The sequence below is a fragment of the Cellulomonas sp. NPDC089187 genome (assembly GCF_040685135.1).
GTDB lineage: Bacteria > Actinomycetota > Actinomycetes > Actinomycetales > Cellulomonadaceae > Cellulomonas.
In genome coordinates this window covers 228,521-454,250 of sequence record NZ_JBFBHI010000001.1, presented here as the reverse complement: position 1 = coordinate 454,250, position 225,730 = coordinate 228,521, and the positions used below count along the sequence as shown (strand labels likewise).

The window sequence follows — 225,730 nt, the reverse complement described above, 5'->3', positions numbered from 1 at the left end:
GCAGCTCCGGGGGCATGTGGCGAGCCTACGGGGGCGCGAGGGGCGGCCGCAGGTCAGCGCCCCGGGCTTCATCGCGGATGCTGCGTGCCGGGGCGTGAGCGTGGGCTTGCCCGGGCCCGAACCGGTGGGCTGTCGCCGGATCCGCCCGCGCCGCCTAGGCTGTCCGCCCGTGACCAGCCGCACCACGCCGACGACGGCGTCCCTGACCGACCGGAACCCCCAGGTGGCCCCGGAGCGGTTGCTGGCCGAGCGGGTCCCGCCGCCGCACTTCGCCGCCGAGTCCTTCGACACCTACCGCCCCGACCCGGCACATCCCTCCCAGGCCGCCGCATTGGCCCGGCTGCGTGAGGTGGCCCAGACAGTGACCGCCCGACGCGGAGGATTGTTCCGCCGCAAGACCGCGGTGCCGGCGGTGTACCTGGACGGCGGCTTCGGAGTGGGCAAGACCCACCTGCTGACCTCGCTGGCCTCGGCGGTCGGAGAGGACGCGGCCTACGGCACCTTCGTGGAGTGGACCAATCTGGTCGGCGCGCTGGGGTTCCGCCCCACTGTGGAGGCGCTGTCCGACCGGCGGCTGGTGTGCATCGACGAATTCGAGCTGGACGATCCCGGTGACACCGTGCTGATGTCCCGCCTGTTGCGCGAGCTCACCGACCGGGGCGTGGCCCTGGCCGCCACCTCCAACACGCTGCCTGAGTCATTGGGTGAGGGGCGGTTCGCCGCGGATGACTTCCTGCGGGAGATCCAGGACCTGTCCGGGCGGTTCGAGGTGCTGCGGATCGACGGGCCGGACTACCGCCAGCGCGCGGTGGTCACCGACACCGAGCCGCTGAGCGACGACCAGGTCCGCGCCGCCACCCAGGCAGTGCCCGGGGCCACCTGCGACGACTGGTCGACGCTGCTCACCCACCTGTCCCGGGTGCACCCCAGCCGCTACGGCGCGCTGGTCGAGGGCACCACCCTGGTCGGGTTGACCGCCGCCGGTCCGGTGCCGGACCAGGATGTGGCGCTGCGCCTGGTGGTGCTGGTCGACCGGCTGTACGACCGCGACGTGCCGGTGCTGCTCGGGTCGGCGGGCGCGGGATCGCTGTTCTCCGAGTCGATGCTGGCCGGCGGGTACCGGAAGAAGTACTACCGGGCGCTGTCCCGGTTGGGTGCGCTGGTCGACCGGGGGCGGGCGGAGTTCGTGCGGGCTTGAGGCACCTGCGAGTGGGGCGCAGGCCACTGGTCGGGACAGGGCGCTGTGTTCAGCGTAGGACGACGACGGTGTGCGGCGGGACGGCCACCGTGGCCTGCGTGGGGTCGGGTGACTCCCCGCTCGCCGAGGGCTGCGCACCCGGGGTGACCCGCGCGCCACCCGCCGCCCACGCGGCCAGCACCTGCGGGTGTCCGGTGCGGCCGAGCGGGATGGTCTGCGCGGAGTCGGCCAGGTTGATCACCACACGGGCATCACCGCGGTGCAGGACCAGCCAGCTGCGCCAGGCTCGGGCGCGGGCGGCTTCGGGGGAGTGGTCGACGTCGCCGGGGCCGATCTCCGGAAGCTCGGCCCCGGTGTCCCAGGTCAGCGCGGTGGCCGTCCGGTTGCCGTCGCCGAGGGCGGACACCTCACGGCGCAGCGTGGTCAACTGCCGGTACCAGTCCAGCAGGCGGCGGTGCCCGGGGAGTTCGGGCTCGGCCCAGTCCAGGCGGCTGCGCTCCAGGGACTCGATGGCCTGCGGGTCGGGGACGCGGAAGTCCTCGTCGGTGCTGCCGTACATCACCGCCCACCCGTGCGATCCGAACTCGGCGGCCCGCCCCTGCCGTACGGCCTCGGCCAGCTCGGGCTCAGGGTGGTCGGTCAGGAACAGCCAGGGTGTGCGCGCACCCCACTCCTCACCCATGAACAGCATCGGGGTGAAGGGGGACAGCAGGATCAGCGCGGCCTCGGCTGCGAGGGCGGCGTCGGCCAGGCGTTCACTCGGCCGATCGCCCAGGGCCCGGTTGCCGATCTGGTCGTGGTCGGAGCCGAAGACCACGAACCGGTGCCCGTCGACGCCCTCGGGCACGGGTCGGCCCCAGTCCTGTCCACGGAAGGTGGAGTGCCCGCCGTCGTGCACGAACACCCGGGTCATCGCCTGGGCCAGCGTCTGCGGGGACCCGAAGTCGACGTAGTAACCCTGGCGCTCCCCGGTGAGCAGCGCATGCACGGCGTGGTGCACGTCATCGGCCCACTGCGCGGTCATACCCCAGCCGCCACCGGAGGTCGGGGTGACCGACACCGGATCGTTGAGGTCGGTCTCGGCGATCAACGACAGCGGACGGCCGAGGTCCAGGGCGGCGACCGCATCGGACAGCTCGGTGAGGATGTGCCGGGGGGAGTCGTCGATCAGGGCGTGCACCGCGTCCAGGCGCAGCGCGTCCACGTGGAAGTCCCGGAACCAGCGCAGCGCCGAGTCCACGATCCAGCGCCGCACCTCCGGCTGACCCAGATCGATCGCGCTGCCCCAGGGGGTCTGGTGTGCGTCGGTGAAGTACGGGCCGAACTCGCCCAGGTAGTTCCCGGAGGGCCCCAGGTGGTTGTGCACCACGTCCAGGCAGACCGCCAGCCCGGCCCGGTGCGCGGCGTCGACAAAGCGTTGGAGGGCCACCGGTCCGCCGTAGGGCTGGTGCACGCCGTAGAGCGAGACACCGTCGTAGCCCCAGCCATGCCGACCGTTGAAGGGTGCCACCGGCAGTAGCTCGACCACCTCGACGCCGAGGTCCACCAAGTGCCCGAGCCGGGCGATGGCGGCGTCCAGGGTGCCGCCGGTGGTGAAGGTGCCCACGTGCAGCTCGTAGACCACCGCCCCGCGCACATCTCGCCCCGCCCAGGCACCGTCCGCCCACTCGAACCGTTCGGGGTCGAACACCCGGGACGGTCCGTGTACCCCCTCCGGTTGCCAGGGTGAACGCGGATCGGGGCGCAGCGGACCGCCGTCCAGCGCGAAGCCGTAGTCGGTGCCGTGCGGCTGCGGCGCGCCCTGCCACCAGCCGCCCTCAGTGCGGATCAATGGCAGACGGTCACCGCCGCCGTCATCGGTGCCGGGCAGCACCAGCTCCACGGTGCTCGCCGTCGGTGCCCACACCCGCATCGCTCAGCCCTCCCGCACCAGCAGTGCCACCGGCATCCGGTCCAGCACCTCGGCCAGTCGTCGTACCCCGCCGCTCACCGGGCGGTCGGTCAGCACGTCCTGCCAGTCGCCCTCGGGCAGCGCCACGGTGTGCTCGGCCCAGCCGCCCATCCGCTCCACGGACGCGGCCAGCCGGGTGGCCACCACCACGATCCGGGGCTGGTCGGCGACGGTCCGGGCATAGGTGATCGCGTGGCCGGAGGAGTGCGCCAACGGGGCGAAGCCGGCCTCCGGACCGGTGATCGCCTCCCGCAGCTCCCGGCGCACCCGCAGCGCCATCGCGGTGACCAGCAGCTTCTCATCGGCCAGGTCGCGCGGTCCGGCGCCCTCGTCCAACCGGGCCAGCCGGGCGGCGATGGCGGCGTGGTCCACCGGGCGACGGTTGTCCGGGTCGACCAGCGCCACGGCGGGGATCTCGGTGCCCTGGTACACATCGGCCACACCGGGCAGGGTGAGGTGGACCAGCGCGGTGCCGAGGATGGCGGCGCGCACCGGCCCCCGGGTGCGCTGCTCCCACCGGGTGAACAACTCGGCCACCGCCGGGTCGGTGACGGCCTGGCGGGCCGCGGCGAGCACAGCGGATTCGTAGGCCTCGTCCGAAGCGGTCCAGCTGGTGTGCTGTTTGGCCTCGCGGACCGCCTTGGTCAGGTACTCGGTCAGCCGGTCGGCGTTCAGCGGGCCGTCGGCGGTCCAGGTGCCCGCCAGGGTCTGCCAGAGCAGGTTCTCGGTCCGGCCGTCCAGTAGCGCCGGTCGCCAGCCGGCGGAGGCGGCGCGCAGGTCACCGACCAGTTCGGCCCACTCCACCGGCAGCTCGGACAGCACGCCGAGCCGGGCACGGACGTCCGCGGAGCGTTTGGTGTCGTGGGTGGACAGGGTGGTCATGCCTAGCGGAGAACTGACCTGCATCCGCCCGGCCCAGGTGAGCAGCTCGGTGGGGGACAACGCGAACCGGTCCGGCTCGCCGCCGACCTCGCACAGCGACACCAGGTGGGTCCAGCGGTAGAAGGCGGTGTCCTCCACACCCTTGGCCATCACTGCGCCGCAGGTCTGCTGGAAGCGCACGATCAGCTCGTCGCGGCGGGCATCCCGGGTGCGACCGGCGGAGCCCACCTCCCGGCCGAGCAGCAGGTCGACCAGGACGTCCATCGTGGCGGCCCGTTCGGGGGCGAGTCGAGTCCGGGCCAGCGCGGCGGCGGACTCCAGGACCTCGACATCCGCGGGGTGCGGGGTCTGCCCGGGCACCACATAGGCCCGGTAGCGGTCCATCGCGACCAGCAGCTCGATCAGGCAGTCCTGTAGCGAGCGCCAGGTGTGGTCGCGCAGTCGCAGGTCACCCGAGCAGATCGCCGCGGCCAGTTCGGTCAGCCGGTGCACCTCGGCGTAGAGCGCGCGGTCGACCACCTCACGTTTGGCCTGGTCGACCAGGTCGGGCAGGGCGTCGGTGGTGTCGCCGGTGAGCCGGTGCATCAGCGCGCCCAGCCGTCCACCGCCGCCGGGGTCGATGAACGCCTGCTGGATGCGCCATAGCTCGTCGTAGCCGGTGCTGCCAGCGGTGTCCCAGTCGGCGGGCAGCTCCTCGTCGCCCTGCAGGATCTTCTCCACCACCACCCAGGCTCCGTCGGTGGCCTCGCGCAGTCGGGCCAGATACCCCGCGGGATCGGCCAGTCCGTCCGGGTGATCGATCCGCAGCCCGTCGATGATCCCCTCGCGCACCAGCCGGAGCACCAGCGCGTGCGTGGCGTCGAAGACCGCCGGGTCCTCGACCCGGATCGCGGCCAGCGTGCCGACATCAAAGAACCGTCGGTAGTTCAGCTCCTCATCCGCCACCCGCCAGTAGGCCAGCCGGTAGTGCTGGCGTTCGACCAGCTCGGCCAGCGGCAGCGATTCGGTGCCCGGTCGGACCGGGAAGACGTGGTCGTAGTAGTGCAGCTGCCCGTCGACCAGGGTCAGTTCGCCCCGGGCCAGCACCGCGCCGATCCGGTCACCCAGCACCGGCATCAGCACCGCGCCGTCCCCGGCGGACCAGTCCACGTCGAACCAGTCCGCGTAGGGCGACTCCGGGCCCTCGGCCAGCACCGACCACAGCGCGCGGTTGTGCCAGGCCGGGGTGGGCACCGCCATGTGATTGGGCACGATGTCCAACACCAGCCCCAACCCGGCGGCATGGGCGACCTCCGCCAACCGGCGCAGCGCCTCCTCACCGCCGAGCTCGGGGGCGACCTCGTCGTGGTCGACCACGTCATAGCCGTGGGTGGAGCCGGGTGCGGCGCGCAGGATGGGGGACAGGTACAGGTGCGTGACACCAAGGGAGTCCAGGTACGGCACCAGGTTGGCGGCGTCGTCCAGCGACAGGTCCGGTCCGAGCTGGAGCCGGTAGGTGGACACCGGTACCGGACGCCCGGGGGCAGGTAACCGGCGGGACGGGGTGGTGGGGTCGCTCACGGCGTGCTCTCGGGGTCGTCGGTGGTGCTCATCGGTGGGCGGGTGAGCACCACCAAGGAGCGCGGGGCCAGTCGGAGCTCGGCCCGTGCCTGCATCGTCTCGTCCGCCGCGAACTGGCTGTCGGTGTCCAGCACGACGGTCCACTGCTCGCCGTACTCGGTGTCCGGGAGGGTGAAGGTCACCGGCTCGGGCGCACCGTTGAGCAGCACCAGGAAGGAGTCGTCAACGATGTCCTCCCCGCGTAGGTCCGGCTCCGCGATCGCGTCCCCGTTGAGGAACACCGCCACCGAGCGGGCGTACTCCTCCTGCCACTGCGCATCGGACATGTGTGTGCCCGACGGGTCCAGCCAGGCGATGTCGCGCAGATCGGACTCCCCACCGCGCTCCGGTGCCCCCGCAAAGAACCGGCGACGACGGAACACCGGGTGCTCCCGGCGCAGCGCCACCACCGTGCGGGTGTACTCCAACAGCTGCTCGCGGGTGGCATCCAGATCCCAGTCCACCCAGGACAGCTCGTTGTCCTGGCAGTAGACGTTGTTGTTGCCCTGCTGGGTGCGACCCAGCTCGTCACCGTGCGCCATCATCGGCACCCCCTGGGACAGCAGCAGCGTCGCCAGGAAGTTCCGGGACTGACGCAGCCGCAGCTCCACGATGTCGGCATCGTCGGTGGGGCCCTCGACGCCGCAGTTCCAGGACCGGTTGAAGGACTCGCCGTCGTTGTTGTCCTCGCCGTTGGCCTCGTTGTGCTTCTCGTTGTAGGACACCAGGTCGCGCAGGGTGAAGCCGTCGTGCGCGGTGATGAAGTTGACGCTGGCGATCGGGCGACGACCGGTGTGCTCGTACAGATCCGAGGAGCCGGACAGTCGACTGGCGAACTCCGCCAAGGTGGCCGGCTCACCACGCCAGAAGTCCCGCACCGTGTCCCGGTAGCGTCCGTTCCACTCCGACCACAGCGGTGGGAAGCCCCCCACCTGGTAGCCGCCGTCACCCAGATCCCAGGGCTCGGCGATCAGCTTCACCTGGGAGATCACCGGGTCCTGCTGCACGATGTCGAAGAACGCGCTCAGCCGGTCGACCTCGTGGAACTGCCGCGCCAGCGTCGCCGCCAGGTCGAAGCGGAAGCCGTCGACGTGCATATCCCGCACCCAGTAGCGCAGCGAGTCCATGATCAGCTGCAACACATGCGGGGAGCGCATCAGCAGCGAGTTCCCGGTGCCGGTGGTGTCGAAGTAGTGCTCCCGGTCGTCGTCGACCAGCCGGTAGTAGGAGGCGTTGTCGATCCCGCGGAAGCTCAGCGTCGGGCCCATGTGGTTGCCCTCGGCGGTGTGGTTGTACACCACGTCCAGGATGACCTCGATGTCGGCGGCGTGCAGCGCCTTGACCATGGTCTTGAACTCCTGCACCTGCTGACCGGTCGACCCGTAGGCCGCGTAGCCGTTGTGCGGGGCGAAGAAGCCGATGGTGTTGTAGCCCCAGTAGTTGGTCAGGCCCTTGTCGGCCAGGGTGCTGTCGTGCACGAACTGGTGCACCGGCATCAGCTCGACGGCGGTCACCCCCAGATCGGACAGGTGCTCGACCACCGCCGGGTGCCCGAGTGCGGAGTAGGTGCCGCGGATCTCCTCCGGGACGGCCGGGTGCAGCTGGGTCAGCCCGCGCACATGCGCCTCGTAGATCACCGACTCGTGGTACTCGTGCTGCGGCGGGCGGTCGTGCCCCCAGTCGAAGTACGGGTTCACCACCACTGAGGTCATGGTGTGCCCGGCCGAGTCATCGGTGTTGCGCTGATCGGGTGCACCAAAGGTGTAGCTGTACAGCGACTGGTCGCCATCGGTCTGCCCGTCGATGGCTTTGGCATAGGGGTCCAGCAGCAGCTTGCTCGGGTCGCAGCGGTGCCCGGACGCGGGGTCATAGGGACCGTGCACCCGGTAGCCATAGCGCTGCCCCGGTTGCACGGCGGGCAGGTACCCGTGCCAGACGAAGGCGTCCACCTCCGGCAGGTCGATCCGGCGCTCGCTGCCGTCGTCGTCGATCAGGCAGAGCTCCACCCGTTCGGCGACGGCGGAGAACAGCGCGAAGTTGGTGCCGCTGCCGTCGTAGGTGGCCCCCAGGGGGTAGGGGCGGCCCGGCCAGATCCTCATGACAGTGTCCTCACCAGCTCAGAGTGCCAGGGACGTCGCGGATCGGCACCGCGAACCATCCGGGTGATTCACCCGAGCAGACCCTCGCATATCGGGCAAAACGGACGCATGCTGACCGCCATGCAGGAGGACGACCGGGTCGTGATCACCAATGCCGACATCGCCGCGGCCAAGCGTGACTGGCAGCAGGCACGCACCCGCGGCGACCACGCCGAGGCGATCGACGAGGCGCACGACGTCTACCGGCGACTGGTCTCCGCCCAGGCCCAACAGATCGCGGACACCTTCCGAGCCACCGGCACACTGCCCGCCGATCAGGGCTAGAAAGCGGTCGTCAGCTCAATGTGAGCCCGGCTCAAACGGGTGAGAGCAGCGATGGTGGTCGGTGTGGAGACACCTGCCGTGAGATCGGTCAGTACCCGCACCGCAAAACCGGCCTGGGCGGCGTCCAACGCCGTCGCCGTCACGCAGTGGTCCGTGGCCAGCCCGACCACATCCACCGCCGAGACCCCCGCCGCGCGCAACGCGCCGGCCAGATCACCGGGCCGGTCCACCAGCTGTCCGGCGAACCCCGAGTAGTCCTGCCGGCCCTGACCCTTGTGGACCAGCACGGCGCTCGCGGGCAGGCGCAGATCGGGGTGGAAGGCCGCCCCGGTGGTGTCCCGCACGCAGTGCTCCGGCCAGGTGGCGACATAGTCCGGTGGGGCATCGACCGCGAAGTGCCCGTCATTGCTGTCCGGCAGCGGCTCGTGCCAGTCGGCGGTGGCGGCCACCAGTGCGTAGTCCGCGGCCCGACGGTCCAGATAGGAGCTGATCGCCCCGGCCACCGCCGCGCCGCCCTGCACGGCCAGCGCCCCGCCCTCGCAGAAGTCGTTCTGCACATCCACCACGATCAGTGCGCGTGTCATGCCGTCCTCCGTTGCCTCGACGTCATCCCCAGTCGTCCCGGGGACCATCATGCTGCCCGGGGCCGCACCGCCACCACGGCGGTGGCGTCCAGCTCGGGATCGCGCACCACGCGGGGCAGCAGGCCCGCCGCCGTGCACGCGGCCGCGGTGCGCTCGGCCTGCCGCTGCGACGTCTCGATCACCAGCGTGCCGCCCGGACGCAGCCAGCGCGGGGCCACCGCAGCAACCCGGCGGTGCAGGACCAGGCCGTCCGCGCCGCCGTCCAGGGCGAGTGCGGGCTCATGGTCACGCGCCTCGGCCGGCATCAGGGCGATCTCCTCAGTGGGCACGTAGGGCGCGTTCACGGTCAGCACGTCCACCCGACCGGCCAGCGTGCTCGGCAGCGCCTGGCCCAGATCGCCGAGCAGCACCCGTCCGTCCACCCCGGCCTCAGCGATGGATCGTCGCGCGCAGTCCACCGCCGCCGGGTCCAGATCGCAGGACCACAACCGGCTGCCGGGCAACGCACGGGCCACGGCCACACCGATCGCCCCCGACCCGCAGCACAGGTCCACCAGCACCGGGCCGGTCGACACCGCGCCACCAGCCGTCACCGCCGCACGCACCACCAGCTCGCTGCGCCGCCGCGGCACGAACACCCCCGGTGCCACTGGTACCCGATGTCCGGCGAACTGTGCCCAGCCCACCACCTGCTCCAGTGGCTCCCCATCCACCCGGCGTGCGGTCATCGCTGCCAACGTCCCGGCATCCGGCGCGGACTGCACCAACACGCGCGCCTCGTCCTCGGCGAACACGCATCCTGCGGCGCGCAGCCGCGCCACCAGCGTGCTCAGGTCGACCGATGTCACCCAGGCACCGTACGCGCCCGCTAGGATGGGTGCGCACACGGCCCCGATAGCCCAACTGGCAGAGGCGTTCGGCTCAAACCCGATCCAGTGTGGGTTCGAATCCCACTCGGGGCACAGTGATCGACATCAGCGCGCAGGACCTGGTCCGGTCCAGGATCATCAGGGAATGGCTGCCACCGACCCGCCGCTGATCCTCCCCGACGCCGCCGCCTGGCGCGCCTGGCTGGACGCCCACGAGTCCGACTCCGACGGTGTGTGGCTGGTCCTGGCCAAGAAGGGCACCACCGACCCCACTCGGTTGCTGGTCACCGAGGCGTTGGACGAGGCGCTGTGCTCCGGGTGGATCGACGGGCAGCGCAAGGGACGCGACGCGACCACGTTCCTGCAGCGCTACACCCCGCGTCGGCCCCGGAGTCTGTGGTCCGCGCGCAATGTGCAGTACATCGCCCGGCTGACCGAGCAGGGCCGGATGCGCCCGCGCGGACTGGCCGAGGTGGCTGCCGCGCAGGCGGACGGGCGCTGGGAGCGGGCCTACGCCGGGCAGGCCACCATTGAGGTGCCACCGGATCTGGTGGACGCCCTGGCCGCCGCGCCGGGTGCGGCCGAGGCCTTCACGGCGCTGAGCAAGTCCGCGCGGTACTCGGTGCTGCACCAGGTGATCACCGCCGCGACGCCCGAGACCCGGGCACGCCGGATCGCCCGCTGGGTGGCCTCCCTCACGCGGCGATGAGGGCAGGTGCTCGGGTTCACAACCGCCGAATCCGCCACGGTCGGGACCTGAGGACCTAGAATCTTCTGCGTGAGCACCCAGGACGCAACCCCGAACGAGGCCGCGGAGCAGGCGAACGCCGCCCCGCTCGACCTCGATATTCCCCTCAAGACCGAGCAGCAGCCCACCGAGCCGGAGGCCCGCCCCGCGCGCCGCGCCGTCGTCGCCGAGGACGAGGCCCTGATCCGGATGGACGTCGTCGAGACGCTCCGCGAGGCCGGATTCGACGTGGTCGGGGAGGCCGGTGACGGTGAGCAGGCCGTGGCGCTGGCCACCGAACTCACGCCGGACGTCGTCGTGATGGACGTCAAGATGCCGGTGCTGGACGGCATCTCCGCCGCCGAGCGGATCGCCAAGGCCCACCTGGCCCCGGTGGTGCTGTTGACCGCGTTCTCCCAGACCGAGCTGGTCGAGCGCGCCCGTGACGCCGGTGCGATGGCGTATGTGGTCAAGCCGTTCAGCCCCGCCGACCTGCTGCCCGCGGTGGAGATCGCCATCTCCCGCTACGCGCAGATCAGCGCACTGGAGTCCGAGGTCGCCGACCTGGCCGAGCGGTTCGAGACCCGCAAGCGGGTGGACCGGGCCAAGGGCCTGCTGATGACCAAGATGGGCCTGTCCGAGCCGGAGTCCTTCCGGTGGATCCAGAAGACCTCGATGGACCGTCGCCTGACCATGCGTGAGGTCGCCGACGCCGTGATCGATCAGGTCGGCGGAGCCTCCTGACCGCTGGCTGAACCCTGGTGCTCATCGCAGAGCCCGGCCCGTCGCGCTGACGGGTCGGGCTCTGTGCGTTGATCACGAATCCACAACAACTCTGGTTGAGACACCGCCGACACACGGGTGACACAGAGCGCCCCTAGCGTCGCCGCCACAGTCACTCCACCAGAGGGGTTCCACGCATGATCCGTACGACACATGCCCTCCAGGCGGCCGGGCTCGCCGGCGCCGTGGCGCTCGTGCTCACCGCGTGCAGCAGTTCCGACGACGCGGGTGCGGGCGGTTCCAGTTCCGGCAGCGGCTCCGGTGACGGCAGTCCGCTGATCGTCGGCACGCTGCTCCCACAGACCGGCACCCTGGCTTACCTCGGTCCGCCGGAGGTCGCCGGTGTGAACCTGGCCGTGCAGGAGATCAATGAGGCGGGCGGGGTGCTCGGCTCCGATGTCGAGGTGGTGCACGCCGACTCCTCGGATGCCGATCACGCCGAGGTCGCCACCCAGTCGGTCACCGACCTGCTCTCCCAGGACGTGCAGGTCATCATCGGGGCGGCCTCGTCCTCGGTGACGTTGAACGTGGTTGATGACATCACCGGTGCCGAGGTGGTGCAGATCTCCCCGGCGAACACCGCGACCTCGCTGTCGGGGTACTCGGACTACTACTTCCGCACCGCACCGCCGGACACCGTGCAGGGTGCCGCTCTCGGCAACCTGATCACCGGGGACGGCAAGGCGAATGTCGGCATCCTGGTGTTCAACGACGACTACGGGACCTCGCTGCGTGACGTGGTGAAGTCCACCGTCGAGGACGCCGGGGCCACCGTGGTCTACGGCAACCCGGGGGAGGAGTTCGACCCGGCCGCGTCGTCCTTCGCCACCGATGTCACCGCGCTGATGGCCACCAACCCGGATGCCATCGTCATCTTGGCCTTTGAGCAGACCAAGCAGATCATCCCCGAGCTGGTCGCCGCCGGAGCGGATCTGTCCACGGTGTACATGGTGGACGGCAACACCGCCGACTACTCCGCGGACTTCGACCCCGGCACGTTGGAGGGCGCCCAGGGCACCATCCCGGGGGCGTTCCCCAGCGATGAGTTCCAGGCTCGATTGCAGGAGGTCGACCCGAATCTGACCGACTACGCCTACGGCCCGGAGTCCTACGACGCGACGATCTTGGCGGCGCTGGCAGCGGTGAAGGGTGGCGGCACCGACGGTCCGACCATCCAGGCCAACCTGGCGGCGGTCTCCGGCGCGGACGGCGGCGAGGAGTGCAGCACCTACGCCGACTGCGTGGAGCTGCTGGACGCCGGTGACGACATCCGCTACGTCGGGCAGGCCGGTATCGGCCCGTTCAACGAGGACAACGACCCGTCCAGCGCGTTCATCGGCGTCTACCAGTACGGGGCCGACAACAAGAACGTGTGGGTGAAGGCGGTCGAGGGCGCCGTCGACTGACCTCGCCTGCTGCGCCGGGGCCTGGCAGAGGTCGGGGCCCCGGCGCAGCGTCGCGACGTGAGTTCGTGTCATGGTCGGCTCCTGGGCGGTGCATCAGCGGGTCAGGCGCTGACCGCTCGCCGGTCCAGGCGCACCGGCCTACCGTGAGCGGCATGTGCCGGAACATCACCACGCTGCGGGGCCTGGAGCCCGCCGCGACCGACGAGGAGATCGTGGCCGCGGCCCGTCAGTTCGTCCGGAAGGTCAGCGGTGTGCAGTCGGTGAGCGCCGCCACCGCCGAGCCCGTCGAACGCGCCGTCGAGCAGATCGCCGCCATCGTCGCCGCACTGTTGGACGAGTTGCCCGACCGGCGTCGCCCGCCCGCCACCGTCCCGCCGCTGCGCCGTCCGCAGGTGCGGGAACGGCTCGGGCTGGGGGAGTTCCCCGACCCGGAGCACGACCATGTGCACGAGCCCGGGAGCACCCCGGAGCTCGCGCACTAGGTCAGTCGTCCTGCTCGGCGCGCTCCGCCGCGGCGGCCTCCACCTCGGTGGCCAGTGTGCCCAGGTACAGCTCGATCACCTGGGGGTCGTGCATCAGCTCCCGGCCCGGACCGGAGTAGGCATTCGACCCCTGGTCGAGCACATAGGCGCGGTCACAGATTTGCAGGCAGCGGCGTGCGTTCTGCTCCACGATCACCACGGACACCCCGGCCCGATTGATCTTCCGGGTGCGCAGGAAGGTCTCGTCCTGCCGCACCGGGGACAGTCCGGCGCTCGGTTCGTCCAGCAACAACACCTGCGGGTCCATCATCAGGGCCCGGGCCATCGCCACCATCTGCCGTTCCCCGCCGGACAGTGACCCGGCGCGTTGCCGTCGTCGTTCCCCGAGCACCGGGAACAGGTCCACGATGAACTCGAACCGGTCAGCAAACCGCTGGGGTGCCTGGAACAGCCCCATCTCCAGGTTCTCCTGGATAGTCAGGGACGGAAAGACGTTGTTGGTCTGCGGCACGAACCCCACCCCGCGGCGGACCAGCGCGTCGGCCCGCTGGTTCGTGATGTCCTGCCCGGACAGCACCACGCTGCCGGAACGGATCGTCACCAGCCCGAACAGCGCCTTGAGCAGGGTCGACTTGCCCGCCCCGTTCGGCCCGATGATCCCGACCAGCTCGCCGGGGTGCACCACCAGGTTGCAGTCGTTGAGGATGTTCACCCCGGGCAGGTAACCGGCGACCAGATCGGTGGCGGCCAACAGCGGCTCACCCTCCGGCGCGCCACGGTGCAGCAGTGCGGTGGTCATCAGTCCTCCAGCAGGGCGTCGTCGCCGAGGTCGGTGTCATGGTGCGCGCCCAAGTAGGCGTCGATCACGGCCTGGTCCGCCATCACGTGCTCCGGTCGGCCCTCCGCGACGATCCGGCCCTCGGCCATCACCACCACCCAGTCCGAGATGTGCCGGACCATGTGCATGTCGTGCTCGACGAACAGCACCGTGGTGCCCTCGTCCCGCAACGCTTGGATGTGCCCGAGCAGGGACTGGGTCAGCGCCGGATTCACCCCGGCCATTGGTTCGTCCAGCATCACCATGGTCGGACGGCTCATCAGGGCGCGGGCCATCTCCAACAGCTTGCGTTGCCCGCCGGACAGCGACCCGGCGTAGTCGTCGCGTTTGGTGTCCAGCGTGAACCGGGCCAGCAGCTCCTCGGCCTGTGCAGTGATCTCCCGCTCCCGGGCCGTCCACAGCGGCGGGACCAGCGCGGTGAGCAGGTTCTCCCCGGGCTGCTGCCGGGCACCGAGGCGCATGTTCTCGATCACGGTCATCCGGCTGAGCGCCTTGGTCAGTTGGAAGGTCCGCACCATGCCGGAGCGCGCCACCCGGGCCGCCGACATCCCGGACAGCGGTCGCCCGTCGAATGACCAGGTGCCGGTGGACGGCCGGTCGAATCCGGTCAGCAGGTTGAACAGCGTGGTCTTACCCGCGCCATTCGGGCCGATGAGTGCCGTGATCGCGCCGCGCTGCACCTCCAGGTGCTCGACATCGACGGCGGTCATGCCGCCGAAGTGCCGGGTCACCGCGTCGGCCACCACGATGGCATCCGGTTTGGGTACTCCGGGGGTCTGCGCCACGAACCTCAGGTCGGCGGTCACCAGATCAGCGGACATCGATCGCCAACTCCTTCTTGTCGCCGAGGATCCCTTGCGGTCGGAAGATCACCAGCAGCATCAGCGTCACGCCGACGATCACCCAGCCGAACTGCTCGATCTGTTCGGTGCGCATCACCGACTCCGGGACACCGACTCGCATCACCGACTTGATCGCCATCAGCGACACCCAGAACACGATGGAGCCCAGCACCGGCCCGAACACGGTGGCCGCCCCGCCGAGCAGCAGGATCGTCCACACGAAGAAGGTCATTGGCCGACCCATCGAATCGGGCTGCACGGCGCGGGGCAGGACGTAGATGATCCCGCCCAGCGCCCCGATCACGCCGCCGAGTACCAGGGCCTGCATCTTGTAGGAGTAGACGCTCTTGCCCAGGGACCGAACCGCGTCCTCATCCTCCCGAATGCCCTTGAGCACCCGGCCCCAGGGTGAGCGCATCAGCCGCCACACCAGCAGGCACACCAGACCCACCAACGCCCATCCGACCAGGCGCACCCACCACGAGTTGGACGCATTCACCGCGTACTCGAAGGGGCCGAGCGCCAGATTCCCGTCCGGGAACGGCGACGCCTCCTGGAAGGTGTGCTTGTAACTGTTGCCGCGCAGTCCGGAGGAGGCCCCGGTCAGCTCGGTCAATGCCGTCGACCGCCCGACCAGTCGCACAATCTCCGCCGCCGCGATGGTGACGATGGCCAGGTAGTCGCCGCGCAGCTTCAACGTCGGAATGCCCAACAGCAGGCCGAAGAGCGCGGCCGCGACCAGCGCGATCAGCACCGCCGCCCACAGTGGCCAGCCCGCGATGGTCGAGATCGCGAACCCATAGGCACCGACCAGCATGAATCCGGCCTGGCCCATGTTCAGCAGTCCGGTCAGCCCGAAGTGCACATTCAGTCCGATCGCGGCCAGCGCGTAGGCCGCGGTGGTCGGGGCGAAGATCTCCCCGGCGGTGTTCACCAGGATGCGTGTCCAGTCCATCGCGAAGCCCCTAACCGATCCGCTCGGCGCGACCGAGAATGCCCTGCGGCCGCAGCAGCAGGACGAGGATGAGAATGAGCAGCGCGCCGGCGTAGCGCATATCGCTCGGGATGATCAGATTCGACATCTCGACCACCAGGCCGATCACGATGGACCCCGCGAGCGCACCGAAGGCCTGACCCAGTCCGCCCAGGGTGACCGCCGCGAACATCAGCAGCAGCAGCGCCCCGCCCATGTTCCAGTTGGTGGCGTTCAGATACAGCCCCATCAGCACGCCGCCCAGCGCCGCCAACGCCGCGCCGAGCACCCAGACCAACCGGATGATCCGCTCCACCGTGATCCCCGAGGCCGATGCCAACGCCGGGTTGTCCGAGACCGCCCGGGTGGCCCGACCGATCCGGGTGCCCAGCAGGAAGTACGCCACCGCGCCGAGCACCGCCACCGCCAGCAGCAGTGACACCAGCGAGGTCACCGTCATCCGCACCGGACCGAGCGTCAGCATCGTCGGGTTGGTGGTGACGATCCGCAGCTGCCCCCCGCCCAAGAAGAACTGGTAGGTGTACTGCAACGCCATCGACAGGCCGATGGTGACGATCATCTGCTGCGTGGTGCCGACCCGTCGCCGCCGCAGCTGGTGCCAGAGCCCGGTGTCCTGCACCCAGCCGGAGGCAGCCCCGATCAGCACCGCGATCACCCCCGAGACCACCAGCGGCAGGTGCAACAGCTGACATCCGACGTAGGCGGCGATCGCACCGAGGGTGACCTGCTCACCGTGTGCGAAGTTGCTCAGCCCGGTGGTGCCGTAGATCAGCGACAGCCCCACCGAGGCGAGCGCGAGCAGCAGCCCGAAGACGACCCCGTTCACCGACTGCTGCGCCACTCGCGACCACGTGAAGGACCCACTGGTGCTGGACCCCACCGGCGCACCGACCTCGGCGGTCGCCTGATCCTCGGGTGCGGCACTCGGCTCCGGGGCACTGGCTGTTGGCGGGCCCAGCGGGAACAGTGCCCCCGTCGAGGAGCTCAGCGCCACGGTGACCGTCCGGGGGTTGGCCTCCGGATCGCGCAGCTGCTCACCCGACGGGAGGGTGTCGACGTCCAGGGTCACCGTGTACTGACCGGCCTTGGTGACCGCGGCGGACCAACGACCCTGTGCGTCGGTGCTGGTCGACACCGTCCCACCCGGCCCGGTCACTTCCAGCGCCACCCCCGCGGCCGGTGCCCGATCGGCGGTGGAGATCGTCCCGTTCACACAGCCGGTGGCCGCATCCGGCACACAGACTCCGGTGGCGCTGGCCTGCGCCCGGGGACCGGACAGCAGCAGGACGACGACGGCGAGGACGAGCAACGACAGTGCTGAGACGATGCGGGGCACGGTGGCGGCTGTGCGCACCTGGTCCTCCGTCCGGTCGGGTCTGGGAACCCGGCAGACGCTAGGGACGGAGTGTGTCGACGGCGTTTCCGTCGTGTTGTGGACGATGAGTTTCTTGCCTGACTAGGCAGGAGCGGTCGATCCTTGCCATGATGCCGGGGCACTACGCAGAGGAACGCTTCGAGGAGGTCGCTGCAGCCGTGCGCTCATCAGCCGTTGTCCGCTCCATCCGTCCGGAGGATGCGGATCAGGTGGTCGACCTGTGTCTGGCCGCCCGCAAGGAGTCCATGCTGGGTTCCCAGCTGTGCACGGACGACCCCGAACGCCTGCGGCACCAGGTTGGTGCGATGACCGCCGAGCCCGGCGCATTGGCCCTGGTCGGTGAACTCGACGGTCGGGTGCACGGACTGATCCTGGCGCGGGTGGTCGGCCCGAGTCTGTTCACCGACGAGGTCTCGGTGGGCATCGAGGCGGTGTACGTCGGGGAGTCCGCCCGGCGGCGGGGGATCGGGCACGCGCTGCTTGCGGGGGTCGCCGAGCAGGCCGAGCAGGTCGGCGCGGTGGAGATCTTCGCGGTGCCACTGCCCGGTGCCCGCGGCGTGCTGCGCTTCCTGTCCCGGCTGGGCTTCGCACCGGCGGCCGCACACCGGGTGGTCAGCGTGGAGACCCTGCAACGCCGGCTGAGCACCGAGTCCGGTCCTCAGCGCTCACGGGGGATCGATGACCTGGTCGCCCGGCGTCGTGCCGCCCGGGCCACCCGCTCGGAGGGTCAGCTCTCCGGCTTGGCCTCGATCAGCATGCAGGTCAGCCGGGCGGTGCACACCCGTCGGCCCCGCGGGTCCTCGACCACCACCTCATAGGACGCCAACGTCCGGCCACGGTGCAGGGCGGTGGCGGTGCCGATGACCTCGCCGTCGACGGCCGACCGGTGATGGGTGACGTTCAACTCGATCCCCACCGCCTGACGACCGAACTCGGCGGCGTGCACATTCGCGGCATAGGACCCGAGCGTCTCCGCCAGTGCCGCACTCGCCCCGCCGTGCAGCAGACCGAAGGGCTGGGTGTTACCGGAGACCGGCATCCTGCCGACCGCGCTGTCGGCGTCCACTCGGTCCAAGGTCATCCCCATCCGGGTCATGAGCGTGCCGTCGGGGAAGATGCTGTCGGTCATGGCGGATAGGTTGTCACCCGTGACTGCTGCGACGCGACCGCGACTGCTCCTGGTGGACGGCCACTCGATGGCCTACCGCGCCTACTTCGCCCTCCCGGTGGAGAACTTCGCCACCGTGACCGGGCAGCCGACCAATGCGGTCTTCGGCTTCGCGTCCATGCTGGCCAACCTGCTGCGCGATGAGGAGCCCACCCATGTGGCGGTGGCCTTCGACCTGGGCCGCGTCACCTTCCGCACCGAGCGCTACCCCGAGTACAAGGCCACCCGCGACGCCTCGCCGGAGCCGTTCCGCGGCCAGGTCGACGTGATCCGGCAGCTGCTCGGCACGATGAACATCCCGGTGCTGACCAAGCCGGACTACGAGGCTGATGACATCCTGGCCACCCTGTCCCGGCAGGGCGCGCACGCCGGGATGGAGGTGCTGGTCTGCACCGGTGACCGCGACGCGTTGCAGGTGGTGAACGAGGACGTCACCGTGCTTTACCCGGTGCGCGGCGTCTCCGAGCTGGCCCGGATGACCCCGGAGGCGGTGGAGGCCAAGTACGGCGTGCCCCCGCACCGCTACCCGGATATCGCGGCGCTGGTCGGTGAGTCCTCGGACAACCTGCCCGGCGTGCCCGGCGTCGGCCCCAAGACCGCCGCCAAGTGGGTCACCGCCTATGACGGTCTGGACGGGGTGGTCGCACACGCCGGGGAGATCAAGGGCAAGGCGGGGGAGTCGCTGCGCGCGCACCTCGATCAGGTGGTGCTCAACCGGGAGCTGAACCGCTTGGTCGACGACCTGGAGCTGCCGCTGGACCCCGAGGACCTGGTCCGGCGTCCCTGGGACCGCCCCGCGGTGCTGGAGCTACTGGAGGAGTTGGAGTTCCGCGGGCAGCTCCGCGAGCGGCTGCTGGCGGTGGCCCCCGGCGACGACGGTGGACCCAGCGGGCCGGTGGACGAGCCGCTGAGCGTGGACGGTCCGGAGCTGGTCACCCCGGCTGACGGGGGCCTAGCCGAGTGGCTGAGCGCCCACGCAGGTCAGCGCACCGGCGTCGATGTCCAGGGCTCGGCCACGCCCTCCGGTGGGGACGCCTGGGGGATCGCCCTGTCCGCCGGGGGCCAGGCGGTGGCCTACGACCTGTTGCGGATCGACCCTGCCGACGAGTCCGCGCTGAGCACCTGGTTGGCCGACCCGGAGCAGCCCAAAGTGGTGCACGCCGCCAAGGAGGCCTGGCACGCACTGACCGGTCGGGGACTCACGCTGTCCGGTGTGGTCTTCGACACCGAGCTGGGTGCCTACCTCTGCCAGCCGGAGCGGCGCGGCTACGACCTGGCCGACCTGGCGATGAGCTACCTGCACCGCGAGCTGACCCCCACGGAGTCCACCGAGGCACAGGGTGCGCTCGACCTCGGCCTGGACGGCAACGAGGAGCACGAACGCGGTGCGATCCGGGCCGCCGCAGTGCTCGACCTCGCCGACGTGTTGGCCGACCAACTGGCCGACCGGGGTGCCGAGCACCTGCTGGCCGACGTGGAGCTCCCGTTGGAGAAGGTGCTCGCCGGGATGGAGCACGTCGGCATCGCCGTCGACACCGACTACCTGAGTGAGCTGGAGCAGCAGTACGACGCCGTGGTGCAGCGCGCCGCCGCCGAGGCCTACGACGCCATCGGCCGCGAGGTGAACCTGGGTTCGCCCAAGCAGCTGCAGGAGGTGCTCTTCGACCAGCTGAACATGCCCAAGACCAAGAAGACCAAGACCGGGTACACCACCGACGCCGCCGCCCTGGCCGACCTGTTCACCAAGACCCAGCACCCGTTCCTGGCCGCGCTGCTCGCGCACCGGGACGCGATCAAACTCCGCCAGACCGTCGAGGGTCTGCTGCGCTCGGTGGCACCGGACGGGCGGATCCACACCACCTTCCAGCAGACCATCGCCGCCACCGGCCGGTTGTCCTCCACCGATCCGAACCTGCAGAACATCCCGATCCGCACCGACGCCGGTCGGCAGATCCGCCGGGCGTTCGTGGTCGGCGAGGGCTACGAGACCCTGATGACCGCCGACTACTCCCAGATCGAGATGCGGATCATGGCGCATCTGTCCGGTGACGAGGGTCTGATCGAGGCCTTCCGCGGCGGGGAAGACTTGCACAACTACGTCGGCTCCCGGGTGTTCAACGTGCCCACCGACCAGGTCTCCAGCGCCCAGCGCTCCAAGATCAAGGCGATGAGCTACGGGCTGGCCTACGGGCTGTCGTCCTTCGGACTGTCCCAGCAACTCAACATCGCCGTCGGTGAGGCAGCCGCGCTGATGGAGGACTACTTCCACCGGTTCGGCGGTGTCCGCGACTACCTCGGCACCGTCGCACAGGAGGCCCGCGGGGTCGGCTACACCGCTACCATCCTCGGCCGCCGCCGGTACCTGCCCGACCTGACCAGCGACAACCGGATTCGGCGTGAGTCCGCCGAGCGGATGGCCCTGAACGCCCCGATCCAGGGCTCCGCCGCGGACATCATCAAGCTGGCCATGCTCGGGGTGCAGCGCGAGCTCACCGCCCAGGGATTGACCAGCCGGATGCTGCTCCAGGTCCATGACGAGCTCGTGCTCGAGGTCGCGGCCGGGGAGCAGGAGGCCGTCGAGGCGCTGCTCCGCGAGCAGATGGGGGCCGCCTACCAGCTGGACGTTCCGCTGGATGTGTCGGTCGGCGTCGGTACGTCCTGGCACGAGGCCGGCCACTGACCGCTCACCCAACACGCCGGTAGGGTTGGCAGTCGATTCCCCGGAAGCCGCGCCGGGCCGAGCAGGTGAGGTGTGGCGTGGTGCGGCTGGCGGATGCGGTGGTGCGGGGAACCCTGCACCGGGTGAGGCGCGGCCGGGAGGAGTTCCGGGTGGCGCGGATCCCGTTGACGGGGCGGCTCGTGGAACGCCAGTCGTGCGACTCTGACCTGGTCGGCGGCTTCGGAGCCGATGCGGCACGACGACTGGCCGTCGGCTGGGCGTTGGCGGCCCGGTCGCGGCAAACCCTGGTGTACTTCCCGATCGCGCCCGAGGTCACACGGGACGGACGCCTGCGCAATCCGTTGCCGGAGGGGCGATCGGACGCGCCGAACGTCGACCTGCTGCTGGTGCCCCGGGGTCGACTCCGACCGAGCCGCTGGCCAGAGATCCGCTCGCGCCTCGGGCCGGGCACGCCGACCACCATCGACCTGCCCGAGGACGCCTTCCAGGTCACCGAGGAGGCGTCCGAGCGTGCTGATCGGCTGTCGGCCACCCGCCACGCCCGGACGCTGATCGTCACCGGGACCGGAGCGGCCTTCGCGGACTCCCTCGGCCCGCTGACCACCCTCGCCGAGGACCTACCCGCTGCCGCGGCCCGACACCCGGAGCAATTCCACGTGTCCGAACTGGTCCTCGATCGTGCGGTGGGCCAGGGCCTGTTCCTCTATCTCGCCCCGCACGGCGGAGTGCTCGCCTCCTGACCGCCGGTCAGCCGGGCCGATGTGTGACCAGGATCGCCGTCCCGGGGAGGCGTTCACCGCGCACCCGGCTCCAGCCACCCCAGGTGCGGTCGTGCCCCTCGGGCCACTCCGGCTCGACCAGGCGGTCCACCACGAACCCCGCACCCACCAGCTCGCCGATGTGGTCGCCCAGCGTGCGGTGGTACTCGGCGTAGAGCACCCTGCCGGCCGCATCGAGCTCCACATACGGTCTCCGGTCGAAGTACGACCGATCCGCGGTCAGTCCGCGCTCGGAGGGGTCGTCCGGGAACGCCCACCGGATGGGGTGGGTCACCGAGCACACCCACCGCCCACCGGGCCGCAGCACCCGGAATGCCTCGGCATGCACCCGCTCCGCATCCGGCACGAAGGGGATCGCCCCGTAGGCGGTGAACACGGTGTCGAAGCTGCCGTCCGGGAAGGGCAGGGCGCGGGCATCGGCCTGCACGAGCGGAACCGGGCTCGACACGGCAGCCGAGGCTGGGGTGACACCGTCGCCACCACCACCACCGGCACCGACACGGCCAGCACCACCGCGCGCCACGCCGATCCGTGCCGCGTCGGCCCGTGCCGCGTCGATCCGCGCCGCCGCTGCCAGCATCGCCCCGGACACATCCGTCGCCACCACCTGCGCGCCTTGCCCGACCAACCACCGCGCGCACTGCGCCGCCCCCGAGCCGACCTCCAACACCCGTCGCCCGCGCACCGGCCCCAGCAACTGTGCCTCGGCCTCGCGCAGCCCTTCCGGGCACCAGCAGAAGTCGTCGTCGCCGAGGAACGTCCCGTGCTCGTCCAGGTACTCGTCGGCGTTCGCGTCCCACCACAGTCGACCGGCCCCGGTGGCGGCGGAGGCGGGCACATCGCGGTACCCGGCATCGGCCATCGGCCCGGGCTGTTCGGCATTCACTCGGATGACGGTAGAGGACGGCGCGCCGCACGACCTTCGACCCACCGCGGCCCTGCTCAGCCCGGATAGCCTGGTCGTGCTCGCGCGCTGCTGCGCGGGCTTCCCCCGAATCGATGAAGGAGACCTCAGCGTGCGAGTCGGACTGCTCACCGGTGGCGGCGATGTCCCGGGCCTGAACGCCGCGATCCGCGCCGTGGTCAAGCGCGGGGAGGGGGAGTACGGCCACTCCATCATCGGCTTCCGCAACGGCTGGCGCGGTGTGGTCGATGGCGACATCGTCCCGCTGACCCGCAGCCACATCCGCAATGTCCTTCCGGTCGGCGGCACCCTGCTGGGCACTGCCCGGTTCCACCCGCACTCGGCGGACGGCGGGATCGACGCGGTGATGTCCACCCTGGAGGCGGAGCGGATCGAGGCGCTGATCTGCATCGGTGGTGACGGCACTCTGCACGCGGCCTCCAAGGTCGCCGAGGCCGGGGTCAAGATCGTCGCGATCCCCAAGACCATCGACAATGACGTGTGGGGCACCGACCGCTCGATCGGCTTCGACACCGCGGTGGAGATCGCCACCGAGGCGCTGGACCGCGTGCACACCACCGCTGAGTCGCACAACCGGGTGATGATCGTCGAGGTGATGGGCCGTTCCGCCGGGTGGATCGCGGTCACCGCCGGGATCGCCGGTGGCGCGGAGCTGGTGCTGGCACCGGAGGAGCCCTTCGACATCGAGAAGATCGTCAAGTTCCTCAAGCACCGCCACCGCGCGCACGCCAACTTCTCCATCGTGGTCGTTGCCGAGGGCGCGGTCCCGGCTGAGGGCACCTCGATGTCCTACGAGGCCCCGGTCGGCAAGTTCGGGGAGATCGTGGCCGGTGCCATCGGCGAGCGGGTGAAGTACGAGATCGAGCAGCGCACCGGATTCGACACCCGGGTGACCGTGCTCGGTCACGTGCAGCGTGGTGGATCGCCGGTGCCGGCCGACCGGATCCTGGGCAGCCGGTTCGGAGTGGCGGCCATCGACGCGATCAGCCGGGGCGAGACCAACGTGATGACCGCCCTGCGCGGCGAGAACGTGGTGCTGGTCCCGCTGAGCGAGATCGCCGGCAAGGTCAAGCACGTGCCGCAGGACTTGCTGGATGTGGCGAAGGCGCTGGCCTGATCGCATCCGCTTTGACCCGTTGTCAAACTGGCCGGTAGGCTGGTCGGCGGTGTCGCGTGCCCGCGCGGGTGAAACTGCGTGGCGAGCCGCACCAGTGAGATCCCGGACCCCCGCCACCTGGCGGATCGGCCCGTTTCCTGTCCGCACAACGTATCTGTCCGCATCGGAGCCCACCCCTACATGAGCATCTCCACCCCCGCCAAGTCCGGCACCCCGCAGGTCGCGGTCAACGACATCGGCTCCGCCGAGGACTTCCTCGCCGCCGTCGACGCCACCATCAAGTACTTCAACGATGGCGACATCGTCGAGGGCACGATCGTGAAGGTCGACCGCGATGAGGTCCTGCTGGACATCGGCTACAAGACCGAGGGCGTCATCCCGTCCCGGGAGCTGTCGATCAAGCACGACGTCGACCCCGGTGAGGTCGTCCAGGTCGGCGACGAGGTCGAGGCCCTCGTTCTCCAGAAGGAGGACAAGGAGGGTCGTCTGATCCTGTCCAAGAAGCGCGCCCAGTACGAGCGCGCCTGGGGCACGATCGAGAAGATCAAGGAGGAGGACGGCGTCGTCACCGGCACCGTCATCGAGGTCGTCAAGGGCGGCCTCATCCTCGACATCGGCCTGCGCGGCTTCCTGCCCGCCTCGCTGGTGGAGATGCGCCGTGTCCGCGACCTCGCGCCCTACGTGGGCAAGGAGATCGAGGCGAAGATCATCGAGCTGGACAAGAACCGCAACAACGTGGTCCTGTCCCGCCGTGCCTGGCTCGAGCAGACCCAGTCCGAGGTCCGCTCCACCTTCCTGCAGACCCTGCAGAAGGGCCAGGTCCGCCCCGGTGTCGTGTCCTCCATCGTCAACTTCGGTGCCTTCGTGGACCTGGGTGGCGTCGACGGTCTGGTGCACGTCTCCGAGCTGTCCTGGAAGCACATCGACCACCCCTCCGAGGTCGTCGAGGTCGGCCAGGAGGTCACGGTCGAGGTCCTGGACGTCGACTTCGACCGCGAGCGGGTCTCGCTGTCGCTGAAGGCGACCCAGGAGGACCCGTGGCAGGCCTTCGCCCGGACCCACGCCATCGGCCAGGTCGTCCCGGGCAAGGTCACCAAGCTCGTTCCGTTCGGTGCGTTCGTGCGCGTCGAGGACGGCATCGAGGGTCTGGTGCACATCTCCGAGCTGGCTGTCCGCCACGTGGAGGTCCCGGAGCAGGTCGTGCAGGTCGGCGACGACGTCTTCGTCAAGGTCATCGACATCGACCTGGACCGCCGTCGGATCTCGCTGTCGCTGAAGCAGGCGAACGAGGGCTTCGACCCGACCTCCGAGGACTTCGACCCGGCCCTGTACGGGATGGCGGCGGAGTACGACGAGGAGGGGAACTACAAGTACCCCGAGGGCTTCGACCCGACCACCAACGAGTGGCTCGAGGGCTTCGACGCGCAGCGTGAGACCTGGGAGGCGCAGTACGCCGAGGCGCACGCTCGCTGGGAGGCGCACCGCAAGCAGGTGCTCGACGCGACCAAGGCTGACGCCGAGGCCGCCGCGGGTGAGGTCGCTGGTTCGTCCTCGTCGAGCTCCTCCAGCTCGGCGTCGTCCTCCAGCAGCTCCTCCTACTCCTCGGCTCCGGCCCAGGAGGCCACCGGTACCCTCGCCTCCGACGAGGCGCTGGCCGCTCTGCGGGAGAAGCTGACCGGTAACTGATCCGGTTCGCATCACGGTCCGAGGGGCCGGTCACCTGCGGGTGGCCGGCCCCTCGGCCTGTCTGCGGTGCATGAGAAGATCCTGAGCAGTCCCTGTATCAGCCAGAGAGGCCTCGACGTGCCCCCGCGCTCCACTCCGCGCCGCCCCGCCACCCTGACCGGATCGGTCACCCGTCGCTCCGCCTTGCTGCTCGGTCGGGGGATCGCCTCGCAGCCGGGTACCTATGTGCTGGCGATCGGGACCTCGGCCGCCTTCGGTGCGTTCACCGTGTTGGTGAGCCGGGTGCTGGGCTGGGCCACCGACACGGTGGTGGTGCCCGCGTTGGACGGTGATGCGGTCGCGCGCGGTCGGATCTGGTGGGCAGGTGGTGCGCTGGCTCTGGTCGCGCTGAGTCTGGCGCTGTCGGTGGCCGGTCGACGGGTGTTCGCCGGGATGGGTGTCTCGGACCAGCAAGCGATGTGGCGCCGCGGGGTCACTCGGCAGTACCTGGCACTGCCGATGTCCTGGCACCGCCGCCACCCCACCGGTCAGCTGCTGTCCAACGCCTCCTCCGATGTGGAGGCGGCGACCAACGTCTTCAACCCGCTGCCCTTCGCGCTGGGCGTGGTGGTGATGATCGGCGTGGCGGCGGTCGCGCTGTTCACCACCGACCCCTACCTGGCGGTGGCGGCGTTGATCGTGCTGCCGTTGGCCGTGATCGCCAATGTGATCTTCCAGCGGCGGATGTCCCCGGCGGTGACCCGGGCGCAGGAGCTGCGGGCCGAGGTCGCGGATATCGCGCACGAGTCCTTCGAGGCCGCCCTGCTGGTCAAGTCCCTGGGCACCGAGGACCGTGAGGAGCATCGGTTCGCCGAACGCGCCGACACACTGCGCGCAGCGAATGTGCGGGTGGGCGTGGTCCGGGCGTACTTCGACCCGGTGATCGACATGCTGCCCAGCCTCGGATCGGTGCTGGTGCTGGTAGTCGGTGTGTGGCGGGCGAGCATCGGCGCGGTCAACACCGGTGACATCGTCTCGGCCGCGTACCTGCTGACCCTGATGGCAGTGCCGGTGCGGGCTTTCGGCTGGGTGCTGGGGGATCTGCCCCGCGCCCTGGTCGGACAGGAGCGACTGGCACGCGTGGTCGACGCCGAGGGTGAGCTGCCCCCGGGCTCCGCACCCCTGACTCGGACCGAGCGTGGCGCGACGCTGCGGATGACCGGGGTCGGTGTGCGGGTGCCCGGACCGGTCGGACCCGTGTCGATCCTGCGGGATGTCGACGTGGCGGTGGAGCCCGGCACGGTGGTCGCAGTGGTCGGCTCCACGGGCGCGGGTAAGACGACCCTGGTGTCGTTGGTGCCCCGGCTATCCGACCCGACGACCGGGCGGATCGAGGTGGACGGCACCGATGTGCGGGAGCTGGACATCGACGACCTGACCGCACAGGTGGTGCTGGTCGGGCAGCAGACCTTCATCTTCGAGGACACGGTGCGTGGCAATGTCACGCTGGCCGATCCGGGTGAAGCCGGTGCGCCGAGCGATGACGAGGTGTGGGACGCGCTGCGCCTGGCCCGGGTGGACGACGTGATCCGTGAGCTGCCCGGTGGTCTGGACGCGCCGCTGGGGGAGCGTGGCTCCAACCTGTCCGGTGGGCAGCGGCAGCGGTTGGCCATCGCTCGGGCGCTGGTCCGTCGTCCCCGGTTGTTGATCCTCGACGACGCCACCAGTGCCGTCGACCCGCGGGTGGAACGGGACATCCTCACCGGTCTGCGCGACCACACCGGCGGCACTGGACCCACGGTGTTGCTGGTGGCATACCGGATGAGTTCGGTCGCCCTCGCCGATGAGGTGCTGCACCTGGAGTCCGGCCGGGTGGTGGATCAGGGCACGCACGGGGAACTCCTGGAACGTGACCCGGGCTACCGAGCGTTGGCCACCGCCTACGAGCAGGAATCGCAGCGCCGGGCGCAGGCCCGCGCCGATGCCATGGACGACGAGGCGATGACCGGAGGACAGCGATGAGCGCCCCGGAGCGCAGCCATACCCTGGGTGACACCGAGCAGCTCGGGGTCTTCGGCACCCTGCGCCGCGGTGTGCAGGTCTCACCCCAGCTGGTGCGCGGCATCGGCCTGACCCTGCTGCTCGCCGTGCTGGCCGCCGGGGGCAAGGTAGTGGTGCCGATCGCGGTGCAGCAGACCATCGACACCGGGATTCTTGCCGACGGTGGCCCGGATGTGCAGCGGGTGCTCCTGCTCGCCACTGGTGCCGTGGTCGCGCTGGTGCTCGGTGGACTGTGCTCGGCGGCGGTGAACATCCGACTGTTCAAAGCCTCCGAGGCGGGCCTGGCCGAACTGCGCGTGCGGGCCTTCCGCCATGTGCACGACCTGTCGGTGCTGACCCAGAACACCGAGCGGCGCGGCTCCCTGGTGTCCCGGGTGACCAGCGATGTCGACACCATCTCCCTGTTCGTGCAGTGGGGCGGGATCATGCTGGTGGTCTCCGTCCTGCAGGTCGGGGTGGCGACCGTGTTGATGGCGGTCTACTCCTGGCAGCTCGCGCTCCTGGTCTGGGCCTGCTTCCTGCCGTTGGCCATCGCCCTGCATCCGCTGCAAAAGCGGGTCAACCGGGCGTACACCCGCGTGCGGGAGCGGGTCGGTGCGATGCTGGGCGCGGTCTCCGAGGCAGTGGTCGGCGCGGAGACCATCCGGGCTTACGGCGTGCAGCGCCGGACCCAGCGCACGGTGGACGCCCGGATCGGGGACACCCGCAACGCCCAGGTCCGGGCGCAGAACACCGTCTCGCTGGTGTTCTCCTCTGGTGTCCTGGTCGCGAACCTGGTGCTCGCCGCCGTCGTGGTGGTCGGGACGTTCTTGGGGATCGGTGGCGGGCTGACCGTCGGCAAGCTGCTGGCCTTCCTGTTCCTGGTCCAGCTGTTCACCGGTCCGGTGCAGCAGGCCACCGAGGTGCTGAACGAGTTGCAGAACGCGGTCGCCGGGTGGCGCCGGGTGCTGAGCATCATCGACACCCCGGTGCAGGTGGCCGACCCCGGTCCGTCCGGGGTGTCCTCACCACGCGGACCGGCGCAGGTGCAGTTGGACGGCGTGCGCTTCGCCTACCCCGGTGGTCCGACGGTGCTGCACGAGGTCGACCTGGCACTCCCGGCCGGGCGCTCGGTGGCCGTGGTCGGGGCGACCGGCTCCGGCAAGACCACCATTGCCAAGCTCGTCACCCGGTTGATGGACCCGGTCGACGGCGCAGTGCGATTGGACGGGGTGGACCTGCGGCAGATCCGCACCGAGGACCTGCGTCGCCGCGTGGTGATGGTGCCGCAGGAGGGCTTCCTCTTCGATGCCACGCTGGCGGAGAACCTGGCCTACGGGCTGCGGGACGACGACACCCCGGATGACGCGACGCTGTTGGCCGCCCTGGGCGAGCTCGGCCTGGACGACTGGGTGCGTGACCTGCCCTCCGGGCTGCACACCCCGGTCGGTCAGCGCGGCGAGTCGATGTCCGCGGGGGAGCGGCAGCTGGTGGCCCTCGCCCGGGCGTACCTGGCCGACGCCGACCTGCTGGTGCTGGACGAGGCGACCTCCGCCGTCGATCCCGCCACCGAGGTGCGGATCGCCCGCGCGCTGGACTCGCTGACCTCCGGGCGCTCGACGATCACCATCGCGCACCGCCTGTCCACCGCCGAGGCCGCCGACCTGGTGGTGGTGGTCGACGCCGGGCGGGTGGTGGAGTTCGGACCGCATGACGACCTGGTCGCCGCCGACGGGGTGTACGCCTCGATGCACGCCGCCTGGGTCGCACAGACCCGCTGACCGGGCATGGAAAGATCAGCGCTATGACCGACACTCTCGACCCGACGATCGCCGCGCGCCTCACGCGTGACGAGAACGGACTGGTCGCCGCCGTCATCCAGCAGCACGACACCGGTGAGGTGCTGATGCTCGGCTGGATGGACGACGAGGCCCTGCGCCGCACCCTGACCGGCGGCCGCGTGGTGTTCTGGAGCCGGTCACGGCAGGAGTACTGGCGCAAGGGCGACACCTCCGGACACGCCCAGTACGTGAAGTCGGTGCAGCTCGACTGCGACGGCGATGCCCTGCTGGTGCGGGTCGACCAGGTCGGCGCGGCTTGCCACACCGGTGCCCGCACCTGCTTCGAGGCGGGCGGCGACCTGGGTGCCACGATCGGGGAGCGGGCATGAACCCGGTGCAGGTGCCCTGGGGGCAGACCTGGCCGACGGTCGAGGACTTCCGGGAGCTGGCCACCGCACGGCGGGTGATTCCGGTGGTCCGGCGTCTGCTCGCCGACGACACCACCCCGGTGGGCTTGTACCGCACCCTGGCGCAGGGACGGCGGGGCACCTTCATCCTGGAATCGGCGGAGCAGGACGGCACCTGGTCGCACTGGAGCTTTGTCGGGGTGCGCTCCCGGGCCACCCTCACCGTGCGTGACGGGCGGGCCACCTGGCTGGGCGATGTGCCCGCCGGGGTACCGACCGAGGGCGACGTCCTCGACGTGCTCGACCGCACCCTGGAGGAGCTGCGCACCCCGGAGATCCCCGGACTGCCGCCGTTGACCGGGGGACTGGTCGGCGCGTTGGGCTGGGACATCGTCCGACACTGGGAGCCGACGCTGCCCGCGCAAGCACCGGAGGAGCTGGACGTCCCGGAGCTCTCGCTGTGTCTGGCCAGCGACCTGGCGGTGACTGACCACCGGGACGGGTCGGTCTGGCTCGTGGCCAATGCGATCAACTTCGACGGCACCGATCAGCGCGTCGACCAGGCTTACGCCGACGCGGTGGCCCGGCTCGACGCCATGGAGCGCCAGCTGCTGACCAGTGCGGCCCCGGCGGTGGCCGTGCTGGACCCGCAGGCCGACACCCCGGAGCTGGAATTCCGGACCAGCCGACCGGACTTCGAGGACGCGGTGCGCGCCGGACAGGTCGCGATCCGGGACGGTGAGGTCTTCCAGGTCGTCATCTCTCAGCGCCTGGACCTGGACTGCCCGGCCGACCCGCTGGACGTCTACCGGGTGCTGCGCACGATCAACCCCAGCCCGTACATGTACTACCTGCAGTTGCAGGACGCGCAGGGCCGGGACTTCGCCGTGGTCGGTTCGAGCCCGGAGACGCTGGTCAAGGTCGCCGACCGCCAGGTCACCACCTTCCCGATCGCCGGGTCCCGTCCGCGCGGTGCCACCCCGGAGGAGGACCGGCGCCTGCACGACGAGCTGCTGGTCGACCCCAAGGAACGCGCCGAGCACCTGATGCTGGTCGATCTGTCCCGCAACGACCTGGTCAAGGTATGTGCCCCCGCCTCAGTGGAGGTGGCGGAGTTCATGCAGGTGCACCGTTACAGCCACATCATGCACATCTGCTCCACCGTCACCGGGCAGCTACGTGAGGGGGCCACGGCGTTGCAGACTCTCACCGCCACGTTCCCGGCCGGGACGCTCTCCGGCGCACCCAAGCCCCGGGCCATCGCGCTGATCGACCAGATCGAGCCCGCACGTCGCGGGATCTACGGTGGAACCGTCGGCTACTTCGACTTCGCCGGGAACATGGACATGGCCATCGCGATCCGGACCGCGTTGATCCGGGACGGTCGGGCCAGTGTGCAGGCCGGGGGCGGGATCGTCGCCGACTCGGTGCCGGCGCTGGAGTACGAGGAGTCGCGGAATAAGGCGGCTGCTGCGGTGCGGGCGGTGCAGATCGCCGCGCGGCTGCGGCCGGTGGCGCGATGAACCTGAGCCGGCGTGGTCCCTGGGTGCTGGTGCTCCTGGTGCTGGCCGGACTGTGCGGTGCGGTGACGCTGCCCACGTGGATCACCGCCACCGCCACCGGTCCGGTGGTCGGCACCGTCGGGGTGCGGGTCGCCGGGTCTGCCGCTGCCCCCGGGGTGATCGGCGCATCGCTGGTGTTGGCCGCCGCGGCGCTGGCCCTCGGCCTGGTCGGTCGGGTCGGGCGCTGGGTGGTCTCCGTCGTTATCGCCGCAGGCGGTGTCGTGGTGCTGGTGGGTGCGCTGACCGCCCGGGCGGGCGCGCAGGACCGGGCGGAGCAGGCGGCCGCCGACCTGACCGGCGTCGGCGTGCTGGACGGTGACATCTCGGTCGCACCCTGGCCGTGGGCCGCCGCCGGGCTGGGGGTGCTGGTGATCGTGGCCGCGGTGCTCCTGCTGCGTGTCTCGGCGCACTGGGCGGCACCCTCCGCCCGACACGAGCGCGCCGGTGCCCCGTCGACCGCTGCGGGGACCGAGCCTCCGGCCGATGACGAGCGGGCGACGTGGGACGCGCTCGGCCGGGGGGACGACCCGACCTGATCGGGCCGGTGCGCATCCGGTGTTCCCGCTGTGCCGCTTCGGCGGTGACCGCTAGCCTGGTCGGCAGCCGCATCCCCTGATCACGCACCCTCAAGGAGATCCATGTCGACCCCGAGCCAGCCGCAGGATCCTTACCAGCCCTCCGAGGGCAGCACCGGCGATTCCGGTACCCCGCAGTACGGCCAGACGCCGTCCTACGGTCAGCCCCCGGCGTACGGGCAGACCCCGCAGTACGGTGCGCCGCAGGACCCGGCTGGTGGCTACCCCAGCTACCCGTCTGCCCAGCCTTACGCGCAGACCCCGATGTACGGCTACCCCAAGAACACCCTGGGCGTCTGGTCGCTGGTGCTGGGCATCGTCGGACTGGTGCTGTGCGGCTTCGTGACGGGTACCCCCGCGGTGATCCTCGGAAACAACGCCAAGAAGGCGGTCGCCCGGGGTGAGGCGAATAACGGCGGAATGGCGACTGCTGGTCAGGTGCTCGGGTGGATCTCGATCGCGTGGGGCGTGATCGGCATCATCGTGCTCGCCACCGGCAACTACTCCTGGTCGATCAACTGAGCGTGACCACGCCCGGTCGCCAGCAACGGGCCGAGACTCCTGTGGGGGTCTCGGCCCGTCTGCGTGCGGCCCGCACCCCGCTCCTCGCAGCCGGTGTGGTCGCGGCGGCATCGGTGGCCCTGGTGCTGCGTGATCCGCACCAGACCGGGTCATGGGGTGCCTGTCCGCTGTTCCTAATCACCGGCACGTACTGCCCGGCCTGCGGTGCGCTGCGCGCCACCCACGACCTGCTGACCTTCGACCTGGCGGGCGCCTGGGCGATGAACCCGCTGTGGGTGCTGCTGGCCCCGGTGGTCGTGGTGCTGTGGGCGCGGTGGGCCTGGCTGCGCAGTCAGGGGCGCAGCGCGGCGCTGCACATCCGGGACCGCTGGTACATCGTCGCCCTGGTGCTGTTCCTGCTCTACGGCGTGGCACGCAATGTTCCCGCCTGGTCCGCGCTGGCCCCGCCGCTGTGACGGCGACGGCCTACGCGGACGCGTCGGTGAAAATCTCCTCGATTCGACGCTCGAACACGCGGGCCAGGGCGAAGGCCAGCGGCAGCGACGGGTCGAATCGGCCGCGTTCGATCGAGATGACGGTCTGACGGGAGACGCCGAGCTCCTCGGCTAGACGTTGCTGGGACCAGCCGCGCTCCCGGCGTAGGTCGGGGATGGTGTTTTGCATCGCTTAACCCTGCCGACGCTGGATCAGGTAGCGCACCGCGAAGGAGCCCATGCCGACCGCGAGGACCGCGCACAGGGTGGCGGTGGTGGCGAGCTTGACCTGAGTCATCGCGACGACGCCGAGCCCGATGCCGGAAGCGATGAGCAGGTCGGTGAACGCCCCACTGGCCGCCGACCGGTACCAGGCGGACTCGACCGTCTCGTCGGGCCGTGCGGCGGTGCCGCGCAGTGTGCTGCGGTCGACAAGCAGCACCCACACGAGTCCGAAGATCGGCCATACCGTGGCCGCTGCGATGATGCTGCCGCCGAGGAGGGGCCGTGGCCCCACCAGGTTCCACGCGGCACTGGCGGCACCGATCCCCGCGGCGAGGAGGACGGCCACCGGCAGTGCCGTCCAGAAGGCGGGCGCGCCCCCGTTGGCACCGCGGGTCCGTCCCCATCGGGTGCGCTGGGTCGGTGTGGAGCTGCTGTCGATGGACATGGTGCCATCCCTTCTGTAAAGCGTGCTTGACGTAAAGCAGACTGTACATATTCTGGCCGGGTGCCGCAACGCTCCCGCTGACCTGCACAAAGAGATCCGCCCGGCTGGCTAGAGTGACGTTGACCTGCCAGGCCACTGCGAGGAGCAGCATGTCCACCCCCACCGATCCACCGAGCCCTTACGGACCGGCAGGGACACCCCGCGCGGACGACCCCGCGGTGGATCACGCCCCGGCTGCTGAGCAGGACGAATTCGGCTCCCCGGAGGGTTCGCAGGGTGACCGCGTGGCACCGGGGCAGCCCGCCCCTCAGGCACCTGAGGCCGCCCCGGGCCCCTGGTCCGTCGCACCGACTGCTGGTGAGTCGTCCCCGGTCGACCCCTATGCCGCCGCTGCGGGCCCGCACGCAGTCGACCCCTATGCCACCGGCATCGGGCAGTACCCGGGTGGCCCCGCTGCCGATCCGTACGCCACCGACCCCTACGCCGCTCCGTACTCGAGCAGTGCCGACGGGTCGATCCCCGGCTCGTTGGCCACCCCGTACGACCCGTACTCCCCGGCCCCCGCACAGCCGGCTTTCCCCGGCGACCCCTACGCCCCCGGCTCATCGCCCTACGCGGGGTCGTATGCCTCACCGGTCGGTCCGCAGCCCTATGGAGCCGGATCTGGCTACCCGTATCCGGCCGGGCAGCCATCGATGCCTCCGACCTACGGCGCGCCTGCCCACGGCCAGCCGCCGGTGCCCGGGTATCTGCCGGTCTACGCCCCGGTGGTGACCTACCCGAAGAACTCCCTGGGCGTGTGGTCCTTGGTCCTCGGTCTGGTCGGCGTGGTGCTGTTCTGGGCGTTGTGCCCCGGCTTAGCTGCGGTCGGCGCTGTCATCACCGGGCACCTGTCCCGCTCGGCGGCTCGGCGTGGGGAGGCGAACAACGGCGGCATGGCGCTGGCGGGCGTAATCCTGGGCTATGTCGGCATCGGGCTGTGGGTGCTGCTGTTCCTCGCCAGCTTCCTGCCGAGCATGTACTGACGGTCACCGTCGGTTAGGGTTGACGACATTCCGTCAGAAAGGTCCAGGGAAGACATGGTCGGTCAGCCGGTGCGTACTGAGAGCCCCCGGGGTGGCGTCGCCGCCACGGTGCAGGGTCCGCGGATGGAGGCACTGCGTCTGCCGCCGGTGGCCCCGCCGACCAATCACGGGCGCACCGTCGCAGCGTGGACCGTGACCTGGGTGGTTGTGCTCGGGTTCCTGGTCGCCGGTCTGGCGATGATGTTCTCCCAGGTCTGGTTGTTCTGGGTCGGGATGGGTGCCGCAGTGGTGGGCGTGATCGCTGGTGTGCTGCTGCGTGCCGCCGGTTTCGGTCAGGGCGGGAAGCGCACCTCCGACCACCACTGACCTGCTCACCTGGTGGGCGGATGCACGGGCCACCCATCCGGCGGCCCTACGATGGCTAGGCCGCCGAAGTGGGGAGACGTCCGATGGCAACTGTTCTCGATGACATCGTGGCCGGGGTCCGTGAGGACTTGGCCGTGCGCCAGGCTGCGACCTCGCTGGACGAGTTGAAGGAGCGCGCCGCGCACCTGCCCGGGGCGGTGGACTGTGTCTCCCGATTGCGGTTGGAGGACGCGGTGACCGTGATCGCCGAGGTCAAACGGTCCAGCCCGAGCAAGGGCGCACTGGCCACCATCACCGACCCGGCAGCTCTGGCCGCCGAGTACGAGAAGGGCGGCGCCACCGCCATCTCCGTGCTCACCGAACAGCGCCGGTTCAAGGGCACGCTGGCCGACCTGGACTCGGTGCGTGCCACAGTCGACATCCCGGTGCTGCGCAAGGACTTCATCGTCACGCCCTATCAGGTGTGGGAGGCGCGGGCGCACGGTGCGGACCTGGTGCTGCTGATCGTCGCCGCGCTGGAGCAGACCGTCCTGACCTCGCTGATCGAGCGGGTGCATTCCCTGGGCATGACCGCCCTGGTCGAGGTGCACGACACCGAGGAGGTGCTGCGCGCGGTGGACGCCGGTGCCCGGGTGGTCGGCGTGAACGCCCGCAACCTCAAGACGCTCGAGGTGGACCGCAACACCTTCAACCAGGTCGCCCCCTCGATCCCCAGCGACATTGTCCGGATCGCTGAGTCCGGGGTGCGTGGCCCGCACGACGTCATGGACTACGCCCGGGCCGGTGCCGATGCGGTGCTGGTCGGCGAGGCGCTGGTCACCGATGACGCCCCCCGGCAGTCGGTGGCGGATCTGGTGGCCGCCGGTGCGCACCCGTCGTTGCGTGCCGTTCGTCAGTGAGACCTGAGAGGAACCCCGTGCCTGACGCAGCTCCCGGTCGTCCGCCTGTGACCCGTACCCCGGCCACTGGCCCGCTCGCCGAGCACCAGGGGCCCTACTTCGGTGAGTTCGGCGGCCGATTCGTGCCCGAGGCGTTGATCGCCGCACTGGACGAGCTGGAGGACGCCTTCGCGAAGGCCAAGGCGGACCCGGAGTTCGCCGCGGAGCTGAACCGCCTGCACCGCACCTACACCGGTCGGCCCAGCCCGCTGACCGAGGTGCCGCGGTTCGCTGAGCACGTCGGTGCCGGGGTGCGGGTCTTCCTCAAGCGCGAGGATCTCAACCACACCGGCTCGCACAAGATCAACAACGTGCTCGGGCAGGCCCTGCTGGTCAAGCGCATGGGCAAGACCCGGGTGATCGCGGAGACCGGTGCCGGACAGCACGGAGTGGCCACCGCCACCGCCGCGGCGCTGCTCGGACTGGACTGCACCGTGTACATGGGGGCGGTCGACGCCGAGCGCCAGGCGCTGAATGTCGCGCGGATGCGGCTGCTGGGTGCCGAGGTCATTCCGGTCGAGATCGGCACCCGCACCCTGAAGGACGCGATCAACGAGGCGCTGCGGGACTGGGTGGCCAACGTCGACAGCACGCACTACCTGCTGGGCACCGCCACCGGCCCGCACCCGTTCCCGAGCCTGGTGCGCGACCTGCACTCGATCATCGGTGAGGAGGCCCGCGCGCAGCTGGCCGCGGAGATCGGGCGGCTGCCGGATGCCGTGGTGGCCTGTGTGGGTGGCGGGTCGAATGCCATCGGCCTCTTCAACGCGTTCCTGGACGAGCCCTCGGTCCGACTGTTCGGATTCGAGGCCGGTGGCGCGGGCATCTCTTCCGGGCGGCACGCGGCACGGTTCTCCGGCGGGTTCCCGGGCGTACTGCAGGGCACCAAGTCGTATCTGTTGCAGGACGACGACGGCCAGACCCTGCCCAGCCACTCGGTCTCGGCCGGACTGGACTACCCGAGCGTCGGCCCGGAGCACGCCTGGCTGCATGACACCGGCCGCGCGCACTACCTGCCGATCACCGATGACCAGGCGATGGACGCGTTCCGAACTCTGTGCCACACCGAGGGCATCATCCCGGCCATCGAGTCCTCGCACGCCTTGGCCGGGGCGATCACGCTCGGTGCCGAGGCCGCGGGCTGGCGCGAGGACGGCGAGCCTCCGGTGATCCTGATCAACCTGTCCGGCCGTGGTGACAAGGACGTGGCCACCGCAGCCGCCTGGTTCGGTCTGGTGGAGGACAAGCCGGTGGTTGACGCCGATGAGGGAGAGCAGCTGTGAACGTGCGGGTCGCCGCCACGCTGGACCGGGTGAAGGACGAGGGCCGGGCGGCGCTGATCGGCTACCTGCCGCTGGGGTACCCGGATGTCGCCGGATCGGTGGCCGCCGCGACGACCCTGATCGACAACGGCGTCGACGTGATCGAGATCGGCCTGCCGTACTCCGACCCGGTGATGGACGGGCCGACCATCCAGCACGCCGTCGACCGGTCGCTGGCCCAGGGCACCCGGGTGCGCGACGTGTTCGCTGCGGTGGAGCAGATCGCGGCCACCGGTGCGCCCACGCTGGTGATGACCTACTGGAACCCGGTGCTGCGCTACGGCGTGGACGCCTTCGCCCGTGACCTGGCGCAGGCCGGGGGAGCCGGGCTGATCACCCCGGACCTGATCCCGGACGAGGGAGCCGACTGGATCGCCGCGTCCACCGCACACGACGTGGACCGGGTGTTCCTGGTCGCGCCGTCCTCGACCCCGGAGCGGTTGGCGATGACCGCGGCGGCCTGTGACGGGTTCGTCTACGCCGCGTCCACCATGGGCATCACGGGGGAGCGGACCAGTGTCGGGGCGCAGGCCGAGCGGTTGGTGCGCGACACGCGTGCGGCCGGTGGTGCCCGGGTCTGTGTCGGTCTCGGGGTGTCCCGACCGGAGCAGGCCGCGGATATCGCGCGGTATGCCGATGGGGTGATCGTCGGTTCGGCCTTCGTCCGAGCGCTGGACGACGGCTTGGCGGAGCTGGGCGCTGTGGCCGCGGGGCTGGCCGAGGGTGTGCGCTCGGCACGCTGATGCCGGACTGTGACCTGATCGGGGCCGATGCGGCTTCGGTACGGGTGCGGCCACCGCTTACAGTCCAGGGGTGATTGCCGCCGCTGTGCTGCCCGCCAGCATCCCCAGTCCTTCGGAGTCGGTCTGGTACCTCGGACCGCTGCCGCTGCGCGCCTACGCCCTGGCCATCCTGGCCGGGATCGTCGCCGCCGTCCTGCTGACCCAGCGTCGGTGGAAGGACCGTGGTGGTGACCCGGACGAGGTGCTGGAGATCGCCTTCTGGGCGGTGCCCTTCGGCATTGTGGGCGGCCGGTTGTATCACGTGATCACCAGCCCGGACGCGTACTTCGGTGCCGGCGGCGACCCGTGGAAGGCCTTCGCGATCTGGGAGGGCGGCCTCGGGATCTGGGGCGCGGTGGCCCTGGGTGCGGTCGGTGCCTACATCGGCTGCCGTCGACTGCGGGTCAGCTTCCCGGTGTTCGCCGACGCGCTGGCACCCGGGTTGTTGATCGCACAGGCCGTGGGTCGGCTCGGCAACTGGTTCAACCAGGAGCTGTTCGGCGGTCCGACCACGCTGCCCTGGGGTCTGGAGATCGACGCGGCGCATCTGCCCGCCGGGTACGAGGTGGGCACGCTGTTCCACCCGACGTTCCTGTACGAGCTGCTGTGGAACCTGGCCGGTGCCGCGCTGTTGATCTGGCTCGACCGCCGGTTCCGGCTCGGGCACGGGCGCGTGTTCTGGCTGTACGTCGTCGTCTACACCACCGGTCGGTTGTGGATCGAGCTGGTCCGGATCGACCCGGCGCACACCATCCTGGGCCTGCGCGTCAACGTGTGGACCTCGATCATCGTCGGGGTGGGCGCTTTGGTAGCGTTCCTGGCGGTCGGACGTCGCCACCCCGGACGCGAGACCAGCACCCAGCTGATCGGTGCGGATGACGATGAACCCGCCACCGCGGACGCGTCCGACTCCCTCGATGAGCCCGCCACACCGGACGAGCCCGTTGCCCGGACCGGCACCGAGCGAGACGACACCTCCGCCACCGGGGCAAATCAGTAGTTTCCGCATTTGAGACGATATGCGTCCGGCAGGTGAACGGCATGTATCGTCACCCCACCTCGGGCCGATGACGTCCCACCCCCCACATGTATCGACGTGGCCCGCCCCCGGGCCGTGAGGACGGTGCAGATGCCCGCGTCACCGATCAACGCCCCCAGCGCCACCGGTCTGTACGACCCGGCGGCGGAGCACGACGCGTGCGGATTCGCCTTCGTGGCCACGCTCCGGGGCACCCCCGGGCGGGACATCGTGGACGCCGGTCTGACCGCGCTACTGAACCTGGACCACCGCGGGGCGGTCGGCGCGGAGGAGAACAGCGGTGACGGCGCGGGAATCCTGACCCAGATCCCGGATGCCTTCCTGCGCGACGTGGTCGACGCGGATCTGCCGCCTGCCGGGCACTACGCGATCGGGCTCGCCTTCCTGCCGATGGACGAGGCCGAGCGGATCGCCACCGAGCGCGCCGTCGAGGCCGTCGCCGCCGAGGAGAAGCTCGACGTCCTGGCCTGGCGTGATGTGCAGGTCACCGCGGATCTGGTCGGACCCAGCGCCCGCGCCTCGATGCCGTTCTTCCGGCAGCTGGTGGTGGCCGACCCGTCCCGTGAGCTCTCCGGGCTGGAGCTGGACCGCCGGGCGTTCCGGCTGCGCAAGCGTGCGGAGCGGGAGCTGGGGCTGTACTTCGCCTCACTGTCCGCCCGGACCTTGGCCTACAAGGGCATGCTGACCACCGGACAGCTGGAGCCGTTCTTCGCCGACCTGTCCGACCCGCGCTACGCCAGCGAGATCGCGCTGGTGCACTCGCGCTTCTCCACCAACACCTTCCCGTCCTGGCCGCTGGCCCAGCCGCTGCGGCTGATCGCGCACAACGGGGAGATCAACACCGTCAAGGGCAACCGGAACTGGGTCGCCGCCCGCGAGGGCACCCTGCGCAGCGAGGAACTGGGTGACCTGAACCCGCTGCTGCCGGTGTGTACCCCCGGCGGGTCGGACTCCGCGTCCTTCGACGAGGTGCTGGAACTCCTGCACCTGTCCGGCCGCAGCCTGCCGCATGCGGTGATGATGATGATCCCCGAGGCGTGGGAGAACCACGCCCAGATGGACCCGGCTCGCCGCGCGTTCTATGAGTACCACGCCACCCTGATGGAGCCCTGGGACGGCCCGGCGGCGATCACCTTCACCGACGGGACCCTGATCGGCTCGGTGCAGGACCGCAACGGGTTGCGCCCCGGGCGGTTCTGGGTCACCGAGGACGGTCTGGTCGTGATGGCCTCCGAGGCCGGTGTGCTCGACCTCGACCCGGCCAGCATCGTCCGCAAGGGTCGCCTGGAGCCGGGCAAGATGTTCCTGGTCGACACCGGCAAGGGCCGGATCGTCGAGGACGACGAGGTGAAGGCCCAGCTCGCCGCGCAGAAGCCCTACGCCCAGTGGGTGGCCGAGAACTCGGTGTACCTGGACCAGTTGCCGGAGCGCGAGCACATCGCGCACTCCACCGCCTCGGTCCGTCGCCGTCAGCGCGCCTTCGGGTACACGGAGGAGGAGCTGAAGATCCTGCTGTCCCCCATGGGGGCCACCGGTGCGGAGCCGCTCGGTGCGATGGGATCGGACACTCCGGTGGCGGTGTTGTCGACGCGCCCACGGCTGCTCTTCGACTACTTCACGCAGATGTTCGCGCAGGTGACCAACCCGCCGCTGGACGCGATCCGTGAGGAGCTGGTCACCAGCATCGGCGGTGCGATCGGTCCGGAGCCGAATCTGCTCCAGGACGGTCCGCAGCACGCCCGCAAGCTGGTGCTGCCTTTCCCGGTGCTGGACAACGACGGTCTGGCCAAGATCGTCAAGATCGACCGCGACCCGGCGATGGCGGGCATCTTCAGCAGTGTGATCGTTCGTGGGCTCTACCCGGTCGCCGGTGGCGGCGAGGCGTTGGAGCACCGACTGGAGGAGATCTTCGCCGAGGTCGACCGCGCAGTCGAGCACGGTGTGAGCTTCATCGTGCTCTCCGATCGGGACGGGGACGCCGACCGCGCGCCGATCCCGTCGCTGCTGCTGCTGTCCGCCGTGCATCACCACCTGCTGCGTCGCCACACCCGCACCCAGGTATCGCTGGTGGTCGAGGCCGGTGATGTGCGCGAGGTGCATCATGTCGCATTGCTGATCGGCTACGGCGCGGCCGCGGTGAACCCGTACCTGGCGATGGAGACCGTCGAGGATCTGGCCCGGTCCGGGTTCCTGCCGGAGGTCGCCCCGGAGAAGGCCGTCGCGAACCTGATCAAGGCGCTGGGCAAGGGCGTGCTCAAGGTGATGTCCAAGATGGGCATCTCCACCATCGCCTCCTACCGGGGTGCACAGGTCTTCGAGGCCATCGGGCTGTCGCAGCCGCTGGTCGACCGGTACTTCACCGGCACCACGAGCCGTCTGGGCGGGATCGGGCTGGACGTGATCGCCGCCGAGGTCGCCGCCCGGCACGCCGACGCCTATCCGGCCTCCGGCAACCGGCAGCCGCACCGACGGTTGGCCACCGGCGGCGAATACCAGTGGCGTCGGGACGGCGAGGACCACCTCTTCGACCCGGAGACCGTATTCCGGTTGCAGCACTCCACCCGGACCCGGCAGATGGACGTCTTCCGGCAGTACACCCACCGGGTGAACGAGCAGTCCCAGCGCTTGATGACCCTGCGCGGCCTGCTGACGTTCCGCGACGGTGAGCGTGCGCCGATCCCGGTGGAGGAGGTCGAGCCGATCAGCGAGATCGTCAAGCGGTTCTCCACCGGTGCGATGTCCTACGGTTCGATCAGCCAGGAGGCGCACGAGACCCTGGCCATCGCGATGAACCAGCTCGGTGCCAAGTCGAACACCGGTGAGGGCGGTGAGGACCCGGAGCGTCTGCATGACCCGGTGCGCCGCTCCGCGATCAAGCAGATCGCCTCCGGTCGGTTCGGGGTGACCAGTGAGTACCTGACCTTCGCCGACGACATCCAGATCAAGCTCGCCCAGGGCGCCAAGCCCGGTGAGGGTGGGCAGCTGCCCGGTCCGAAGGTGTACCCCTGGGTCGCCAAGACCCGGCACTCCACTCCGGGCGTGGGCCTGATCTCCCCGCCGCCGCACCACGACATCTACTCCATCGAGGATCTGGCTCAGCTGATCCACGACGCGAAGAACGCCAACCCGTCCGCCCGGATCCACACCAAGCTGGTGTCGGAGTTCGGGGTCGGCACCATCGCCGCCGGGGTGGCCAAGGCGCACTCGGACGTGGTGCTGATCTCCGGGCACGACGGTGGCACTGGTGCCAGCCCGCTGACGTCGCTCAAGCACGCGGGAACGCCGTGGGAGATCGGCCTGGCCGAGACCCAGCAGACCCTGGTGCTGAACGACCTGCGTGACCGGGTGGTCGTCCAGGTCGACGGTCAGCTCAAGACCGGGCGGGACGTGGTGATCGGCGCGCTGCTCGGGGCGGAGGAGTTCGGCTTCGCCACCGCCCCGCTGGTGGTCTCCGGCTGCATCATGATGCGGGTCTGCCACCAGGACACCTGTCCGGTCGGTGTGGCCACCCAGAACCCGGAGCTGCGTGCCCGGTTCACCGGCAAGGCCGAGTTCGTGGTGACCTTCTTCGAGTTCATTGCGCAGGAGGTCCGGGAGATCCTGGCCGAGCTGGGTTTCCGCAGCATCGAGGAGGCCGTGGGCCACGTCGAGCTGCTGGATACCCGGGAGGCCGTAGACCACTGGAAGGCGCAGGGTCTGGACCTCGCGCCGGTGCTGGCCGTACCGGAGCCGCTGCCCGGGTCCGCGCTGCACCACGTGCAGGACCAGGACCACGGTCTGGACCGCGCACTGGACAACCAGTTCATCGCACTGGCCGGCCCTGCGCTGGAGGACGCCCGCCCGGTGTCCATCGAGCTGCCGGTGCGCAACGTCAACCGCACGGTCGGCACCATGCTCGGCCACGAGGTCACCAAGCGGTATGGCGGTGCGGGTCTGCCGGACGGCACCATCGACGTGCGACTGACCGGCTCGGCGGGGCAGTCCTTCGGGGCATTCCTGCCGAAGGGCATCACCCTGCGCCTGGAGGGCGACGCGAACGACTACGTCGGCAAGGGTCTGTCCGGTGGTCGGATCGTTGTGCGGCCGGACCGCTCCGCCGCGCTGGCCGGGTCGCACAATGTGATCGCCGGCAACGTGATCGGCTACGGCGCGACCTCCGGTGAGCTCTTCGCCTCCGGCCTGACCGGTGAGCGCTTCGGTGTCCGGAACTCCGGTGCCACCCTGGTCACCGAGGGCGTGGGTGACCACGGCTGCGAGTACATGACCGGTGGCACCGTGCTGGTGCTCGGCCGCACCGGGCGGAACTTCGCGGCGGGCATGTCCGGCGGGTCGGCCTACGTGCTCGACCTCAAGCCGGAGCGGGTCAATGTGCAGTCGATGGCCGCCGGCGAGCTGGCCCTGACCGCGCTCACCGACGAGGACGCCGCCCTGGTCGGCGACCTGGTCCGTCGCCACCTGGAGCTCACCGGCTCGCAGATCGCCGCGGAACTGCTCGGCGACGGCAACACCCTGACCGACGAGGCCCGCGCCCGGTTCACCCGGGTGCAGCCGGTCGAGTACGCCCGGATCCGGGCCGCTCTCGCCCAGGCGGAGGCCGATGGACTCGATCCCAGCGCCCCCGGCGTGTGGGAGGGCATCGTGGAGGTGGCACGTGGCTGACCCCCGTGGGTTCCTGAAGGTTCGGGAGCGGGAGCTGCCCCCGAACCGCCCGGTCGAATTGCGTCTGATGGACTGGCGTGAGGTGCACGAGCACCTGTCCGTGGCCGAGGACAAGCAGTCCGCCACCCTGATCCACCAGCAGGCCGGTCGCTGCATGGACTGTGGTGTGCCGTTCTGCCACAACGGCTGCCCGCTGGGGAACCTCATCCCGGAGTGGAATGACCTGGTCTGGCGCGGGCAGTGGGCGGAGGCCATCGAGCGGCTGCACGCCACCAACAACTTCCCGGAGTTCACCGGGCGGATCTGCCCGGCGCCCTGTGAGTCGGCCTGTGTGCTGGGGATCAACCAGCCCGCGGTGACGATCAAGAACGTCGAGGTCACGATCATCGATGAGGCCTTCGACCGTGGGCTGGTCACCCCGCAGGTGCCGCAGCGCCTGACCGGGCACACCGTCGCGGTGGTCGGCTCCGGTCCGGCGGGGCTGGCCGCCGCCCAGCAGCTGACCCGGGCCGGGCACACCGTGGCCGTGTACGAGCGGGATGACGAGATCGGCGGGCTGCTGCGCTACGGCGTGCCGGACTTCAAGCTGGAGAAGCGGCACATCGACCGTCGTCTGGAGCAGATGACCGCCGAGGGCACCCGGTTCCGGCCGGGGGTCGAGATCGGCCACGATGTCACCTGGGCGGATCTGCGTGCGCGGTACGACGCCGTCGTGGTCGCCACCGGGTCCACCGTGCCCCGCGAGTTGCCGTTGCCCGGCCGTGAGTTGGCTGGCATCCACCCGGCGATGGAGTACCTGCACCAGTCGAACGCCCTGGTCGCGGGCAAGGTCGTGGCCGACCCCATCGATGCCGCGGGGAAGCACGTGATCGTGATCGGTGGCGGTGACACCGGCTCGGACTGCCTGGGCACCGCGCTGCGTCAGGGGGCCGCCTCGGTCACCACCCTGGCGATCGGCAAGCAGCCGCCGACCGAACGCCCGGCGAACCAGCCCTGGCCCACCGACCCGGTGGTCTTCGAGGTGTCCTCCTCGCACGAGGAGGGCGGTGAGCGGGCGTACCTGGCCTCTACCGTGGCATTCGAGGGTGTCGACGGGCAGGTCACCGGCCTGCGCCTGGCCACCACCGAGTACCTGCCCGACGGTCGCCGGGTGCCCGCCCCCGGAACCGAGCGAGAGATCCCGGCCGATCTGGTGCTGATCGCCATGGGCTTCACGGGCCCGGAGACCGCCGAGCTGGTCGAGCAGACCGGTGTCGATCTCACCGCCCGGGGCACGGTGCGCCGCAGCGACGACTTCGCCACCAGCGAGCCCGGTGTCTTCGTCGCCGGTGACGCTGGACGCGGTCAGTCGCTGATCGTGTGGGCCATCGCCGAGGGTCGGGCCGCCGCCGCCGCCGTGGACCGGTTCCTCACCGGCACCACCGAGCTGCCCGCCCCGGTCTCCGCGAACACCCAGGCCCTGCGCGCCTGACCTTCCGTGCTTCCGAGCGCACCGAGCCGACAGAATCCGACGCTCGTGCGACGCCACTGGCGTCGGTTTCTGTCAGCTCGCCGTCGGACAGCTGTGTCCTAGGTCCCTGTCCGGCGGCGCTCCGATGGGCAAGCCGGAGTGCGATTCGGGCGGGATCGGTCCCCGTCGGCAGGCACGGGGGAGGGCAAACCCCCGCGGGAGCCGTAGGATGAGTCACGGCTTGGTGCGTCCCGGGTCGTGGACCTCAGGACAGCCGGCCTGAACGGCGAGGACACCTTCGTCCCCGAACCGCCCACCACGAAAGGCCTAGGCTGAAAACCCATGCGTAGAGCGAAGATCGTCTGCACCATCGGCCCCGCGACGGAGTCCGCCGAGCAGATCCAGGCTCTGGTCGACGCCGGTATGGACGTCGCCCGTATCAACCGGAGCCACGGCGACGCCGAGGCCCACGCCAAGGTGTACGAGAACGTCCGCGCCGCCGCCCAGGCCTCCGGCCGCTCCGTGGCCGTCCTGGTTGACCTCCAGGGCCCGAAGATCCGCCTCGGACGCTTCGTCGAGGGCAAGCACTACCTCGCCGAGGGTGACACCTTCACCATCACCACCGAGGACGTGCCGGGCACCAAGGAGCTCGTCTCCACCACCCACAAGGGGCTGCCCAATGACGCGCGCGTCGGCGACCCGCTGCTGATCGACGACGGCCGCGTGCTGGTCCGCGTCACCGCGGTCGAGGGCCCCCGGGTCATCACCCGCGTCGAGGTCGCCGGTCCGGTCTCCAACAACAAGGGCATCAACCTGCCCGGCGTCGCGGTCTCCGTGCCGGCGATGTCCGAGAAGGACGAGACCGACCTGCGCTGGGCGCTGCGGATCGGCGCGGACATCATCGCGCTGTCCTTCGTCCGGAACGCCGCCGACTACGACGACGTCCGCCGGATCATGGAGGAGGAGGGCCGGGTCGTCCCGGTCATCGCCAAGGTCGAGAAGCCCCAGGCTGTGGAGAACCTGCCGGAGATCGTCGACGCCTTCGACGGCATCATGGTCGCGCGCGGTGACCTCGGTGTGGAGCTGCCGCTGGAGCAGGTGCCGCTGGTGCAGAAGCGCGCGGTCGAGCTGGCCCGCCGCAACGCCAAGCCGGTCATCGTCGCCACCCAGGTGCTCGAGTCCATGACCAACAACCCGCGCCCGACCCGCGCCGAGACCTCCGACTGCGCCAACGCGGTGCTCGACGGTGCCGACGCGGTCATGCTCTCCGGTGAGACCTCGGTCGGCGAGTACCCGATCGAGACCGTGCGCACCATGGCGCGGATCATCGAGGCCACCGAGGAGCTGGGCCGCGAGCGGATCGCCCCGCTCGGCTCGACCCCGCACACCCGCGGTGGCGCGATCACCCGGGCCGCTGCCGAGGTCGGTGAGGCGCTGGGTGTGAAGTACCTGGTGACCTTCACCCAGTCCGGTGACTCCGCCCGCCGGATGTCGCGCCTGCGCAGCTCCATCCCGCTGCTGGCCTTCACTCCGGACGAGGCGGTCCGCAACCGTCTGTCGCTGACCTGGGGCACCCAGACCTACCAGGTGCCGTCGGTGGAGCACACCGACGACATGGTCAAGCAGGTCGAGCAGACCCTGCGTGCGCAGGGCCTGGCCGAGGCGGGCGACTACGTCGTCGTCGTGGCCGGTACCCCGGTGGGCGTGGTCGGCTCCACCAACACCGTGGTGGTGCACAAGATCGGTGACGAGGCCTCGGGTCGCGTCGCCTGATCATTCAGCACTGAGTTCCAGCAGGAGGCCCGGACCGGACGGTCCGGGCCTCCTGTCGTCATCAGGGACTGCCGTCCCTGGCGTCGGAGCCGCCACAGATGATGGAGTGGCCCCATGGCTACCGCTCGCGTGCTGCGCACCCTGACCACCGGGGCGGCCCTGACCGCCGGATACGTGCTTGCCCGGCAGCGGGCGCTGCGACTCGGAGCCACCCAGGTGGAACGCTCGATCACCCTGGCCGGAGACGAGCTGCTGCCGGATGCCGACCTGGTCGCCACCCGGGCAATCACCATCCAGGCACCGGCCTCGGCGGTCTACCCCTGGCTGCTGCAGCTGGGGCAGGGACGCGGCGGCTTCTACAGCTACGACGCACTGGAGAACCTACTCGGGGTGGACATCCACTCGGCTGAGGAGATCGTCCCGGCGCTTCAGGACCTGGCCGAGGGTGACACGGTCCGACTGGCCGAGCAGGTGTCGCTCACGGTGGCGCGGTTGGACCCGGACCACGCCGTGGTGTTGCACGGCGAGGGCCCCGCCCTGCCGGATGAGGATGAGGTGCCATTCGACTTCGTGTGGTCCTTCGTGCTGCGTCCCGGGCAGTTGCCGAACACGACCCGGCTGATCGTGCGGGAGCGCTACGGCTACCGCGAGTCCTGGGCACGGTGGATGGTCGAGGCGCTGACCTGGGCGAGCACAATCATGACCGACCGGATGCTGCGCGGGGTCCGGGACCGGGCCGAGCAGCGCGGCTGATCCCGGCAGGCCAACGGTGCGGCCCTGCGCGTGTCGGTGACCGGGCATAACGTGGCGGACATGAACGGGATCGACGTACTGACCGAGGGCTTCGGCCGACTGGACGATCTGGTGCGGACCGCCGTGTCCGGCCTGGATGACAAGCAACTCACGGAGCGGATCGGGCCGCAGTCCAACACCATCGCCTGGCTGGTCTGGCACCTGGCGCGGGAGCAGGACGCGCAGATCGCCGAGCTGAACGGCACAGAGGAGGTCTGGACCGCCGAGGGCTGGGCCGACCGCTTCGGGCTGCCGCTGGACCCCGCGGACAACGGCTACGGCAACACCACCCAGCAGGTGGCCCAGGTCCGCGCACCGGCCGAGCTCCTGGTCGGCTACGCCCATGCCGCGACCGCTGCATCTGTGAGCTACCTGGCCGGTCTGACGGACGCGCAGTTGGATGAGGTCGTCGATCCGGGCTGGGACCCGCCGGTGACCCGCGGTGTGCGCTTGGTCAGCGTCCTGGATGACGCGGTGCAGCACGCGGGGCAGGCGGCGTTCGTGCGCGGGGTGTTGCTCAGCGCGTGACCCGGGGGAGTGTGGACCCCACAGCTGCCACGACCCGGCAGTCGCGATGACCCGGCAGACTGCCCGGGTGCATGTCGAACCGATCACCCCCGCGCAGGTCCGCACCCGGCTGGTCGATCGGATCGCCGTGCTCGGTCCGCGCCCGCGGGTGCTGATCGACGGCTGGTCGGTGACCGACCCGCTCGCGTTGGCCACGGAGCTGGTCGAACCCCTGCGCGTGGCCGGACGTCCGGCGGTGGTGGTCCGGGGGCTCGACTTCCTGCGGCCCGCCTCGGTGCGCTGGGAGTTCGGCCGCGACGACCCGGACGCGCTGCTGGATGTGGCGCTGGACTCCGGTGCGCTGATCCGCGAGGTGCTGGACCCGTGGGAGGCGGGCACGGCCTACTTGCCGGCGCTGTGGGATGCCGCACAGGACCGTTCAGCCCGACGCCGCACCGAGCCCGTGCCGGAGAACGGCGTGCTGTTGCTGGCGGGGGAGCTGCTACTGGGCCGCTGGCTCCCCACCGACCTCACGGTCCACCTGGCGCTGCGCCCGGACATGCTCGCCCGTCGACTGCCGACCGACCAGCACTGGCAGCTCGCCGCGGACACCCGCTACCGCGCGGAGGTCGACCCGGAGGCGACTGCCGATGTGGTGATCCGGGTGGACCACGCACACCGTCCGGGGTGGGTGCTGGAACGCTAGATCAGTACAGGTCGACGATGGTCACCACGTCGTCGTCCACCTCGTACTCCCCGGCCTCGATCAACTCGTTCGCTCGGGCCAGGTAACCGCCCAGGCTCGACGCCAGGGGCTCGTCCAGATCGGGCGCGTTCGGCCGGACGAAGACCTGACCGACGGTGCCGGTCTCGCCAGGATCGAGGTCGATCATCAACGCGTCGCCGTCGACGGTCATTACCGGGATCCAGTCCGGCGACCAGACCGACCAGCGGTAGGCGGACGGCTGAGGGCGGGGTTCGACCATGTCCCCGACAGCGTCGGCGAGCTCGCGGTGGAACCGCACCAGCTCGTCCACCGAGCAGAAGCTCAGGTGGTTGATCATTCCGTACACACCCGACGGGTCGTCCTGCCCATTCGCCTCTGACAGCAGTGCGCGCAGTTCCGGCGGGGTTCGACCGTCCAGGACCTCGTCCAGTCGCTCCAGCTCGTCGGCGGTGGCAGGCGGGTTGAAGGTGCGGGCGGAGCCGGGAGCCAGGCGCTCCAGGTGGGAGCGCAGGCGGCGGAACTCGACGGTGACATCAGGGGTGCTCACGCGGCGTGAGTATGCCAGCTCCCCGCATGACGAAGGCGCTCGCCCCGCGGGGGGCGAGCGCCTTCGTTCTCTGAGCGGATGACGGGACTCGAACCCGCGACCCTCACCTTGGCAAGGTGATGCTCTACCAACTGAGCCACATCCGCATGTGAACAGCGAGGCCGTCCCGATCTGAACCGGGACGGCCCGTGCTGGTGGGCGATACTGGGATCGAACCAGTGACCTCTTCCGTGTCAGGGAAGCGCGCTACCGCTGCGCCAATCGCCCAGTGGGAACCACTGGAAATACGAGGTGGAGACGGGATTCGAACCCGTGTATACGGCTTTGCAGGCCGCTGCCTCGCCTCTCGGCCACTCCACCCTGAGACCTCAGTCCTCAGCGACCGTGACCGATCGACCAGGAGTGTCTGCCTCCGAGCGGATGACGGGACTCGAACCCGCGACCCTCACCTTGGCAAGGTGATGCTCTACCAACTGAGCCACATCCGCATGCGCCATGTGTCCGACCGTCTGGCCGGGCTGTCCGGTGCGTCGTGAACTCTACGCGAAGTTCTCGGCGGGAGTCCAATCCGTCCTGCTCGGGCGGTGTGTTCCGCGTGTTCACCGGGACGCAGACTGGTCGATTCGGCGGTTCAGGCGCTCTGTCCCGTTACCGTGTGCGGGTGCGAGAGGGCGGCTGGGCGCGGATGGGCGGGCGCGAGTTCCACGGTGTGCTGGAGCATGTCCCGGATGTGGCCGCCGCGCCGGAGCGGCTACACACCCCGGGGCACTGGGTGCTGGTCGGGGACTTCGACGGTCCGGTCCGTGCGTGGCGCTTCGCGCGGATCGGAGCCGTGACCAGCACCGGTCGTCGCTGGCGCGGCACCGACGGCTGGACCAGCTCGATGGATCGGGACGCCTACGTCGACGGCGTGCACCGGGTGCGGGCGGCGATCCGGGAGGGTGAGGTCTATCAGGCGAATCTCTGCCGGGTGTTGAGCGCGCCACTGCCGGCCGAACCGGATGCTGCCGCTCTGACCGACCGACTGGCCGCGGGCAATCCAGCCCCCTATGCGGCGGCGATCCAGGTGCCCGGCCAGTGGGTGGTCAGTGCTTCGCCCGAGCTGTTCCTGCGGATCGCTGACGGTCGCATCACATCCGCGCCGATCAAGGGCACTGCGCGCACCGCCGAGGGTCTGACCGCCAAGGATCGGGCCGAGAACGTGATGATCACCGATCTGGTCCGCAATGATCTGCAACGGGTCTGCCACCCCGGCACCGTGCGGGTCGACGACCTGCTGGCCGTGGAGGAGCACCCGGGTTTGGTGCATCTGGTCTCGACCGTCTCCGGCGAGCTGCGCACCGCCGACTGGGCCGCGCTGCTGTCCGCCACCTTCCCGCCCGGATCAGTGTCCGGCGCACCCAAATCCGCTGCCCTGCGGGTGATTGCCGCCTTGGAGACCGCGCTCCGAGGGCCGTACTGCGGCCTGATCGGCTGGGCCGAGGTCGACGCCGAGGGCGGGCTCACCGCGGAGCTGGCGGTGGGCATCCGGACGTTCTGGTGGTCCGATGGCGTCCTGCGCTTCGGCACCGGCGCGGGCATCACGTGGGGGAGCGATCCGGAGGGCGAATGGGCGGAGACCGAGCTCAAGGCCGAGCGGCTGATCGCGCTGGCGACGGGGGAGCGGGCATGAGGGTGTGGGCGCACGGGCGGCTGATCGATGCCGATGACCCGGTGTACACCGCTGCTGACCCGGTGCCCACCCACGGGCTGGGACTGTTCGAGACCTGCGCGGTGCGCGACGGCGTGGTGCTGGACCTCGGCCAGCATCTGGCACGTCTGACCCGGTCGGCGGCAGCCCTGGGACTGACGGTCGATCTCGGGCAGGTCAGGGCCGGTGTCGAGGCGGTGCTGGATGCCCACGTGGGACGGGTGCGGATCACCGTCGGATCGTCGCGGGGCCCAGTCGTCGTCGCGGGGCCCCGGGAGGATCGCCCGCATCCCACCGCCCGTCGTAGCCCCTGGGTGCGCAACGAGCGCTCACCCCTGGCCGGGCACAAGTCCACCTCCTACGCCGCCGACGCCCTGGCCCTGGCCGACGCCCGCCGCCACGGCGCGGACGAGGCGCTGCTCGCCGATACTCGCGGACACCTGTCCGAGGGCAGCACCTCCAACGTCTGGGTGGAGATCGACGGCGAACTGCTCACCCCGAGCCTGGACAGCGGCTGCCTGCCCGGGATCATGCGGGAACTCGTGCTGGACCACGAACCGACCGCCCGCGCAACGCAGCTGCCCTGGTCGGTGCTGGACCGGGTGAGCGCGGGGGAGGCCGGGCTGGCGATCAGCAATGCGCTCCGTGGGCTGGTGCCGGTGAGCGCACTCGACGGCGTCCCGGTTGCCGTCACGCCCCTGATTGCGCGCGCTGGTGCCCTCATCCGGCGGAGGTGACTACTCAGCTGCGCCCAACGTTCCGCGCTGGCGGGCAGGGTGGGGTGCATGGACTCGCACGTAGTCAGCGCCGTCGAGGACCTGCTGAGGTCGGAGGACTATCAACAGCAGCTGCACGACTGGGCTGACCGGACAGGTGCGCAGCTGGACGACCGCCCGCTGCACCCCGTGGTGCGCGACATCCTGGTGCGCCACCTCGCGCTCTCCGGGTTCACGGTGGACGAGGTCCGAGGAGTGCTCGGCGTCGAAGGGTTTCAGTCGTTCCTGGACGCCAAGGTCGTGCGTGACACGGTGGACGATGACGACCCGGACGGAGATTTCCCGCCGGGTGAGACGCCCGACCCGGCGGACCGCGGTGGGGTGATCAAGGAACTCGGGTATGCGTCGACGGTGATCGCTGACACGGCGATCTGGTACCTCGTGGCCCTCCAGGGCCGATCAGCGCTGGCCCGGTACTTCCGGGCGATCCGCATCCCCGGCGCGTCGACGTACGCCGGGCAGGTCATGGGGGATATGCCCGCATGAAGCTCCTGCGCGGACTCGAGGCGCTGATCGCCGCCCTGCCCGAGCTCGATGGCACCGTCTGTCTGCCACTCGGCGTCGGCGCGCCCGAACCTGAGGCGCTGTCCGCCACGCGATTCCTCGTCCTGGACCACGACGAACCGGGCCGGGACTCCTGGCGACCGTGGCTGCCCACCGCCGTGCTCGCCCAGGTGCCGTGGGGGACCGCGCCGACGGGGGAGCTGGTGGACGCCTGGTTCCGTCCGCACAGCCCGGTGGCGGTGCTCGTCGACCGCAGCTGTGCCGAGTCCGACATCCCCGACGAGTACGTGATCCCCGCGGCCATGACGCCGGACGAGCGGCTGCGCTGGTGGTCGTGGGCGGTGCGACTGCACACCTGGCAGATGGCGGGTGACGTGACTGCTGATGTGCTGCGCCCGGCGACCCGGATCGAGCTGGCCATGGCCGAGCACCGACTGGGGGTCGTGCTGCCGGAGTCGTTGCGCCGCTACCACCTGGCGCTCGGGTCGACGCCGTCGGTGGAGGGCATCCTCGGCTTGACCGGTGAGCGCTTCGAGCGGGTCGAGCCGCTGGCGGACGCCTACCCCGGGATCGTCGAGATGGGGCTGGACCACACGAGGGTCGACCGGCTGATTGCCTTCGGTGACTACCTGGGCAATGGCAATCAGTGGTGCTTCGACCGGGCCGACGGGTCGGTCTGGTACTTCGACCACGACGGAGGTCGGGCGTTGACTCGGATGTTCGACGATCCAGGCGATTACCTCGATGCGCTGACCGTCCGGGCGATCGGGGCTGCGCACGACTCGCTCGGACGCGACGACCGGAGCGAGGACGCCCTCGTGGCCCTGCTGAGCGAGGAGCGCGTGCGGACCTGGCCGTTCTGACTCAGGCGGTGAGCAGCGCCGCGATCAACGCGGTCAGCTCACCTTCCATCCGCTCGCTCTCGGTGCCGATCGGCACCAGGTTCTCGGTCCGGGTCAAGAAGTGCTCCACCGCGTCGGCGGGTGCGGCCAGCAGCGCCGATCCCTCGATCCCGGTCAGCGAGAGCAGCACGAACAGGGGGTCCTCGTCCCGCCACACCTGCACGTCACCGCTGCCCGCGGGGTCGTCGGCATCAGCCAGCATGCCCTGCACCAGGAGTTCACGGCCGAGCAGCCAGACCGAGGTCGACTGCGGGCTGCTGAATGTGGCGCGGACGGTGTAGGGGTCGCCGGCGCGGAAGGACAACTCTGCGGTGACCGGCAACACGCTCGCGTCGGAGCTGATCAACTGCATCGCGACGGACTCCACGACGTCGTCACTGTGCTGTGCCATAGCGTCACCCCCCTTCGGTGTCGATCCATCATGGCAGTCACGACGGTGCCAGGCCGAGACACGCCGCGCACTTTCACCCGCTGTGACCTGCGCTTCACCCGCTCCGTCCCTTCATGGCGATTCGGGCGGATTCGATCGCGCGCGAGCCCGTGATCAGCGGGGGCGCGGCACCGGTTTCCGGTTTGGCCGGGGAGTTCGGTATGGTGTTCCAGCACCGGGCGATTGGCGCAGTGGTAGCGCGCTTCGTTCACACCGAAGAGGTCACTGGTTCGAACCCAGTATCGCCCACCCGGATGCGAAGGCCCCGATTCCAGTGATGGATCGGGGCCTTCGTCGTGTCCGGCCGGGATGGCCTGCCAGGTCGGTAGCATCGGGGGTGGCCAGGCGCGCGAGGCGTCCGGTGAACCGAAGTCGAGGAGACCCACCCGTGTCAGAGAACCTCACCCTCACCGTCGACGGCAGCCCGACCACCGCCGCGACCGGGACCACGGGGGCGGACCTGTTCTCCGACCGCAAGGATGTGGTGGTCGTCCGGGTCGACGGCGAGCTGTGGGACCTGTCCCGTCCGCTGCCCGAGGGCGCCACCGTCGAGTCGGTGACCATCGACTCCCCGGATGGTCTGAGCGTGCTGCGGCACTCGGCTGCGCATGTGCTGGCGCAGGCGGTCCAGGAGGTCAACCCCACCGCCAAGCTCGGCATCGGCCCGCCGGTCACCGACGGCTTCTACTACGACTTCGACGTGGAGACCCCGTTCACCCCCGAGGATCTGCGCAAGCTCGAGAAGGTGATGAGCCGGATCGTCAAGGAGGGCCAGACCTTCCGCCGGGTCGAGGTCACCGATGACGAGGCGCGTGCGCTGGCCGCCGACGAGCCGTACAAGCAAGAGCTGATCGGGCTGAAGTCCACCGCGGCCGATGCCGGTGAGGGTGCCTCGGTGGAGGTCGGCGAGGGTGGCCTGACTTATTACCAGAACGTACGCGGCGCGGGCCGGGAGTCGGAGACCGTGGTCTGGCAGGACCTGTGCCGCGGCCCGCACCTGCCCAGCACCAAGCTGCTCGGCAACGGCTACCAGCTGACCCGGTCGGCGGCGGCCTACTGGCGCGGGTCGGAGAAGAATCCGCAGTTGCAGCGGATCTACGGCACCGCATGGCCGACCAAGGACGAGCTCAAGGCGTACCTGGACCGGATCGCCGAGGCGGAGCGTCGTGACCACCGCCGGTTGGGCACCGAGCTGGATCTGTTCTCCTTCCCGGACGAGATCGGCTCCGGGCTGGCGGTGTTCCACCCCAAGGGCGGCCTCATCCGGATGGAGATGGAGGAGTACTCCCGGCGCAAGCACGTCGAGGCCGGGTACTCGTTCGTCAACTCCCCGCACATCACCAAGCAGCACCTGTTCGAGATCTCCGGGCACCTGGACTGGTACTCCGAGGGCATGTACCCCCCGATGCAGCTGGATGAGGAGCGGGACGCCGACGGCAACATCACCAAGCAGGGGCAGAACTACTACCTCAAGCCGATGAACTGCCCGATGCACAACCTGATCTTCGACTCCCGGGGACGGTCGTACCGGGAGCTGCCGCTGCGGCTGTTCGAGTTCGGCACCGTCTACCGGTATGAGAAGTCGGGGGTGGTGCACGGCTTGACCCGTGCCCGCGGTTTCACCCAGGACGACGCGCACATCTACTGCACCCGCGACCAGATGAAGGACGAGCTGACCAGCCTGCTCACCTTCGTGTTGGACCTGCTCAAGGACTACGGCCTCGACGACTTCTACCTGGAGCTGTCCACCAAGAACCCGGAGAAGTTCGTCGGCGACGACGCCACCTGGGAGGAGGCCACCGAGACCCTGCGGCAGGTGGCCACCGAGTCCGGTCTGGACCTGGTGCCGGACCCGGGCGGTGCGGCCTTCTACGGTCCGAAGATCTCGGTGCAGGCCAGGGACGCCATCGGCCGGACCTGGCAGATGTCGACCATTCAGCTGGACTTCAACCTGCCGGAGCGATTCGAGCTGGAGTACACCGCCCCGGACGGCACCCGGCAGCGCCCGGTGATGATCCACCGTGCACTCTTCGGCTCCATCGAGCGGTTCTTCGCGGTGCTGACCGAGCACTATGCGGGCGCGTTCCCGGCCTGGCTCGCGCCGGTGCAGGTGCTGGCGGTGCCGGTGGCCGAGGCCTTTGACGAGTACCTGTCCGACGTGGTCTCCCAGCTGCGCGCCCAGGGCATCCGTGCCGAGGTGGACCGTTCCGATGATCGGTTCGGCAAGAAGATCCGCAACGCCGCCACCCAGAAGATCCCCTTCGTGCTGATCGCCGGTGGTGAGGACGCCGAGGCCGGTGCGGTGTCCTTCCGGTTCCGGGACGGCTCGCAGGAGAACGGGGTGCCGGTGGCCGACGCGGTGCAGCGGATCGTCACCGCGGTCCGCGAGCACGCTCAGGTCTGAGCATGGAGGTGGAGGACGCCGCGGAGCTGCCCGGCGTGCCGGACGGCTTCGGTCGACTGTGGGTGCCGCACCGAATGGCGTACATCGGCGGGGAGAACAAGCCCGCCGATCGCGCCGCCGGTGACGGCTGCCCGTTTTGCCGTGCGCCCGGACTCTCCGATGAGGACGGGTTGATCGTCGCCCGCGGGCAGCGTGCCTTCGTGCTGATGAACCTCTACCCCTACAACGGGGGGCACCTGTTGGTCTGCCCCTACCGGCACGTGGCGGACTACACCGAACTGACCACCGAGGAGGTTGCGGAGGTCGGGGAGCTCACCCGGACCGCGATGACCGTGCTGCGTGAGGTCTCCGGACCCGGCGGATTCAACCTGGGCATGAACCAGGGCGATGTCGCCGGGGCGGGGATCGCCGCTCACCTGCACCAGCACGTTGTGCCACGGTGGGCCGGGGACGCGAACTTCCTGCCGATCGTCGGTCGGACCCGGGCGCTGCCCGAACTGCTCGCTGACACACGGACCCGCCTCGCCGCCGCGTGGCCTGGGGAGGACCACTGATGGATCGCCTGCGAGGCTTCGCCACCCGGATCTTCACCCCGGTGGCCGACCGACTGCTGCGCTGGGGAGTCTCGCCGGATGCGGTGACCATCACCGGCACCGTGATCGTCGTCCTGGCCGCGCTGATTCTGCTGCCGACCGGGCACCTGCTCGCCGGCAGTCTGGTGATCGGGGCCTTCGTGCTGACCGACTCGCTGGACGGGGTGATGGCGCGCCGGGCCGGGCGTTCCGGTGACTGGGGGGCATTCCTGGACTCGACGCTGGACCGGTTCGCCGATGCAGCGATCTTCACTGGGCTGGTGCTGTGGTTCGTCGGGCAGGACGGCGCGCTGGCGGACTGGGGCGTCGCCCTGGCGCTGGCCTGCCTGGTGCTCGGGTCCATCGTTCCCTATGCCCGGGCCCGAGCCGAGGGGCTGGGGATGACCGCCAAGGTCGGGATCGCCGAGCGTGCGGACCGGCTGGTCGCGGTGCTGGTCGCCACCTGTGTGGTCGGGGCCGGGTTGCCTGCCGCGGTGCTGGTCGTTGTCCTGGGTCTGCTAGCTCTGGCCTCGCTGATCACCGTGGTGCAGCGGATGGCCACCGTGCGGCGTCAGGCGGTGACCCGATGAGGATCGACGTCGCCAAGGTCTACGCCACCGCGTGGCGGATCACTGGCAAGCTGCCCGATGCCGTGGTGAGGGGTGCGTTCCGCCTGGTCGCCGATGTGGCCTGGTGGCGGCGCGGGGACGGTGTGCGGCGGCTGGAGAGCAACCTGCGCCGTGTGCGCCCGGAGCTGGACGACAAGGCGCTGCGCCGACTGTCCCTGGCCGGGATGCGCTCGTACATGCGGTACTTCGGTGAGGCATTCGCGCTGGTGGGTGTGCGTCCGGAGCAGGTCGACGCTCGGGTTCGCCTCGCCGGTGACCTGAGCGTGGTCGACCGGATGCGCGAAGGCGAGATGGTCGTGATGGCACTGGGGCACCTGGGCAACTGGGATCTGGCTGGCGCCTGGGCCACCCGCAACCTCGGCCGCACCCTCACGGTGGCCGAACGTCTGAAGCCGGAGGCGCTGTTCCAGGAGTTCCTGGCCTTCCGGGAGAGCCTCGGGCTGGAGATCGTCCCGCTGTCCGGTGGCGGTGGCGGCGTGTTCCGGGAGCTGGTGCGCGGTATTCGTCGGCCCGGCGGGGGGCTGGTGCCGCTGCTGGCCGACCGTGACCTGACCGCCCGCGGTGTCGAGGTCGACCTGTTCGGGGAGCGCGCCCGGGTCGCGGCTGGACCGGCAGCGCTGGCGATCTCCACCGGGGCGCCGCTGTGCACCACGGTGATCCGCTATGAGCGTCTGCACGGCGAACGTCGCCGTGCGGCCGGCACCGGGTGGGGGATCGTGGTGGAGTTCTCCCCGATCCTGACCCCGGACCCGGAGCTGCCGAAGAAGGAGCGGGTGCCCGCGCTCACTCAGCAGTGGGTGGATCACCTGGCCGACGGCATCCGGCGTCACCCGCAGGACTGGCACATGCTGCAGCGGGTCTTCGTCGCCGACCTGGACCCGGAGCGCTACGCCCGCACCCTGGCGGAGGCCGGGGAATGAGCAGCGCCCTGGACGCGCTGCGCCCACCGGAGCGACCGCTGCGAGTCGGCATCGTCTGCCCGTACTCCTTTGACGCGCCGGGTGGGGTGCAGTTCCACATCCGAGACCTGGCCGAGGCGCTGATCGCCCGGGGGCACACCGTCGGCGTGCTCGCCCCCGCCGACGAGGACACCCCGATTCCGGACTACATGACCTCCGCCGGACGGGCGGTGCCGGTGCGCTACAACGGCTCGGTGGCGCGGCTCGCCTTCGGCCCGCTCACTGCCGCCCGGGTGCGTCGCTGGTTGGAGGCTGGGCAGTACGACGTGCTGCACCTGCATGAGCCGATGAGCCCGTCGCTGTCCATGCTGGCGCTGTGGATCGCCGACGGTCCGGTGGTGGCGACCTTCCATTCCTCGCAGCAGCGGTCTCGCTCGTTGCAGGTCGCCTACCCGCTGGTCCGGCAGTCGTTGGAGAAGATCAGCGCCCGGATCGCCGTCTCCGAGGATGCCCGCAGGACGCTGGTCGACCATCTGGGCGGTGACGCGGTGGTGATCCCCAACGGCGTATACGTCGACCACTTCGCGCAGGCGGACACCGACCCGCAGTGGACCGGGACCCCGGAGCGTCCGACGGTCGCGTTCCTCGGCCGGTTGGACGAGCCGCGCAAGGGGCTGCCGGTGCTGCTGGAGGCTGTGCCCGCGGTGCGTCGGGCCATTCCGGGGGTGCGGTTCCTGATCGCCGGTCGCGGTGACACCGGCCCTGCTGAGGTCCGCGAGCTGATCGGGGACGACGCGGAGGCGGTGGAGTTCCTGGGCGGGGTCAGCGACGCGGAGAAGGCAGCGCTGTTCCGCTCCGTCGACGCCTATGTCGCACCGCAGACCGGTGGGGAGTCCTTCGGGATCGTGCTGGTCGAGGCGATGAGCGCGCACACCCCGGTGGTGGCCAGCGACCTGGGTGCCTTCCGGCGGGTGCTGGACGAGGGCAACGCCGGTGAGCTGTTCCGCACCGGCGACGGTGCCGATCTGGCCCGGGTGCTGACCGGCCTGCTGGCGGACCCGCAGCGGCGCGCCGAGCTGGCGGATCTGGGCTCCGCGGCGGTGATGCGTTACGACTGGTCGACCGTGACCCACCAGATCCTCACCGTGTACGAGATGGCCGTGGAGAGCGGGCACGCCCCGGTGGGCGAGGACCCGTCCTCGGTGCGCGGTCGACTGCGGCGCTGGCGCGGGGAGGACGCATGACCTGGAGCGAGATCGCGGTCATCGTGGTGGCCGTCGTCCTGCTGATCGTCTGGTGGCTGTGGGTCACCGCCAACCGGATCGACCGGCTGCATCGCAAGGTGGTCGCCTCCCGCGCGGTGGTGGACACCCAACTGCTGCGCCGCGCCTCGGCCGCGTCCACCCTGTCCGCCTCCGGCATGTTGGACCCGGTCAGTTCCGTGCTGGTCGGTGAGGCAGCCTGGGCGTCGATCAACGCCGGACGCCCGGAGACTGCGGGGATGGCACCGCTGCCCGCCGGAATCGCCGCGCCGGTGGGCACTGCGGACCGCGGAACCGTCGAGTCCGAGCTGTCCGCCACCCTGCGCGAGGTGCTGGACGACCCAGAGGAGGTTGCTGAGCTGCGCGAGGAGCCCGGCGGCGGTGACCTGCTCGATGCGCTGGCTGACGCCTGGTACCGGGTGCAGCTCGCCCGCCGGTTCCACAACGAGGCGGTCGCCCAAGCCCAGCGGATGCGGCGCGGCTGGGCGATCCGGACGTTCCGCCTGGCCGGACGTGCGCCGCTGCCGCAGACGCTGGAACTCGACGACGCCTGGCCCCATGCACTCGGCGCCGCCGGGACGCCGCCGGAATCGTCGACCGGGTGACCCCCGCTCGGGACTACCATGACCGCACGCAAGCCGCTGACACCATGAACTGCGAGGGCACTGTGACCGACAGCACCACCACCCCCACCAGCAGCGACGCCGTGGTCGGCACCGCCCGGGTGAAGCGCGGCATGGCCGAGATGCTCAAGGGCGGCGTGATCATGGACGTGGTCACCGCCGAGCAGGCCAAGATCGCCGAGGACGCCGGTGCGGTGGCCGTGATGGCGCTGGAGCGGGTGCCCGCGGACATCCGCGCCCAGGGCGGCGTGGCCCGGATGAGCGACCCGGACCTGATCGACGGCATCGTGAACGCCGTGTCGATCCCGGTGATGGCCAAGGCCCGGATCGGGCACTTCGTCGAGGCGCAGGTGCTCCAGGCGCTGGGCGTCGACTACATCGACGAGTCCGAGGTGCTGACCCCGGCCGACTACGCCCACCACATCGACAAGTGGCAGTTCACCGTGCCCTTCGTCTGCGGTGCGACCAACCTGGGCGAGGCGCTGCGCCGGATCACCGAGGGCGCGGCGATGATCCGCTCCAAGGGCGAGGCCGGCACCGGGGACGTCTCCAACGCCACCACCCACATGCGGACCCTGCGCGACGAGATCCGTCGGCTGTCGTCGCTGCCCGAGGACGAGCTGTTCCTGGCCGCCAAGGAGCTGCAGGCGCCCTACGAGCTGGTCGCCGAGGTCGCGAAGAACGGCAAGCTCCCGGTGGTGCTCTTCACCGCGGGCGGCATCGCCACCCCGGCCGACGCCGCGATGATGATGCAGCTGGGCGCTGAGGGCGTGTTCGTCGGCTCCGGCATCTTCAAGTCCGGCAACCCGGCCGAGCGCGCCGCCGCGATCGTGAAGGCCACCACCTTCTACGACGACCCGGACGTGATCGCGAACGTCTCCCGTGGTCTGGGCGAGGCGATGGTGGGCATCAACGTCGACGACGTGCCGGTGCCGCACCGTCTGGCCGAGCGCGGCTGGTGAACTCGACTCCGTCCGGCTCCGGCCCGTCGCACCCCTCGGGGAGTGGCGGGCCGGTCCCGTCCCCGGGTTCTGCCGCGTCGCCCGCAGGGCTCGGCCCTGACTGGCAGCCCGGCCCCGATGGTCTGCCGTACCGGCGTGCCGCCCGGGTGCTGCTGGTGGACGAGGCCGACCGCCTGCTGCTGGTGCGGGGGCATGACATCGACCAGCCGGAGCGCAGCTGGTGGTTCACCGTGGGTGGCGGGTTGGAACCGGGGGAGTCGCCCCGGCAGGGAGCGGTTCGCGAGGTCTTCGAGGAGACCGGCCTGGTGGTGGACGCCGACGCACTGATCGGGCCGGTGCTCACCCGCTCGGCGATCTTCGACTTCGTGGCGCAGCGGTGCCGTCAGGACGAGGAGGTGTTCCTGGCCCGGATCGCCGGTGATGCGGTGCTCGCCTCGGACGGCTGGACTGAGTTGGAGGTCTCCGTGCTGGACGAGATGCGCTGGTGGTCCCTGGACGAGCTCGCGGATGTGCGGATCGAGGTCTTCCCCGAGGGACTCGCTGACCTGGTCCGCCCGCTGCTGACCGGATGGGACGGGGTCACCCGGCACCTGGGCCTCCAGTACGACTGAACCGTACTGGGTAGTAACAACTCGGGGTATCGTCGGCGCGTGCCGATCTCGACCTCACCCGCCACCCGCATCCACCGCTCCGGCATCCGGACCTTGATGGAACTGGCGATGCGCGACCCGCAGGCCATCCGGTTGGAGATCGGCGAGCCGGACGCGACCACCCCCGCCCATGTGGTGGCCGCCGCCGCACGCGACGCAGCCGCCGGGCACACCGCCTACACCTCCAGCACCGGTGAGCCCGAGCTGCGCGCTGCCCTGGCGGAGAAGGTCCGTCGGGTGAACGGGTTGGATGTCACTGCGGACGACATCGTGGTCTCGCACGGTGCGATGCACGGTCTGGCGATGGCGATCAGCGCGCTGGCCGGGCCAGGGGAGTCGATCCTGTTGCCCGATCCGGAGTTCCCGAACTGGCGGATGGCCGCGGTCTCCGCCGGGGTCGACGTGCAGACGTACCCGGCGCGGGCAGAGAACGGATTCGTGCCGACGCTGGACGACATCGAGGCCGCGCTGACCCCGCAGACCCGGGTCATCGTGGTCTGCTCGCCGAACAACCCCACCGGGGCGATGTACCCCGCGCCCCTGCTGGCCGGTGTGGTGGAGCTGGCCCGCCGTCACGACCTGTGGGTGTTCTCCGACGAGTGCTACGAGGCGATCACCTTCGGTGCCGAGCACATCAGCCCCGGCACCTTCGACACCGACGACCGGGTGGTGACCTTCTTCAGCTTCTCCAAGACCTACGCGATGACGGGCTGGCGGATCGGCTATGCGGTCTCGCGCAATGAGCAGGTGATCGACCTGCTCGGTCAGGTCGCCGAGGCCACCGTCGCCTGCCCGTCCTCCGTGGGGCAGCGTGCGGCGTTGGCGGCAGTGACCGGCCCCCAGGAGGAGGTCGCCGCAGCGGTCGACTCCTACCGGGAACGCCGGGATGCCGCCGTCGAGCTGCTCACCGCCCGGGGGATCGGTTGCGTGCGCCCGGAGGGTGCGTTCTACCTGATGGTCGACATCTCCGCGGCGACCGGCGACTCCGAGGCCTTCGCACTGCGCCTGCTAGATGAGCGCCATGTCGCCGTGTCGCCGGGCAGCGCCTTCGGGGCCGGTGGTGAGGGGATGGTCCGGGTGTCGCTGGCGGCCGAGCGCTCCGCCCTGCTGCGCGGCCTTGATCTGCTGGCGGACCAGATCCAGCACTGGTCCGAGCTCTCCGTGGCCGACGCGGAGTCAGCCTGACCTGCGTGCTCCTGACCCGGGCGGCCCGGGTTGCGGGGATTCGTAGGATGTGCGGGTGAATCCGACCATTGGCGTCCTCGCCCTGCAGGGTGACGTTCGTGAGCACCTGGCCGCGCTCACCGACTCCGGTGCGACCGCAGTTCCGGTGCGTCGCCGCAGTGAGCTAGACGCGGTGGACGCACTGGTGTTGCCCGGTGGGGAGTCGACCACCATCGACAAGCTGCTGCGCGCCTTCGAGCTGGACGGGCCGGTGCGCGAGCGCCTGGCCGCGGGGATGCCCGCGTACGGATCGTGCGCCGGGATGATCCTGCTCGCCGACCGGATCGAAGGCGGGATCGAGGGGCAGCGCACGCTGGGCGGACTCGATGTGACCGTCCGACGCAATGCCTTCGGGCGGCAAGTGGACTCCTTCGAGACGGACCTACGGATCGACGGCATCCCGGAGTCGACCGAACGTCCGGTGCACGCCGTGTTCATCCGCGCGCCGTGGGTGCAGGAGGTCGGACCCGCCGCCACCGCGCTCGCCCGCGTCGAGTCCGGGCCGGCCGCCGGTAGGATTGTCGCGGTGCGCCAGGGCTCGTTGCTCGCCACGTCCTTCCATCCGGAGGTCACCGGCGACACGCGGGTGCATCGCTTATTCGTGGAGATGGTCCGCGAGGCGGCTGCGGGGACACGCCCTTGAGGGGTGGTCGAGCGGCGGTGTCGCTGGCGCGGATCCGTAGACACACACCAGGGATCGAGGGGTAGGTAACCGATGTCGGGGCACTCCAAGTGGGCCACCACCAAGCACAAGAAGGCGGCGATCGACGCCAAGCGCGGCAAGCTGTTCGCCAAGCTGATCAAGAACATCGAGGTGGCCGCCCGGGTCGGCGGCGGTGACCCCGCGGGCAACCCGACCCTGGTCGACGCGATCCAGAAGGCCAAGAAGTCCTCGGTCCCGAATGACAACATCGACCGCGCGGTCAAGCGCGGCTCCGGTCTGGAGGCCGGCGGCGCCGACTACCAGACGATCATGTACGAGGGCTACGGCCCCGGCGGTATCGCGGTCCTGGTCGAGTGTCTGACCGACAACCGCAACCGCGCCGCCTCGGACGTCCGGGTGGCCTTCACCCGCAACGGCGGTCAGATGGCCGACCCGGGTTCGGTGGCCTACGTCTTCTCCCGCAAGGGCGTCGTCATGGTCCCCGCCGAGGGCACCGACGAGGACAGCATCACCATGGCGGTGCTGGACGCCGGCGCGGAGGAGGTCACGGAGATGGGTGACTCCTTCGAGGTGCTGTGCGAGGCCACCGACTTGGTCGCGGTCCGCACCGCACTGCAGGAGGCCGGGATCGACTACGACTCCGCCGATTCGGTGTTCTACCCCGCCACCCAGGTCGAGGTCGACGTCGAGGGTGCCCGCAAGATCCTGCGCCTGATCGACGCGCTGGAGGACTCGGACGACGTGCAGAACGTCTTCACCAACTTTGACGCCTCGGATGAGGTGATGGCCGCCCTCGACGAGGAGTGAGCCTTCCCGACGACGCCCCGCCCCGGTCCTCCGCGGCGGGGCGTCGTCGTGTCCGCCGGTCGGGCTGCGAGGATGAGGGCATGCGCGTGCTCGGCATCGACCCTGGCCTGACCCGCTGCGGCCTGGGGGTCGTGGACGGGCTCTCCGGTAGACGGGTGCAGATGGTCGCCGTCGGAGTGGCCCGCTCCGGTCCGGACGAGGACATCGACCAGCGCCTGCTCCGGATCGGGGACCAGCTCGACGTGTGGTTGGAGGAGCACGCCCCGGACACGGTCGCCATCGAGCGGATCTTCGCGCACGACAACCTGGACTCGGTGATCGGTGTCGCACAGGTGACCGGTATCGCGATGCTGGCTGCGGCCCGGCGCAAGATCCCGGTCGCTCTGCACTCACCCAGCGAGGTGAAGGCCGCCGTCACCGGCAACGGGCGGGCGGACAAACCCCAGGTGCAGCAGATGGTCACCCGGCTGCTGCGCCTGACCGAGGTCCCCAAACCCGCCGACGCCGCCGATGCGTTGGCCATCGCTATCACCCATCTGTGGCGACCGGCCGGCGCGGTGGGCGGTCCGCAGCGGGCACCCGGGGCGATGACCGCGGCACAGCGCGCCTGGGCCGAGGCCGAGCAGAAGGCGCGCCGCGTCCGCGCCTGACTGCGTGTCGTTCGTACACCTGTTCGCACCCGTGGCAGACTGCCCCGCAGTGGACCCCTGTTGTCGAATGGAAGGAACCCGCCGTGATCGCCTCGGTGCGCGGGACGGTGCTGACGGTGCGGCTGGACGCTGCGGTGGTCGAGGTCGGCGGTGTCGGGATGCTGGTGCAGGCCACGCCGACGACGTTGGCCGCGCTGCGGGTCGGCCACGAGGCGCGACTGGCCACCTCGATGGTGGTCCGGGAGGACTCGCTCACCCTGTTCGGCTTCGGTGACGACGACGAGCGCGACGTCTTCGAGGTGTTGCAGTCGGTCTCCGGTGTCGGGCCCAGGCTCGCGCTGGCGATGCTGGCGGTGCACACCCCGGACGGTCTGCGGCGCGCGGTGGCCGCCGAGGACCTGGCGGCGCTCAAGCGGGTGCCCGGGATCGGGCAGAAGGGCGCGCAGCGGATCGTGCTGGAGCTCGGTGATCGCCTGGGCGCGCCGGTCGGTGATGGCCTGAGTGGCACGCCGACCCCTTCGGCGGCGGTCGATCGCCGGGACGAGGTCGTCGAGGCGCTGGTCGGTCTGGGCTGGAACGTGAAGGTGGCACAGGAGGCCGTCGCAGGCGTGCTGGCGGATGTCGACGGGCCGATCGGTCCCGAGGAGGTCGCGGGTGTGCTCCGCGCCGCGCTGCGTGGACTCGGGGCGAACCGTGGCTGAGGATCTGCTGCCCGAGGATGACGGGGGAGAATCCCTGGTCCGCGCCGGTGCGGACGATCTGGAACGTGCCGCCGAGGCCGCGCTACGACCCCGACACCTGGACGAGTTCGTCGGGCAGCCGGTGGTCCGTGAGCAGCTGTCGCTGGTCTTGCAGTCCGCGCTGGCCCGGGGTCGCACGCCCGATCATGTGCTGCTGTCCGGACCGCCCGGCCTGGGCAAGACCACGCTGGCGATGATCATCGCCGCTGAGCTGGGCACCTCACTGCGGGTGAGCAGCGGACCGGCGATCCAACACGCCGGTGACCTGGCCGCAATTCTGTCCTCCTTGGAGGAGGGCGAGGTGCTGTTCCTGGACGAGATCCACCGACTGGCGCGCCCGGCGGAGGAGCTGCTCTACGTCGCGATGGAGGACTTCCGGGTCGATGTGGTGGTCGGCAAGGGTGCCGGGGCCAGCGCGATCCCGTTGTCGCTGCCGCCGTTCACCGTGGTGGGCGCGACCACCCGGGCGGGTCTGCTACCCGCTCCGCTGCGCGATCGATTCGGGTTCACCGGGCACCTGGACTTCTACGCTGATGGCGAGCTTGAGCGGGTGCTGATGCGCTCCGCCGGGCTGTTGGGCGTTCCGCTGGAGGTCGAGGCCGCCGCGGAGATCGCCTCCCGGTCGCGCGGCACGCCCCGGATCGCCAACCGTCTGCTGCGCCGGGTCCGGGACTGGGCGCAGGTCCGGGGGACCGGTGAGTTGACCTTGGCGGCGGCTCGGTCCGCGCTGGAGGTCTACGAGGTCGACCATCGGGGGCTGGACCGACTGGACCGGGCGGTGCTCACCGCGCTGTGCACCCGGTTCGGCGGCGGGCCGGTCGGTCTGACCACCCTGGCAGTGGCGGTGGGTGAGGAGCCGGAGACGGTCGAGACGGTGGCCGAACCGTTCCTGGTCCGCGAGGGGCTGATCGGTCGCACACCGCGGGGCCGGGTGGCCACCGCCGAGGGCTGGGCGCATCTGGGCCTGTCTGCACCCGCTCCGACTGGGACGCTCTTCGGCTGAACCAGTACGCGACCGGGCGGCGTCCCGGGAACTGCCGGTCTTCGGCGGTCGTTAGGAGCCCCGGAGCCGTGGCACCTAGACTGCGGTGGACGTCATTCGTGAGGGAGCACCGTGGAACTGATCATCATCCTCGTCATCGGCGTGGCCGCCATGTGGTTCATGTCGAGCCGTGCGCGCAAGCAGCAGCGGGAGGCGGTCAGCTTTCGGGACAGCCTGCAGCCCGGCCAGGAGGTCATGACCGGTTCCGGCCTGTTCGGCACCGTGGTCTCGGTCGAGGGCGATGTCGTCACCCTCGAGTCGACCCCGGGCAATGAGACCCGCTGGTTGAAGGCCGCGATCGCCAAGCTGGTCGACCCGCCGGTCGAGGAGGACGACCAGGTCGAGGACTCCGACGCCGACGAGTTCGCCGCCACCGGTACGACCACCGTCGAGGAGGGCACCACCATCGAGCCCTTCGGTGACGAGGACGGCACGAAGCAGCCGAAGAACTACTGACCCGATCGGGCACGTTCCCGGAGTTCAGCCGTCCGGGGCCCTACCATCCGTACCGCCCGCATTCCGCGGGCGGTACGCGCACGAGAGAAGAAGATCGTTGGCCCCTCCCACACGCCGCCGGCACCACCCGGCGCGCACGCTGATCACGCTGGTGGTCCTGATCGTCGCCGTCTTCGCCGCGGTCTTCGCGGGGAACAAGTGGTCTGACGCGACCTGGACCCCCAAGCTCGCGCTCGACCTCGAGGGCGGCACCCAGCTGATCCTTGCCCCGAAGACCGAGGACAACTCGAGCGTCAGCTCCGAGACGATCCAGCAGGCGATCGAGGTCATCCGGCAGCGAGTCGACTCCTCCGGCGTCGCCGAGGCGGAGATCACCAGCCAGGGCGGGTCCAACATCGTCGTCGCCCTGCCCGGGCGGCCGAGTGAGGCCACGCTCGATCTGGTGCGGACCTCCGCCCAGATGGAGTTCCGGCCGGTGCTGACCTACGCCGACCCCACGCCGACCAGCACGGACGCGGCCACCGCCGACCCGTCGGCCGCCGCGACGGCTGACCCGTCCGCCGCTGCGACCGCTGACCCGTCGGCGCAGGCCACCGCTGAGCCGACCGATGGTGCGACGGCGCAGAACTCCTCGGCCTCCACCGAGGCGGTGTTCCAGAACGCGGTCGCCACCTCCGACGAGGCGGTGGTGCGCAATGCCTCGGCCACGGACGAGCCGACCGCGGAGCCGACCCCGCAGGCCACCGATGGCACCAGCACCACGGGCCCGGAGTCGCCGAGCGACATCAACTACTACGTCACCGAGGACGTGCTGACCCGCTTCAACGAGCTGGACTGCACCGACCCCGCGAACCTGACCGGTGGCGAGACCGCCGACCCGGACACCGCGCTGGTCACCTGCGACCCGACGGGCACGATCAAGTACATCCTCGGTCCGGTGGAGATCACCGGTGACCACATCTCCAACGCCTCCTCCGGCATCGGCGTCAGCTCCACCGGCGTCTCCACCGGTCAGTGGGTCGTGAACCTGGAGTTCGACCGCACCGGCACCCAGGACTTCAAGGAGATCACCACCCGCTTGCAGGCGTTGACCACGCCGCAGAACCAGTTCGCCATCGTGCTGGACGGCCTGGTCATCTCCGCGCCGTCGCTGTCCACCGGCACGATCATCTCGGACGGCAAGGCGGAGATCTCCGGCTCCTTCAACCGGGAGACCGCGACCACTCTGGCCAACCAGCTCAAGTTCGGTGCGCTGCCGATCTCCTTCGAGGTGCAGTCCGAGGAGCAGATCTCGGCCACGCTCGGTTCCGAGCAGCTGGAGAAGGGCCTGATCGCGGGTCTGATCGGTCTGCTGCTGGTCGTCATCTACTCGCTGTTCCAGTACCGGGCGCTGGGCATGGTCACCGTGCTGTCGCTGGTGATCGCCGCGGTGCTCACCTACGGCGTGATCACCCTGTTGTCCTGGACGCAGGGGTATCGGCTCTCGCTGCCCGGTGTGGCGGGGTTGATCGTGGCGATCGGTATCACCGCCGACTCGTTCATCGTGTACTTCGAACGCATCCGCGATGAGCTGCGCGAGGGCCGCACCCTGGTCGCCGCTGTCGATCGTGGCTGGGAGCGGGCGCGCCGCACCATCCTGGCCTCCGACGCGGTGAACTTCCTGGCTGCGGTCGTGCTGTACTTCCTGGCTGTCGGGTCGGTGCGGGGCTTCGCCTTCACGCTCGGTCTGACCACGCTGCTCGACCTGCTGATCGTGTTCGTCTTCACCCACCCGGTGATGCTGCTGATCGCCAAGACGAAGTTCTTCGGCAGCGGTCACCCGCTGTCCGGTCTGGACCCGCGCCGCCTGGGTGCGGCCGGTGCGACCCGCTACGTCGGCCGTGGCCGGGTGTCGACCGGTCGTGCCGAGGCCGCGGGCGAGGAGTCCGAGGCACTGTCGAGCAGCAACCCGCTGGTCGCCACCACCGTCGCCGGCGGCACCATCGCCGAACGGCGCGCAGCCGCCAAGGCAGCCGAACGGGCCGCGACAGCGCCAACGTCCACGGGGGAGTCCGAGGACACGGTGAACCCCAGCACCGCGGACATCAACACGGACGCCAGCACTGCGGACACCAGCACCGGTGATCCCGGACCCGCACCCGACGATCAGCCGCAGGACACCGCCCCGGCCGAGAAGCGCACCGAGGGGAACGACTGATGGCTGTGAACTTCGCCCAGTGGGGCAATGACCTCTACACCGGTCGCCGGTCGTACAACATCGTCGGCCGCCGCCGGATGTGGTTCACCATCGCCGGCGTGCTGGTGCTCGTGGCCGCAGTGCTGCTGTTCAAGCCGGGCCTGCAAGCGGGTATCGAGTTCCGTGGCGGCTCGGAGTTCACCGTCTCCAACGTGAGCTCCACCGAGCAGCAGCCCGCGATCGACGCCGTCACCGAGGTCGCGCCGGACGAGGTGCCACGGGTGACGACCGTCGGCTCGTCCTCGATCCGGATCCAGACCGCCGAGCTGAGCAACGATCAGGTGGAGCAGGTCCGCACCGCCCTGGAGGACGCGTACGACGTCACCGAGGACGATGTCGCCAGCTCCTTCATCGGCCCGACCTGGGGCGCGGACGTCTCCAAGAAGGCCGGCACCTCGCTGGTGGTCTTCCTGGTGCTGCTGGCCGTGGTGATGACGATCTACTTCCGCAACTGGCGGATGGCGGCGGCGGCGATCATCGCGCTGTTCCACGACATCGCGGTCACCGTCGGGGTCTACGCCGCGGTCGGCTGGGAAGTCACCCCCGCGACCGTGATCGGGTTCCTGACCATCCTCGGTTACTCGGTCTACGACACCGTGGTGGTCTTCGACAAGGTGCGCGAGAACACCATCGCGGTCACCGAGCAGAGCAAGGCCACCTACGAGGAGCGCGCGAACCTGGCGGTCAACCAGACCCTGGTGCGCTCGATCAACACCTCCGTGGTGGCATTGCTCCCGGTCGCGGCGATCCTGTTCATCGGAGCGTTCGTGCTCGGGGCCGGCACGCTGCGGGACATCGCGCTCGCGCTGTTCGTCGGCATGTTCGTCGGGGCGTTCTCCTCGGTGTTCCTGGCCACCCCGCTGGAGGTCGCGTTCCGTCTGCGGGAGAAGTCGATCCAGGAGCACACCGCCAAGGTGCTGGCCGCGCGTTCTGCCACGGTCGGGGCCACCGGTGACGTCACCACCGCCGACGCGGTCCGCATGACCGGGCAGATCCGCCCGGGTTCCCACCAGGGCACCTCCGCCCAGCCTCGCCGGAAGGGCCGCTGATGACCGCCTCGCAGAACCTCACCGATGATCCGCAGCTGTCCGCCCGGATCGCCGAGCTCGTCCGCGACGTGCCGGACTACCCGAACCCGGGCGTGATCTTCAAGGACATCACCCCGCTGCTGGCCGACCACTCCGCTTTCGAGGCGACGATCAAGGCGATGGCCCACGCGATTCCAGGTCCGATCGACCTGGTCGCCGGGATGGAGGCGCGCGGTTTCATCGTCGCCGCCCCGGTCGCGCTGGAGCTCGGTGCCGGATTCGTGCCGGTTCGTAAGGCGGGCAAGCTTCCCGGGCCGGTGGCCAGCCGCGAGTACGACCTGGAGTACGGGTCGGCCACGGTCGAGGTGCACCCCTTCACGGTGCCGGCGGGTTCGCGGGTGCTGGTCGTCGATGACGTCCTGGCCACCGGCGGCACGGCGCTGGCCACCATCGAGCTGCTGCAGGAATGCGGTGCCGAGGTGGTGGGGTTGAGCTTCCTGATGGATCTGACCTTCCTGCCCGGCCGTGAGCGGCTGGCGGGGTATCCGGTGAACGCCCTGCTGAGCGTGGGCTGAGCCGGTCGTAGAATCGTGTGATCCGTCCGCTCGGGACGGTGGTGCCCGGTGTCGGGCCGAGGGGAGGTGGGTGTGATGGCGGATTCCCTGCGGACCCCTGACGCCCAGGAGACCCCGGCGGTCACCGGTGCCACCGCCCGGGTCCGGCAACGGTTGGCACGCTTCGGCCAGGGCCGGGTCCCCGCGCAGACCGCCGCTATCGAGCCGTTGTTGCAGGCGGTACGGACCAACCACCCCCGGGCCGATCTGTCCCTGATCGAGCGCGCCTACATCACCGCAGAGAAGGCGCACCGCGGGCAACTGCGCAAGAGCGGCGACCCCTACATCACCCACCCGGTGGCGGTGGCCACCATCCTGGCCGAACTCGGGATGACCCCGCCGACCCTCGCCGCGGCGCTGCTGCACGACACGGTCGAGGACACCGACTACTCGCTCGACCAGCTGCGCAGTGAGTACGGGCCGGAGATCGCGATGCTGGTCGACGGCGTGACCAAGCTGGACAAGGTCACCTACGGCGATGCGGCGCAGGCCGAGACGGTCCGCAAGATGGTGATCGCCATGTCCCGGGACATCCGGGTGCTGGTGATCAAACTCGCCGACCGGCTGCACAACGCCCGCACCTGGAAGTTCGTGCCCGCCCACAAGGCCGAGGGCAAGGCCCGCGAGACGCTGGAGATCTACGCCCCGCTGGCGCACCGGCTCGGGATGAACACGATCAAGTGGGAGCTGGAGGACCTGTCCTTCGCCACCCTGTACCCCAAGGTCTACGACGAGATCGTGCACCTGGTCGCCGAGCGCGCTCCGGCTCGCGAGGAGTACCTGGCGGTGGTGCGCGAGCAGGTCGGCGGTGATCTGCGCACCGCGAAGATCAAGGCCACCGTCACCGGTCGACCGAAGCACTACTACTCGATCTACCAGAAGATGATCGTGCGCGGACGTGACTTCGCGGACATCTACGACCTGGTCGGCGTGCGCGTCCTGGTGGACACCGTGCGCGATTGCTACGCGGCGTTGGGCACGCTGCACGCGCGATGGAATCCGGTCCCGGGCCGGTTCAAGGACTACATCGCGATGCCCAAGTTCAACCTGTACCAGTCGCTGCACACCACGGTGATCGGCCCCGGCGGGAAGCCGGTGGAGATCCAGATCCGCACCCACGACATGCACCGTCGTGCCGAGTACGGGGTGGCCGCGCACTGGAAGTACAAGGAGAACGCCAAGAGCCCGGCCGGTGACGAGGCCGGTGGCGCGGACATGACCTGGCTGCGCCAGCTGGTCGACTGGCAGAAGGAGACTGCGGACCCCTCGGAGTTCCTGGACTCGCTGCGCTTCGAGATCGCCGACGGTGAGGTGTACGTCTTCACCCCGAAGGGCGATGTGATGGCCTTGCCCGCCGGTGCCACGCCGGTGGACTTCGCCTACTCGGTGCACACCGAGGTCGGTCACCGCACCATGGGTGCCCGGGTGAACGGTCGGCTGGTCCCGCTGGACACCAAGCTGGAGAACGGCGACGTCATCGAGGTCTTCACCTCCAAGTCGGAGACCGCCGGGCCGTCGCGTGACTGGCTCGGATTCGTCACCAGCCCGCGCGCCCGGAACAAGATCCGGCAGTGGTTCACCAAGGAGCGCCGCGAAGAGGCCATCGAGCAGGGCAAGGACGCCATCGCCAAAGCGATGCGCAAGCAGAACCTGCCGATCCAGCGTCTGCTCTCCCACGAGGCGCTGGTCGGCCTCGCCAACGAGATGCGCTACGCCGACATCTCCGCGCTCTACGCCGCGGTCGGCGAGGGCCAGGCCTCCGCTGCGTCGGTGGTGCAGAAGCTGGTCCAGGCGATGGGCGGCGAGCCCGGCACCGAAGAGGACATCGCCGAGACCGCGCGCCCCGGGCAGACCACCCGGCGTCCGCGCACCGGTGACCCCGGTGTGGTCGTCAAGGGTGTCGACGACATCTGGGTGAAGCTCGCCAAGTGCTGTACCCCCGTGCCCGGGGACGACATCGTCGGCTTCATCACCCGTGGCGACGGTGTGAGCGTGCACCGCTCCGACTGCATCAACGTCACCCAGTTGCGGCAGCAGCCCGAACGCATGGTCGACGTGGAATGGAGCCAGGGGACCGGTGGCCTGTTCCTGGTGCAGATCCAGGTCGAGGCACTGGACCGGTCGCGTCTGCTCTCGGACATCACCCGGGTGCTGTCGGACAGCCACGTGAACATCCTCTCGGCGTCGGTGTCGACCTCCCGGGACCGGGTAGCGATGTCACGATTCGTCTTCGAGATGGCCGAGCCCTCGCACCTGGCCTCGGTGTTGTCCGCGGTACGCAAGGTCGAGGGCGTGTTCGACGTGTACCGGATCACCGGGGCAAAGGCCGAACAGCCGGTCGGCGGCTGACTGGACGTCGCGGCACCACCCGGCGGATCGACCGGTTCGGTCTGACCCGGGCGTCTCACGCCGCCGCGGACCTCTGTCGGAGAGCCTCGCGCAGCACCCGGTCGGCCCGCACCACCCCGCGTTGGCGACCCAATCCGGCCAGTCGGTTCAGTGCCGCGTGCAGATCCACGCCGTGCTCCGCCAACTCGAGCAGTCGGCGCAGCGCGGTCTCCGGCGGCGTGAGGCATGCCAGGTCCACCGCGGTGCGCACCGGGGAAGTGAACGGCACCCCGGCGATCTCCACCCGGTCGCGCGCCGGCATCGCCTGCTGGTGCAGCACCCGCGCCGGGACATCGGGCGGCAGATGGGTGGCAGGGGGACCGATGACAGCGAGCGCGCTCGGTCCGGCACCGCCGACATGCACCCAGAACGCGGTGGCCCCACCGAACAACCAGCCACGGGGCAATACCCCGGTCAACGCCGCCGCGCGATGGGCCGGGGAGGGACGTCGACGCACGGGGATGGCGACCCCCGGGCCGACGGTGCGCAGCGCGCCCTCGTGGACCAGCAACTGCCAGGCCACCGAACCGAGATCGGCGGGCCGGAACAGTCCGTCGTCCCGGGCGGCGGCCTCAGGGGAGTCGGGTGGGGCGGTCAGCGTGGGGGTCGTCATGGCCCCACTCTCATTCAGCCCGTGATCGCGGGCGACCACGGCACGGTCGACCTGGGGACGACGGGCCGCGGGAGTTGGCTGTGGACGGTCGAAGGGCCCGGAACCTCACGGGTTCCGGGCCCTTCGACCGTGAGATCGGCTCAGCCGCGGGACTCGTCCGCGGCCCGCTGCACCTGCTCCAGCCAGGAACGCCGGGCGTCCAGCGCTGCCTGGGCCTCCTTGATCTTGCGCTCGTTCCCGGCGGCCTTGGCGGTGGCCAGGTCGTCCTCGAGCTGCGCGATCGCCTGCTCCAGCTGCGCGGCAGCGCCCTCAGCGCGGGCCCGGGTCTCCGGGTTCGTGCGGCGCCACTCGGCCTGCTCGGCATCCCGGATCGCGTTCTCGACCGCACGCATCCGACCCTCGACCCGCTGGATGTCCGCACGCGGCACCTTGCCCGCAGCCTCCCAGCGGTCCTGGATCGACCGGATCGCGCGCTTGGCCGCGGTGAGGTCGGCGGCGACATCGATCGCCTCGGCCTCGGCGAGCAGCGCCTCCTTGACCTCCAGGTTCGCGCGGTACTCCTCATCGATGGCGGCGTTGAGCTCGTCCCGGGCCTGGAAGAACCGGTCCTGCGCGGCCCGGAACTGCGCCCACAGGGCGTCGTCGTCCTTGCGGGAAGCACGACCAGCCGCCTTCCAGCGGGTCATCAGGTCGCGGAACTTCCCGGCGGTCGGACCCCACTCCGTGCTGCCGGAGAGCGCCTCGGCCTCCTTGACCAGCTGCTCCTTCACCGTCTTGGCGGAGGCATTGCGGGTCTCCAACTCGGCGAAGTAATGCCGACGCTCACGGTCGAAGGTGGTGCGGGCGTGGCTGAACCGCTTCCAGAGGGACTCCTCGGTGGGACGGTCGATGCGCGGCCCGGTGCGCTGGGCTTCCTTCCACTCGTCCAGCAGGGCGCGCAGCTGCTCTCCGGCCGGGCGCCACTGCATCCGCGCGGGGTCGGTCTCGGCGATCTTCTCCGCCTTCTCCACAATGGCAGTGCGGGCCTCGACCGCGACCTGCTTGGCGGCGGCACGCTCGGCCTCGACCTGCGCGCGACGCTCGGCGGCGACGGTGCGCAGTGAGTCGAGGCGGGCACGCAGGGCGTCGAGGTCGCCGACAGCCGCCGGCTCGGCCAGCTCCTCGGTCAGCCGGGTGAGGGTCTGGTCGATCTCCTTGACGGCGAGGTCGGTGGCCTGCAGCCGGGCCTCGAACACGGTGACCTTCGCCTGCAGGTCCAGGAAGCGGCGAACGTACAGGGTCAGCGCCTCGTCGGCGGAGGCACCGGGGAACTGACCGACGCTGCGCTCACCCGCGGCCTCGCGGACGTAAACGGTGCCCTCCTCATCGACCCGGCCGAACTCAGCGGCGGCCTTCGCCTCGGCGGAGTCGTCCGGGACGGGGGTGGGGGCGACCGGGGCGGTGGGGGCAGCTGCCGCACCGCCGGGACGGGCCGCACCCGGGCGAGGCCGCATGGCGCTGGGCTTGGGCGCGCGGGGGCGAGGGGCTGCGGCCGGGGTGGAGGTTGCCGCCGCAGTGGTCGAGTCGGCCTCGGCGGGGACCGGAGCATCGGCCTGGGTCTCGGCCACGGCGGGAGAGTCTGCCGGAGCCTCCACGGGGACAGGCGACTCGACCGGAGCGTCCGCAGCTGCCTGAACTTCGGTGGCCTCGGAAACGTCGGCGGGGGCCGAGGTCTCCGGCTCAACCGACGTGGTCTCGCTGGCGTCGGCCTCAACGGTCGGGGTCTCGGTGGTGGGGTTCTCGTCGGCAGCGGTCACGTCCGGCTCCGTCGTCGGCTCGGCCACACCGTCGGTGTCGGTGGGCGGGGTGGTGGGGGTGTCGGTGCCGGGCTGATCGGCAGGGGTCTCGGTCACTGGGTCTCCACTCCCTCGATGGTGACGCGCGTCGCGGGCTGGCCGTCGGTGGCCCCGTCCACGACACCCGCGTCAGCGATGGCCTGGATCACGTCGAGTCCTGACGTGACCTGGCCGAACACGGTGTAGCCGGTCTCGTCGGGCAGCTCGGTGTCCTCGTACACGATGAAGAACTGCGAACCCTGGCTGTCGGCTGTCTGGCTGCGGGCCATCGCGATGGTGCCAGCCGGGTAGACGCCGTCCTTCGGGGCGTTCTCCACCGGTCCGAAGGAGTAGCCGGGGCCGCCGCTGCCGGTGGCGGTCGGGTCGCCGCACTGCAATACGTACAACTGGCTGGTGGTCAGCCTGTGGCAGTCGGTGCCGTCGAAGTAGCCCTCCTGCGCCAGCGTGACAAAGTTCGCCACTGCTTGCGGGGCTGCTGCGCCGTCCAGCTCGATGCCGAGTTCGCCCTCGTTGAGGCTGAGCGTGCCGGTCCACTCACGGTCCTCGGCCAATGCCTTGTCCGGGAGCTGACCGTCGTTGCCGGTGCGCGCCTCGCCGCCGATCACCGGTGCGGTGCTGGTCGGGGTCGGATCGAGGGTGGCCGTCGCATCGGAGTCGTCGCGTCCGAGCAGCACAGCGGTGGTGACACCGATGGCGACCACCAACACGGCGACCACACCACCGGCGATCAGCTGGTTGCGTCGACGCTGAGCGCGCTTGGCGGCCTGGCGCTCCTGCCACTTCTCGTACCGACGGCGCTCGTACTCGCGCTCGCGCTTGCTGGACGGCACGCCACACTCCTCGGGGCTCGACGGCGCGCGGGGGCTCCGCGCCAGCGGACAGTCTAGGCGGGGGAGGTCCGAACACCGGCACTCTGAGCGTCGACGGAGCGTCATCAGGGGTGGCCAGGGCCCCGATACCGTGGGCGAATGCAGATCCTGACGCTCACTGCCCCTGTTTTCGGTGCGTGCTGCTATCTGGTCGTGGCGGACGACCTCGACACCGTGGTGATCGACGTCGGCGGCGGGGTCGCGCCGGAGGTCGCTCGGGTGGTGGCCGATCGTGGCCTCCGGGTCACGGGCGTGTTAGCGACTCACGGGCACGCCGACCACGTGTGGGATGCGGCGCAGGTCGCGGATGCGGCGGGCGTTCCGGTGACGATCCACGCCCGGGACGCCTTCCGGATGGACGACCCGATGGCACCGCTGGGTGGTGTGCGCTCCGGGGTGTTCGCGGCCCTGCAGTCGTCGGGGCTGTCGACACAGTGGCGTCGGCCTGCCCGGATCGACCTGATCGCGGCCAAGGACAAGTCGGATCGGACGGCGGATGTGGAGTTGACCTTCGGCTCGGTGCGGCTGACCGCTCGGCATGCACCCGGCCACACTGAAGGCTCCACGCTCTACCTCCTGGATGAGGCAGCGGTGTGCACCGGCGACGTGGTGTTCCGCGGTGCCATCGGCCGGACCGACCTCCCCGGTGGTGACCACCCGGCGATGCTCACCACTCTGCGCGAGGTGATCGCGACGCTGCCCAGTGACGCGGTGGTGCTGCCCGGGCACGGTCCGGCCAGTCGGGTCGCCGAGGAGCTGGCCACCAATCCGTTCCTGATCGACCTGGCAGGATGAACCACATGGCACGCCCCACCCCACTCTCTGGCTTCCCCGAATGGCTTCCCGACGGTCGGATCGTCGAGCAGCACGTCTTGGACACCCTGCGCCGCACCTTCGAGCTGCACGGGTTCGCCGGGATCGAGACCCGGGCGGTCGAGCCGCTGGACCAGCTACTGCGCAAGGGCGAGACCTCTAAGGAGGTCTATGTGCTGCGCCGGTTGCAGGAGCAGGACGAGTCAGGCAAGGACGCGGGCCTCGGGCTGCACTTTGACCTGACCGTGCCCTTCGCGCGGTACGTGCTGGAGAACGCCGGACACCTGGCGTTCCCCTTCCAGCGCTACCAGATCCAGAAGGTGTGGCGCGGCGAGCGCCCCCAGGACGGGCGGTTCCGCGAGTTCGTGCAGGCCGACATCGATGTGGTGGGCGCGGGCGACCTGCCGTACCACTACGAGGTCGACCTGCCGCTGGTGATGGCCGAGGCGCTGGGCGCACTGCGCGAGATCGGTGTGCCCGAGGTCCGGATCCTGGTGAACAACCGTCGGGTGGCCGAAGGTTTCTACCGCGGCATCGGGCTGGACGACGTCGAGGCCGTGCTGCGCAGCATCGACAAGCTGGACAAGATCGGCCCGGAGAAGGTCGCGGCGCTGCTGGTCGCCGACGCCGGTGCCACCGAGTCCCAGGCGCAGGCGTGCCTCGACCTGGCCGCGATCTCCGGCTCGGACTCGACGGTGATCGACCGGGTGCGGGCCCTGGCCGCCGCGCACGGGGTCGACTCGGAGCTGATGGACCAGGGCTTGACCGAGCTGGGTCAACTGATCGACGCCGCCGCCGTGCGTGCGCCGGGAGTCGTCGTCGCCGACCTGAAGATCGCCCGCGGTCTGGACTACTACACCGGGTCGGTCTACGAGACGGTGCTGGTCGGGCACGAGCAGCTGGGCTCGATCTGCTCCGGTGGCCGTTACGACACGCTTGCTTCGGACGGCGCGAACACCTACCCGGGAGTTGGTCTGTCCATCGGCGTCTCCCGCCTGGTGTCCCGACTCATCTCCGCCGGGTTGGTGCGGTCCACCCGTGCGGTGCCCGCGGCGGTGCTGGTCGCGGTGATCAACGAGGAGAACCGCGCGGCCTCGGACGCGGTCGCCACCGCGCTGCGGGCCCGGGGTATCCCTGTGGAGGTCGCCCCGACCGCGGCCAAGTTCGGCAAGCAGATCAAGCACGCGGACCGGCGGGGCATCCCGTTCGTCTGGTTCCCCGGCGAGGACGGGGACCAGGTCAAGGACATCCGGTCCGGGGACCAGGTCGACGCGGATGCGGCGATCTGGGCTCCGTCGGAGGACGACTGGTGGCCGCGGGTCGTGCCCTCCGGGCAGTGACGGGAACCGCCGATCCAGGTACGGGTCACGTGCTGACGTTCAGCGGCGCTGACGGAGCTTGACCTCCCGCTCCCAGGCCGTGACACGTCGCGGATCGATCTGCTCGTCACCGAGTATCCACGGGAGCAGCTGGGCGATGTTCCGGGCGTCGTCGACCCCGCGATGGTGGGTGCCGACAAAGCCGAGGCCGGCCAGATGGATCGCGTCGTCGGGCCCCGGGCGCTGACGCAGTCCCTGACGTTCGGTGAACTCCTGCTTGAGATTGCGGTGCGGGAGGGGGGAGGGGGAGCGGTGTGGTCGTGCCGTGCCGCCGAACGTCATGGGCGAGTTGGTTGCGGTCGTAGTCGCCCCAGGACCCCCACCAGTCATCGGGCTCGGCATGCGCGGCCACAAAGTCGGCGAACCGTCGACTGGCGGACCGGAAGTCGTCGGCGGCGTCCACGTCGTCCTGGGTGATGCTGGTGAGCGCGGTGCAGAACGGGGTCAGGCGAGGGTGACGGGTCGGTCGGACGAAGACGCTGAACGGCACTTCGCCCTGCGCTGAGACGGCGACGGCACCGATCTCGATGATCTCCATCTCGGATCGGGCAAGCGAGCCGTCATCGGCGCAGGTCGCCTCGAGGTCCACCAGGATCGGCATGGGCCCAGGCTAGACGCGCGCTCAGTTGAGGGCCGCCACCGCCGCGTTGAGCGTCGTGGCGTACAGCGCCCACGCCAGGTACGGCCCGAGGAGCCACGCCGCGCGCCGGTGCACCCGGTGGAAGGCCACGATCGTGGCGACCAGCGCGACCTCCAACAGCAGGATGATGACCAGCCCGCCGCCGAGGATCTCCGCGCCGAAGAAGACCGGGGTCCAGGCCGCGTTCAGTGCCAGCTGCACGCCGTAGAGCACCAGCGGCAGCCGGGCGGACCGGGAGTCGACATCGCGCCACACCCACCACGCGGCGACCGCCATCAGCACATAGAGCACGGTCCACACCGGACCGAAGAGCGCGTTCGGCGGGATCCAGTCCGGCTTGGCCGCGTCCGCGTACCACCCGTCGACACCAGAGGTCGAGGCGATGGAGCCACCGGCGGCGACGAGGGCGTTGATCACCAGCAGGGCGACCAGCACGGGCCAGGTGCGGCGGTGGCGTTCGACGGGGACGGGGCGGTCAGCGGTGGCGGTGGTCATGTGTCCACAGTCGGGCCGTCGTGCCCAGGCGGCAACCGGAGGCTTGCATCCAACTCGAACAGGTGTTCGAATCACGTCATGCGATGGGACGGACAGAAGATCGACGCGGAGCAGCCCGCAATGCTGCCCGGTTTGGTGCTGACCGGGCACCAGCGGTCAGTGCGCACCCCAGAGTTCGCGGGGGTGACGTTCCATGAGGTGCACGCCAAATCAGCGTTGAACAAGGTGCCCGACGCCAGCGACGTCCCGTTCCGGTGGACGGTCAACCCGATGCGCGGCTGTCTGCACGCCTGCGCGTACTGCTTCGCGCGGCCGACGCATGAGTACCTGGGTCTGGGTGCGGGCGAGGACTTTGAGACCCAGATCGTGGTGAAGACCAACATCGTGGAGGTCCTGACCGCCGAGCTGCGCCGTCGGTCCTGGGCTCATGAGCTGGTGGCGTTGGGGACCAACACCGACCCGTATCAGCGGGCCGAGGGTCGGTATGCGCTGATGCCAGGCATCATCGGCGCGCTGGCGCACTCGGGCACACCGTTGTCGGTGCTGACCAAGGGCACGCTGTTGCGCCGCGACCTGCCGTTGCTGCGGGATGCCGGGCAGGAGGTTCCGGTGAGCCTGGCGATCTCGTTGGCGATCGGCGACGAGGACCTGCAACAGGCGATGGAACCGGGCACCCCGACCCCGAGGGCGCGGCTCGCATTGATCCGGGCGGCCCGGGAGGCAGGGCTGGAATGCGGTGTGCTGGTGGCGCCGATCATGCCGTGGTTGACCGATGGCACCGAGCATCTGGACACGCTGCTGGGGGAGTTGGCCGAGGCGGGTGCGAGTTGGGTCACGACCATTGCGCTGCATCTGCGTGGCCCGGTGCGCCCGTTGATGATGCGGTGGCTGGCGGAACACCGCCCGGCGCTGGTCGCCAAGTACCGACGGCTGTACGGCAATGGTGCGTACGTTCCGCAGGAGTACCGGCGGTGGTTGCACAGTCGAGTGCAGCCGCTGCGCGAGCGGTACGGACTGAGCGATCCACCGGAGGGCGTGACGACCTTTGGACGGTGGCGACGCGGGGCGCTGGCCGAGACCGTGTCCCGGCAGTCCGTGACACCCGAGGCGGTGATGCCGGGCGTGGTGCAGACCGCCCTGTTCTGAGCGGACCGGCGGTGTGCCCGTCGGCGATAGACTCCCGCGGGTCGCCTGTTGGCGGCACCGACCCCACTCCGAGAGGACTTCCCGTGCTGCGCACCCACACCGCCGGCTCGCTGCGGGCCGAGCACATCGGCTCCACCGTCACCCTGACCGGGTGGGTGGATCGCCGCCGGGATCACGGTGGGGTGGCGTTCGTGGATCTGCGGGACGCCTCGGGTATCGCCCAGGTCGTCATCCGGGATGAGGCTGTCGCCCACGGTCTGCGCGCCGAGTACGTGCTGCAGGTCACCGGTGAGGTCGGTCGCCGCCCGGAGGGTAACGCCAACAGTGCGCTGGCCACCGGCGAGGTCGAGGTCATCGCCACCGAGGTGGTGGTCCTGAACGAGGCCGCGCCGCTGCCGTTCCAGGTGTCGACCGCGCTGGACGAGCCGGTGGGTGAGGAGGCGCGACTGCGCTACCGCTACCTGGACCTGCGTCGGCCAGCTCCGGCGCACGCGATCCGGCTGCGCTCCAGGGCCAACCAGGCGGCCCGTCGGGTACTGGACGCCCAGGAGTTCGTCGAGGTGGAGACCCCGACGTTAACCCGGTCCACCCCGGAGGGTGCCCGCGACTTCGTGGTGCCTGCCCGGCTGGCCCCGGGCAGCTGGTACGCCCTGCCGCAGTCGCCGCAGTTGTTCAAGCAGCTGCTGATGGTCGCTGGCATGGAGCGCTACTACCAGCTGGCCCGCTGCTACCGCGACGAGGACTTCCGTGCCGACCGGCAGCCGGAGTTCACCCAGCTCGACGTGGAGATGTCCTTTGTCGACCAGGAGGACGTGATCGCCCTCGGTGAGCAGATCCTGGTTGCGCTGTGGGATCTGATCGACTACCGCATCCCCACCCCGATCGCCCGGATGACCTACGCCGAGGCGATGGAGAAGTACGGCACCGACAAGCCGGATCTGCGCTTCGGTCTGGAACTGGTCGAGCTGACCGAGTTCTTCAAGGACACGCCGTTCCGGGTGTTCCAGGCTCCCTATGTCGGTGCGGTGGTCCAGCCCGGCGGTGCCTCGACGCCTCGTCGTGGCTTCGACGCCTGGCAGGAGTGGGCCAAGCAGCGCGGTGCCAAGGGTCTGGCCTACGTCACCGTCGGCGAGGACGGCACCCTGGGTGGTCCGGTGGCCAAGAACATCTCCGACGCCGAGCGCGAGGGCCTGGTCGCCGCGGTCGGTGCCCAGCCCGGTGACGCGGTGTTCTTTGCCGCGGGCAAGGCCACCGAGGCGCGCGGCCTGCTCGGTGCGGCGCGACTGGAGATCGGCAAGCGCGGCGGCCTGATCGATGAGGATGCCTGGTCCTTCGTGTGGGTGGTCGACGCACCGCTGTTCAAGCCCACCGGTGAGGATGACGATGTGGCGGTGGGCGAGGGTGCCTGGACCGCTGTGCACCATGCCTTCACCAGCCCGACCCCGGAGTGGATCGACCGCTTCGAGGAGGACCCGGGCAATGCGCTGGCCTACGCCTACGACATCGTGTGCAACGGCAACGAGATCGGTGGCGGTTCGATCCGTATCCACCGTCGGGACGTCCAGGAGCGGGTGTTCGCGGTGATGGGCATCGGCGAGCAGGAGGCGAACGAGAAGTTCGGGTGGCTGCTCGACGCCTTCCAGTTCGGTGCCCCGCCGCACGGCGGCATCGCCTTCGGTTGGGACCGGATCGTGTCCCTGCTGACCCGCTCGGAGTCGATCCGTGACGTGATCGCCTTCCCGAAGTCGGGCGGCGGATACGACCCGCTCACCGGTGCGCCGGCCCCGATCACCGCGCAGCAGCGCAAGGAGGCGGGGGTCGACTTCACGCCGAAGCCCGCCGGTGCCAAGCCGAGCGCGGACGGGGCCGCGGAGTCGACCGCGGACCAGCACTGATACCCGGGCTGCCGGGCGGCGGGTCGGGTGACCCGCTCCCGGCGTCCTGGGCGCTGGACGAGCTGCTGCAGGACGAACGCGACCGCTGGCGACCCGCTGCCTGGCTGGGTGATGACGAGGCGCTGTGCGTGCGCCTCGACCCGGTGCTGGACGGGTGGTGGTCGACGGAGCACGCACCCGCACCGGTGCCGGACGGTCAGCTGCTGTTCGCCGTGGGGGAGACCTCGGCCCTGATCCCACTGATCGAGCACGCCGTCGACCCGAGTCTGGTGTCCGCCTGGATCGCCACCGACGCGTTACCTGCGGTACGCGAACGCCTCACCACGCTCGGACTGCGCGCGAATCGCACCGGGTGGGAGTGGATGGTCACTCGCACCGCACCCGACGTCTCGCCCGTGCAGGATCGGTTGCGTGCCCTGACCGCGGACGACCGGCAGGCGGCGTCCGACTGCCTGGCGGTGGCCAACCCGAGCACGCAGGCACGCCCGGGCGCAGCCGGTGAGCGCTGGTGGGGCGTCGACGGTCCGGACGGCGCTCTGCTCGGGGTGGTCGGTGCGGAGCCACGGCCCGGAGCACTCGCTGGGCGCGGGTCGTGGCACCTGCACGGGCTGGGCGTGCGACCGGAGGCCCGCGGCACCGGTCTGGGCGGCGCGTTGATCGCCGGGCCCACTCGTGCGCTGCTCGGGGATGGTGCCGACTGGGTGTCGTTGGGAATGTGGGACGACAATCACGGTGCGCGTCGGATCTACCACCGGCTGGGATTTCGGACCGTGCATCGATTGGTGACCTTGCACCGGCGGTGAGTCGACCCGACGGACATTTCGCCATAACGGTATTCGGATGGGGATGGACGGGTGCGAGGGCACTACGGTCGGGCATGCCGGGGGGCCGCAGACCTCGGTTGGCCAGCCCGCACCAGTTGAACGAGGACCCGATGGTCGACCCCTACCAGCCTCACCCTGACGCGCCGCAGCCCTCTGGCGCGTACCCGCCGCCCGCTGCTGCGCAGCCCGGCTTCCAACCTGGCTACCAGCCCGCCAGTGCCGCCCAGCCCGGCTACCAGCCCGCCGGTGCCGCCCAGCCCGGTGCCCAGCCGGGCGGTGCTCCGCAGGGGTACCCGGTTGCTCCGCCGCCGATGCCCTACGCGCAAGCGGCCTACGGCGACCCGCGGTTCGTCTTTGATCCCGCGCAGGGCCCCGACGACCTGGCGCGCCCGCTCTACGGTGCGGGCTTCACGGTCGCGGTGCGCCGGTTCTTCCGTCAGTACGCCACCTTCACCGGCCGTGCTTCGCGCTCGGAGTACTGGTTCGCCTATCTGTTCATGGCTCTGGTGCAGTTCATCCCCGGTGTGCTGATGGGCATCGGCTGGGTCATGATGATTGCCGGTTCGGTCGACTCGTACTACTACGACGACCCCGCCTGGTCCGCCCTGCCCGGCTTTGGGGCGCTTGTGCTCGGATGCGTGCTCTTCGGGGTACTCGGTCTGGCGATGCTGGTGCCGAACCTCGCGCTGTGCTGGCGTCGACTGCATGACTCCAACCAGCCGGGCCCGATGTACTTCCTCGGCTGCATTCCGTATGTGGGCGGCATCATCCTGCTGGTCCTAATGGCGATGCCATCCAAGCCCGAGGGTCGACGCTTCGACCTGCCGCGCTGAGTCCTGTCGCCCGCGACGACGCCCGGGGTCGAGACTGCCCGGGCGTCGTCGCTCCCTGCCTTCGTCGTACCCAGTGAAAGAGCACGCCATGGTCGACCCCCGCACACCTGACGAGTACCCGAGCACACCGGCGCAGCCGGTCCCGATGCCGGAGGGGTGGGGTCCCGCCCCGGATGGAGCTGCGCCCGATGGCGGCACGCTGCCCTCCGGAGCCGCGCCCTACGGAGCCGCGCCCTACGGAGCGATGCCTCATGGAGCCGCGCCCTACGGGGAAGCGCCCTATGGAACACAGCCCTACGGGACACAGCCCTATGGAACACCGCAGCCGGGCGCATGGGCTCCCCAGTACCCGGGAGCGATGCCGTTCCCGCCCGGCGGGTACCCACCCATGAGCCCGCAGCAGCTCTTCGATGGCGCGCAGACCCCGGACGACCTGGCTCGGCCACTGTACGGAGCGCGCTTCCCGGACGCCTGCCGTCGGTACTTCCGGAACTACGCCACGTTCACCGGGCGGGCCTCTCGGTCCGAGTACTGGTGGGCGTTCGCGATGCAGGGCCTGGCGATGCTGGTCGGGCTAATCCTGGTGTGGATCGGCGCGGCTCTGATGGCGACATCGCAGAGCGCGGGGAACGCCGTGATCTGGTCCGGTGTGGTGGCCATGACCGCCGTGGTCATCGCCTGCTTAGTGCCGAACCTGGCCATCAGCTGGCGGCGGCTGCACGACACGAACCTCGGTGGCCCGATGTACTTCCTGTCCTGCATCCCGTATCTGGGCGGGCTGATTCTGCTGATCCTGCTGGCGATGCCGTCCAAGCCGGAGGGTCGCCGGTTCGACCTCCCACGCTGGCCGCGCTGACGGTGCCTCGCGCGGTCAGTGGGTGATCGCGAGCCGGTCGTAGACCCGCCGCAGCGGCGCGGGTGCCCACCAGTTCCACTCCCGCAGCACGGTCATCGTGGCCGGCACCAGCAGCAGGCGGACCAGCGTCGCGTCGATCAACACCGCCACGGCGAGGGAGAAGCCGACCTCCTTGATCACCAGCAGGTCCCCGGCGACGAACCCGGCGAACACCGCGACGATCACGGCGGCCGCGCTGGTGATCACCCGGCCGGACCGTTGGAGCCCGCGCCGGACCGCGTCGTCGTTGCTGGTGCCCTGGTCGTGCAGCTCCTTGATCCGGGACAGCAGGAAGACCTCGTAGTCCATCGCCAGGCCGAAGCCGAACGCGATCACCAGGGCGAGCACATAGGTCTCGATGCCACCGGTGGACTCGAAGCCCAGCAGGCCGGACAGGTGGCCGTCCTGGAACACCCAGACCAGCACGCCGAGGCTTGCGCACAGCGACACCGCGTTGGTGAGCAGCGCCTTGATCGGCACCAGCACCGAGCCGGTCATCAGGAACAACAGCACCAGCGTGGCCAGGGCGACGATGGCCAGTGCCCAGGGCGCGCGCTCGGCCAGCGCGTCCACAAAGTCGATCTGGTTCGCGGCCTGCCCGCCGACGTGGGCGTCCAGGTCCAGCGCGCGGATCTCCCGCACGACGTCCTGGGTGGGGCGACTGCCGGGGTCGAGATCGGTGGGGTGCACGCCGATCAGCACGCCGTGTCCGACGGCCACAGGATCGTCGACGGTCTCGACGCCGGGCAGGTCGGCGATGGCGGTGGCCATGGTGAGGGCCTGATCCAGGGTCGACTCGGTGACGACCTGGACAGAGGGGCTCGCTGAGGCGGGGTACTCGGTGGACAGCACCTGCACGTACTCGCGCTGCGGGCTGTTCAGCGGGAGCAACTGGGTGGTGGAGTTGCGTAGCTCCAGGTGCAGCAGCGGGCTGGCGAGCACCAGCAGGATCACCAACGAGCCGCCGATCACCCACCAGGGACGGCGCTGCACCCGGGCGGTCAGACGGGAGAACGCCCCCTCGTCAGCCTGGACGTCGGCGGTGCGTTCCAGGACACGATGCAGGAACGGCACCCGGGAGAGCAGACCGGAGCCGGCCAGTCGTCGACCGGTGAAGGCGAGCAGCGCGGGCACCAGCGTGAGCGCGGTGGTGACGGCGAAGATGATGACGGCGATGGCTCCCGCCCCGAATGCGCGCAGGATGTCCTGGCGGAAGACCAGCAGTCCGGCGATGGAGACGGCGACGGTCAGCGCGGAGAAGGCGACGGTGCGCCCGGCGGTGGCGATGGTCCGGATCAGCGCGGTCGTGACGGCTCCGTCCCCGCGGCGGCGACGGTTGGATGCGCCCTCGTCATCACCCAGCGCCGTGCCGAGCTCCTCGCGGAACCGCGACACGATCAACAGGCCGTAGTCGATGGACAGACCCAGCCCGAGCACGGTGACGACGTTGACCACCGAGGACTCCATGTCGGTGATCAGGTGGGAGAGCAGCCACAGTGACCCGAGCCCCCCGGCGATCGAGGCCAGCGCCCCGGCCAACGGCATCGCAGCGGCCAGGAATCCGCCGAACACCAGCACCATGATCACCAGCGCGATGGGCAGCGCCACCGCCTCTCCGGTGGTGAGATCCTCCCGGACCTGGTCGGTGATGGCGGAGATGATCAGCGAGGTGCCGCCAACCAGACCGGTGGCCTGCGGGGCGACGTCCGTCAGTGCGTCCGGGACGTGACTCAGCGCGCTCTCGACCCGGGACAGGGCGGCGTCCCGGGCATCGGCGGACAGCTCCGGGTCGAGTTCGGCCACCATGAGGAACCCGTCACCGGACTGGGCGAGCAGCGGTGCAGCGGCGGGGTTGTCGATGCCGTCGGGCAGGACGTAGGGGTCAATGACGGTGGCGACACCCTCGATGCTGAGCAGGTCCGCCCGTGCCGGTTCCAGCGCCTCGGCCAGCCCGTCAGCGGAGGGGTCCACCTCGCTGACCGCCAGGGTCAGTGACGCGCCGACGTCATCGGAGGTGAGGAGCTCAGCCGCCCGGGCACTGTCCGACCCGGGCACCACCGGCTCGCCGGTGCTGAGCCGGTCGAAGAGGTTCTGGCCGCCCAGGCCAGTCAGCGCGAGCAGCCCGCAGGCGACGGCGATCGCCGCCCAGACGACGACGGTGAGACGGGGATGACGGGCGACCGCCCGACCGAGACTCTCGAACACGCCGGTCAGCATCTCAGGCCGGACCGGCTGTGGGCGAGCCACCAGGTCACCGAGTGTGGGCGGCGCTGCGTAGGCTGACGGGATGGACCTGTTCGACGCGCTGGGTTCGACCGCGCAGGGCACCCCGGCACCGGCACCGGGTGCGCCGCTGGCGGTGCGGATGCGACCGGCCAGTCTGTCGGAGGTTGCTGGGCAGGAGCATTTGTTGGAGCCCGGGTCTCCGCTGCGTCGCCTGGTCGAGCCGGCGGACGGCACCCAGCGTCGGGCGGCACCGTCCTCGGTGGTGCTCTGGGGTCCGCCGGGCACGGGCAAGACCACGCTGGCCTATCTGGTGGCGGCGACGTCGGGCCGACGGTTCGTCGAGCTGTCCGCGGTCACCGCCGGGGTCAAGGACGTGCGCCAGGTGGTCGAGGACGCCCGACGCCGTTTGGCCGCCGACGGTTCGGAGACCGTGCTGTTCATCGATGAGGTGCACCGGTTCACCAAGGCCCAGCAGGACGCGCTACTGCCCAGTGTGGAGAACCGCTGGGTGACCCTGGTCGCAGCGACCACGGAGAACCCGAGCTTCTCGGTGAACTCCCCGCTGCTGTCCCGCTCCCTGCTGTTGACCCTGCGCCCGCTGACCACCGAGGACGTGCGTGCCCTGGTCCGGCGAGCGGTGGAGGACGAGCGTGGTCTGGCCGGGTCGGTGCAGCTGAGCGCGGACGCGGAGGAGCACCTGCTCCGGTTGGCCGGTGGTGACGCGCGCAAGGCGTTGACCATCCTGGAGGCCGCTGCCGGTGCTGCGCTGGAGGAGCCGGACGCCCCGACCCCGGCTCCGGTGGACCTGCCGACGATGGAGCGCGCGATCGATGTCGCCGCGGTGCGCTACGACCGGGACGGTGATCAGCACTACGACGTGATCAGCGCGTTCATCAAGTCGATCCGCGGATCGGATGTCGACGCCGCGCTGCATTACCTGGCCCGGATGATCGCTGCGGGGGAGGACCCACGGTTCATCAGCCGCCGGATCATGATCTCCGCCGCCGAGGATGTCGGGATGGCCGACCCCTCCGCACTGCAGACCGCGGTGGCGGCGGCGCAGGCGGTGCAGCTGATCGGGATGCCGGAGGCGCAGATCATCCTGGCCGAGGCCGTGGTGCACCTGGCGACCGCCCCCAAGTCCAACCGGTCCTACGCCGGGATCAACGCCGCTCTGGCCGATGTGCGCGCCGGGAAGATCGGCACGGTGCCCTTCCATCTGCGTGACGCGCACTACGCCGGAGCCCAGCAGCTTGGTCACGGCAAGGGCTACCAGTACCCGCATGACGACCCGATCGGGATCAGTCCGCAGCAGTACCTGCCGGAGGACCTGGTCGGGACGCGGTACTACGAGCCCAGTGACCGCGGCTACGAGCGCCAGGTCACCGAGCGGCTGGGCCGGATCAGGTCAGTGTTGGACCAGGCCACCGACTGAGCCGTGTAGACTTGACCGGTCCTCGGGCGCTGCTGTGCCCGATGCGACCACCTGGGGTCCTAGCCCGCGGAGTTCCACACACCGCATCAAGGTCGGCCCCACGCCCCATCGGAACTCACCGGTGCGGTGTGCCGTGTACTGCAAACGACAGGAAGTATCACTGTGAGCAACGTGACCCGCTCGCGCCGCCAGGTGCGACTGTCCCGTGCGCTGGGCCTGGCCCTGACGCCGAAGGCCGTCAAGCACTTCGAGAAGCGCCCCTACCCGCCCGGTGAGCACGGCCGCGCCCGTCGTCGGACCGAGTCCGACTACGCCGTCCGTCTGCGGGAGAAGCAGCGTCTGCGCGCCCAGTACGCGCTGCGCGAGAAGCAGATGGTCCGCGCCTACGAGGCCGCCCGCAAGGCCCCGGGTCTGACCGGTGAGGCCCTGGTCGAGGACCTGGAGACCCGCCTGGACGCCCTGGTGCTGCGCGCCGGGTTCGCCCGCACCATCCTGCAGGCCCGTCAGGTCGTGACCCACCGTCACGTGCTGGTCGACGGCCAGATCGTGGACCGCCCGTCCTTCCGCGTGAAGGAGGGTCAGACCCTGCAGATCAAGCCGAAGAGCCAGACCACCGTGCCGTTCCAGGTGGCCGCCGCCGGTGCCCACCGCGACGTGCTGCCGGCCGTTCCGGGCTACCTGGACGTCCAGCTGGAGAAGCTCTCCGCGAAGCTGACCCGCCGTCCGAAGCGCGCCGAGGTCCCCGTGACCTGCGACGTGCAGCTGGTCGTCGAGTACTACGCTCGCTGATCCACTGAACTCCGCAACGCCCCGGCACGACCCCTGGTCCGTGTCGGGGCGTTGCTGCGTCCAGGCGTCCTCATCCATCCCGTTGCCGGGTTCCTGACGGGGCCATCGCCGCCGGGTCGGCCCGGGTAGGGTGCTCCGGGACGCAGAACTGCCATGAGAGAAGGGTCATCGTGCTGGGAGACATCGCGGGGTTGATCGCCGCCATCGCCTTCGTGCTGCTGGTCGGCGCGCTGGCCCTGCCTCTGGTGAAGCTCGGACGTGTGCTCGACGAGACCCGGACGTCGGTCCGGGAGCTCACCGAGCACACCGTCCCGATCCTGGACGAGGCCGCCACCACGGTGAGCAGCGCCAACACCCAGTTGGAGCGGGTCGACACCGTGACCACCGCGGCGGCGAACGTCTCGCAGAACGTGTCCGCACTGAGCTCGCTGTTCTCCGCGACGGTCGGCGGTCCGATGATCAAAGTTGCCGCGTTCTCCTACGGGGTGCGCTCGGCGCTGTCCGGTCTGGCCGGCCGCGGGAAGAAGTCCGGCCGATGAGGCGTTTGATCTGGGTCGGTGTCGGAGTGGTCGCCACCGTGGCGGTGGCGCACCGGCTCGGCCTGATCGACGTGCCCGGTGCGCCGCGTCGGGAGTCGAAGCCCGCGGACCCGGTGATCGCCGCAGCCCGCGGACTGCTCGCTGCCGGACGGACAGCCGGGGGAGTCCAGCAGGCACTGCGCCAGGCCCGGACCGACTTCCGTGACGGGATGGCCGAGCGCGAGGCCCAGCTGCGGGACAACCTGCTCGGGGATGCCGACATCGACGCGATCAAGGCGGAGCGCCGGGCAAGCGCAGCACCCGGACCCGCCACCGACGGGGTAGCCCCGCCGTCCTGGCACACCGACCCGGAGGCTCGCCGCGAGGCGCGTGCGGCCCGGGCCCGACGTGGCTGGGCGGACGCCCCCACCGAGGACCCCGAGGACGACGACGAGCAGCCGTACTCCTTCTTCTGATTCACCCCTGACTGTCACTGACTGACTTCACACCACGAGGACACCATGCGTACCGCCGAGATCCGTCAGCGTTGGCTCGACTTCTTTGAGAGCAAGGGCCACGCGGTCGTGCCCTCCGCCCCGCTGATCTCGCCCGACCCGTCCACGCTGTTCGTGATCGCGGGCATGGTGCCGTTCATCCCGTACATGCTGGGCGAGCAGACCCCGCCGTGGCCGCGTGCCACCTCGGTGCAGAAGTGCGTGCGCACCCTGGACATCGAGGAGGTCGGCAAGACCACTCGGCACGGCACGTTCTTCCAGATGAACGGCAACTTCTCCTTTGGTGACTACTTCAAGGCCGAGGCGATCGGCTACGCCTGGGAGCTGATCACCGGCAGCCAGGCGGACGGCGGCTACGGATTCGACCCGGACAAGGTCTGGGTCACCGTCTACCACGACGACGACGAGGCCGCGCAGCTCTGGAAGAAGATCGCCGGGCTGCCGGACGAGCGGATCCAGCGCCGTGGGATGCGGGACAATTTCTGGTCCACCGGTGCCCGGGGTCCGGCCGGTCCGTGCTCGGAGATCTACATCGACCGCGGTCCGGAGTTCGGTGCGGAGGGCGGCCCGGTCGTCGACGAGGACCGCTACCTGGAGATCTGGAACCTGGTCTTCATGCAGTACGAGCGCGCCGACGGTGGGACCAAGGACGACTTCCCGCTGCTGGGTGAGCTCAAGCAGAAGAACATCGACACCGGCATGGGCCTGGAGCGGGTGGCCTACCTGATGCAGGGCGTCGACAACATGTACGAGATCGACCAGGTCTTCCCGGTGATCGGGGCGGCGCAGGAGGTCTCCGGTCGTCGCTACGGCGCGAACCACGAGGACGACGTGCGGATGCGGGTGGTCGCCGACCACGTGCGCTCTGGTCTGATGCTGATGAGCGACGGCGTCACCCCCTCCAACGAGGGCCGTGGATACGTGCTGCGCCGACTGCTGCGCCGTTCGGTGCGGGCGATGCGGCTGCTCGGCGTGGAGGAGGCGACCCTGCCGACCCTGCTGCCCACCAGCAAGGACGCGATGAAGGACGCGTACCCGGAGCTGGAGACCGACTTCGACCGGATCAGCCGGATCGCCTACGCGGAGGAGGAGTCCTTCCTGCGCACGCTGGCGGCGGGAACGACGATCCTGGATCTGGCGGTGTCCGAGGCGAAGAGCGCCCCGAATGTGCCGACCCCGGTGCTCTCCGGTGACAAGGCCTTCCAGCTGCACGACACCTACGGCTTCCCGATCGACCTGACGTTGGAGATGGCCGCCGAGCAGGGCGTGACCGTCGACGAGACCGCGTTCCGCTCCCTGATGCAGGCGCAGCGCGAGCGTGCTCGGGCCGATGCGCTGGCCAAGCGTTCCGGCCGCGCGGACCTCACCGCGTACCAGGACCTGCACGCGACCCTGAACAGTTCGGGTGCCAAGCCGGTCGAGTTCGTCGGCTACAGCCAGGCCTCCGCCCGCGCCCGGGTGGTCGGTCTGCTGGTGGACGGTGTGCCCGCCCCGGCGGCGACTGCCCCGGCGGAGGTCGAGGTCGTGCTGGACACCACGCCGTTCTACGCGGAGATGGGTGGTCAGCTGGCCGACCAGGGCACCATCGTGCTGGATGGCGGTGCCACCATCGAGGTGGACGACGTGCAGGCGCCGATCAAGGGGCTGCCGGTGCACCGTGGTCGCCTGATCGACGGCACCATGACCATCGACGAGCCCGGCACCGCCACCATCGACACCACCCGTCGCCTGGCGATCAGCCGCGCGCACACCGCCACCCACCTGGTGCACAAGGCCGTGCGCGAGTCGCTCGGTGACACCGCCACCCAGGCGGGCTCGGAGAACGCGCCGAGCCGAATCCGGTTCGACTTCCGCTCCGGCCAGGCCGTGCCGACCGGGGTGCTGGGCGAGATCGAGGCCCGGGTGAACAGCCGCTTGCAGGAGGACCTGGAGGTCACCGACCAGGTGATGCCCATCGCCGAGGCGCGTGCGCTGGGCGCGATGGCGCTGTTCGGGGAGAAGTACGGCGATCAGGTGCGGGTGGTCTCCATCGGCGGTGACTGGTCGCGTGAGCTGTGCGGTGGCACCCACGTGCGCCGCTCCGGTGAGCTGGGTCTGGTCACGCTGCTCGGCGAGTCGTCCATCGGCTCCGGCGTGCGCCGGGTCGACGCGCTGGTCGGCGACGGGGCCTACGGCTTCCACGCCACTGAGCACGCGCTGGTGGGGCAGCTGTCCGGTCTGCTCGGTGCCCGCCCGGATGAGCTGCACGACCGGGTGTCCTCGCTGATGACCCGGCTCAAGGAGACCGAGAAGCAGCTGTCCACGATGCGTGCCGCCCAGGTGCTGGCCGCCGCGGCGGGTCTCGCCTCCGGCGCCGAGCTGGTCAACGGCACCCGTGTGGTCACCCACGACGCGGGTGAGGCCGCGGCCGATGACCTGCGCACGCTGGTGCTGGACGTCCGCTCCCGCCTCGGCGAGTCCGCCCCGGCGGTGGTCGCGGTCGGCGGGGTGGCCAAGGGCCGTCCGGTCGTGGTCATCGCGACCAATGCCGCCGCCCGGGAGCAGGGCATTCGTGCCGGCGCGCTGGTCAAGACCGCCACCGGTGTGCTCGGTGGCGGTGGTGGCGGCAAGGACGATCTGGCACAGGGCGGCGGTCAGGACGCGGGCAAGCTGCCCGAGGCACTGACCGGCGTGCGTGACGCCGTGGCCGCGGCCTGAGCGCGGCTGTGTCGACTGTCGATGACGCGCCGGTCGAGCGCGGGGTACGCCTGGCGGTCGACGTCGGGTCGGTCCGGGTCGGGCTCGCGAGTTCCGACCCGGATGGCCTGATCGCCACGCCGGTAGCGACCCTGGCCCGCGACCGACGCGCCGACGTCGAGATCCCCACCGATCTCTCACAGATCGTCGCTGAGGTGCGGGAACGAGCGGCTGCGATCGTCTATGTGGGCCTGCCACGTCATCTTTCTGGTGCCGAGGGCTCGGCATCCGAGGCTGCGCGCGCGTACTCTATTGCGCTGGCGCAGGCCATCGCACCGGTTCCGGTGCGGTTGGTCGATGAGCGGATGAGCACGGTGTCCGCCCATCACGCGCTGCATGCGTCCGGCCGAGCCGGGCGGCGCCATCGTTCTGTGGTCGATCAGGCTGCGGCGGTGGTGATCCTGCAGAGCGCCCTGGACGGGGAGCGAGCGCGGGGTCGGCGACCGGGGGAACCGGTGCCGGTTCCGCAGTCGCCCACCGGTCCGGGCGAGGGGGACCGCCAGGATGCCGGACCAGCACGACCGACCGAAAGGACCACCGAGTGAGCGACCTCTTCCTCGATGCTCCGCACCAGGAGGAGCACGACGAGGCCCCGCTGCCGAGCCGTCGCTCCCGCCGCGATGACCGGGTGGCGCAGACCAAGCGCCGCAAGAACCGTCGGCGTCGCAGTGGCGTGGTGCTGGTGTTGGTGCTCGCGCTCCTCGGCGGGACCGGATTCGTGGTCTGGAGCGTCTTCGGCGACCTGTTCGGTGGGGACGGCACGCAGGCCACGGTCCGGGACTACCCCGGGCCCGGTGCCGGTGAGGCTCAGGTGACGGTCTCCGCTGGGGATTCCGGTCAGGCCATCGGTGCCAAGCTGGTCGACGTCGGCGTGGTCGCCACCGTTGGTGCCTTCACCGACGCCTACTCCGCGAACTCCCAGGCCACCTCGATCCAGCCGGGCACGTACGCGCTCAAGCAGCAGATGACCGCGGCTGATGCCGTCAACGCGCTGCTCGACCAGGCCAACCGGGTGTCGTCGCGGGTCACGATCCCCGAGGGCTACACCGCCGCCCAGATCTACGACCGCATCTACGAGATCACCACCATCCCGGTGGAGGACCTTGAGGCCGCCGCACAGGACCCCGCCGCGCTGGGTGTCCCGGTGGCGGTGGAGAACATCGAGGGTTGGCTGTACCCGGCCACCTACGAGTTCGAGCCCGGATCGTCGGCGACCGATGTGCTCAGCGCGATGGTCGCCAAGACGGTCCAGGAATTGACCGCCAAGGGCGTGGCCACCGACCAGATGGAGACCGTGCTGATTAAGGCCTCCATCGTCGAGCGCGAGGGCAAGCGGGACGAGGACCGGCCGAAGATCGCCCGGGCCATTGAGAACCGGCTCGCGGACGGGCAGCTGCTGCAGGTGGACGCCGTGGTGGCCTACGGGCTAGGCATCTCCGGCACCGAGCTGACCAACGCCGACACTAGCGGTGCCCAGCCGCCATACAACCCGTACAACACCTACAAGGTTGCCGGGCTGCCGCCGACGCCGATCGCGTCGCCGGGTGCCGCCTCCGTGGATGCGGTGCTGGCCCCAGCGGAGGGGGACTGGCTGTTCTGGGTCACCGTCAACCTGGACACCGGCGAGACCAAGTTCGCGCGGACCTATGACGAGCACCAGGCGAATGTCGCCGAGCTGCGCGCCTGGCAGGCCGCCAACTCCTGAGTCGTCGCCGACCTCACCCGAACGCCGCTTGCCCAGCTGGGCGGGCGGCGTTCGTGTGATTCCTGGCCGACTAGGCTTCCGCGGGTGAGCGAGCAGACGGCAAGGCGGGCAGCGGTGCTCGGGCACCCGATCGGGCACTCGTTGTCCCCACGGCTGCACCGGGCGGCCTATGCGGCCCTCGGGCTGGAGAGCTGGCAGTACACGGCCATCGATCTGACCGAGGAGCAGTTGCCCGCGTTCATCGCTGGGTTGGACGACTCGTGGGCCGGGCTGAGCGTCACGATGCCGTTGAAGCAGGCCGTGATGGGGCTGGTCGATCACGTGGAGCCGTTGGCGAGCGTGGTCGGGGCGGTGAACACCGTGCTGGTGCAGGGTGGTGGGCGTCGTCCGACGCTGGTCGGGGCGAACACCGACGTGCACGGGATCGTCGCCGCACTGCGGGAGGGTGGTTCTGGTGGCACTGCCTCCACGGCGGCCGTGCTCGGGGCCGGCGCTACCGCGTCCGCGGCGCTGGCGGCGTTGGCGGAGCTCGGATGTGCGGAGCCGGTGGTCTACGTCCGGTCGCTCGGACGCACCGGAGCGCTGGCGTTGGCCGCGCATCGGATGGGTGTGCATCCCGTGTTTCGGCCGCTCGCCGAGGCTGCGACGGGAATCCTCGATGTCGATCTGGTCGTGTCGACACTGCCGCCGGGCGGGGCGGACTTCCTGGTCCCGGAGGTGGCTGGACGTCAGGTCGCCGGGGTGTTGCTCGATGCGGCCTACGACCCACGACGCAGCGCGGTGGGTGCGGCCTGGGCGGGCGCGGGTGGGTCGACGGTCGACGGCGAGCGGATGCTGCTGCACCAGGCGGTCGAGCAGGTGCGATTGATGACCGGACAGCCAGGCCCGCTGACGGCGATGGACGCGGCGCTGGGTGACGCCCTGGGGTGAGTCCGCCACGGAGCGCTCATCCCTGACGCCCCGCCTGCCGATGGTCCCTGGGGACGGGTAAGCAGCCCGCCCGGGAGGGAACGGTCGGTTGAAGCAGCTCGGCGAGATCCTGCTGGACGAGGGCCTGGTCACCGAGGCGCAGCTGATGGCGGCGCTGGATGAACAGATGGCGCGAGGGCAGTCGTTGGGTCGCACCCTGGTCGAGGTCGGCATCCTCACCGAGGGACAACTGGTCGCGGCGCTGGCCCGGCAGGTCGGGATGGCCTTTGTCGATCTGGACGAGTACCCGGTGGACCGGTCCGCCGTGACGGCGGTGCCTGCTGCGTTGTGTCGGCGGTACACGGTGCTGCCGGTCGGGTTCCAGGACGGTGCGCTGGTGCTGGCCACCGCGGACCCGGGCAATGTCGTGGCCGTGGATGATGTGCGCACCGTCTCCGGGATGAGTGTGCTGCCGGTGGTCGCCACCTTCGAGAACGTCACCCGCGCGATCGATCGGTACTGCCGGGCCGACGGTGAGATGGAGGACCTGTCCAGCGCCTTCGAGGAGGAGCAGGCACCGGCGGAAGCGGACCTGTCCCGCATTGGCGACGTGGTCGACGACGACGCCCCGATCGTCCGCTACGTGAACCTGCTGGTCACCCAGGCGATCTCCGACCGGGCCTCGGACATCCACATCGAGCCCACCGAACACGACCTGCGGGTGCGGTACCGGATCGACGGTGTGCTGCATGAGATGCAACGCTCGCCCAAGCAGATCCAGGGTGGGGTGATCTCCCGGGTGAAGATCATGTCCGACATCGACATCGCCGAGCGGCGCAAGCCCCAGGACGGGCGGATGTCGGTCACCCACAACGGTCGCAAGATCGACCTGCGGGTGGCGACCCTGCCGACGGTGTGGGGCGAGAAGATCGTGATGCGCATCCTGGACAACTCCACCGCCTCGCTGGACCTGCGAGACCTCGCCTTCCTGGACCAGAACTTCGAGGTCTACTCCGAGGCGTACACCAAGCCCTACGGAATGATCCTGGTCACCGGTCCGACCGGTTCCGGCAAGTCGACGACGCTCTACGCGACGTTGAACGCGGTGTCGAAGCCGGAGATCAACGTGATCACGGTGGAGGACCCGGTGGAGTACCGGCTGCCCGGGATCAACCAGGTGCAGGTGAACCCCAAGGCGGGGCTGACCTTTGCCGGGGCGCTGCGGTCAATCCTGCGCTCGGACCCCGATGTGGTGCTGCTCGGTGAGATCCGTGACCACGAGACGGCCCAGATCGCCATCGAGGCGGCGCTGACCGGTCACCTGGTGCTGTCGACCCTGCATACCAATGACGCGCCCTCGGCGGTGACCCGGCTGACCGAGATGGGCATCGAACCGTTCCTGGTCGGATCGGCGCTGGACGCGGTGGTCGCCCAGCGGCTGGCCCGCAAGCTCTGCGACAAGTGCTGCGAGCCGTACACCCCCTCGGAGGAGGAGCTGGTCGGGGCGCGGTTCCCGCGGATGCCGGGGGAGGACCGCCCGGAGTTGTTCCGCCCGGTGGGCTGCGTCGCGTGCTCGCGCACCGGCTACCGCGGTCGACTCGCCCTGCATGAGGTGATGCGGGTGACTGAAGAGGTCGAGCGCCTGGCGGTGGCCCGGGCCTCCGCCGCGGAGATCGCCGCCCTGGCCCACAAGCAAGGGATGATCACGCTCCGCGACGACGGCTGGCAGAAGGTCGTGCTGGGGCAGACCTCGGTGGAGGAGATCCTGCGGGTCGTGGCCTGACGGGTGACAGCTGGGTCGGAGGGCTTCAGGTGGGGCCTGCGACGTCCGATGGGTTCACCAGTGGCCGCGTCCGTGGCCGGTTCGGAGGACTGTGGTGACCGAGGGGTACTCCGGCGACCTGCGTTGGTCGCCGCTGGCCGAGGGGGTGCCGGGCGGAGCTGCCGAAGCGTCGGAGCAGCCGGGCCGGACGACGGAGGGGCTCACCGCGGGTCGCACGAGACCGGGTGAGGCCCGGATGCCGGTTCAGCCCGGCCCGGCCGCCCCGGTGGACGGTGTCGGCGCGCGGTCGGCGGCACCGGTGGGTTCCCGGGCGGCGATGCGGTCGCAGGGCCGGGTGGGCATGGGACACCAACGCCGTGAGCAGGATGTGGTGTTGGACGAGATCTTGATCGCGATGGTCCAGGCCGGTGCCTCGGATCTGCACCTGACGGTCGGCGCGCCCCCAACGATCCGACTGTCCGGCGAGCTGCGCCCGCTGCCCGGGTTCGACGCACCGCTGGAGGCGGAATCGCTGCGCCGGTCGCTGTTCTCCGTGTTGACCCAGAAGCACCGGGAGAAGTTCGAGCAGGAGTTGGAGTTGGACCTGTCCTACTCGGTGCGCGGGCACGCCCGGTTCCGGGTCAACCTGTACCAGCAGCGCGAGTCCATCGGCGCGGCCTTCCGGGTGATCCCGTACGAGATCAAGCCGCTGGAGGAGCTGGGGCTACCGCCGGTGGTGGCGAACTTTGCCGGGCTGCCGCGCGGGATGGTGCTGGTCACCGGTCCCACCGGGTCGGGCAAGTCGACCACGCTGGCGTCGATCATCGACCTGGCGAACCGGACCCGGGCCGAGCACATCATGACCGTCGAGGACCCGATCGAGTTCCTGCACCGGCACAAGAAGGCGCTGATCAACCAGCGCGAGGTGGGGGAGGACACCCACTCCTTCGCGGCGGCGCTCAAGCATGTGCTGCGCCAGGACCCGGACATCATCCTGGTGGGGGAGATGCGCGACCTGGAGACCATCTCCGTGGCGTTGACCGCCGCCGAGACCGGGCACCTGGTGTTCGCCACGCTGCACACTCAGGATGCGGCCCAGACCATCGACCGGATCATCGATGTCTTCCCGGCCCACCAGCAGGCGCAGGTCCGCACCCAGCTGGCCGGGGCGATCCAGGGCGTGGTCTGTCAGACGTTGGCCAAGCGTGCGGACGGCCCTGGGCGTCAGGTCGCCACCGAGGTCATGGTGGCCACCCCCGCGATCCGGAACCTGATCCGCGAGGGCAAGACCCACCAGATCTACTCGGCGATGCAGGCCGGTGCGCAGCAGGGCATGCACACGATGGACCAGCAGCTGGCCGAGCTGGTCAAGTCCGGTCGGATCTCCTATGAGACCGGGCTGGAGAAGAGCCACCACGCCGAGGACTTCAACCGGCTCAGCGGCCGGTTCGGGGTCGCGGCGGGGCCGGTGGCCCAGGGCGGCATGCCCGCCCAGGACGCGATGTACAGCGGTTACGGACAGACTGGGAGTGGCATCTGATGGCGGAGGCGAAGGTCTTCGAGTACGCGGTCCGTGATCGGGCCGGCAAGGTCGTCAAGGGGCGGATCGAGGCGGCCAGTCAGGCTGCGGTGGCCAACCGCCTCAAGACGATGGGTCTGGCACCGACCTCGATCACCGAGGTGCAGACCACCGGTCTCCAGCGCGAGATCCACATTCCCGGCTTCGGGGAGAAGATCAGGCTCAAGGACCTCGCGGTGATGGCGCGGCAGATGGCGACCATGGTCTCGGCCGGGCTGTCCCTGATCCGCACACTCAGCATCCTGGCCGACCAGACCGAGTCCAAGCCGCTGGCCAAGGTGCTGGGCCAGGTTCGCTCCGATGTCGAGACCGGGCAGTCGCTGTCCGCCGCGATGATCAAGCACCGGGAGGCCTTCCCGCCGCTGATGATCAACATCATCCGGGCGGGTGAGGTCGGCGGATTCCTGGAGAAGGCTCTGCTGTCGGTGGCGGAGAATTACGAGGCCGAGGTCAAGCTTCGCGCCAAGATCAAGTCCGCGATGACCTATCCGGTGATGGTGTTCATCATGGCGATCATCGCCGTGGCGGCCATGCTGATCTTCATCGTGCCGGTGTTCCGGGATATGTATGCCCAGCTGGGTGGGACGCTGCCGTTTCCGACCCTCATGTTGGTGTACATCTCGAATGTGCTGAAATGGGCGATCGGTCCGATCGTGATTGGTCTGATCGTGTTCTTCGTCTGGTGGGGCAAGCACAAGAATGATTCGGAGATTCGCCAGAAGGTCGACCCGCTCAAGCTCCGGGTGCCGGTGTTCGGCAACCTGACCCGCAAGATCGCGGTCGCCCGGTTCGCGCGGAACTTCGGCACGATGATCGGCGCCGGAGTGCCGCTGCTCCAGGCGTTGGACATCGTCGGGCAGACCAGTGGGAACTGGGTGATCGAACGCGCCATCGCCGATGTGCAGGAGGCTGTCCGCCGAGGTGAGTCGCTGTCCGCGCCGCTCGCCCAGCACCCGGTGTTCCCGACGATGGTGGTCCAGATGCTCGCCGTCGGTGAGGACTCCGGTGCGATGGAGACCATGCTGGAGAAGGTCGGGGAGTTCTACGACCAGGAGGTCGAGGCGACCACCGAGCAGCTGACCAGCCTGATCGAGCCTCTGATGATCGCGTTCCTCGGAGTGATCGTCGGCGGGATGATCATCGCGCTGTACCTGCCGATCTTCAACGTCTACGACCTGGTGGAGTGAGTCACCCGTTCGGCTGATCGGGTGAATCTGCCCCCATCACCCGAACGAGGCATTCAGATCCCCCGAGCGGTGGCCGATGTCCTGGATGCACGGCAATGACGGACCGGAGTGATCCGCCCGTTCTGACATCTGGTATCGCACATTCAACACTTTCCGGGAGAACAGCGTGATCGCTCGCATCCGCAAGGCCATGGACGACAACGACAAGGGATTCACCCTCGTCGAGCTCCTCGTCGTCATCATCATCATCGGCATTCTGGCGGCCATCGCGGTGCCGGTGTACCTGAACCAGCAGGACAAGGCCAAGGACTCCGCGGCCAAGTCGGACCTGGGCAACGCGAAGATCGCAGTGGCGTCGGCGCTGGTGGACGACCCGAACGCGACCTCGGTCACCCTGGCGGACCAGGGCTTCGAGTGGACGGATGGCGTCAAGGACACCACTGACCCGGTCCCGGTGACCGGTGGTGACTTCTGCATCGCGGCGACCTCCGCTGCGGGCCACACCTTCCACGTGAACGCCAACGGCGGCATCGAGGAAGACGGGTGCACCCCGTGATCGCCTGATCACGACACGACGGTCGGCCGGTGGTCCCCAGGGCGGGGCCACCGGCTGTCCGCCGTCGCGGACGCGGCGCAGACTCGGCGTGATCCCTCCGCACCCGCTCCGTAGCTCCGACCCGTGCGACAGCCGCACCGCAGCACTCACCGGTACAGCACCCGCACCCCAGCTCCACCCGCGACGTCCCCCGCGTCGCGGCCCCACCCGCCCGAGGAGACCCCCGTCGCCATGCGCCGCCCCTCCCGGCTCCACCGCCACCCGGCCCGACCCGGCGCGCACCCTGTCATTGACGGCCCGGACAGCAACGCCCCCGACGCCAGCCCCGGCCCCCAGGCCCGCCTCGGTAGCGACGCCGGCATCGGCATCGTCGAGATCCTGGTCGCGATGGCGGTCTTCGGCGTCCTGATGGCCTCAGTGACCCCGCTGCTGCTGAACTCGATCACCCAGACCGCCCGTGCCGCGCAGTTGGCCACCGCGAGTCAGATCGCCAACCAGCAGGTCGAACGCGCCCGGTCCGCTGCCACCGACTGCGGCCAGCTGGTCGCCCACCTGACCGCCTCCTCCGGCGCGGCCCAGGCGGCGGTGCACGATTCGCGGGGCATCACCTACGCAGTCACCGAGACCGCGCCGGGGTCGATCAACTGCCCGGATGCCGACGGGCTGGTCACCTACGCGGTCACCGTGGAGGCGCAGACCAACACCAGCCGCCCGGTGCGCGCCACGGTGGAGACCCAGATCTGGGTGGGCAAGTGAACCGCCTGCGTCACGCGTTGCACCCGAGTGACCGTCCGGCGGACGCGGGGCTGTCCCTGGCGGAGCTGCTGGTCTACATGGTGCTGTCCGGGATCGTGCTGGCCATCGTCGGCACTCTGCTGGTGACCACGCTGGTCACCCAGCGCGATGTGCGCGCCCAGGCCACCGCGTCCTCGGCCGCTCAGGTGGTGCTGACCGACATGGAGAACGCGCTGCGCAATGCGGTGAGCGTCCGCACGCCGTCCAGCTTCGACGGGAATCTGCTGGTGGTGAAGACCCGGATCGCCGACTCCGACGCGGACTCGTCCTTCACCTGCCGCGGCTGGTACCTGGACCCGGCCACCGGGCGCATCCTCACTGTTCGGGGCGCGCCGGGCAGTACGGCACCGACCCGGGGATTGACCACCGGCTCCGACTTCTCCCGTTGGGCTGTCGCGTTGGAGGACGTGCGCCGGTCCACGGTCACCGCATCGCCCGCCCCCGTGTTTACCGCGGAGGGGGCGACCGGAGCGCACATCCGATTCGAGGTCCTCGATGGCGAGGACGGTTCCAGCCTGACCATCACCTCTGCGGCGATCCCGCGAGCGCAGGGGACGAGCACCGGGAGCACGTCATGTTTCTGAGTCGTCGGCTGGGCGCGGGTCTGCGCGATGACCGGGGGTCGGCGCTGATCACCGTGATCGCCATCTCCGCGGTGGTGGCGATCGTCACCACGACGCTGGTCGCCACGGTCACCTTCGCCACCGGGACGAGTGCCACCTCACGCGGGACGGTGCAGGCCCAGGCCACTGCGGAGGATGCGATCGACTCGACGCTCTCGCAGATGTCGAGCTACCGCTACGGCGCGGAGGGGTCCTTCCCCTGTGCGCTGAGCTACCAGGAGGTGACCAGCTCAGGGTCCGCCACCGCGACGGTGACCCTGCGGTACCGCGCGCAGGGATCGGCGTCGCTGGCCTGCCCGGTGCCGTCCTCCCGGCAGATCGTCGAGGCGGAGGTGACCGCGGTGGCCGCTGTTCAGGTGCCGACCGGCGACGGGATGCGGTCGGTCGAGCGCACGGTGAAGCAGCGATTGAGTGTGCAGGACTCCGAGGAGTCGAATGCGCTGTTCAACTACGGGGTGTTCTCCAACGGGGACCTGACCATCACCAACGACTTCAAGGTCGACGGCGGTGGGGTGCACACCAACGGTGCCTTCAAGTGTTCCGTGGCAGGCACGGTGGTCGGGCCGGTGAGCGCGGTCGGCGCTGTGTCGCTGACCAACAGCTGCCTGACCAAGGACGTGCGCGCGGGCGGCACCTTCACCTGCTCCGCGGGGCCGGTGGTCACCGGTGATGTGACCGCGGCGGGCACCGGGACGTCGACGCTGACCAACGCCTGCAAGATCACCGGGTCGATGACCGCCGCCGGGAAGATCGACATCACCACCACCACGCCGCGGGTGGGCGGGAACCTGATCTCCTCCGGGAGCTCGATCAAGGTCGCCAACACTGCGCCCATCGTCGCGGGCTATGGCCGGGCGGCCACCACGATCAGCACCGGTGACGGCGGCTCGGTGGCCACGGTCTTCGGCAGCACGTCGACCGGCGGTTCACCGTCGGCCGCCCCCTCGGTGCCGGAGGTGCAGACCATGCCCGCGATCACCTGGGCGGACCTGACCCCCACCGGCACCCGGGTGCAGGACTTCAAGCTGTGGTTGCAGGAGAACGCCATCGCGAACAACGCCCCGACCTGGACCGATCCCCGGGCCGGCACCACCTGCACCGCGGCCCGGGCCAACTGGTCGCTGAACGGCAACCTGGTCGGCCCCGCCGCCGCGACGGTGCTGGACGCTCGCGGCTGCGACGTGACCCTGCAGGGCGAGAGCGCGTCGGCCCCCCTGACCATCACGCTGCGCGACGACCTGACCATCGTCGCCAAGTCGCTGAACACCACCAACGGGGTCAGGGTGTCCTCGGTGAAGACCGGTGCGGATGCCAAACTGCGGATCATCGTGCCGCTGAGCTCGGGCACGGCCACCTGCTCGGCCGCGGTGCCGTCCAGCGCCAAGGGCACCATCGCTTTCACCGGCACGGTGGTCTTCGACTCGAATGTGGACACGATGCTCTACACCAACGGCACGGTGTCGCTGACCAACGACACCACGATTCACGGGTCGGTCTACGGCTGCGAGACCCGCGCCTCGGTGCGCACCACCATCGTCTACACCGACGTGACACCGCCGGGCATGGAGGGTCCGGACACCGGCACCTACACCTGGGACCAGACCGCGCGGTACAACCTGTACCCGAGCTCATGAGCGGCGGGGTGCGCTGACATGGTGATGCTGCTGGGGGCGGTCCTCGGGCTGGTGATCGGCTCCTTCCTCAATGTGGTGGTGTGGCGGGTCCCGCGCGGGGAGTCCGTGGCTCACCCGCCGAGCGCCTGCCCACGCTGCGGCCACCGGGTCCGCGCCCGGGACAACGTTCCTGTGCTCTCCTGGTTGCTGCTGCGCGGTCGCTGCCGGGATTGCAGCGCACCGATCGGCGCGCGCTATCCGGCGGTGGAGGCGGGTACCGCGGTGGCCTTCGCGCTGGTCGGTTGGTGGCTCGGCTGGTCGTGGGCGCTGCCGGCGTTCTGGTACCTGGTCGCCGTGTCGGTGGCGCTGACCCTGATCGACCTGGACGTGCGTCGTCTGCCGGATGTGATCGTGCTGCCCTCCTGGGTGGTCGGCGTGCTGCTGTTGACGGTGGCGTCCTGGGATTCGGGCCAGAGCTCCGACTGGGGGGCACTGGGGCGGGCGCTGATCGCCGCCGTGGTGATGGGGGCCAGCTACCTGCTGATCCTGCTGGTCTACCCGGCGGGGATGGGGCTGGGTGACGTGAAGTTGGCGGTGCTGCTCGGGCTGTACCTGGGCTGGATCGGCTGGTCGGCGCTGGTGGTCGGCTGGTTCGCGGGATTCCTGCTCGGCGGGATCGTCGGCGTCGTCCTGCTGCTGACCCGGCGGGCGGGACGCAGCACGCAACTGCCCTTCGGCCCGTGGATGCTCGCGGGCTGCTGGATCGGACTGGTGGTCGGCCCGACCGTGGCGGCGGGCTATCTGGAGCTGGTCGGTCTCTGACCGCACTTCCCCCCGTGCAGTCCCTCAAGAACCACTCCGTCGTGGCCGATCAGCTCGGGGGAGTGACCATCGCCCGTCGTCGTCGGAAGGACCTGGAGTGGGTTCGGCACATGTGATCGGTCTGGACATCGGCACCACCGCGGTCCGCGCAGCGGAACTGGAGTTCGGCGGGTCCCGCTCCGGGCAGTCCGCCACCCTGGTGCGCTACGGCGAGGTGCCGCTGCCGACCGGAGCGGTGCGCGACGGTGAGGTGGTCGAGCAGCAGACCGTCGGCACGGCGCTGCGTCAGCTGTGGCAGCAGCAGAAGTTCAGCACCAAGGACGTGGTGGTCGGCGTCGGCAACCAGCGGGTGGTGGTCCGGGAGCTGGAGTTGCCCTGGGCGCCGCTGACCCAGCTCAAGGCGTCGCTGCCGTTCCAGGTGCAGGAGATGCTGCCGGTGTCCGTCGACGACACCCTGCTGGACTACCTGCCCACCGATGAGGTGGACGGTCCCAGCGGGCGCATGGTCCGTGGCCTGCTGATCGCCGCGCCCCGGGACACCGTCACCGCGAATCTGTTGGCGGTGGAGGCGGCCGGGCTGCGACCGACGATGGTCGACCTGAATGGCTTCGCGCTGGTGCGCGCCCTGCATCGGGCGGGCAACACCGGTCGGATCGCGGCCTATGTCGAGGTCGGTGCCCGAGTCACCACGGTGGTGGTGGCTCAGGGGACCACACCCCGCCTGGTCCGGGTGCTGCCGATGGGCGGGCAACAAATCACCGATGCGATCGCCCGCACTCTCGCGGTGAGCCAACCGGAGGCGGAGCAGGCCAAACGCGAACTCGGTCTGGAGGGGCACGGGCCGGTGCAGTCCGCCGTCACCGAGGTCACCCGCGGGCTGGTCGAGGCGGTGCGCAACACCTTCGTGTACTACCAGGCCAACCATCCCGGGCGGGGCATCGAGGTGGTGGTGCTCTCCGGTGGCGGGGCGCATCTGCCGGGCTTCGGGCAGTACATCTCCAGCGCCAGTCGGCTTCCGGCAGTGCTCGGTGATGCCCTGGCCGGGATCACGATCGGCAAGGGTGTGCCCAGTGGGCGGATGCAGGGTCTGGAGTCGCTGGTGGCACTGCCGACCGGCCTGGCACACGGGGTGGCGGCATGAGTCAGACGATGGAGCGGGCGTCCGCGCGGCAGCGCACCGGCGCGGCGGGACCCAGTGTGGTCGGCACCGGCCTGCCGCAGATCAACCTCTTGCCCGAGAGCATCCGGGCAGTCCGTCGGCTGCGGGACGCCCGCGGCTGGTTCGGCCTCGCCGTGCTGGTCTGCCTGGTGCTGGTGGTGCTGGCCTACCTGGGCGGCACCCTGCTGGTCGGGCAGGCCGAGGACGACCGGGCCGCACAGGAGCAGCGCACCGCCGAGCTGCTCGTCAGCAAGGGCCAGTACGCCGAGGTCACCCCGGTGATCGCCGAGGTGGAACGGCAACAGCGCGCCATCCTGGTGGGCTCCGGCGCGGAGGTCGAGTGGGCGCAGTACGTGGGTGCCGTAGCGGCGGTGCTGCCGGCCGGGATGCAGGTGAACTCCCTGGCGATGGCACCCATCGGCCTGGATGACGGCGCGGTGATGCCGAGCGACCCGTTGGTGACCCCGGGCCTGTACCAGCTGACCTTCGAGGCGCTCGCAGCCGCGGCACCGAATGCGGCCGACCTGATCGACGGACTGGACGCCGTGCCCGGGTTCACGGACGCGCGGGTGACCGTCTTCGACCGCGCCGAGGACCAGCCGTTGTACCAGGTGACCGGCACGGTCCAGGTCACGGCGGCGGCGCTGTCGGGCCGCCTGACGACCACAGAGGAGGACTGATGGCCGCGTCGATGCGCACCTGGATCGCCGGCACCGCCGGACTGTGTGTGGTGGTGCTCGCTCTGGGCGGGTTCGTCCTGGTCAAGCCGCAACTCGACCAGCGAACCACCCTTCGGGAGGAGACCGCCGACCTGGCCGCCGCCAACGATCTGCTGGCCCAGGAGGTCGAGCAGCTCAAGGCTGACTACGCGGACATCGAGACCTACCGCGCGGCACTGGCCGCCGGGCAGGTGAAGATCCCTCAGCAGGCGGATCTGGCGGCGATGCTGCGGGAGATCTCCAGCACCGCGGAGGCCACCGGGGTCGCGCTGATCACCGCCTCACCCCAGACGGCCGAGGCCACCACCACCGAGGAAGACGGGGAACCGGCACCCGCCGAGTCCGGTGAGTCGGATGACTCCGCTGAGCCGACGGCCGAGCCGTCGCCGAGCGCGGGTTCGGCGGACGCGCAGCAGGCCGCCCAGGAGGACGCCACCGAGCAGATCACGGCCGCGCTGAGCGAGGTGGAAGGGCTGTACGCCATCCCGGTCACCATCGACGTGGCGGGGAACTTCGCCGCGATTCAGTCCTTCCTCGCGACGTTGCAGACCGGCACCCAGCGGTACTTCTTTGCCGGGCCGTTCACGATGAGCCGGATCGAGACGGCCGGCGGCAAACTCCCAGACACCGTGCAGCCCGGTGATGTCGAGCTGGCGGTCCAGGCGTTCGTGTACACCCTGACCCCGGTCGACGGCAGCGTGCCGGAGGCGGAGGACCAGGGCGGCGACACCACGGTTCCGGCGGTGCCGGGAGCCGACCCGTTCACCGCGAACCCGCTGGGCTGATCAGCCTGGCATCTCACACTGCGCCCCGGTCCACGTTCTGGGCCGGGGCGCAGTGCGTCCTGCGGAGCGTGAAAGGATCAGACCCATGCTGCGTTGGTTGACATCCGGTGAGTCGCACGGTCCCGCCCTGGTGGGAATCCTGGAGGGCCTTCCGGCCGGGGTGCAGGTCACCACCGCCGACGTGCAGGCCGCCCTCGCCCGGCGTCGTCTGGGCTATGGCCGGGGCGCGCGGATGTCCTTCGAGCAGGACGAGGTGCGCATCCTGGCGGGTCTGCGGCACGGGGTCAGTCAGGGTGGGCCGCTGGCCATCGAGATCGGCAACACCGAGTGGCCGAAGTGGGTCGACGTGATGGCCGCCGACCCGGTGGACGACCCGGAGCTGCTCAACCGCGCCCGCAACGCCCCGCTGACCCGGCCGCGTCCGGGGCACGCGGACCTGGTGGGGATGCGCAAGTACGGATTCGACGACGCGCGGCCGGTGCTGGAGCGAGCCTCCGCCCGGGAGACCGCGACCCGGGTGGCACTGGGCCTGGTGGCGGCGAAGTTCCTGGAGCAGGCCGCCGGGATTCGTCTGGTGTCGCATGTGGTCGGCATCGGGCCGGTGGCGGTGCCCGAGGAGCGCGCGGACCGGGTGTTGCCCACCCCGGATGACGTGGCGGCGTTGGACGCCGATCCGGTGCGCTGCTTTGACCCGGAGACCTCGGCGGCGATGGTCGCGGAGATCGATGAGTGCCACAAGGCCGGGGACACCCTCGGTGGTGTGGTCGAGGTGCTGGCCTACGGCGTGCCCAGCGGGCTCGGCTCCTACGTGCACGCCGACCGGCGGTTGGACTCCCGGCTGGCCGGTGCGTTGATGGGCATCCAGGCGATCAAGGGCGTCGAGGTCGGCGACGGCTTCCGCACCGCCACGCGTCGTGGCTCGGCCGCGCACGATGAGATGGAGCGCGATGCGGACGGCGTGATCCGGCGGCGGTCCAACCGGGCCGGTGGCCTGGAGGGCGGCATGACCAACGGGGAGATCCTCAAGGTCCGGGCGGCGATGAAGCCGATCTCCACCGTCCCGCGCGCGCTGGACACCGTGGACACCACCGGGGGTTCTGCCAAGGCCCAGCACCAGCGCTCCGATGTGTGCGCGGTGCCCCCGGCGGCGGTGGTGGCCGAGGCGATGGTGGCACTGGTGCTCGCCGACACCCTGCTGGAGAAGACCGGTGGCGACTCGGTGCCGGAGGTGCGTCGCAATCTGGACGCGTACCTGGCGTCGATCCCCGAGCTCCTGCGGTGATCGCACCGACGCAGCCCCGGGTCGTGCTGATCGGCGCTCCCGGTGCCGGCAAGAGCACGGTGGGCCCGCTGCTGGCTGACCTGCTCGGCGTGGGGTTCCGGGACACCGACGCCGACGTGGCCCTCGCGGCGGGTAAGTCCGTCCCGGAGGTCTTCGTCGAGGACGGCGAGCCACGATTCCGCGAGCTGGAACGTGACGCGGTGCTGACCGCGCTGGATGCACACGACGGGGTGCTTGCCGTCGGCGGTGGGGCGGTGTTGGACGCCGACAGCCGCACGGCCCTGGCGCGCTACCGCTCCGGAGGTGGTGCGATCGTGTGGTTGCAGGTCACCCTGGCGTCCGCCGCCGGTCGGGTCGGGTTCAACCAGCCACGACCGGTTCTGCTCGGGAACCCGCGCGCGCAGTGGCAGGCGCTGCTGGAGCAGCGTCGCCCGGTGTACAGCGAACTCGCCGCACATGCGGTCGACACCGACCGGGTGCCGCCGCAGGAGGTGGCCGCACGGATCGTCGCACGGCTGGAGGGGAACGATGACTGAGAACCTGCGTCGGGTCGAGGTGGCGGGGGGGCAGCCCTACCCGGTGTTGATCGGCCGGCACCTGCTGGGGGAACTGCCCTCGCTGCTGCGTGACGGCGTCCGCAAGGTGTTGGTGATCCATCCCGCCGCGCTGGCCACCACCGCTGAGGCAGTGCGGGAGGACCTGACCGCGCAGGGATTCGAGGCGGTGCTGGCCGAGGTCCCGGATGCCGAGCCGCAGAAGTCCGCGCAGGTCGCCGCCTTCTGCTGGCAGGTGCTCGGTCAGGCGGACTTCACCCGCTCGGACGCCATCGTCGGGCTGGGCGGGGGTGCCACCACCGATCTGGCCGGATTCGTGGCCTCCACCTGGTTGCGCGGGGTGCAGGTGCTCCAGGTGCCGACCACCCTGCTGGCGATGGTCGACGCGGCGGTCGGCGGCAAGACCGGGATCAACACCGTCGAGGGGAAGAACCTGGTCGGCACCTTCCACCCGCCGGTCGGGGTGCTCTGCGATCTGGCCGCACTGGAGTCGATGCCGCGGCACGACTACGTCGCAGGGCTCGGTGAGGTGGTCAAGTGCGGGTTCATCGCTGATCCGCGGATCTTGGATGTGGTCGAGCAGGCCGGCAACCTGGTGACTGACCCGGTGCGGGCGGCGGGCTCCGCCATGCTGGCCGAGTTGGTCGAACGCGCGGTCACGGTCAAGGCGACGGTGGTCGGCCAGGACCTCCGGGAGAACGGCCTGCGGGAGATCCTCAACTACGGGCACACCCTGGGGCACGCCATCGAGCATGTCGAGCGCTACTCCTGGCGGCACGGCGCGGCGGTGAGTGTGGGGATGGTCTTCGCCGCGGAGCTGGCCCGGTTGGCGGGCAAACTGGATGACGCGGTGGTCGCCCGGCACCGGGAGATCCTCACCGGTCTCGGCCTGCCGGTCGGCTACCGGGGGGACCGCTGGGATCAGCTGTCCGCAGCGATGCGCCGGGACAAGAAGGCCCGTGGCGATCTGCTGCGCTTTGTGGTGTTGGAGGACATCGCACGGCCGGTGCGATTGGAGGGGCCCGATCCTGCCCTGCTACTGGCGGCCTACGCCGAGATTGCCGAGGGTGCGGTGGCGCACAACGCCATCTCGCTGTAGCGGGGGCACGCCCTCCGCGGTGGTACTCGTACAACGCCCCAAGTTTGTTGTGGAAAGTACAAAGGCACAGGCTTGTTGGTAGCCTGTGGGCATGTTCGTGCTCACGCTCGACCAGATTGGCAGCCGCCGCAGCGACGACTTGCTCCCCGCGCTGCTGACCGAGCTGCGGGTGCGCGGTCCGCTGGCCGGACGCGCACCGGCGCTGCCCCACGGCGGACACCCGCCGCGCACGCCGGCCGGCCTGGTACTCCCGCTCGAGCGCACGGTGGGCGATGAGGCGCAGGTGGTGCTGGACGACCCGGTGCTGACGCTGGACCTCGCCCTCCACCTGCTCCGGATCGGCGGGTGGAGCATCGGCATCGGAGCCGGACCGGTGCGGCTCCCGCTGGCCGAGAGTGCCCGGGCGTCTGCTGGTGAGGCCTTCATCGCGGCACGGGAGGCAGTCGAGGCCGCCAAATCGCGCAGCAGGACGGTCCCGCTCGCGGTGCGCGGCGTCGATGCCGAGGCCGCCGCCGACGCCGAGGCCGTACTCAGTCTGATCGGCGCGGTCATCCGCCGCCGCAGTGTTGCCGGCTGGGCCGTGGTGGACCGGGTGGTGCAGGGCGAGCGGCAACAGGATGTCGCGGACGCGCTCAGCATCACCCAACAGGCGGTCAGTGCTCGGCTCGCCGCGGGGCTCTGGGACGAGGAACGTGCCGCGCGCCCGGCGGCGGCGCGCCTGCTCGGCCGTGTCGGTGGCGCCCGGCAGGATGGCTGACTCGCGCGGGGCGAGCGACGGGAGCGGGCATGCATCCGGGGGCGGTAATCGCGGTCGGCCTGGCCGCGCTGGTGGTCAGTGCGGGCGCGGGGTGGTGGCTGTGCGCTCTGGTGCTCCGGCTCGCCGACCGGGGCGGCACCGGGCAGGTGCGACGTGCAGGGGAGCGGCTGCGTGGCGGCACCTGGATCGGTATCTTGGAACGGCTTGCGGTCACCGGGTGCCTCCTGGTCGGGCAGCCCGGGGGTGTGGCCGTCGTCGTCGCCGTCAAGGGTCTGGGGCGCTACCCGGAGCTGCGTGCCGGTGACACCCCTGGGGTCTCCGAACGATTCGTGATCGGCACGCTGGCCTCCATGCTGTGGGCCGGTGGGGTCGGCGCGCTCGGTCACTGGCTGTTGACGCGCTGACGTTCGGCAGGTCATCGGGCACCCGCTACGATGGTCGGCGGCCCGGAACCGGTCCGACCGGCGTGAATCGCCCGGACCGACGACCCAGACTCGACAGGAAGCAGCGAACGTGGCGACGACCAACGACCTCAAGAACGGCACCGTGCTGAAGATCGACGGCCAGCTCTGGACGGTCATCGAGTTCCAGCACGTGAAGCCGGGCAAGGGCGGTGCCTTCGTCCGCACCAAGCTCAAGAACGTCCTGTCGGGCAAGACGGTGGACCGGACCTTCAACGCGGGTCTGAAGGTCGAGACCGCCAACGTCGACAAGCGCGACATGCAGTACCTGTACATGGAGGGCGACGACTTCGTCTTCATGGACACCGACACCTACGACCAGATCACGATCCCGGCCGCCACGGTCGGCGACGCCGCGAACTTCATGCTTGAGGGTCAGATCGCCACGGTCGCCACCAACGAGGGCAACCCGCTGTTCGTCGAGCTGCCGCCGTCGGTGGTGCTGCTGATCACCTACACCGAGCCCGGACTGCAGGGTGACCGCTCCACCGGTGGCACCAAGCCGGCCACGCTGGAGACCGGCTACCAGATCCAGGTGCCGCTGTTCTTGGAGGCCGACACCAAGGTCAAGGTCGACACCCGCGACGGTTCCTACCTGGGTCGCGTGAACGACTGACGTGGGAGCTCGCACCAAGGCCCGCAAGCGCGCGCTGGACGTCCTGTTCGAGGCGGAGCAGCGCCGCGTCGCCCCGATGACGCTGCTCGCCGAGCGGATCGTCGAGCCGGGCACCGAGGCGGCGCTGCCGCAGTACTCGGTCGAGCTGGTCGAGGGTGTGTGTGCCCAGCAGGACCGGATCGATGAGGTGCTGTCCACCCACTCCCACGGCTGGACGCTGGACCGGATGCCCGCGGTCGACCGGGTGCTGCTGCGCCTGGGCACCTGGGAGATCCTGTTCAACGAGGACGTGCCCGATGCGGTGGCCGTGGATGAGGCCGTCGAGTTGGCCCGCACGCTGTCCACCGATGAGAGTCCGTCGTTTGTGAACGGGCTGCTCGGTCGGGTGGTGGACCTCAAGCCGACGCTGCTCGGCTGAACACGCATCGAAGGCCCCGAACACCCCACGGTGTTCGGGGCCTTCTGCCGTCTCAGTCCTCGGGGTCGACCCGGTGTGGAGCTCCCGTGGCGCAGTTCACGCGGACGACTGGTGTCTGGGTCCTTCGACCCGGGGTATCGTCATCGGCGATAGGCAGTTCCTTTAACACCGTCCCGTGAGGCGGGGAAGGAGTGGCCCGGATGAGCTCCGGCACAGGTGTGCCCGGCGGCGGTGGTGGATCCACCGTCGTGCTGGGCGAGCAGGATGTGGCGCGCGCACTGACGCGCATCGCGCACGAGATCCTGGAACGCAATAAGGGCGGCGCTGAGGTGGTTGTCCTCGGCATCCCGACCCGTGGCGTCCCACTGGCGCAGCGGCTGGCTGAGCGGCTGGCCGCGGTGGAGCCGGAGGTCGAGGCGGCGCAGATCGTCGGCGCGCTGGACGTGACGATGTACCGCGACGACCTGGCGCAGCACCCGACCCGGGTGATCGGCCAGACCGTGGAGCCCGCCGAGGGTGTGGACGGCAAGGTCGTGGTGTTGGTCGACGACGTGCTGTTCTCCGGTCGGACGATCCGGGCGGCGCTGGACGCGATCAACGACCTGGGGCGGCCCCGGGCGGTGCAGCTGGCGGTGCTGGTGGACCGCGGGCACCGGGAGCTGCCGATCCGGGCGGACTACGTGGGCAAGAACCTGCCGACCTCGACCTCGGAGCGGGTGCGGGTGCAGCTGGCCGAGACCGACGGCTCGGACGCGGTGATCATCGAGGGTGGTGCCTGATGCGGCACCTGCTGAGCACCGCGGATCTGGACACGGCTGCGGCGATCGGGGTGCTGGACACCGCGAGCCAGATGGCCGCGACCCAGGGCCGTCAGATCAAGAAGCTGCCGACGCTGCGCGGGCGGACGGTGGTGAACCTGTTCTTCGAGGACAGCACGCGGACCCGGATCTCCTTCGAGACCGCGGCCAAGCGGCTGAGCGCGGATGTGATCAACTTTGCTGCCAAGGGGTCCAGCGTCTCCAAGGGCGAGTCGCTCAAAGACACCGCGTTGACCCTGGAGGCGATGGGGGCGGATGCGATCGTCATCCGGCATCAGGCCTCCGGTGCCCCGCACACGCTGGCCCATGCGGGCTGGACCAAAGCGGCGGTGCTGAACGCCGGGGACGGCACCCACCAGCACCCGACCCAGGCGCTGCTGGATGCCTTCACGATCCGCCGGCATCTGCGCGGCACGGTGGAGAACCCCGATGGCGTCGGCGCGGACCTGAGCGGGCTGCACATCGCGGTGGTCGGTGACGTGCTGCACTCCCGGGTGGCCCGGTCGAATGTCGACCTGCTGCACACCCTGGGCGCGCGGGTGACCCTGGTGGCACCGCCGACTCTGCTGCCGGTCGGCGTCGAGCCTTGGCCGTGTGCGGTGTCCTACCACCTGGACGAGGTGCTGGCCGAGCAGCCGGATGCGGTGATGATGCTTCGGGTGCAGCGGGAGCGGATGTCGACAGCGGGTGGGGGATTCTTCCCCGGGCCGCTGGAGTACACCCGGTTGTACGGGTTGGACGCACGACGTCTGGCGATGCTGCCGGAGCACGCCATCGTGATGCACCCCGGTCCGATGAACCGCGGGCTGGAGATCAGCGCTGACGCGGCCGACTCGCCGCGGTCGGTGATCGTGGAGCAGGTGGCGAACGGGGTGGCGGTGCGGATGGCGGCGCTGTACCTGCTGTTGTCCGGTGACGGCGATGTGCCCGGCACTGCGCCGACCACCGGTGCCCTCCCTGCCCTGACCGCTGTGCCGACCCCGGAGGCGACCCGATGACCACCTACCTGATCACCGATGCCGCCCCGCTGGGTGAGGGCCGCACTGATCTGCTGCTGCACGACGGCGTGATTGCCGCGATGGGTGCCGACGCCCGCAAGAGCGCCCCGGCCGACGCGGTGCAGATCGCCGCCGACGGTCTGGTGTTGCTGCCCGGGCTGGTCGATCTGCACACCCACCTGCGCGAGCCGGGCCGGGAGGATGCCGAGACCATCGCCTCCGGCACCCGGGCCGCGGCGGTGGGGGGTTTCACTGCGGTGCATGCGATGGCCAACACCACCCCGGTGCAGGACACCGCCGGTGTGGTCGAGCAGGTCTGGCGGCTGGGCCGCGAGGCGGGCTGGGTGGATGTGCACCCGGTCGGCGCGGTGAGCGTTGGATTGGCGGGGGAGCAGCTGGCCGAGCTGGGCGCGATGGCCGACTCTGCCGCCACCGTCCGGGTGTTCTCCGATGACGGCAAGTGCGTGCACGACCCGGTGTTGATGCGCCGGGCACTGGAGTACGTGAAGGCCTTCGACGGGGTGATCGCCCAGCACGCGCAGGAGCCGCGGCTGACCGAGGGCGCGCAGATGCACGAGGGGATCGTCTCCGCGGAGATCGGCTTGCAGGGCTGGCCCGCGGTGGCGGAGGAGGCGATCATCGCCCGCGATGTGCTGCTGGCCGAGCACGTCGGTTCCCGGCTGCACGTCTGCCACCTGTCGACCGCCGGGTCAGTGGAGATCATCCGCTGGGCCAAGTCGCGGGGGATCGATGTCACCGCGGAGGTGACCCCGCACCACCTGCTGCTCACCGACGACCTGGCCCGCGGCTACGACCCGATCTATAAGGTCAACCCGCCGTTGCGCACCCAGGCCGATGTGGACGCGGTGCGCGAAGGGCTGGCAGACGGCACCATCGACATCGTCGGCACCGACCACGCCCCGCACACCCGCGAGGACAAGGACTGCGAGTGGGCGGCCGCTGCCTTCGGGATGACTGGTCTGGAGACCGCGCTGTCCGTAGTGCAGCAGACGATGGTGGACACCGGCCGGATGACCTGGGCGGATGTCGCCCGGGTGCTGTCGAGGACCCCGGCGCGGATCGGTCGGGTGCCGGATCAGGGCCGACCCATCGCGGTGGGCGAACCGGCCAACGTGGTGCTGGTGGACCCGGCGGCGACCCGGACCGTGGTGCCGGAGGAGCAGGCCACCGCGTCGACCAACTCGCCGCTGCGCGGACGAGAGCTGCCCGGTCGGGTGGTGGCCACCTTCCTGCGCGGACGGGCCACGGTGCTGGACGGTGTGCCGCAGGACGACCCGCTGGCACCCCGGTACGCCGTCGGTCGACAGGAGGCACGCTGACATGCCCCCCGCGGTGAGCGTGACGATCCTCTGCGTGCTCGGCCTGGCGCTGATCGTGCTGATGGTCGTCGGCTGGCGGCGTCGGGTGCGTGTGACCTCGGACGTCCCCACCCCCACGCCTGCACCCGCCGACCTGGGCGAGGCCCGCACCGAGGAGTTGGACGGCACCTACGTCTCGACCACCCGCTCCGGTGACTGGCTGGACCGGGTGGCGGCGCACGGGCTGGGCGTGAAGTCCACCGTGACCGCCCAGGTCTGGGACGCCGGGGTCACCCTGCGACGACGAGGGGCGCCGGATGTGTTCCTGCCCCGGGCGGATCTGCTCGGGGTCGGCACCTCCGGCGGCATGGCCGGGAAGGTGGTCGGCGGCGATGGCCTGACCGTCCTGACCTGGCGCAATGGCGCGCATGAGCTGGACACCGGCCTGCGCCTACGACACCCGGCTGACGCGCTGACCCTGCGCGAGGCCGCCACCAGCCTGATTGAGCACACGAAGGAGACACGATGACGGACGCACTGCTGGTCCTCGAGGACGGGCGGACGTTCACCGGCGAGGCCTACGGGGCCACCGGCGAGACCCTGGGCGAGATCGTCTTCAACACCGGGATGACCGGCTACCAGGAGACGCTGACCGACCCGAGCTATTACAAGCAGATCGTCGTGATGACCGCCCCGCATATCGGGAACACCGGTGTGAACGACGAGGACCCCGAGTCCGGGCAGATCTGGGTGTCCGGCTACGTGGTCCGCGACCCTGCCCGCCGCGCCTCGAACTGGCGCTCCGAGCGGTCACTGGACGAGGAGCTGGCCGCGCAGGGTGTGGTCGGGATCAGCGGGATCGACACCCGCGCCCTGACCCGGCACCTGCGCGAGCGTGGCGTGATGCGGGCGGTGATCGTCTCTGGTGACGCGCTGCTGGACGACGCGGGCCGCCCCCGAACCACGGAGGACCTGGTGGCGCGGGTGCAGTCCTCCCCGCAGATGTCCGGTGCCGACCTGGCCGGTGAGGTCTCCACCACCGAGCCCTACGTGGTGCCTGCCATCGGCGAGACCGTGGCCCGGGTGGCCGCGCTGGACCTCGGCATCAAGGCGATGACCCCGCAGCGGATGGCCGAGCGCGGCATCGAGGTGCACGTGCTGCCCGCGATGTCGACCATCGAGGACGTGCTGGCGGTCAGCCCGGACGGGGTGTTCTTCTCTAACGGACCCGGTGACCCCGGTGCCGCCACCCATGAGATCGAGCTGCTGCGCGCGGTGTTGGACCGCAAGATCCCGTTCTTCGGTATCTGCTACGGCAACCAGCTGCTCGGCCGGGCACTCGGCTACGGCACCTACAAGCTCGGCTACGGCCACCGCGGCGTGAACCAGCCGGTGCTGGACCGCCGCACCGGCAAAGTGGAGATCACCGCGCACAACCACGGCTTCGCGGTGGATGCCCCGATCGACGGGGAGTCCGTGGCCCCGCACGACGGTGGCCGTTACGGCCGGGTCGAGGTCTCGCACATCGACCTCAACGACAACGTGGTGGAGGGGCTGAACGCCCTGGACCTGCCCGCATTCAGCGTGCAGTACCACCCGGAGGCCGCCGCCGGTCCGCATGACGCCGGCTACCTCTTCGACCGCTTCCTCGACCTGATGCAGACCACCACCACCGAAGGGACGGACGCCTGATGCCGCGCCGCACCGACATCCAGTCCGTCCTGGTCATTGGCTCCGGCCCGATCGTCATCGGCCAGGCCTGCGAGTTCGACTACTCGGGCACCCAGGCCTGCCGGGTGCTCAAGGAGGAGGGCCTGCGGGTCATCCTGGTGAACTCCAACCCGGCGACGATCATGACCGACCCGGAGTTTGCCGACGCCACCTACGTCGAGCCGATCACCACCGAGGTGCTGACCACGATCATCGCCAAGGAGCGGCCGGATGCGATCCTGCCGACCTTGGGCGGTCAGACCGCGCTGAACGCCGCCATCGCGCTGGACGAGGCCGGGGTGCTGGCCGAGTACGACGTCGAGCTGATCGGCGCGAACATCCCGGCGATCCAGAAGGGCGAGGACCGCGAGCAGTTCAAGAAGGTGGTGGAGATCTGCGGCGGCGAGTCCGCCCGCTCGGCGATCATCCACACCATCGACGAGGCCCTGGCCGCAGTGGAGGACCTGGGCTACCCCGTGGTGGTCCGCCCGTCCTTCACCATGGGTGGCCTCGGCTCCGGCATCGCCTATGACGAGGCGGACCTGCGCCGGATCGTCGGCCAGGGCCTGCACTACTCGCCGACCACCGAGGTGCTCCTGGAGGAGTCGATCCTCGGTTGGAAGGAGTACGAGCTGGAGCTGATGCGGGACAAGCACGACAACGTCGTGGTGGTCTGCTCCATCGAGAACGTCGACCCGGTGGGGGTGCACACCGGCGACAGCGTCACGGTCGCCCCGGCGCTGACCCTGACGGACCGCGAGTACCAGAAGCTGCGGGACATCGGCATCGCGGTGATCCGCGAGGTCGGCGTCGACACCGGCGGCTGCAACATCCAGTTCGCCGTGGACCCGAAGACTGGCCGGATCATCGTGATCGAGATGAACCCCCGGGTGTCCCGGTCCTCGGCGCTGGCGTCCAAGGCCACTGGCTTCCCGATCGCCAAGATCGCTGCCCGCCTGGCGGTGGGCTACACCCTGGATGAGATCCCGAACGACATCACCGGCTCCACTCCGGCGTCCTTCGAGCCGACCCTGGACTACGTGGTGGTCAAGGTGCCGCGCTTCGCCTTTGAGAAGTTCCCGGCCGCCGACCCGACGCTGACCACCACCATGAAGTCGGTGGGCGAGGCGATGGCGCTGGGCCGCAACTTCACCGAGGCGCTGGGCAAGGCGCTGCGGTCCATCGACAAGAAGGGCACCACCTTCCACTGGGACGGCCAGGCGCTGACCGGCGCGGAGCTGGACGCCCTGAAGTCGACCATCGACCACCCGACCGAGCACCGCCTGGTGGACGTGCAGCAGGTGCTCCGGGCCGGGGTGAGCGTGGACGAGGTCTACGCGATCACCGGCATCGACCCGTGGTTCCTGGACCAGATCCAGCTGATGAACGAGGTCGCCGCCGCCACCGCGGACGCCCCGGAGCTGACCCGTGCGGTGCTGGCCCGGGCCAAGCGGCACGGGCTGTCCGACGTCCAGATCGCGGCATTGCGCGGGATGAACGAGGACGTGGTGCGCGAGGTCCGGCACGCCCTGGGCCTGCGTCCGGTGTTCAAGACGGTGGACACCTGCGCCGCCGAGTTCGCCGCGCGCACGCCGTACCACTACTCGTCCTACGACGAGGAGACTGAGGTCGCCCCACGTGAGCGTCCGGCCGTGCTGATCCTGGGCTCAGGCCCGAACCGGATCGGGCAGGGCATCGAGTTCGACTACTCCTGTGTGCACGCCACCCTGGCGCTCAAGGACCGGTTCGAGACCGTGATGGTCAACTGCAACCCGGAGACGGTGTCCACCGACTACGACACCGCCGACCGGCTCTACTTCGAGCCGCTGACCTTTGAGGACGTGCTGGAGGTCTACGAGGCCGAGCGCGCCGCCGGACCGGTGGCCGGGATCATCGTTCAGCTCGGTGGTCAGACCCCGCTGTCGCTAGCGCAGCGGCTGGCGGATGCCGGGCTGCCGATCCTGGGCACCAGCCCGGAGGCCATCGACGCCGCTGAGGATCGCGGGGTCTTCGGTGGGGTGCTGGCCGAGGCGGGGCTGCCCGCGCCGGCCTTCGGCACCGCCACCAGCCTGGCTGCCGCGAAGGCCACCGCCGAGCGGATCGGGTACCCGGTGCTGGTCCGGCCGTCCTACGTGCTGGGCGGTCGCGGGATGGAGATCGTGTACTCCGTCGAGCAGCTGACCGAGTACGTGGAGCGGGCGCTGGCCGATGCCGCGCAGTCGGGTCGGGCGCACATGCCGCCGCTGCTGATCGACCGGTTCCTGGACGACGCGATCGAGATCGACGTGGATGCGCTCTACGACGGCACCGAGCTGTTCCTGGGTGGCGTGATGGAGCACATCGAGGAGGCCGGTATCCACTCCGGTGACTCGGCCTGTGTGCTCCCTCCGATCACGCTGTCCGCCGCCGAGCTGGAGCGCATTCGGGTGTCCACCGAGGCCATCGCGAAGGGGGTCGGGGTCCGCGGGTTGCTCAACATCCAGTTCGCGCTGGCCTCCGACGTGCTCTACGTCCTGGAGGCGAACCCCCGGGCCTCGCGCACGGTGCCCTTCGTCTCCAAGGCGACCGGGGTGCCGCTGGCCAAGGCCGCCGCACTGGTGATGACCGGCTCGTCCATCGCCGACCTGCGCGCCTCCGGTGTGCTGCCCGCCACCGACGCCCGGGTGATCGACCTGGACGCGCCCATTGCGGTCAAGGAGGCCGTGCTGCCGTTCAAGCGGTTCCGCACCGCTGACGGCACCGCAGTGGACACGGTGCTCGGCCCGGAGATGCGCTCCACCGGTGAGGTGATGGGCTTCGACTCTGACTTCCCGACCGCCTTCGCCAAGTCCCAGGCGGCGGCCTTCGGCGGGCTGCCGGAGTCCGGCACCGTGTTCATCTCTGTCGCGGACCGGGACAAGCGCTCCATCGTCTTCCCGGTGAAGCGGCTGTCCGAGCTCGGGTTCGAGATCCTGGCCACCGAGGGCACCGCCGCGGTGCTCAAGCGCAGCGGCATCGAGTCAACCGTGGTCCGCAAGAACTCGGCCGGTCGTGGTCCGGCGGGGGAGCCGACCATCGTGGACCTGATCGCCTCCGGTGAGGTCGACATGGTGGTGAACACCCCCTCCGGTCAGGGTGCTCGGGCGGACGGCTACGAGATCCGCGCCGCCACCACCGCTGCTGACAAGGCCATCGTCACCACCGTCCAGCAGCTGTCCGCCGCGGTGCAGGCCATCGAGGCGGCCCGCTCCGGCCCGTTCACCGTCGCTTCGCTGCAGGAGCACGACACGGCCCGGGCGGCGGCGCTGTGAGCACCTTCGGTGCGCGGCTCGGCGCGGCGATGGATGCCCACGGTCCGCTGTGTGTGGGCATCGACCCGCACGCCTCCCTGCTGGCCGACTGGGACCTGACCGACGATGTCGCGGGTCTGCGGGCCTTCGCGTTGACGGTGATGGAGGCGGTGGCCGGTCGGGTGGCCGCGGTCAAGCCGCAGAGCGCGTTCTTCGAGCGACACGGCTCGGCGGGGCTGGCCGTGCTGGAGGAGGTGATTGCTGCGGGCCGGGAGACCGGCACCCTGGTGATCGTCGACGCCAAGCGCGGGGATATCGGCTCGACCATGGGTGCCTACGCGGATGCGTTCCTGCGGGACGGGTCACCGTTGGCCGGGGACGCGCTGACCGTGTCGCCGTATCTGGGCTTCGGGTCGCTGGAGCCCGCGGTGCAGGCAGCTGCGGCCAGCGGGCGGGGGTTGTTCGTGCTCGCGCTGACCTCCAACCCGGAGGGGGCGACCGTCCAGCACGCCCGCGACGGCGACGGCGTGGCGGTGGCCGACCGGATCGCCCGGTCCGCCGCAGCCTTGAACGCTGCGGAGACGGCGCGCTCTGGTGCCCCGCTCGGCTCGGTCGGCCTGGTGGTCGGGGCGACCATCGGCGACGCGGCGACCCGGCTGGGTGTCGACCTGGCCGCCGTGCGCGGGCCTTTGTTGGCTCCGGGGGTCGGCGCACAGGGTGCTGGGCCTGCGGAGTTGGCAGCGGTCTTTGGCTCGGCACGCAACGCGGTGCTGGCGTCGTCCTCGCGCGGTGTGCTCTCGGCGGGCCCCGGTGTGCCGGAGCTGCGTCGCGCCGCCGAACTCGCGTCCGCAGACGCCGCCCGCGCGCTGCGCGACTGACCCATCGAGCGGGACGCGGGGCGGGCCGAGGATGGTCGTCCCGCGTCCCACCTGCGCAGGTGCCGTGGAATCGCCGATCGTTGTGACGTGCCACACCGACGATTGCGTGCCAGTATCGACCGATGAGGCCGTCCGGCGCCGCCGGTCGGGGGCGCATGACCGGTCTCATGAGTTGTCCCGCAGACCAGCGATGAGAAGGTGACTGACGTGGCACTTCCGACTCTCACTCCCGAGCAGCGCGCCGCAGCCCTCGAGAAGGCAGCGGCGGCCCGCCAGGCCCGTGCGGAGGTCAAGAACAAGCTGAAGTACTCCCAGGGCAAGCTCTCCGAGGTCATCGCCCAGGGCCAGAAGGACGAGGTCATCGGCAAGCTCAAGGTGCTGGCCCTGCTCGAGTCCCTGCCGGGAGTCGGTAAGGTCAAGGCACGCCAGATCATCTCCGAGGTGGGCATCTCGGAGACTCGGCGGGTGCGTGGCCTCGGTCCGCACCAGGTGAAGGCGCTGGTCGACCGCTTCGGGTGAGTCGTCCCGGCGTCGCACCACCTCGACGCCCGGCACGAACCAGGAGCACCCCATGACCCGACCCCCCGCCCGGCTGACCGTTCTGGCCGGTCCGACAGCAGTGGGGAAGGGCACCGTCTCCGCTGACCTGCGGGCGCGTTACCCGCAGGTGTGGCTGTCGGTCTCGGCCACCACCCGGTCCCCGCGACCCGGTGAGGTTGACGGGGTGCACTACCACTTCGTGTCCAACGAGGAGTTCGACGCTCTGGAGGCCAGTGGCGAGATGCTGGAGACGGCACTCGTCCACGGCCGCAATCGCTACGGCACCCCCCGGCGGCCGGTCGAGGAACGACTGGCTGCCGGGGAGCCCGCGCTGCTGGAGATCGACCTGCAGGGCGCCCGGAAGGTTCGCGAGACCATGCCGGACGCCCAGTTCGTCTTTCTGGCACCGCCCTCCTTCGAGGAACTAGAGCGTCGACTGGTCGGCCGTGGCACCGAGGACGCCGAGGAGCGCGAGCGCCGTCTGGCCACCGCCCGGATCGAGTTGGCGGCCGAGCCGGAGTTCGACCACGTGATCGTCAATGACGACGTGCGGCGCGCCACCGACGAGCTGGTGACCCTGATGGGGCTGCCGCTTGCGCCGACCGAGTAGACTGCTCGGCGAATCCTTTTTCAAACTTCGGGGAGAACCGTGTCCGGAACCGTCGCCGAGCCCATCGGCATCACCGACCCGCCGATCGATCGCCTGCTGGAGCGCTCCGACTCCAAGTACGCGCTGGTCATCTACTCGGCCAAGCGGGCGCGGCAGATCAACGCCTACTACGCCCAGCTGAACGAGGGCCTGCTCGAGTACGTCGGCCCGCTGGTGGAGACCCGCCCGCAGGAGAAGCCGCTGTCCATCGCCATGCGCGAGATCGACGCCGGCCTGCTGACCGCTCAGCACCCCGAGGCCTGACCTCCTCCCATGCGCATCGTCCTCGGTGTGGCCGGGGGGATCGCGGCCTATAAGGCTGCCCTCGTCCTGCGACTGCTCACCGAGTCCGGTCATGACGTCCGCGTCGTCCCGACCCGTGCTGCCCTCGAGTTCGTGGGCCGTGCTACCTGGGAAGCCCTGTCCGGGCACCCGGTGAGCACCGAGGTGTTCGAGGACGTCGCGGACGTTCCGCATGTCCGGCTCGGTCGGGAGGCCGAGTTGGTGATCGTGGCCCCGGCCACCGCGGACCTGCTGGCCCGGGCTACCCACGGCCGCGCCGACGACCTGCTCACCGCCACCTTGCTGACTGCCACCTGTCCGGTGGTGATGGCCCCCGCGATGCACACCGAGATGTGGCAGCACGCCGCCACCCGGGCCAACGTCGCCACCCTGCGCGAGCGGGGTGTGCACGTGATCGAGCCCGACTCCGGGCGACTGACCGGCCAGGACACCGGCCCCGGTCGACTGCCCGAACCGGAGGCGATCGTCGCGGCGGCCTTGGCGGCGGTCGACGCCGGGGGAGCGTGCGATCTGACCGGTCGACGCGTGGTCATCTCCGCCGGTGGCACCCGCGAACCCCTGGACCCGGTGCGGTTCCTGGGCAACCGCTCCTCGGGCAAGCAGGGTGTGGCACTGGCCCGCACCGCCTGGGCGCGCGGCGCGGAGGTGACACTGGTTGGCGCGAACCTGACCGTGCCCGCCCCCGCCGGAGTCCGGGTCGTGGAGGTCGGATCGGCGCTGGAGCTGCGCGACGCGATGCGGGCGAGTGCCGTCGAGGCCGATGTGGTGGTGATGGCTGCGGCGGTGGCTGACTTCCGGCCTGCCGCGCACACCGCGCACAAGATCAAGAAGCAGCCGGATGGCACCGTCCCACCGTTGGAGCTGGTGCAGAACCCGGACATCCTGGCTGAGCTCACCGCTGACCGGTTGCGGCCCGGTCAGGTGGTGGTGGGCTTCGCGGCGGAGACCGGCGACGACTCCGGTGATGTGCTGCATCACGGCCGGGCGAAGGCCCAGCGCAAGGGTGCGGACCTGCTGGCGGTGAATGCCGTCGGCGAGGGTGTCGGCTTCGGGACCGCGGAGAACACGGTCACGTTGCTGGACGCCACGGGGGCCGAGGTCGGGGCCGCGTCCGGCAGTAAGGACGCGGTGGCGCACGCGATCTGGGACGCCGTCGTGGACCGGCTGGCGTAATCGCCATCGACTCCGCGGCGTGATTCGTTAGCCTGTCGCCCATGACCGATGCCGCGCTTCGCCTGTTCACGTCCGAATCCGTCACCGAGGGACACCCGGACAAGATCTGCGACCAGATCTCCGACGCCATCCTGGACGCGATGCTCGCCCAGGACTCGACCGCGCGGGTGGCGGTGGAGACCATGGTCACCACCGGCCTGGTGCACGTCGCCGGTGAGGTGACCACCAGTGCCTACGTAGAGATCCCGCAGATCATCCGCGATGTGGTGCGGGGCATCGGGTACACCTCCTCGGACATCGGATTCGACGGCGACTCCTGCGGTGTGTCGGTGTCGATCGGTCAGCAGTCCCCGGATATCGCCCAGGGTGTGGACAAGGCCTGGGAGGCCCGCCAGGACACCTCGGATGTTGACCCGCTGGACCTGCAGGGCGCGGGCGACCAGGGCCTGATGTTCGGCTACGCCAGCGATGACACCCCGAGCCTGCTGCCGCTGCCGATCTGGCTGTCTCACCGGTTGGCCGAGCGCCTGACCCAGGTCCGCAAGGAGGGCATCGTGCCCGGCCTGCGCCCGGACGGGAAGACCCAGGTCACCGTGGCCTACGACGGTGATCGCGCCGTGAAGATCGACACCATCGTGCTGTCGACCCAGCACGACCCGGAGGTGCGACTGGAGGATCAGCTGGCCCCGGCCATCGCCGAGCACGTCGTGAAGCCGGTGCTGGAGGCCGCCAACCTCGACCTGGACACCTCGGACTACCGGCTGCTGGTCAACCCGACCGGCACCTTCGTCGTCGGTGGCCCGCAGGGCGACGCCGGGCTGACTGGCCGCAAGATCATCGTCGACACCTACGGCGGGATGGCTCGGCACGGTGGTGGCGCGTTCTCCGGCAAGGACCCGTCGAAGGTCGACCGTTCCGCGGCCTACGCCATGCGCTGGGTCGCCAAGAACGTGGTCGCCGCTGGACTGGCCAAGCGCTGCGAGGTGCAGGTCGCCTACGCCATCGGCAAGGCGCAGCCGGTCGGTCTGTATGTGGAGGCCTTCGGCACCGGCACGGTCTCCGATGAGCAGCTGACCGCCGCGATCCGGGAGGTCTTCGACCTGCGCCCGGCCGCGATCATCCGCGACCTGCAACTGCTGCGCCCGATCTACCGCAAGACCTCCGCCTATGGGCACTTTGGTCGGGAGCTGCCGGAGTTCACCTGGGAGCGCACCGACCGGGTGGACGCGCTGCGCGCTGCCATCGCCTGACCGAGGAACGGAGCGCGGCTGCGTGAGTGAAAGCCCTCGGGTGGAGCAACCCACCCTGGCCGGGCTCGATGCTCCGCGGCCGCGTCGCCGTGCCCGAGCGCGGGACATCGAGGTCGAGCCCGCGGCCGAACTCCCGGTGGCGCGGGTGGCCGTCGACCTGTCGCCCCCGCACCTGGACCGTTCCTTCGAGTACTTGGTGCCCGCCAGCCTGGACGCGCAGGCGGTGCTCGGGGTCCGGGTGAAGGTCCGGTTCGGAGCGCAGGACGTCGACGGCTACCTGCTGGAACGGGTGGCCGAACCGGAGCACGACGGTGCGCTGGCCCCGCTGCGCCGGGTGGTATCCGCTGAGCCGGTGCTCACCGCGCAGGTGGCCCGGCTGGCGCGCGCGGTGGCGGATCTGGACGCTGGGACGCTCTCTGACGTGCTGCGGTTGGCGATCCCGCCGCGGCATGCCCGGACCGAGGGTGAGGTCCCGGTCGCACCCGGCAGCACGGTGTCGGCTGATGACCGGTCCGGGTCGCCCGGAGGCCTGACCGACGGGGCGGACGTGGTGGTGCAGCCGGCCCGGAACCCGGTGGTGTCGACCGGCTCGGAGGCGGGACCGTCCGCGAGCGCCGAACTGCACGATGCCGCGTGGCGGCCCTACCGGGGTGGCCCGGCGTTCCTCGCTCACCTGGCCTCCGGTGGCGCACCGCGTGCGGCATGGGTCGCTCTGCCCGGTCCGGAGGGTGAGCAGTGGCCGGATGCGATCGCCCAGGCGGTGGCGGCGACGCTGCGCGGTGGGCGGGGCGCATTGGTGGTCGTCCCCGACGCGCGGGACGTCGACCGGGTGTGCGCTGCGCTGGACGCGGCGGGTGTCCCGGCCTGGGACCCCACACAGTCCGACGGCAGCTACGTGCGGCTGATGGCCGATGAGGGCCCGTCCCGCCGGTACCGCGCGTTCCTGGCGGTGCTGCGCGGTCTGGCACGGGTGGTGGTGGGCACCCGGGCCGCGGCCTTCGCCCCGGTACGGGATCTGGGTCTGGCGGTGTGCTGGGACGACGCGGACGACCTGCACGCCGAACCCCGTGCGCCGTATCCGCATGTCCGCGAGGTACTCGCCCTCCGGTCCGAACTGGAGGAGTCAGGGCTGCTGCTGGCCGCGCACGGTCGCTCGGTAGAGACCCAGGCACTCGTCGACTCCGGGTGGGTGCGCGAGGTCGCCGCCGACCGGGCGGAGGTGCGTCGTCGCACGCCCCGGGTGCGGGCGTTGACCAGTGTGGAGCTGGCCCGTGAGGGACCGGCAGCGGCGGCACGGCTGCCCGGACCCGCGTGGCGCACCATCCGTGAGCAGCTGGCCCGCGGACCGGTGCTGGTGCAGGTGCCGCGCGCCGGGTACCTGCCCGCGGTGGCCTGTGCCCGCTGCCGGTCGGTGGCACGGTGCACGGCCTGCCACGGACCGTTGCAGCTCGGTTCGGCGCAGGCGACCGCGCAGTGCGGCTGGTGTGGTCGTCTGGCCACCGACTGGCACTGCGACACCTGCGGGCACGGGCAGTTCCGGTCGGTGTCGGTCGGATCGGACCGGACCGCGGAGGAGCTGGGCCGGGCGTTCCCGGGTGTCACCGTGCGTACCTCCGGTGCACGATCGGCGACGGGCGTCCTGGCCTCGGTGCCTGACCGTCCGGCCCTGGTGGTGTGCACCATCGGTGCCGAGCCGGTCGCCGAGCGGGGGTACGCGGCCGCTGTGTTGCTGGACGCGGCGGTCAGCACCGGGTCGACGTCCCTGCGCGCCACCGAGGAGGCATTGCGCCGCTGGTTGGCGGCGGCGGCGCTGGTTCGGGCGGACGGTCAGGTGTTGCTGGTCGGCGACGGCGCGGAACGGCCCACCCAGGCCCTGGTGCGCTGGGACCCCGCTGGGTTGGCGGAGCGCGAGTTGGTGGAGCGGACCGAGGTCGGCCTGCCACCGGCGGTGCGGGTGGCGGAGTTGGTGGGGGAGCGTGGGGCGGTCCGCCAGGTGCTCAGCCGGGTGCCGGTGCCGACCGGGGGGGATGTGCTCGGCCCGGTTCCGGTGCAGGACGCGCCCACCCCGACGGTGGACGGTCCGGTGCAGCTGACCCTGGCCGGAGCGGAGGACGAGGTGATCGTCCGCGCTCTGGTGCGGGTGCCCGCGGCGGCGGGCCGGGACCTGGCGCGGGCTCTGGGGGCGTCCATGGCGGTGCGCAGTGCCCGGCGCGAGGCCGGCAGCGTCCGGGCGCGACTTGATCCACGGGAGATGCTGTGACGGCAGTGCTGTTCGACCTGGGCAATGTGCTGGTCCGCTGGGATGCGCGTGCAGCCTTCGCCGGGGCGTACACCGACGCCGAGGTCGAGAAGTTCATGACCGCCGTGGACTTCCCCGCGCTCAACCTGGCTCAGGATGCGGGCCGACCGTGGTCACAGGCCCGCGACGGCATTGTCGACCGCCGACACCGCGCGATGCTGGATCACTACGTGGCGCACTTCCCGGCGGCACTCCCGGGGCCGGTGCCCGGCTCGGCAGCGGTGGTGGACGAGCTGATCGCCGCCGGGGTGCCGGTCTATGGGCTGACCAACTGGTCGGCGGAGACCTTCCACCACGCCGTACCTGCTGCACCGGTGATCGGGCGACTGGCGGGGGTAGTGGTGTCCGGCCAGGAGGGCATGGTCAAACCCGACCCGCGGATCTTCCAGCTGACGGCGCAGCGGTTCGCTCTGGTGCCGGAGCAGACGGTGTTCGTCGACGACAGCCCGGGCAATGTGGCGGCGGCACGGAACGAGGGCTTCGACGGGGTGGTGTTCACCGGTGCCTCGGCGCTGCGGGCGGAGCTGGCTCGACGCGGGCTGCTGGCCTGACCAGGCGGGTCTGGTCGGGTCCAGGCGGGTCGTCTGAGCGCGAGCCGGATCGCGGCGTGCCGAGGGGGATGCCGATGGCCGCCAGGGAGAGCCGCTCGCCCTAGGATCGTCCGGTGCGCCTGATCTTCGCCGGAACCCCCGCGGTGGCCCTGCCGTCACTGGATGCTCTGCTCGCCTCCCGTCATGACGTGGTGGCGGTGATCACCCGTCCTGCTGCCCGCGCCGGACGGGGTCGGACCCTGCGCCCCAGCCCGGTGGCTGAGCGTGCGCAGGCGGAGGGCATCGAGGTGCTGACCCCGGCCAGCCCGCGCGATCTGGAGTTCCAGGCTCGGCTGCGCGAGCTGGCCCCGGATGCGGTGCCGGTGGTGGCCTACGGCGCGCTGGTGCCGGCCGATCTGCTGACTCTGCCGACCCACGGCTGGGTGAATCTGCACTTCTCTGTGCTGCCGGCCTGGCGAGGCGCGGCACCGGTGCAGTACGCCGTGATGGCCGGGGACGAGGTCACCGGTGCCAGCACCTTCCAGTTGGAGAAGGGCCTGGACACCGGGCCGGTCTACGGCACGCTGACCGAGACGATCCGTGCCCGTGACACGGCCGGGGACCTGCTGGAACGGCTGTCGGTGGCGGGTGCGGAGCTGCTGGTGCGCACGCTGGACGCCCTCGAGGACGGCGTGATCACCCCGGTGCCGCAGCCGCAGGATGGGATCAGTTTGGCCCCGAGCCTGACCGTCGAGGACGCGCGGGTGCGGTGGAGTCATCCCGCCTTGGCGGTGGACCGTCGAATCCGTGGCTGCACCCCCGCACCCGGTGCGTGGACCTCGTTGCCGGATGGCAGCCGGTTGGGTCTCGGCCCGGTGACTCTCGCGCCGGAGGTTACGGATCTGGCCGCGGGTGAGCTGCGGGCCGGGCGCAAGGACGTGTGGGTCGGGACCGCGAGCCATGCGGTGCGGCTGGGCGAGGTGCGACCGGCGGGCAAGAAGCCGATGTCCGCGGCGGACTGGGCGCGCGGTGCACGGTTGGGGGAGTCGGTGGTGCTGGGCGCGGTCGAGAACGCGGACGGTGCTGGCGGTGCGGGCATCTCCGGTGCGGAGGCCCAGGCGTGAGCGGCGGGGCGCAGCAGCACGGCGGCGGCCCGGGGCGTGACGGTCGAGGGCAGAACCGTCAGGGCGGTCCGAACCGGCCCCGTGGGCGGGACGGCAGCGGCGCGCCCGGCGACCATGGACGGCGCAGCGGCACGGGCGATCGGACCGGCGGTGGCCGCACGGGTGGCGCTGGCGGCCAGACCGGCGGTGGCCGCATGGGTGGCGCTGGTGACCGGTCCGGTGGCGGGGCTGGTGACCGATCCGGACGCCGTGGCCCGCGCCAGCGCACCGCGGCCGCGCCCTCGCAGCGTCGCCGCCACACCGATCCGGCCCGCGCCGCCGCTTATGACGTGTTGCGCACCGTCGCCGATTCGGACGCCTACGCGAACCTGGTCCTGCCACCGCTGCTGCGCGAACGTCAGATCACCGGCCGGGACGCTGCCTTCGCCACCGAGCTGGCCTACGGCACGCTGCGGTTGCAGGGCCGCTACGACGCGGTGATCGAGCAGGGTGCCGGTCGTGACCCGGCGTCCATCGACCCGGAGGTGCGGGACGCGCTGCGGCTGGGCGCACACCAGGTGCTCGGTATGCGGGTGCCTGCCCATGCGGCCGCCTCGGAGACCGTCGGTCTGGTGCGCGAACGGGTCGGGGCCGGTGCCGCGCAGTTCGCCAACGCCGTGATGCGTCGGATCACCGAGCGCGACCTGGACGAGTGGCTGGATCTGATCGGCGACGGTGCGGGCGAGGACTCGGTGGCCCGACTGTCGGTGACCGAGTCGCACCCCGCCTGGGTGACCCGGGCGCTGCGGGAGGCGCTGCTGGGCCACGGTCGGACGGCGGAGGAACTGCCGGACCTGCTCCGCGCCGACAATGCTGCACCGCGGGTGACGCTGGTCGCGCGACCCGGGTTGGTCGAGCGGGACGAGTTGCTGGCACAGGCGGGGGACAGCGCTCAGCCTGGCCGGTGGGCGTCGACGGCGGTCACCCTTGCCGGTGGCGATCCGGCCGCGCTGCGACTGGTCCGCTCGGGGCGTGCCGGGGTGCAGGACGAGGGCAGCCAGCTGGTGGCGCTCGCCCTGGCCGATGCGCCGTTGGACGGACCGGACGCCCGCTGGCTGGACCTGTGTGCGGGTCCCGGTGGCAAGGCGGCGCTGTTGGCGGCTGTCGCGTCGACCCGGGGTGCGCGGCTGGTGGCGAATGAGGTGCAGCCGCATCGTGCTCGCCTGGTCGCCCAGGCGCTGTCGGCGGTTCCGGCCGAGGCGGTGGAGGAGATCCGCACCGGGGACGGGCGGCGGGTGGGCGAGGATGAGCCCGGTGGCTACGACCGGGTGCTGCTGGACGCCCCGTGCACCGGTCTGGGGGCGCTGCGGCGGCGGCCCGAGTCGCGGTGGCGGCGCACTCCGGCTGATCTGGCCGCGTTGACCGCCCTGCAACGGGAACTGGTGGCCAGTGCGTTGCGGGCGGTGCGGGTTGGTGGGGTCGTGGGCTACGTGACCTGCTCGCCGGTGCTGGCCGAGACCCGGTTGGCGGTGATTGACGCGGTGCGTGCGGCACGCAAGACCGGCATCGAGGTGCAGACCCTGGACGCCCCGGCGGTGCTGCACACCCTGGCACCGGGACTGGACCTGCCCGACCGGGAGGACGCCCAGCTGTGGCCCCACGTGCACGGCACCGATGCGATGCACCTGACCCTGCTGCGACGGCTGGCCTGAGGCTCGCTACCCTGGCCGGGTGCGCGCTCTGATCAGCCCCAGCATCCTGTCCGCCGACTTCACTAACCTGGAGCGGGACCTGCACCGGATCTCCGGTGCGGACTTCGCTCATGTGGACGTGATGGACAACCACTTCGTGCCGAATCTGACCATCGGCCTGCCGGTGGTCACGCGGATCGCGGAGGTGTCGCCGGTGCCCATCGATGTGCATCTGATGATCGAGGACGCCGACCGCTGGGCCATCGAGTACGCCCGGGCTGGTGCCGCGTCGGTCACGTTCCACGCCGAGGCCGCGCAGGCACCGGTGAAGCTGGCCCGCGAGCTGCGCGACGCCGGAGTGCGGGCGTCCATCGCGCTGCGACCGGCCACCCCAGTGGAGCCGCTGCTCGATCTGCTCAGCGAATTCGACATGGTGCTGGTGATGACGGTGGAGCCCGGCTTCGGTGGGCAGTCGTTCATCGACGGCACCCTGCCCAAGGTCCGCCGCCTGCGCGTGGCCATCGACGAGCAGGGGCTGGACACCTGGATTCAGGTGGACGGGGGCGTGTCCCGGTCCACGGTCGCCACGGTCGCCGCAGCCGGGGCCAACGTGCTGGTGGCCGGGTCGGCGGTGTACGGCGCGGAGGATGTGGCGGCCGAGATCGAGACGCTGCGCACGATGGCGGATGAGGCGCTGGCCACCCGGCAGCACTGAGACGGTCACCACCGGGAACAGAACCCTGTGGCACGATGTTGCCGCAACAGAGCACGTGCTCCGGGGTCGGTGAAAATCCGAGCCGGCGGTGACAGTCCGCGACCCGTGGTCGACCGAGGTGACTCGGCCGGTCACGGTTGATCCGGTGGAACTCCGGGACCGACGGTGAAAGTCCGGATGGGAGGAGTCGTGCCGGTGTGCGCCCCCTGGGGTGCGCGCCGGGGTTGCGCACACCCGTGCGCCCGCCCACCACGCCCCGGAGCCTCGACGACCGAGAGGCTACAGGTGGCGGGGTTCATCACCGATGAGGCCGCGATGGCGCACGCCCTGGAGCTCGCGTTGCGCGGGCCCGCGGCGGGACCCAATCCTCGGGTCGGCTGCGTGCTGCTGCGCGACGGTCAGGTGATCGGCGAGGGCTGGCACCGTGGCGCTGGGACACCGCATGCCGAGGTGGACGCGCTCTGTGGTGTGGACGCCCGGGGTGCGACCGCCGTGGTCACCCTGGAGCCCTGCGCGCACACGGGTCGCACTGGCCCCTGCGCGCAGGCGCTCATCGATGCGGGTGTCGCTGAGGTGGTGATCGCGGTCGAGGACCCCAACCCGGTGGCCGGTGGCGGCGCGCAGCTGCTGCGAGCGGCGGGGATCGAGGTACGCACCGGTGTGGGGGCCGAGTCAGTGCGCCGGATGCTCGAGCCGTGGCTGGTGGCGGTGGGTCGCGGGCGTCCGTTCGTCACGCTCAAGCTGGCCAGCACGCTGGACGGTCGGGTGGCGGCGGCGGACGGCAGCAGTCGGTGGATCACCTCGGCGGAGTCCCGGGAGCACGCGCATCGGCTGCGCGCCGAGGTGGACGCGATCCTGGTGGGCACCGGCACCGCGCTGATCGACCGGCCCGCGTTGACCGCACGGCTGCCGGATGGCTCGTTGGCGGAGCATCAGCCGTTGCGGGTGGTGCTCGGTGACCGTGAGGTGCCCGGGGACTGGTTGCGGATCACGGGGCACGACCCCGCCGAGGCGCTGGCGCAGCTGGCCGCGCGGGAGGTCAGGCATGTGCTGGTCGAGGGCGGTCCGACGGTGTCGGCGGCCTTCCTGCGCGCCGGGATGGTGGACCGGGTGCTGGCCTACATCGCGCCGGTGCTGCTCGGTGACGGGCGGTCCGCGGTGCAGTCGTTGGGGATCGGGACGCTGGCGGACGGGATCCGACTGCGCACCGAGCAGGTACAGATGCGAGGACCGGATGTGCTGCTGAGCGCACGGGTCGAGGAGGAGATCTGATGTTCACCGGGATCGTGGAGGAGGTCGGCGCGGTGCTGACCTCGCAGGACGGATCGCAGCTGACCATCCGGGGGCCGCTGGCCGCCTCGGATGCCCGGCACGGCGACTCCATCGCCGTCGATGGCGTCTGCCTGACCGTCACCGAGCTGACCGGGGACGGCAGCTTCGCGGTGGATGTGATGCCGGAGACGCTGCGCCGGACCGCGCTGGGCGGTCTGCGTCCCGGTGACCCGGTGAACCTGGAACGCTCGCTGCGTGCCGACGCCCGGTTGGGTGGTCACGTGGTGCAGGGCCATGTCGACGGTGTCGGCACGGTGCTGAGCCGCAACCCCGGTCCGCGCTGGGACACGGTGCGGATCGGCCTGGACCGGGAGCTGGCCCGGTTGGTGGCGGAGAAGGGTGCGATCACCGTCTCCGGGGTGTCGCTGACGGTGACGGTGGTGGGCGAGGACTGGTTCGAGGTCGGGCTGATCCCGACCACGCTGGCCGACACCACCCTTGGCGCGTTGGCGGTGGGCGCTCGGGTCAATCTGGAGGTCGATGTGCTGGCCAAATACGTCGCACGGCTGCTGGAGACGCAGGGATGACCCGGGGAACCGTCGAGCAGGCACTCGACGCGCTGCGGGCCGGTCGGCCGGTGCTGGTCGCCGACAACCCGGACCGGGAGAACGAGGCGGATGTCATCCTCGCCGCCGAGCTGGCCACACCGGAGTGGGTGGCCTGGACGATCCGGCACTCCTCCGGCTACCTGTGCGCCCCGATGCCCGCCGAGCGCGCCGACGCCCTCGATCTGCCGCTGATGGTCCCGTCCAGCCAGGACCCGCGGCGGACCGCCTACACGGTGACCGTCGATGCCGCGGTCGGCGTGACCACCGGGATCTCCGCCGCGGACCGCACCCGGACACTGCAGGTGTTGGCCGAGCCGGGCAGCGGCGCGGAGGACCTGATCCGTCCCGGGCATGTGCTGCCGTTGCGGGCGGTGCCGGGTGGTGTGCTGCACCGGGCCGGACACACCGAGGCCGCGGTGGACCTGTGCCGACTGGCTGGACTCGCCCCGGTGGCGGCCATCGCTGAGCTGGTGCACGACGACGGCACGATGATGCGGCTGTCGGATGCCGAGGCTCTGGCCGAGCAGGACGGCCTGGTGGTGCTCACCATCAGCGACCTGATCGCCTGGCGACGGGCGCACGACGATCTGCCCGCCGCGCCGGAGGCACCCACCGGTCCTCGGGTGCACCGGGTGGCCGAGGCCACGCTGCCGACCCGGCACGGCGACTTCCGGGTCATCGGTTACCGCGATCTGCGCACCGGTGCCGAGCACGCCGCCCTGGTCGCCGCCGACGGACTCGCGGATGCCCCGGTGGTTCGGGTGCATTCGGAGTGCCTGACCGGGGATGCTTTCGCCTCCACCCGCTGCGACTGCGGACCCCAACTGGACGAGGCGCTGGCCATCGCCGCCGCGGAGGGCGGTGCGGTGATCTACCTGCGCGGTCACGAGGGCCGGGGGATCGGGCTGCTCGGCAAGATCGCCGCCTATGCACTCCAGGATCAGGGCCGGGACACCGTCGAGGCGAATCTGGACCTGGGCTGGCCCGCCGACCGGCGCGAGTACGGGGCCGCCGCGGCGATCCTGACTGACCTCGGCGTCGACGACCTGACGCTGCTGACCAACAACCCGGCCAAGGTCGCGGGCCTGACCGCGCACGGCATCCGGGTCGGCGCGGTGCGGGGCATCGAGGTCGGCCGGACCCCCCAGAACGAGGCCTATCTGCGCACCAAGGCGCGGGCGATGGGCCACCTGTTGCACGGACTGAACGAGGAGAGTGACCGATGAGTGGTGCAGGCGCGCCGACACTGACCGTGGACGGCCGGGGATTGCGGGTGGTGCTGATCGCCGCCTCCTGGCACACCGTGGTGATGGACGGTCTGCTCGCCGGTGCTCGGCGGGCGCTGGCCGAGGCCGGGGTGGAGCAGGTGACCGAGATCCGGGTGCCGGGCAGTTTCGAGCTGCCGGTGGCCGCCGCCCGGGCCGCGCGCTCCGGTGCCCACGCCGTGGTGGCACTCGGTGTGGTGATCCGCGGTGGGACCCCGCACTTCGACTACGTCTGCCAGGCGGCGACCTCCGGGTTGACCGACGTGGCGGTGAGCACCGGAGTGCCGGTCGGCTTCGGCCTGTTGACCTGCGACGACGAGCAGCAGGCGCTGGACCGTGCCGGGCTGCCGGGCTCGCAGGAGGACAAGGGTGCCGAGGCAGCGGAGGCGGCGGTGGCCACGGCGGTCGCCCTGCGCGACCTGTGAGCGGGCCGCTCGGCTGGCTGTTCGACGCCCAGTGGGTGATCGCCGGGCACGCGGTGCTGTGGCGTGAGGTGATCGGCAACCTGTTCGGACTGGCCTCCGCGCTCGGCGGGATGCGTCGCCGGGTGTGGGCCTGGCCGGTGGGGATCGTCGGGAACGTGCTGCTGTTCACGGTGTTCCTGGGCGGGGTCTTCCATACCCCACAGGACCGGGACTTGTACGGGCAGGCCGGTCGGCAGGTGTTCTTTGTGGCGGTGGCGATCTACGGCTGGGTGCGGTGGCGGCAGGCGCAGCGTGCCGGTTCTGAGAGCGCGGACGGCGAACCCGCCCCGGCGGTGGTGCCTCGGTGGGCGGGTGTGCGGGGCTGGATCCAGCTGGCGACCATCGGTGTGGTCGGGACAGTAGCCTGTGCGCTGGTGTTCCGGGCGCTCGGCTCCTGGGGACCGTGGGCGGATGCCTGGATCTTTGTCGGGAGCTTCCTGGCGACCTACGGCATGGCCCGGGGTTGGATCGAGTTCTGGCTGATCTGGATCGCGGTCGACGCGGTCGGGGTGCCGCTGCTGCTGTCCGCCGGGTACTACCCCTCCGCCGTGCTCTACCTGGTCTATGCCGCGGTGGTGATCACCGGATTCGTGGTCTGGTGGCGCGCCCGGGACGAGGGCCGTCCGCAACAGGTGACCGCGGCGGGCGGTGTCGAGGGGTGAATGACGAACCGTCTACGCTGACCCGTGTGAAGACCTTCGAATCGCTGTTCGCAGAGCTGTCCGACAAGGCGATCACCCGGCCCGAGGGCTCGGGGACCGTGCGGGAGCTGGACGCCGGGGTCCATGCGATCGGCAAGAAGATCGTCGAGGAGGCCGCCGAGGTGTGGATGGCCGCCGAGCACGAGGGCGATGAGCGCACCGCGGAGGAGATCTCCCAGCTGCTCTACCACCTGCAGGTGTTGATGGTCGCCAAGGGCCTGACCCTCGACGACGTCTACACCCACCTCTGATCTCGCTTCCCTTCACAGACAGGACCTACCCGTGCTGAGGATCGCCGTCCCCAACAAGGGCTCGCTCTCCGAGCCCGCCGCCGCCATGCTGACCGAGGCGGGCTACCGCCAGCGCCGCGACTCCCGCGAGCTGGTGCTGCCCGACCCGGACAACGGCGTCGAGTTCTTCTTCCTGCGACCCCGTGACATCGCGGTCTACGTGGGCACCGGCACCGTCGATGTCGGCATCACCGGCCGCGACTTGCTGCTGGACTCCGCCTCGCCCGCCGTCGAGCACCTGCAGCTCGGCTTCGCGCGGTCGACCTTCCGCTTCGCCACCCAGGCCGAGACGATGTCCGACGTGCAGCAGGTGGCCGGACGCCGGGTCGCCACCTCCTACCCGGTGCTGGTCGCCGACTATCTGCGTGCCCAGGGCGTCGAGCCCGATGAGGTGGTGCGGCTGGACGGCGCGGTGGAGACCGCGATCCGGCTGGGTGTCGCCGATGTGATCGCCGATGTGGTCGAGACCGGCACCACGCTGCGTGCCGCGGGGCTTGAGGTCTTCGGTGAGCCGATCCTGAAGTCCGAGGCCGTGTTGATCCGCCGCGCCGAGGGCGCTGAGCCTGCCGGGCTGGATGTGCTGACCCGTCGGCTTCGGGGGGTGCTCACCGCCCGCGAGTACGTGCTGATGGACTACGACGTGCCGGTCTCCCTGGTCGACCAGGCGGTGGCGATCACCCCCGGGTTGGAGTCGCCGACGGTGTCCCCGCTGCACAACGGTGAGTGGGCGGCGGTCCGCGCCATGGTCCGGCGCTCGGAGACCAACCGGGTGATGGATGTGCTCTACGACCTGGGTGCCCGCGCGATCCTGGTCACGTCGATCCACGCCTGCCGCCTCTGAGCCGGCCGGTCGGGGGCAAGCAATGACGGCGCGGTCCGAGAGTTCACCGGGGTCCGGGGCGAACGGGGCGGGTCTGACCGCGCCCTTCCGGCCCCGTGCCGCCCGCTGGGTCTCCGGTGCGCTGGCCGTGCTCGTGGCGGTGGCGACGGTGCTGCTGTTGGCGCTGCTGCCCGGCACCGGGCTCTCCGGCTACGGCGCACTCGACCGCAGCGGATTCGCGCTGCTCGGGATCGGCGTCGTCTGGTTCTGCTGGCGGCAGGCCACGGTGCGGGCGGTGCCGGTCGACGGCGGTCTGCGGGTGCGGAATCTGGCTACCACCCGCACCGTCGAGTGGGCCGAGATCGTGTCGGTGCGCTTCGGGCAGGGGCGGCCCTGGGTGCAGCTGGACCTGGCGGACGGCGACACGCTCGCCGTGATGGGCATCCAGCGGGCGGACGGCGAGTTCGCCGACGCGCAGGCCCGCCGACTGGCGACGCTGGTGGCCCGGGCGACCCGGACCGCGCGCGACGACTGACGAGGCGACTGGCGCCAGTCAGCCGAGCAGCTGCGCCGCGTGCACTCCGGCCACCGCCGCCGCCAGGAACGCCGCCGGGTCCTGGTCGACCCCTCGGCCCATCGTGGACAGTCGCACCGGGCTCGACCCCAGCGCCGTCATCAGGTCCGCGCCGGCCGGAACATCCACCAGTCGGTGCCGCTGCGCGAGCGCCTGCACTTGCTGGCCGATCCGCTGGCCGAGTCCGTCCAGCGGGGGCAGACCGTCCACCAGCGGGTCCGGGTCGAAGGCCGGCACCGGCACATCGGCGGGCAGCAACGCGACCCGGCCGTAGGCGGTCAGCGAGTGGTGCGAGATGCCCAGGTGCCGCTCCCGCGCATCTGCACCGGAGACCCGCAGTGACGCCACCGGGCGACCACCGAGTACCCCGGCCGCGTTGATCGCCTCGCCCGCCGCCACCCCGGAGAATCCCCAGCGCGTGCCGGTGCCGAGGTTGCCCGGACCCTGCGCGACCACGATCACCTCGGCCTCGACCACGGTGCGGGCGGCCAGCAGCGCAGTGTGCACGGTCACCGCCTCCAGGTCGCCACCGAAGGCCTGCCCGGCGGTGACGCACGCGTCGATCCACCCCGCGTCACGCAGCCCGGCGATGGTGCGGGAGAACCAGGCGGGCAGCGCGCCGCCGTCGGTCATCACGTAGGCGACCCGGGGGGCGGGGCGTCCGGCGCGGGCGGCACCGTGCCGTAGTCCAGCGATGATCGCGGGCACGGCGGAGTGCAGATCGGCCACCACCACCGGGGTGCCGTGCAGGTCGTCGGCGTCCCGTAGGGCCTCGTGGTGTGGGGACTCCTGGTCGTCGACGCCGAGCACCATCGCCTGCAACGGGGTGTACCGGGCCTTGACCAGGTGCCCGGGGCCGGGCGGGGGATCGGCGGGCAGGTGCTGCGCGTCGCCGGGTCCGACCACCAGGGCGTAGCCACCGGTGCCGAGTCCACGGGCCAGCGCCGAGACGTTCACCAGCACGGTGTCGCCAGGGCTGAACCGGCCGACCAACTCGGGGTAGGCCAGCGCGCGCAGCTGGACCGGGTCCGCGTCGAGGGTGGTCCGCACCGTCATCTCGACTGCGCCGGACCACTCATTGCCGACCGACTCCACCACACCCGCGCGCCACGTGATCACTGGACCACGCTACCGGCCCCTATGGTTGTCGCGATGCCCGAACAGATTCCTCCCGCCGAGCGGCTGCTCAACCTGGTCATCGCCCTGGTGCACACCCCGGGCCGGATGACCAAGGAGCAGATCCGCCGCACCGTGGCCGGCTACGCCGACGCGGCCAGTGATGATGCCTTCGAGCGGATGTTCGAGCGCGACAAGGACACCCTGCGCGACCTGGGTATCCCGGTGAGCACGGTGACCGCGGTGGGTCACGGTGATGACATCGGCTATCGGATCGACCAGGACGCCTACGCGCTGCCGCCGATCGATCTGACCTCCGGGGAGCTGGCCGCGCTGTCCCTGGCCGCGGAATTCTGGCAGGACCGCTCGGTGCGCACCGAGACCAGCCGCGCGCTGACCAAGCTGCGGGCGGTCGGCGACGACGGTGAGGCCACCGAGCTGGTCTCCGGCCTGGCTCCGGCGGTGCGGGCCGGTGGTGACGCCTTCCGCCCGCTGCTGGACGCAGTGCAGGACCGGCAGCGGGTGCGGTTCACCTACCGTGCCGCGAACACCGGTGAGGTGCGCGAGCGTGTGGTCGAACCGTGGCGGCTGGTGGCCCGTCGGGGTGGCTGGATTCTGGTGGGCCGGGATGTCGACCGGGCGGCGTCGCGCTCCTTCCGGCTCAGTCGGATCGAGGGCCGCGTGCGCACCGACGGCCCGGCGGGGTCCTTCGACCTGCCGGAGCCGGAGCTGGTCGAGTCGGCGCTACGGACCTGGGAGGTCGGCCAGCAACGGGCTGCGGTGCTGGCGTTGCGTCCCGAGCGGGCCGAGGTGCTGCGCGCCCGCGGTGAGGCGCTCCCGCCGGACCCGACCCGGGCGCCGGATCGGGATCTGTTCCGGGTGCACTACCGCTCCACCTGGGAGCTGGCGGAGGAGGTCGTCACCTACGGCGACGCGGTGCTGGTGGTGGACCCGCCGGAGTTGCGGGCCGAGGTGATCCGGCTGCTTCGGACCGCCGCTGCCCTCGGCCAGGCGGACATCGGTGACCACCCGGACAACAACAGCAGTGAGGGCACCGATGGCTGAGCGGGCGAGCGAGCGGCTGCTGCGACTGATCGGGATGATCGGCTACCTGGACCGGCACGAGGGTGTGGCGGTGGACCGGCTGGCCGAGCAGTTCGGGGTGTCGGCGGCGCAGGTGATGGCCGATGTCGACACGTTGTGGATGAGCGGCACGCCGGGGTACTACCCGGAGGACCTGATCGACTTCGACGCGGACTCCTACGACCGGGGCGTGATCCGGTTGGTGGAGGCGCGGGGGATGACCCGGCCGTTGCGGTTGAGCACCCGGGAGGCGGTGACGCTGGTCGCGGCGCTGACCGCCATGGTGGCCGATCTGGCCCCCACCCTGGACCCGGAGCAGGCCGAGGTGCTGCGGTCGGCGCTGGCCAAGTTGACCGATGCCACCGGGGAGGCCGCGCAGGCGGTGGACGTCCGGTTGGCCGTCGACGGTCGGCCCGAGGTGGTGGCGGCGGTGCGCGAGGCGCTGGCCACCGGTCGACGGTTGCTGATCCGGTACGTGAACGCCTCCGATGTAGCGGGGGAGCGTGAGGTCGACCCGCTGCGGCTGACCACCTCCGATGAGCGCTCCTACTTGCAGGCGTGGTGCCATCGCGCGGGCGGGGAGCGGCTGTTCCGGCTGGACCGGATCGTTGCGGCCACCGTGCTGGACGTGCCCGCGGAGCAGCACCCGGGGGTCGGACGCGGTGCCACCGTGCAGTTCCAGCCCGACCCGACCGGTGACCTGGTGACCCTGCACCTGCGTTCCACCGGGCGGTGGGTGTCGGAGACGGTGCCGGTGGAGGATGTCCGCAACTTGGAGGACGGCTCCTTCGAGGTCGATCTGCTGGTGGAGCAGCCGGCTTTTGTGCAGGCACTGGTGCTGCGGGCGGCGGAGGATCTGATCGCGGTGCGTCCGCCAGCGGTCGCTGCGGCGGTGGCCGGGGTGGCCCGGGCCGCGCTGGACGCCTACGGTCCGATGGACGAACCGGAGGAGATCCGATGATCTGGTGGTTGCTGTGGACCGTGCTGGTCGTCGGCACGCTGGTCGGGGCGTTCTTTCTTGGCCGTTCGCTCTGGCGCAAGGCCCGGGCACTGGTCGCTGAGTTGAGCCGGGCCAGTGAGGTGATGGCGGAGCTGGCCGAGACCACCGGTCGGCTGGCCGAGCAGGCGCAGGAGGCCGAACGCGCGGCCCGCGCCGCCGCGGACGGGCTGCCGACCCGGGAGGCTGCCCGAGCGGAATGGGCGGCCAACCGGCAACGGATCGAGGCGCGTCGGGAAGTCCGTCGGGTGCGGGACGAGCAGACCCGGCGACGCTGGCGCGCCCTGAGCCGCTGAATCGCCAGAACCCGGACGTAACGGATGCTGTGCGCCGGGCGATCCGGCGGATAGGATCGCGGTTCGGCAACGTCCTCGAGCGACAGGAACTACGGATGAACGCGCTCAAGCCCTGGCACATCGTCGTGCTGGTCATCGTCATCGTGCTGCTGTTCGGGGCCAAGCGGCTCCCGGATCTGGCCAAGAGCGTCGGTCAGTCGCTGAAGATCTTCAAGAACGAGGTCAAGGACCTCAGCGGGGACGACAAGGACACCACCGTCAAGCCCGGCGAGCCCACGGTCGCGCCCACCACGCCCATCACGCCCGCCGAGCCGGTACAGCAGCCCGGCAGCACCACGCACCCGCCGTCGGGCGGCAGCAACACCCCCTCCTGACCCGAGGTGGCACGCAAGCAGCGTCGGGTGAACCCCGACGGCAGAATGCCCCTGCGCGAACACCTGGTGGAGCTGCGCAAGCGGCTGTTTCTGGCGGCGGCGGGCATCGCAGTTGGCGCGATCGTCGGCTGGTTCCTCTATGAGCCGGTGTTTGAGCTGCTCCAGCAACCCCTGTTGGACGCGGCGGCGGGCCGGGACGGCAACGTGTCGGTGAACTTTGCCGGACTGGCCAGCGCGTTCGACATGCAGCTCAAGGTGTCGCTGTTCCTCGGTGCGCTGGTGTCCAGCCCGTGGTGGCTGTACCAGTTGTGGGCGTTCATCACGCCGGGGCTGACCACGCGGGAGCGTCGCTCCGCCTTCGGGTTTCTGGGAGCCGCTGTCCCTCTGTTCATCGCCGGGTCCGCATTGGCGGCGTTTGTGCTGCCCGCCGCTGTGCGGGTGCTGACCGACTTCACCCCGGAGGGGGCGTCGAACTTCATCGACGCGCAGACGTACCTCAGCTTCGTGATGCGCTTTGTGCTCGCCTTCGGGCTGGCGTTCGTGCTGCCGGTGATCATGGTCTGCATCAACCTGGTCGGGCTGGTCCCGGCCACCACGTGGGCCAAGGGTTGGCGCTGGGCGGTGCTGCTGGCCTTCGTCTTTGCGGCGGTGATGACCCCCACCCCGGATGCGATCACGATGATCGTGATGGCGCTGCCGATCTGTGGGCTGTACTTCGCGGCACTGGGACTGTGTGTGCTGCATGACCGGCGGGTCGCCAAGCGGGCGTCCGCCGCGCAGGATGTCGAAGGAGCACAAGCGGCGTGAGCCATCTGGGCGTCGTGGTCAACCCGGTCGCGGGCAAGGGCCGAGGCAATGGGGCGGGTCAGCGGGCACTGGCCGCCCTGCGCGACCGGGGGCACCGGGTCGAGGACCTGACCGCCCGCGATTTGCTCACCGCCACGGCACAGGCACGACGGGCCGCGGTGGACGGGTTGGATGCGTTGGTCGTGGTCGGCGGCGACGGGCTGGTGCACCTGGGTGCGCAGGTGGTGGCCGAGACCAGACTGCCGCTGGGCATCGTGTCCGCCGGAACCGGCAATGACGTCGCCCGTGCGCTGGGGCTGCCGCTGCGGGATCTGGACGCCCAGATCGCAGCGGTGGAACACGGCTTGGACGACCCGCGTGCGATCGACGCGGTCCGGGTCGGTCCGCCGCAGCACTCGGCACGCGAGTGGTACCTGGGGGCGCTCAGCTGCGGGGTCGACGCCGCGGTGAACGCCCGGGCGAATGCCATGACCTGGCCCCGTGGCGCTGCCCGCTATGTCCGGGCGCTGGTCGCCGAGCTGAGCGCGTTCCGGCCCTACGGCTACCGGGTCACCACCGACGAGGGGGTGTGGGAGTCCGCGGGCACCGTCGTGGTCGCCGCGAACGGGCCGTGGATCGGTGGCGGGGTGAAGATCGCCCCGGATGCGCTGATCGATGACGGGCTGCTCGATGTGGTGATCGCCGGGCCGTTCACCAAGGCCGGGGTGGTGCGGATCTTCCCCGGGATGTACTCCGGTCGGCATGTGAAGCATCCGAATGTGCAGGTCACCCGCACCAGGCGGCTGCTGGTCGAGGCGGTGCCGGGACTGGGAGCCACAGCGCCGGACGCCCATGCGGACGGGGAACGGATCGGGCCGCTGCCGTTGGAGGCCGTGGTGGAGCCGGGCGCGGTGTTGGCGCTGGTCTGATCCCGATCACCTGGTCGACAATCAGCTCGGCCGGTGTCGGAACCACGACCTAGGCTGGGTGACGTGGCACGTCCCAACCCTGATTCCGAGCTCTCACCCGCTGAGCGCTACACCGCCGCCCGCCGTCGGGCCGCTGCCGAACGCTCCGAGCTCGCCCGGTTCCGCGCCGAGCTGGACTTCCCGTTGGACGACTTTCAGGAGCAGGCCTGCGAGGCGGTCGAGCGCGGCTCCGGAGTGTTGGTCGCCGCGCCCACCGGTGCGGGCAAGACGGTGGTCGGCGAGTTCGCGGTGCACCTGGCCCTCGCCCAGGGGCGCAAGGCGTTCTACACCACGCCGATCAAGGCGCTGTCGAACCAGAAGTTCCACGATCTGGTGCGTCGCCACGGTGCCGACCGGGTGGGGCTGCTGACCGGGGACACCACGATCAACGGTGAGGCACCGGTGGTGGTGATGACCACCGAGGTGCTGCGCAACATGCTCTACGCCGACTCCCGCACGCTGGACGGGCTCGGCTATGTGGTGATGGACGAGGTGCACTACCTGGCCGACCGGTTCCGCGGGCCGGTGTGGGAGGAGGTGATCATCCACCTGTCCGACGACGTGCAGCTGGTGTCGCTGTCCGCCACCGTCTCTAACGCCGAGGAGTTCGGCGACTGGTTGACCACCGTGCGCGGGGACACCGCGGTGGTCGTCTCCGAGCACCGTCCGGTGCCGCTGGGTCAGCAGGTGATGGTGCGGGACAAGCTGCTCGACCTGTACGCCGGACATGTCGACCCGACCCGGCCGGGCAAGAACCCGCCGATCAACCCCGAGCTGGGGCATGAGCTGCGCCGCGCCACCCGTGCCGACGGTCCGCCGCCGCACAAGCGTCGCGGGCCGGGCGATCGGGGCTACCGCGGCCGGGGCGGGGGCCAGGGTGGACGGCGCGGCGGCGAGGCGATGGGCCCGCGTCCGGCCTCCCGCCCAGTGATGATCGAGGCGCTGGATGAGGCCGGACTGCTGCCGGTGATCGACTTCATCTTCAGTCGGGCTGGTTGCGATGCCGCGGTCACCCAGTGCGTCGCCGGTGGGGTGCGCCTGACCACCCCGGCGGAGCAGGCCGAGATCCGCCAGATCGCCGAGGAGCGATGCGCCGCCATCGCCTCGGAGGACCTGGACGTGGTCGGGTACTGGGGGTTCGTCGACGCGCTGACCCGCGGTGTTGCCGCGCACCACGCCGGGATGTTGCCCGCCTTCAAGGAGACTGTGGAGGAGGCCTTCGCCCGAGGGCTGGTCAAGGTCGTCTTCGCCACCGAGACGCTGGCGCTGGGCATCAACATGCCGGCCCGGTCGGTCGTGCTGGAGAAGCTGGTCAAGTGGGACGGCTCGGCGCATGTCGACCTGACGCCGGGGGAGTACACCCAGCTGACCGGACGTGCCGGACGCCGTGGGATCGACACCGAGGGCCATGCGGTGGTGATCGGCCGCGGCGGCCTGGACCCGATGGCGTTGGCCGGACTGGCCTCACGGCGGTTGTACCCGCTGAAGTCCGCATTCCGGCCGACGTACAACATGGCGGTGAACCTGATCGCACAGGTGGGCCGGGTGCGGGCGCGTGAGGTGCTGGAGACCTCCTTCGCGCAGTTCCAGGCCGACCGGGGCGTGGTGGGGCTGGCGCGGCAGGCGCAGCAGCACGCCGAGGCGCGCAGTGGCTACGCCGAGGCGATGACCTGTCACCTGGGCGACTTCGCGCAGTACGCGGCGATCCGGCGGGAGCTGTCGGACACCGAACGCGGCGTGCACCGCGCAGCCGCAGCGGATCGGCGGCGCAATGCGTCGGCGAGCCTGGCCGAGCTGCGGGTCGGAGACATCGTGGCGGTGCCGAATGGCCGGCGGCCAATGCACGCGGTGGTGGTCGAGGCTGGGAACGCCGGAGGATTCGAAGGCGCGCGGCCACTGGTGGTCACCGTGGAGCGGGAGCTGCGCCGGTTGTCCGCCCAGGACATCTCCGATGCGCTCCGACCGGTGGGGCACCTTCGGGTGCCGAAAGGGTTGGCACCCCGGGCCGCGTCGCAGCGTCGCAGCCTGGCCACCGCGCTACGAGCCGAAATCAACGAGGGACGGGTGCAAGCACCGGCCCCGGGTAAGCGGGGTCGCCGCGGCGCTCCGCTGGTGGACGAGGATCAGCGGATCGCCGAGCTGCGTCGCGAGCTGCGCGCCCACCCGTGCCACGCCTGCCCGGACCGGGAGCAGCACGCGCGCTGGGCTGAGCGCTGGTACCGGGCCGACGGCGAGCACCGAGCGCTGGTCAAGCGGATCGAGGGGCGCACCGGCTCCATCGCGGTGGTCTTCGACCGGATCTGCGATGTGCTGGTCCGACTCGGCTACCTGGATCGCGGCGAGCAGGAGACCACGATCACCGAGGACGGCCAGTGGTTGCGCCGGATCTACGCCGAGAACGATCTGTTGCTGGCCGAGTGCCTGCGTCGCGGTGCCTGGGCCGACCTGGATGTGCCCGGACTCGCCGCCGTCGTCTCCGCCGTGGTCTACTCCGCGCGCCGGGACGATCGGGACCGCGATCCGGCGATCCCCGGCGGACCGCAGGGCAAACTCGGCACCGCGCTGGAGGCCACCGTACGGATCTGGTCCGAGCTGGACGACCTGGAGCAGGGCCACCGCCTGACCTCCACCCAGCCGCTCGATCTGGGGATCGTCACCGCGGTGCACCGCTGGGCCGCTGGTCGGGGTCTGGACGCCGTACTGCGCGGGTCGGATCTGGCCGCCGGGGACTTCGTCCGGTGGTGCAAGCAGGTGGTCGACGTGCTGGACCAGGTGGCCAAGGCTGCGCCGGACGAGCGTCTGCGGGCGGTGGCCCGCAAGGCGATCCCGGCGGTGCGTCGGGGCGTGATCGCCGACACGGGCAGTTGATCCCGGCCGTCTAGGCTGACCGCTCGTGACCAGCACCCTGTACCGCCGTGGCGTGATCGACTCCCTGGCCGTCCCCGGGGCCACCGCCCTGCTGGTGGACGGCGACCGGATCGCCTGGATCGGCGGCGAGGACCACGCGGACGGTTTGGCCCCGGACACGGTGGTGGACCTGGACGGGGATCTGGTCACGGCCGGATTCGTCGATGCCCACGCCCATGTGCTGTCCACCGCGCAGCTGGCCGACGGGCTCGACCTGAGTGCGGCACCGGATCTGGATGCCGTGCTGGCCACGGTCCGGACCGCAGCCACCGGCGAGCACGGGCGCAGGCTGGCCGCCGAGGGTGCGCCGCTGACCGGGTTCGGCTGGGACGAGCAGCACTGGCCGGAACGTCGACCGCCACGGCGCGAGGAGTTGGACGCCGCCGCCGGTGGCGCACCGGTGTACCTGGCGCGGGTGGACCTGCACTCCGGGGTCGCCTCCAGCTCCTTCGCGCAGGTGCTCGGCCTCGACCGCCTGCCTGGATGGTCGCCGGATGGGTCGGTCACCGGCGTGGCGCACCAGGTTGCCCAGGATGCGGTGGCCGATCTGGCCCCGAGCCGTCGGGAGCGGCTGTACCGGCTCGGTCTGGCGCAGGCGGCCGCCCGGGGCGTGGTGGCTGTGCACGAGCACTCCGCCCCGTTCACCGACACCCGCGCGGGTCTGCGCTCCCTGCTCGGCCTCGGCCAGGAGCCCGGCATGCCGCTGGTGCTCGGGTATCGCGCGGAACTCTGTGTCACCAGCGACGACGCCCGGGAGCTGCTGGCGGACATCCCCGGTCTGGTGGGGATCGGCGGTGACCTGTGCGTGGACGGGTCGGTGGGCTCGCGGACCGCGGCAGTCCGTCAGCCGTACCGGGACGCCCCCGCCGGGTGGTCCTTCCCGCTCGGGGAACTGGAGCTGACCGCCGAGCAGATCAGCAATCACGTTGCCTCGGTGACCCGTGCCGGCGCGCAGGCCGCCTTCCACGCGATCGGTGACCGGGCGGTGGCGGAGGTGCTGTTGGGGGTGCGGGCCGCTACCGAGGTTGAGGGTCTGGCGGCGATCCGTGCGGCCGGACACCGGATCGAACATGCGGAGATGCTGGACGCCCCGGCGCTGGCCGCCACGGTGCTCTTCGGCCTGATCGCCTCGGTGCAGCCCGGATTCGACGCGGCCTGGGGTGGTGCGGACGGGATGTACGCCGCCCGGCTCGGTGCGGGGCGGGCAGCGGGGATGATCCCGTTGGCTGATCTGCGTGACGCCGGGGTGCCGCTGGCCTTCGGCTCGGACAGTCCGGTCACGCCGGTCGACCCCTGGGCAGCCGTCCGTGCTGCGGCGAGCCACCACACACCGGAGCAGCGGCTGTCGGTGCGGGCGGCGGTCGAGGCGCACACTCGGGGAGGATGGGGCGCCGGACGGGGCGGGGTGCGACGGCCGGGTGGTACGGGATTGCCCGCTGAGGCGGTGGATCCGTTGGCTGGCGAGCTCCGGGTCGGTGCACCGGCCCATCTGGCGGTGTGGCGGGTCGACCCCGCGGCCTGGGCGCACCGGGCGACTGCCGTCAGCACCGGTGGCACGACGGGTACGGTAGGCGCGACGGGGATCGGCGGCACCACGGGTGAGTCTGCTTCCGGGCTGCCGCGGTGGCGTCGTCCGGGCGAGGTCGTGCTGGACCCGACGCTGCCCGCCCTCTCGCCGGAGCTCCCGCTGCCGGCCTGCCGGCGCACGGTGCGGTCCGGAACGGTGATCTACGACGCGCTCGGATGACGGCCCTGTGAATTCTCTGGGGCTACGCTGGTTGAACTGTCCGGGCCCCGGGGTCGACACTCCGAGCGACACGCCGCCCACGGCGCGGGAATCGGGACATTTCACCCAGAGGTGACCTGCCCGGAGGTCTGTCACCGGCGGTGATACCCACCTTGACACCACCTGTGCAGCTAGTAGCGTCTCCGCAGTGGTCGTGAGGTGACCGACCGCCCCTCTGGCCCCGACCGGGCCCGCGTGTTCAGTAGAAAACGTGCTTCTGCGCGGTACGAAGGACACGCGGGCCGGTCGGTCAGGCATCTGCCGCACATCCCGGTGCCGTAGCATCGCGGCGTGCAGCCTCACGGTCCCTCCCGCTGGTGGAGCGCGGTCCTGGCGGCGCTGGGCGGCGTGCTCACCTGGACCGCCTTCCCGGACATCGGCTGGTGGTTCGCCGCCGCTCCCGGCATCGGACTGCTGTTCTGGGCCATGCGCCGGGACAGTGCGCGATGGAACGCCCTGCTCGGACTGATCTGGGGTGTGGCGTTCTTTCTGCCCCTGATCACCTGGGCCGACGAGGCCGTCGGGCTGGTCCCCTGGATCGCGCTGTCTGTGGCCGAAGCCGGGTTCATCGCGCTATTCGGGGCAGCCTGGTCCTGGGCGCGGCGCGGTGAGGCGGTCTGGCGCACCGGCTGGTTGCAGGTGCTGGTCTTCGCGGTGCTCTGGGTCGCGGTGGAGGAGGCGCGCTCGGCGGTGCCCTTCGGCGGCTTCCCGTGGGGGAGGCTCGCCTTCTCCCAGGCCGACGGACCGCTGCTGGCCCTGGCCCGGCTCGGCGGCGCGCCGCTGGTGTCGCTGCTGGTGGCGGGGGCTGGTGTCGCGCTGGCACTGACCTGGTCGGCGGCCCGAGGATTCGCGTTGGGTGCGGTGCTGACCCGGCTCGGCGCGGTGGTCGCGGTCATGATGGTCGGCCTGGTGGTCCCGATGGACACCCGCGCCGAGGACGGCACGCTGCGGGTGGCGGCGGTGCAGGGCAATGTGGCGCAGCCGGGTCTGGACGCCTTTGCCCAGCGTCGTGAGGTGTTGGACAACCATCTGGACGGTACCGCGGCGGTGACTGAGCAGGTCGGTGCCGGGGGAGTGGATTTGATCCTCTGGCCGGAGAACGGTACGGACATCGACCCGCAGGCCGACCCGCAGGTCTGGGCCGACATCGATGCGGCAGCTCAGGCTGCGGGTGCCCCGATCCTGATCGGCACCGTCGAGTACCCGGCGGACAGCGACGGTCGCTACAACACCGCGTTGCTCTGGGAGCCCGGAGTCGGGCCGGTGGACCGCTACTCCAAGCAGCACCCGGCGCCCTTCGCCGAATACATCCCGATCCGTGAATTGGTCCGGCCGTTCTCCTCCGCGGTGGACCTGGTCACCCGGGACATGCTGCCCGGCACCGAGCCGGGTGTGCTGTCCCTGGACTCGCCACGTCTGGAACGGACTGTGACCGTCGGTGATGTGATCTGCTTCGAGGTCGCCTACGACGCCCTGGTGCGCGAGTCGGTCACCGAGGGCGCGGAGTTCCTGGTGGTGCAGACCAACAACGCCTCCTTCGGGTGGTCCGCGGAGTCCACCCAGCAGCTGGCGATGTCCCGGTTCCGGGCAGTGGAGTCCGGGCGTGCGACGGTGCAGGTGTCCACGGTGGGGGTCAGCGCGGTGATCGCACCGAACGGTGCGGTGGCCGAGAGCACCGCATTGTTCACCGCGGACCACCTGGTCGCGAGCATTCCACTGCGTCAGTCACTCACTCCGGCCACTCGGTTGGGCCCCTGGCCCGCCTGGGTGGTGGCAGGGTTGGCGGTGGTCATGACGGGTGCCGGGATGGTCGGTGCCGCACGAATCCGACGCGATGACCGGCCGGAAGGAGCACAGTGACGCAGCAGACACGCCCCCTGGTGGTGATGCCCACCTACGACGAGCGGGACAGTCTGCCGCGCACCCTGGACGCGCTGCGCCGCCACGTCCCCGAGGCCGACGTGCTGGTGGTCGATGACGGGTCGCCGGACGGCACCGGGCAGCTGGCCGAGCGGATCGCCGCGGAGGAGGAGGCGGACCTCGGTCGCCGTCGGGTCCAGGTGCTGCACCGCAGTGGCAAGCAGGGGTTGGGCACGGCCTATGTTGCCGGATTCCGGTGGGCGCTGGAGCGGGGCTACCCGGCGGTGGTGGAGATGGACGCGGACGGGTCGCACCGTGCGGAGGATCTGCCCCGGCTGCTGGACCGGTTGGCCGCGGGCGATCAGCCCGCGCTGGTGATCGGCTCGCGGTGGGTGAAGGGCGGACGGGTGGTCAACTGGCCGCTGCACCGTCAGCTGCTGTCCCGCGGCGCGAATGTCTACGCGTGGTTGGCCATGGGGTTGCCGGTCCGGGACGCCACAGCCGGGTTCCGGGTGTACCGGCAGGACGTGCTGCGGCGATTGGCGCTGGACGAAGTCGCCTCGCACGGGTACTGCTTCCAGATCGATATGGCGTGGCGGGTGCTCAAGGCCGGTGGCGCGGTGGCCGAGGTGCCGATCACCTTTGTGGAGCGGGCCGAGGGGCGTTCCAAGATGAGCCGGAACATCGTGGTCGAGGCGCTGGTCCGCGTGACGGTGTGGGGTGCGCAGGAGCGCTGGCGTCAGCTGCGGTCGTTGATCAGGCGCTGAGACGACCGAACGGGCCCCTCCCCTGGGGGAGAAGCCCGTCCGTCGTCAAGGACTGGTGCGGGTCAGGCGCTGCGACGCAGCTTGCCCGCCCGGAGCAGATCGAGGCGCTCGTCCAGCAGTTCCTCGAGCTCCTTGATGGTGCGACGCTCCAGGAGCATGTCCCAGTGCGTGCGCGGGGGCTTGGTGGCCTTCGGCTCCGGCTTGGACGCGTCGCGCAGCAGCGCCTCCTCGCCGCAGCGGCACTCCCAGACCACCGGGACGTCGGCCTCGACCGAGAACGGCAGGATGATCGTGTGCCCATTCGGGCAGTCGTAGTACGCCTGGAGTCGGGGAGCGAAATCGACGCCCTCATCCGACTCCATGCTGTGGGAACCGATGCGCATCCCGCGCAGGGACCGGTTCGACATGGTGGGACCTCCGTGCCTTGACGTGCAGAGCCAGGTGTTACTCGCACTCCTCAACGTCCGAGTCGCCCCGCGTGTTCCACTCTGCCGTGAAGGTCCGGTGAACGCCTGTCGGGGATCGTCGTTCACCGGTCAGGACAGGGTGGAACGCACAGCGCGCGCCACGACATCCCGGTCGTCGGCACCGGCATCCCGCCACTGTCGTTGCTGGTCAGCGCCGGTGCCCCGATCGAGCAGACGCTGCACCGCCGCCTGGACCCAGTCCAGATCTCCGTTGGCGCGCAGCGCGGGTGTGATGTGTCCCACCAGATGCTCGATCACCTGGCCCGCGGGGGCCGGGCGGCCGGTGAGCGGGGAGAGTAGATCCTCCGCCAAGCCGGTGCGGGCCGCGCGCCATCCCGCCACTCGGATCCACTCGGTGCGCGCCGGATCAGGATCGGGATCGGTGGTGACCGCAGTATCGGCCAGTCCTCGCACCAGCGCACCGATCAGGGCGGCATCCTCCGGGTCGAGGCAGACATCCGCCACCCGCACCTCCACTGTCGGATAGCGCGCGGACAGCCGGGCGTCGAAGTAGACCATGCCGTCGTCCAGGATCGTCCCGGACTCGACCAGCGCACGCACCGATCGGTGATAGGTCGCCGCGTTGCCGAAGGGTGCGGTCGGGCCGGCGGTGGGCCAGCGACCCCAGATCTGGGACCGGAACGACTGGTACCCGGAGTCGTCACCGTGCCAGAACGGGCTGTTGGTGCTCATCGCCAGCAACACCGGGTTCCAGGGCCGCAGATGATCGATCACGCGCACCCCCTCGGCATCGTCCGCGACCGACACGTGCACATGGCAGCCGGAGGTCAACTGGTCCTGTGCGGTGCGGGCGAACAGCGCCATGATCCGTCGCGCGCGAGCGTCGGCCACGACGGTCGGGTCAATGGCGTGTGGGGAGGTTGCCAGCGCCACGATGTGGTTGCCGGTGTGCTGGGCGGAGGCGTCGGCCCGCGCCCGCCCTGCCCGGACCTCGGCCACGAGCTGGTCGATGTCGGTGCACGGATGGGTGGAGGTCTCGACCTGTTCTTGCGCGAACTCCTTCTCCAGCGCGCCGCCCGGGGTGTCGTCATCCTGGGACAGCTCTGCGGAGGCGTGCTGCAACACGGCTGCCGCGACGGCACGCGGAACACCGTCCGGGCCGACGATCAGGAACTCTTCTTCCACTCCGATGGTGCGCACCCGATGATTCTGGGGTGACCTCGCGGGGTTGTCCTGCGCAGACGCTGGATCGTGAGCGGGCGCACAGCCGGGGTGATCACCCGTGCCGGTGGCGCATCGTCGACCTGCGGAGGATGACGCCGCCAGCGAGCAGTCCGAGGCCGAGCAGGAGGACACCACCAGTCGTGGCACCCGTCACGGCCAGCCGACTACCGCCGAGCCCCGAGCCGGTCCCGTTCTGGTGCGGAACTGTCGGTCCGGAACCGGGGTCATCGCTCCCGCCGGTGCCTCCGCCACCCGCGCCGCCGCCGGTCCCCGGTTCGCCAGGGGGAGTCTGTTCCTCGGCGACGGTCACCGTCACCGTCGCCGTCGAGCAGATCCCGGACTCGTCCGCAGCGCAGATGGTGTACGTGAAGGTGTCCGTTCCGCGGAACCCCTCCGCCGGGGTGTACACGAAGCCGCTGCCGTTCCAGACCACCGACCCGTTGGCGGGCTCGGTCAGGATCCCCGGCGGGTCGACCTCGCCGGCGTCGTTGGCGAGGACGTCGATCTGCACCGCCGTACCCGGCGTCGTGCTGGCGGTGTCATCGGTCGCCACCGGGTTGACGATCACCCGGACCAGGCCGGTGGTGCACAGGGTGGGCACCCCGTCGTCGCAGGCGGTGTACAAGAAGGTGTCGATCCCGGCGAACCCGGGCTGCGGCACGTACGTGGTGGTGAGCTGCTGCACCGTCTCGCTGCCGTGGGCTGGCTCGAACACCTCACCGACGGCAATGTCGTCGCCGTCGGGGTCCGTCACTTCGAGGTCCCCGGTGACCGGCGCACCGACCGTGGTCTCAAGCAGGGTCGGTGTGGCGACCGGCGGATCGTTCGCGGGGATGACGTGGATCGTCACCGTGGCCTGAGCGCACACGGTCGGAAAGTCAGCGGCACACGTCTCGTAGACCAGCTCGGTGCTCCCGATGTAGGCGCCCGGGTTGAAGATGAGGTCGCCGGTCGCCGGGTCCCACGAGGTCACGCCGCCATGTGACGGCTGGGTCACGATCCGAGTGATCTGTGCGGTGCTGGTGTCATTGGCCCCGACCGGGATCGTGACCTCCTGCCCGGTCCGGGTGGTGGCCTCGTCATTGAGTGCCCGAGGCAGCACCGTGATCGTGACGGTGGCCGGTGCCGAGCACTGGATTGGATCTTGGGAGTCGCACACCCGGTACTCGAAGGAGTCGATCCCGGAGAAGTCCGGGTCAGGAACGTAGGCGTACAGGCCGGACCCGGACATGCCCGCGGTGCCGTTGGTCGCCTCGGTGAGCCGCTCATAGGTCAGGCGCAGACCATCCGGGGAGGTTCCGGCACCCAACCCGACCAACGGCACTCCGGCCTCGGTGGTGCGGGTGAGATCCGCGGCGGTGGGCGGGTCCGGGGTGGCCGGGTCGGCGGCCTCGACCACGGTCACGACGCGCTGCGCCTGCGTGCTGCCGTTGTTGTTGGCCGGGCTCGGGTCGGGGGTGGTGGCGGTGGAACTGGCCACATTGGTCAGCGACCCACCGTTGGCGATGACCGTGCCGGTGACGGTGAGGACAACCTGCTGGTCGACAGCGAGCGTCCCCAGGGTCCAGGTGACGGTGTCGGCGGTGACCAGCCCACCGTTCGAGGCGGTGACCTCGGCCAGATCGGCGGGCAGGGTGTCAGTCACCGCGACGCCCTCGGCGGCATCGGGGCCCTCGTTGCGCACCGTGATGGTGTACGTCAGCTGGTCGCCGGACTGGATCTGCCCCGGCCCGGACTTGGTGACCTGCACATCGGCGCTGGCGCGGTCGGCGCTCGTGGAACACCCGGGAGCGGGATAGTCGTCCACCGAGCCAGGGGTGACGGTGCCGGCCATCACATTCTCGATCTGACCGGTCTGACCGGGGAACGGCGGATCCTGTCCGGTGTCGACGACGATCGGGTCGGCCGCCGAGTCGCCCCGGAACGTGCCCTGCACCGAGGTGCTGCCGCTGAATGCGTAGCTGCCGAATCCGGTGATGGTCCGGTCGTCGACCAGATTGACGGCGGTCAGGGTGCCGGTGGCCGACTGGGTCCAGGTGCCGTTGTTGGTGAAGGTCCCACCGACCGTCAACAACCCGGCATTGGAGGACCCACGCGCGGTGTTGATGAGGTCGCCACCGGTCTCGATCCCACAGGAGTTCACCAGGACGGCCGAGCCATTGACAGTCAGCGCGCCGGCGATCCGGGTCACACCGGTGTTGTCGAACCGTCCGTCCACCGCCAGAGCCCCCTGCACGATCAGCTCGCCGGAGTTGCTCAACGACACCTGACCGTTGAGGTTCGTCGAGCCTTGAATGGTCATCGTTCCGGCGTTGTCCAGGTGACCGGCGGCGGGGGAGAAGCCGCCGGTGATGGTCAGGCTGGCGTCCTCACGATTGACCAGCTCGGCGTTGCCGTTCACCGCGAGGCCCAGGAAGGTCGTCGTTCCGGCGTTGTCGAGCTCGAACCCGGCGGCCACCGCGAGGTTCGGGGCGTTCAGCACCCCGCCCGGTGCCACCGCGATCGCCCCCTGTGCGTTGTTCAGGTAGCTCGGCGCGAGGGTGGCCCCGGGGGTGACGCACAGGGTGCCCCTGGCCGGCAGCTGGTTGATGCCGCCGTTGAAGGTGCCGCCAGTGAGTGCGACCACCTGCCCGGGGTTGACCGTGATCGGGTTGTTGCCGGTGGTCGCGGCGGTGAGCGTGACGTCGGGTACGGCGCAGTCGTCCAGTGGTGCGGCGACAGCGGGCGTGGCCACGGCGCTCACACCGGCGACGACCAGCGCCCCGAGTAGCGCGCTGCCGGCAAGTCCAGCCAGCAGTCGAGGCGGATGGTCAGCGGACTGGCGCATGGTTCTCCCGGGTCAGCGACGTCACAAGCGATTTAGTGTGACATTTCCGACTTTAGCGTGTGCAGCTGGGTTGCTGGAGCCCACGGTGGTCGATCAGGCCGGGTTGTCGGCGATCCGGCCCAGGAGCTCAGCCACCTCCGCCGGACGCGACCACATCGGCCAGTGCCCGGTCGGCAGATCGACGTAGCGGATGTCCCGCAGCTCGGCGAGCCCGCCGATCCACGCCCAGCCCTCCGCGATGGCCGCACGGATCTGTTCGCTGGTCAGGGAGGTGCACAACACGGTCGTCGGCACATCCCGCCGGGCCGGCGAGGTGAGCGTGGGGGCCTCACGCACCGGTCCGCCCGGCTCCGGCACCGCCCGCTCGCGGAACCGCGCCAGGTGCTCCGGGCTCAAACCCTCCAGACTGTTGCCGTCCTCCTCCAACTCCGTCCAGCTCGGCAGCGGCATCTGCGCGAGGCTGAACTCCGGGTTCAGCGCACCGGTTCCCGGGCCCGAGTCGACGTAGACCGCATGGGCCACCAGCTCCGGGCACCGGTCGGTGGCGGCGTAGCCCGGCACACCCGCACCGGAGTGCACCGCCAACACCACGGGTTCACCCGCCGACTCCATCGCCGCGACCACGGCGTCCACGTGATCGGCCAGGGTGACGGAACCCCGGTCTGGATGGTCAGGTTCCAGACCGGGCAGAGTCACCGTGATCACCCGGTGTCCGTCGGCGCGCAGCCGGTCGGCGACCTCCTGCCACGCCCACGCACCGAGCCAGAAGCCGGGGACCAGGACAAGGGGTGTGGGCGTCATGGGGGTCACAGTAGGACGGCGGTGGGAGATCGGCGCGGGTTCAGAGAACACCCGGTCGACCACCAGGTCTCCCGTGGATGCCGCGTCGTCCATACCCCTCACACGTTCCAACCGGCCCGAAGGTTGCTCCCGCTCCAGTGCCCGCTCAGCTGTGTTGGACGTGCTCGTGGCCCTGGTGCGCCATCGGCTCGATCTGGAAGGTCGAATGCGCCACGGACACCGGGAAGTGCTCGGCCACGCATTCCTGCAACCGGTCGAGGATGCCCGCCGTGTGCCCGTCGGTGAAGCACTCGTCGTCCACCACTACGTGGGCGGTGATGATCGGCAGGCCGGTGGCGATCAGCGACGCATGCAAGTCGTGCACACCGCGCACGTGCTCGATCTCCTCCAAGTGTCGGCGTACCGCGTCCAGGTCGAGCCCGGGTGGGGTGGACTCCAGGAGGACAGAGCCGGTCTCTCGGAGCAGGCGCGCCGCCCGGGGGACGATCAGCACGCCGATCACCAGCCCTGCCACCGCGTCTGCCTGCTGCCATCCGGTGGTGGCGATGACGAGAGCCGCCACGATGACGCCGACAGATCCGAGTGCGTCGTTGAGCACTTCCAGGAACGCGGCGCGCAGATTGAAGGAGGATCCTCGGCGTCCGGAGAGCACAGCGAGGGATGCCAGATTCGCCACCAGGCCGATCACACCGAAGATCACCAGCTCGGTGGAGGGAATCTCCGGGGGCGCGGTGAGGCGTCGTACCGCCTCGACGACGACGAAGATCCCGACGCCGAGCAAGACCGCCGACTGAGCCAAAGCGGCGAGGACTTCGGCCCGTCGTAGACCCCAGGTGCGGCGCGCGGTGGCAGGTCGCCGGACCAGATGCGCGGCGAACAGGGCCATCGCGAGACCGGCGGTGTCGGTGAGCATGTGGGCGGTGTCGACCAACAGCGCCAGTGATCCGGTGAGCACGGCACCGACCGCCTGTGCCACGAGCACGGTGGTGGTCATGGCGAAGGCGATGGTCAGCCGCCGCCGGTCGTCCGGAACCGCGTGGTCGTGGCTCATGTCTGGTCCACCAGTGCGCAGGTCGCGGTGTCGGCCGCGGGGCCACGAACCAGCTCTTCGGTGCCGGCCAGAACTCCGGCCAGCCGCATCGGGTCGGCCAAGGAGTACCGCGATGACCTGCCCACGCTGCGTACCGTGACCAGTCCGCAGTCCCGCAGGCAGGCGAGATGCGCCGACACCGTGCTCTGGGCGAGCCCCAGGTGGTCAGTGAGCTCGCGCACGGCGTGCTCACCAGTAAATAGGTGCCGCAGGATGGTCAGCCGCGCGGGTTCGGCGAGCGCGCGAAACACGGCCGCGAGCACTACTTCGTTGTGTTCCGATGTTATCGCCATAGGGCGATGCTAGCCGGTGCTGGCTAGCCTGGGAAGCATGGTCTCGATCAGCGCACCGACCGGACCGGACGATGTGGCAGCGGTGGCCGCGCTGCTCGCCGAGGGCTTCGCGGTCGATCCGCTGATCACCGCGGTCCTTCCGGGCACGACGCAGGAGCGTCAGCGGCGGTTGCGTGCGTTCTATCGAGCTTGGCTGAGCCACCGTGAACCCGGTCGGGTGGTGGATCTGGCCCGCAGGTCGCCACAGGACGAGGGGCCGAACGACGGCGAGATCGTCGGCGTCGCGATCTGGCACGCGCCCGGCGCGCACGACGGTCGCACCCCGCTGGGCCTGGCGCTGCGCGTGATCCGGGCGTTGGGCTGGCGCGGTGCCCGATCATGGAGCCGGATGGAGGCTGCCTTCGGTGTCGCCCAGCCCGGCGATCCACACTGGTATCTCTCCGACGTCGTGGTCTCCGACCGCGCTCGGGGTGAGGGGGTCGGATCGGCGCTGCTCGGCCATCGCCTGGCGCGACTCGACGCCGACGGCGCGGCCGCGTACCTCGAGGCCACCACCCCGGGGTCGCGTCGGATGTACGAGCGGCTGGGCTTCGAGTCGCGTGGTCCGGTGGTGGGGCTGCCCGGCGACCAGATCCCACCGGAGGGCATGTGGCGCGCGCCGGTCACTCCCCGGTGACCCCGTCCAGCTGCTCCCGGATCACATCCAGCTGACCCGCATGCCGCGCAGTCTCCTCGATCAGGTGCAACAGCACCCAGCGCAGCTGCGCAGGCGGCCCTGCCACACAGGTCTCGGTCAGCTCGCGACCGGCCAGGGTCCGGCGACTCTCGGCACAGGCGGCCCGATAGTCCTCGATCGCCTCGGCCAGAGAGTCCGAGGTGGACACCCGCCACTCGCCGTCCGGGTCCTCATCGCTGCCGTACCGCCGGTCGTAGGGCAGCCCGGCGAACATCTCCAACACCCAACTGCGCTCGACATCGGCCAGATGGCGCAGCATGCCGGTCACCGTGGTGGCTGAGGGCAGCAGCCGACGTGCGCCCTCCGCGTCGGAGAGTCCCTCAGCCTTGAGGACCACCGTGGCGCGCTGGTAGTCCAAGAAGAGATCGATCAGCTCACGCTCGCCGCCATGCACGCGGGTATCGGGTCGCTCGGTCATGACAGGCACGCTAGGACCGGGGTGTGACATCCGCCTCAGCCACGAGCCCTCGATAGGCTGACCGGTGTGAACGACCTGCTCGACGGTGTCCGTCTGCTCGGCCGGGGGTGGGGCTGGTGGCGTCGCCGGCCCGGCGTGATGGCTCGGGGACTGATCCCGGCCGTCCTGGTCGCCCTGGTGATGCTCGCCGCAGTAATCACGCTGGTGCTGCACCTGGGTGACCTCGGCGACTGGTTGACGCCCTTCGCGGACGAGTGGAGCTCCGGATGGCAGCGGGCGGCAGAACTCGGAGCGCAGGCTGTGGTGGTGGCCGCCGCGCTGGTGCTGGTGGTCATCACCTTCACTGCCGTGACCTTGGCGGTCGGCGAGCCGTTCTACGACCGGATCTGGCGCGCGGTCGAGCGGGACACCACCGGCAGCGTGCCGGAGGGATCCACCGGGTTCTGGCGCGGTGCTGCTGACGGCATCGCCCTGCTGGTGCGCGGTCTGGTCGTCGCGGTGATTGCCGGGGTCGTCGGGGTGGTTCCCGTGATCGGCGCACCGCTCGGATGGTGCACCGGTGTGCTGCTGACCGGCTGGTTGCTGGCCCATGAACTGACGGCGCGGGCCCTGGTCGCACGCGGTCTGGACCGAGCGGCCCGCAATCGGTTGCTTCGCGCACATCGGGGCCGGGTGCTCGGCTTCGGTGCGGCGACGCAGCTCTGCTTTCTGGTGCCGGGCGGTGCGATGGCGACCATGCCGGCCGCCATCGTGGGTTCCACGCTGCTGGCGCAATCGGTGTTGGCAGGGCCGCCCCCGCGGGTTGCGAACGAGGGGTGAGCCGGTCCGCGCCACCTGGCGATGAGCGTCGCTGAGCGAGGCTGCAGGTTGCGGTTCAGTGGTGGAGCCGGGCTGCTCGGTGCTGTCCCCGTGAGGCTGCTCTGTGACCAGGAGGCGGAGGCTTGCCCGGCCGCGGTGGAGGTCCAGCCCTGCTCGGTCTGCGTGATCGGCCCCTCATCCACGGTCAGTTCAGGTGATCGACGATCGGGGGTTCAGCAGGGCGGAGTCGCGATGGGGTGGCTCGCCCCTCAGTGTTGAGCCGGGAAGCGTGCCCAGACGTGTTTGGCCGTCCCGTCGACGTACCACCCGACATCCTGGGACAGTCGCCGGGCGATCTGGAGTCCGAACCCGCCGGCTCCGGGTGCCCGGGTCCCGGCCAGAGCCGGGGTCGAGTCGACGTCGTGGTCGGCGACGTCGAGCAGATACTCGTTCCCATCGGACAGCAGCTGGACCCGGGTGGGTGGCAGGCCGTGCACCAACGCATTGGTGGCCAGCTCGGAGGCGACCAGGATCATCCGCTCGGGTACGGCGTCCAACCCGTCCTGCGGGGCGGCACCGCGGGCGGTGATCTCGGCCAGCAACTCGTGTCGGACCCGACTCAGATGCTCGACGTCCTGCAACACCCACTCGCGCACCGGTCGGAACCGCTGGGGCGGGCGGGCGGCCCGTAGGCCATCGTCGATCTGGTCCAGGGTCATGGTGTCCCACTGTCGGGCGTCATCGTCGGTTGCGCATCCCGAACCCGCATCGTCCTGGGGTGCTGACGTGGGCCGTTCGACCCAATATGCACGGCAGTCGCCGGTGAAAATTCTGCGCATGGCGCTTGTGAAGCAGAATTCGCCCGGTCGGGTCGTAGTGGTCGGCGGTGGGATGGTGGCCCACCGGGTCGCCGAGCAGCTCGCCGCGCGGACGGACGCGGGGGACTGGCAGCTGACCGTGATCGGCGAGGAGCCGGAGCTGCCCTACGACCGGGTGCATCTGTCCGAGGTGTTCGCCGGGCGTACGGCCGCGGATCTGGTGCTGGACCCGAGCGTCTGGGATCACCCGCGGATCGAGCTGGTCACTGGGGATCGGGTCGCCGATCTGGATCTGGCCGCGCAGACTGTCACCACCGACTCCGGTCGGGTGCAGGCCTACGACAACCTGGTGTTGGCCACGGGGTCGCGCGCCTGGGTGCCGCGGACCGAGGGTGTCGACCTGCCCGGGGTGCTGGTCTACCGGACGCTGGCCGATGTCGCGGACCTGCGCGGCTGGGTGACCGAGCGCGCGGCGGCACTCGGTCGGCCCCTGCGCGGAGCTGTGGTCGGCGGCGGGGTGCTCGGGCTGGAGGCCGGGGCAGCGCTGCTCGGACTGGGTGTGGACACCACCGTGGTGGAGTTCGCGGACCGGTTGATGGCGGTGCAGCTGGACGCCGGTGGCGGTGAGGCCCTGCGGGTGCTGATCGAGGACATGGGCATGCAGGTGCGCGCCTCGGCCGGTGCCCAGCGGGTGCTGCCCGGCGCTGACGGCACGGTGGCCGGGCTGGAGCTGTCCACCGGCGAGGTGCTGGATGCCGATGTGGTGATCTACTCCACTGGCATCCGACCCCGTGACGGACTGGCTCGGGCGGCCGGCCTGGCCATCGCCGAGCGCGGCGGTGTGGTGGTCGGCCCCTCCTGCCGCAGCTCGGACCCGGCCGTCTGGGCGGTGGGCGAGTGCGCCAGCCACGACGGGGAGTGCCCCGGCTTGATCGCACCGGGCAATGCGATGGCCGATGTGGTGGTCGACCGGCTGTGCGGCGGCGACGCGGTGTACACCCGCGCAGCGGACGGCACCAAGCTCAAGGGTGTGGGCGTCGAGGCGGCCAGCTTCGGCGATGTGCTCGCGCTGACGCCCGGGGCCCTGGAGGTCACCTTCGCGGACCCCTTCGCCAAGACCTATCGCAAGCTGGTGGTCTCCGACGACGCGCAGATCCTGCTCGGCGGGGTGTTCGTTGGCGACATCGAGCTGTACTCCTCGCTGCGTCCGATGCTCGGTCGTCCGCTCGGCGCGGACCCCAGCGCGTTCCTGGCTCCGGCCGGGGGTGGTGCACCGGTGCAGACCGACGTGCCGGATGACGTGGTGCTGTGCTCCTGCTCGAATGTCACCGCGGGCACCGTCCGCTCGGCGGTCACTGAGCACGGCTGCACCAGTGTGGGTGAGGTCAAGACCTGCACTCGGGCTGGGACGGTCTGCGGTTCCTGCGTCCCGTTGCTGACCACTGTGGTCAACCGGACGCTGGAGCAGGCGGGCATCGCGGTCTCCACCGCCATGTGCGAGCACTTCAGCATGTCCCGCGCGGCGCTGTACGCCCTGGTGCGGGACGGCGGGCTGCGGACCTTCTCCGAGGTGGTGGCCGCACACGGTCAGGGCCGGGGCTGCTCGATCTGCCGCCCGGTGGTCGCCTCGATTCTGTCCTCCCTGGGCATCGGGCACGTGCTCCAGCCGGACCAGGCAGCCCTGCAGGACACCAACGACCATCTGCTGGCGAATATGCAGAAGGACGGCACCTACTCGGTGGTGCCCCGGATGCCCGGTGGCGAAGTCACCCCGGAGAAGCTCGCCGCGCTGGCCGAGGTGGCGGCGGACTTCGGGCTGTTCACCCGGATCACCGGTGCGCAACGGATCGCGCTCTTCGGTGCCCGGCAGGACCAGCTCCCGGCGATCTGGCGGCGACTGGTCGACGCCGGATTCGAGTCCGGGCAGGCCTACGGCAAGTCGCTGCGTGCAGTGAAGACCTGCGTCGGGGCGACCTGGTGCCGGTTCGGTGTGCAGGACTCCTCCAGCATGGCGATCCGGATCGAGCTGCGGTACCGGGGTCTGCGCACCCCGCACAAGCTCAAGATCGGCGTCTCGGGCTGCGCACGCGAGTGCGCGGAAGCCCGTGGCAAGGACGTCGGGGTGATCGCGACGGAGAAAGGCTGGAACGTCTACGTCGGTGGCAACGGTGGCTTTACGCCCCGGCACGCCGATCTGCTGGCCGAGGACCTGGATGACACGCGTTTGATCCAGGTGATCGACCGGTTCCTGGGGCTCTACGTGCGCAGCGCCGACCGCTTGCAGCGCACCGCCCCGTGGGTGGCGGCGTTCCCCGGCGGGATCGAGGAGCTGCGCCGGGTCGTGGTCGAGGACTCCCAGGGGATGGGCTCCCAGTTGGAGGCCGAGATGGAGCAGCACGTGTCGGCCTACCAGGACGAGTGGCGCACCACGCTGGACGACCCGGAGAAGCTGCGCCGCTTCACCCCCTATGTCAACGACCCGGAGGCCTCCGACCCGGATCTGGCCTATGTGGCCGAGCGCGGCCAGGCCCGTCCGGCCCGACCCGGCGAGCAGGGCCACCCGGACCTGCGCATCGCCCGCACCTTGGAGGTCACCCGATGAACACCGTCGAGACCGTGCGCGTGTGCGCACTGGACGACCTGGTGCCCGAGCGTGGCGTCGGCGCCCTGGTCGGTGAACACCGGATCGCGCTGTTCCGGCTGTCCGACGACCGGGTGCTCGCCGTGCAGCAGCGCGACCCGTTCTCCGGAGCGAATGTGCTCAGCCGGGGCATCGTCGGCGACGCGGACGGTGTGCCCATCGTCTCCTCGCCGATGTACAAGCAGGTCTGGGACTTGAGCACCGGGCGCTGCCTGGACCCGGTGGGCAAGGAGCCGGTCGACCTGCGCGCCTACCCGGTGCAGGTGGTCGACGGGAATGTGCTGGTGGAGGTCGGACCGTGCTGATCGGGCTGGATCTGGCCGGTCGGGACGTCCTGGTCGTCGGTGGGGGATCGGTGGCGGCGCGTCGTGCCCGGGCTGCCATCGATGAGGGTGCCCGGGTTCGGGTGGTCGCCCCGCAGGCGCATGAGGAGGTCGCCGTCCTGGCCGCCGCCGGGTCGCTGGTCTGGGAGCAACGACCGGTGGTCGAGTCCGACCTGGAGGGGACGTGGCTGGTGCATGCCTGCACCGGCACCGTCGACGCCGAGATCGCCGGATGGGCGCAGACCCGTCGGGTGTTCTGCGTGGTCGCCTCCGCCGCCGAGCTCGGCAGCGCCCGGACCCCGGCCGTCGTCACCGCGGGCGGCGTGAGTCTGGGCGTGCTGTCGGTCGATGCTGCCGACCCCGCCCGGGCGGCGACCGTGCGTGATCAGCTGGCCGATCAGGTGCTGCACGGGCGGGTGGACCTGCGCCCGTCCCGCTCCGTGTCCACCGCCGATGTGCTGGCACCCGGTGAGGTGGTGCTGCTCGGCGGCGGCCCGGGAGATCCCGCGCTGATGACGGTGCGCGCCCGCACACTGCTGGCCCAGGCCGATGTGGTGATCACCGACCGCCTCGGCCCGACCGGTGTGCTGACGGAGCTGCGCGAGGACGTGCTGGTGATCCCGGTCGGCAAGGCGCTCGGTGCGCACAAGGCCACCCAGGTGGAGATCCACGATCTGCTGATCGAACATGCCGGCGCCGGTCGCCGGGTGGCGCGGCTCAAGGGCGGCGATCCCTTCCTCTTCGGTCGTGGCGGTGAGGAGGTGCTCGCCTGCCGTGCGGCCGGCATCCCGGTGCGGGTGGTGCCCGGGGTGACCTCGGCGGTGGCGGCGGCGGACGTGGCCGGCATCCCGGTGACCCACCGCGGCACCGCCGACCGTCTGCATGTGGTGAATGGACACGGGCGATTCACCGATCTCGACCTGGCTGCGATGCGCGATCCGGCGGTCACGGTGGCGATCCTGATGGGGATGGCCGGCCTCGCCCGCCTGGTCTCCCAGCTGACCGATGCCGGGATCGACCGCATGCTGCCCGCCGCGGTGGTCGCCAGTGCCACCACCGACCAGGAACGGGTGATCCACGCGCCGCTGGGTGAACTCGTCGCCCGCTGCGCCGCCGCCGGGGTGGGATCGCCCGCAGTGGTACTGCTCGGGCAGGTCACCCGGGAGGGCTTTCTCGATCCGACGCATCCGGGTCGCGCGGTCGAGGCACCGAGCCGCCGTCGCGGGGTGGACGCATGAGCGCCGCCTCGACCACGCAGTTGGTGGCCTGCGCGCACGGCACCCGCAGCGTGCAGGGTCAGCAGGTGATCGCTGCGCTGGTCGCCGATCTGCGCCGTCTGCGCCCCGAACTGACCGTGCACGAGGCCTATGTCGACGTCCAGGAACCCGCCGTGGCCACGGTGGTGCCGGAGCGGGTGCCGTCGGTGGTGGTGCCACTGTTGCTGTCGACCGGTGTGCATGTGCGCTATGACATCGGTGCCGCAGTGGCCGACCGTCCATCCCGGGCCGCCGATCCGCTCGGCCCCGACCCTCGGCTGGCCGACCTGCTGGTGCGTCGGCTGCGGGAGGCCGGGGCCGACGGCGCCGACCACGTTGTGCTCGCAGCCGCCGGATCCTCGGACCCTGCCGCCGCCACCGCCGTGCGTGAGGTGCTGGCCGCCCTGCGCGCCCGGTGGGACGGCCCGGTCGAGGTCGCCTTCGGTGCGGCCGCGCAACCATCGGTGCCCGAGGCCGTCCAGACCGCCCGGGAGGCGGGTGCGGCGCGGGTCGTGGTGGCCTCGTACCTGCTCGCCCCCGGGCACTTCCACTCCGCGCTCGACCGTGCCGGGGCCGATCTGGTCACCGCGCCGCTCGGTCCGGACCCGGTGTTGGCACAGATCGCGCTCGACCGCTTCGACCACGCGCTTCTGGGCTGAAGGTCACGGTCCGGTGCCGGGGCGCGCAGGAGGATGACGCGGTGACGATCGAGGAGGCGACCAGCCAGCGGGTGCTCGCCGCGCCGAGCCGGGCCGCGATCCTGCGGACGCTGACGGCCGCACCGGCTCCACTGACCGTGGATGAGGTCGCCCAGGCGGTGGGTCTGCACGTCAACACCGCCCGTGAACACCTGGACGTCCTGGTCGGTGCCGGGCTGGTGCTCCGCTCCACCGAGACTCGCACCACCCGCGGTCGACCCCGGCGGCTGTATGCCGCGGTCGTCGCCTCGGATATGCGGGACGAGCTCTCCCGTGCCCTGCTGTCCGGCTACGGGCGTGCGCTGTCGGAACCCGGGGTCGCCGCCGAACAGGCCGGGCAGGATCTGGTCGGCGACGCGGTCGGGGACGCGGTCGGGGACGGCGGGCCCGAGGAGCAGATGGCGGCGCTCTGGCAGCACTTCGCCAGCATGGGATTCGATCCGGAGGTCACCGAGGAAGGGCTTCGACTGCGCCGCTGCCCGATCCGGGAGCTGGCCCGCGAGCGCATGGATGTGGTGTGCGGGGTGCACCTGGGGATGGCGCGCGGCCTGCTGCGTCGGATCGGTGGGCCGGTGCGTGCCGAGGCGCTGCTGCCCTTCGCCGGACCGGGGTACTGCGTGCTCCGCCTCGATGCGCGGGGTCAGGACGGCTGAGCGCGGGTCATCGGAGGCCACCGACCAGGGCGTACACGACCAGCCCGGCCATGAGCCGCACCGCCACGACCCCGAGCACACTGGGCGTGGCTGGGCCGATCGGGTGATCGGGGGATCGGGGGATCAGCCCGCGATCACCACGTCGGTCTGTTCCTGCAACCGGGCCACCAGCTCGGTATCGGTGGCGTCGGTCAGCACCCCGCTGACCTCGGACAGCGGGAGCACCTGATAGGGCGAGGCGGCACCGATCTTCTCCGCCGAGCCCAACACCCAGGTCTCCGCCGCACGGGCGGACAGTGCACGCTTCATCGCAGCCTCGTCGGCGTCGCCGGTGGTCAGACCGGCCTGCGGGTGCACACCCGTCACGCCCATCAGGAACACGTCCGCGGTGATCCGCTGCGCCGCCTCGACCGCAGCCGCGCCGCTGGCCACCGCCGAGTGCTTGAACAGCATCCCGCCCAGGATGAACACCTCGACGCTGGGGTGGTCGACCAGGGCGGCGGCGACGGTAGGGCTGTGCGTGACGATGGTGCAGCGCAGGTCGTGGGGGAGCAGCCCGGCCAGAGCGAGGGCGGTGGTGCCGCCGTCGACGATGACTGTGCTGTGCGGCTGGATCAGGGCGAGGGCGGCGGAGGCGACCCGGTGTTTGCTCTCCGGGCTGACCCGCTGGCGGTCGGTGTAGTCGGCGACGGCGGGGGAGACCGGCAGTGCACCGCCGTACACCCGGTGGACCAGCCCTTCGGCGGCGAGTTCGCGCAGGTCACGGCGCACGCTGTCCTCGGACAGACCCAGCTCCGCCGCGATGGTCTTGGCGATGATCTTGCCGTCGCGGCGCAGGGTGGTCAGCAGGTAGTCGCGGCGTTCGGCGGCGAGCATGGATTCTCCGAGTGATTCGCGTTTGTGCACGTTGCTGGGGTTATCGTAGCGCCCATGACAACTCAGCCGATGCTTGTGCTCATTGCCGGTCCCTACCAGTCCGGCACCGACGGCGACCCGGAGAAGATGGCCGCGAACCTGCGACGCCTGGAAGAGGCGGCCTGGCCGGTCTTCCAGGCCGGGCACATCCCGATGATCGGGGAGTGGGTGGCCCTGCCCGTGCTGTCCTCCGCCGGAGCCAGCGTGTTCGATCCGCTGGCCGCCGAGGTGATGTACCCGACCGCGCAGCGGCTGCTGCAGCACTGTGACGCCGTGCTCCGCCTGCCCGGCGAGTCCACCGGTGCCGACCAGGATGTGGCCATCGCCCGCGAGCGCGGCCTGCCGGTATACCACGATGTATCCGAGCTCCCGGTGCGGCAGAACGTGCAGGAGTCGGCATGAGCGTGGGAGTCGACCTGCCCGACGGTCGCGGACGGACCGGCCTGGACCGCGTCGGCCGCGATCTGCACGGCAATCCCGACGTCCGGGTCCGGGATGTCGAGGTGGTCTCGGACGGGTGGCATGTGCTGCGCCGGACCACCTTCGACTATCGGCGCGCGGATGGCACCTGGACCACGCAGCAGCGTGAGACCTACGACCGTGGAAACGGCGCGACCATCCTGCTGCACGACCCGGAGCGGGACACCGTGCTGCTCACCCGGCAGTTCCGCTACCCGGTCTACGTCAACGGCCACCCGGACGGCATGCTGATCGAGGCCGCCGCCGGCCTGCTGGACGACGACGACCCGGAGACTGCGATCCGGCGGGAGGCCGCCGAGGAACTGGGTGTGCAGGTCGGACCGGTCACCCATCTGTTCGACGTGTACATGAGCCCGGGATCGGTCACCGAGCGGCTGCACTTCTACCTGGCCACGTACACCCCACAGGACCGCACCGGGGATCGCGGCGGCGTGGCCGAGGAGGGGGAGGACATCGAGATCCTGGAACTCCCGCTGACTGAGGCGCTGGCGATGATCGCCGACGGGCGGATCGCCGACGGCAAGACGATCATGCTGCTTCAACACCTGGCCCTGCGGGGCCGCGGAGGCCCGTTGGAGCGGATCAGATAGCCGATACCCAAGGAGTCGATGAACCGGACCTCGGGCACGTCGAGCACCACTGGCCGGGCGGTGACCAGGGCGGCACCGAGGGTCTGACTCGCCTGGGAGCGCATGAGCAGCTTGCACGAGGAGCGGCAGCTGCGGGCTGATGAAGCCTCGATTGCGTAGGTCGAGCAGAAACACCGCGTCCATTGACGGTGCGCGCACCTCAGGGCGAGCGACAGCGGAGTGCCCTCCACATGCGGACAGGTCCGGGGCGCACTACCGTCGTCGCGGGTCTCATGACGCGGGCACCCCACATCGTCGTGCACCGAGGAGATCCCATGCGCGCACCGGCCCCTCGCGGACCGCTGAGCGACCACCTGCTCGCCGGACTGCGCTCCGGCATCATCGAACCTGAGCTGCCGAGCCACGCGGAGAACGCCGTGCTCACCAGCACGGATCTGGCACTGGACGAGGATGTCCAGATCGCGCTGACGGTGCTCTACGAGCTGCACCACCAGGGCATCGACGGTGTGGACGAGCGGATGGAGTGGCATCCGGTGCTGCTGGCCACCCGCGCGGTGCTCGACGCCGCCTACGAGGCCCACCTGCGCGAGGTCGTCACGGTGCCCGACGATCTGGACCCCGGCACGACCCCGGACCAGGTGGCGCGGGCGCTCTTCGATCTCACCGGGCGGGACAGCGGTCCCAGTCTGGCCGGCTACGTCGCCAAGAAGGCCACGGACGAGCAGCTGCACGAGTTGCTGCAACACCGGTCGGTGTACCAGCTGAAGGAGGCCGACCCGCACACCTGGGCGATTCCGCGTCTGCTGGGTGCTCCGAAGGCGGCACTGGTGGAGATCCAGGCCGACGAGTACGGCGGCGGACGCCCGGAGCGGATGCACGCGGCGCTGTTCGCCCGGACTATGCGGGGGCTCGGCCTTGACGACACCTATGGCCACTACGTCGACCGCGTACCGGCGGTGACCCTGGCCTCGGTGAACATGATGAGCATGTTCGGCCTGCACCGCCGGTTGCGCGGTGCCATCGTCGGGCACCTGGCCGCATTCGAGATGACGTCCTCCCGCCCGAACCGGCTCTACGGTGACGGCTTCCGGCGGCACGGCTACGACGCGGATGTCACCTGGTACTTCGATGAGCACGTCGAGGCGGATGCGGTCCATGAGCAGATCGCCGGGCGGGACCTGGCCGGTGGTCTAGTGGCCCAGCACCCGCAGCTACGTGACGAGGTGCTGTTCGGCGCGGCGGCCTGTCTGCACGCGGACGCTCGGGTGGGGGCCCACCTGATCGAGCGGTGGTCGGCGGGGGAGAGCTCGCTGCTCCCCGCGGGGCGATGACCGACCGCCCCGTCCGCCCTGCCCCGGTGGTGCTCACCCCGTGTGCCGACGGCCCGATCCTGGTGCGCGGCGAGGTCGAGATCCGGGACGGTGCGGGGCAGATCGTGCCCCGTCGTCGCGCCACCGTGGCGTTGTGCCGATGCGGGGCCTCGGCGATCAAGCCGTTCTGCGACGGGTCACACAAGGCCATCGGCTTCCGCACCGATGACGAGGGGTCGCGTCCGGAGGAACCCACGACCTGAGTTGTGTTAGTACAGTCGTGCTCATTCCGAACCGAAGGAGGACGACATGGTGCTGGCGGCGATCATCGCCTGCGAGGTGGGTTTCTGGGTTGCCGTGCTCGGGGGACTGGTGGCGCGGTACCCGGCGCGGCGGCCTCGACTGGGCACGGTGCTGCTGGTCGCCGCACCACTGATCGACGTTCTGCTGCTCGCCCTGGTGACCGTCGACCTGCTGGGCGGCGGCACTGCCTCCTGGCATCACGGGTTGGCGGCGCTGTACATCGGGATCTCGGTCGCCTACGGGCACCGGATGATCGCCTGGGCTGACGTGCGCTTCGCGCACCGGTTCGACGGGGGACCGGCACCGATCAAGCCGACCGGGTGGGCCTACACCGCCACCTGCTGGAAGGATGTCGCCCGCACCCTGCTGGCTGCGGTGATCGCCGCGGGTCTGGTCGGCGGGCTGATCCTGATCGTGGACGACCGGTCACGCACCGACGAACTGCTCGGCCTGTTCCCCCTGCTCGGCCTGGTCGTCGGCATCGACCTGCTGTGGGCGATCAGTTACACCCTCTGGCCCCGTCGGGCAGCGGCCTAGGCTGGGGGAATGCCCCGCCTGATCGACCACGACGCCCGCGACCAGCAGATTGCTGCGGCAGCGATGCGGGTGTTGGACCGCGACGGCCTCACCGCCCTGTCGGTGCGCCAGGTCGCCGCCGAGGCCGGGCTCGCCACCGCCTCGCTGCGACGTGCCTTCCCCACTCAAGACGCCCTGCGCCAGTTCTGCCTGCGGGAGGTCCGTGATCGGGTGGCGCGACGGATCGCCGGACTGACGGGGGAGGGCAGCGCCTGGGTGAGCGCCGTGTTGTCCGAACTGCTGCCGCTGGACGACACCCGGCGCACCGAACTGAACGCCCAACTCCAACTCGGCGTACTCGCCATCACCGACCCGGCACTCTCCGAGCAGGTCGCCGCGCTGGACGCCGAGGTGCATGGCGTGTGCCGGACCGCCATCGACGTGCTCGACCGCACCCAGGGCTTGCGTCCTGAACTGGACCCGGACATCGAGGCGACCCGGCTGCACGCACTGCTGGACGGGGTGGCACTTCACCTGCTGTGGAACCCGGACGGACCCGGGCGCGAGGTGCTCGACCGGCATCTGGCGACACTCACCCGGTGACGGGCTCGACCCCGAGCTCGGCGAGCAGCGTCAGGACGCGGGCGCGGATCTGATCGCGGATCGGGCGGACCGACTCGATGCCCTGGCCGGCCGGATCGGCCAACACCCAGTCCTCGTACCGCTTGCCGGGAAAGACGGGGCAGACATCACCACAGCCCATGGTGATCACCACGTCGCAGAGCTCCACCACCTCGGCGGTCAGGACCTTCGGACGCTCGGCCCGGATGTCGATGCCCTCCTCGAGCATCGCCTGCACGGCCACCGGATTGATCCGCTCGGCGGGCAGTGACCCGGCCGAACGGACCTCGACAGCACCGCCGGACAGCGCGCTGAGGTAGCCGGCGGCCATCTGGGACCGCCCGGCGTTGTGCACACAGACGAACAACACACGGGGCATGGGGGACATGGCGCGGCCTTCCATCAGGCGGTGGACGGGGTGAGGTCGGGTAACAGTGAGCCCAGCAGCGCGCGCACCCGACGGTCGAGGTCATCGCGGATCGCCCGGGCACCGTCAGGGGAGGCCAGGGCCGGGTCGCCAACCACCCAGTCCTCATAGCGGGTGTCGGGCAGGGTCGGGCAGCGGTCGCCGCAGCCCATGGTGACCACCACATCGGCCGCACGCACGGCATCGTCGGTCAGCGGCTTGGGGTAGGCGTGACCATCCGCGCCCAGTTCGGCCAGGAGCGGTCGCACGGTGGCATGTACCTGGGCAGCCGGGGTCGACCCGGCTGAGCGCACCACCACGGAGTCGCCCGCGTAGTGTCGCGCCAGTGCGGCGGCCAGCTGCGAGCGTCCGGCATTCGCCGTGCACACGAACAGCACATGCGGGCGGTCGTCGTCCCGGCTCAGGTCGGTCAGTCGCTGGCGGGCGAACCGTCCCGCGTCATCGAGTCCGCCACCGGTCCGGGCCAGCGCAGCGGCGGACTCACGCACGACGGAACTCACCAGAGTCGGGTCCAGCCCGGAGAAATCCGAGGACAGCTCGGCGACGACACCATCCAGTTCGGCGTCGACCTCCGGCGGAGCGGACAGTGCCGCGGCCTCGGTGGTGGCAAAGGTGCTCAACAGTGCGGTCACGGCGGTCCGGTGAGCAGGGGAGAGGCGGTAATACACCCAGGTCCCGCGGCGCTCGGACAGCACCAGTCCGGCATCCTTGAGCACCCGCAGGTGGTGGGAGACCGTCGGCTGCGAGACCTCGGCGACGGTCGCAAGATCGCAGACGCAGGCTTCCTGACCGGGGGCGATGGCGATCAGCGACACCATCCGCAGTCGCAACGGGTCGGCCAGCGCTTTGAGTGCGACGGCGGTGCGTTCAGCGACCTCCACCGCCATTGCCTGCTCCGCGGCCGGGACCGGGGCGCATCCCTGATCGACGCTCATCGGATCTGCTCCACGACCGGCGACTCCGCTGCCGTGTCGGCGGGCCAGCGCCGGGCGAGAGCGAGCGAGACGTACACCAGCCCCACCAGCACCGGCACCTCGATCAACGGCCCGACCACCCCGGCCAATGCCTGCCCGGAGGTCGCCCCGAAGGTGCCGATGGCCACCGCGATCGCCAGCTCAAAGTTGTTCCCCGCCGCCGTGAACGCCAGTGTCGTCGACCGGGCGTAGCCCAACCGCAGCATCCGACCGAGCAGCATTCCCGCCCCCCACATCACCGCGAAGTACGCCAACAACGGTGCCGCGATCCGCACCACATCCAGCGGACGAGAAGTGATCTGGTCACCCTGGAGCGCGAACAACACCACGATGGTGAACAACAGGCCGTACAGCGCCCACGGGCCGATCCGGGGCACGAACCGCTCCTCATACCAGTCCCGCCCGCGCAGCCGCTCGCCGATCAGCCGCGACAGGAACCCTGCGACCAGTGGTACCCCCAGGAACACCAGAACATTCACCGCGATCTGCCCCATCGAGACGTCCAGCCCCTGACTGTCCCAGCCCAACCAACCCGGCAGCACCGTCAAGTAGAAGTAGCCCAGCGCGGAGAACGCCAGCACCTGGAACACCGAGTTGAGCGCCACCAGCACCGCGGCCGCCTCCCGGTCGCCACAGGCCAGGTCGTTCCAGATCACCACCATGGCGATGCACCGCGCCAACCCAACGATGATCACCCCGGTGCGGTACTCGGGCAGATCCGCCAGGAACAGCCAGGCCAGGGCGAACATCAGCGCCGGACCCAGCACCCAGTTCAGCGCCAGCGAGCTGACCAGCAGGCGCTTGTCACCGGTCACCGCGGCGACCCGGTCGTAGCGGACCTTGGCCAACACTGGGTACATCATCACCAGCAGTCCCAGGGCGATGGGCACCGAGATGCCGCCGACTTCCATGCTGGTCAGCAGGTCACCGACACCGGGCACCAGTTGGGCCAACGCGAGGCCGGCGGCCATCGCCAGGCCGATCCACGCCGGGAGCCAGCGGTCGAGGGTGGAGAGGCGCGCGGTCGGTTGATTCGACATCTGTCTATATTGACACACGTCGATTCGGGCGCTGGCATCCAACGACGCTTCGCTTCGACGTGGCTGACCGCCGAACTGCGAGAACGCCATCGCGGGCCGGCGGAGCGGCGGCCACGATCTGTCCGCGACACGTCACGCCTGTCGGTCGATCTCGACCCAAGCCGGGTATGCGACACGCCCCGAAGCGGATCTGCGCAGAGTCCGAGACGCGTACGCGACCGGATCTCTGAGTGCGCAGCCACTGGTTCGTCTCAGCTCGCCCAGCGTGTCCCGTCGTCGCGGTTATCCCAGTTGAATCCGCAGGACGAACGCAGCCTCTCTCACCTGGTGAGGACTCGTTCTTCGATGTGCCGATAATGTACGTTATGTCAGACCGACTCCCGCGTATCACGCTGCCCAGCAGAAACGATCACAGCCACGCACCAAAGTTCCTGGGCGGTAGGGCCCCATGTCCTGGGCGGAGTCGGTGCCCAGCTCGCTGATGGCGAGGTACTGGTGAGTCGCAAGATTCGCGGACTTCGCCTTGGCGCAGTCCGCGCCGCCGCCGATCACACCGTCCTGAACTATACTGACAAGTCAGTACAGTTCGTGAAGGCGAGGCGGATGATGCGGGGACGGGTCCTGGTGGTGGGTGCCGGGTTGGCTGGCTGCGCCGCGGCGTGGTGGCTCGATCATTACGGGTGGGACGTGGTCCTGGTCGACAAGGAGCTCGACCCCTACCCCAGCAGCTACCTGCTTCAGCTCGACGCCGAGGCGTCGCGCGTGCTGCGCCTCATGGGCGGTGCCGCGATCCTGGAGGAGGCGACGTTCGCCGCCCCGGAGGTGTCGGTCCGCTGGGGTGCGCGGCGGCTGCGGGAGTTCACGTTCGACACCGGTAGCGGCTGGCGGCTGGCGCGACGGGCGACGCTGCTGTCGAGGCTGTTCGCGCACGTCCCGGCGGCGGTCGACACGCGGATGGGGCTCGGCCTGGACGCGCTCGAGCACCGGAGCGACGAGGTGGTCGCGCGGTTCAGTGACGGCTCGTCCGAGGCGTTCGACATGGTGGTCGGAGCGGACGGACTGCACTCGACGGTGCGCGACCTGACCGTCGCGCCGGAGTCCAGGAGCGTGTACCGGAACGGACTGACCCATGTCTGGATCAACGCCGATGTCCCGCTCCCCGGCGGGCGCGCGGTGATCGCACCGCGCGAGGGGATGCTGTCGCTGATCTACCCGTACATGGACACCTACCAGACGTCGGTCATGACGCTGGTGCCGGTACCAGTCGACGCCGCGCTGAACGGGCCTCGGCTGGTCGAGCAGGTGTGCGACGCGGTCGAGCGCCTCGGCCCGGACATGCGGGTTGTGGCGCAGGCGGCGCGCGCCTCGCAGGACGTGAAGTTCACCCGGTTCTCGCAGGTCCGGCTGCCGCGATGGTCCACGCGCCGCGTCGTGCTGCTCGGCGACGCGGCCCACTGCATCGACCCGGTCTCGGGCATGGGCGCCCATGCGTCGCTGCCCGGAGCGAAGGCGCTGGCCGAGGCGCTGAACGAGTCGGATGACCTGACTACTGCCTTCGCGGGGTTCGAGGCGGAGATGCGGCCGTTCGCGCAGACCGCGCAGAGCATCACCGCCAGGGCCGTGGAGTTCAGCACCGCGACGCGCAGCACGAGCCGCGCAGCGGCGCTGGCTGGCGGGTTCGGCGACCTGCTGGCGACCGCCCCGGCGACGGCCAACCGCCTCCTCCGTCGCGGGCGCACCGCTCGAGCCTGACGGGTGCGCGAGCGGCGCGGGCCGCTCGCGCACCCAACCCTTGACACACTGGGCCCCGCAACCCAGCACCAGCATCCGGAAGTGAGAGGCATGGGACGAACAGCAGGCCGAGCCCCCCAGGACACCAAGCGGCTGATCCTCGACGCTGCCAAGGGGGTCGTGGTGGCACAGGGTTCACGCGCGACGCTGGACGACGTGGCTGCTGCCGCCGGCCTGACGCGCGGGGCGGTGATCTACCACTACAGCTCGAAGAACACACTGTGGCTCGCCCTGACACGCGATGTCTTCGCTCGGTTCGACCAGGCGGTGCGGGACGTCATCGAGGACGGCCCGGCGCCGGGCCGCCTCGCCCGTGCCTTCGTCCGCGCGTCGCTGGACGGCGACGGCCTCGACGCCGTGGGCGAGCGCCTGTTCCTGGTGGCCGCGTTAGCCAGTGCCCCGGGCGTCGCGGACATCGTCGCGGAGGACGGTGCCCGGTGGAAGCGCGAAATGGCTCAGGACGGGCTCTCCCTCGGGGCGCGGACCGTCGTCCTGACGTCCATCGAAGGAGCCGGCCTGCTCGCGGGCTGGGGGCTGCGCCCCGACCCGGACGAGATCGCCGCCCTGCGCGCGGAGCTGGAGCAGCTCACCGTCACCCCCGCCTGATCGGCCGCACGGACGGTCGGGCTGCTACCGCTCTGATACTGTACTGACAAGTCAGTCCAGTATTCGTGGGACGACGCGGCCGCCGGTCGCGAGAACGGAGCACGCCATGACCCCTCCCCCAGCCCGATCTGTCGACGTCGTCGTCGTCGGCGCCGGACTCGCAGGCCTGACCGTCGCGGACGAACTCGCACGAGCCGGGCGCGACGTCCTAGTCCTCGAGGGGCGGGACCGGGTCGGCGGTCGGGTCCGTCCCACCACCGTCGCCGGTGTCCCCGTCGACGCCGGCGCGACCTGGATCGCCCCGGACCACACGGCCGTGCACGATCTCGTCAAGCGTCTGGGCGGCACGATCGTCCCCCAGTTCCACGAGGGCAAGGGGCTGATCTCGTTCGGTGGTCGGCGGCGGGTGGAGAGCGCCACCGCGCTCGCGCCCTGGGTGCTGCTCGACCTCAACCGGGTGATGGGGGTGCTGCAGAAGATGGTCGACGAGCTTCCCGTCGCCGAGCCGTGGAATCACCCGCGCGCCGCCGAGTACGACCAGATGTCGTTCGGCGAGTGGTTGACCGCCAAACGCGCCCTCAAGAACACGCGCAAGTTCATGACGATGGTCTGCCTGGTCCACTGGGGTGCCCCGCCCAGCGACCTGTCGCTGCTCAACGTAATGCGGTACATCCGAACCCTGGGCGGCTTGGAGCACATGCTCGCCGTGGAGGGCGGGGACCAGCAGGACCGCGTGCTGGGGACGACGAACATCCTGGTCAGCGGGCTGGCCGAGTCGCTGGGGTCCCGCGTCGTCGTGAGCTCTCCGGTCGAGCGCATCGAGACCGCCGACGACCGCGTCACCGTGCACAGCGGTAACGCCCGCATCGACACCCGCTATGTCGTCGTGACGGCGGCGCCCGCGCACCGCTCGACCATCGAGTTCAGCCCTGCGCTCCCGGCCCCGCACTACGGGATGTCGCGCAGCTGGCGGTTCGGTGCCCTGAGCAAGGCGTTCGTCGCGTACGACCGCTCGTTCTGGCGGGACGCCGGCCTGTCCGGGGAGAGCGTCTCCGATGACCGCACCGTCTTCCTGACCTTCGACGTCAGCCCCGGCCCCGACGGGCCAGGCATCCTGATGGTGTTTTGCGACGCGCGCGGGTTCGACGGCCTCGGCGAGGCCGAGCGGCGCCGCCGCGTCGTGCGTCACCTCGTCCACCTCTACGGCGAGCGTGCTCGCCAGCACATCGACTACACCGACTTCGCCTGGGGCAACGACGACTTCGCGCCCGGCGGGCCGAACCCCGCGGTGGGCACGGGGGGCTGGACCTCGTTCGGGCGCTTCCTCCGCGAGCCGGTCGGTCGGGTGCACTGGGCGGGCAGCGAGACGGCCGACGCCACGTCCGGCACGATGAACGGGGCGATCCTGTCCGGGCAGCGCGCGGCCGCGGAGGTGGCCGCGCGGCTCGACGGCGAGCGCTGACCGGACGCCTGGACGGGGGCCCACCTCGGTGGAGGCCCCGTCCAGGCATCTCTCGCACGTCCACGTCGCGGACGCACCCGCGGGTCGGGGCGCTGATCCGCTGCGTCAGGCCCCGGGGAGCTGCGACAAGGTCGTCCACGCCCGGAGCCCTGCCACCCGCGCGTCCGGTCCGCTCACCACGAGGTGGTCTCCGGGGCTGATCTCCAGCCAGTGCGCCGGCGGCGTCGGGCGCCCGTCGTGCCCGATCCGCGCGAGGACATCCACCCCGAACAGGTGGCGCGCGGTCTCCAGCGTGTGCCGGCCCCGCAGCTCCGGGGGTGCGGGGACGATCGCGACGACCCGGTCGGCGGACGCGCGCAGGGTGTCGGCCCCGGGGTGGAGCATGGCGGCGGTGATGGCCAGAGCGGTGTCGCGGTCGGGATGCAGGACGCGGTCGGCACCGACGCTGCGGAGCACGCGCCCGTGGCGGGCGTCGCGCGCGGTCACCCAGACCGGGCGCACGTGGTGGTCGACCAGGTAGCCGGTGGCGAACACGGCGGCACCGAGGGCGCTGCCGAGGCAGATGATGGCGGCGCTGCTGTCGAACGCGCCCGCGCCTTCGAGCTGCGTGGCGGAGGTGGCGTCGGCGTGCACGGCGGGCAGGCCCAGGTGCTCCACCCGGTCGCCGTCGCGGTCCACGCCCAGCACCGACACCCCGCTGGCGTCGAGGGCGCGCACGACCGACTCGCCGAGCGCACCCAGTCCGACCACGAGGACCTGACCGGACACCGCCCGAACGTCCATGTCGCCGGGGTCGGCGGCCGGCTGGGCACCCGGGGCGCGGAGCGAGCCGGTCACCGGATCATCGCCTGGAGCTCGTCGAGGACGGTCGAGTCCATCATCCCGGTGGCGTGGGGCCCCCACGGCACCTGCCCCAGCGCCCAGGCGTCGATCGCGAGTGCGGCGGTCCACTCCTGGTGGTCGAGCAGGTGCCAGCCGGGCAGGACCACCGGTGAGAGGCGCCGGATCGCCTCCGCCGCACTGCGATCGGCCTCGACGCCGGTCAGGATCATCAGTCGCAGCAGTGCGGCGCTGCGCCTGTCGTCGCTGAGGACCTCGAGCATCGAGACCACACCGGCTCGCGAGGGGTGCAGGTGCAGGGGTGCCAGGTCGTCGAACCCATCACCGATGACCTCCTCGAGCACCTCGCCTAGCAGCTCGTCGATCGATCCGAACATGCTGTGCATCCAGCGCGGGTCCCGGTCGGCGACCTGGGCGACGCGGGTGAGCGTCAGCGCCTCGACTCCCCCGTGCTGCACCAGGGTGAGCGCCGCGTCGACCAGTGGTCGGTCGTCTCGGACGACGACCTGGTCCCACTGCTCGGAAGGCGTGCTCCACCGTGGCCTCGGGTGCGGGACGCCCGCGTAGTCGGCGATCGCGCCCAAGGCGCGGTTCCACCACGCGAGGTCGTCGGGGTACACCCCGGCGTGCCAGCCGAGCAGGCACCCGTCCAGAGCGAGGAAAGCCACGGAGGCCTGGGGGTCACGGGCCGGGGTGGGTGCCACGGCGGTGACGGTGCGCGCGAGACGGCGCGCCAGGCCGGCACGGATCTGCTCGTTGCGAGAGGCCATGAGGTCCCTTCCGGTCGAGGGTCACAGCTCCTGGGCGAAGTTGCCCTGGAGGCGCGAGAACACTCGCTGCGCGAGCCACAGCAGCACGAGGGAGACCGTCAGTGCGACGGCGAACCGCGGCGTGAGGTCGGACGGGAAGGGCTCGCCGTCGCCCGCGACCCAGAAAGCGCGATGGAACGCGAATACGACCAGAGTCATCGGGTTCCACAGGTACAGCTCCTGGACCCAGTCCGGCGTGGACCGGGTCACCAGTCCCCAGGAGTAGACGATGGGCGAGGCCCACATCAGCACCATGAAGCCGACATCGACCAGGTACTGCACGTCGCGCAGGTACACGTTCACCGCGGACAGGAAGAGCGACATCGCCGCGCCGAGCACCACCAGCAGCACGATGCCCGCCAGGGCGTAGAGCCATCGAGAGCCTGTGGGGAACTGCCCGCGCACCGCGGTGAAAGCCACCAGGATCGCGAGCTGGATGACGAAGTTGAACGTGGCTGACCCCAGGGTGCTCAGCGGGAAGATCTCGCGAGGGACGTAGACCTTCTTCACCAGCCCCGCGTTTGCCACGATCGAGGCGGTGCCCTGCTGGACGATCTCAGAGTAGAAGCCCCAGGCGGTCAGCCCGCTGAACACGAAGATCGCGAACTCCGGGACCGAACGCTGCGCTCCAAGGATTCGGCCGAGCACCAGCCAGTAGATCAGCAGCATCGTCAGCGGCCGGGTGGTGCTCCAGAAGAATCCCAGCACGGAGTCCTTGTACCGGGACTTGACCTCCCGGTGGATCAGCAGCACAAGGAGCTCGCCCTGCTCGGCGATGCTCCGCACCGACGTCAGCGATCCACGGAAGAAGCCCGGTGCGGCGCCGACAACTCGCCACGGCTCCTGCGCGAGACGGGCCTCGCGCTCGGCCACCCCCTCGGGGACGCCGCGGTCGTCAGCCGAGACCGCCGGTTCCGTACGGCCCGTCACGCGAGACCCCGCGCGGCGCGCCGCGGGCTCGCCATCAAGTCATCGGCCACGCCAACGTCTCGCGAGTCGTCCTCAGTCACCAGCACCGTGCCCCATCTCTCCAGCCGACCGAATGGTCGGTTCTACAGACCTGAGCGTATAGCATGCCCGCATGACGTCGACCACGACCCCCGCGACAAGTCCCGTCCGCGCCGGCCGCCGAGCATGGTTCGCCCTGATCGTCCTCACGCTCGCCGTGGTGCTGCTCGCCGTGGACGGGACGGTCCTGACTCTCGCGATCCCCGCCCTGACGGCGGATCTCGGGCCCACCTCCACCCAAATCCTGTGGATGGGCGACATCTACTCGTTCATGCTGGCGGGCCTGCTCGTCACGATGGGCAACGTCGCCGACCGGTTCGGACGCAAGCGCCTTCTGCTGCTCGGGAGCATCGGATTCGGGTTCAGCTCGGCCCTCGCGGCGTTCGCGCCGAACCCTGAGCTGCTCATCGCCGCGCGCGCTCTGCTGGGCGTGTTCGGGGCCACGATCATGCCCTCGACGCTGTCAATCCTGCGCAACCTCTTCGACGACCCCCGTCAGCGAGCGACAGCGATCGCCGTCTGGGCCGCTGGGGCGACCGGCGGTGCCGCGATCGGCCCGCTCGTCGGCGGCGTCCTGCTCGAGCACTTCTGGTGGGGCTCGGTGTTCCTGCTCAACGTGCCGGTCATGATCGTCATCGTCGTGGCCGGGCTGGCGCTGCTGCCCGAGTCGCGCAACCCCGCCGGCAACCGCATCGACCTGGCCTCCGCAGCCCTGTCCGTGGCGTTCATTGTGCCGCTCGTCTACGCCATCAAGCACCTGGCCGGCAGCGGCTTCGACCTCTCGGTCGTCATCAGCGCCGCCATCGGCGCCGCCGCCGGGGTGCTCTTCATCCGCCGCCAGCGCCACCTCGCGCACCCGCTCGTCGACGTCTCGCTGTTCCGCGTGCCCGCCTTCGCCGGGGCAGTGACCGCCGAGACCATCGCGATCTTCGCCTTCGTCGGCCTGCTGTTCTTCTTCTCGCAGTATCTGCAGCTCGTGCGTGAGCTCAGCCCGCTGCAGGCTGGGCTCGTCGAGCTGCCCGCCACCATCGCCTCGATGCTCGTCATCGCGGTGGCCAGCACGGTGCTCACCCGGCTGGGCCGTGGGCGCGCCATCGCGGTGGGCATGACGACCTCCGCGATCGGCCTCGTCGTCCTTGCGGGTGCCGAGGCGGCGCCGGGATACTGGCTCCTGTGCGCGGCGATCGCGATCTGCGGCCTCGGCGCGGGCCTGTCGACGACGCTGGCGACCGACGCGGTCGTCGGGGCGGTCCCCAAGGAGCGAGCCGGGGCGGCGTCCTCGATCTCTGAGACGGCCTACGAGCTTGGTGTCGCCCTCGGGATTGCGGTCCTCGGGTCGGTGCAGACCGCCCTGTACCGAGCCCGGCTCGACGTCACCGCGCTTCCCGACGACGTGGGCTCCGCCGTCGAGGACTCCCTGGCCAGCGCAGCCGTCGCGCTCCAGCACGCAGGACCCGACGGGGCTGCGATCATGGACAACGCCCAGCACGCGTTCACCGGCGCCATGCAGATCAGCTCGCTGATCGCCGCGGCGCTGCTGGTCGTAGCCGCCGTCACCGCCTGGCGCACCATCCCGTCCCCGGTCGCAAAGGACATCGCATCGTGAACGCCGCAGGCGCACCGCCCGCCACCCGCGACCGAGAGCGCACCCGCCGTGCACTGGTGGACGCGGCCGGCCACCTGCTGCAGGAGCGAGGCACCGGGTTCAGCCTCGCCGACGTCGCCTCTCGAGCAGAGGTCTCCAAGAGCGGACTGCTGCACCACTTCCCCAACCGGGACGCCCTGATCATCGCCGTCGTCGAGACCGGCCTGCGGCGCTTCCGCGACGAGGTGATGCGACACGTCGACCTCGCGGAGAACCACGCCGGCAAGGTCCTGCGCGCGTACGTGCGGGCACTGTGCAGCACGAGCGAGGACGTCACCGCGGCGTTTGCGCCCTCCGCGTACTGGAACGGCGTCGACGTCATACCGCAGGTCGCCGACCTCCTGCGCGCCGACGCCCAGTGGTGGAACGACACCTTCTCCCGCGACGGCATCCCCCGCACGACGGCGCTCATCGTGCAGTTCGGTGCGGAGGGAGTCGCGGCCGCCGTCGCGCTCGGTCAGTACATCGACGCTGACGCGGTCGAGCTCGCCCGCAACGGACTACTTGAGCTCACCGAGCAGAACACCTAGCCGGCGGGACGTCGAGGACTCTCGCTCAACCGTGTCGCACGCTGACGCATGCGCGCTGCGAGGTCATGAGTACGACCGATCCTGATACGCAGAGGTGCCAGTAGCCGGTCACCCTGCCAAGCGGCGCTGCCCTCGCGTGCATGCGCCTCGCCCGCGACTCCGTGGCCCTGATCCGACGGCCTGGGTGCGTGTCGACCATGATTCGTCGTCACCCAACGCCGATCCCGGTCATCGTGCCCGTGCTCCTCGGTCAGCGTCCTTGATCACAAACGCGACCGAGGCGAAGGCCAGCACCCCGGCCAGCACGTACACGAGCGTCGCCACCGACACCAGATCGCCGCTGTCCCCGACCCCGGCGGCGAACACCGAGAAGTCCCATGCCGCGTGCAGCACCATCGCCCAGATCAGCGACCCGGTCGTGCGGCGCAGGACGTAGAAGATCGTGCCGCCGAGGAACGCCGTCAGGACTTGAGGGACGGTCGCCGCCACGGACGCACCCAGGGCAACGTTGATGAGGTGGCCGATCGCGAACAGTGCCGAGCTGATGAGCCACACCCAGACCTCGGTGTACCGGCTGCGCAGCGCAGTCAGCAGCAGTCCGCGGTTGACCAGCTCCTCGGTGAATCCCACCAACATGAGCACGACTGACGCACCGAAGAACGCCCCCGAGTACGCGCCCCAGTCGGTACCGCCCAGGTTCATCAGGACGGCCAGCGCGGCCAAGACCGGCGCGATCAGCGGCCACCGGTGCCGGCTGCGATGGTCCTCGTGGAGCGCGGGACCCCACCAGCCGAGCACGCTCGTGGTGATGACCAGCGCGATGGACGCGACGATCAGTGACACGCCGCCGCCGAGGAAGAGGTCCCTCGCGCTGTCATTCCAGGTGTCGTAGCGGATGCCGCTCGCGGCTTGGATTGCGGCGACGAGGACGAGGTAGCCGAGCCAGATGGCCAAGCCGATCCATGGTCGTGGGGAGATGCGGGTGCGTGTTGCGGCTTCAGACACGACATATTCCTTCAGGAGACGGAGGAATGGGGCCGACGACGAGCGCCCCAGCGAAACTCGGACTCGGTCGGCGGTCCCAGCGTCCGACGTCGTCGTGCACACCGACGTCCGTCCATCTGTCACACCCCCTGGTCGACCCGACCGTGCAGCGTGCCGAGCCCGTGTGCCGTCACAGTAGGCCGTCGCCGCAGGTCGCGCTCGCCGCAGGCTGCGATCAGTGGACCGAGAACCCGCCGTCGACCGCGATCGTCTGACCGGTCACATACGCGGACGCCGGACTCGCGAGAAACACCGCCGGACCGGCGAAGTCCTCCGGGCACCCGTTGCGCCCGATCAGGGTTCGCCCGGCGAGCGCCTCGATGGTCGCCGGGTCCGAGCTGAGCCTCCGGTTCAACTGTGTTGGAACGAAGCCAGGGACCAGGGTGTTGGCGGTGACCCCGTGGGGGGACCATGCCTCCGCTTGCGAACGCGCCAGCGCCTCCACTGCCGCCTTCGAGACTCCATAGGCACCGCTGTCCGCGAATGGTCGTTGAGCCTGCTGTGAGCTGATGTGGATGAGGCGACCGTAGCCACGTTCGGCCATCCCGGGTGCGAGTCGCTGGCCGAGCACGAACGGGGCGTCGAGGTTCACCGCCATCGTGCGGTCCCAGGTGTCCTCGGTGAGCTCCGGCATCGGTGGTCGGAGGTTGATTCCCGCCGAGCTGACCAGGATGTCGACCTCACCGACCTGGTCAGCGAGCATGTGGGCCGCGTGGCGAGTGGCAAGGTCCGCCACGATCCCGTCCGCCGTTCCCCCCTCGCGGCGGATCGTGTCCCGGGCCTCCTCGATGGTTTCTGCGGTCCGCGCCGCGATGAGCACGTGCGCGCCGGCTCCGGCGAGGGCGGCGGCGATGGCGAGACCGATGCCGGAGCTGCCACCGGTGACCAGAGCCACCCGCCCGTCGAGGCCGAAGAGATCACGCAGTTGCGGGGTCGTGGTCACGGGCGCCACGGTACCGACTCCCCCGGGTCCGTCAGTCGACCGTCAGCCAGACGAACCGTCGCGCCCACCGACCCGAGCGTGGACTCGTCGTGCGACACCAGGAGCGTCGCGGCGTCGAGTTCCCGGGCCAGCCCGGTGATCAGCTCGACCACCTGGGTGCCGCGGGCGTGATCCAGGGCCGAGGTCGGTTCATCCACCAGCAGGACATCGGGCCGTCCGACCCGTTGCCGCTCTCCCCCGGACAGGTGCGCGGGTTAGTGCACTACTGGTCGTCGGTCTCACGCACCTGGGAGTCACGCTCGACAACTGAGCTCCACCGACAAGGGCTTCCTGACGGTCGACGCGCCTATCCCCCGCCACAGTGTCCGCGATCCGCCGGAGCGCAGTCGGTCTCAGCGGAACTCTTCTCGGAGGCGGAGGCCACCCTGCCGACCGAGACCCCTGCCCCGGTTCCGGACGAGCCCACACCCACCCCCTCGGAGAGCCCCGCCCCTGATCCCCTGATCTACGCCGTCGCGTTCCCGGGGCAGACGATCGCCGAGTCGCGGTACCTGGTCGACTCCTTCGCCCAGACACACACCCTGACCGCACAGATCGAGGGCTCGGATGCGACCGCCTCTCTGGCCATCCCCGAGTTCACGCAGGAGTTCTTCCCAGGCTGAGTCAGGCTCCCGTGTGGACCTCGCTGAGACGCCGCGGGATGGTCGGTCTGAAGTACACGCCCGGTTCGGCTAGTCCAAGGGTCGACGACCGAGCACTTCAACGTAGGCGATCTGCTCATGGACCACATCGAGGATCAGCATTCCCCGCCACGGCGGATCCAGCACCACATTCCGATGGCCTGGCCCGTATGCCCCGTTCGGCTTTGGTGCGGTGTAGAAGCTCTGGCAGAAGGCGTCGCCGCAGCCGCACGTGGTGACGACGCACAGCGTCTCGATCTGAGACCCCAACGCGTCGTCGCCTTGGGCGACAAGTGCGTCGCGAAGCTGCCTTCCGAGTACAGGCCAACGGTCCGCCAATCGCGGCGGTGTCACGGTCATCGGCTGAGTCGAGGTACCGGCTAGGCCGCCACTGGCCACCGTGGGCACCCGCGAGGAGTGAGTTGATTCATGTGATGCGCCGTGACGTGGCGCGGACCGGTGAGATTGTCCCATCAATGTACACGGCCGAATCCACCGCACGGGTACTGGTCGTCCGGGCTGAGTCGTGACAGGTCTCACCGGTGAGACACGACTCCGGCTACATTCCGACCATGAAGACCTTCGCAACCCGGATCGGGATCTTCCTCGGATCGTCGGCGCTGGGCCTGTGGCTGACCTCCCTGCTGGTCGACGGGTTCCACCTGAGCCTGGGCGGATTCCTGACCGCGGTGTTGGTCTTCACGGTGGCGCAGGCCGCGCTCACTCCTCTGGTGTCGAAGCTCGCGCACCGGTACGCGGATGCGTTCATCGGCGGGGTCGGCGTGGTGTCGACCTTCCTGGCGCTGCTGATCGCCACCCTGCTGTCGTCCGGGCTGCGGTTGACCGGCGGGTTGACCACCTGGATCGCGTCGGTGGTGCTGGTTTGGTTGTTGACCGCGCTGGCGACCTGGGCGCTGCCGAAGTTCCTGCTGAAGGACCGGCCCGCAGCGGACTGACACGCCGTGGCCGCCGGACCTCCTCCGCAACTGTCCTGGCAGGGATCGGGAGGTCGCTAAGGTGTGCCGGTCTCCGCGACCCGGCTCTTGGGTCGCACCGACCCGAACGACGGGTCCCCTGGCCGAAGGACGAGCAGATGCGCGATGAGCCGAGTGCCGCCGACCGGGCGTACGCGGACATCAAGGGCGGGATCGTGCGCGGTGAGCTTGCCGCGGGCACGATGCTGGGCGAAGTGACGCTCGCCGCCCGGACCGGGGTGAGCCGGACACCGGTGCGTGCGGCGCTGACCCGGTTGCAGGACGAGGGATGGATCGTCATCTACCCACAGCGTGGCGCGCTGGTGCTGGGGCTTGACCGTCAGGCCATCGCCGATCTGCGGGAGGCGCGCTGGGTGCTGGAGTCCTCCGCTGTCCAGCTAGCGACCGCCGACGCCCGCGCAGCCTTGGCCGTCCGCCTGTCCTCGTCGCTGGCGGCGCAGCGCGCGGCGTTGCAGGCCTCCGATGTCGACGCCTTCGTGGATGAGACGATCCGGTTCCACCAGGCCTTTGCCGCCGCCGCGGGCAATCAGGTGCTGGTGGAGCTGAGCGAACGGCTCTCCGACCGGCTGCGCTCCCTGCTCTACCGGCACGGGGATCGTCTGGCCGAGCGTTGCCCGCAGATCCTGGCTGAGCATGAGGACCTGGTGGCGCAGCTGACCGTCGACGACGGCGCGCATTTTCCCGCCGCGCTGGCCCGTCACCTGGCCGAGACCGACGATCTCTAGACCCGGGGCCGCGCTCCCCCGGACCGCAGCAGGGTCATCGTGGTCAGCGGCACCAACACCACCATTGCCACCCCGCACAGCGTCGAGAAACTGCTGACGGCCAGCAGCGGGCCGGAGATGAAGGCCGCCGCCGCGCCGCAGAGATTCGACAGCGCATCGACGCCGCCCTGGGCGGTGGCGCGCACCCGGTCGGCGACGACACTGCTGAACAGCGCCGATCCCGCGACATTGACGAAGCACCAGCCCAGGCCGAGTAGCACCAGACAGGCGATCACCCAGCCGGTGTCGTCCGGGTGCCAGGCACCGGCGACCAGGGAGGCGACCAGGACCACGATGCCGATCAGGATCGACAGGCGATGGCCACCGCGGTCGACCACCATGCCCACCACCGGCGACAGGGCGTACATCCCGGCCACGTGCAGGCTGATCGTCAACCCCACGACGGTGACGGAGCCCCCGTGATGGGTCAGATGCACCGGGGTCATGGTCATCACGGCGACCATCACGATCTGCGCGGTCAAGATCGCCACCACAGCGAACCGGGCTGTCGGGTTGCTGCGCAGTTCGGCCGCCATCATCCGTAGTCGGCCGTGGCGCGCACCGGTGTGGGGCTGCGAGGCCGTGGGGGTGACCTCGGCGAGCACGTGCAGCGGGTCCGGGCGCAGCCAGATCACTGCCACGGTCCCGGCCAGCGCCAGGCATACCGCGGCGATCAGGAACGCCCCCGCGTAGACGGTCAGACCGGTCGCCCGTCCTAGGACCTGTGCGGGCACGCCGAGGTTCGGCCCGAGCACCGAGCCGATGGTGCCGACCCACACGACGAGGGCCAGGGCGCGCGCCTTCTGCCGGGGTGCGGCCAGATCGGTGGCCGCGAACCGTGCTTGCAGGCTCACCGCCGATCCCGCACCGATCAGCAACAGGCCCACGAACAGCGGCACCACCAGGCTCCACTGCGCGGCCGCGACCAGGAGCGCTCCCCCGCAGGCGGCGGTCCACCAGCCGGTGGTCAGCGCGACCCGGCGACCGCGCCGAGCTGCCAGCGTGCCCAACGGCAGACCGAGCAGCGCGGCGCCGAGGGTGCTCCCGGTGCGGGCGAGTCCCGCCCACGCCTCACTGTCGGTCACCTCCCCCGCCAGCAGCACACCGATGGACGGGGCCACACCGACTCCGATGGTGCCGATGATCTGCATCACAATCAGCACGGTGAGCGTGCGGCGCTGCACGGGGGCGACATCCACAGTGCTCAGATCGGCGCGGGCGGTCACGGGCGCGGTCATCGAGGGTCCTCTCCGGCACCGGGCCGGAGCATCTGACATCCCAGTTGTATCCCAGTGACCGACCGAGGATACCCGTCGACGGCGACGGTCGAACTGATAGGAATCTGGCATGACTGGCACCAGCCCTCGGATCGGCGTCATGCTCCCCCGCGACCTGCCTGCCCAGCAGGTGATGCCCTTCGCGCAGCGGGCCGAGTCACTCGGCTTCGACGAGCTGTGGGTGGTCGAGGATCTCGGCTACCGCGGCGGGTTCGCCCAGGCCTCGGCCATCCTGGCTGTCACCGAGCGAATCCGGGTCGGGATCGGCATCCTGCCCGCGGCGGTGCGCAATGTGGCCTACGCAGCGATGGAGATCGCCACCGTCGAGCAGCTGTTCCCCGGGCGGGTCGACGTCGGGATCGGCCACGGCATGCCGGGCTGGATGCGTCAGGCCGGTTGCTGGCCGGACAAGCCGCTGAGCTTCCTGCGTGACTACGTGATCGCGCTGAGAACCCTGCTGGCGGGGAAGGAGGCACAGGGTGTGGTCCTGGACCGTTCGGCGGTGCCCGACCGGATACCGCCGCTGCTGTTCGGCGTCCGTGGCCCGAAGTCGCTGGCCGCTGCCGGGCAGGTCGCGGACGGCACCGTGCTGGCCGAACCCGTCACCCCGGAGTACGCCCGGGCCGCCAGGGAGTTCATCGCGCCGACCGGTACGCACCGGGTCGTCGCCTACAACGTTGGCGTGGTGCGGGAGGACGAGTCCGCTGCATTGGCGGCGGCACGACCGGGCCTGGAGTGGATCGGTGAGCCGGACTGGGCTCCGCATCTGGCCCCGTTGCCCTTCGCCGGGGAACTCGCCGCACTCCGGGAACGCTCGGTCGACCGGGCCGCGTTCGCCCGGGATCTGCCCGAGGAGTGGGTGCGTCAGCTGGCGTTGGCGGGAACAGCCGCCCAGGTGCGAGCACGGATCGACGGACTCGCAGCAGCCGGGGTGACGTCCAGCGTGTTCATCCCCGTCGGGCCCGACCCGATGACGGCACTCACCGAGCTCGCGGCAGTGCTGGGCTGACAGCACGGTGCGGGCCGTCCCCACCGGGGACGACCCGCACCATCACGCGCCGGTCAGTCCTGGGCCGATCGGCGACGTGCCCGCAGCAGCACGAGGCCCCCGAGCAGGGCAGCCGCGGCCAGGACCGCCACCCCCGTGACCATCCCGCCGGTCACCGCGAGCACCGAGGTGGCCGGTGCCGTCACGACCGACGGAGTCGGCGCGGCGGGCGGAGCGCTGGGCGTCACGACGGCGGGGCTGATGACCTGGAACTGGGCCGATGTCTCCCCCGCCGCGCTGAGGGTCACGACGCGGTGCGGGCCGGCAGACGTGTCGGCCGGGACGGTGAACGTCAGCTCGGCCTCACCCGCGGCGTTCGCGGTCACAATGCCGACCTCCACCGGCGTCGAGTGCAGCTCGACGGCGATCTCCTCCCCCGGCGCGAAGCCGGTTCCGGTGACGGTCTGGGACTCGCCGGCGAGCACCTCGTCATGCGCCACCCACAGCTCCGGGCCGACGATGGTCAGGGTCGTGGCGACGTGGACCACGCCCCCCGCGTTCTCCGCCTGCAGCTCGATGGTCCAGGACCCCGCCGTGGTCGGTGTGCCGTGCAGTCGGCCGTCCGCGTCCAGGACAAGGCCCTCGGGCAGCGTCCCCGCGCTCACGGACACGGTGGGCTGCGGGTCGCCGGTGAGAGCGAACAGATAGTCATAAGCGGCCGACACCGTTCCCTGAGGCGGCGCACCGGTCAGCGTCGGTGCTGTGACCAGCACAATGGTCCAGTCGAAGCTCACTGAGTCCTCGACACCCGCGCCGCGAGCGGTGACCGTGACCGTGGTGGTGCCCGCCTCCGTCGGGGTGCCGGTGATGACACCGGTGGCGGCGTCGATGGTCAGCCCGGCGGGAAGCCCCGTAGCGGTGTACTCCATCGCATCGCCACTGGTGGCGGCGGTCACGGTGAGCGGGGCGATGGCGGTGCCCTGCGGCGAGGACTGGTCGGCCACGGGGTCAAGGCTCACGCTCGGAGTCCGAACCCGGGCCAGGCCGCTGGCGCGCGAGGTGGTGAACTGGCCCGCGAGCAGGATGGCCCCGGAGCTGTCCGGTCGCACTCGGCGGATGTACCCGGAGGTGCTGTCCCGCATCGCCGCGTTGAACTCCTCGTCCGGTGTGCCATCGGCGTGGTACCGCGCGACGTTGGTGCTCGGTGAGGTGAACTCCCCGGACAGGTAGAAGTCGCCGGAGGGTTCGACGTAGAGACCCGCCACCTGCCCGTTCGGCTGCGCCTGACGCACGGTGTCGTTGAAGGCGGTGTCCCGGGTCCCGTCAGCGTTGAAGCGCCCCACACGCAGACCGGTGGTGGGGTTCGCTTGGGTGATCTGGCCAGTGGCGTGGTTGACGTGCATGTCGCCCGCCGCCCCGCGCATGTCGGCATCCCAGAGGAAGCTGGGGTCGACCGCACCATCCGCGGTGAACCGGACCACGCCGTTGCCTGCCGCTGTGGCCGTGACCTGCCCGGTGACCGGGTCCACATCGAGCTCAAGGACCCCGCCCAGGCTGAACCGGTCGAACTCAATCCCCTCCGGGATCGAGAAGGTCTCGTCCACAGACCCGTCGGCGGTCAGGCGCACGATCCGGTTGCCGGCCGAGGTGAAAATGCCTGCCACCGTGAGCGCGCCGTCGTCCGCCAGGTGGAGGTCCTGCACTGCGGCGTCGAGCAGTCCGGCCACCGCAGCGTTGAACGCGGTGTCCGGGGTGCCGTCGGCGTGCAGCCGCATCAGGTGCGTGTTGGGCTCGGTGAACTCACCGCCTACGGTGATCGCACCGGTCTTCGGATCCACGAGCACTGTGTTCACCGGCCCGTTGATCATGCCTCCGACCCGAGCGTTGAACTCCGTGTCCGGGCTGCCGTCGGCGCGGTAGCGGGCCAGGTACGGGTTGGGCGAGGTGAATGCCCCGCCGACCACGATGCCGTTCGGGCCCAAGGCGTCGGCGTCACGGACCAGCCCATTCAGCGCCGTGCCAACCCGTTGGTCGAAGGCCGGGTCGACGGAGAGTGTGCCGGTATTCGCGGCCGCGGACGGCGCTACAAGTCCCAGCACCACGAGGATCGAGGTGAGCAGGGCGGACAGCGGTCGTAGGAGGCGCATGCGGGCATCTTGACCGCCTCACACAGCCAGGGCCAAGGCGGTCCGGCGTGTCAGGTGAGTCTGGCGAAATCGGCCCGGACAGTCACCGCTCGACGCTACGGCGTCCGCCGCGGGTCAGCAGCATCCCGGCGCCGACCGCGAGGGCAGCCAGCAGTGCCAGACCGCCCAGGGACGCACCCGTCACCGCCAGCACCCGCACCTGTTCCGGCTGTGCCGGGTCCTCGGGCGCAGCCGGGGGCTCGGGCGCAGCCGGGGGCTCGGGCGCAGTGGGGTCGGTCGGCTCCGGATCCGGCACCACCGCGGCGCGGACCGTGAAGTCCGCCGAGGTCTCCCCCGCCACGCTGGTGGCCACCACACTGTGCACCCCGGTCGTCGTGTCCGCGGGGACAGTGAACTCCAGCTCCACCGCGCCGCTGTCATCGGCGATCATCGTGCCGACATCGACCGGGGTGGACCGCAGCTGCACCTGCACGCTCTCCCCCGGTGCGAAGCCGGTGCCGGTGACAGCCTGTGCCTCGCCGGCGACGACTTCGGTGTGCGCCAGCGTCAGCTCCGGGCCGCGCACGGTCAGCTCGACGCCGCGCAGCGTCGCGGTGCCACCGATGTTCTCCGCCTGCAGGTCGACAGTCCAGGTACCCGCGGTGGTCGGGGTGCCGTGCAGGCGGCCGTCCGCGTCCAGGGTCAGCCCATCCGGCAGCGTGCCTGCGGAGACGGCGACGGTGGCGGTGGGCTCACCGGTCACCGTGAACTGGTGGTCGTAGGCGACGCCGACCGTCGCGTCGGGGGCCTCACCACTCAGCGTCGGGATGGTCACCGGGGTGATCGTCCAGGTGAACTCCGTGCTGTCCACCAGCCCGGAGGCACTGGCGGTGAGTGTCACGGTGCTGGTGCCCACCTCAGCCGGGGTCCCAGTGATCTGCCCGGTGTCGGCATCGATGCTCAGACCGGACGGCAGACCGGTGGCACCGTAGACGATCGGATCCTCGTCACTGGTCGCGCCGACGGCCAGCGGCGTAATCGGCAGTCCCAACGGGGACGACTGGTCGGCCATCGGTGCCAGCTCCACCGCGACAGCGCGGATCCGCGCCAAGTTGGAGCCGCCCGCTGCGACGAATGGTCCCCCACCGACCACCAGAGCCCCGGTGGTGTGGTTGACGTGGAGGCCGTTGACGTAGCCGTTGACCATCCCGCGTACCGCGTCGTTGAAGGCGGTGTCCGGGCGACCGTCGCTGTGGAACCGCGCAATGTTCGTGCTCGGCCGGCTGAACTCGCCGGTGGCGGTCACCGCACCGGTGTGCGGGTCGACGTCCACCTCGATGGCCATGCCTTAGTGTCGGGGTCACGGTAGAACTCCCACGCCGTCCGAATCCCGGTCGCCTGCACGGCGGCATTGAAGGCCGTGTCCGGCGCCCCGTCGGCGGACATCCGATAGAGCGGAGGGTTCTGCGACTGCGCGAAGGTCAGCTCACCCGTCTCCGGAGTGACGTCCACAAAGTACGCCACGGGCATCTGTCCCCGGACAGCCTCTGCGAACTCCTCGTCCAGGGTGCCGTCCTGGGAGAGCTTCATGGCACTGTCGGTCGGTGTGGTGAACATTCCGGCGACCACCAGACCACCGTTCACGTCCTCGGCGATGCCGTAGATCGCGCCATCGAAGGCGTCACCGATGGCCTCGTTGAAGGCGGTGTCCGGGGTGCCATCGGCATGGAAGCGCGCCAGATGCGCGCTCGGGGTAGTGAACTCTCCGCCGACGGTGATCGCACCGCTGTGCTCATCGATCCAGATCGAGTTGGCGGGTCCGTTCAGCGCTGCCCCCACATTCTGGTTGAAGGCGGCATCCGGGGTACCGTCCGCCGCGAACCGCGCGAAGTACCGGCCCGGGGCGGTGAATGCACCGACGGTGTAGATCGCCCCGTTGTCGGCCACGTCCAGGTTGCGGACCAGCGCGTTCAGCGGCGAGCCGACGTTCGCGCCGAAGCTCTGGTCGAGGGTGAGTTCCCCGCGGGCGACCGCCGAGGATGGCAGCGCACACCCCGGCGCGCAGCTCAGCTCTCCAGCGGGGTCAGCTGTTGCCGCAACAGGCAGAAGATGTTGCCCTCCGGGTCGGCGAGCACATGCCAGGACTCCTGCCCGGTCTGCCCGACATCGGCCGGGCGCGCACCCAAGGCACTCAGCCGTTCCAGTTCGGCATCCTGGTCGCGGTCCACCGGGTTCACGTCGAGGTGCAGACGCAGACTCACCGGGTGTGGGTCCTCGCTTCGGCTGAGAAAGATGGTCGGCTGCGCTCCCCCGAAACCGCTGGGCGGGCCGATCTCCACACAGCCGTCCTCCCGGTCGAGCACCACGTAGTCCAGAACCGCGCACCAGAACGCGGCCAACCGCTCCGGGTCCCGCGCGTTCAGGACCAGTTCACCCAGTCGACTCGCCATGCCGCGACCGTAGGGCGGGAACGGGCGGCCCGCATTCGCTCACCAGTCGTGGACGCTGCCGTCCAACAGTCTGTTCACCGGCAGGTACGCCTGGCGGTACGGGTGGGCAGCGGCGAGTTCCTCATCCAGCTCGACACCGAGGCCGGGCTGCTCCCCCGGATGCAGGTACCCGTCGGTGAAGGTGTAGGCGTGCCGGAACACTCGGTCGGTCAGCTCGGTATGCCCGGAGAACTCTTGGATGCCGAAGTTGTGCACCGCCAGGTCCAGGTGGATCTGCGCGGCCATCCCCACCGGGGAGATGTCCTCCGGGCCATGGAACCCGGTGCGGATCTGGTGTTGACCGGCGTAGTCGACCAGCCGGCGCAGCGGCGAGATCCCCCCGAAGTGCGTCACCGCCGACCGCACATAGTCGATCAGACGCTCGTCGATCAGCGTCTGGTAGTCGAAGACGGTGTTGAAGACCTCGCCGGTCGCCAGCGGCGTGGTGCTGTGCTGCCGGGCCAGGCGCAGCGCGCTCTGGTCCTCGGTGGGGGTCAGATCCTCCAACCAGAACAGGTCGAAGGGTTCCACGGTCTTGGCCAGCCGCGCGGCTTCCTGCGGACTCAGCCGGTGGTGGGCGTCATGCAGTAGCGGCAGCTCCGGTCCGAACTCGTGGCGCACCGCCTCCAGGATGGTCGGCACATGCCGCAGGTAGGCGGCGGTGTCCCAGTCCTCCTCCAACGGCCGGGCCAGCTGGTCGATCCGCATGCCGTCGACCTCAGCCGCAATGGCCGTGCCCTGGTGCACCCCGTACACCCGCTGCAACCCGGGCACACCGGTTTGTACCCGCACCGCCGGATAGCCCTCGGCCAGCCGGGCGCGCACCGAGTCGAGCAGCTCCGGGATATCCCGGCCGTTCGCGTGCCCGTAGGTCCGGACCCGGTCCCGTGACGCCCCACCGAGCAGTTGGTAGAGCGGGAGACCGGCAACCTTGGCCTTGATATCCCACAGCGCCATGTCCACCGCCGCAATGGCAGCCATCGTGACCGGCCCACGACGCCAGTACGCGCCCCGGTACAGCGACTGCCAGGTGTGCTCGATCCGCTGCGGGTCGGTGTCGATCAGCAGCGGTGCGAGGTGCTCGCGCAGATACGACACCACGGCGAGCTCGCGCCCGTTCAACGTGGCATCGCCGAGGCCGGTCACGCCCTCGTCGGTGGTGAGTTTCAGGGTGACGAAGTTACGGCCGGGGCTGGTGACGACGACATCGGCGCTGATGATCCTCATGGACCCATCATGGCAGCGCTCTCACCCACCCGGTGACCGCCGTTCTCCCGGTTGAGAGCTCTGGTTCAGCCGTGCGACTGCGGACCGGTGTCCCCCGGGTGCGACTGCCACGAACTGCCCGCGCCGGGCTGCTGGCCGTACGGTGCTGCGGGCCCCGGTGCCCCGCCGGGCTGTGACCCCGGCTGCGCGACCGGCGTGGTCGGGTATCCGTACTGCCCTGCTCCGGTGTTGGTGCCCTGCGTTGCCTGCCCGTACGACCCGCTGGTGTATCCGCCCGGAGTTCCGTACTGGTCGGGCAGCTGGGTCGCACTCCGGGTCGGCGTGAGGGCCTTCACCACCAGACCGCCCGCCAGGATCGCCGCCCCGGTATACCCCGCCAGCGAGATCAGCGTCCCGAACAGGCTTAGCGCACCCCATCCGATGCTGTACCCGCCGTAGAAACTGCCCAAGCCGACGCTCTGCACGATCATGTACACGATCTGGAGCAGCACCGCGCCGCCGAGAAGGCACAGGCCGGTGGTGATGAGCGCTTTGGCGGACGGACGGGTCATGCCGACTCCTCAGAACGGGACAGGTCGCGTCACGCTAGCGCCTCGGCTCGACCGCGGCATCAGCCGACCGGGTCGAAGGACTCCCCGACCCCCAACCGGTGGTACACGGGCGCCCCGCCCAGTCCGCCCACGAGTCGGTCGGACAGTCCCCGCCCGGGTTCGGACAGAATCGCGTCGTGGATCGGGACGACGACCCGGGGCTGCACAGCGCGCACGTAGTCGATGGCCTCGGCCAGTTTCAGCCACGGCGCGGCGACCGGTACGAAGAGCACCCGCACCGGCACCCCGGGTTCGGTGAGCGCATCGCCCGGGTGGAAGAACGCCTCGTCGACCAGGTAGCCGATGTTCTCCGGGCGGGGCACATCGGGGTGGATCAGCTGGTGTTCGTGCCCGATCGTGCGCACCGGGAAGCCCGCCGCGGTCACCACCTCCCCCGTGGTGACCGCGTGCACCCGCTCGGTCGGAGCCCCGGCCTCGCGCAGCTGGGTGACCACTGACTCTGGGCCCCATAGCTGCGCCCCGGGCCGGGCGCGGAGCGCGGCTACCACCGGATCGGTGGCCAGATGGTCGGCATGGTCATGGGTGACCAGGATTGCGTCCGCATCGTCCACCACGGTCAGGTCGGAGAAGGTCCCGGGGTCGATCACCAGCCGCCGCCCGTCACGGTCGACACTGATGCAGGCATGCCCCCAGGAGGTGATGGTCGTCATGGCCCCAGCATCACCCCACCGGCGAGCTCAGGCGAGCGCGCATCGCCCCGATCCGTCCCCGCCGGATACGGTACGGGTGTGCTGGTCCTGGGAGTGTGTTCGCTGAAGGGTGGCGTCGGGAAGACGTCCGTGACGCTCGGCTTGGCTTCGGCTGCCCTGGAGCGGGGACTGCGCACCCTGGTGGTCGACCTCGATCCGCAGGGTGACTCCACGCTCGCGTTGGCCACCGCACCGGCCGCGGGGTCGGTGGCCGAGGTCCTGGACGAGCCGGGGCTGGAGACGCTGAACGCCGCGACGGCCGCCAGCGCATGGGCGGACCAGGGCCTGGACGTGCTGGTGGGGTCGCCCGACTCCGCGCGGCATGACGGCTACGGCCACGACGGCAGCACCCGAGAGCTCGACCGGCTGCGGTTCGCGCTGGCCTGGCTGCACTCCTACGACCTGGTGCTGATCGACTGCCCGCCCTCGCTCGGCGGCCTGACCCGCACCGGGCTGACCGCCTGCGACCGCGCCATTGTCGTCACCGAGCCGGGACTGTTCGCGGTGACCGCGGTCGGCCGCGCCATGCGCACGATCGATGACCTGCGCCGGGGCCCGGCCGGACAGTTGCAGCCGCTGGGTGTGGTGGTGAACCGGGTCAAGGCGCGCTCCATCGAGCAGGCCTTCCGGCTGGAGGAGCTGAGCGGGCTCTACGGTCCGCTGGTGCTCAACCCGTTCGTTCCGGAGCGTGCCGCACTGCAGCAGGCTCAGGGTGCTGCGCAGCCGATCCATGCGTGGCCTGGACAGGGCGCGCGTGACCTCGCCGCGAGCTTCGACCAGTTGCTCGACCGGGCCCTGCGGGCACCCCGCACCTGACTTACCCGATCCTGCGATCCACCACCGGGGATACCCCGACACGGCCAGGGCGCATCGAGTCTGCGGCCCGACGGACGACCGCTGCGTGAGACTCCCTCACACAGCGGGACGACGAGGCGGGTCAGCCCGCGTTGCGGCGTGCTGCGCGGCGTGCGGCCAACTCATCCTGCGGGGAGTCGAGCACCGGCCCGTCCTCGGCCCGCTCGGTCGGTAGCTGGGCCAGTGAACCCTCGACCTCGCGCCAGACCCGACCGACGGCGATCCCGAACACGCCCTGTCCGCCCTGCACCAGGTCAATGACCTCATCGGCAGAGGTGCACTCGTACACCGAGGCACCGTCCGACATCAGGGTGATCTGCGCCAGGTCGTCCACGCCCCGCTCGCGCAGGTGGCCGACGGCGGCCCGGATCTGCTGCAGGGAGACGCCGGTGTCCAGCAGTCGCTTGACGACCTTGAGCACCAGGATGTCGCGGAAGGAGTAGAGGCGCTGGGTACCGGAGCCGTGTGCGGGACGGACAGTCGGCTCGACCAGACCGGTGCGCGCCCAGTAGTCCAGCTGGCGGTAAGTGATCCCGGCCGCGCGGCAGGCGGTGGGACCGCGGTAGCCGGAGGCGGTGTCGAGGTCAGGCAGCTCGTCCCCGAACAGGAGGCCCTGTGCCCGCTGCGGGATGCTGCCGGCAGCGTCGGCGGTCTGCTCGGTGCCGGTCACGGGTGCCTCCGAAGTGTCCGAACCGCCTGGTCGGCGGTACGTGGGAACTGGTGTCAACGCTAGGCCCGGGGACTGACACGGTCAACGACCGCCGACTCGCGGAGAGCGGGCGTGTCGCGGTCGGCGTGTCTTACCTTCGACCTGAGGTTGAAGCTACTCGTTCTCGCTGCTCGATGCAGGCGACGCGCCGTCATCGCCAAAATCTTCTGGTTCGACCTGATCCAGGAACTCGCGGAAGCGCTCAACCTCAGCCTCCGAGTCACCGGATTCCCCGTCCGGACCGTCCGTGACCTGCGCCTCGACACCGGCCTGGGCCAGCACATCCACCGCGCACAGCACCGGGCAATCCATCCGCACCGCCATGGCCAGGGCGTCCGAGGCGCGGGCGTCCACCCGCTCCTCCTCCCCCAGCACCAGCGCCGCATGGAAGATGCCACCGGACAGTTCGGTGATCTCCACCCGGGTTAACCGGGTGCCCATCGTCTCCAGCACCGCGCGCAACAGGTCATGGGTCATCGGGCGGGGCGGGACGATCCCGGCCTGTGCCGTGGCGATGGCAGCCGCCTCCACCGGCCCGATCGAGATCGGCACCACCAACTCCCCCACTGGCTCGAGCAGCAGCACGACAAGCTCGTCGTCATCGGGATGGCGGCGGACGCCGAGCACCTCCACCTGGACCAAGTCGTCGTGCATGCCGCCACGCTACGGCGGTCAAGGTGCCCCGCGCGAGAGGGACCGGTCAGTCGGTGAGTCCGGCCACGCCACCGCGCAGCAGCGCCGTGTGCAGACGCCCGCACAGCTCCCCCACCTCGGCGGCGGTGGTGCTGGCCCGGCCCCGGGCGGAGGGCGAGTTCTGACCGCGCCACGGAGCAACGACGGTCTCGACCAGATCGAGTTGCCGGTCCGCAGCGGTGCGGAAGGTGCGCAGGTGCCGGGCCTGCAAACCGTGCTCGGCCAGGGCCGCCGCAGCGATGACGACCTCCTTGGCCCAGTCGTCCAGATGCCCGGAGGCCGACGGGCGCAGCACACCGGCATCGATGAGGTCAGTGACCACTGCCGGATCGACCGCCACCTCGACGGCAAGCTCCGCGGGCGTGTACCGGCCGTCCCCGTGCTGGGCGCGCACCACCCCGTCCTCGGCGACCACCCGGGCGGTCGGCGCGGGCTCGGTCGCAATGCCGGCGTCCAACTCGGCCAGCCGCTCGCCGATCACCTTGAGCGGCACATACCGATCCCGCTGCTCACGCAGCACAAAGCGCAGCCGCTCCAGGTCGGCGGGGCTGTACTGGCGGTACCCGGCCGGGGTCCGGACCGGGTCCACCAGCCCCTGCTCCTCCAGAAAGCGCAGCTTGGAGTTGGTGACGGCGGGGAACTCCACCCGCAGCGCGGCCAGCACGTCGGATATCCGCATGGTCGCAGCACGGGACAGTCCGCGCGGCCACGGCTCCGGGGTGGGCTGTGCAGCGGCGTGATCGACTCGGATGGGGCCGGGCTGCTCGGAGGCCGCCCGTGCCGGGCGTGCCGCCATCAGGCGTCGGCGCCGCGGTGGGCCGCCGGGCTCGGGTGGAAGGTCATCCGGAACTTGCCGATCTGCACCTCGTCACCGGCGCGCAGGACCACAGAGTCGATCCGTTCCCGATTGACGTAGGTGCCGTTCAGCGAACCGATGTCCCGAACCAGGAAGTCGTCGAGCTCCCGCACGAACTCCGCGTGCTTGCGCGACACCGTCACATCGTCGAGAAAGATGTCCGCATCCGGGCTGCGCCCGGCGACGGTGCGGTCGGCGTCCAGCAGGAACCGGGCACCCGATCCCGGGCCACCACGCTGCATGATCAGCAGAGCGGAGGTGCGCGGCAGCGCCTGCACGGCGGCGGCCTGCTCCGCGGTCAGACCCGCCGGAGCGACGGGGTCGACGTCCAGCGGTCCGAGATTGCCGAAGGCGAGGGTGGTGTCCTCTGGGCGCGGCCCGTCCTGACCGCCGGCCCCGAAAGCACCGGGCACCTGCTGCTCGTCGCTCATGCCACCTCCCACTTCACCGCCCCGACCTGCGCCGGGGTTCTGCGGACAGCCTAGGGTGCGCGCGGGCGTGACGCACACCCCGTTCCTGTGTGTTTACTCCCCGGGGACCGGCTCCGGGGTGGCGTACTGCGGCTCGGTCAACGTGCGCAGCGCGGTGATCTGGACCAGGTCGCGCTGCTCGACCCGCGCGGTCCCGCCGTCGATCTGCACCTTGGCCACCGCACCACCCGGGATGGCCATCGCGGTGGACATCGTCTCCGGATCACCGATCGCCGACCAGAGATACGGCGGTAACACCGGCACGTCGTTGACCTCGATGCCGCCGCCCGTGCTCACGATGGACGAGCTGGCGGTCACCCGCTGGTCGTTGATCTGGACCGCCTCCGCCCCGGCATTGCGCAGTTCCTCCAGCAGGTTCAGCAGCGTCAATGCGGAGACCGCGCGGCTGGGGTCCTCGACGGTGATCTGCACGCCCGGACCCTGTGCGGGCAACCGACCGGAGAGGATGCCCTGGGCCGTGGCAGATCGGGTCGCCGCCTCCAACGCTGCTTCCCGGCTGGTGGAGCCCGAGCGCAGCTCCTGGCGGGTCTGCTCCAGATCGTTCACCTGGTCGGCAAGCTGGTCGGCCTGGCGGGTGGTCTGGTCCAACAGGCTCACCAACTCGGACTGGCGCATCGTCGACAGCGAGTCCTCCCCGGTGGAGCGCACCTGCAAGGCAATGGCGAAGCCGAGCAGCGCGCACAGCACACCGGTGAGCACCTGCGCGGTGGTGGCCCGGGGCTTGAGCGCGCGGGCCAGGGTGCGCCACCCGTCGGCTGCGGACCGCTCGGCGACCTCCGGGGCGGGCTGCGGCGGCACGTCCTGATCGGAGCGCTCCGGGCGCGGGTCGGCGGTCATGCTTTGAACAGGTGCCGCCGGATCGCGGCCACATTGGAGAAGATCCGGATGCCCAGCACGACGACCACACCGGTGGACAGCTGCGACCCGACACCCAACTGGTCGCCGAGGAACACGATCAACGCGGCGACCACCACATTCGACAGGAACGACACCAGGAACACCCGGTCGTCGAAGATCCCGTCCAGCACCGCCCGCAAGCCGCCGAAGAGCGCATCCAGCGCGGCGACCACGGCGATGGGCAGGTAGGGCTGCAACTCCGCGGGGATGGTCGGTTCGAAGACCAGTCCGGCGATCACGCCGAGGGCCAGACCGATGACGGCGATCACTCAGCTCTCCTCCGGGTCGGGGACGTCCAGTGTGGCAGCAGGGTCCTGCACCACCGATACACCCTCGGGCAGGGTGGCGGACCGGAGCGTGCGGGCGGCGATGCCCGGTAGGTGCAGCTCCGGCTGGGCGCTGGTGTGCACGCCGATCCCGTAGGTCGACTGCAGCACGGCCAACAGCTGCCCGGCGGTGGAACGGGCCATCGCGGTCTGCATGCCCTGTGGATCGCCGATGGCCTCCACGGTGTACGGGCCGACCAGCGGCACGACATCCACCAGGATCGCGTCGCCCGCGGTGCGGATCGCGGTGGTGGTGGACAGGCGCTGCCCGTTGACCGCGATGGCCTCCGCTCCGGCATTCCACAGCCCGTTGACCACCGTTTGCAGGTCCGAGTCGCGCACCCGGGAGTCCGGGTCGGTCTCCGGGTCCTCCACATCCGCATCGGTGAGGGTGATCCGGAGGCCCTCGCCGTACACCGCGGTCGCACCGGTGAGCAGCTGATCGGCCGCCAACTGGTCCACCAGCGGGGAGTCCGCATCCGACAGCGCGGCAGTCTGGAGCGAGTCGATCTCCGCGGCGAGGTCGGTGGACCGGGCGCGCAGCTCGTCCAACTCGGCGGTGCGCTCAGTGATCTGCCCGGCGAGCACGTCACGGGCGGCCAAGGCTCCGGGTTGCGGGGCGCGCAACGCAGCCACCGACCAGGTGAAGGCCGCCCCGAGGATCACGGCCAACACCGCCACGGCGGCGGTGCCCCAGGAGGTGTGCCGGGGCGGATGTCCCTCGCGGGCACGACGGTCGGCCACTGCCCGGTACCCGGGGTCGAGAGGGTTCCGCATGACATCCGTGATCACGGACATCGAGGCATCGCGCCGCCGAGGGGCTGCCACGTCAGGCGGTGGCCGGGCGGGTGTCGTCACGCATGATCAGCGGCCAGGCCTGGCGGACGTAGAGCAGCCCCGCGAACCAGTACAGGACGATCCCCCACCAGGCGAAGGCCCAGCCGAAGACCGACGCCAGCGCGCCGATCACCCCGCCCCAGTGCGCCAGCAGCAGCAGCGGGAAGGCGTAGAGCAGCGCGAATGTCCCGGCCTTGCCCGCCAGGTGCACCTGCAACGGGCCGTAGCCGCGACGGGCGAGCAGCAGGAGCAGCACCAGGAGCATCGCCTCCCGGGCCAGCAGCACCGCGACCATCCACCATGGGACGACGCCGCGCATGGCCAACCCGAGCAGCGTGATCAGGATGAACAGCCGGTCGGCGGCCGGGTCGAGCACCTGCCCCAACCGGGACGCCTGCCCCAGGCGGCGGGCCAGCACTCCGTCCAACCAGTCGGACGCACCGGACCCGGCAAGCACCACCAGCGCCCAACCGTCGTGGCCCTGAGCGATGAGGACCGCGAACACCGGCACCATCAACAACCGGATGAAGCTGATCACGTTGGGGATCGTCCACACGCGGTCGCTGATCTCGGGCTGCGCCACGGGCACCTCCCCATCGTTTGCGGTCCGCTCGGCAGGGGACATCCTATGCGGCCACAGCGCGTTCACCGGGACTTCCGACGCGCGGACCAGCGGCGTGGCGTGCTTCGCTGGTCCGATGCGCAATGACCCCGCCGTGATCCGCCGACTGTTGACCTCCCCCGGCACCTGGGCGGTGGTGGGACTGTCCACCAACACGGCACGGGCGGCCTACGGGGTGTCCGCGGTGCTCCAGGATCTCGGCCACACCATCGTGCCGGTGCATCCGCGCGCCGAGACCGTGCACGGGGCACCCGGGGTGGCCGCACTGGCGCAAATCGACACGCCGGTGGATGTGGTCGACGTCTTCGTCAACGCGGGGCTGGCCGGGCAGGTCGTCGACCAGGCCATCGCCATCGGGGCCGGTGCGGTGTGGTTGCAGCTCGGGGTGGTGGACGAGGACGCGGCGGCGCGGGCGGAGGCCGCCGGTCTGGACGTGGTGATGGACCGGTGTCCGGCCATCGAGGCCCGTCGACTCGGCGTGGGTGGCTGACGTCACGCCGTGATCGACGCGACGCGGGAGTAGACTGGCCGCTCCTGACGGAGTCCGTCGCCAATCCCGTGTGGCTGTGCTGAGGCCTGATCTGTGCCTCGATGTGGGTGTGGGGAGCGCGCGACCGGTGCCCGGCCGAACCGGCTGCCACTGAACGCCGTCTCCCCCAACGAAGGCGTGTTGCATGACTGTGCTTGACCCTGCCCTGCCCACCACCGACTCCGCTGAGACCACCTTCGCGGACTTGGGCCTGCCCGCCGCGCTGCTCGACGCGGTGACCCGGATGGGCTTCACCACTCCGACTGCGATCCAGGCAGAGGCGATCCCGGCGCTGCTGTCCGGCCGCGACATCACCGGTGTCGCGCAGACCGGCACCGGCAAGACCGCTGCCTTCGGCCTGCCGCTGCTCGCTGCGATCGACCCCGAGCTCGCCGAGGTCCAGGCCCTGGTGCTCGCCCCCACCCGTGAGCTGGCCCAGCAGGTCGCCGAGGCGCTGAGCAGCTTCGCCCGCGGGATCGACGGCCTGGAGGTCGTGGCGGTCTACGGCGGATCGCCGTTCCTGCCGCAGGCCCGCTCGCTCAAGCGTGGCGCCCAGGTCGTGGTGGGCACCCCTGGACGGGTGATTGACCACCTGGACCGCGGCACCATGACGCTGGACGGCGTGAAGTTCCTGGTGCTGGACGAGGCCGACGAGATGCTGCGGATGGGCTTCGCGGAGGACGTCGACCGGATCGCCTCGGCTGCCCCGAAGGAGCGTCAGGTCGCGCTGTTCTCCGCCACCATGCCGCCGCAGATCCGTCGGGTCGCCAACGACCATCTGAATGACCCGGTGGCGATTCAGGTCGCCCGGCAGTCCTCCACCGTCGCCTCGGTGCGTCAGACCTACGCCGTCGTGCCCTTCCGCCACAAGGCGGGTGCGCTGGCCCGGGTGCTGGCGGTCACCGAGGCCGAGGCTGCGATCGTGTTCGTCCGGACGCGGTCCGCCGCGGAGGACGTGGCGGTGTCGCTGGTCGAGCGCGGCATCGCGGCGGCCTACATCTCCGGTGATGTCGCCCAGGGTGACCGGGAGAAGATCGTCGAGCGGGTGCGCTCCGGTGCGATCTCCGTGCTGGTGGCCACTGATGTCGCCGCCCGCGGCCTGGACATCGACCGGATCGGTCTGGTCGTGAACTTCGATGTGCCCGGTGAGCCCGAGGCCTATGTGCACCGGATCGGTCGCACTGGCCGTGCGGGTCGCACCGGCGAGGCGCTGACCTTTGTCACGCCGAATGAGAACGGCAAGCTGCGTTCCATTGAGCGCACCACCCGGCAGACGCTGGAGCAGGTGCAGATCCCCTCCCCCGCGGATGTCTCCGCGCATCGGGTGGCGCAGCTGCTCGCCCGTGTCCCGGAGCGGCACGCCAAGGGCCGTCTGGAGCTGTACCGCACCGCCGCGAACGACTTCCTGGCCGCACACCCGGAGCTGGACGCCACCGCACTGGTCGCCACCCTGGCTGCGCTGGCGGTCGGCGACGAGGGTCCGACGCCGCGTGCGGAGCAGGGCGACGACCTGGACGACGCGCTGTCCCGGGCGAGCCTGCGCGACACCGGTCGCTCCAGCGACCACGGCGACCGTCCGGCCCGCACCCGGAATGCCTCCCGTCCGACCGGTGGCCTGCGCTACCGGGTCGCGGTGGGCCGCAACCACGGCGTGCAGCCGGGTGCCATCGTCGGCGCGCTAACGAACGAAGGCGGTCTGACCGGGCAGGACCTGGGCAAGATCGACATCTTCAGCAGCTTCTCGCTGGTGGAGATCCCCGGCGGTCTCAGCCCGGAGGCTTTTGACCGGATCGGTCGGGCCCGAGTGGCCGGTCGTCCGCTGCGCATCCAGGCCGACCAGGGCCCGCGCCCGTCCCGCGGTGGACCGGGTACCGGCTCCCGCGGTGGGGACGGTCCGCGTCGGGAACACCGCGAATTCTCCGGCGGTGCCCGTCGGCACGAGGGCGGTCCGCGCCGCCCCTCGGACGACCGCCGCGCCGGCCGCTCCCCGAGCCGCGAGCGGTACTGAGCGCAGCGCGCTGCGCTGAACTGCGCACGCGACCTGGCCACGCCGCGGAGCACGCGGCCCTGAGCTCCGCATAGTGAGGGCGTCACCCCACGGGGCGTGACGCCCTCACTATGCGACCCCGCAGTCCGACACCTCCTCGATGTGCCACTTCTTGAGGCGATTCGAGCGGAATGCGGCTCAGAAACTGACACATCGCCGTCCCGGACCGGGTCTGTAGGCGTCAGCGCACGGCCTTACCCGTGAGGACCCGTGGGCTCATCGATGTGCCACTTTCTGAGGCGACTCGGGCGAATTGTGGCTCAGAAAGTGGCACGTCGGCGAGGGCCCGCCGCGCGATGCGAGGTCGAGCGCTCGGGGGACGGTTCGCGCGCGGGTGGCGGTTCTCGTGAGAGTCGAGTGCGGGAGCCAGTTCCCGCGAGAGTCGAGCGCGCGGGGCGTGCGCGCGGTCAGATCGCGCGGGCGACTGCCGCGATGAACTCGTCGACGTCCTGCTCGGTGGTGTCGAAGGCGCACATCCAGCGGACCTCACCGGTCGCCCGGTTCCAGTCGTAGAAGAACGCGGCCTGCTCCCGCAGTCGGTCCGCCACACCGAGCGGGAGTGCGGCGAACACGCCGTTCGCCTGGGTGGGCTGGGTGATCCGCACCCCGGGGATGGCAGCGACTCCGGTGGACAGGCGGGCGGCCATCGCATTCGCGTGCTGAGCCGATCGCAGCCACAGGTCACCCTCGAACAGCGCCAGCAGCTGCGCGGAGACGAAGCGCATCTTGGAGGCCAGCTGCATATCGACCTTGCGCTGGAACTCGATGCCCGGGGTCGCCCCCGGGTCGAGCACGACGACGATCTCCCCGAACAGCGCACCGTTCTTGGTGCCGCCCAGGCTGATCACATCGACGCCGACATCGGTGGTGAAGGCCCGCATCGGTAGGTCCAGGGCCGCGGCGGCATTCGCCAACCGGGAACCGTCGACATGCACCCGCAGACCCAGGCCGTGCGCGTGCGCGGTGATCGCGGCGATCTCGGCCGGGGTGTACAGCGTGCCGACCTCGGTGGACTGGGTGATCGAGACCACGCCGGGCTGGGCGCGGTGCTGATCGCCGAATCCGTGCGCCTGCCGGTCGATCAGCTCGGGGGTGAGCTTGCCGTCCGCCGTGGGGACCGTGAGCAGCTTGATCCCGCCGACCCGCTCGGGTGCGGCGTTCTCATCGGTGTTGATGTGGGCGGTGTCGGCGCAGATCACCGCACCCCAGCGCGGCAGCATCGTCTGCAGGGCGAGCACATTGGCTCCGGTCCCGTTGAACACCGGGTAGCCGACCGCTGTGGGCCCGAAGTGCCCCTGCAGCACCTCCTGCAGCCGGGCGGTGTAGACATCCGCACCGTAGGCCCGCTGGTGGCCACCGTTGGCGGCGGCGAGGGCCGCGAGGACCTCGGGGTGCACCCCGGCGTAGTTGTCGGAGGCGAAGGTTCGGGCTGTGATGTCGTGCAGGGTGTCCACGGGGACCATTCTGCCGCCGCCGGTGGGGTGCTCCGGTCAGGGGGTGGGGTCGACCCCGGCGGCCAGCTTCGCGCGGCAGTCGGCGCAGGTGCCGACCAGCTCAATGGTGTGGGCCACGTCGCTGAATCCGTGGGTGGCTCCGACCTGGTCCGCCCAGGACTCCGCGCCGGGGCCGTCGATCTCCACGGCGGTGCCGCAGTACCGGCACATCAGGTGGTGGTGATGGGTGCGTCGCGCGCAGCGCCGGTAGACCGACTCCCCCTCCGGGGACCGCAGGACGTCGACCTCGCCCTGTTCGGCGAGGGTCTGCACCGCGCGGTAGACGGTGGCCAGCCCGGTGGTGGACCCGTTGGCCTTGAGCATGTCGTGCAGCTGCTGGGCGGAGCGGAACTCGTCCAGGTTGTCCAGCAAGGAGAGGATCTCCGTGCGCTGACGGGTGGTGCGCTGCGCGACAGCCATCGGGTTCCTCTCTCTCACCGCCGGATCGACCAGCCATGGTAGGCCACGAGCCGGGGACCCCATCGGGATCCCCGGCTCGTGAACAGTGCGGATCGCCCGGAGATTCCGGGCGTCAGCTCACTTGGCGACGGCGCGCTTGAGAACCGAGCCCGCGGTGATCTTGACCCGGTAGCCGGCGGCGATGTCCATCGCCTCACCGGTCTGCGGGTTGATGCCCTTGCGAGCGGCGCGCTCGGCGCGGGAGACCGCGAACAGGCCCGGGATGGTCACGGACTCGCCGGCGGACAGCTGCTCGACCAGGACCTCCTGGAAGGCCTTGAGGGCGGCGTCGGCGGCGGTGTTGGTCAGACCGGCCTTGGCGGCGATGGCCTGGACGAGCTCAGTGCGGTTCACGCTCACGGATGTGCTCCTTGTGGATCGGACTCGGTGGTCGGGGGGTAGACCGGGTCCCCACAAGCGTGGTGAAACCGGCGGACCGACGGCCAAGACCATAACGGGAGCACGCCCCTGCGGTGCAATGACGCGGCACGGCGTGTCTATCTGGAGGGTCGACTGCGTGCGTTCAGGTGGTCCACCAGGGTGGCAAGTGGCCATGCATTGAGCAGTCGATCGGGTCCGATGCGGTGGTGGGCGGCACGCTGGCATCCGACCGGCTGCCAGGCCAGCTGACCGGGGGCGTGTGCGTCGGTGTCGATGGTGAACAGGCAGCCCGCGTCCACCGCGATGGTCAGCAGATCGTGCGGCGGGTCGAGGCGGTCGGGGCGGCAGTTGATCTCCACCGCGACGCCGTGTTCGGCGCAGTCGGCGAACACCGCCTCGGCGTCGAATGTGCTGGCAGGACGCTTGCGCGGCCCGTTCAGCTGCCGCCCGGTGCAGTGTCCGAGCACGTCCACCTGCGGGTTGGCGACCGCGGCGCGCATCCGCCGGGTCATTGCCTCGCGATCCATCCGGAGCTTGGAGTGCACCGAGGCCACCACCACATCCAGCCGGTCCAGCAGCTCGGGCTCTTGGTCGAGCGATCCGTCGTCCAGGATGTCCACCTCGATCCCGCTCAGCACTCGGAACGGGGCGATGGCGGCGTTCAGCGCGTCGATCTGGTTCAGCTGAGCGCGAAGTCGGGCCGGAGACAGCCCCGAGGCGATGGTCAGACGTGGTGAGTGGTCGGTGATGGCCAGGTACTCATGCCCGAGCTCCATCGCGGCGAGCACCATCTCCTGGATGGGGGTGGCACCGTCCGAGGCCTCGGAGTGCGCATGCAGGTCGCCGACCAGGGCCGCGCGGAGGGCGGCGGCATCCGCATCGAGCTCTGGTTCGGGGTATGTGCGTTCCAGATCGTCCAGGTAGGGCTGCGGCCCGCCGTGCGCAGCCGTGGTGGCGACCTCGGCGGTGCGGGCACCGACGCCGGGCAGATCGGTCAGGGTGCCGGTGCGGATGCGCTGGTCCAGCTCGTCGGCAGACAGTGGTTCGAGGGTGCGGACCGCGCTGCGGAAGGCCTCGGCGCGGTAGCTGGTCGCTCCCCCGCGTTCGAGCACGTAGGCGGCTCGGCGCAGGGCGGCGACGACGGTGGCGGGCAGGTCGGGATCGGGTGTCGGCATCGGCGGATCAGCTGGCGCGCTTGGTGGCGGGCTTCTTCGCGGCGGCCTTCGCCGCAGTGGTCTTCGTGGCCGCAGGCTTGGCGCTGGTGGGCTTGCTGGTGGTGGGCTTGCTGGTCGCGGGCTTCTTGGCTGCGGGCTTCTTGGCTGCGGGCTTCTTCGCGGCCGGCTTCCGGGTGGACGTCGACGAGTCCGCGGAGCCCCGGTCGGAGGTCGCGGTCGCGGACCCGCGGGCGGCCTTCGCCCCGGAACCCCCGGAGGACTTCCCCGTTGCCTTCCGTGCGGGCTTCGACTCCGCCGACGACTCCCCGCGCGCGGACCGGGCCTTGTCCACACTCCGTTGCAGCGCGGCCAGCAGGTCGACCACCTCGCCGCCGGAGCCGCCCTCGCCGACCTCCTCGACCTCGGGGCGGTCCTGCACGCTGCCGGAGCTGAGTTTGGCCTCGATCACCGACTCCAAGGCCGCGCTGTACCGGTCCTCGAACCCACTGGGGTCGAAGTCACCGGCCAGCTGCTCCACCAGCGAGGACGCCATCGCCAACTCCTGGGGGCGCACCTGCACGTCGTTGTCCAGGATCGGGAAGTCGGCGGCGCGCACCTCATCCGGCCAGAGCAGGGTCTGGAGGCAGATCACGTCGTCGCGGACCCGGAGCACCGCCATCGACTCCCGCTGCCGGAGCGCGACCTTCACCACGGCCATGCGGTCGGTGGCGGTGAGGGCCTCGCGCAGCAGGGCGTAAGGCTTGGCGGCGGTGCGGTCGGGCTCCAGGTAGTAGGTCTTGGCCAGCAGGATCGGGTCGACCTGGTCGGCGGGGACGAACTCCAGCACCTCGATCTCGCGCTCGGTGGACAGCGGCAGCTCCGCGAGGTCCTGATCAGTGAGCACCACCAGGCGACCGTCGTCGGTCTCATAGCCCTTGGCGATCTCCGACATCTCGACCGGCTCATCCTCGATGGCGCAGACCCGGCGGTAGCGGATTCGACCGCCGTCCTTCGTGTGGACCTGGTGCAGTGGGACGTCGTGCTCACCGGTGGCGGCGTAGAGCTTGACCGGCACATTGACCAGCCCGAAGGCCACCGCACCCTTCCAGATTGCGCGCATCGTCGTCTCCCTCCGGTGCGTGGACGTCCGATGCCGCTCCGGATCGCGGCATCATCGGTTCTGTCGGCAGGATGGACCCGTGCAGCCCATGCTCGCCACCGCAGCGACTCCCCCGGACTCCCCGCCGCTGGGCCCGGACTGGCGCTACGAGGTCAAGTGGGACGGGGTGCGGGTCCTGGCGGACACCACGGCGGGCCGGTTGCGGCTCCTGGGGCGCAACGGTCGCGACGCGATGGCTGCGTACCCGGAGTTGCGGGCGCTGGACGCGCTGCCGGGCGCGGTGTTGGACGGCGAGGTGGTGGCGATGCGCGATGGCGCGCCTTCCTTCGCGGCGCTGGCCGAGCGGATGCATGTGCAGGACCCGGCCCGTGCCGAACGGTTGGCTGCCCGGGTGCCGATCAGCTACGTGGTCTTCGATGTGGTGAGCCTGTACGGGGTGGACCTGAGTGGCAGCGCCCTGGACGAGCGACGGGCCACCTTGGACCGGCTCGACCTGCCGATGCCGGTCACGCTGTCCCCGGTGTACGACGACGGTGCCCTGCTCTGGTCCGCGACCCGGGACCAGGGGTTGGAGGGGGTGGTCGCCAAGCGCGGCGGATCGACGTACCAACCCGGCCGGCGGTCGCCGGACTGGATCAAGGCGGTCCACCGCGCCACCCGGACCGCCCTGGTGTGCGGATGGCGACCGGAGAGCACCGGCTCCGGCCGCTTGGGGGCGCTGTTGTTGGCCGCACCCGGACCGGCGGGTGAGCTGCGCTACCTGGGCCGCGCCGGTTCGGGGCTGACCGGGGCGGTCGCCACCGAGCTGACCCGTCGGCTGGGCCCGCTGACCCGGGAGCAGTCACCGTTGGCCGAACCTGTGCCGCCGATCGACGCCCGTGGCACGGTGTGGGTGCACCCGGAGTTGCTGGTCGACGTGCGTTACCTGGCCCGCACCCCGGCCGGGCGGCTGCGGCACCCGGTGATCCGTGGGCTGCGCGAGGACACCACCGTCGACCCCTGGGAGCAGCGATGAGCGATCAACCGCAGATCGTCCGGGTGGCCGGTCGCGACGTCCGGCTGACCCACCTGGACAAGGTGCTCTACCCCGGCGGCTTCACCAAGGCCGAGGCGGTCGACTACGTCGTGCGGGTCGCTGAGCCGCTGCTCGCCCAGCTTCGGGACCGGCCGGTGACCCGGATCCGATTTCCCGAGGGCGTGACCGGGCAACAGTTCTTTGAGAAGAACACCCCGCGTGGTGCGCCGTCCTGGCTGCGCCGCCAGCGGCTGCACGCTGCGCCCGGGGCGGAGGATGAGGGCAAGGAGCTCGACCTGCCGTTTCTGGACGACGTGGCCGGGCTGGTGTGGGCCACGAATGCCGGGGCGTTGGAGCTGCACACCCCGCAGTGGCGGGTCGGCCCGCGCGGTGGGCTGCGGAATCCGGACCGGCTGGTGATCGACCTGGACCCGGGTGCGCCCGCCGGGTTGGACGCGTGCGCCCAGGTGGCACATCTGGTGGCGGATCGCCTTGCCGAGGACGGCCTGACCCACACGGTGCCGGTGACCTCCGGGTCCAAGGGGTTACAGCTCTACGCGGCGCTGGACGGCAAACGCCCGGTGCTGGAGATCCGGCAGTACGCCCGCGACCTGGCCTACGAGTTGGCCGCCGCCCACCCGGCGCAGGTGGTGGCCACCCAGAACAAGGAGCTGCGCCGGGGCAAAGTGCTGCTGGACTGGTCACAGAACCACCCCGCCAAGACCACGATCACGCCGTATTCGTTGCGTGGCCGGGAGACACTGGCCGTGGCTGCTCCGCGCTGGTGGCCGGAGATCGAGCCGGGTCTGACCCAGCTCACCCCGCAGCAGGTGCTCGGTCGCCTAGCGCAGGACGGGGACCCGTTCGACGGCACCGGAACGTGACATGTCACACGGCGCGCCCCTAGCATGCCGGGGCGTCCGGCCATCAGCCGGGGGCGTTCCGTCAGGGTGACGGGGCGCGTCGGACGCCCAGCACCGAGGTGAGGGCAGCCCCGTGATCCGGATCGGCATCGTCGAGGACGACCCGGCCAGCGCGCAGCTCCTGGTGGACTACCTGGAGCGGTACCGCACCGAACACGACGAGAGCTTCGACGTGCGGGTGTTCGCCGATGGCTCGCAGATCGTTCGCGGCTACCGACCGGACTTCGACATTCTGCTGCTCGACGTGGAGATGCCCGGGCTGGACGGCTTCGCCACCGCCGAGCGGATCCGCGCGGTGGATCGGGACGTGGTGATCGTCTTCATCACGAACATGGCGCAGTACGCGATCCGCGGGTACGAGGTCGATGCCCTCAGCTATGTGCTCAAGCCGGTGGCGTACTTCGCGTTCTCCCAGGAGATCCGGCGATCGCTGGAGCGGATCCGCCAGCGCAGCTCGGAGTACCTGCTGCTGCCGGTGGAGGGCGGGGTGGCCCGAGTCGACGTGGCCGATGTGGTCTTCGCGGAAAGCATGAAACACCGGATCGTGGTGCACACCACCACCGAGCGTTACGGCATGACCGGTGCGCTCAAGACGCTGGAGGCACAACTGACGCCGCACGGCTTCTTCCGGTCGAACTCCTGTTACCTCGTGAACCTGCGGCATGTGCAGGGAGTGCGGCAGAACAGCTGCCAACTGGTCGGTGGGCACGATCTGGTGATCAGCCGACCACGGAAGAAGGCGTTCCTGGCCGCGCTCACCGACTATCTGGGCGGTCGCACGTGGTGATCGGCCAGCAACTCCTGCCGGATATCCCCCGTGAGCTGACCGGTGTCGCCGAGTGGGCGGCCTGCCTGATCTACATCCTGCTGCTGCGCAAGCGACTCCCCCAGCGCCGCCTGGTGCCCGTGCTGGTGCTCGGGCTCGGGGCGCTGATCGGGGTGCAGAAGCTCGCCGGAACGTTCCCCCTGTCGCTGTGGTCGCTCGGCATGGCGCTCGCGATCGGAACGATGTTCCTGGTGATCGCCGCGGCCGCCCGGCTCAGCGTTCGCGAGGCCGGGTACTTCTGTGCCCGCGCTGTGGTGCTGGCCGAGTTGGTGGCGGCGCTGCACTGGCAGCTGCACTGCTACTTCTTTGTCGGACACGGCGACCACCCGCTCGTGCTGCGCGGGCTGGTGTTCGTGCTGGTGTACGGGGGCGTGTTCGCGTTGGCGTGGGTGATCGAGGCCCGCCACTTCCGCCCCGATGCCACCCTCGACATCACCCGACGTGACTTGGCCTCGGCGCTCGCGATCGCCGGAGTGACGTTCCTGGTCAGCAACCTGAGCTTCCTGACCGTGAACAGCCCGTTCAGCGGACGGCTGGGGTCGGAGATCTTCTACATCCGCACCCTGGTGGACCTGTGCGGGTTCGTGGCGCTGTACGCCCAGCAGGGTCAGCATCTCGCGCAGCGGGCCTCGGCGGAGCTGCGCGCCATCGACGAGATCCTGCGCACCCAGCACGAGCAGTACCTGGTCTCCAAGCGGAGCATGGACCGGATCGACCGCAAGTACCACGACCTCAAACACCAGATCGGTGTGATCCGCGCGGAGGTCGACCCCGGTCGGCAGGCCGCCTATCTGGATGAGTTAGAGGCCAGTGTCCAGAGCTACGAGCAGCAGGCGCGCACCGGCAATGGCGTCCTGGACGTCATCCTCACCACCAAGTCGATGGCTGCGGTGGATCGGGACATCGACTTGACCTGCGTGGCGGACGGGCAGGCGTTGAACTTCCTGTCGGTGATGGATATCTGCACCGTGGTCGGCAACGCCCTGGACAACGCTATCGAGGGCGCGCAGGCCGTCCCGGACCCGGATAAGCGCCTGGTCAAAATGGCGCTGCACAGCCGCAACGGGCTGACCGTGTTCACAGTGGAGAACTACTTCTCCGGCGAGCTCGTCACACAGGACGGTCGGATCGTCACCCGGCACGCCGACCGGGACACCCACGGCTACGGCCTGAAGAGCATCCGGTACACCGCGGAGAAGTACGGCGGCTCGATGACGGTGAACACCGCTGGCAACTGGTTCGCACTGCGGGTGCTGCTGCCGGTGCCCGAGGGGCGTCAGCGCTGAGCCGACATCCGGTCCCACAGGCTCAATGCCGAGGCGATGGCCATGTGCATGTCCAGGTACAAGTAGCTGCCCAATCGACCGCCGAAGTGCACCTGCGGCTCGTCAGCCGCCAGCTCCCGGTAGGCGGCCAGGCGTTCCCGGTCGCGCGGGGTGCCCACCGGGTAGTACGGCTCGTCATCCGGGCCCGCGGTGTGCGAGAACTCCCGCATGATGACGGTGCGCTCCTGGCTGTGCCGGTCCTCACGTTCGGGGTGGAAGTGCCGGAACTCGTGGATCCGGGTGAAAGGCACGTCGAGGTCGGCGTAGTTCATCACTGCGGTGCCCTGGAAGTCGCGGGTGTCCAGCACCTCGGTCTCCAGCCGCAGCCCACGCCACCCGAGCGGACCGGCACTGTGATCGAAGTACCGGTCCAGCGGTCCGGTGTACACGATCGGCAGCTGCCCCCGCGTGGCGGTCTTGTTCCAGGGGTGCTCGGGGTCGAAGAAGTCCACGCCGAGGGCCACGTCGATGCGCGGGTGCGAGGCCATCGCCTCGAACCACGCCGGGTACCCGTGGGTGGGCAGGCCCTCATACGGGTCGGAGAAGTATCGGGTGTCGTAGGTGTACCGCACCGGCAGCCGGGTGATCACCGAGGCGGGCAGTTCCCGGGGGTCGGTCTGCCACTGCTTGGCGGTGTAGCCGCGGATGAAGGCCTCGTACAGCGGTCGCCCGATCAGGGAGATCGCCTTCTCCTCCAGGTTCGCCGGCGGGTGACCGGCGAGTTCAGCCGCTTGCTCGGTGACCAGTGCCCGCGCCGCGTCCGGGCCCAGCGCGGTGCCGAAGAACTGGTTCAGCGTGCCCAGGTTGATCGGCAGCGGGTACACCGTGCCGCCGTGGGTGGACAACACCCGGTGCCGGTAGTCGGTGAAAGAGGTGAAGCGGCGCGCGTAGTCCCAGACCCGCTGATTCGCGGTGTGGAAGATGTGCGAGCCGTAGCGGTGCACCTCGATGCCGGTGTCCGGGTCGACCTCGGTGTACGCGTTACCACCCAGATGGAGGCGACGGTCGATCACCTGCACCCGCAGGCCCGAGGCTGCGGCGCGCTCGGCGACGGTGAGCCCGAAGAGTCCGGCACCGACGACAAGCAGATCCATGCGGGGGCAGCCTTTCCGGCGGTGCGGGCGAACCGGCCGAGTGTAGCGAGCGGCATTCGCGCGACAGATCGTGCCGCCGAACCGACAGATCGTGCGTCGAGCGACCTGCCCGGTGGCACGTTCCGCTGTGCTGTGGCCCGAGCCGTCCCGCGGGGCGGTGCGCTGACCGACGTCGCCGGCGACTCCAGCCGTGCGCGCCCACTCGAAGGAGAGTCGTGAGCAGACCGGCAAGGAAGCCGATGAGCAACAAGAAGTACCTGGCGATCTGGGTCCCGGTGCTCAGTGTCGTCCTGGTCCTGGTGGTCGGGGCGAATATCGCCCTGGGCATCTTCTCCAACTGGGTCAGCACCCAGCTGGGCACCGGCACCTACACGATCACCAACGCCGAGGGCACCGAGGACTGGGACACCCAGTACTACGAGGCCGACTACGCCACCGCCGAGGAAGCCGCCGACGCGGCCGACCAGGTGGTGCGTGATATCGCCGCGGAGGGCATCGTCCTGATGAAGAACGAGGGCGACGCACTCCCGCTGGGCGACGACGACCTCAAGGTCACCCTGCTCGGCCGTGCCGCCGCGGACCCGATCTACGGCGGCTCCGGCTCCGGCTCCACCGACACCAGCAGCGCCGTCGACGTGCGCGCGGGTCTGGAGGAGTCCGGCATCGAGGTGAACGACACGGTCTACACCGAGCTGAGTGACTTCGCGAAGGACGCTCCGCGCACCAACATCGTGATGGACCTGCCTGACGACTCCGTCTACGACATCGGCGAGATGCCGGCCGCCGACTACTCCGAGGAGGCCGTCGCCTCCTTCGCGGACTACAGCGACGCCGCCGTGGTCGTGATCGGCCGCGCCGGTGGTGAGGGTGGTGACCTGGCCACCAGCATGGAGGGCTGGGATGACCACTACACCCCCGGTCAGCACCAACTGGAGCTGAACAAGGACGAGCAGGACACCATCGCGCTGGCCACCGAGCACTTCGACACCGTGGTGGTGGTCGTGAATGCCTCGACCAGCATGGAGTTGGGTCTGGTCCAGGAGAATGCCGGGGTCGACGCGGTCCTGCAGGTCGGTTCCCCCGGCCAGAGCGGATTCGCCGCCCTGGGTCAGGTGCTCACCGGTGAGGTCAACCCCTCCGGCCGCACCGTGGACATCTACGCCGCGGACTTCACCCAGGACCCGACATTCGCGAACTTCGGCTCCTACCAGTACTCCAATGTCAACGGCCTGTCCTCCGACGCGAGCATGGGTCTGGACGGCAACGGCTACTTCGTCCAGTACGAGGAGGGCATCTACGTCGGCTACCGGTACTACGAGACTGCCGCCGAGGAGGGCTACCTCGACTACGACCAGGCCGTGGTGTACCCCTTCGGCTACGGCCTGAGCTACACCGACTTCGAGTGGACCGTGCTGGACTCCACCGAGGCCGACGGCACGATCACCACCCAGGTGCAGGTCACCAACACCGGTGACGTGGCGGGCAAGGATGTGGTGGAGCTCTACTACTCCGCGCCGTACATCCCGGGCGGCATCGAGAAGTCTTCGGTGGTGCTCGGTGCCTTCGGCAAGACCGATCTGCTGGAGCCGGGCGAGTCGCAGGCCCTCACCCTGGACCTGGCGGTGGAGGACATGGCCTCCTACGACCAGGACGCCGCGAAGGCCTACGTGCTGGACGCCGGCGACTACCGGCTGACCCTGCGCTCGGACTCGCACACCGTGGTCGCCGACGCGCTGACCTACACCGTGGACGAGACGGTCACCTTCTCCGGTGAGAACCACCGCGAGTCGGACCAGACGGCCGTCACCAACCAGTTCGATGACGTGACCGCGGCCTTCACCGGGGCCGAGGGCCACCCGCACACCATGAGCCGGGCCGACTTCGCCGGGACCTTCCCGACCGCCCCCACCGACGCGGACAAGGTCGCCTCGGAGGAGACCGTCGCCGCCTTCGGTGCCTACGACCACAAGGCCGCGGCCGCCGAATCGGATGCCGAGATGCCGACCACCGGGGCCGAGGGTGACCTCACCCTGATCGACATGCGCGGGCTGGACTACGACGACCCGCAGTGGGACGCGCTGCTCGACCAGCTCACCGTGAACGAGATGACCTCGGTGATGCTGAACGGTGCCTACAACACCGGGGCGATCAACTCGATCGTCAAGGAGGTCACCGGAGACTTCGACGGCCCGGCCGGGTTCAGCTCGTTCATCAACAATGCGATCTCCGGAGTGGCCTACCCCTCCGAGGTGCTGCTGGGCCAGACCTGGAATGTCGAGCTGGCCGAGGCGATGGGCGTGTCCATCGGCAACGAGGGCCTGACCCTGGACGCCAACGGCTGGTACGCCCCCGCGGTGAACCTGCACCGTTCGCCGTTCGCGGGCCGGAACTTCGAGTACTACTCGGAGGACCCGGTGCTCTCCGGTCACCTGGCCACTCACGTGATGAACGGTGCGGCGACCAAGGGGCTGTACGCCTACCTCAAGCACTTCGCGCTGAACGACCAGGAGACCAACCGGGTCAACAACGGCATCGCCACCTGGGCGGATGAGCAGACGATCCGTGAGATCTACCTCAAGGCGTTCGAGCTGCCGATCAAGAACGTCTCGGCGGAGCTGAGCTACATCTCCGACGACCAGGGCACGGTGTCGACCCGGCAGATCGGCGCCACTGCGGTGATGAGCTCCTTCAACCGGATCGGTGACACCTGGGCCGGTGGTTCCCGGCCGCTGATGACCACGGTGCTCCGCGAGGAGTGGGGATTCCAGGGCATCGCGATCACCGACTTCAACCTGTACGACTACATGTACCCGGACCAGGCGGTGATGGCCGGTACGGACCTGATGCTGACCTTCCAGCCGATGAAGTCCTTCGCGGACACCAGCTCGCCGCAAGCGGTGCACAACATCCGCAACTCGGCGCACAACATCCTGTTCGCCGTGGCCAACTCCAACGCCATGAACGGCGTGGCCACCGGGGCTGAGCTGAGCTACACCCCGCCGGCCTGGCGGTACTGGCAGATCGCGATCAGCTCGGTGCTGGGCATCGGTCTGCTGCTGGGTGCCTGGGGCGTCACGCGCCGAGTGCGTCGTCACGCGGGTGCGACGCAGGAGGTCGACGCCACCGCACCGACCGTGGCCGACGACCAGAGCTGACACCAGCTGACCCTCTCCCCCGGCCGGTCGGCACACCCGACCGGCCGGGGGCCATTCCGGCACGAAGGCACCTCGCATGATCGATCACCTCACCCTGCTCGAGAAGGCCGCCCTGCTCACCGGCAAGACGGTCTGGGAGACCCGGGACATCCCCCGGCTGGGCGTGCGCTCGCTGTTCCTGGCCGACGGTCCGCACGGCGTGCGCAAGCAATCCGGTGCATCGGACCATCTGGGTCTGAACGCCTCCGAACCCGCCACCTGCTTCCCCACCGCCGCCGCGGTGGCCAACTCCTGGGACCCCGAGCTGGCCGAGCGGATCGGTGCCGCCATCGGTGCCGAGGCCGCCGCACTCGACGTGGACGTGATCCTCGGCCCCGGCCTGAACATCAAGCGCAGCCCCCTGGGCGGACGCAACTTCGAGTACGTCTCCGAGGACCCGCTGCTGTCCGGGTCGATGGCCGCGGGCTACGTGCGCGGAATCCAGTCCCAGGGCGTCGCGGCCTGCCCCAAGCACTTCGCGGCCAACAGCCAGGAGCTGCGCCGGATGGTGTCGGACTCCGTGCTGGACGAGCGCACGCTGCGCGAGCTCTACCTGTCCGGATTCGAGCACGTGGTCCGCACCGCCGCCCCCCGCACCGTGATGTCGAGCTACAACCGGGTCAACGGCGTCTACGCCCACCAGAACGCGTTCCTGCTCACCGAGGTGCTGCGAGAGGAGTGGGGATTCGACGGCGCGGTGATCTCCGACTGGGGCGGCTCGGACGACATCGTGGAGGCGGTCCGCACCGGTGGCACGCTGGAGATGCCCGCCGCTGGACTCGACTCCGCCCGGCAGATCGTGGCGGCGGTGCACACCGGTCGACTCACCGAGGCCGAGGTGGATGCCCGCGTCGCCGAGGTGCTCCGCCTGGTTGCCGAAGCTCGCACCGACACCGGCCCGGCTGTCGACCAGGACGCGCATCACGCCTTGGCCCGCGAGGCCGCGGCCCGGTCCGCCGTGTTGCTGAAGAACGACGACGACCTGCTGCCATTGGCACCGGGCACCCGCGTGGCAGTGATCGGCGACTTCGCCCGCACCCCCCGCTACCAGGGCGCGGGGTCGTCCACGGTGAACCCCACCCGGCTGGACTCGGTGCTCGACACCATCGGGGACTCCGGGTTGGAGCTGGTGCGCTTCGCTCAGGGCTTCCGTCGCGGCGGTGCGGCCGATCCGCAGCTGGTCGCCGAGGCGGTGCAGGCCGCCCGCGAGTCTGAGGTGGCGCTGTGCTTCCTGGGCTTGGACGAGGTGGCCGAGTCCGAGGGATTGGACCGTGACCACCTCCGCCTGGCCGACAGCCAACTCGCTCTCCTGCACGCGGTGGCGGCGGTCAACCCGCGCACCGTTGTCGTGCTCAGCGCTGGTGGCGCGGTCGAGGTCGCCGACTGGATCGCCGACGCCCAAGCGCTCCTGCACGGATACCTGTCCGGGCAGGCCGGAGCCCGCGGACTGGTGGATCTGCTCACCGGTGCCGCCGAGCCCACCGCACGGTTGGCCGAGACGGTCCCTGTGCAACTCACCGACTCCCCCGCCCACCGGTACTTCCCCGGGCGGGAGCGCAGCGCGGAGTACCGCGAGGGGTTGTACGTGGGATACCGGTACTTCACCACCACGGGAGTACCGGTGTCCTTCCCCTTCGGCTACGGACTGGGGTACACCCGGTTCGAGCGCTCGGCGATCACTGCGGTCCCGCCGGGTGCGGACGGCACCGGCGGCAGTCTGACGGTCACGGTGCGGAACGTCGGCGAGCGGGCCGGAGCGGATGTGGTCCAGGTCTACGCCACCCGGATCGGCGACGGCGTGCACCGGCCGGCCCGCGTTCTCGCCGGGTTCACCCGGGTGCAGTTGACGGCAGGCGAGTCGGCGACGGTCACGGTGCCGCTGGACCGGACCGCCTTCCGGCACTGGGCAGGGTCCTGGCAGGTGGAGACCGCCGACTACCTGCTCACCGTCGCCGATCACGCCTCCGACCCGGGGCAGACGGTCACCGTGTCGGTCTCCGGCACCGTCGACCCGCAGCCGGAGACCGGTCTGGACTCCTACCGTCGAGGGTGGGTCACTGACATCGGCGACGAGGAGTTCGCCCGCCTGCTCGGCCATCCGGTGCCCGACCCGCACTGGTCCGGCCCGCTGGGCCGCAACGACGCACTGGGCCGGTTGGCCGATGCGCGCTCCCCGCTGGCCCGGCTGGTTGCCCGGGTCCTCGACCGGCTGATCCGCCGCTCGCAGGCCAAGGGCAAGCCGGACCTCAACCTGCTGTTCCTGCAGAACATGCCGTTGCGCGCCATCGCCAAGATGACCAACGGCATGGTCGATCTGGCCTGCATCGACGGTCTGGTGCTGATCGTCAACGGGCACTTCTTCCGTGGGGCGGGCCGCACCGTGGCCGCCTTCGTCCACAACTGGCGGGCCAACCGGCGCACCGCCGCGCAGCTGTAAGAAAGGCTTCGCATGTCCCGCCTCACCGCCGCCTGGCGCCGCTTCGCCGCGAACCGTCCTGGCATCGCGCAGTTCCTGGTGTTCTTCCTGCTCAGCAACGGCATCACCGTGCTCCAGCTCGCCCTGATGCCGCTGATCAAGTGGCTGTTCGGGATGACCGGCCTGGTCGACACCGCATTCCAGATCTGGCCGATCGGCTCTAACCCGGATGGCTCGCAGTACTTCATCTTCGACTACGCCGCTGGAGCGCTGCCGCAGGGCGGTGGCGGACTGGCGTACTTCCTCGCGGTGCAGATCACGTTGCTGATCGCGCAGGTGATCAACTTCTTCGCCCAGCGCAACATCACGTTCAAGTCGAACTCCTCGGTGGGCAAGGCCGCGTGCTGGTACGCCATCGCCTACGTGATCATCACGCTGATCGCCGCCGCCGCTCAGGGGCTGTACAAGACCCCGATCTACGACCTGTTCATCGACGGCTGGGGCATGGGCTCCACCGGGGAGACCCTCGCGGACGTTGTGACGATGATCATCAACTCGGCGATATCGTTCTGGGTCTTCTTCCCGATCTTCAAGGTGATCTTCAAGCAGGAGCCCGAGCCTCGGGCCGACGAGTCCCGGGAGCCGGTCGACGCATGAGCACGCCTGTCGTCAGTCGTCTGCGCGTCGTTCCCACCGTCCGCCGGACCGCACACCCGATCCTCACGGTGGTGGTGCCCGCGTACAACGCCGCCGCGTACCTGGACCGAGCACTGGATTCCCTGCTCGGTCAGGGACCGGCGGTGGAGATCCTGGTGGTGGACGACGGCTCCACCGATGACACCGCCGCAGTGGCACAGCGCTACGTCGACCGGGGTCAGATCCGCCTGATCCGGCAACCGAACGGGGGGCACGGGGCGGCGATCAACACCGGCCTGGCCCACGCCACCGGGCGCTACCTCAAAGTGGTCGATGCCGACGACTGGCTGGACCGGGACGCTTTTGCCCGGGTGCTCGACACCCTGGACCGCAATGACGGCGTTGACCTCCTGGTGGCGAACTTCGTCTACGAGAAGGCCGGTAAGCGGCGCAAGCACGTGATCCGCTACGGCAATGTGCTGCCGCGCGACCGGGTGTTCGTCTGGCGTCAGACCGGGCGGATGCGGTCCCGGCAGTACCTGATGATGCACGCCCTGATCTACCGGACCGCACTGCTGCGCGAGGTGGAGCTGCGACTGCCGGAGCACACCTTCTATGTGGACAGCCTGTACGCCTGCGTGCCGCTGGCCCGGGTGCGCAGCGCCTACTACCTGGATGTTGACCTGTACCGGTACTACATCGGGCGGCCCGGGCAGTCGGTGCAGGAGTCGGTGATGGTGCGGCGCCTGGACCAGCAGCTGCGGGTCAACCGGTTGTTGCAGGACCAGCTCACTCAGGCCGATCTGACCCAGGTGGACCCGCGTCTGCGCCGACACCTGGTGCAGTACTTCCGGGCGATCTGCGTGGTGTCCTCGATCATCGCGCTGAGCGCCGGTACCCCCGAGGCGTTGGCCGCCCGCGACCGGTTGTGGGCACACCTGCGGGCGGAGGACCGACTGCTGTACCGCCGGGTCCGGTTCAGTGCGATCGGACTGATCGCCACCCTGCCCGGCGCGCTCGGGCGTCGACTCTCCCTACTGGCCTACCGGGCCGCCCGCGGGGTGATCGGGTTCAACTGACCTGCGGTTGCGGGCGCTGACCAGGAGCGGCACGGTGGTCGTGAACCCATCCCAGACCCCAGGAGGATGACCATGGCCCGCAGTGAGCTTCCGAAGTACACCGTCCCGTCGCTGACCGTCGAGGACGGCGCCACGGTGGCCGCCATCCTGCAGCAGCGCCTGCACGCGCTGAACGACCTGCAGCTCACCCTCAAGCACATCCACTGGAACGTCACCGGCCCGCACTTCATCGCGGTGCACGAGATGATCGACCCGCAGGTGGACCAGGTCCGAGAGATGGTCGACGCCATCGCCGAGCGGATCGCCACCCTCGGCGTCGCCCCGATGGGCACCCCCGGCGCACTGGTCGAGGCCCGCAGCTGGGACGACTACTCCATTGGCCGCGCCGGTGCCATCGAGCATCTGGGTGCGCTGAACGAGGTCTACGTCGGCGTGATCAGCGACCACCGCAAGGCCGCCGAGGAGACCGAGGAGCTGGACACGGTCACCAACGACCTCCTCGTCGGACATCTCCATGAGCTGGAGCTGTTCCACTGGTTCGTCCGGGCACACCTGGAGTCCGCCGGTGGCTCGCTGAGCACCGGTGGCCAGACCACGGAGCAGGGTGCTGCGGCCGCAGCGGGAAGCCAGGCCTGAGTCGACGCAGCACGCGGCCCCCGGGAATATCGGTTCCCGGGGGCCGCGTCATGTCAGCTCCGGCCGATGTTCAGAGGCGGTCGGGCTGGTCCCAGTCGTCCGAGGCGGCGATCTCCTCGTCATCCGGCAGCAGCTCGCTGTCCTGGAGTGAGCGCGGGCCCCGGTGCGGGTCGCCCCCGCTGCGCGCATCCCGGGTCCGCAGCTCCGCCTCGGACAGGCGCGGGTCAGCCAGGTGCTCGGCGGCCGGGTCGGAGGTCAGGTCAGCGGTCAGATCGCGGCGACGGGTGCTCATGCCTCGGTTCTACCGCGCCAGGCGTCGCCGGACCACCCCAGCCGCGAGATCCGCTCAGAGCCCGGTGACGGTGGACAGCCAGACCGTGATCGGCGAGTCCGGGCTGATCAGCACCAGCGTCCATCCGAGAGCGATCTGGACCAACGCGGTCAGCAGGATGACCCGCCGCCGCACCCGATTCGGGCGTCGAGCGACCAGCAGCAGCACATACATCGCGGTCAGCAGCACGTAGGTCTGCCCACCGGCCTGCCGCAGCCCGGCCCACAGCGACAGGTACAGGCCGATGATGGCGATCAGCGGCGCGATCAGCGACCACCGGTCCCGCACCAGCCGAAAGCCGGTGGCGACCACGAACAGCGGCACCGCGATGATCCCCTGCGCGATCAGCCCCGCGGCCGTCCCCGCGGAGATCGGGAACCAGCCCTGCACCGCGCTGGCCTCCAGCCCTCCCCACGGGTCGCGGGAGAACCACCAGGAGGCGTAGAGCCAGAACGCCACTGCCCCGATGGCAGGGAACAGCAGGACTGCGACGGTAGCGCGGTTCGACCCGCGCCCCTTCCGTCCGGCTCGACGGGCGAAGAACGGTGCCGCGATGCCCAGCACGATGGCGTAGAACCACGCGCCCGGGTCAACCATCACCGCCACCCCGAGGGCGATCCCGGCCCGGAAGCCCGCCTCGGTGTTCTGCTCCTCGACAAAGGACGCGATCCCGTCCAGTGCGATCACCACCAGCGCCAATCCGAGCAGCGATTGCAGGTCGGAGGCCGCCAAGAAGTACAGCGGTGGGGTGAAGACCAGAGTGCCGAGCACGGCTGCCGTTGCCCACAGCCCCACCCCGCGCCGGGCCAGCACCCCGGCCAGCCGTTGCAGCACGAAGCCCAGCACCACCGCCGCGACCAGGTTCAACGCCAGGTCGCTGCCACCGACCACCGCGGAGAGCGCGGCGGACAGCGGCGGGAACACTTGGGCCATCCAGCCCAGACCGGTGTCACCCCACTCGATCAGGTCCCCGCGAGCCGCCAGGGCGCGGTTCGGCCCGGGCACGTACCCGCTGCCGCTTACGAGCGCCACCAAGACAAAGGGGAAGGCCAGTGTCAGGCGCAGCAGCCACCGTTCGGAGGTCCGGATCGGCCAGGTGTCAGCCGCCAACCGCCGCTGGCTGTCCCGGGACCGTGTCGAGGGGATGGGCGGTGAGGCCATGGGCGGTCTTCTCCCAGTAGTGCGGCTTGGTGATCAACTGCCACAGCGCCTTGTAGGCGGCGATCGAGTGCAGCAGCCAGTAGAGCGGGTTGGCCAGCCCCCACAGGACCAGGCCGTAGCGTCGGCGTTTGAACGCACCCATCATCGACACGTAGATCATCAGCGCCGACCCGACGCCCAGGTTGAACAGCGACAGCCACAGCGCCCAGCCCGGGAACAGGAAGTCCAGCTGATCGGGGTCGAGCAGCAGCGAGGCCAGGAACACCACATAGAGCACCGGCACCGCGAGGAACGTCGCCGGGGTGCCGCCTACCAGCGCCAAGAAGGACAGGGTCTGCCGTGCGCCGGCCACCCGGACCAGACGCAGCGGTTGACGCAGGTGCACCAGGGTGGTCTGCATGTAGCCCTTGATCCACCGGGAGCGCTGTCGCACAAAGTTCGGGTACGAGGTGTTGGCCTCCTCGTAGGTGGTGGAATCGATCACCCCGACCCGCAGTCCCTCTGCCGACGCACGGATACCCAGATCCGCGTCCTCGGTCACGTTGAACGGGTCCCAGCCGCCCAACCGTCGCAGGCCGGAGACCCGAAAGTGGTTGGAGGTACCGCCCAGCGGGATCGCCAATCGGTTGTACTCCAACCCGGGCAGCATGTAGTCGAACCAGAAGCTGTATTCCAGGGTGAACATCCGGGTCAGCGGGTTCTCCTCGGCGTTGAAGTAGTTCAGCGCCGCCTGGACGCAGACCAGTTCCTCCCCCGCCTCGCGGAATGCCAGCACGGCCTTCTTCAGCTGGTCCGGCTCCGGTTTGTCCTCCGCGTCGTAGATCACCAGCAGCTCGCCCGTGGCGAACTCCAGCCCGACATTGCAGGCCTTCGGTTTGGTCTGGGGGGCACCGGCGGGCACGGTGATGAACCGAAAGTGGCTCGGCGGATGTGCGGCCTCGGCTGCGGCCCGGGTCTCGGTGTCGTCCTCCTCCACCAGGATCAGCACCTCGAGCTTGTGCGCGGGGTAGTCCAGTGCCCCGAGGTTCTCGATCAGGTTGGCGACGATATTCGCCTCCTTGTACACCGGGACCAGCACCGTGTAGCGCGGCAGCTCGTCCTCGCGGAGCACGGCCAGAGCGTCCGGGTCGGCTCGCGCCACCCGTTCCATCCGAGCACCGCTGATTGACGCCCAGAACTTGAAGCCCGTGCCGATCAGGAACGCCACGCCGACCAGCACCGACAGCGCCACCACCATTGCTCGCGGACTAGCCCAGACCGCGAGGGCCACCGCCACCAGCGCCACGATCACCACCACCCGTTGCCAGGGCACCAGCACCGTGCGGGCCGACTGCGCGGGCGACCGTCCCCACAGACCGAGACTGGCCCGGTCGCGCAGCTGCGCGCCGTACAGGTCGAGCACGGTCTGCTGGAACTCCCACCGGTCGGCCAGCACCAGGAACGGTTCCGCCCCGAGGGCAGCGCGGACGGTGTCGTACAGGTGCTCATC

General features: G+C 70.4%; 221 protein-coding genes, 6 tRNA genes, 2 pseudogenes and 1 riboswitch (2 of these 230 cut by a window edge). Of the genes and pseudogenes, 157 read left to right on the top strand and 72 right to left on the bottom strand.

The genetic code is table 11. The features are described 5' to 3' along the window. Nucleotides 1-16, bottom strand: the start of a protein-coding gene (locus tag AB0N78_RS02195; protein WP_363385246.1) for a dihydrofolate reductase family protein. 773 nt of this gene lie to the left of the window's left edge; 16 of the gene's 789 nt are visible here — the first part of the coding sequence; its start codon is at nucleotides 14-16; its stop codon lies beyond the left edge, outside the window. Between the two features lie 153 nt (nucleotides 17-169). Between AB0N78_RS02195 and zapE the strand changes: the two genes are divergently transcribed. Continuing rightward, the gene (zapE, locus tag AB0N78_RS02190; protein ID WP_363385243.1) at nucleotides 170-1,198 is read left to right on the top strand and encodes a cell division protein ZapE; all 1,029 of its coding nucleotides are present in this window, start codon (nucleotides 170-172) and stop codon (nucleotides 1,196-1,198) included. Between the two features lie 49 nt (nucleotides 1,199-1,247). Here zapE and treZ read toward each other — a convergent pair whose 3' ends face one another. The 3 genes from treZ to glgX are packed head-to-tail and all read right to left on the bottom strand — an operon-like array spanning nucleotide 1,248 to nucleotide 7,729. Then, the gene (treZ, locus tag AB0N78_RS02185) at nucleotides 1,248-3,110 is read right to left on the bottom strand and encodes a malto-oligosyltrehalose trehalohydrolase (protein WP_363385240.1); all 1,863 of its coding nucleotides are present in this window, start codon (nucleotides 3,108-3,110) and stop codon (nucleotides 1,248-1,250) included. A gap of 3 nt (nucleotides 3,111-3,113) precedes the next feature. Beyond that, nucleotides 3,114-5,591 carry a malto-oligosyltrehalose synthase gene (gene treY / locus AB0N78_RS02180; RefSeq protein WP_363385238.1) on the bottom strand — a complete coding sequence of 826 codons (2,478 nt, stop codon included), beginning with the start codon at nucleotides 5,589-5,591 and terminating at the stop codon, nucleotides 3,114-3,116. Beyond that, the gene (gene glgX / locus AB0N78_RS02175; RefSeq protein ID WP_363385235.1) at nucleotides 5,588-7,729 is read right to left on the bottom strand and encodes a glycogen debranching protein GlgX; all 2,142 of its coding nucleotides are present in this window, start codon (nucleotides 7,727-7,729) and stop codon (nucleotides 5,588-5,590) included. Before glgX ends, treY begins: the two co-directional genes overlap by 4 nt. Nucleotides 7,730-7,837: 108 nt before the next feature. Between glgX and AB0N78_RS02170 the strand changes: the two genes are divergently transcribed. After that, nucleotides 7,838-8,053 (top strand): hypothetical protein, encoded by a 216-nt coding sequence (locus AB0N78_RS02170; protein WP_363385232.1) that lies wholly within the window; start codon nucleotides 7,838-7,840, stop codon nucleotides 8,051-8,053. Here AB0N78_RS02170 and AB0N78_RS02165 read toward each other — a convergent pair. Then, on the bottom strand, nucleotides 8,050-8,637 hold the full coding sequence (locus tag AB0N78_RS02165) for an isochorismatase family protein (protein WP_363385229.1): 588 nt from the start codon (nucleotides 8,635-8,637) through the stop codon (nucleotides 8,050-8,052). The two genes, AB0N78_RS02170 and AB0N78_RS02165, sit on opposite strands and share 4 nt — an antisense overlap. 47 nt (nucleotides 8,638-8,684) lie before the next feature. Next, nucleotides 8,685-9,485 carry a putative protein N(5)-glutamine methyltransferase gene (locus tag AB0N78_RS02160; protein ID WP_363385226.1) on the bottom strand — a complete coding sequence of 267 codons (801 nt, stop codon included), beginning with the start codon at nucleotides 9,483-9,485 and terminating at the stop codon, nucleotides 8,685-8,687. A 40-nt stretch (nucleotides 9,486-9,525) separates the two neighbouring features. Between AB0N78_RS02160 and AB0N78_RS02155 the strand changes: the two genes are divergently transcribed. The 5 genes from AB0N78_RS02155 (at nucleotide 9,526) to AB0N78_RS02135 (ending at nucleotide 12,904) form a co-directional block, all read left to right on the top strand. Then, nucleotides 9,526-9,599 (top strand) — tRNA-Leu (locus AB0N78_RS02155). Nucleotides 9,600-9,651: 52 nt separating this feature from the next. Beyond that, nucleotides 9,652-10,215 carry a YdeI/OmpD-associated family protein gene (locus AB0N78_RS02150; protein WP_363385223.1) on the top strand — a complete coding sequence of 188 codons (564 nt, stop codon included), beginning with the start codon at nucleotides 9,652-9,654 and terminating at the stop codon, nucleotides 10,213-10,215. A 138-nt stretch (nucleotides 10,216-10,353) separates the two neighbouring features. Beyond that, a complete protein-coding gene (locus tag AB0N78_RS02145) occupies nucleotides 10,354-10,977 on the top strand; it encodes a response regulator (RefSeq protein ID WP_363386217.1) in 624 nt (207 codons plus the stop codon). 176 nt (nucleotides 10,978-11,153) lie between these two features. After that, nucleotides 11,154-12,422 carry an ABC transporter substrate-binding protein gene (locus tag AB0N78_RS02140; protein WP_363385221.1) on the top strand — a complete coding sequence of 423 codons (1,269 nt, stop codon included), beginning with the start codon at nucleotides 11,154-11,156 and terminating at the stop codon, nucleotides 12,420-12,422. A 152-nt stretch (nucleotides 12,423-12,574) separates the two neighbouring features. Next, entirely contained in the window at nucleotides 12,575-12,904 is a 330-nt protein-coding gene (locus tag AB0N78_RS02135; RefSeq protein ID WP_363385218.1) for a DUF2277 domain-containing protein, read from the top strand. A gap of 1 nt (nucleotide 12,905) precedes the next feature. Here the strand turns inward: AB0N78_RS02135 and AB0N78_RS02130 are convergent, their stop codons facing one another. The 4 genes from AB0N78_RS02130 to AB0N78_RS02115 are packed head-to-tail and all read right to left on the bottom strand — an operon-like array spanning nucleotide 12,906 to nucleotide 16,932. After that, a complete protein-coding gene (locus tag AB0N78_RS02130) occupies nucleotides 12,906-13,703 on the bottom strand; it encodes an ABC transporter ATP-binding protein (RefSeq protein WP_363385215.1) in 798 nt (265 codons plus the stop codon). Further along, on the bottom strand, nucleotides 13,703-14,563 hold the full coding sequence (locus tag AB0N78_RS02125; protein WP_363385212.1) for an ABC transporter ATP-binding protein: 861 nt from the start codon (nucleotides 14,561-14,563) through the stop codon (nucleotides 13,703-13,705). Before AB0N78_RS02125 ends, AB0N78_RS02130 begins: the two co-directional genes overlap by 1 nt. After that, nucleotides 14,553-15,539: a branched-chain amino acid ABC transporter permease gene (locus AB0N78_RS02120; RefSeq protein ID WP_363385209.1), complete on the bottom strand. Its 987-nt coding sequence runs from the start codon at nucleotides 15,537-15,539 to the stop codon at nucleotides 14,553-14,555. Before AB0N78_RS02120 ends, AB0N78_RS02125 begins: the two co-directional genes overlap by 11 nt. A gap of 10 nt (nucleotides 15,540-15,549) precedes the next feature. Next, nucleotides 15,550-16,932: a branched-chain amino acid ABC transporter permease gene (locus tag AB0N78_RS02115; protein WP_363385207.1), complete on the bottom strand. Its 1,383-nt coding sequence runs from the start codon at nucleotides 16,930-16,932 to the stop codon at nucleotides 15,550-15,552. A gap of 131 nt (nucleotides 16,933-17,063) precedes the next feature. Here AB0N78_RS02115 and AB0N78_RS02110 point away from each other — a divergent pair, with 131 nt between their 5' ends. Continuing rightward, the gene (locus AB0N78_RS02110) at nucleotides 17,064-17,771 is read left to right on the top strand and encodes a GNAT family N-acetyltransferase (RefSeq protein ID WP_363385204.1); all 708 of its coding nucleotides are present in this window, start codon (nucleotides 17,064-17,066) and stop codon (nucleotides 17,769-17,771) included. On the opposite strand, the gene AB0N78_RS02105 is transcribed toward AB0N78_RS02110, so the two are convergent. Beyond that, entirely contained in the window at nucleotides 17,681-18,082 is a 402-nt protein-coding gene (locus tag AB0N78_RS02105; RefSeq protein ID WP_363385202.1) for a hotdog fold thioesterase, read from the bottom strand. The two genes, AB0N78_RS02110 and AB0N78_RS02105, sit on opposite strands and share 91 nt — an antisense overlap. Here AB0N78_RS02105 and polA point away from each other — a divergent pair. Together polA and AB0N78_RS02095 are read left to right on the top strand one after the other, a co-directional pair. Next, nucleotides 18,081-20,801, top strand: a complete 2,721-nt coding sequence (gene polA / locus AB0N78_RS02100) for a DNA polymerase I (RefSeq protein ID WP_363385199.1) — start codon at nucleotides 18,081-18,083, stop codon at nucleotides 20,799-20,801. The genes AB0N78_RS02105 and polA overlap by 2 nt on opposite strands. Before the next feature lie 122 nt (nucleotides 20,802-20,923). Continuing rightward, nucleotides 20,924-21,541, top strand: a complete 618-nt coding sequence (locus tag AB0N78_RS02095) for a hypothetical protein (RefSeq protein WP_363385196.1) — start codon at nucleotides 20,924-20,926, stop codon at nucleotides 21,539-21,541. Between the two features lie 7 nt (nucleotides 21,542-21,548). Here AB0N78_RS02095 and AB0N78_RS02090 read toward each other — a convergent pair whose 3' ends face one another. Next, on the bottom strand, nucleotides 21,549-22,442 hold the full coding sequence (locus tag AB0N78_RS02090; protein WP_363386215.1) for a class I SAM-dependent methyltransferase: 894 nt from the start codon (nucleotides 22,440-22,442) through the stop codon (nucleotides 21,549-21,551). 154 nt (nucleotides 22,443-22,596) lie between these two features. On the opposite strand from AB0N78_RS02090, the gene AB0N78_RS02085 reads away from it, so the two are divergent. The 9 genes from AB0N78_RS02085 to AB0N78_RS02045 all read left to right on the top strand — a co-directional run bounded on the left by AB0N78_RS02085 (nucleotide 22,597) and on the right by AB0N78_RS02045 (nucleotide 32,629). Then, nucleotides 22,597-23,622: an ATP-dependent 6-phosphofructokinase gene (locus AB0N78_RS02085; RefSeq protein ID WP_363385193.1), complete on the top strand. Its 1,026-nt coding sequence runs from the start codon at nucleotides 22,597-22,599 to the stop codon at nucleotides 23,620-23,622. A 180-nt stretch (nucleotides 23,623-23,802) separates the two neighbouring features. Then, entirely contained in the window at nucleotides 23,803-25,308 is a 1,506-nt protein-coding gene (gene rpsA, locus AB0N78_RS02080) for a 30S ribosomal protein S1 (RefSeq protein ID WP_363385190.1), read from the top strand. A gap of 117 nt (nucleotides 25,309-25,425) precedes the next feature. Beyond that, nucleotides 25,426-27,309: an ABC transporter ATP-binding protein gene (locus AB0N78_RS02075; protein WP_363385189.1), complete on the top strand. Its 1,884-nt coding sequence runs from the start codon at nucleotides 25,426-25,428 to the stop codon at nucleotides 27,307-27,309. Continuing rightward, nucleotides 27,306-29,108, top strand: coding sequence for an ABC transporter ATP-binding protein (locus AB0N78_RS02070; RefSeq protein WP_363385187.1), 1,803 nt, complete (start codon nucleotides 27,306-27,308; stop codon nucleotides 29,106-29,108). The genes AB0N78_RS02075 and AB0N78_RS02070 overlap by 4 nt, the downstream gene beginning before the upstream one ends. 23 nt (nucleotides 29,109-29,131) lie before the next feature. Next, nucleotides 29,132-29,497 (top strand): phosphoribosyl-AMP cyclohydrolase, encoded by a 366-nt coding sequence (gene hisI, locus AB0N78_RS02065; RefSeq protein ID WP_363385184.1) that lies wholly within the window; start codon nucleotides 29,132-29,134, stop codon nucleotides 29,495-29,497. Next, nucleotides 29,494-31,038: an anthranilate synthase component I gene (locus AB0N78_RS02060; protein ID WP_363385181.1), complete on the top strand. Its 1,545-nt coding sequence runs from the start codon at nucleotides 29,494-29,496 to the stop codon at nucleotides 31,036-31,038. The genes hisI and AB0N78_RS02060 overlap by 4 nt, the downstream gene beginning before the upstream one ends. Continuing rightward, nucleotides 31,035-31,613, top strand: a complete 579-nt coding sequence (locus AB0N78_RS02055; protein WP_363385179.1) for a Trp biosynthesis-associated membrane protein — start codon at nucleotides 31,035-31,037, stop codon at nucleotides 31,611-31,613. Before AB0N78_RS02060 ends, AB0N78_RS02055 begins: the two co-directional genes overlap by 4 nt. A gap of 102 nt (nucleotides 31,614-31,715) precedes the next feature. Further along, the gene (locus AB0N78_RS02050) at nucleotides 31,716-32,174 is read left to right on the top strand and encodes a DUF4190 domain-containing protein (RefSeq protein WP_363385176.1); all 459 of its coding nucleotides are present in this window, start codon (nucleotides 31,716-31,718) and stop codon (nucleotides 32,172-32,174) included. Nucleotides 32,175-32,176: 2 nt separating this feature from the next. Continuing rightward, complete coding sequence (locus AB0N78_RS02045; protein WP_363385173.1) at nucleotides 32,177-32,629, top strand: DUF2752 domain-containing protein; 453 nt, start codon at nucleotides 32,177-32,179, stop codon at nucleotides 32,627-32,629. Nucleotides 32,630-32,639: 10 nt separating this feature from the next. On the opposite strand, the gene AB0N78_RS02040 is transcribed toward AB0N78_RS02045, so the two are convergent. Then, complete coding sequence (locus AB0N78_RS02040) at nucleotides 32,640-32,837, bottom strand: helix-turn-helix transcriptional regulator (RefSeq protein ID WP_363385171.1); 198 nt, start codon at nucleotides 32,835-32,837, stop codon at nucleotides 32,640-32,642. Between the two features lie 3 nt (nucleotides 32,838-32,840). Beyond that, nucleotides 32,841-33,317 carry a hypothetical protein gene (locus tag AB0N78_RS02035; RefSeq protein ID WP_363385168.1) on the bottom strand — a complete coding sequence of 159 codons (477 nt, stop codon included), beginning with the start codon at nucleotides 33,315-33,317 and terminating at the stop codon, nucleotides 32,841-32,843. Nucleotides 33,318-33,466: 149 nt separating this feature from the next. Here AB0N78_RS02035 and AB0N78_RS02030 point away from each other — a divergent pair, with 149 nt between their 5' ends. The 12 genes from AB0N78_RS02030 to AB0N78_RS01975 all read left to right on the top strand — a co-directional run bounded on the left by AB0N78_RS02030 (nucleotide 33,467) and on the right by AB0N78_RS01975 (nucleotide 48,676). Then, on the top strand, nucleotides 33,467-34,342 hold the full coding sequence (locus AB0N78_RS02030) for a DUF4190 domain-containing protein (RefSeq protein ID WP_363385165.1): 876 nt from the start codon (nucleotides 33,467-33,469) through the stop codon (nucleotides 34,340-34,342). Between the two features lie 69 nt (nucleotides 34,343-34,411). Continuing rightward, complete coding sequence (locus AB0N78_RS02025) at nucleotides 34,412-34,708, top strand: HGxxPAAW family protein (RefSeq protein WP_363385162.1); 297 nt, start codon at nucleotides 34,412-34,414, stop codon at nucleotides 34,706-34,708. A gap of 83 nt (nucleotides 34,709-34,791) precedes the next feature. Continuing rightward, nucleotides 34,792-35,607, top strand: coding sequence for an indole-3-glycerol phosphate synthase TrpC (gene trpC / locus AB0N78_RS02020; RefSeq protein WP_363385159.1), 816 nt, complete (start codon nucleotides 34,792-34,794; stop codon nucleotides 35,605-35,607). A 47-nt stretch (nucleotides 35,608-35,654) separates the two neighbouring features. Further along, nucleotides 35,655-36,929: a tryptophan synthase subunit beta gene (gene trpB / locus AB0N78_RS02015; RefSeq protein WP_363385156.1), complete on the top strand. Its 1,275-nt coding sequence runs from the start codon at nucleotides 35,655-35,657 to the stop codon at nucleotides 36,927-36,929. Next, complete coding sequence (trpA, locus tag AB0N78_RS02010; RefSeq protein WP_363385153.1) at nucleotides 36,926-37,711, top strand: tryptophan synthase subunit alpha; 786 nt, start codon at nucleotides 36,926-36,928, stop codon at nucleotides 37,709-37,711. Before trpB ends, trpA begins: the two co-directional genes overlap by 4 nt. Nucleotides 37,712-37,781: 70 nt before the next feature. Continuing rightward, nucleotides 37,782-38,750, top strand: a complete 969-nt coding sequence (gene lgt / locus AB0N78_RS02005) for a prolipoprotein diacylglyceryl transferase (RefSeq protein ID WP_363385151.1) — start codon at nucleotides 37,782-37,784, stop codon at nucleotides 38,748-38,750. Between the two features lie 129 nt (nucleotides 38,751-38,879). After that, nucleotides 38,880-43,448 (top strand): glutamate synthase large subunit, encoded by a 4,569-nt coding sequence (gltB, locus tag AB0N78_RS02000; protein WP_363385148.1) that lies wholly within the window; start codon nucleotides 38,880-38,882, stop codon nucleotides 43,446-43,448. Continuing rightward, nucleotides 43,441-44,919 (top strand): glutamate synthase subunit beta, encoded by a 1,479-nt coding sequence (locus tag AB0N78_RS01995; RefSeq protein ID WP_363385146.1) that lies wholly within the window; start codon nucleotides 43,441-43,443, stop codon nucleotides 44,917-44,919. The genes gltB and AB0N78_RS01995 overlap by 8 nt, the downstream gene beginning before the upstream one ends. 321 nt (nucleotides 44,920-45,240) lie before the next feature. After that, entirely contained in the window at nucleotides 45,241-46,671 is a 1,431-nt protein-coding gene (pyk, locus tag AB0N78_RS01990) for a pyruvate kinase (RefSeq protein WP_363385143.1), read from the top strand. Nucleotides 46,672-46,785: 114 nt separating this feature from the next. Continuing rightward, nucleotides 46,786-47,424 (top strand): SRPBCC family protein, encoded by a 639-nt coding sequence (locus AB0N78_RS01985; protein WP_363385140.1) that lies wholly within the window; start codon nucleotides 46,786-46,788, stop codon nucleotides 47,422-47,424. A 60-nt stretch (nucleotides 47,425-47,484) separates the two neighbouring features. After that, nucleotides 47,485-47,991: a DUF664 domain-containing protein gene (locus AB0N78_RS01980; protein WP_363385137.1), complete on the top strand. Its 507-nt coding sequence runs from the start codon at nucleotides 47,485-47,487 to the stop codon at nucleotides 47,989-47,991. A gap of 46 nt (nucleotides 47,992-48,037) precedes the next feature. Beyond that, nucleotides 48,038-48,676 carry a uridine kinase gene (locus tag AB0N78_RS01975; RefSeq protein ID WP_363385134.1) on the top strand — a complete coding sequence of 213 codons (639 nt, stop codon included), beginning with the start codon at nucleotides 48,038-48,040 and terminating at the stop codon, nucleotides 48,674-48,676. A 1-nt stretch (nucleotide 48,677) separates the two neighbouring features. Here the strand turns inward: AB0N78_RS01975 and AB0N78_RS01970 are convergent, their stop codons facing one another. The 5 genes from AB0N78_RS01970 to AB0N78_RS01950 form a co-directional block, all read right to left on the bottom strand. Then, nucleotides 48,678-49,244: an SMI1/KNR4 family protein gene (locus AB0N78_RS01970; protein ID WP_363385131.1), complete on the bottom strand. Its 567-nt coding sequence runs from the start codon at nucleotides 49,242-49,244 to the stop codon at nucleotides 48,678-48,680. A 73-nt stretch (nucleotides 49,245-49,317) separates the two neighbouring features. After that, a tRNA-Gly gene (locus AB0N78_RS01965) sits at nucleotides 49,318-49,390 on the bottom strand. A gap of 46 nt (nucleotides 49,391-49,436) precedes the next feature. Continuing rightward, nucleotides 49,437-49,511: transfer RNA gene (locus AB0N78_RS01960), tRNA-Val, on the bottom strand. A 22-nt stretch (nucleotides 49,512-49,533) separates the two neighbouring features. Beyond that, nucleotides 49,534-49,604, bottom strand: a tRNA-Cys gene (locus AB0N78_RS01955). 55 nt (nucleotides 49,605-49,659) lie between these two features. Further along, nucleotides 49,660-49,732: transfer RNA gene (locus AB0N78_RS01950), tRNA-Gly, on the bottom strand. 173 nt (nucleotides 49,733-49,905) lie between these two features. On the opposite strand from AB0N78_RS01950, the gene AB0N78_RS01945 reads away from it, so the two are divergent. The 4 genes from AB0N78_RS01945 to AB0N78_RS01930 are packed head-to-tail and all read left to right on the top strand — an operon-like array spanning nucleotide 49,906 to nucleotide 53,077. Next, nucleotides 49,906-50,916 (top strand): chorismate-binding protein, encoded by a 1,011-nt coding sequence (locus tag AB0N78_RS01945; protein WP_363385128.1) that lies wholly within the window; start codon nucleotides 49,906-49,908, stop codon nucleotides 50,914-50,916. Beyond that, nucleotides 50,913-51,671: an aminotransferase class IV gene (locus AB0N78_RS01940; RefSeq protein WP_363385125.1), complete on the top strand. Its 759-nt coding sequence runs from the start codon at nucleotides 50,913-50,915 to the stop codon at nucleotides 51,669-51,671. Before AB0N78_RS01945 ends, AB0N78_RS01940 begins: the two co-directional genes overlap by 4 nt. A gap of 48 nt (nucleotides 51,672-51,719) precedes the next feature. Beyond that, complete coding sequence (locus tag AB0N78_RS01935; RefSeq protein ID WP_363385122.1) at nucleotides 51,720-52,196, top strand: hypothetical protein; 477 nt, start codon at nucleotides 51,720-51,722, stop codon at nucleotides 52,194-52,196. Next, nucleotides 52,193-53,077 carry an SMI1/KNR4 family protein gene (locus tag AB0N78_RS01930; protein ID WP_363385119.1) on the top strand — a complete coding sequence of 295 codons (885 nt, stop codon included), beginning with the start codon at nucleotides 52,193-52,195 and terminating at the stop codon, nucleotides 53,075-53,077. Before AB0N78_RS01935 ends, AB0N78_RS01930 begins: the two co-directional genes overlap by 4 nt. 1 nt (nucleotide 53,078) lies before the next feature. On the opposite strand, the gene AB0N78_RS01925 is transcribed toward AB0N78_RS01930, so the two are convergent. Next, complete coding sequence (locus tag AB0N78_RS01925) at nucleotides 53,079-53,507, bottom strand: SsgA family sporulation/cell division regulator (protein ID WP_363385116.1); 429 nt, start codon at nucleotides 53,505-53,507, stop codon at nucleotides 53,079-53,081. 216 nt (nucleotides 53,508-53,723) lie between these two features. On the opposite strand from AB0N78_RS01925, the gene AB0N78_RS01920 reads away from it, so the two are divergent. The 20 genes from AB0N78_RS01920 (at nucleotide 53,724) to AB0N78_RS01825 (ending at nucleotide 73,357) form a co-directional block, all read left to right on the top strand. Further along, nucleotides 53,724-53,795: transfer RNA gene (locus AB0N78_RS01920), tRNA-Val, on the top strand. A 139-nt stretch (nucleotides 53,796-53,934) separates the two neighbouring features. After that, nucleotides 53,935-55,950 carry a threonine--tRNA ligase gene (thrS, locus tag AB0N78_RS01915; RefSeq protein ID WP_363385113.1) on the top strand — a complete coding sequence of 672 codons (2,016 nt, stop codon included), beginning with the start codon at nucleotides 53,935-53,937 and terminating at the stop codon, nucleotides 55,948-55,950. A 2-nt stretch (nucleotides 55,951-55,952) separates the two neighbouring features. Beyond that, complete coding sequence (locus tag AB0N78_RS01910) at nucleotides 55,953-56,504, top strand: HIT domain-containing protein (protein ID WP_363385110.1); 552 nt, start codon at nucleotides 55,953-55,955, stop codon at nucleotides 56,502-56,504. Continuing rightward, nucleotides 56,501-57,112 carry a phosphatidylinositol phosphate synthase gene (gene pgsA, locus AB0N78_RS01905; protein ID WP_363386213.1) on the top strand — a complete coding sequence of 204 codons (612 nt, stop codon included), beginning with the start codon at nucleotides 56,501-56,503 and terminating at the stop codon, nucleotides 57,110-57,112. The genes AB0N78_RS01910 and pgsA overlap by 4 nt, the downstream gene beginning before the upstream one ends. Further along, nucleotides 57,109-58,071, top strand: a complete 963-nt coding sequence (locus AB0N78_RS01900) for a phosphatidylinositol mannoside acyltransferase (protein ID WP_363385107.1) — start codon at nucleotides 57,109-57,111, stop codon at nucleotides 58,069-58,071. The genes pgsA and AB0N78_RS01900 overlap by 4 nt, the downstream gene beginning before the upstream one ends. Before the next feature lie 38 nt (nucleotides 58,072-58,109). Beyond that, a complete protein-coding gene (locus tag AB0N78_RS01895) occupies nucleotides 58,110-59,294 on the top strand; it encodes a glycosyltransferase family 4 protein (protein WP_363386211.1) in 1,185 nt (394 codons plus the stop codon). Next, on the top strand, nucleotides 59,291-59,917 hold the full coding sequence (locus AB0N78_RS01890) for a hypothetical protein (protein ID WP_363385104.1): 627 nt from the start codon (nucleotides 59,291-59,293) through the stop codon (nucleotides 59,915-59,917). The genes AB0N78_RS01895 and AB0N78_RS01890 overlap by 4 nt, the downstream gene beginning before the upstream one ends. Nucleotides 59,918-59,979: 62 nt before the next feature. Next, entirely contained in the window at nucleotides 59,980-60,897 is a 918-nt protein-coding gene (pdxS, locus tag AB0N78_RS01885) for a pyridoxal 5'-phosphate synthase lyase subunit PdxS (RefSeq protein WP_203767091.1), read from the top strand. Further along, nucleotides 60,894-61,508 (top strand): NUDIX domain-containing protein, encoded by a 615-nt coding sequence (locus tag AB0N78_RS01880; protein WP_363385102.1) that lies wholly within the window; start codon nucleotides 60,894-60,896, stop codon nucleotides 61,506-61,508. Before pdxS ends, AB0N78_RS01880 begins: the two co-directional genes overlap by 4 nt. Before the next feature lie 39 nt (nucleotides 61,509-61,547). Beyond that, nucleotides 61,548-62,732: a pyridoxal phosphate-dependent aminotransferase gene (locus tag AB0N78_RS01875; protein ID WP_363385099.1), complete on the top strand. Its 1,185-nt coding sequence runs from the start codon at nucleotides 61,548-61,550 to the stop codon at nucleotides 62,730-62,732. 55 nt (nucleotides 62,733-62,787) lie between these two features. Continuing rightward, nucleotides 62,788-63,414: a pyridoxal 5'-phosphate synthase glutaminase subunit PdxT gene (pdxT, locus tag AB0N78_RS01870; protein ID WP_363385096.1), complete on the top strand. Its 627-nt coding sequence runs from the start codon at nucleotides 62,788-62,790 to the stop codon at nucleotides 63,412-63,414. A gap of 72 nt (nucleotides 63,415-63,486) precedes the next feature. Further along, entirely contained in the window at nucleotides 63,487-64,242 is a 756-nt protein-coding gene (locus AB0N78_RS01865) for a YebC/PmpR family DNA-binding transcriptional regulator (RefSeq protein ID WP_363385093.1), read from the top strand. An 80-nt stretch (nucleotides 64,243-64,322) separates the two neighbouring features. Further along, nucleotides 64,323-64,892 (top strand): crossover junction endodeoxyribonuclease RuvC, encoded by a 570-nt coding sequence (gene ruvC, locus AB0N78_RS01860; RefSeq protein WP_363385090.1) that lies wholly within the window; start codon nucleotides 64,323-64,325, stop codon nucleotides 64,890-64,892. Between the two features lie 83 nt (nucleotides 64,893-64,975). Next, the gene (gene ruvA / locus AB0N78_RS01855) at nucleotides 64,976-65,593 is read left to right on the top strand and encodes a Holliday junction branch migration protein RuvA (protein WP_363385087.1); all 618 of its coding nucleotides are present in this window, start codon (nucleotides 64,976-64,978) and stop codon (nucleotides 65,591-65,593) included. Next, the gene (gene ruvB, locus AB0N78_RS01850; RefSeq protein WP_363385084.1) at nucleotides 65,586-66,635 is read left to right on the top strand and encodes a Holliday junction branch migration DNA helicase RuvB; all 1,050 of its coding nucleotides are present in this window, start codon (nucleotides 65,586-65,588) and stop codon (nucleotides 66,633-66,635) included. The genes ruvA and ruvB overlap by 8 nt, the downstream gene beginning before the upstream one ends. Nucleotides 66,636-66,746: 111 nt before the next feature. Continuing rightward, complete coding sequence (yajC, locus tag AB0N78_RS01845; RefSeq protein WP_363385081.1) at nucleotides 66,747-67,130, top strand: preprotein translocase subunit YajC; 384 nt, start codon at nucleotides 66,747-66,749, stop codon at nucleotides 67,128-67,130. A 97-nt stretch (nucleotides 67,131-67,227) separates the two neighbouring features. After that, complete coding sequence (gene secD / locus AB0N78_RS01840; RefSeq protein ID WP_363385078.1) at nucleotides 67,228-69,327, top strand: protein translocase subunit SecD; 2,100 nt, start codon at nucleotides 67,228-67,230, stop codon at nucleotides 69,325-69,327. After that, nucleotides 69,327-70,415 carry a protein translocase subunit SecF gene (gene secF / locus AB0N78_RS01835; protein WP_363385075.1) on the top strand — a complete coding sequence of 363 codons (1,089 nt, stop codon included), beginning with the start codon at nucleotides 69,327-69,329 and terminating at the stop codon, nucleotides 70,413-70,415. The genes secD and secF overlap by 1 nt, the downstream gene beginning before the upstream one ends. Beyond that, a complete protein-coding gene (locus AB0N78_RS01830) occupies nucleotides 70,415-70,969 on the top strand; it encodes an adenine phosphoribosyltransferase (RefSeq protein ID WP_363385072.1) in 555 nt (184 codons plus the stop codon). The genes secF and AB0N78_RS01830 overlap by 1 nt, the downstream gene beginning before the upstream one ends. A 75-nt stretch (nucleotides 70,970-71,044) precedes the next feature. Continuing rightward, the gene (locus AB0N78_RS01825) at nucleotides 71,045-73,357 is read left to right on the top strand and encodes a bifunctional (p)ppGpp synthetase/guanosine-3',5'-bis(diphosphate) 3'-pyrophosphohydrolase (RefSeq protein WP_363385069.1); all 2,313 of its coding nucleotides are present in this window, start codon (nucleotides 71,045-71,047) and stop codon (nucleotides 73,355-73,357) included. A 55-nt stretch (nucleotides 73,358-73,412) separates the two neighbouring features. Here AB0N78_RS01825 and AB0N78_RS01820 read toward each other — a convergent pair whose 3' ends face one another. The 3 genes from AB0N78_RS01820 to AB0N78_RS01810 form a co-directional block, all read right to left on the bottom strand. After that, the gene (locus tag AB0N78_RS01820) at nucleotides 73,413-74,009 is read right to left on the bottom strand and encodes a hypothetical protein (protein ID WP_363385066.1); all 597 of its coding nucleotides are present in this window, start codon (nucleotides 74,007-74,009) and stop codon (nucleotides 73,413-73,415) included. A gap of 140 nt (nucleotides 74,010-74,149) precedes the next feature. Further along, nucleotides 74,150-75,901 carry a DUF349 domain-containing protein gene (locus AB0N78_RS01815; RefSeq protein WP_363385063.1) on the bottom strand — a complete coding sequence of 584 codons (1,752 nt, stop codon included), beginning with the start codon at nucleotides 75,899-75,901 and terminating at the stop codon, nucleotides 74,150-74,152. Next, nucleotides 75,898-76,674: a peptidylprolyl isomerase gene (locus AB0N78_RS01810; protein WP_363385060.1), complete on the bottom strand. Its 777-nt coding sequence runs from the start codon at nucleotides 76,672-76,674 to the stop codon at nucleotides 75,898-75,900. Before AB0N78_RS01810 ends, AB0N78_RS01815 begins: the two co-directional genes overlap by 4 nt. A 138-nt stretch (nucleotides 76,675-76,812) precedes the next feature. Between AB0N78_RS01810 and AB0N78_RS01805 the strand changes: the two genes are divergently transcribed. Beyond that, nucleotides 76,813-77,508 (top strand): MBL fold metallo-hydrolase, encoded by a 696-nt coding sequence (locus AB0N78_RS01805; RefSeq protein WP_363385057.1) that lies wholly within the window; start codon nucleotides 76,813-76,815, stop codon nucleotides 77,506-77,508. 5 nt (nucleotides 77,509-77,513) lie between these two features. Further along, nucleotides 77,514-78,866 carry a histidine--tRNA ligase gene (gene hisS / locus AB0N78_RS01800; RefSeq protein WP_363385054.1) on the top strand — a complete coding sequence of 451 codons (1,353 nt, stop codon included), beginning with the start codon at nucleotides 77,514-77,516 and terminating at the stop codon, nucleotides 78,864-78,866. 39 nt (nucleotides 78,867-78,905) lie between these two features. Here hisS and AB0N78_RS01795 read toward each other — a convergent pair whose 3' ends face one another. From AB0N78_RS01795 to AB0N78_RS01785, 3 genes and pseudogenes are all read right to left on the bottom strand, one after another. Continuing rightward, nucleotides 78,906-79,187, bottom strand: coding sequence for a hypothetical protein (locus AB0N78_RS01795; RefSeq protein ID WP_363386245.1), 282 nt, complete (start codon nucleotides 79,185-79,187; stop codon nucleotides 78,906-78,908). A gap of 76 nt (nucleotides 79,188-79,263) precedes the next feature. Next, nucleotides 79,264-79,506 (bottom strand): annotated as a pseudogene (locus AB0N78_RS01790) (3'-5' exonuclease); the annotation flags it as partial. Nucleotides 79,507-79,527: 21 nt separating this feature from the next. Then, the gene (locus tag AB0N78_RS01785; protein ID WP_363385051.1) at nucleotides 79,528-80,040 is read right to left on the bottom strand and encodes a TspO/MBR family protein; all 513 of its coding nucleotides are present in this window, start codon (nucleotides 80,038-80,040) and stop codon (nucleotides 79,528-79,530) included. A gap of 78 nt (nucleotides 80,041-80,118) precedes the next feature. Between AB0N78_RS01785 and AB0N78_RS01780 the strand changes: the two genes are divergently transcribed. From AB0N78_RS01780 to AB0N78_RS01765, 4 genes are all read left to right on the top strand, one after another. Then, on the top strand, nucleotides 80,119-81,186 hold the full coding sequence (locus tag AB0N78_RS01780; protein ID WP_363385048.1) for an Rv2578c family radical SAM protein: 1,068 nt from the start codon (nucleotides 80,119-80,121) through the stop codon (nucleotides 81,184-81,186). Between the two features lie 83 nt (nucleotides 81,187-81,269). Continuing rightward, complete coding sequence (aspS, locus tag AB0N78_RS01775; RefSeq protein WP_363385045.1) at nucleotides 81,270-83,081, top strand: aspartate--tRNA ligase; 1,812 nt, start codon at nucleotides 81,270-81,272, stop codon at nucleotides 83,079-83,081. Between the two features lie 128 nt (nucleotides 83,082-83,209). Then, the gene (locus tag AB0N78_RS01770) at nucleotides 83,210-83,884 is read left to right on the top strand and encodes a GNAT family N-acetyltransferase (RefSeq protein ID WP_363385042.1); all 675 of its coding nucleotides are present in this window, start codon (nucleotides 83,210-83,212) and stop codon (nucleotides 83,882-83,884) included. Between the two features lie 74 nt (nucleotides 83,885-83,958). Next, on the top strand, nucleotides 83,959-84,738 hold the full coding sequence (locus AB0N78_RS01765; RefSeq protein ID WP_363385039.1) for a DUF805 domain-containing protein: 780 nt from the start codon (nucleotides 83,959-83,961) through the stop codon (nucleotides 84,736-84,738). A 206-nt stretch (nucleotides 84,739-84,944) separates the two neighbouring features. Here AB0N78_RS01765 and AB0N78_RS01760 read toward each other — a convergent pair. Next, nucleotides 84,945-85,073: pseudogene (locus AB0N78_RS01760) on the bottom strand (pentapeptide repeat-containing protein); the annotation flags it as partial. Nucleotides 85,074-85,126: 53 nt separating this feature from the next. Here AB0N78_RS01760 and AB0N78_RS01755 point away from each other — a divergent pair. After that, nucleotides 85,127-85,594 (top strand): DUF805 domain-containing protein, encoded by a 468-nt coding sequence (locus AB0N78_RS01755; protein WP_363385036.1) that lies wholly within the window; start codon nucleotides 85,127-85,129, stop codon nucleotides 85,592-85,594. A 15-nt stretch (nucleotides 85,595-85,609) separates the two neighbouring features. Here the strand turns inward: AB0N78_RS01755 and AB0N78_RS01750 are convergent, their stop codons facing one another. Then, entirely contained in the window at nucleotides 85,610-87,838 is a 2,229-nt protein-coding gene (locus tag AB0N78_RS01750; RefSeq protein WP_363385034.1) for an MMPL family transporter, read from the bottom strand. Between the two features lie 82 nt (nucleotides 87,839-87,920). On the opposite strand from AB0N78_RS01750, the gene AB0N78_RS01745 reads away from it, so the two are divergent. The 51 genes from AB0N78_RS01745 (at nucleotide 87,921) to AB0N78_RS01495 (ending at nucleotide 138,453) form a co-directional block, all read left to right on the top strand. Then, the gene (locus AB0N78_RS01745; RefSeq protein ID WP_363385031.1) at nucleotides 87,921-89,294 is read left to right on the top strand and encodes a replication-associated recombination protein A; all 1,374 of its coding nucleotides are present in this window, start codon (nucleotides 87,921-87,923) and stop codon (nucleotides 89,292-89,294) included. A 162-nt stretch (nucleotides 89,295-89,456) separates the two neighbouring features. Further along, complete coding sequence (gene rpsD / locus AB0N78_RS01740) at nucleotides 89,457-90,083, top strand: 30S ribosomal protein S4 (protein ID WP_363385028.1); 627 nt, start codon at nucleotides 89,457-89,459, stop codon at nucleotides 90,081-90,083. 167 nt (nucleotides 90,084-90,250) lie between these two features. Continuing rightward, nucleotides 90,251-90,622: a DUF948 domain-containing protein gene (locus tag AB0N78_RS01735; RefSeq protein WP_363386209.1), complete on the top strand. Its 372-nt coding sequence runs from the start codon at nucleotides 90,251-90,253 to the stop codon at nucleotides 90,620-90,622. Next, nucleotides 90,619-91,077: a hypothetical protein gene (locus tag AB0N78_RS01730; RefSeq protein ID WP_363385025.1), complete on the top strand. Its 459-nt coding sequence runs from the start codon at nucleotides 90,619-90,621 to the stop codon at nucleotides 91,075-91,077. Before AB0N78_RS01735 ends, AB0N78_RS01730 begins: the two co-directional genes overlap by 4 nt. A 45-nt stretch (nucleotides 91,078-91,122) precedes the next feature. Next, complete coding sequence (gene alaS, locus AB0N78_RS01725; RefSeq protein ID WP_363385022.1) at nucleotides 91,123-93,813, top strand: alanine--tRNA ligase; 2,691 nt, start codon at nucleotides 91,123-91,125, stop codon at nucleotides 93,811-93,813. An 8-nt stretch (nucleotides 93,814-93,821) separates the two neighbouring features. Continuing rightward, entirely contained in the window at nucleotides 93,822-94,397 is a 576-nt protein-coding gene (ruvX, locus tag AB0N78_RS01720; RefSeq protein WP_363385019.1) for a Holliday junction resolvase RuvX, read from the top strand. Continuing rightward, nucleotides 94,394-95,557 carry an endolytic transglycosylase MltG gene (gene mltG / locus AB0N78_RS01715; protein WP_363385016.1) on the top strand — a complete coding sequence of 388 codons (1,164 nt, stop codon included), beginning with the start codon at nucleotides 94,394-94,396 and terminating at the stop codon, nucleotides 95,555-95,557. Before ruvX ends, mltG begins: the two co-directional genes overlap by 4 nt. An 84-nt stretch (nucleotides 95,558-95,641) precedes the next feature. Further along, nucleotides 95,642-96,487 carry a shikimate dehydrogenase gene (locus tag AB0N78_RS01710; protein WP_363385014.1) on the top strand — a complete coding sequence of 282 codons (846 nt, stop codon included), beginning with the start codon at nucleotides 95,642-95,644 and terminating at the stop codon, nucleotides 96,485-96,487. Between the two features lie 88 nt (nucleotides 96,488-96,575). Next, nucleotides 96,576-98,249: an ATPase, T2SS/T4P/T4SS family gene (locus AB0N78_RS01705; RefSeq protein WP_363385011.1), complete on the top strand. Its 1,674-nt coding sequence runs from the start codon at nucleotides 96,576-96,578 to the stop codon at nucleotides 98,247-98,249. A 94-nt stretch (nucleotides 98,250-98,343) separates the two neighbouring features. Then, complete coding sequence (locus AB0N78_RS01700) at nucleotides 98,344-99,768, top strand: type IV pilus twitching motility protein PilT (protein WP_363385008.1); 1,425 nt, start codon at nucleotides 98,344-98,346, stop codon at nucleotides 99,766-99,768. After that, nucleotides 99,768-100,994 carry a type II secretion system F family protein gene (locus AB0N78_RS01695; RefSeq protein WP_363385005.1) on the top strand — a complete coding sequence of 409 codons (1,227 nt, stop codon included), beginning with the start codon at nucleotides 99,768-99,770 and terminating at the stop codon, nucleotides 100,992-100,994. Before AB0N78_RS01700 ends, AB0N78_RS01695 begins: the two co-directional genes overlap by 1 nt. Before the next feature lie 166 nt (nucleotides 100,995-101,160). Further along, entirely contained in the window at nucleotides 101,161-101,550 is a 390-nt protein-coding gene (locus tag AB0N78_RS01690) for a prepilin-type N-terminal cleavage/methylation domain-containing protein (RefSeq protein WP_363385002.1), read from the top strand. Nucleotides 101,551-101,781: 231 nt separating this feature from the next. Next, entirely contained in the window at nucleotides 101,782-102,306 is a 525-nt protein-coding gene (locus AB0N78_RS01685) for a type II secretion system protein (protein WP_363384999.1), read from the top strand. Next, the gene (locus AB0N78_RS01680; protein WP_363384996.1) at nucleotides 102,303-102,929 is read left to right on the top strand and encodes a hypothetical protein; all 627 of its coding nucleotides are present in this window, start codon (nucleotides 102,303-102,305) and stop codon (nucleotides 102,927-102,929) included. The genes AB0N78_RS01685 and AB0N78_RS01680 overlap by 4 nt, the downstream gene beginning before the upstream one ends. Then, nucleotides 102,920-104,602 carry a hypothetical protein gene (locus tag AB0N78_RS01675; RefSeq protein WP_363384993.1) on the top strand — a complete coding sequence of 561 codons (1,683 nt, stop codon included), beginning with the start codon at nucleotides 102,920-102,922 and terminating at the stop codon, nucleotides 104,600-104,602. The genes AB0N78_RS01680 and AB0N78_RS01675 overlap by 10 nt, the downstream gene beginning before the upstream one ends. An 18-nt stretch (nucleotides 104,603-104,620) precedes the next feature. After that, the gene (locus tag AB0N78_RS01670) at nucleotides 104,621-105,403 is read left to right on the top strand and encodes a prepilin peptidase (RefSeq protein WP_363384990.1); all 783 of its coding nucleotides are present in this window, start codon (nucleotides 104,621-104,623) and stop codon (nucleotides 105,401-105,403) included. Nucleotides 105,404-105,500: 97 nt separating this feature from the next. Then, nucleotides 105,501-106,544: a type IV pilus assembly protein PilM gene (gene pilM / locus AB0N78_RS01665; protein ID WP_363384987.1), complete on the top strand. Its 1,044-nt coding sequence runs from the start codon at nucleotides 105,501-105,503 to the stop codon at nucleotides 106,542-106,544. Beyond that, nucleotides 106,541-107,242: a hypothetical protein gene (locus tag AB0N78_RS01660; protein ID WP_363384985.1), complete on the top strand. Its 702-nt coding sequence runs from the start codon at nucleotides 106,541-106,543 to the stop codon at nucleotides 107,240-107,242. The genes pilM and AB0N78_RS01660 overlap by 4 nt, the downstream gene beginning before the upstream one ends. Beyond that, nucleotides 107,242-108,066, top strand: a complete 825-nt coding sequence (locus AB0N78_RS01655) for a hypothetical protein (protein ID WP_363384982.1) — start codon at nucleotides 107,242-107,244, stop codon at nucleotides 108,064-108,066. Before AB0N78_RS01660 ends, AB0N78_RS01655 begins: the two co-directional genes overlap by 1 nt. Before the next feature lie 85 nt (nucleotides 108,067-108,151). Then, complete coding sequence (gene aroC, locus AB0N78_RS01650) at nucleotides 108,152-109,348, top strand: chorismate synthase (protein ID WP_363384979.1); 1,197 nt, start codon at nucleotides 108,152-108,154, stop codon at nucleotides 109,346-109,348. Beyond that, a complete protein-coding gene (locus AB0N78_RS01645) occupies nucleotides 109,345-109,884 on the top strand; it encodes a shikimate kinase (protein WP_363384976.1) in 540 nt (179 codons plus the stop codon). Before aroC ends, AB0N78_RS01645 begins: the two co-directional genes overlap by 4 nt. Further along, nucleotides 109,877-111,001 (top strand): 3-dehydroquinate synthase, encoded by a 1,125-nt coding sequence (gene aroB / locus AB0N78_RS01640; RefSeq protein ID WP_363384974.1) that lies wholly within the window; start codon nucleotides 109,877-109,879, stop codon nucleotides 110,999-111,001. The genes AB0N78_RS01645 and aroB overlap by 8 nt, the downstream gene beginning before the upstream one ends. Before the next feature lie 91 nt (nucleotides 111,002-111,092). Next, entirely contained in the window at nucleotides 111,093-111,758 is a 666-nt protein-coding gene (locus tag AB0N78_RS01635; RefSeq protein ID WP_363384972.1) for a hypothetical protein, read from the top strand. Nucleotides 111,759-111,787: 29 nt separating this feature from the next. Next, nucleotides 111,788-112,162: a hypothetical protein gene (locus tag AB0N78_RS01630; protein WP_363384970.1), complete on the top strand. Its 375-nt coding sequence runs from the start codon at nucleotides 111,788-111,790 to the stop codon at nucleotides 112,160-112,162. A gap of 109 nt (nucleotides 112,163-112,271) precedes the next feature. Next, nucleotides 112,272-112,835, top strand: a complete 564-nt coding sequence (gene efp, locus AB0N78_RS01625) for an elongation factor P (protein WP_363384967.1) — start codon at nucleotides 112,272-112,274, stop codon at nucleotides 112,833-112,835. 1 nt (nucleotide 112,836) lies between these two features. Next, on the top strand, nucleotides 112,837-113,253 hold the full coding sequence (nusB, locus tag AB0N78_RS01620) for a transcription antitermination factor NusB (protein ID WP_363384964.1): 417 nt from the start codon (nucleotides 112,837-112,839) through the stop codon (nucleotides 113,251-113,253). Nucleotides 113,254-113,453: 200 nt separating this feature from the next. After that, a complete protein-coding gene (pyrR, locus tag AB0N78_RS01615; RefSeq protein WP_363384962.1) occupies nucleotides 113,454-114,032 on the top strand; it encodes a bifunctional pyr operon transcriptional regulator/uracil phosphoribosyltransferase PyrR in 579 nt (192 codons plus the stop codon). Continuing rightward, nucleotides 114,032-115,069 (top strand): aspartate carbamoyltransferase catalytic subunit, encoded by a 1,038-nt coding sequence (locus tag AB0N78_RS01610; protein ID WP_363384959.1) that lies wholly within the window; start codon nucleotides 114,032-114,034, stop codon nucleotides 115,067-115,069. The genes pyrR and AB0N78_RS01610 overlap by 1 nt, the downstream gene beginning before the upstream one ends. Then, complete coding sequence (locus AB0N78_RS01605) at nucleotides 115,066-116,409, top strand: dihydroorotase (RefSeq protein ID WP_363384957.1); 1,344 nt, start codon at nucleotides 115,066-115,068, stop codon at nucleotides 116,407-116,409. The genes AB0N78_RS01610 and AB0N78_RS01605 overlap by 4 nt, the downstream gene beginning before the upstream one ends. 13 nt (nucleotides 116,410-116,422) lie before the next feature. Further along, nucleotides 116,423-116,917, top strand: coding sequence for a hypothetical protein (locus AB0N78_RS01600; RefSeq protein ID WP_363384954.1), 495 nt, complete (start codon nucleotides 116,423-116,425; stop codon nucleotides 116,915-116,917). Then, nucleotides 116,914-118,080 carry a glutamine-hydrolyzing carbamoyl-phosphate synthase small subunit gene (gene carA / locus AB0N78_RS01595; RefSeq protein ID WP_363384952.1) on the top strand — a complete coding sequence of 389 codons (1,167 nt, stop codon included), beginning with the start codon at nucleotides 116,914-116,916 and terminating at the stop codon, nucleotides 118,078-118,080. Before AB0N78_RS01600 ends, carA begins: the two co-directional genes overlap by 4 nt. Continuing rightward, nucleotides 118,080-121,388 (top strand): carbamoyl-phosphate synthase large subunit, encoded by a 3,309-nt coding sequence (gene carB / locus AB0N78_RS01590; RefSeq protein WP_363384949.1) that lies wholly within the window; start codon nucleotides 118,080-118,082, stop codon nucleotides 121,386-121,388. The genes carA and carB overlap by 1 nt, the downstream gene beginning before the upstream one ends. Beyond that, the gene (gene pyrF / locus AB0N78_RS01585; RefSeq protein ID WP_363384946.1) at nucleotides 121,385-122,245 is read left to right on the top strand and encodes an orotidine-5'-phosphate decarboxylase; all 861 of its coding nucleotides are present in this window, start codon (nucleotides 121,385-121,387) and stop codon (nucleotides 122,243-122,245) included. The genes carB and pyrF overlap by 4 nt, the downstream gene beginning before the upstream one ends. 207 nt (nucleotides 122,246-122,452) lie before the next feature. Further along, entirely contained in the window at nucleotides 122,453-122,764 is a 312-nt protein-coding gene (mihF, locus tag AB0N78_RS01580; RefSeq protein WP_169165417.1) for an integration host factor, actinobacterial type, read from the top strand. 52 nt (nucleotides 122,765-122,816) lie between these two features. Then, on the top strand, nucleotides 122,817-123,395 hold the full coding sequence (gene gmk / locus AB0N78_RS01575; RefSeq protein WP_363384943.1) for a guanylate kinase: 579 nt from the start codon (nucleotides 122,817-122,819) through the stop codon (nucleotides 123,393-123,395). 39 nt (nucleotides 123,396-123,434) lie between these two features. Next, nucleotides 123,435-123,698 (top strand): DNA-directed RNA polymerase subunit omega, encoded by a 264-nt coding sequence (rpoZ, locus tag AB0N78_RS01570; RefSeq protein ID WP_263120266.1) that lies wholly within the window; start codon nucleotides 123,435-123,437, stop codon nucleotides 123,696-123,698. A 9-nt stretch (nucleotides 123,699-123,707) separates the two neighbouring features. Further along, a complete protein-coding gene (gene coaBC / locus AB0N78_RS01565; RefSeq protein ID WP_363384939.1) occupies nucleotides 123,708-124,910 on the top strand; it encodes a bifunctional phosphopantothenoylcysteine decarboxylase/phosphopantothenate--cysteine ligase CoaBC in 1,203 nt (400 codons plus the stop codon). 41 nt (nucleotides 124,911-124,951) lie between these two features. Further along, nucleotides 124,952-126,160: a methionine adenosyltransferase gene (gene metK, locus AB0N78_RS01560; RefSeq protein WP_363384936.1), complete on the top strand. Its 1,209-nt coding sequence runs from the start codon at nucleotides 124,952-124,954 to the stop codon at nucleotides 126,158-126,160. Between the two features lie 22 nt (nucleotides 126,161-126,182). Next, entirely contained in the window at nucleotides 126,183-128,420 is a 2,238-nt protein-coding gene (locus AB0N78_RS01555) for a primosomal protein N' (RefSeq protein ID WP_363384933.1), read from the top strand. Further along, nucleotides 128,417-129,010, top strand: a complete 594-nt coding sequence (locus AB0N78_RS01550; RefSeq protein WP_363384930.1) for an HAD family phosphatase — start codon at nucleotides 128,417-128,419, stop codon at nucleotides 129,008-129,010. The genes AB0N78_RS01555 and AB0N78_RS01550 overlap by 4 nt, the downstream gene beginning before the upstream one ends. Nucleotides 129,011-129,123: 113 nt before the next feature. After that, nucleotides 129,124-130,113 carry a methionyl-tRNA formyltransferase gene (fmt, locus tag AB0N78_RS01545; protein ID WP_363384927.1) on the top strand — a complete coding sequence of 330 codons (990 nt, stop codon included), beginning with the start codon at nucleotides 129,124-129,126 and terminating at the stop codon, nucleotides 130,111-130,113. A 194-nt stretch (nucleotides 130,114-130,307) separates the two neighbouring features. Next, nucleotides 130,308-131,804, top strand: a complete 1,497-nt coding sequence (locus AB0N78_RS01540; RefSeq protein WP_363384924.1) for a transcription antitermination factor NusB — start codon at nucleotides 130,308-130,310, stop codon at nucleotides 131,802-131,804. A gap of 19 nt (nucleotides 131,805-131,823) precedes the next feature. Next, nucleotides 131,824-132,498: a ribulose-phosphate 3-epimerase gene (rpe, locus tag AB0N78_RS01535; protein WP_363384922.1), complete on the top strand. Its 675-nt coding sequence runs from the start codon at nucleotides 131,824-131,826 to the stop codon at nucleotides 132,496-132,498. Nucleotides 132,499-132,549: 51 nt separating this feature from the next. Next, nucleotides 132,550-132,691: riboswitch (FMN riboswitch) on the top strand. 92 nt (nucleotides 132,692-132,783) lie between these two features. Next, a complete protein-coding gene (gene ribD, locus AB0N78_RS01530; protein WP_363384920.1) occupies nucleotides 132,784-133,770 on the top strand; it encodes a bifunctional diaminohydroxyphosphoribosylaminopyrimidine deaminase/5-amino-6-(5-phosphoribosylamino)uracil reductase RibD in 987 nt (328 codons plus the stop codon). Beyond that, complete coding sequence (locus AB0N78_RS01525; protein ID WP_363384918.1) at nucleotides 133,770-134,357, top strand: riboflavin synthase; 588 nt, start codon at nucleotides 133,770-133,772, stop codon at nucleotides 134,355-134,357. The genes ribD and AB0N78_RS01525 overlap by 1 nt, the downstream gene beginning before the upstream one ends. Next, complete coding sequence (gene ribB, locus AB0N78_RS01520) at nucleotides 134,354-135,604, top strand: 3,4-dihydroxy-2-butanone-4-phosphate synthase (protein ID WP_363384915.1); 1,251 nt, start codon at nucleotides 134,354-134,356, stop codon at nucleotides 135,602-135,604. Before AB0N78_RS01525 ends, ribB begins: the two co-directional genes overlap by 4 nt. Next, a complete protein-coding gene (gene ribH / locus AB0N78_RS01515) occupies nucleotides 135,601-136,068 on the top strand; it encodes a 6,7-dimethyl-8-ribityllumazine synthase (protein WP_363384912.1) in 468 nt (155 codons plus the stop codon). Before ribB ends, ribH begins: the two co-directional genes overlap by 4 nt. Beyond that, nucleotides 136,065-136,769, top strand: a complete 705-nt coding sequence (gene pnuC, locus AB0N78_RS01510; RefSeq protein WP_363384909.1) for a nicotinamide riboside transporter PnuC — start codon at nucleotides 136,065-136,067, stop codon at nucleotides 136,767-136,769. Before ribH ends, pnuC begins: the two co-directional genes overlap by 4 nt. Nucleotides 136,770-136,795: 26 nt before the next feature. Continuing rightward, a complete protein-coding gene (locus tag AB0N78_RS01505) occupies nucleotides 136,796-137,059 on the top strand; it encodes a phosphoribosyl-ATP diphosphatase (RefSeq protein ID WP_363384906.1) in 264 nt (87 codons plus the stop codon). A gap of 31 nt (nucleotides 137,060-137,090) precedes the next feature. Next, nucleotides 137,091-137,939 carry an ATP phosphoribosyltransferase gene (gene hisG / locus AB0N78_RS01500; RefSeq protein ID WP_363384903.1) on the top strand — a complete coding sequence of 283 codons (849 nt, stop codon included), beginning with the start codon at nucleotides 137,091-137,093 and terminating at the stop codon, nucleotides 137,937-137,939. A 22-nt stretch (nucleotides 137,940-137,961) separates the two neighbouring features. Then, nucleotides 137,962-138,453, top strand: a complete 492-nt coding sequence (locus AB0N78_RS01495) for a PH domain-containing protein (RefSeq protein WP_363384900.1) — start codon at nucleotides 137,962-137,964, stop codon at nucleotides 138,451-138,453. 18 nt (nucleotides 138,454-138,471) lie between these two features. Here AB0N78_RS01495 and AB0N78_RS01490 read toward each other — a convergent pair whose 3' ends face one another. Further along, nucleotides 138,472-139,611 carry a DUF3866 family protein gene (locus AB0N78_RS01490; RefSeq protein WP_363384897.1) on the bottom strand — a complete coding sequence of 380 codons (1,140 nt, stop codon included), beginning with the start codon at nucleotides 139,609-139,611 and terminating at the stop codon, nucleotides 138,472-138,474. A 33-nt stretch (nucleotides 139,612-139,644) separates the two neighbouring features. On the opposite strand from AB0N78_RS01490, the gene AB0N78_RS01485 reads away from it, so the two are divergent. From AB0N78_RS01485 to AB0N78_RS01440, 10 genes are all read left to right on the top strand, one after another. After that, nucleotides 139,645-140,673: a WYL domain-containing protein gene (locus AB0N78_RS01485; protein WP_363384894.1), complete on the top strand. Its 1,029-nt coding sequence runs from the start codon at nucleotides 139,645-139,647 to the stop codon at nucleotides 140,671-140,673. Continuing rightward, nucleotides 140,666-141,652 (top strand): WYL domain-containing protein, encoded by a 987-nt coding sequence (locus AB0N78_RS01480; RefSeq protein WP_363384891.1) that lies wholly within the window; start codon nucleotides 140,666-140,668, stop codon nucleotides 141,650-141,652. The genes AB0N78_RS01485 and AB0N78_RS01480 overlap by 8 nt, the downstream gene beginning before the upstream one ends. Then, complete coding sequence (locus AB0N78_RS01475) at nucleotides 141,649-141,984, top strand: hypothetical protein (protein WP_363384888.1); 336 nt, start codon at nucleotides 141,649-141,651, stop codon at nucleotides 141,982-141,984. Before AB0N78_RS01480 ends, AB0N78_RS01475 begins: the two co-directional genes overlap by 4 nt. A gap of 95 nt (nucleotides 141,985-142,079) precedes the next feature. Next, complete coding sequence (gene tatA, locus AB0N78_RS01470) at nucleotides 142,080-142,358, top strand: Sec-independent protein translocase subunit TatA (RefSeq protein WP_363384885.1); 279 nt, start codon at nucleotides 142,080-142,082, stop codon at nucleotides 142,356-142,358. A gap of 45 nt (nucleotides 142,359-142,403) precedes the next feature. Then, complete coding sequence (gene tatC / locus AB0N78_RS01465) at nucleotides 142,404-143,165, top strand: twin-arginine translocase subunit TatC (RefSeq protein WP_363386207.1); 762 nt, start codon at nucleotides 142,404-142,406, stop codon at nucleotides 143,163-143,165. Continuing rightward, on the top strand, nucleotides 143,162-144,073 hold the full coding sequence (locus tag AB0N78_RS01460) for a diacylglycerol kinase family protein (protein ID WP_363384879.1): 912 nt from the start codon (nucleotides 143,162-143,164) through the stop codon (nucleotides 144,071-144,073). The genes tatC and AB0N78_RS01460 overlap by 4 nt, the downstream gene beginning before the upstream one ends. A 63-nt stretch (nucleotides 144,074-144,136) precedes the next feature. After that, nucleotides 144,137-146,980 carry a DEAD/DEAH box helicase gene (locus AB0N78_RS01455; protein WP_363384877.1) on the top strand — a complete coding sequence of 948 codons (2,844 nt, stop codon included), beginning with the start codon at nucleotides 144,137-144,139 and terminating at the stop codon, nucleotides 146,978-146,980. Between the two features lie 25 nt (nucleotides 146,981-147,005). Beyond that, complete coding sequence (locus tag AB0N78_RS01450; protein WP_363384875.1) at nucleotides 147,006-148,766, top strand: amidohydrolase family protein; 1,761 nt, start codon at nucleotides 147,006-147,008, stop codon at nucleotides 148,764-148,766. Between the two features lie 330 nt (nucleotides 148,767-149,096). Then, complete coding sequence (gene lnt / locus AB0N78_RS01445; protein WP_363384873.1) at nucleotides 149,097-150,665, top strand: apolipoprotein N-acyltransferase; 1,569 nt, start codon at nucleotides 149,097-149,099, stop codon at nucleotides 150,663-150,665. A 26-nt stretch (nucleotides 150,666-150,691) separates the two neighbouring features. After that, on the top strand, nucleotides 150,692-151,432 hold the full coding sequence (locus AB0N78_RS01440; RefSeq protein WP_363386205.1) for a polyprenol monophosphomannose synthase: 741 nt from the start codon (nucleotides 150,692-150,694) through the stop codon (nucleotides 151,430-151,432). A gap of 62 nt (nucleotides 151,433-151,494) precedes the next feature. Here the strand turns inward: AB0N78_RS01440 and AB0N78_RS01435 are convergent, their stop codons facing one another. The 6 genes from AB0N78_RS01435 to AB0N78_RS01410 all read right to left on the bottom strand — a co-directional run bounded on the left by AB0N78_RS01435 (nucleotide 151,495) and on the right by AB0N78_RS01410 (nucleotide 158,095). Next, a complete protein-coding gene (locus tag AB0N78_RS01435) occupies nucleotides 151,495-151,839 on the bottom strand; it encodes an RNA polymerase-binding protein RbpA (protein WP_363384871.1) in 345 nt (114 codons plus the stop codon). 129 nt (nucleotides 151,840-151,968) lie between these two features. Next, entirely contained in the window at nucleotides 151,969-153,060 is a 1,092-nt protein-coding gene (locus AB0N78_RS01430; RefSeq protein WP_363384868.1) for a glutamate--cysteine ligase, read from the bottom strand. A gap of 76 nt (nucleotides 153,061-153,136) precedes the next feature. Further along, complete coding sequence (locus tag AB0N78_RS01425; protein ID WP_363384866.1) at nucleotides 153,137-155,911, bottom strand: Ig-like domain-containing protein; 2,775 nt, start codon at nucleotides 155,909-155,911, stop codon at nucleotides 153,137-153,139. A gap of 93 nt (nucleotides 155,912-156,004) precedes the next feature. After that, nucleotides 156,005-156,712, bottom strand: a complete 708-nt coding sequence (locus AB0N78_RS01420; RefSeq protein ID WP_363384863.1) for an alpha/beta hydrolase — start codon at nucleotides 156,710-156,712, stop codon at nucleotides 156,005-156,007. Nucleotides 156,713-156,857: 145 nt separating this feature from the next. Then, complete coding sequence (locus AB0N78_RS01415) at nucleotides 156,858-157,763, bottom strand: cation diffusion facilitator family transporter (RefSeq protein WP_363384860.1); 906 nt, start codon at nucleotides 157,761-157,763, stop codon at nucleotides 156,858-156,860. After that, entirely contained in the window at nucleotides 157,760-158,095 is a 336-nt protein-coding gene (locus tag AB0N78_RS01410; RefSeq protein WP_363384858.1) for a metalloregulator ArsR/SmtB family transcription factor, read from the bottom strand. The genes AB0N78_RS01415 and AB0N78_RS01410 overlap by 4 nt, the downstream gene beginning before the upstream one ends. Before the next feature lie 37 nt (nucleotides 158,096-158,132). On the opposite strand from AB0N78_RS01410, the gene AB0N78_RS01405 reads away from it, so the two are divergent. After that, nucleotides 158,133-158,771, top strand: a complete 639-nt coding sequence (locus tag AB0N78_RS01405) for a GNAT family N-acetyltransferase (RefSeq protein ID WP_363384855.1) — start codon at nucleotides 158,133-158,135, stop codon at nucleotides 158,769-158,771. Here AB0N78_RS01405 and AB0N78_RS01400 read toward each other — a convergent pair. Next, on the bottom strand, nucleotides 158,758-159,249 hold the full coding sequence (locus AB0N78_RS01400; protein WP_363384852.1) for a DinB family protein: 492 nt from the start codon (nucleotides 159,247-159,249) through the stop codon (nucleotides 158,758-158,760). The genes AB0N78_RS01405 and AB0N78_RS01400 overlap by 14 nt on opposite strands. Nucleotides 159,250-159,315: 66 nt before the next feature. On the opposite strand from AB0N78_RS01400, the gene AB0N78_RS01395 reads away from it, so the two are divergent. Next, a complete protein-coding gene (locus tag AB0N78_RS01395; protein WP_363384850.1) occupies nucleotides 159,316-160,068 on the top strand; it encodes an EI24 domain-containing protein in 753 nt (250 codons plus the stop codon). Between the two features lie 248 nt (nucleotides 160,069-160,316). Here the strand turns inward: AB0N78_RS01395 and AB0N78_RS01390 are convergent, their stop codons facing one another. Continuing rightward, nucleotides 160,317-160,766, bottom strand: a complete 450-nt coding sequence (locus AB0N78_RS01390; RefSeq protein ID WP_363384847.1) for an ATP-binding protein — start codon at nucleotides 160,764-160,766, stop codon at nucleotides 160,317-160,319. Nucleotides 160,767-160,884: 118 nt separating this feature from the next. Here AB0N78_RS01390 and nirB point away from each other — a divergent pair, with 118 nt between their 5' ends. Genes nirB through AB0N78_RS01365 form a run of 5 tightly spaced genes read left to right on the top strand, consistent with a single transcriptional unit; the run spans nucleotide 160,885 to nucleotide 166,436 of the window. Next, a complete protein-coding gene (gene nirB, locus AB0N78_RS01385) occupies nucleotides 160,885-163,467 on the top strand; it encodes a nitrite reductase large subunit NirB (RefSeq protein ID WP_363384844.1) in 2,583 nt (860 codons plus the stop codon). Continuing rightward, entirely contained in the window at nucleotides 163,464-163,811 is a 348-nt protein-coding gene (gene nirD, locus AB0N78_RS01380; RefSeq protein ID WP_363384841.1) for a nitrite reductase small subunit NirD, read from the top strand. The genes nirB and nirD overlap by 4 nt, the downstream gene beginning before the upstream one ends. Beyond that, a complete protein-coding gene (cobA, locus tag AB0N78_RS01375) occupies nucleotides 163,805-165,067 on the top strand; it encodes a uroporphyrinogen-III C-methyltransferase (protein ID WP_363384838.1) in 1,263 nt (420 codons plus the stop codon). Before nirD ends, cobA begins: the two co-directional genes overlap by 7 nt. Further along, nucleotides 165,064-165,744 carry a CbiX/SirB N-terminal domain-containing protein gene (locus AB0N78_RS01370; RefSeq protein ID WP_363384836.1) on the top strand — a complete coding sequence of 227 codons (681 nt, stop codon included), beginning with the start codon at nucleotides 165,064-165,066 and terminating at the stop codon, nucleotides 165,742-165,744. Before cobA ends, AB0N78_RS01370 begins: the two co-directional genes overlap by 4 nt. Before the next feature lie 41 nt (nucleotides 165,745-165,785). Next, complete coding sequence (locus tag AB0N78_RS01365) at nucleotides 165,786-166,436, top strand: helix-turn-helix domain-containing protein (protein WP_363384833.1); 651 nt, start codon at nucleotides 165,786-165,788, stop codon at nucleotides 166,434-166,436. A 123-nt stretch (nucleotides 166,437-166,559) separates the two neighbouring features. On the opposite strand, the gene AB0N78_RS01360 is transcribed toward AB0N78_RS01365, so the two are convergent. After that, complete coding sequence (locus AB0N78_RS01360) at nucleotides 166,560-167,312, bottom strand: DeoR/GlpR family DNA-binding transcription regulator (RefSeq protein ID WP_363384830.1); 753 nt, start codon at nucleotides 167,310-167,312, stop codon at nucleotides 166,560-166,562. A 54-nt stretch (nucleotides 167,313-167,366) separates the two neighbouring features. Here AB0N78_RS01360 and AB0N78_RS01355 point away from each other — a divergent pair, with 54 nt between their 5' ends. From AB0N78_RS01355 to AB0N78_RS01330, 6 genes are all read left to right on the top strand, one after another. Continuing rightward, nucleotides 167,367-167,753: a DUF4406 domain-containing protein gene (locus AB0N78_RS01355; RefSeq protein ID WP_363384828.1), complete on the top strand. Its 387-nt coding sequence runs from the start codon at nucleotides 167,367-167,369 to the stop codon at nucleotides 167,751-167,753. Further along, nucleotides 167,750-168,421 carry an NUDIX domain-containing protein gene (locus AB0N78_RS01350; RefSeq protein WP_363384825.1) on the top strand — a complete coding sequence of 224 codons (672 nt, stop codon included), beginning with the start codon at nucleotides 167,750-167,752 and terminating at the stop codon, nucleotides 168,419-168,421. Before AB0N78_RS01355 ends, AB0N78_RS01350 begins: the two co-directional genes overlap by 4 nt. A gap of 314 nt (nucleotides 168,422-168,735) precedes the next feature. Further along, nucleotides 168,736-169,752 carry an iron-containing redox enzyme family protein gene (locus AB0N78_RS01345; protein WP_363384823.1) on the top strand — a complete coding sequence of 339 codons (1,017 nt, stop codon included), beginning with the start codon at nucleotides 168,736-168,738 and terminating at the stop codon, nucleotides 169,750-169,752. Then, the gene (locus tag AB0N78_RS01340; protein WP_363384821.1) at nucleotides 169,749-169,994 is read left to right on the top strand and encodes a CDGSH iron-sulfur domain-containing protein; all 246 of its coding nucleotides are present in this window, start codon (nucleotides 169,749-169,751) and stop codon (nucleotides 169,992-169,994) included. Before AB0N78_RS01345 ends, AB0N78_RS01340 begins: the two co-directional genes overlap by 4 nt. Nucleotides 169,995-170,040: 46 nt before the next feature. Then, nucleotides 170,041-170,571, top strand: a complete 531-nt coding sequence (locus AB0N78_RS01335) for a hypothetical protein (protein WP_363384818.1) — start codon at nucleotides 170,041-170,043, stop codon at nucleotides 170,569-170,571. A 9-nt stretch (nucleotides 170,572-170,580) separates the two neighbouring features. Beyond that, nucleotides 170,581-171,153: a TetR family transcriptional regulator C-terminal domain-containing protein gene (locus AB0N78_RS01330; RefSeq protein ID WP_363384816.1), complete on the top strand. Its 573-nt coding sequence runs from the start codon at nucleotides 170,581-170,583 to the stop codon at nucleotides 171,151-171,153. Here the strand turns inward: AB0N78_RS01330 and AB0N78_RS01325 are convergent. From AB0N78_RS01325 to arsB, 3 genes are read right to left on the bottom strand one after another with little or no spacing between them, the layout of a single operon-like run. Further along, a complete protein-coding gene (locus AB0N78_RS01325) occupies nucleotides 171,143-171,559 on the bottom strand; it encodes an arsenate reductase ArsC (RefSeq protein ID WP_363384813.1) in 417 nt (138 codons plus the stop codon). The genes AB0N78_RS01330 and AB0N78_RS01325 overlap by 11 nt on opposite strands. 14 nt (nucleotides 171,560-171,573) lie before the next feature. Then, nucleotides 171,574-172,533 (bottom strand): metalloregulator ArsR/SmtB family transcription factor, encoded by a 960-nt coding sequence (locus AB0N78_RS01320; protein WP_363384810.1) that lies wholly within the window; start codon nucleotides 172,531-172,533, stop codon nucleotides 171,574-171,576. Next, entirely contained in the window at nucleotides 172,530-173,612 is a 1,083-nt protein-coding gene (arsB, locus tag AB0N78_RS01315; protein WP_363384807.1) for an ACR3 family arsenite efflux transporter, read from the bottom strand. The genes AB0N78_RS01320 and arsB overlap by 4 nt, the downstream gene beginning before the upstream one ends. A 495-nt stretch (nucleotides 173,613-174,107) precedes the next feature. On the opposite strand from arsB, the gene AB0N78_RS01310 reads away from it, so the two are divergent. From AB0N78_RS01310 to AB0N78_RS01300, 3 genes are all read left to right on the top strand, one after another. Then, entirely contained in the window at nucleotides 174,108-175,364 is a 1,257-nt protein-coding gene (locus tag AB0N78_RS01310; protein ID WP_363384804.1) for an NAD(P)/FAD-dependent oxidoreductase, read from the top strand. Nucleotides 175,365-175,454: 90 nt separating this feature from the next. After that, the gene (locus AB0N78_RS01305; protein WP_363384801.1) at nucleotides 175,455-176,009 is read left to right on the top strand and encodes a TetR family transcriptional regulator; all 555 of its coding nucleotides are present in this window, start codon (nucleotides 175,455-175,457) and stop codon (nucleotides 176,007-176,009) included. 106 nt (nucleotides 176,010-176,115) lie between these two features. Continuing rightward, a complete protein-coding gene (locus AB0N78_RS01300) occupies nucleotides 176,116-177,471 on the top strand; it encodes a flavin monoamine oxidase family protein (protein WP_363384799.1) in 1,356 nt (451 codons plus the stop codon). A 105-nt stretch (nucleotides 177,472-177,576) separates the two neighbouring features. Here AB0N78_RS01300 and AB0N78_RS01295 read toward each other — a convergent pair whose 3' ends face one another. From AB0N78_RS01295 to AB0N78_RS01285, 3 genes are read right to left on the bottom strand one after another with little or no spacing between them, the layout of a single operon-like run. Next, a complete protein-coding gene (locus AB0N78_RS01295) occupies nucleotides 177,577-178,308 on the bottom strand; it encodes a TrkA family potassium uptake protein (protein ID WP_363384796.1) in 732 nt (243 codons plus the stop codon). Then, nucleotides 178,305-179,081 (bottom strand): hypothetical protein, encoded by a 777-nt coding sequence (locus tag AB0N78_RS01290; RefSeq protein WP_363384793.1) that lies wholly within the window; start codon nucleotides 179,079-179,081, stop codon nucleotides 178,305-178,307. The genes AB0N78_RS01295 and AB0N78_RS01290 overlap by 4 nt, the downstream gene beginning before the upstream one ends. A gap of 21 nt (nucleotides 179,082-179,102) precedes the next feature. After that, nucleotides 179,103-180,050, bottom strand: a complete 948-nt coding sequence (locus tag AB0N78_RS01285; protein ID WP_363384791.1) for an ABC transporter permease — start codon at nucleotides 180,048-180,050, stop codon at nucleotides 179,103-179,105. 151 nt (nucleotides 180,051-180,201) lie between these two features. On the opposite strand from AB0N78_RS01285, the gene AB0N78_RS01280 reads away from it, so the two are divergent. Continuing rightward, nucleotides 180,202-181,734: an MFS transporter gene (locus AB0N78_RS01280; RefSeq protein WP_363384788.1), complete on the top strand. Its 1,533-nt coding sequence runs from the start codon at nucleotides 180,202-180,204 to the stop codon at nucleotides 181,732-181,734. After that, complete coding sequence (locus AB0N78_RS01275) at nucleotides 181,731-182,303, top strand: TetR/AcrR family transcriptional regulator (RefSeq protein WP_363384785.1); 573 nt, start codon at nucleotides 181,731-181,733, stop codon at nucleotides 182,301-182,303. Before AB0N78_RS01280 ends, AB0N78_RS01275 begins: the two co-directional genes overlap by 4 nt. Nucleotides 182,304-182,531: 228 nt before the next feature. On the opposite strand, the gene AB0N78_RS01270 is transcribed toward AB0N78_RS01275, so the two are convergent. Beyond that, nucleotides 182,532-183,308, bottom strand: a complete 777-nt coding sequence (locus tag AB0N78_RS01270; RefSeq protein ID WP_363384783.1) for a CPBP family intramembrane glutamic endopeptidase — start codon at nucleotides 183,306-183,308, stop codon at nucleotides 182,532-182,534. A 214-nt stretch (nucleotides 183,309-183,522) separates the two neighbouring features. Continuing rightward, nucleotides 183,523-184,290, bottom strand: a complete 768-nt coding sequence (locus AB0N78_RS01265) for an SDR family oxidoreductase (RefSeq protein ID WP_363384780.1) — start codon at nucleotides 184,288-184,290, stop codon at nucleotides 183,523-183,525. Nucleotides 184,291-184,379: 89 nt separating this feature from the next. Between AB0N78_RS01265 and AB0N78_RS01260 the strand changes: the two genes are divergently transcribed. Then, nucleotides 184,380-184,952 carry a hypothetical protein gene (locus AB0N78_RS01260; protein ID WP_363384777.1) on the top strand — a complete coding sequence of 191 codons (573 nt, stop codon included), beginning with the start codon at nucleotides 184,380-184,382 and terminating at the stop codon, nucleotides 184,950-184,952. A 69-nt stretch (nucleotides 184,953-185,021) separates the two neighbouring features. Here the strand turns inward: AB0N78_RS01260 and AB0N78_RS01255 are convergent, their stop codons facing one another. Then, nucleotides 185,022-185,330 carry a hypothetical protein gene (locus AB0N78_RS01255; RefSeq protein ID WP_363384774.1) on the bottom strand — a complete coding sequence of 103 codons (309 nt, stop codon included), beginning with the start codon at nucleotides 185,328-185,330 and terminating at the stop codon, nucleotides 185,022-185,024. A 212-nt stretch (nucleotides 185,331-185,542) separates the two neighbouring features. On the opposite strand from AB0N78_RS01255, the gene AB0N78_RS01250 reads away from it, so the two are divergent. Together AB0N78_RS01250 and AB0N78_RS01245 are read left to right on the top strand one after the other, a co-directional pair. Continuing rightward, nucleotides 185,543-185,926 (top strand): hypothetical protein, encoded by a 384-nt coding sequence (locus AB0N78_RS01250; protein ID WP_363384771.1) that lies wholly within the window; start codon nucleotides 185,543-185,545, stop codon nucleotides 185,924-185,926. A 137-nt stretch (nucleotides 185,927-186,063) separates the two neighbouring features. Then, nucleotides 186,064-186,690 (top strand): GntR family transcriptional regulator, encoded by a 627-nt coding sequence (locus AB0N78_RS01245; protein WP_363384768.1) that lies wholly within the window; start codon nucleotides 186,064-186,066, stop codon nucleotides 186,688-186,690. On the opposite strand, the gene AB0N78_RS01240 is transcribed toward AB0N78_RS01245, so the two are convergent. After that, nucleotides 186,687-187,967, bottom strand: coding sequence for an MFS transporter (locus AB0N78_RS01240; RefSeq protein ID WP_363384765.1), 1,281 nt, complete (start codon nucleotides 187,965-187,967; stop codon nucleotides 186,687-186,689). The two genes, AB0N78_RS01245 and AB0N78_RS01240, sit on opposite strands and share 4 nt — an antisense overlap. 109 nt (nucleotides 187,968-188,076) lie before the next feature. Between AB0N78_RS01240 and AB0N78_RS01235 the strand changes: the two genes are divergently transcribed. Continuing rightward, entirely contained in the window at nucleotides 188,077-189,015 is a 939-nt protein-coding gene (locus tag AB0N78_RS01235; protein WP_363384762.1) for an LLM class flavin-dependent oxidoreductase, read from the top strand. 53 nt (nucleotides 189,016-189,068) lie between these two features. Here AB0N78_RS01235 and AB0N78_RS01230 read toward each other — a convergent pair whose 3' ends face one another. The 7 genes from AB0N78_RS01230 to AB0N78_RS01200 all read right to left on the bottom strand — a co-directional run bounded on the left by AB0N78_RS01230 (nucleotide 189,069) and on the right by AB0N78_RS01200 (nucleotide 196,097). After that, nucleotides 189,069-191,141, bottom strand: a complete 2,073-nt coding sequence (locus tag AB0N78_RS01230; RefSeq protein WP_363384759.1) for a putative Ig domain-containing protein — start codon at nucleotides 191,139-191,141, stop codon at nucleotides 189,069-189,071. A gap of 82 nt (nucleotides 191,142-191,223) precedes the next feature. Beyond that, a complete protein-coding gene (locus AB0N78_RS01225; protein WP_363384756.1) occupies nucleotides 191,224-192,465 on the bottom strand; it encodes an Ig domain-containing protein in 1,242 nt (413 codons plus the stop codon). Further along, a complete protein-coding gene (locus tag AB0N78_RS01220) occupies nucleotides 192,423-193,067 on the bottom strand; it encodes a delta-60 repeat domain-containing protein (protein ID WP_363384753.1) in 645 nt (214 codons plus the stop codon). The genes AB0N78_RS01225 and AB0N78_RS01220 overlap by 43 nt, the downstream gene beginning before the upstream one ends. Before the next feature lie 119 nt (nucleotides 193,068-193,186). Continuing rightward, the gene (locus AB0N78_RS01215) at nucleotides 193,187-193,570 is read right to left on the bottom strand and encodes a VOC family protein (protein WP_363384750.1); all 384 of its coding nucleotides are present in this window, start codon (nucleotides 193,568-193,570) and stop codon (nucleotides 193,187-193,189) included. A gap of 39 nt (nucleotides 193,571-193,609) precedes the next feature. Continuing rightward, the gene (gene manD / locus AB0N78_RS01210; RefSeq protein ID WP_363384748.1) at nucleotides 193,610-194,836 is read right to left on the bottom strand and encodes a D-mannonate dehydratase ManD; all 1,227 of its coding nucleotides are present in this window, start codon (nucleotides 194,834-194,836) and stop codon (nucleotides 193,610-193,612) included. Between the two features lie 65 nt (nucleotides 194,837-194,901). Further along, on the bottom strand, nucleotides 194,902-195,387 hold the full coding sequence (locus AB0N78_RS01205) for a hypothetical protein (RefSeq protein WP_363384746.1): 486 nt from the start codon (nucleotides 195,385-195,387) through the stop codon (nucleotides 194,902-194,904). Nucleotides 195,388-195,446: 59 nt separating this feature from the next. Next, nucleotides 195,447-196,097 (bottom strand): MBL fold metallo-hydrolase, encoded by a 651-nt coding sequence (locus tag AB0N78_RS01200; RefSeq protein WP_363384743.1) that lies wholly within the window; start codon nucleotides 196,095-196,097, stop codon nucleotides 195,447-195,449. A gap of 78 nt (nucleotides 196,098-196,175) precedes the next feature. On the opposite strand from AB0N78_RS01200, the gene AB0N78_RS01195 reads away from it, so the two are divergent. Continuing rightward, nucleotides 196,176-196,952, top strand: coding sequence for a ParA family protein (locus tag AB0N78_RS01195; RefSeq protein ID WP_363384741.1), 777 nt, complete (start codon nucleotides 196,176-196,178; stop codon nucleotides 196,950-196,952). A 121-nt stretch (nucleotides 196,953-197,073) separates the two neighbouring features. Here the strand turns inward: AB0N78_RS01195 and AB0N78_RS01190 are convergent, their stop codons facing one another. From AB0N78_RS01190 to AB0N78_RS01155, 8 genes are all read right to left on the bottom strand, one after another. Further along, a complete protein-coding gene (locus AB0N78_RS01190; protein WP_363384738.1) occupies nucleotides 197,074-197,661 on the bottom strand; it encodes a MerR family transcriptional regulator in 588 nt (195 codons plus the stop codon). Between the two features lie 153 nt (nucleotides 197,662-197,814). Continuing rightward, complete coding sequence (locus AB0N78_RS01185; protein WP_363384735.1) at nucleotides 197,815-198,354, bottom strand: bifunctional nuclease family protein; 540 nt, start codon at nucleotides 198,352-198,354, stop codon at nucleotides 197,815-197,817. A 46-nt stretch (nucleotides 198,355-198,400) separates the two neighbouring features. Further along, a complete protein-coding gene (locus tag AB0N78_RS01180) occupies nucleotides 198,401-199,189 on the bottom strand; it encodes a MerR family transcriptional regulator (protein ID WP_363384733.1) in 789 nt (262 codons plus the stop codon). Further along, nucleotides 199,189-199,680, bottom strand: a complete 492-nt coding sequence (locus AB0N78_RS01175; RefSeq protein WP_363384730.1) for an FHA domain-containing protein — start codon at nucleotides 199,678-199,680, stop codon at nucleotides 199,189-199,191. Before AB0N78_RS01175 ends, AB0N78_RS01180 begins: the two co-directional genes overlap by 1 nt. 93 nt (nucleotides 199,681-199,773) lie before the next feature. Continuing rightward, nucleotides 199,774-200,577: a DUF881 domain-containing protein gene (locus AB0N78_RS01170; RefSeq protein WP_363384727.1), complete on the bottom strand. Its 804-nt coding sequence runs from the start codon at nucleotides 200,575-200,577 to the stop codon at nucleotides 199,774-199,776. Next, nucleotides 200,574-200,906, bottom strand: coding sequence for a small basic family protein (locus AB0N78_RS01165; protein WP_168629103.1), 333 nt, complete (start codon nucleotides 200,904-200,906; stop codon nucleotides 200,574-200,576). Before AB0N78_RS01165 ends, AB0N78_RS01170 begins: the two co-directional genes overlap by 4 nt. After that, a complete protein-coding gene (locus tag AB0N78_RS01160) occupies nucleotides 200,907-201,740 on the bottom strand; it encodes a DUF881 domain-containing protein (protein WP_363384724.1) in 834 nt (277 codons plus the stop codon). It lies immediately after the preceding gene. 52 nt (nucleotides 201,741-201,792) lie between these two features. Next, nucleotides 201,793-202,383 (bottom strand): CDP-alcohol phosphatidyltransferase family protein, encoded by a 591-nt coding sequence (locus AB0N78_RS01155; protein WP_363384721.1) that lies wholly within the window; start codon nucleotides 202,381-202,383, stop codon nucleotides 201,793-201,795. A gap of 115 nt (nucleotides 202,384-202,498) precedes the next feature. Between AB0N78_RS01155 and AB0N78_RS01150 the strand changes: the two genes are divergently transcribed. Together AB0N78_RS01150 and AB0N78_RS01145 are read left to right on the top strand one after the other, a co-directional pair. Beyond that, nucleotides 202,499-202,912, top strand: a complete 414-nt coding sequence (locus tag AB0N78_RS01150; protein ID WP_363384718.1) for a CoA-binding protein — start codon at nucleotides 202,499-202,501, stop codon at nucleotides 202,910-202,912. Nucleotides 202,913-203,096: 184 nt separating this feature from the next. Further along, nucleotides 203,097-204,959 carry a DEAD/DEAH box helicase gene (locus tag AB0N78_RS01145; protein WP_363384715.1) on the top strand — a complete coding sequence of 621 codons (1,863 nt, stop codon included), beginning with the start codon at nucleotides 203,097-203,099 and terminating at the stop codon, nucleotides 204,957-204,959. Between the two features lie 446 nt (nucleotides 204,960-205,405). On the opposite strand, the gene AB0N78_RS01140 is transcribed toward AB0N78_RS01145, so the two are convergent. From AB0N78_RS01140 to AB0N78_RS01120, 5 genes are all read right to left on the bottom strand, one after another. Then, nucleotides 205,406-206,461: a beta-eliminating lyase-related protein gene (locus AB0N78_RS01140; RefSeq protein ID WP_363384712.1), complete on the bottom strand. Its 1,056-nt coding sequence runs from the start codon at nucleotides 206,459-206,461 to the stop codon at nucleotides 205,406-205,408. Between the two features lie 27 nt (nucleotides 206,462-206,488). Beyond that, entirely contained in the window at nucleotides 206,489-206,911 is a 423-nt protein-coding gene (locus AB0N78_RS01135; RefSeq protein ID WP_363384710.1) for a Fur family transcriptional regulator, read from the bottom strand. A 117-nt stretch (nucleotides 206,912-207,028) separates the two neighbouring features. Further along, a complete protein-coding gene (locus tag AB0N78_RS01130) occupies nucleotides 207,029-207,310 on the bottom strand; it encodes an HU family DNA-binding protein (protein WP_363384707.1) in 282 nt (93 codons plus the stop codon). A gap of 137 nt (nucleotides 207,311-207,447) precedes the next feature. Then, nucleotides 207,448-208,506: a PHP domain-containing protein gene (locus tag AB0N78_RS01125; protein WP_363384704.1), complete on the bottom strand. Its 1,059-nt coding sequence runs from the start codon at nucleotides 208,504-208,506 to the stop codon at nucleotides 207,448-207,450. A gap of 7 nt (nucleotides 208,507-208,513) precedes the next feature. Beyond that, on the bottom strand, nucleotides 208,514-209,605 hold the full coding sequence (locus tag AB0N78_RS01120) for a Ku protein (RefSeq protein WP_363384702.1): 1,092 nt from the start codon (nucleotides 209,603-209,605) through the stop codon (nucleotides 208,514-208,516). A gap of 88 nt (nucleotides 209,606-209,693) precedes the next feature. Between AB0N78_RS01120 and ligD (AB0N78_RS01115) the strand changes: the two genes are divergently transcribed. From ligD (AB0N78_RS01115) to AB0N78_RS01100, 4 genes are all read left to right on the top strand, one after another. After that, a complete protein-coding gene (ligD, locus tag AB0N78_RS01115; RefSeq protein ID WP_363386203.1) occupies nucleotides 209,694-210,620 on the top strand; it encodes a non-homologous end-joining DNA ligase in 927 nt (308 codons plus the stop codon). After that, nucleotides 210,617-211,504, top strand: coding sequence for a non-homologous end-joining DNA ligase (gene ligD / locus AB0N78_RS01110; RefSeq protein WP_363384699.1), 888 nt, complete (start codon nucleotides 210,617-210,619; stop codon nucleotides 211,502-211,504). Before ligD (AB0N78_RS01115) ends, ligD (AB0N78_RS01110) begins: the two co-directional genes overlap by 4 nt. A 112-nt stretch (nucleotides 211,505-211,616) precedes the next feature. Continuing rightward, on the top strand, nucleotides 211,617-212,330 hold the full coding sequence (locus AB0N78_RS01105) for a LytTR family DNA-binding domain-containing protein (RefSeq protein ID WP_363384696.1): 714 nt from the start codon (nucleotides 211,617-211,619) through the stop codon (nucleotides 212,328-212,330). Further along, nucleotides 212,324-213,655, top strand: a complete 1,332-nt coding sequence (locus AB0N78_RS01100) for an ATP-binding protein (protein ID WP_363384693.1) — start codon at nucleotides 212,324-212,326, stop codon at nucleotides 213,653-213,655. The genes AB0N78_RS01105 and AB0N78_RS01100 overlap by 7 nt, the downstream gene beginning before the upstream one ends. Here the strand turns inward: AB0N78_RS01100 and glf are convergent. Next, nucleotides 213,646-214,788, bottom strand: coding sequence for a UDP-galactopyranose mutase (gene glf / locus AB0N78_RS01095; protein ID WP_363384690.1), 1,143 nt, complete (start codon nucleotides 214,786-214,788; stop codon nucleotides 213,646-213,648). The genes AB0N78_RS01100 and glf overlap by 10 nt on opposite strands. 239 nt (nucleotides 214,789-215,027) lie before the next feature. Here glf and AB0N78_RS01090 point away from each other — a divergent pair, with 239 nt between their 5' ends. From AB0N78_RS01090 to AB0N78_RS01070, 5 genes are all read left to right on the top strand, one after another. Continuing rightward, nucleotides 215,028-217,943 carry a glycoside hydrolase family 3 C-terminal domain-containing protein gene (locus AB0N78_RS01090; RefSeq protein WP_363384687.1) on the top strand — a complete coding sequence of 972 codons (2,916 nt, stop codon included), beginning with the start codon at nucleotides 215,028-215,030 and terminating at the stop codon, nucleotides 217,941-217,943. Between the two features lie 76 nt (nucleotides 217,944-218,019). Continuing rightward, nucleotides 218,020-220,419 carry a glycoside hydrolase family 3 C-terminal domain-containing protein gene (locus AB0N78_RS01085; protein WP_363384684.1) on the top strand — a complete coding sequence of 800 codons (2,400 nt, stop codon included), beginning with the start codon at nucleotides 218,020-218,022 and terminating at the stop codon, nucleotides 220,417-220,419. A 12-nt stretch (nucleotides 220,420-220,431) separates the two neighbouring features. Then, nucleotides 220,432-221,055, top strand: a complete 624-nt coding sequence (locus tag AB0N78_RS01080; protein ID WP_363384682.1) for a hypothetical protein — start codon at nucleotides 220,432-220,434, stop codon at nucleotides 221,053-221,055. Then, nucleotides 221,052-222,113: a glycosyltransferase family A protein gene (locus AB0N78_RS01075; protein ID WP_363384679.1), complete on the top strand. Its 1,062-nt coding sequence runs from the start codon at nucleotides 221,052-221,054 to the stop codon at nucleotides 222,111-222,113. The genes AB0N78_RS01080 and AB0N78_RS01075 overlap by 4 nt, the downstream gene beginning before the upstream one ends. Nucleotides 222,114-222,185: 72 nt before the next feature. Next, a complete protein-coding gene (locus AB0N78_RS01070) occupies nucleotides 222,186-222,749 on the top strand; it encodes a DNA starvation/stationary phase protection protein (protein WP_363384676.1) in 564 nt (187 codons plus the stop codon). Nucleotides 222,750-222,819: 70 nt separating this feature from the next. Here the strand turns inward: AB0N78_RS01070 and AB0N78_RS01065 are convergent, their stop codons facing one another. The 3 genes in view from AB0N78_RS01065 to AB0N78_RS01055 are tightly spaced (at most 54 nt apart) and all read right to left on the bottom strand, a layout consistent with a single transcriptional unit that may run on beyond the window. After that, the gene (locus AB0N78_RS01065) at nucleotides 222,820-223,041 is read right to left on the bottom strand and encodes a hypothetical protein (RefSeq protein ID WP_363384673.1); all 222 of its coding nucleotides are present in this window, start codon (nucleotides 223,039-223,041) and stop codon (nucleotides 222,820-222,822) included. A 54-nt stretch (nucleotides 223,042-223,095) separates the two neighbouring features. Beyond that, the gene (locus AB0N78_RS01060) at nucleotides 223,096-224,241 is read right to left on the bottom strand and encodes a hypothetical protein (RefSeq protein WP_363384670.1); all 1,146 of its coding nucleotides are present in this window, start codon (nucleotides 224,239-224,241) and stop codon (nucleotides 223,096-223,098) included. Then, nucleotides 224,180-225,730, bottom strand: partial view of a glycosyltransferase gene (locus AB0N78_RS01055; protein WP_363384667.1) — the 3' portion only. 312 nt of this gene lie beyond the right edge of the window; 1,551 of the gene's 1,863 nt are visible here — the last part of the coding sequence; the start codon falls outside the window, past its right edge; its stop codon occupies nucleotides 224,180-224,182. Before AB0N78_RS01055 ends, AB0N78_RS01060 begins: the two co-directional genes overlap by 62 nt.

Bases quoted from the DNA above. Each gene is read 5' to 3' on its own strand.
- AB0N78_RS02135 (WP_363385218.1), top strand. From the start codon at position 12,575: ATGTGCCGGAACATCACCACGCTGCGGGGCCTGGAGCCCGCCGCGACC.
- AB0N78_RS02110 (WP_363385204.1), top strand. From the start codon at position 17,064: ATGCCGGGGCACTACGCAGAGGAACGCTTCGAGGAGGTCGCTGCAGCC.
- AB0N78_RS01865 (WP_363385093.1), top strand. From the start codon at position 63,487: ATGTCGGGGCACTCCAAGTGGGCCACCACCAAGCACAAGAAGGCGGCG.
- AB0N78_RS01830 (WP_363385072.1), top strand. From the start codon at position 70,415: ATGACCGCCTCGCAGAACCTCACCGATGATCCGCAGCTGTCCGCCCGG.
- AB0N78_RS01935 (WP_363385122.1), top strand. From the start codon at position 51,720: ATGGACTCGCACGTAGTCAGCGCCGTCGAGGACCTGCTGAGGTCGGAG.
- AB0N78_RS01170 (WP_363384727.1), bottom strand. From the start codon at position 200,577: ATGACCGCCGACCCGCGCCCGGAGCGCTCCGATCAGGACGTGCCGCCG.
- nirB (WP_363384844.1), top strand. From the start codon at position 160,885: ATGGCGCTTGTGAAGCAGAATTCGCCCGGTCGGGTCGTAGTGGTCGGC.
- glf (WP_363384690.1), bottom strand. From the start codon at position 214,788: ATGGATCTGCTTGTCGTCGGTGCCGGACTCTTCGGGCTCACCGTCGCC.
- AB0N78_RS01820 (WP_363385066.1), bottom strand. From the start codon at position 74,009: ATGACGACCCCCACGCTGACCGCCCCACCCGACTCCCCTGAGGCCGCC.
- tatC (WP_363386207.1), top strand. From the start codon at position 142,404: ATGCCCCTGCGCGAACACCTGGTGGAGCTGCGCAAGCGGCTGTTTCTG.
- AB0N78_RS01695 (WP_363385005.1), top strand. From the start codon at position 99,768: ATGGCGGAGGCGAAGGTCTTCGAGTACGCGGTCCGTGATCGGGCCGGC.
- AB0N78_RS01300 (WP_363384799.1), top strand. From the start codon at position 176,116: ATGACCCCTCCCCCAGCCCGATCTGTCGACGTCGTCGTCGTCGGCGCC.
- carB (WP_363384949.1), top strand. From the start codon at position 118,080: ATGCCGCGCCGCACCGACATCCAGTCCGTCCTGGTCATTGGCTCCGGC.
- AB0N78_RS02150 (WP_363385223.1), top strand. From the start codon at position 9,652: ATGGCTGCCACCGACCCGCCGCTGATCCTCCCCGACGCCGCCGCCTGG.
- AB0N78_RS01340 (WP_363384821.1), top strand. From the start codon at position 169,749: ATGACCGACCGCCCCGTCCGCCCTGCCCCGGTGGTGCTCACCCCGTGT.
- AB0N78_RS01660 (WP_363384985.1), top strand. From the start codon at position 106,541: ATGAGTCAGACGATGGAGCGGGCGTCCGCGCGGCAGCGCACCGGCGCG.
- AB0N78_RS01495 (WP_363384900.1), top strand. From the start codon at position 137,962: ATGACGGCGCGGTCCGAGAGTTCACCGGGGTCCGGGGCGAACGGGGCG.
- AB0N78_RS01355 (WP_363384828.1), top strand. From the start codon at position 167,367: ATGACAACTCAGCCGATGCTTGTGCTCATTGCCGGTCCCTACCAGTCC.
- AB0N78_RS02105 (WP_363385202.1), bottom strand. From the start codon at position 18,082: ATGACCGACAGCATCTTCCCCGACGGCACGCTCATGACCCGGATGGGG.
- AB0N78_RS01330 (WP_363384816.1), top strand. From the start codon at position 170,581: ATGCCCCGCCTGATCGACCACGACGCCCGCGACCAGCAGATTGCTGCG.
- nirD (WP_363384841.1), top strand. From the start codon at position 163,464: ATGAACACCGTCGAGACCGTGCGCGTGTGCGCACTGGACGACCTGGTG.
- AB0N78_RS01085 (WP_363384684.1), top strand. From the start codon at position 218,020: ATGATCGATCACCTCACCCTGCTCGAGAAGGCCGCCCTGCTCACCGGC.
- AB0N78_RS01795 (WP_363386245.1), bottom strand. From the start codon at position 79,187: ATGACGTTCGGCGGCACGGCACGACCACACCGCTCCCCCTCCCCCCTC.
- secF (WP_363385075.1), top strand. From the start codon at position 69,327: ATGGCTGTGAACTTCGCCCAGTGGGGCAATGACCTCTACACCGGTCGC.
- AB0N78_RS01360 (WP_363384830.1), bottom strand. From the start codon at position 167,312: ATGCTCGCCGCCGAACGCCGCGACTACCTGCTGACCACCCTGCGCCGC.
- AB0N78_RS01370 (WP_363384836.1), top strand. From the start codon at position 165,064: ATGAGCGCCGCCTCGACCACGCAGTTGGTGGCCTGCGCGCACGGCACC.
- AB0N78_RS01145 (WP_363384715.1), top strand. From the start codon at position 203,097: ATGACTGTGCTTGACCCTGCCCTGCCCACCACCGACTCCGCTGAGACC.
- AB0N78_RS02170 (WP_363385232.1), top strand. From the start codon at position 7,838: ATGCTGACCGCCATGCAGGAGGACGACCGGGTCGTGATCACCAATGCC.
- AB0N78_RS01675 (WP_363384993.1), top strand. From the start codon at position 102,920: ATGTTTCTGAGTCGTCGGCTGGGCGCGGGTCTGCGCGATGACCGGGGG.
- AB0N78_RS01525 (WP_363384918.1), top strand. From the start codon at position 133,770: ATGTTCACCGGGATCGTGGAGGAGGTCGGCGCGGTGCTGACCTCGCAG.
- AB0N78_RS01540 (WP_363384924.1), top strand. From the start codon at position 130,308: ATGGGTGGCGCTGGTGACCGGTCCGGTGGCGGGGCTGGTGACCGATCC.
- AB0N78_RS01480 (WP_363384891.1), top strand. From the start codon at position 140,666: ATGGCTGAGCGGGCGAGCGAGCGGCTGCTGCGACTGATCGGGATGATC.
- AB0N78_RS01390 (WP_363384847.1), bottom strand. From the start codon at position 160,766: ATGACCCTGGACCAGATCGACGATGGCCTACGGGCCGCCCGCCCGCCC.
- AB0N78_RS02165 (WP_363385229.1), bottom strand. From the start codon at position 8,637: ATGACACGCGCACTGATCGTGGTGGATGTGCAGAACGACTTCTGCGAG.
- AB0N78_RS01140 (WP_363384712.1), bottom strand. From the start codon at position 206,461: ATGGTCCCCGTGGACACCCTGCACGACATCACAGCCCGAACCTTCGCC.
- polA (WP_363385199.1), top strand. From the start codon at position 18,081: ATGGCGGATAGGTTGTCACCCGTGACTGCTGCGACGCGACCGCGACTG.
- AB0N78_RS02140 (WP_363385221.1), top strand. From the start codon at position 11,154: ATGATCCGTACGACACATGCCCTCCAGGCGGCCGGGCTCGCCGGCGCC.
- AB0N78_RS01435 (WP_363384871.1), bottom strand. From the start codon at position 151,839: ATGTCGAACCGGTCCCTGCGCGGGATGCGCATCGGTTCCCACAGCATG.
- hisI (WP_363385184.1), top strand. From the start codon at position 29,132: ATGACCGACACTCTCGACCCGACGATCGCCGCGCGCCTCACGCGTGAC.
- AB0N78_RS01940 (WP_363385125.1), top strand. From the start codon at position 50,913: ATGAGGGTGTGGGCGCACGGGCGGCTGATCGATGCCGATGACCCGGTG.
- AB0N78_RS01325 (WP_363384813.1), bottom strand. From the start codon at position 171,559: ATGTCCCCCATGCCCCGTGTGTTGTTCGTCTGTGTGCACAACGCCGGG.
- AB0N78_RS01235 (WP_363384762.1), top strand. From the start codon at position 188,077: ATGACTGGCACCAGCCCTCGGATCGGCGTCATGCTCCCCCGCGACCTG.
- AB0N78_RS01890 (WP_363385104.1), top strand. From the start codon at position 59,291: ATGACCTGGAGCGAGATCGCGGTCATCGTGGTGGCCGTCGTCCTGCTG.
- AB0N78_RS01125 (WP_363384704.1), bottom strand. From the start codon at position 208,506: ATGCCGACACCCGATCCCGACCTGCCCGCCACCGTCGTCGCCGCCCTG.
- AB0N78_RS01420 (WP_363384863.1), bottom strand. From the start codon at position 156,712: ATGACGCCCACACCCCTTGTCCTGGTCCCCGGCTTCTGGCTCGGTGCG.
- AB0N78_RS01345 (WP_363384823.1), top strand. From the start codon at position 168,736: ATGCGCGCACCGGCCCCTCGCGGACCGCTGAGCGACCACCTGCTCGCC.
- glgX (WP_363385235.1), bottom strand. From the start codon at position 7,729: ATGAGGATCTGGCCGGGCCGCCCCTACCCCCTGGGGGCCACCTACGAC.
- AB0N78_RS01320 (WP_363384810.1), bottom strand. From the start codon at position 172,533: ATGAGCGTCGATCAGGGATGCGCCCCGGTCCCGGCCGCGGAGCAGGCA.
- AB0N78_RS01070 (WP_363384676.1), top strand. From the start codon at position 222,186: ATGGCCCGCAGTGAGCTTCCGAAGTACACCGTCCCGTCGCTGACCGTC.
- ligD (WP_363386203.1), top strand. From the start codon at position 209,694: ATGCTCGCCACCGCAGCGACTCCCCCGGACTCCCCGCCGCTGGGCCCG.
- AB0N78_RS01985 (WP_363385140.1), top strand. From the start codon at position 46,786: ATGGCTACCGCTCGCGTGCTGCGCACCCTGACCACCGGGGCGGCCCTG.
- AB0N78_RS01180 (WP_363384733.1), bottom strand. From the start codon at position 199,189: ATGGCGGCACGCCCGGCACGGGCGGCCTCCGAGCAGCCCGGCCCCATC.
- AB0N78_RS01630 (WP_363384970.1), top strand. From the start codon at position 111,788: ATGCATCCGGGGGCGGTAATCGCGGTCGGCCTGGCCGCGCTGGTGGTC.
- AB0N78_RS01910 (WP_363385110.1), top strand. From the start codon at position 55,953: ATGGAGGTGGAGGACGCCGCGGAGCTGCCCGGCGTGCCGGACGGCTTC.
- AB0N78_RS01980 (WP_363385137.1), top strand. From the start codon at position 47,485: ATGAACGGGATCGACGTACTGACCGAGGGCTTCGGCCGACTGGACGAT.
- rpsA (WP_363385190.1), top strand. From the start codon at position 23,803: ATGAGCATCTCCACCCCCGCCAAGTCCGGCACCCCGCAGGTCGCGGTC.
- gmk (WP_363384943.1), top strand. From the start codon at position 122,817: ATGACCCGACCCCCCGCCCGGCTGACCGTTCTGGCCGGTCCGACAGCA.
- AB0N78_RS01685 (WP_363384999.1), top strand. From the start codon at position 101,782: ATGCGCCGCCCCTCCCGGCTCCACCGCCACCCGGCCCGACCCGGCGCG.
- AB0N78_RS01200 (WP_363384743.1), bottom strand. From the start codon at position 196,097: ATGACGACCATCACCTCCTGGGGGCATGCCTGCATCAGTGTCGACCGT.
- AB0N78_RS01350 (WP_363384825.1), top strand. From the start codon at position 167,750: ATGAGCGTGGGAGTCGACCTGCCCGACGGTCGCGGACGGACCGGCCTG.
- AB0N78_RS01755 (WP_363385036.1), top strand. From the start codon at position 85,127: ATGAGCCCGCAGCAGCTCTTCGATGGCGCGCAGACCCCGGACGACCTG.
- aroC (WP_363384979.1), top strand. From the start codon at position 108,152: ATGCTGCGTTGGTTGACATCCGGTGAGTCGCACGGTCCCGCCCTGGTG.
- AB0N78_RS01150 (WP_363384718.1), top strand. From the start codon at position 202,499: ATGCGCAATGACCCCGCCGTGATCCGCCGACTGTTGACCTCCCCCGGC.
- AB0N78_RS02060 (WP_363385181.1), top strand. From the start codon at position 29,494: ATGAACCCGGTGCAGGTGCCCTGGGGGCAGACCTGGCCGACGGTCGAG.
- AB0N78_RS02040 (WP_363385171.1), bottom strand. From the start codon at position 32,837: ATGCAAAACACCATCCCCGACCTACGCCGGGAGCGCGGCTGGTCCCAG.
- pyk (WP_363385143.1), top strand. From the start codon at position 45,241: ATGCGTAGAGCGAAGATCGTCTGCACCATCGGCCCCGCGACGGAGTCC.
- AB0N78_RS02030 (WP_363385165.1), top strand. From the start codon at position 33,467: ATGTCCACCCCCACCGATCCACCGAGCCCTTACGGACCGGCAGGGACA.
- coaBC (WP_363384939.1), top strand. From the start codon at position 123,708: ATGCGCATCGTCCTCGGTGTGGCCGGGGGGATCGCGGCCTATAAGGCT.
- AB0N78_RS01280 (WP_363384788.1), top strand. From the start codon at position 180,202: ATGACGTCGACCACGACCCCCGCGACAAGTCCCGTCCGCGCCGGCCGC.
- metK (WP_363384936.1), top strand. From the start codon at position 124,952: ATGACCGATGCCGCGCTTCGCCTGTTCACGTCCGAATCCGTCACCGAG.
- AB0N78_RS01780 (WP_363385048.1), top strand. From the start codon at position 80,119: ATGCGATGGGACGGACAGAAGATCGACGCGGAGCAGCCCGCAATGCTG.
- AB0N78_RS02035 (WP_363385168.1), bottom strand. From the start codon at position 33,317: ATGTCCATCGACAGCAGCTCCACACCGACCCAGCGCACCCGATGGGGA.
- AB0N78_RS01060 (WP_363384670.1), bottom strand. From the start codon at position 224,241: ATGGCCTCACCGCCCATCCCCTCGACACGGTCCCGGGACAGCCAGCGG.
- AB0N78_RS01485 (WP_363384894.1), top strand. From the start codon at position 139,645: ATGCCCGAACAGATTCCTCCCGCCGAGCGGCTGCTCAACCTGGTCATC.
- AB0N78_RS01120 (WP_363384702.1), bottom strand. From the start codon at position 209,605: ATGCGCGCAATCTGGAAGGGTGCGGTGGCCTTCGGGCTGGTCAATGTG.
- tatA (WP_363384885.1), top strand. From the start codon at position 142,080: ATGAACGCGCTCAAGCCCTGGCACATCGTCGTGCTGGTCATCGTCATC.
- AB0N78_RS01655 (WP_363384982.1), top strand. From the start codon at position 107,242: ATGGCCGCGTCGATGCGCACCTGGATCGCCGGCACCGCCGGACTGTGT.
- AB0N78_RS01415 (WP_363384860.1), bottom strand. From the start codon at position 157,763: ATGAGCCACGACCACGCGGTTCCGGACGACCGGCGGCGGCTGACCATC.
- AB0N78_RS01825 (WP_363385069.1), top strand. From the start codon at position 71,045: ATGGCGGATTCCCTGCGGACCCCTGACGCCCAGGAGACCCCGGCGGTC.
- AB0N78_RS01215 (WP_363384750.1), bottom strand. From the start codon at position 193,570: ATGGCGAGTCGACTGGGTGAACTGGTCCTGAACGCGCGGGACCCGGAG.
- AB0N78_RS01785 (WP_363385051.1), bottom strand. From the start codon at position 80,040: ATGACCACCGCCACCGCTGACCGCCCCGTCCCCGTCGAACGCCACCGC.
- AB0N78_RS01405 (WP_363384855.1), top strand. From the start codon at position 158,133: ATGGTCTCGATCAGCGCACCGACCGGACCGGACGATGTGGCAGCGGTG.
- AB0N78_RS02120 (WP_363385209.1), bottom strand. From the start codon at position 15,539: ATGGACTGGACACGCATCCTGGTGAACACCGCCGGGGAGATCTTCGCC.
- AB0N78_RS01605 (WP_363384957.1), top strand. From the start codon at position 115,066: ATGACCACCTACCTGATCACCGATGCCGCCCCGCTGGGTGAGGGCCGC.
- aroB (WP_363384974.1), top strand. From the start codon at position 109,877: ATGACTGAGAACCTGCGTCGGGTCGAGGTGGCGGGGGGGCAGCCCTAC.
- trpC (WP_363385159.1), top strand. From the start codon at position 34,792: ATGGCAACTGTTCTCGATGACATCGTGGCCGGGGTCCGTGAGGACTTG.
- treZ (WP_363385240.1), bottom strand. From the start codon at position 3,110: ATGCGGGTGTGGGCACCGACGGCGAGCACCGTGGAGCTGGTGCTGCCC.
- AB0N78_RS01080 (WP_363384682.1), top strand. From the start codon at position 220,432: ATGTCCCGCCTCACCGCCGCCTGGCGCCGCTTCGCCGCGAACCGTCCT.
- AB0N78_RS01475 (WP_363384888.1), top strand. From the start codon at position 141,649: ATGATCTGGTGGTTGCTGTGGACCGTGCTGGTCGTCGGCACGCTGGTC.
- AB0N78_RS01240 (WP_363384765.1), bottom strand. From the start codon at position 187,967: ATGACCGCGCCCGTGACCGCCCGCGCCGATCTGAGCACTGTGGATGTC.
- AB0N78_RS01185 (WP_363384735.1), bottom strand. From the start codon at position 198,354: ATGCACGACGACTTGGTCCAGGTGGAGGTGCTCGGCGTCCGCCGCCAT.
- AB0N78_RS01160 (WP_363384724.1), bottom strand. From the start codon at position 201,740: ATGCGGAACCCTCTCGACCCCGGGTACCGGGCAGTGGCCGACCGTCGT.
- ruvC (WP_363385090.1), top strand. From the start codon at position 64,323: ATGCGCGTGCTCGGCATCGACCCTGGCCTGACCCGCTGCGGCCTGGGG.
- AB0N78_RS01930 (WP_363385119.1), top strand. From the start codon at position 52,193: ATGAAGCTCCTGCGCGGACTCGAGGCGCTGATCGCCGCCCTGCCCGAG.
- AB0N78_RS02050 (WP_363385176.1), top strand. From the start codon at position 31,716: ATGTCGACCCCGAGCCAGCCGCAGGATCCTTACCAGCCCTCCGAGGGC.
- AB0N78_RS01410 (WP_363384858.1), bottom strand. From the start codon at position 158,095: ATGGCGATAACATCGGAACACAACGAAGTAGTGCTCGCGGCCGTGTTT.
- AB0N78_RS01255 (WP_363384774.1), bottom strand. From the start codon at position 185,330: ATGACCGTGACACCGCCGCGATTGGCGGACCGTTGGCCTGTACTCGGA.
- ribB (WP_363384915.1), top strand. From the start codon at position 134,354: ATGACCCGGGGAACCGTCGAGCAGGCACTCGACGCGCTGCGGGCCGGT.
- AB0N78_RS01805 (WP_363385057.1), top strand. From the start codon at position 76,813: ATGCAGATCCTGACGCTCACTGCCCCTGTTTTCGGTGCGTGCTGCTAT.
- AB0N78_RS02055 (WP_363385179.1), top strand. From the start codon at position 31,035: ATGAACCTGAGCCGGCGTGGTCCCTGGGTGCTGGTGCTCCTGGTGCTG.
- ligD (WP_363384699.1), top strand. From the start codon at position 210,617: ATGAGCGATCAACCGCAGATCGTCCGGGTGGCCGGTCGCGACGTCCGG.
- AB0N78_RS01610 (WP_363384959.1), top strand. From the start codon at position 114,032: ATGCGGCACCTGCTGAGCACCGCGGATCTGGACACGGCTGCGGCGATC.
- AB0N78_RS01245 (WP_363384768.1), top strand. From the start codon at position 186,064: ATGCGCGATGAGCCGAGTGCCGCCGACCGGGCGTACGCGGACATCAAG.
- carA (WP_363384952.1), top strand. From the start codon at position 116,914: ATGACGGACGCACTGCTGGTCCTCGAGGACGGGCGGACGTTCACCGGC.
- AB0N78_RS02130 (WP_363385215.1), bottom strand. From the start codon at position 13,703: ATGACCACCGCACTGCTGCACCGTGGCGCGCCGGAGGGTGAGCCGCTG.
- arsB (WP_363384807.1), bottom strand. From the start codon at position 173,612: ATGTCGAATCAACCGACCGCGCGCCTCTCCACCCTCGACCGCTGGCTC.
- AB0N78_RS01975 (WP_363385134.1), top strand. From the start codon at position 48,038: ATGACCCGGCAGACTGCCCGGGTGCATGTCGAACCGATCACCCCCGCG.
- AB0N78_RS02070 (WP_363385187.1), top strand. From the start codon at position 27,306: ATGAGCGCCCCGGAGCGCAGCCATACCCTGGGTGACACCGAGCAGCTC.
- AB0N78_RS01400 (WP_363384852.1), bottom strand. From the start codon at position 159,249: ATGACCGAGCGACCCGATACCCGCGTGCATGGCGGCGAGCGTGAGCTG.
- AB0N78_RS01205 (WP_363384746.1), bottom strand. From the start codon at position 195,387: ATGACCCGTCCGTCCGCCAAAGCGCTCATCACCACCGGCCTGTGCCTT.
- AB0N78_RS01250 (WP_363384771.1), top strand. From the start codon at position 185,543: ATGAAGACCTTCGCAACCCGGATCGGGATCTTCCTCGGATCGTCGGCG.
- AB0N78_RS01135 (WP_363384710.1), bottom strand. From the start codon at position 206,911: ATGGCTGTCGCGCAGCGCACCACCCGTCAGCGCACGGAGATCCTCTCC.
- alaS (WP_363385022.1), top strand. From the start codon at position 91,123: ATGCGTACCGCCGAGATCCGTCAGCGTTGGCTCGACTTCTTTGAGAGC.
- AB0N78_RS01335 (WP_363384818.1), top strand. From the start codon at position 170,041: ATGGTGCTGGCGGCGATCATCGCCTGCGAGGTGGGTTTCTGGGTTGCC.
- AB0N78_RS01925 (WP_363385116.1), bottom strand. From the start codon at position 53,507: ATGGCACAGCACAGTGACGACGTCGTGGAGTCCGTCGCGATGCAGTTG.
- AB0N78_RS01075 (WP_363384679.1), top strand. From the start codon at position 221,052: ATGAGCACGCCTGTCGTCAGTCGTCTGCGCGTCGTTCCCACCGTCCGC.
- AB0N78_RS01765 (WP_363385039.1), top strand. From the start codon at position 83,959: ATGCCGGGGGGCCGCAGACCTCGGTTGGCCAGCCCGCACCAGTTGAAC.
- hisS (WP_363385054.1), top strand. From the start codon at position 77,514: ATGGCACGCCCCACCCCACTCTCTGGCTTCCCCGAATGGCTTCCCGAC.
- AB0N78_RS01425 (WP_363384866.1), bottom strand. From the start codon at position 155,911: ATGCGCCAGTCCGCTGACCATCCGCCTCGACTGCTGGCTGGACTTGCC.
- AB0N78_RS01635 (WP_363384972.1), top strand. From the start codon at position 111,093: ATGTTCGTGCTCACGCTCGACCAGATTGGCAGCCGCCGCAGCGACGAC.
- ribH (WP_363384912.1), top strand. From the start codon at position 135,601: ATGAGTGGTGCAGGCGCGCCGACACTGACCGTGGACGGCCGGGGATTG.
- AB0N78_RS01290 (WP_363384793.1), bottom strand. From the start codon at position 179,081: ATGGCCTCTCGCAACGAGCAGATCCGTGCCGGCCTGGCGCGCCGTCTC.
- AB0N78_RS01065 (WP_363384673.1), bottom strand. From the start codon at position 223,041: ATGAGCACCCGTCGCCGCGATCTGACCGCTGACCTGACCTCCGACCCG.
- pyrR (WP_363384962.1), top strand. From the start codon at position 113,454: ATGAGCTCCGGCACAGGTGTGCCCGGCGGCGGTGGTGGATCCACCGTC.
- AB0N78_RS02125 (WP_363385212.1), bottom strand. From the start codon at position 14,563: ATGTCCGCTGATCTGGTGACCGCCGACCTGAGGTTCGTGGCGCAGACC.
- AB0N78_RS01225 (WP_363384756.1), bottom strand. From the start codon at position 192,465: ATGGCCATCGAGGTGGACGTCGACCCGCACACCGGTGCGGTGACCGCC.
- AB0N78_RS01900 (WP_363385107.1), top strand. From the start codon at position 57,109: ATGAGGATCGACGTCGCCAAGGTCTACGCCACCGCGTGGCGGATCACT.
- AB0N78_RS01090 (WP_363384687.1), top strand. From the start codon at position 215,028: ATGAGCAACAAGAAGTACCTGGCGATCTGGGTCCCGGTGCTCAGTGTC.
- gltB (WP_363385148.1), top strand. From the start codon at position 38,880: ATGCCCGCGTCACCGATCAACGCCCCCAGCGCCACCGGTCTGTACGAC.
- AB0N78_RS01730 (WP_363385025.1), top strand. From the start codon at position 90,619: ATGAGGCGTTTGATCTGGGTCGGTGTCGGAGTGGTCGCCACCGTGGCG.
- AB0N78_RS01230 (WP_363384759.1), bottom strand. From the start codon at position 191,141: ATGCGCCTCCTACGACCGCTGTCCGCCCTGCTCACCTCGATCCTCGTG.
- AB0N78_RS02090 (WP_363386215.1), bottom strand. From the start codon at position 22,442: ATGGCCGATGCCGGGTACCGCGATGTGCCCGCCTCCGCCGCCACCGGG.
- AB0N78_RS01670 (WP_363384990.1), top strand. From the start codon at position 104,621: ATGGTGATGCTGCTGGGGGCGGTCCTCGGGCTGGTGATCGGCTCCTTC.
- AB0N78_RS01745 (WP_363385031.1), top strand. From the start codon at position 87,921: ATGGACCTGTTCGACGCGCTGGGTTCGACCGCGCAGGGCACCCCGGCA.
- AB0N78_RS01440 (WP_363386205.1), top strand. From the start codon at position 150,692: ATGCCCACCTACGACGAGCGGGACAGTCTGCCGCGCACCCTGGACGCG.
- AB0N78_RS01305 (WP_363384801.1), top strand. From the start codon at position 175,455: ATGGGACGAACAGCAGGCCGAGCCCCCCAGGACACCAAGCGGCTGATC.
- AB0N78_RS01175 (WP_363384730.1), bottom strand. From the start codon at position 199,680: ATGAGCGACGAGCAGCAGGTGCCCGGTGCTTTCGGGGCCGGCGGTCAG.
- manD (WP_363384748.1), bottom strand. From the start codon at position 194,836: ATGAGGATCATCAGCGCCGATGTCGTCGTCACCAGCCCCGGCCGTAAC.